This is a genomic window from Thalassobaculum sp. (genome assembly GCF_040219615.1).
Lineage (GTDB): Bacteria > Pseudomonadota > Alphaproteobacteria > Thalassobaculales > Thalassobaculaceae > Thalassobaculum_A.
On the sequence record NZ_JAVJSE010000038.1, the window covers coordinates 1 to 224208 of the forward strand.

Here is a 224208-nt window from a genome sequence, read left to right on the forward strand (position 1 = left end):
GCGACGGCGCCCAGTGCGGCTTCAGCGACGACACCACCAGGATGTAGGCGAAGTACAGGCACGACAGCAGCAGGCCCGGCAGGATCGCGCCGAGGAACAGGTTGCCGACCGAGATCGCCAGCAGGTCGGCCATGATCACCAGCATGATGCTGGGCGGGATCAGGATGCCCAGCGTCGCCGAGGAGGCCAGGGTGCCGGTCGCCAGTTCCTTCTGGTAGCGCTGGCGCAGCATGGTCGGCAGCGCCATCAGCGTCATCATCACCACCGAGGCCCCGATGATGCCGGTGGTGGCCGCCATGATGGTGCCCATCACGGTGACCGACAGGGCCAGGCCGCCGGGAACCCGGCGCAGCAGGATCTCCAGGATGTCGAGCAGGTCGTTCGCCACGCCCGACCGCTCGAGCATGGTACCCATGAAGATGAAGCAGGGGATCGCGACCAGCACCAGGTTGGCGGCGGCGCCGCCCCAGACGCGGGGCAGGATGTTGTAGAACTCGATCAGCGAGAAGTAGTCGACGGCAGCCCCTAGGAAGCCGAACGCCAGGCCGATTCCGCCGACCACGAACGCCACGGGAAAGCCGGAGAACAGTCCGAGCGCAAGCGCCAGGAACATGTATACGGACAGGTAGTCCGCCCAGTAGAAGCCCATCTTCGCCTCCGCCTCACCAGCCCGCGCCGCGCTCGGCGACGACCCCGGGCGGCAAGTCGCCCGGTTCTCCGCTGTCCTGGATCTTCGGCAGATGCTCGGCCACGGCGGAGGTGAGCATGTTCATCTTCACGGTTCCGCGGAGGTCCTCCGGACCGAACAGGTAGACCAGTTGCCGCAGCAGGGTCGCCACGCCGGCCATCAGCGTCAGGGCCAGCCCCAGCAGCACGAAGGACTTGATGACCCAGCGGTGCGACAGGCCGGTCATGGCGTCCGACGACTCGTTGGACTCCCATGCCTGGTGCACGAAGGTCCAGCCGTAGTAGAGGACCACCAGGACGTAGGGCAGCATCAGGCAGAGGATGCCGATCAGCTCGACCCAGGCCTGCCCGCGGTCGCTGAGCTTCTCGCGCAGCAGGTCGACGCGCACATGGGCGTTGACCGTGTAGGCATAGCCCAGGGCCAGCAGGAACAGGGCGGCGTGCAGGTGCCACTCCAGCTCCTGCAGCTTGGTCGGCGACATGAAGTCGTACAGCACCGTGGACATGATCCACTGCTGCATGAACTGGAACTTCCGGGTGATCACGTCGAACATGATGATCCCGATCAGCGGCAGGATCAGCCAAGCCCCGAGCTTCCCGAAGATTTGCGGGATGCGCTCGAGCCGGTCGGCGATGCGCAGATAGCCTTGCATGATGTATCCCGATCCTTGTCTGGCGCGCCGGTCAGCCGACCGCGACCGCAACGCGGCAAAGCGCGTCGATCATCAGGCCGCTGCCGGCCACGAACACGGCGATGAGAAGCAGTCCCAGGGCGTTGGTACCGGCGACCTGCCGAAACCCGATGGCGCCCCCGGACCCCGGGTGCTCGAGAGCGCTGAGCCGGAGCAGGGCCCTGGCCAGCAACCAACCGAGACCGGCCGCCGCCGTGGCGAGAGCCAGTTCGAGCACGAGTGCCATTGGCCTCACTCCTCAAACCGGTCGAACCGGCGCGCCATGAGGCCACCGGCCGGGATGCTGAAAGCGGATGACATGAGGTGTCCTTTCTTGCCGCGCGCTTTCCCGATGCCTGGGACCGGCGTCGCCGGGAGCAGCTGCGGTTCCGATGAGGCAGGGCGACCGCGGCGGAAGGCCAGGGCCGGTCCGCGTCGGCGGCACAAATGGGAATTCTGGGGGCCTTTCTGGGCCGCTCAGGCGCGGCCGGTCGTCAGGCGTCGGCGGGCGGCGCCCTGGCCCGGACGCGGCCGGTCGGGCCTTCGCCGGGCACGACCGATGCGACCGCCGCGGCCTCGACACCCCGTTCGGCAGCGATTGCCGGCGGCGAGCCGGGAAGATCGAGGTCGCCCTGGTCCGGCCCGCCCTTGGTCGACTCGCCGGTCGCCGCCAGGCGCTTCTCCGCCATGGCAGGGACGACGGGAAGCTGCGCGTAGAGCGCCGCCCCCGACGGCGACGCATCCGGAGCGGCCGGGTCGCTGACTTCCGCGACGGCGGGCAACCGCGCGCCGACGCCCGGGGGCGTCCCCGAGACCGACCACACGACGACCGACAGCAGCGTGAGGATCCAGAGGAACGACAGCGACAGCGAGGCGAAACGCCCGCCCAGGGTACCGTCCGACTTGCGACCGCCGATCATGGCGCTCTGCCGTCTCCGGGCGGGAACGTGCCGGCGCCAAGCTTGCGACCGGTACCGCTGTACCCGACCGGATTCCTCCGATGCGCCCTATATACAGCACCGCCGGCCCGCTTGCACAGCGGGATTCGGCCGGCCGGCCCGGCAGCCCCTCAGTTCCGCTGGTGACCGGTGATCATCACCAGCCCGGCGATCAGCAGGGCGACCCCGGCCAGGTCGCGCAGTTCGATCCGCCGCAGCTCCAGGCCGAACGCGCCGGTGTGGTCGTAGGCGAGCGCGGCGACCAGTTGGCCGCACACCACCGCCGCTGCGAAGGTGGTCACGCCGATCCGCGGCACCGCCAGCAGGGTCAGCACCAGCAGGCTGGTGCCGATCAGACCGCCGGCCCACACCCAGATCGGCATCCGCAGCACGCCGGACGGCCGCGGCAGGGCCCCGCCGGTCAGCAGGCAAAGGGCTACCAGCGCCGTCAGCCCGATCGCGAAGGCGACGATCGCCGCCTGGATCGGCCCGCCGGCATACACCGCCAGCCGCGCCAGGATCGGCCCCTGAGCGGCCAGCAGGGCGCCGGCGACCAGGGCCAGGGCCACGAACACCGGCGCGCTCATGCCGCCTGTTCCCCCTGCCCGAGCAGCTTGTACATGATGGTGGTCGGGTCGAGCTGGTCGGCGAACGGGTCGCGGCAGTAGCCCGGGATCACCCCGACGGTCCGGTATCCCATCGACGCGTATAGCGGCTCGGCGACGTCGCCGGTCCGGGTGTCCAGGGTCAGCAGGCTGCGGCCGAGGCCGGCGGCCCGGCGCTCCAGCGCCGCCATCAGCGCCCGCGAGATGCCCTGGCGCCGGAACTCCGGATGCACCAGAAGCTTGCGGACCTCGGCCCGGTGCGGCTGGTTCGGCGGGGTGTCGTGGTCGAGCTGGACCGAGCCGGCGATCCGGCCGTCCCGGCGCGCCACCCACAGCACCCGCGAGCCGCCGCGCACCGCCGGCAGCACCTTGTCGCGCCAGAACGCCTCGGCGTCGCCGGCCGTGAACGGCAGCACGTAGCCGATGCTGGCGCCGTCGTGGACGCAGGCGTGCAGCAGCGCGCCGAGCCCGCCCAGGTTGGCGGCGATCTCGGCCGCCGAGAGTTCCGAGATATCCGCCGGAAGATCAGTTTCCATGCCGCCTCAGACCATGAACAGGACGTAGCGGGCGCCGCTATTCCCAGGGGTGGTGAAGGTGCTGGGACCGAACAGCTGGTAGCGCAGGCAGTCGCCCGGCCCGAGCTCGTGGGTCTGCCCGCCGACCGCGATCGTCAGGGCGCCGTCGAGCAGCAGCAGGTGGTGCTCCAGCCCCGGCCGTGGCGGCTCGTCGTAGGCGATCCGGGTGCCGGGCTCGAGCTCGCACTCCAGCGCTTCGGCCGCCAGGGTCTGGGACGGTGGCGACACCGAGCGCCGCCGGAACCCGACCTCGGGATCGACCCAGACCGGCTGGGCGTCGCGCCGCACCAGCGGCCGGAAGTCGCCCTCGACCATGTGCATCAGCCGCGACATGGTCAGGCCGTAGGCCGCGCAGAGCTTGCCCAGCACGCTCGCAGTCGGGCTGACCTCGGCGTTCTCCAGCCGCGACAGGGTCGCCCGGCTGACCCCGCTGCGCCTGGCCAGCTCGTCCAGCGACCAGCCGCGCTCACCGCGCAGCGCCCGCAAGCGCTGGGCGATCCGGCGATCGATGGAGCCGTCGTCCGTGAGAGTGTTTTCCATATATGGGAAATTCTCCCGAAACAGGGATTGAGTCAAGCGGCGGCACGGGGGTCGGCAGCACAGTGCTTCCGACGCGGCGGCTTGCCGCCGCCGCACCCCGGTGATACCCGCAGCGGATGGACATCCTGACCTCGATCCGGTCGAGCTTCGCCGACGAATACGGCGACGCCCGCCAGCTGTTCCTCGCCGCCGCGACCGCCGCCGGGGCCAGCCTCACCGCCTGGGAGAACCCGCTGCGGGGCCCGCATGGCGAGCCGCTCACCACCGACGTCGCCTGGCTCGGCCCGCAGGACGCCGGCCGGGTGCTGGTGCTGATCAGCGCGACCCACGGGGTCGAGGGCTTCTGCGGCTCCGGCGTGCAGGTCGACTGGCTGGCCCAGGACGCCGCCCGCAACCTGCCGGCGGACACCGCGGTCCTGCTGGTCCACGCCCTGAACTGCCACGGCTTCGCCTGGTGGCGCCGGGTCACCGAGGAGGGCTGCGACCTCAACCGCAACTTCGTCGACTTCGACCAGCCGCTGCCGGAGAACCCCGGCCATGACGAACTGGTCGACGCCTTCGTGCCGGCCTCGCTCGATGACGCCACCCTGGCCGCGGCCGAGGAGAAGATCGCCGCCTGGCGCGCGAAGCATGGCGAGAAGGCGTTCCAGGCCGCGCGCAAGGCCGGCCAGTACAAACACCAGCACTCGATGTTCTTCGGCGGCACCGCGCCGAGCCGGGCGCGCCAGACCCTGGCCGGCATCGTCGACGCCTTCAAGCTCGGCGACCGCCGCATGGTCTCGGTGATCGACGTCCACACCGGGCTCGGCCCGCACGGCTATGGCGAGCCGATCTGCGGCCACAGGCGCGGCACCGTGAACCTCGACCGGGTGCTGGCGATGTACGGCGATTCCACCGGCCTGCCGGCCGAGGGCGCGTCGTTCTCGATCCCCCTGAACGGCACCCAGGGCCGGTTCTGGGAGCCGCGGCTGGGCGAGCGCTACACCTATGTCGCCCTGGAATACGGCACCTACGACCAGGAGCGCAGCCGCAAGAACCTGCGGGCCGACCACTGGCTGCACGCCCACCGCACCTTCGACTGGCACGACGCCGAGGCCCAGGCCATCAAGCGCGCCATCAAGTGGCACTACTACCCGGCCACCGACGCCTGGAAGGAGATGGTGCTGTGGCGCTCACGCCAGGTGATACGGCAGACGATCGCGGGACTGGAGCGGTTCGGATGAGCGCCGTGGGACCTCGGTCGCGGCGGGTGGGTTCCGGCTCGGCCGCGCCTCTCGGCGCGTCCGTCCGGAATGACGAATGTGAGGGATGGTCGCTCCCTTATTTGGACGTCATTCCGGACCGGTCCGCCGCTGGCGGAACGGAGCCGGAACCCACGGCGCGACGGGCGCCGGCCGACCCGTAACGTCAGGCGTCCGGGTCGAGCGGCCAGATCGGGCGGCGCAGCTTGCGGAACGGCCGGTTGCGGACGTCCGGCGAGCACAGCGCGCCGGTGTCGCAGACCAGCACCTCGTCGGCCAGCGGCTGGTAGGCGGCCCGGAAATGCTGCATCGACTTCAGGCCGACCGTCGCCATCGCCGCCGGGTCGATGCCGGCGTGCTGGAACTGCTGCACGTCGGTGATCTGCATGCTGTTGGTCACGATCAGGACGCGCACCCCGCCGACCCGCAGCACGCCGCTCGGACCGAACGACTTGGCGATGCCGCGCCACATCGGGCCGTCGCACACGAAGCGGCCGTCGGTCAGGCGCTCGACCGTGCCGGTCAGGGTCAGCGGATCGCCACCGAACCGCGGGTCGACCTTGCCGCCGACCGCCAGGGTGACCGTCGCCCCCTCGCCGGCGGCGTGCAGGGCGGCCGCCGCCTCGCCGTCGACCATGGCGCCGAAGCAGGCGTTCCGCAGCCCGGCGTCCAGCATCGCCTTCAGCAGGCCAGTGGCGTCGCCATAGGCGCCGCCGCCCGGGTTGTCGGCATAGTCGGCGATCACCATCGGCTTCGCCGCCCCGGCTTCGTGCGCCCTCGATTCGTGCACCTTGGCGCGGGCCGCCGCGGCGTCGGGGGTCAGGTAGGTGTTGCCCTGGTGCGCCCGGGTCTCGACGCAGAAGTCCATCAACGACTCGGCGATCGCACGGGCAGAGGCCTCGGCGCCGGCGACCCCGGCGTCGTAGCTGACTGCCACGCTCGGCCCCATGAAGGCGATGTCGGCGCTGGAGAAGCCGGCGCAGACCGAGGTGGCGAGGATGCCCGGCCGGCTCTCGGCCTTGGCGGCGCTGGCCAGCGCCTCCAGCATCGGGCCGGCGTCGGTGCGTCCGTGGTCGAAGCCCTCGGCCAGCGCCCGGCGGGCCAGCACGGTGCGCGGCCGGGTCCGGCCGGCCATCGCATCACCGATCAGCCGGGCGCAGCGCTCGCCGGTCTCGGCCATGTCGACATGCGGGTAGGTCCGGTACGGGCACAGCACGCTGGCCAGGTCGGCCATGCGGTCGGACACGTTGGCGTGCAGGTCCAGGGTCACCCCGACCGGCACGTCCGGGCCGACCGCCTCGCGCACCGCCACCAGCAGCGCGCCCTCGGCGTCGTCGTCGAGCTCGGTCACCATGGCGCCGTGCAGGGCCAGCAGCACCCCGTCGAACGGCCCTTCGGCCGCCGCGGTGCGGGCGATCGCCAGGCCCAGGCGGTCCCAGGCCTCCGCCGTCACCGGCCCGGCCGGGGTCGCGATCGCGGCCACCGACGGCACCACCGTCCAGCCCTCGGCTTCGGCGACCGTCAGGAAGCCGGCGGTCTCGCTGTTGGTGCCGCGCAGCGCCGAGACCATCGCCGGGCCCTCGTGCAGCAGCACGCGCGCGAACGCGTCGGTCCCGGTCTTCTGGACGCTGAAGGTGTTGGTCTCGTGCATGAACTGTCCGATCAGCACGCGCGGCGGGGCCATGTCGTTCTCTCCGGCTGGGGATGCGGGGGTATTCAGCCCGCAGCCCGCCCCGCCGGTCAATGCCCCACGGCCGGTGGCCAGGGTCGCGCCGGGACCGGTTGCCGCGCCTCCGGCCGGGCGCTAGAACCGGGGCCGTCGATCCGCCGGAGCGCGCCATGGCCAGCCACGAGATCCCGAACGTCCTGCGCCGCACCGACCCGGCCGGGGAGCCGGCGCCGCTGGTGTTCGACAGCCCCCACACCGGGTTGCTGTTCCCGCCCGACTTCCGGCCGGCGATCCCCCGGGAGCAGTGCGAGCGGGTCGCCGACTGGTTCGTCGAGGATCTGTTCGGCGCCGCCCCGGCCCACGGCGCGATCCTGATCGAGGCGCTGTTCCGGCGCGCCTATATCGACCCGAACCGCAGTGACCGCGACCTCGACCTTTCGATGGTGGAGGGCGACTGGCCGGGCGAAGTCGACACCACCGAGAAGACCGCGCGCGGCGCATCGCTGATCTGGAAGGTGATCGACGGCGAGACTGCGATCTACGACCGTCGGCTGACGGTCGACGAAGTCCGGAACCGGATCGAGACCTACTGGCGGCCCTATCACCACGCCCTGAAGGCCGCCCTCGACGAGACCCATGCCCGGTTCGGCCGCGTGTTCCACGTCGACTGCCACTCGATGCCGGAATGGGGCGACCCGCGCTGGGGCGACCAGGGCGAGCGGCGCGCCGACTTCATCGTCGGTACCCGCGACGGCACCACCGCGTCGGCGGCCACCACCGAACTGGTGGTCGAGACCCTGCGCGCGTCGGGCTACTCGGTGGCGGTCAACGTCAAGTTCAAGGGCGTCGAGCTGATCCGCCGCTATTCCGACCCGGCCGCCGGCCGGGAGTCGCTGCAGATCGAGGTCAACCGCGGGATCTACATGGACGAGACCGCGATCGTCCGCAGCGAGCGCTTCGCCGCCACCCGGGCGGCGGTCACCCGGATGATCGCGGCGCTGGAGGGCTACGCTCGGTCCATGGTCGGCTGACGGACTTGGCTCTACCCGGTCGCGGATACGCGTGTTCGGAGTTCCCCGGATTTCCGGAGCGACGCGAGAGGACCCGATGCAACCCCGGCTGAACCCCCTGACAGCCTGCCCGGACGCCTATCAGGCGGTTCGGGCCCTGAACACCTACGTCCAGAACTGCGGCCTCGAGCATTCGCTGCTCGAACTGGTGAAGATCCGGGCCTCGCAGATCAACGGCTGCGCGTTCTGCATCGACATGCACGTGAAGGTCGCCCGCAAGGCCGGCGAGAGCGAGCAGCGCCTGCACCTGGTCGCCGCCTGGCGGGAGTCGCCGCTGTTCAGCGACCGCGAGCGCGCGGCGCTGGCCTGGACCGAGGCCCTGACCCTGGTCGCCGAGACCCGGGCGCCCGACGAGGACTTCGAGGCCCTGAAGGCGCAGTTCAGCGAGGCCGAGATGACCAATCTCGGCGTGGCGATCGGCCTGATCAACGTCTGGAACAGGCTGATGGTCGGCTTCCGGGTCCCGCATCCGGCGGCGTGACGCGCCGGTCGCTTCGTGGGTCCCGGATGCGTTCCGCCTGCGGCGACCCGCTCCGGGATCACGGGGAATGCATGTGCACTTTCCCTTCGTCATTCCGGAGCGGCTCGCCGCGGAGAGCCGGGACCCACCCGCCGCTCCGACGCATGCACTTCCGCCCTCAGTACCGCTCGATCCGGTACGGCGTCATGTCGATGCCGGGGTCGCGGCCGGCGATCAGGTCGCTGACCAGCTCGCCGGTGCGGGCCGACAGGGTCAGGCCGATATGGCCGTGGCCGAAGCCGTAGTAGACGTTGGCGTGGTCCGGCGAGCGGCCGATCACCGGCACGCTGTCCGGGGTCGAGGGGCGGAAGCCCAGCCACTCGCGCGTCACCTCGGCCTTCAGCCCCGGCAGGGCCTGGTGCGCCAGCTCCAGCATCCGGTAGATCCGGCGGAAGTCCGGCGGCGCGTCGACGCCGGCGAACTCGGCGCCGGTGGTCAGCCGCAGGCCGTCCTGCATCGGCGCCAGCACGAAGCCGTGGTCGCCGATAACCGTGGCGCGCCGCAGCTCCGGCCCCTCCTGGACGGTCAGGTTCAGATGGTAGCCGCGCTCGGTGTCGAGCGGGAACCGGCGGCCCAGCATCGCCACGATCTCGTGGCTGCGCGCGCCGGCGCACACCACCACGGCGTCGCAGGGGTACATCGCGAGGTCGGTCACCACCTTCTCGACCCCGTTCGGGCCCATGGCGAAGCGCCGCACCTTTTCCGGAACCCAGCGCCCGCCGAGCTCCTTGAACTTCGCGAAATACGCCTCGGTCAGCTTGACCGGCTCGCTGACGAAGCCGTTCTCCGGCTGGTGGTAGCCGTGGGTGAACTTCGGCGACAGGCCGGGCTCCAGCTGCCGGATCTCGTCGGCGGTCAGCACGTCGAACTTCACGCCGCGCCGGGTCATCACCTCGCGCTCGTGCTTCGTCTTGTCCAGGCTCTGCTGGCTCGAATAGACCTTCAGCCAGCCCACGGGCTTCACGATGTCATGCGCCCTGGTCAGCTCGATCAGCTTGCGGTGCGAGGTCATCGCATCCTTGGACAGCGCCCAGAGGTGATGCGAGATCTCCTCGACCCGGCTCTCCCGGCTGGCCTCCAGGAAGTGCCAGAACCAGGGGGCGGCCTTCAGCACGTAGGACCACTTGATTCGCAGCGGTGACATCGGGTCGGTCAGCATCTTTGGAACCTGCTTCCAGTTCCCCGGCGACCCGGTCGGGTAGACGCTGCCGATGGCGATCGAGCCGGCGTTGCCGAACGAGGTGCCGCGGCCCGGCGGCGTCGGGTCGACCAGGGTGACCGAATGGCCTTCGCGCTGCAGGTGCAGGCCGGTCGACACGCCGACGATGCCGGCGCCGACCACGACGATCCGTTTCGGCTGGGGGGCGGTGCTCATCGCGCTGTCTCCGTCTCGCGCAGCATCTTCAGCAATAGGACGAGGCGGGTGTCGCGCTCGTTCTCCAGGTCTTCGATCGTGCGGTCGCCCATCTCGCGCTCGATGCCCTCGATCAGCCGGGCCTTCAGGTCGTCGTCGAATTCCGGGGTCTTCTGCATGGTCGCCCACCAGGACGCCATCGGCGGCCCGAACTGCTCGATCGCCGCCCGGATGCCGCCCTTGCCGCCAGTCAGGTTGAAGATCATGTGCGGTCCCATCAGCGCATAGCGCAGCCCGGGCCCCTGGGCGATCGCCGCGTTGATGTCCTCGACGCTGGCCAGGTCGTCGGCGACGGCGTTGAACGCCTCGCGCCACAGCGCCGCCTGCAGGCGGTTGGCGAGATGGCCCTTCACCTCCTTCTTCACCACGATCGGATGCTTGCCGATATGGGCGTAGAAGCCGAAGGCCCAGTCGGCGGCGGCCGGGTCGGTGACCTTGCTGGAGACGATCTCGACCAGCGGGATCAGGTGCGGCGGATTGAACGGATGGCCGACCACGAAGCGCGGTGCCGCCGCGATGCCCTCGACCATCTCGGACAGGATCAGCCCGGAGGTCGAGGTCGCCAGGATCGCGTCCGGCGCCAGCGCCGCGTCGATCCGCCGGTACAGGTCGATCTTTATCGGCGCCCGCTCGGTGGCGTTCTCCTGCACGAAGTCGGCGCCCGCGACCGCCGCTTCCGGCGTGTCGAGCATCTCCAGGCGGCCCTCGCGGTCGACGGCGGTGCCGACCGCGCGCAGCTGCGGCAGGGCGTTGTCGACGAAGGCCTGCAGGCGGTCCCGCCAGCCGTCGGCCGGATCCCATGCCGCCACGTCGTAGCCGCGCGCCAGGAAATACGCCGCCCAGCTGGCGCCGATGGTGCCACAGCCGAGCACCGCGATGCGCCGGACCGCGTCGTAGGCCTTGTAGGCCGCCATGCCGAACTCCCCTCGCCGGTCAGTAAGCGGGTCGCATATCAGCATGCGAGCGCGTCGTAAGGGAATGGGAAGGATCGTGCGGTACCTTGACGCTTCGGCCCGACGCATCGATGTGAGAAGGACCATCGTATCGCGAGGGTCACGAAACTGAAAAAAAGCGCACCAGGTGCGTAATTTGCCCTTGAGAAGCGCACGGCGTGCGCCTATGTTCCGAGCGTCTCGGAGGAAGCAGCCATGGGTGGAACCGCCATGCACCAGCACGGGCCGCAGTTGCGGCTGGTGGTCGAAAACGCCGACCCGCGCGTCATCCTGATGCCGATCCTCGATCTGGAGCGCCGGCTGGCGGCGGTCGAGCGCGAGTTGCGCCGGCCGGCCATGGTCCAGGGGCGCCGCGAGGCGCTGACCGAGATTCGCGCGCTGCTGCGTTGCGAACTGGAGGCGCGGCCCTTCAACCCGTCCCTGGCGCGCCGCTGCGAGCACCGCCTGCGCTGGGTCGAGCGGACCTTGGGGACCGGCACCGGCCCGACCCGGCCGATCTCAATCTTGGGGCGCGCCCGCGCCGTTCTGAATGCTATCCTGCCGCCGCCATTGGCCAGCGCTTGAGGTCGGATTGCCTTCTCGCACACCGGAACCGCAGCCGCGAGCGGCGGGGGCGCGCGAACGCCCCGCGGTCGTCACCCCCCTCGCCGCGATCGCCGACGCCGTCCGCGGAACCCTGCAGGCCGACCCCGAGGAGATGACGACCCGGCGGCTGCGCCTGCTCGACACCGTTGACCGCCGGCTGGCCCGGCGCGGCTTCCGCCTGGAAGCCGAGCCTGCCGGCGACGGCGAACCGGAGCACTGGCGCCTGGTCTCCGCGAGCGGTCGGACACGCGCCGCCGCCGACATTGCCGTCCCGGCCCCGCGACTGGTCGACGACCTGCCGCAGGGCCCGCTCAGAAAGGCGCTGGCGCCGATCGTCGACATCCGCGGCCTGCAGCCGTCGCCATGGATCGCCGTCGTGGAGCACCGTGCCGCCCTGCGCGATACCGCCGGCAAAATCCGGTGCCGGCTGTCCGCGCGCACCGCTTCGTCGACGGATCCGGGCGAGCGGTGCAGCGCGGTCCGGGTCGATGCGCTGAAGGGCTATCGGACCGACGGCGACCGCATCGCCGATCGCATCTCGCGTCATTTCGGCTGGTCGCCCTCGGCCCCGGATCCGCTGTCGGTGCTGGCGACGAGCCTGCTGCCGGAGCCGAAAGGGGCGGCCTATCCGTCGGTCGCCGATGCCGGGCTACCCGCCGGACTGGCGCTGCGGCCGGTGCTGCAGGCCCTGCTCGACACCGTCGAGCATCGCGCCGCCGGTGTGACCGCCGACCTCGACTGCGAGGAGTTGCACGAGCTCCGGGTCGCGGTCCGGCGCAGCCGGGCGATACTGACGCTGCTGCGGTCGGACCAGCCGGAACCGGAGCTGGAGCACGCGCGCGGGTTCTTCGCCTGGCTCGGGCAGGTCACCGGGCCGACCCGCGACCTCGACGTGCACGTCCTGGACTGGCGGGCGCACCGGCGCCGGTCGCCCGACCAGGCGGCCGACCTCGAGCCGCTCGGCCGCTACCTCAAGGCCGAGCGCGACAAGGCCCAGGCGAAGCTCGTCAGGCAGCTCCACTCGCGCCGGTTCCGCGACGGCGTACGGCGCTGGCGGCGCGCCCTCGACGCCGGCGACGACGCCTGGAGCCGGACCGACCGGGCGCGGACGCCGATCGGCAAGCTGGCCGGCCGCCGGATCCGCAAGCTGTACCGGCAGGTAGTCGAGGACGGCTCGGCGATCACGCCGGACTCGCCCGCCGAGGAACTGCACGCCCTGCGCAAGACCATGAAGAAGCTGCGCTACGTCTTCGAGATCGGGCGCGACGTGTACCCGGCGAAGCCGGCCGCCGCGGTGCTCAGGAAGCTCAAGGAACTGCAGCAGGATCTCGGCGAGGTCCAGGACACCGCGGTGCAGGCCGAAGCGCTGCGGCGGTTCGGCGAGATCATGGGACGGACCGGGGCCGCCGGACCGGTGACCTTGATGGCGATCGGGGCCCTGGCGGAGGACCTGGAGATCCGGCGTGCCGAGGCCCGGGCGCGGTTCGCCTCGGTGTTCGCGCCGGTCGCCAAACGCCGGTTCGGCGACCGCCTGCGGCGGCTGACCCGGGGCAAGGCCGGAGGCGGAAGATGAAGGTGGTTGCCTGCTACAACATCAAGGGCGGCGTCGGGAAGACCGCAACCGCGGTCAACCTCGCCTTCGTGGCGGCCCGCGAGGGCGCCCGGGTGCTGGTGGTCGACCTCGACCCGCAGGGCGCGGCGACCTTCTACTTCCGGGTCAAGCCGAAGGTGAAGGGCGGTGGCAAGGGCCTGGTGTCCGGCAAGCGCGACCTCGACGACCTGATCAAGGCGACCGACCACGACCGGCTCGACCTGATCCCGGCCGACTTCTCGTTCCGCAACCTGGACCTGCTGCTCGACGCCGAGAAGAAGTCCAAGAAGCGACTGGCCAGGCAGCTGAAGCCGCTCGCCGGCGACTACGACTACGTGATCCTGGACTGTCCGCCGAGCGTCTCGCTGGTCTCGGAGACGGTGTTCCACGCCGCCGACGCCCTGGTGGTGCCGCTGATCCCGACCACCCTGTCGCTGCGCACCTACGAGCAACTGGGGACGTTCCGCGAGGAGGAGAAGCTCACGGGGCTCCGGCTGTTGCCGTTCTTCTCCATGGTCGACCGCCGCAAGACCATGCACCGCGACATCGTCGACAGCTTTCCCGAGAGCCACGGCGAGGCCCTGCCCGTCAGCGTCCCCTATTCCAGCGTGGTCGAGCGCATGGGATCCGAGCGCGCGCCGCTCGCCGCCTTCGCGCCGAAGTCGGCGCCGGCGGCCGCCTACGAGATGCTGTGGGCCGAGATCGCCCGGCGGATCGGATAGAAACGGCGGCGACGCTCGCTCGGGCACTTACTTTCGCCGGAACGCCGTATAGGTGAAGTCCTGGGTGGACCCGGACGGCGTCCGATGCACCTCGGCCGCCGCCTCGTACAACGCGAAGTCCGGTCCCAGGCAGTCCGCCAGGCCCGCCGGGCCGTAGCGCATGACGGGCAGCCCGCTGCATTGTCCCGGGCCGGTCGGCGCGAAGGTGGCCATGATCACCGCCGCGCCCGGCCGGGTGCCTTGCCGCAGGGCGGCGATGTAGGCGTCCCGGGTCTTGGGCTCGGTCAGGAAGTGGAACACGGCGCGGTCGTGCCAGACGTCCCAGGCGCGCTCCGGCCGCCAGACGGTGACGTCGGCGACGATCCAGGACACCCTCTCCGCGAGCGCGCCGAGACGTGCCTTCGAGCGCTCGAGCGCCACCGTCGACACGTCGAGGACGCTCACGTCGGCGTACCCCTCGGCCAGCAGCCCGTCGACCAGCCGCGACGCCCCACCGCCGACGTCGACGATCCCGGCCGACGACCCCGGTACCGCCGCCTGGATCATGGCCAGGGAGCGCTCGGGCAGCGCCTGATACCAGCTCACCTCGTTGTCGGCCCTGGCCGCGTAGGTGTCGTCCCAGCGGTTCCCGATGTCGGTCATGATCGGTTTGCCGCGCAGTTCCCCTCGGCCCTCCGTCGGGACGCCGTGCTCGTCACGGTCGCGGCTCGACCCGGTCGTGCTCGCGCAGGAGGTCGTGGCTGGCCGCGTCGACCTCCTCCAGCGCCACCGGATAGCCCCACAGGTCGGCCACGTGCTGCAGCACCGCAGTGGCGTCCTCCCGGTCGAGCAGCCGGCCGGCGATCGCCTCGTGGCGCAGCACCAGAACCCGGTCGCCGTCCAGGTCGGCCGCGATCACCTGGATGTTCGGGTCCTGCAGGGCCACATCGTAGCGCCGCGCCAGCGCCTTGCGGATCTTCTGGTAGCCGCGCTCGTTGTGGATCGCCTCGACCAGGTATTCCGGGTCGTCGGCCTCGGCGCTGAGCCGGAACATCTTGAAGCGCCGCATCACCGCCGGGCTGAGGAACTGCAGCACGAAGCTCTCGTCGCGGTAGTTCGCCCAGGCATCGCGCAGCGTGCCCATGGCGTCGCCGTTGCCGGCGATCTCCGGGAACCACTCGCGGTCCTCGTCGGTCGGGCGTTCGCAGATGCGCTGGATGTCGGTCATCATCTCGAAGCCGAGCGCGTAGGGGTTGATGCCGGAGTAGCGCTTGTCGTCGAAGTCGGGCTGGAAGATCACCGACGAGTGCGAGTGCAGGAACTCCAGCACCCCGCCGTCGGACAGCAGCCCCTTCTCGTGCAGCCGGTTCATGATCCGGTAGTGCACGTAGGTGGCGCAGCCCTCGTTCATCACCTTGGTCTGCTTCTGCGGATAGAAGTACTGGGCGAGCTGGCGGACGATGCGCAGGATCTCGCGCTTCCAGGGCTCCAGCCGCGGCGCCATCTTTTCGAGGTAGTAGAGGATGTTCTCCTCGGGCAGCGGCACCAGGTCGGCGACCCGCGGCGCCGGCTCTCGGCCGTCGTCATGCTCCGGGCGCGCGTCGACCGGCACCGTGCGCTGCCACAGGTCGTTGTAACTCTCCTCCTCGTAGCGCAGCCGGTCGCGGGCCCGCTGCTCCCGCGATTTCGGGCTGACCCGGCGCTTGCGCTGGTAGCGGTTGACGCCGTGATCCATCAGGGCGTGGGCGGCATCCAGCACCCGCTCGACCGCGCGGGCGCCGTGGCGTTCCTCGCAGCGCGCGATGTAGGACTTGGCGAACTGCATGTAGTCGAGGATCGCCTCGGCGTCGGTCCACTGCCGGAACAGGTTGTTGTTCTTGAAGAAGTGGTTGTGGCCGAAGGCGGCGTGCGCGATCACCAGCGCCTGCATGGCCATGGAGTTGTCCTCCATGACGTAGCTGATGCAGGGGTTCGAGTTGATGACGATCTCGTAGGCGAGGCCGCGCGCACCCTTGCGGTAGAGCAGCTCGTTGTAGGCGAAGTGCTTGCCGAAGGACCAGTGGTTGTACATCAGCGGCATGCCGATCGAGGCGTAGGCGTCCAGCATCTGCTCGGCGGTGATGACCTCGATCTGGTTGGGATAGACGTCCAGGCCGAGCTCCTTGAGCGCGATCTCCTCGATCGCGTCGTAGGTGCGCTGCACGGCGTCGTAGGACCAGTCGTGCTCCGAGAACAGCAGGCCCGGATCCCCGGTCGTGATCGCGGCGTCAGACACTGTGCTTCTCCGGCGTGAACAGGTCGCGGAACACCGGGTAGATGTCGGCCCGGTCGGCCACCCGGCGGGCGGCGAAGTTGCGGTGCGTGGCCGAGAACGGCGCGTAGGTCCGCCACAGGTTGGAGTCGGTCTTCAGCAGCTCGCCGACGCCGCCGGACACCTCGACATAGGCGAAGTACTGGGTGATCGGCAGGATGTCGCGGGCCAGGATCGCCGCCACCTCGGGGCCGTCGGCGGTCAGGTTGTCGCCGTCCGAGGCCTGGGCGGCGTAGATGTTCCAGTCCGAGACCGGGAAGCGCTCGGCGATCACCTTGCGCATCTCGACCAGGGCGGTGGACACCACGGTGCCGCCGGTCTCGCGGCTGTAGAAGAAGGTGTCCTCGTCGACCTCCTCGGCCTTGTGGGTGTGGCGGATGAAGACGATCTCGACATGCCGGTAGCGGCGCTGGATGAACAGGTAGAGCAGCATGAAGAACCGCTTGGCGAGGTCCTTCATGGACTCCGACATCGAGCCCGACACGTCCATCATGCAGACCATCACCGCCTGGGTGATCGGCTTCGGCACCGCCTCGAAGCGGTTGAACCGGATGTCCATGGGGTCGAGATAGGGGATCTCGCGGGTCCGCCGCTCCAGCAGGCCGAGCCGGATCCGCAGCTCGTCGAGCCTGCGGCTGTCCGGCGCGCTGCGCTCGAGCTCGGCGATCTCGGCGCGCAGGGCCTCCAGTTCGTCGGTGCTGGGGCGCCGCAGCGCGATCCGCCGGGACAGGCTGTTGCGCATGGTGCGCAGCAGGTTGATGTTGGTCGGCGACCCGGAGGTCGCGAAGCCCGAGCGCTCCGGCGTGGTGTTCTCCGACCGGCTGACGCTCTTCTTCATCAGGTCGGGGAGTTCCAGGTCCTCCAGGAAGATGTCGAGGAACTCCTCGCGCGTCAGCACGAAGCCGAAGGCGTCGGTGCCGTCGCCGTCGGCACTGCCCTCGCGCCCGGACTTGCCGCTGCCGCCGTCCGGACGCGGGATCCGGTCGCCCTCCTGGAACGTCTTGTTGCCGGGCACCACCCCGTCCTGGTGCCCGGTCTCGCCGTCGTGGTGGAACCGCGGCTCGCGCAGGCCGTCGGTCGGGATCACGATGCGCTCGCCGTCGGCGACGTCGCGGATCCTGCGCTCGCCCGAGGCCTGCCTGACCGCCTCGGTGACCTGCCGCTTGGCCCGCCTCAGGAAGCGCTGCCGGTTCGACAGGCTCTTGCCCTGCGGATTCCTGCGCCGGTCGATGATGTGCATCGTTCGGACCGTCCCTTCTGGACCAGCCGGCCTACCCGGCCTGCTTCACGCGCATGTACCACTCGACCAGCCGGCGGACCTGGCGCTCGGTGTAGCCGCGCGACACCATGCGCTCGACGAACTCGGCGTGTTTGCGCTCGGTCTCCGACTCCTTCTTGGTCCCGAAGCTGATGACCGGCAGCAGGTCCTCGACCTGGCTGAACATCCGGTGCTCGATCACGTCGCGGATCTTCTCGTAGGAGGTCCAGGACGGGTTCTTGCCGGCGTTCTGGGCCCGGGCCCGCAGCGCGAACTTCACCACCTCGTTGCGGAAGTCCTTCGGGTTGGCGATGCCGGCCGGCTTCTCGATCTTGCTGAGCTCCTGGTTCAGCAGCTCGCGGTCCATCATCTGCCCGGTGTCCGGGTCCTTGAAGTCGTGGTCCTCGACCCAGGCGTCGGCATAGTCGAGATACCGGTCGAACAGGTTCTGGCCGTAGTCGTTGTAGGATTCCAGATAGGCCTTCTGGATCTCGTTGCCGATGTACTCGGCGTAGCGCTGGCCGAGCTCGCTCTTGATCATCTCCAGGTAGCGGCGCTCGGTGTCGTCAGGAAACTGCTCGTGCCGGACCGCCTGCTCGAGCATGTACATCAGGTGGACCGGGTCGGCCGCAACCTCCTTGGCGTCGTAGTTGAAGGTCTTCGACAGCACCTTGAAGGCGAACCGGGTGGACAGGCCCTCCATGCCCTCGTCGACGCCGGCGGCATCCCGGTACTCCAGGATCGACTTCGCCTTCGGGTCGGTGTCCTTCAGGCTCTCGCCGTCATAGACCCGCATCTTGGAGTACGGGTCGGAGTTCTCGTGCTCGCGCAGCCGCGTCATGACACTGAAACGCGCCAGCATCTCCAGGGTGCCGGGGGCGCAGGCCGCCTCCGCCAGCTCGCTGTTGTCGATCAGCTTCTCGTAGATCTTCAGCTCCTCCTGGACCCGCAGGCAGTACGGCACCTTGATCACCGAGACCCGGTCCAGGAACGCCTCGTTGTTGCGGTTGTTGCGGAAGCTCTGCCATTCGGACTCGTTGGAGTGCGCCAGGATGACGCCCTGGAACGGCATGGCGCCGATGTTCTCGGTGCCGACGTAGTTGCTCTCCTGGGTCGCGGTCAGCAGCGGGTGCAGGACCTTGATCGGCGCCTTGAACATCTCGACGAACTCGAGCAGGCCCTGGGTCGTGCGGTTCAGGCCGCCGGCATAGCTGTAGGCGTCCGGGTCGCTCTGGCTGAAATACTCCAGCTTGCGGATGTCGACCTTGCCGACCAGGGTCGAGACGTCCTGGTTGTTCTCGTCGCCGGGCTCGGTCTTGGCGACCCCGATCTGGCGCAGCTTGGAGGGGAACACCTTGGCGACCTTGAACCTGGTGAGGTCGCCGTCGAACTCGTCGAGCCGCTTGACCGCCCAGGGCGAGATCAGGCCGGTCAGCTTGCGGCGCGGGATGCCGAAGCGATCCTCGAACTTGGCGCCCATGCGCTCCGGGTCGAACAGGCCGAGCGGGCTCTCGAACACCGGGCTGAGGTCGTCGCCGGCCTTCAGGACGTAGATCGGGAACTTCTCCATCAGCGTCTTCAGGCGTTCGGCCAGCGACGACTTGCCGCCCCCGACCGGGCCCAGCAGGTAGAGGATCTGCTTGCGCTCCTCCAGGCCCTGGGCGGCATAGCGGAAGTAGCCGACGAGCCGCTCGACGGTGTCCTCCATGCCGTAGAAGTCGTGGAAGGCCGGATAGACCTTGATCGTCCGGTTCATGAAGATGCGGCCGAGCCGGGCGTCCCTCGAGGTATCGACGATCTCGGGCTCGCCGATCGCCGCCACCATCCGCTCGGCGGCGGACGCGCAGGCCATCGGATCGGTCCCGCAGAGTTCCAGGTACTCCATCAGACTCATCTCGGACTCCTTGCGGGTCTGATAGGTCTCGGCGTACTCGGAAAAGACGTCGTTCATGACGCTCATGCCTCACTCCATGGTGGCAACCACGTGACCGCGCTCTGCGGCCTCGAAAGATCGCGCCTGGACTGCGTCGGCATCGGCATTGCGCCGGCTTCGAGCCGTCGTATTTTTTAAGTCTTGTTTCCGGCTCGGACCGGCACTCGGCCGCGTTCGCGCACTATATACTCGTCAATCCCTGGTCCAGGCATTCGGAACCCGCCTCTTCAGCTGGCGTCCCCCTCGCGGGCGAAACAGTCATCGCCATTCCGCGACCAGCGACACTTGATGTGTCTTTCGTATTTACTTCACGTACTTCTAATTTTTATCCAACCCTCTTATGGTCGTCTGCCGCCCCTTAAAAAACACTTAATCTCTGATATCCCGACAACAAGGGCATCTGATGTCCTCAGTATGGCACAGTGTGGCATCGTCCCGCGACACCGCCATCTCCGATTCCGCCCTCGCTCTCCAATGACATAGGGTGTCGGCACGCCCGCTTCACGCCTCTTCACGGGATTGTTCCGGCCCGACGTGGTCGTAAATCCAGGCACTTGCAGGCACGGTAACGTTGCGGTCGCCGCCCCCCGGGGCGACCCGGTCGTCCGCGAGGACAAGACGCTCCGGCGAGACTCCGGGGCGCACCACCGCCGTCCCCTCGATCGCAGCGACTCGGAGAGCCGGGGCCGGGCTATCATCCGGCCTCGGCGTGCCCGGAACCGCAGGAGACCCCGATGCCCGTCGATCTGTACCGCCACCCCCGCACCGGCCTGGCGCTGTCGCGCCTCGGCTTCGGCGGGGCGCCGCTCGGCAACCTGAACCGCCGGCTGGACGACACCGAGGCGGTGGCGGCGGTGACCGCCGCGATCGAGTCCGGGATCACCCTGCTCGACACCTCGCCGCTGTACGGCCAGGGCCTGTCGGCCGCCCGCATCGGCACCGCGCTGCGTCGCACCGCCCGCGACCGGGTCGTGCTGTCCACCAAGGTCGGCCGGCTGCTGTCCCCGGCCCGACGCACCGGCGGCCCCGCCGGCAGCGGGCGGGCCAGCTATGTCGACGCCCTGCCCTTCACGCCGCGCTTCGACTACTCCTACGATGGGGCGATGCGGTCGCTCGAGCAGTCGCTGCTGCTGCTCGGCACCGACCATGTCGACATCGCGCTGATCCACGACGTCGACGGCTGGACCCACGGCGCCGAGGCGCTCGACGGCCGTTTCGCCGAGGCCATGGACGGCGCGTATCGGGCGCTCGAGCAACTGCGCGCCGAGGGCGTGGTGAAGGCGATCGGCGTCGGGCTCAACGAGGCCGACACCGCCGCCCGCTTCGCGCGGGCCGGAGACCTCGACGCCGTGCTGCTGGCCGGTCGCTACTCGCTGCTCGAGCAGGGCGCCCTGGACGACTTCCTGCCGCTGGCCGCCGAGAAGGGCATCGCCGTGCTGATGGGCGGGGTGTTCAACTCCGGCATCCTGGCGACCGGCGCCGTCGAGGGCGCCACGTACAACTACCGCCCCGCCCCGCCGGAGATCCTCGAGCGGACCGCCAGGATCGAGGCGGTGTGCCGGGCGCACGGGGTACCGCTGGCGGTCGCCGCCGGGCGGTTCCCGCTCGGGCATCCGGCGGTCGCCTCGGTGGTGCTCGGCATGGTCAGTCCCGGCGAGGTGGCGCGCAACGTCGCCGCCGTCGACACCCCGGTGCCGCCCGCCCTGTGGGGCGACCTGGTGGCCGAAGGGCTGCTGCGGCCGGATGCCCCGGTGCCGGGCTGATAGCGGCGGTCAGGCGGCGCCGGCGATCTCCGCCAGGATTTCCTCCAGCGTCACCGTCCGGCAGTAGCCGCCGAACGCCCGCAGCGCGCCGTCGTGGCGCTCGGTCGAATAGCTGCTGCAGCAGTCGGCGACGCAGACCGGGTAGTAGCCGCGGTCGGCGGCGTCGCGTACCGCCATGTCGACGCACTGGTCGGTCAGCAGGCCGACGACGATCAGGTGGCGGACCCCGAGATTACGCAGCACGTAGTCGATGCTGGTCGAGTTGAAGACCCCGGACGAGGTCTTCGGCAGCACCACGTCGTTCGGCGCCGGCGCCACCGCGTCGATCACCCGCCCTTCCCAGGCCCCCTTCGGCACGAGGATGCCCGAGAGTTTGTGGTCGAGGCTGCGGTCGCGGCCGTCCAGGGTCAGGCTCTCGATCACCGTGTAGACCACCTCGATGCCGGTGGCGCGGGCGGCGGCGACCAGCCGGGCGATGTTCGGCACCACCCGGGCCTCCAGGTCGGCGACGAAGGCCGGGTGGGCCCGCCGGATCGCGTCGCCGATCTCCAGGTTCTGGACGTCGACCAGCAGCAGCGCGGTGGCGGCCGGCTCGACCGGCACGTCGCGGCGCAGGCCGGCAGCGGCCGGCGGCATCTTCTCGCTGGGCATCGGGACCTCCCCGGGTTGGCGGCGACGCGACCGGTACCCCGCCGGACGCCTTCCGGCAACCGGCCGGATCGCACTACACTGTCCTCCGGGCGATCACCCCGGGTGGATACCCCGCTCCAGTGCCGCCCGGAAGTTGAGGGCGCGCGACGTGCGAGCACCGAACCTGTGGGTCGACCTCGATCCTGAGCTCAACTGCCGCGACGCGACTCTTCTGGCGATCCATCGCTACTGGCTCGCCAAGCGCGGCGACCGGCTGTTCCCGAGCCGGGCGGACATCGACCCGATCGACCTGGCGCCGCATCTGGGCAACGTCGTCCTGATCGACGTCCAGAGGTCGCCGCTCCGCCTGCGCTACCGGCTAATCGGCACCGCCATCACCCAGGCCATGAACCGGGACTCGACCGGCAAATACTACGACGAGATCTACCCGGAGACCCTGCTGCGGCAGATCTACGCCAGTTTCCGGTGGATGATCGACCACGGACGGCCGGTGCGGACCTTCGGCGAGGCATTCTATCCGGACAAGAACTTCTACCAGTACGAGACCCTGAACCTGCCGCTCGCCGCCAACGGCCGCGACATCGACATGGTGCTGGGCGGGCTGGTGTTCCACCCGGCGGCGCAGCCGCCATCCCCGCGTTGATCCGCCTGCCGACGCGCTGATCGGGCTTGCCAGCGGCCCGCCGGGTGTCGTCCTGTTGGGTCGGACGCCGGCGGGCAGCAACCACGGAACGCAGGACGATGCAGCAGGACTACGACTACGTGATCATCGGCGGCGGCTCGGCCGGCGCGGTCCTGGCGGCGCGGCTGAGCGAGGACCCGGCGGTCCGCGTGCTGCTGCTGGAGGCCGGCCGCGATTTCCGGACCGCCGACACGCCGGAGCACATCCGCATCCCCAACCCGCTGCGGGCGATCGGCGACGACGACTACCGCTGGCCGACCCTGCTGGCGCGCCGAACCGACCGGCAGGAGCCGAAGCTGCTGTGGCGCGGCCGCGCCATCGGCGGCTCGTCGACCATCAACGGCCAGATCGCCATCCGCGGCATCCCCGACGACTTCGAACGCTGGGCGGCAGCCGGATGCGACGGCTGGGGCTGGGACCGGGTGCTGCCCTATTTCCGCAAGCTGGAGGACGACGTCGATTTCGGCGACGCTCCCTATCACGGCCGCGGCGGCCCGATCCCGGTGTACCGGGCGCCGGTCGAGCATTGGGGGTTTGTCGACCGGGCCCTGAAGGGGGCAGCCGAGCAACTCGGCTATCCGTGGTGCGACGACCACAACGCGCCCGAGGGCACCGGCGCCTCGCCCTATGCCATCAACAGCCGAGACGGCTACCGGGTGTCGACCAACGACGGCTACCTGGAGCCCGCGCGTGGGCGCCGCAACCTGACGATCGTGGGCAACGCCCTGGTCGACACCCTGACGGTCGAGGGCAACCGTCCGCATGTCAGCGGCGCGACGGTGCTGATCGACGGCGCGCGCCGGCAGGTCCGCGCCACCCGCGAGGTCATCCTGGCGGCCGGCGCCATCCACTCGCCGGCGGTCCTGCAGCGCACCGGCATCGGTCCGGCCGCGCATCTACGCTCCCTCGAAATCCCGGTGGTGGCCGACCTGCCGGTCGGCGACAATCTGCTCGACCACCCGATCCTCGGCATCCTCCTGCATCTGCGCGAAGACGCCCGGGTCGGCACCCGCATGCACCGGCATACCAACTGCTGCCTGCGCTACGCCTCCGGCCTCGCCGGGGCCGGCGAGAACGACATGATCATGATCGCCGGCAACCTGCGCTCGGAGGCCGACGGGGACCTCGGGCGCGGCCGCATCGCCGTGTCGGTCTACCAGGCGTTCAGCCAGGGCACCGTGCGCATCGTCTCCGCTGATCCGGCCGCCGATCCGGCGATCGAGGAGCGCATGCTGTCGGACGAGCGCGACCTGCTGCGGATGCGCGACGGGGTCGAGCGGCTGCGCGCGATCGGCCGGTCACCCGCCGTCGCCGCCATCGCCGACCGGGTCGAGTACGGCATCTCCGGCCGCTCGGTCGAGGACGCGCTCACCGGCGAAGCGCTCGACGATTGGATGATGGCCGAGTGCTCCGACGCCCAGCATGCCAGCGGCACCTGCCGGATGGGGGCCGACGACGACCCGCGCTCGGTGGTCGACCCGGCCTGTCGCGTCGTCGGCTGCAGCGGCCTGCGGGTGATCGACGCCTCGGTCATGCCCGAGGTGGTCCGCGCCAACACCCACCTGACCACCGTGATGCTGGCCGAGAAGATGGCTGACACCCTGAAGCAGGGAGGATGACCCGGCATGGACGCGCCCGTGTTCGAGCCGCTGGCCGGCTACGTCGAGTATTCCGAGGACGAGATGGTGGCGCGTGCCGCCGGTTTTGCCGACGACCTCAGGCGCCGCCGCACCGTGCGTGACTACGTCGCCCGCGACGTGCCGCGCGAGGTGCTCGAACACTGCCTGCGGGCCGCCGGCTCGGCGCCGTCCGGCGCCAACATGCAGCCCTGGCACTTCGCGGTCATCACCGACCCGGCCGTCAAACGCCGCATCCGTGTGGCGGCCGAGCAGGAGGAGCGCGAGTTCTACCGCGAGCGCGCCCCGCAGGAATGGCTGGAGGCGCTGGCACCGCTCGGCACCGACGAGCACAAGCCGTTCCTCGAGGACGCCACGCTGATCGCGGTGTTCGCCCAGCGCTTCGGCGAGTTGCCGGACGGCCGCCGGGTCAAGCACTACTACGTCGCGGAATCGGTCGGGATCGCCACCGGCTTCCTGATCGCCGCCCTGCACAACGCCGGCCTCGCCACCCTGACCCATACGCCGAGCCCGATGGGCTTCCTGAACGAGATCTGCCGGCGGCCCGACAACGAGAAGCCCTACCTGCTGCTGGTAACCGGGTTCCCCGCGCCGGACTGCCGGGTGCCCGAGTTCGGCGGGCGGCGCCGGCCGCTGGACGGGATCGCCAGCTGGTTCGACGCGTCGCCGTGAACGGCTCCGGCCCGCCGAGCCGGGCGCTGCTCGCCGGTTCGTCACGACATTGGTGACGATCGGCTTGTTGTCACGGCGAACGGCCTGGCCATAGGCTGCCGCGGCCGTCACCGGAGGGTGGCTGCCCGCACGGCTGGAGGTCACCTTGGAACGACACGGCGGTCTCCGCGGCATGCTGCCGATCCTGTTCGGCGCGTCGGTGATGCTGAGCGTCGCCATGGGGCTGCGGCAGAGCCTCGGCATCTTCATGCCGCCGCTGACCGCCGAGCTGGCGATCTCGGTCGCCGACTTCGCGCTGGCCATCGCCATCCAGAACCTGACCTGGGGACTGTGCCAGCCCTTCGCCGGCTGGCTGGTCGCAAGCTGGGGATTCCGGCCGGTGATGCTGGCAGGGGCCGTGCTTTACGTCGCCGGGATGGCGCTTCTGGCCGGGGCCGGCGGGCTGGTCGCGGTCATGCTGGGCGCCGGGCTGACGATCGGCGTGGCGATGGCGTTCGCCTCGGCCTCGATGGCGATGGCGGTCACCGCCCGCGTGGTCTCGCCGGAGAGGCGCAGCACCCTGCTCGGCGTCGTTTCGGCGGCCGGGTCGGTCGGCGCGCTGGTCGCCGCGCCGATCGGCCAGATCCTGTCGGTCGACCACGGCTGGCGGGTCGGGGTCATGGGATTCGTGGTGCTGGCACTGGCGATGATCCCGGCCGCCTGGATGGCCGGCCGGGTCGACGGCCTGGCGCCGCCGGTTTCGGTTCCCGGCGGCAGCGACGGACTGACAGCGCGGGCCGCCCTGCGGGTCGCCGTCCGGCGGGCACCTTTCGTGGTGATGACGCTCGCCTACTTCGTATGCGGCATGCAGCTGGTCTTCCTGACCACCCACCTGCCCTCCTACCTCGTGCTGTGCGGCCTCGACCCGCTGCTCAGCGCCACCGCGCTCGGCACCATCGGCGGGTTCAACGTGCTCGGCAGCCTGTTCTTCGGCTGGGCCGGCGGACGCTGGAACAAGCCGATGCTGCTGGGCGGGATCTACATCGCCCGCTCGCTGGCGATCGCATGGTATTTCGTGCAGGCCCCGACCCCGGAGAGCACGGTGTTGTTCGCTGCGGTGATGGGCTTCCTGTGGCTCGGCGTGGCGCCGCTGGTCACCGGCATGGTGGCCGAGATGTTCGGCCTGCGCTGGCTGGCCATGCTGCAGGGGGTGACCTTCCTCAGCCACCAGGTCGGCAGCTTCGTCGGCGCGTTCGGCGGCGGCTGGGTGTTCGACACTCTCGGATCCTACGACCTCGCCCTGCAGCTCGGTGTCGGGCTCGGACTGTTCGCCGGTGTCGTGCAGATCCTGTTCGCGCTGCTGCCGCGCCCGCGGGTGCCGCAGCCGGCATAGCCCGGCGCCAGGGCGCTTGACGACGTCGCCTGCGGCTCAATATTGTAAGTGAACATTCACTTAATTTCGTGGCCGCGACCATGCCGAGACGCCCCGATACCCGCCAGCGCATCGAGCGCGCCGCGCTTTCCCTGTTCGCCGCCAAGGGCGTCGACGCCACCACCACCAAGGACATCGCCGCCGAGGTCGAAATCTCCGAGGCGGCGATCTACCGGCATTTCCGCAGCAAGGACGAGCTCACCTGGCACCTGTTCTCGACCCACTATGTCGAGCTCGCCGGCCATATCGACAGGGTCACGACCGATACCCCGGCGCTGGCCGACCGGATCGAGCGCGTCGTGGCGCTGTTCTGCGACCTGTTCGACCGCGAGCCAGCCCTGTTCACCTTCATCCTGCTGACGCAGCACGGCCAGCTCGGCCGGGTCACCGAGGACATGCCGACCCCGGTGGAGAGCCTGCGCCGGATGTTCCAGGCCGGGGTCGACGGCGGCGAGTGCCGAGGAAGCGATCCCGACCTGCTGACCGCGATGGCGCTCGGGCTGGTGACCCAGCCGGCGACCTTCGCGATCTATGGCCGGATCCCGCGCCCGCTCGGCCGGCTGGCCCCGGAGCTGACCGAAGCCGTCAAGCGGGCGGTATTGCGATGAACGCGGCCGACCTCGGCCCGCTGCTGGCACGGGTCCCGAACCTGCCGCTGCCGACCCTGGGTGGCCGGCACTTCTGGGCCGACCTGGCGATCGCGCCGTCGCACCGCATCCAGCGCCATGTCTGGACCGGGCATTGCCGGCTGCTCGACGGCGGCGACCGTCGCCGCGCCTTCGGCACCTACGCCCATTGCCGGACCGCCGCCAAGCGGCTCCCCCCGGCACCGACGGCTGCCGGAACGCTGGTCGTGATGCTGCACGGCCTGTACCGGTCGCGGCATTGCCTGCGGACGCTGGAGCGCCGGATACAGGGCAGCGGCCTCGACGTAGTCGCGCCCAACTACCCGAGCGGCCATGCCGACCTCGCGGCGCTTGGCGCGTGGCTGAACGACCTGATGGCGGGCTTCCGGGGCTACCGGCAGGTGGTCTTCGTGACCTACAGCCTCGGCGGACTGGTGCTGCGCAGCGCGCTCGCCGGCGACTGCGGCTGGCGACACCGCATGACGGTCGCGGGGATCGTCCAGATCGGGCCGCCGAACCGCGGCGCGCGGGCCGCCGAGATCATCCGCGCCCTGCCGCCCGGCAACCGGGTCACCGGCCCTGCGGCACGCATGCTGTGCGACCCGCTGGACCTGCCGGAGCCGCCGTCCGGGATCCCGGTGCTCGTGATCGCCGGCGGGACCGGCCGGCACGGATTCAACCCGTGGCTCGACGGCGACGACGACGGTGTGGTCCGGGTCGCCGAGACCCGCCTGGACCGCCCCCACGACTTTCGACGCCTGCCGACCCTGCACGGCCTGCTCGTCCGCCATCCGGAGACCGCCCGGCTGGTCCGGGCCGCGATCGACCGCTGGGGCTCCGCCGAACAGGCGGATCCCGACCGAAGCGGCTAGCTCGACGCCGGATGCGCCTTGTCCGGACGCGCGTTCCGCGCCGGCGGCCACAGCACCACGTCCAGGTCGTCGACGCCGCTTCCGTGGCGGATGAAGTCGTTGCAAATCGCCGCGAAGGTGTTCCAGGTCAACGCCGGCGGCACCAGCCGCATGCCCTCGCTGGCGACCAGGACGTGCATGTCGTAGCGATAGCGGCCCAGGAACGCGCGCAGCGCCTCCATGTTCGGGTCACGTTGGACCCAGCCGCGCGGATTGACCTCCATGATGACGATCGGTGCGCGGTCGAACCGGAACAGCAGGTCGCCGATACCGGCGACGATGTCCGGTTCCGCGCCCTGCACGTCGAGCTTGATCAGGTCCAGGCGATCCAGCCCATCGAGCTCGCGCTCGAGGGTCGAGGTCTGCACCAGTCCGGACGGCTCCAGCCGCGGCTCCGGCACGATGCTGTGGATGGCGCGGTTGTCTTCGCTGGTGAACAGCGTCGCCTCGCCGGCCTCGGCGGCGATCGCGCAGTCGCGGATGTCCAGGTCGACGCCGTTGGCGCGGGCGTTCATGGTCAGGACCGCGCGGTTGACCGGGTCCGGCTCGAACGAGACGATCCGGCCGCCCCCGGCCGCCGCCTTGGCGGCGATGATCGAGAACAGCCCGATATGCGCCCCGACGTCGACGAACACCTTGCCCGGCTTCATCATCTGCGCCAGCACCTTGACGATCGGCGGATGCCAGAGCATGCCGCGCGCCAAGTAGGACGACACCGGATCTCCCTCGCGAAACAGGTGCAGGTCAACGCCGCCGTCGACGACCCCGTCGATCAGATGCACCGGCGCATCCGTCACCGATTCTGGAATTCGAGCCTCCCGCATGATGTATGGCCACGTGGCGATCGCCGTCCGTATGTCAAGGCCGAACCCGGCCGCCGCGGCCCGGTTCGGGACATCGAGCCGGCGACCGGCCGTCATCGTCGGCAAGGCGATGCGAGCGCCGGATTCTTTGCTATACCGGGCCGTGGAGTCGTGACCGGCGGGAATGGTGTATATCGTCCGAGGGCCGTGTCCGCACGGGACTGGAGGAGAATGTGAGTCTCGATCGAGATCGGATATCGCTCTCGAGGGGCGTGCCGGCGCTGCGGGCTCTCGAACTCTGCGCTACATATCAACGACCGGCGGCCCCCGTCGCCGGGGACAGACCGATTTTGCAGCTGAAGGAGGCCGCGTAATGGCGAAAAAGATATACCCGGATGCCAAAGCGGCCCTCGAAGGGCTGCTGTTCGACGGCATGCTGATTGCCGCCGGCGGGTTCGGGCTGTGCGGGATTCCCGAACTGCTGCTGCAGGGCATCAAGGATGCCGGCACCCGCGACCTGACCTTCGCCTCCAACAATGCCGGGGTCGACGATTTCGGGATCGGCATCCTGCTGCAGACCAAGCAGGTCAGGAAGATGATCAGCTCCTATGTCGGCGAGAACGCCGAGTTCATGCGGCAGTATCTCGACGGCGAGCTCGAGGTCGAGTTCAACCCGCAGGGCACCCTGGCGGAGCGGATGCGCGCCGGCGGCGCCGGGATTCCCGCCTTCTACACCCGGACCGGCGTCGGCACCGACATCGCCAAGGGCAAGGAGCACAAGGAGTTCGACGGGCAGACCTACATCATGGAACGCGCCCTGGTCGCCGACCTGTCGATCGTGAAGGCCTGGAAGGCCGACGACACCGGCAACCTGGTGTTCCGCAAGACCGCCCGCAACTTCAACCCGCCGGCCGCCAGCTGCGGCAAGGTCTGCGTCGCCGAGGTCGAGGAGATCGTGCCGCGCGGCTCGCTCGACCCGGACATGATCCATCTGCCCGGCGTCTACGTGCACCGGCTGATCCAGGGCGAGCATGAAAAGCGCATCGAGCAGCGCACCGTGAGGGAGGCGTAACCATGGCTTGGGACCGCAACCAGATGGCCGCCCAGGCGGCCCTCGAGCTGGAAGACGGCATGTACGTCAACCTCGGCATCGGCATTCCGACCCTGGTGTCCAACTACATCCCGGACGGCGTCGACGTCACCCTGCAGTCGGAGAACGGCATGCTGGGCATGGGGCCGTTCCCGCTGGACAGCGAGGTCGACCCCGACCTGATCAACGCCGGCAAGCAGACCATCACCGAACTCGCCCGCACGGCCTATTTCGACAGCGCCACGTCCTTCGGCATGATCCGCGGCGGCAAGATCGCCATGGCCATCCTGGGCGCGATGGAGGTGTCGGAGACCGGCGACCTGGCGAACTGGATGATCCCCGGCAAGCTGATCAAGGGCATGGGCGGGGCGATGGACCTGGTGGCCGGCGTCGGCCGGGTGGTCGTGGTCATGGACCACACCAACAAGAAGGGCGAGTCGAAGGTGCTGAAGTCCTGCACCCTGCCGCTTACCGGGGCCGGCGTGGTCGACCGGATCATCACCAACCTCGGCGTGCTGGACGTGGTGGAAGGCGGGCTGAAGCTCGTCCGGACCGCCCCCGGCGTCACCGCCGAGGAGATCGCCGCCGCCACCGAGGCGACGCTGGTCTGACCGCATTGGGCCGGCCGTCCGTTGCCCGATGACGGGCGGCCGGTTCTCCGATCGACCGAGCCGCGGGCGTCAGTCGCAGGCGCCCTCGATGACCCCCATGACCGCACCGGGCGCGGCGTGCCCGGCGACCATCCGCCAGCCGGCACGGCGCAGCAGTTCGGCGTACTCCGCCTCGGTCCGCTCCTGCCCGGAGCCCCAGCACATCATGTGCACGTCGAACAGCTTGGCGAAATGCGGCGTCTCGGGCCCGGGCACGATGTGCTCCATGATGAACACCCGTGCCGGCCCGGCCGCACCGCGGCGGATCGTCTCCAGGATCGCCACGCACTCCTCGTCGTTCCAGTCGTGCAGGATCATCTTGAGACCGTAGGCATCGGCCTGCGGGACCTCCTTGAACATGTCGCCGCCGACATAGCGGCAGCGCCCCTCCAGGCCGAGCCGGTATGCCCAGAGCGCCTCCGGGTCGGCCACCACGTCGGGCAGGTCCAGGACGATGCCGGAGAGATGCGGGTAGGCCTCCAGCAAGGCGCAGGCCATGTAGCCCTGGCCGCCCGCCACGTCGCAGAACACCCGGACATCCGAGATGTCGGTGCCCTGCAGGGCGCCCAGCACCTGCGCCGCCTGCGCGCCGGAATAGCTCGACATGGCCTGGTCGAACCGCTCGGCATAGTCGCCGTCGGCCCGGGTGTGGTCGAACGCCATGTGGCCGAACTCCCGCAGGAAGGCGTTCTGCCGGCCGTCCGCGACCATCGCCGGAAGGTGCTTCCAGAGCGCGTAGTGCTGCGGCCCCTCCTCCAGCCGCGCCATCGCCGCCAGCGACTGCGGATGGCCGGCGCGCAGCAGGTCGCCGCTCTCGGTCAGGACGAAGCCGCCCGCGGCGTCCTCGGCCAGCAGGCCGATGGCCGCCTGCGCCCGCAGCAGCCGATACAGCAAGGTCGGGTCCAGCCCGAGTTCCGCCGCGAGCTCGGGCGCCCTGCGCGGCGCCGCCCGGTCCAGCCGGTCATAGACCCCGAGCTCCGTCCCGGCCGCCAGGATCTGGCTCCTCCAGCGCCCAAAAATGACGTCGATCACATGCTCCGCTGCCGTTGCCATGGCTTGCCCCTCCCCGCTTTGTCCCCACCAGACAGATTCGCGCGCGGAAAGCATGCCGAGGGATCGGCCGCAGACAAGGTCTTTCTTCGTCTATGGGTTGACACAGACGTTCAGGCGGGCGGGCCAGCCGATGCTTGGGAGCAAGCCGGGGCAGCGGTCGGCGATACTGACCTGGAATCGGGACCCGTCTGTCGCTTCTACCCGGTGGACTTGCTGCGGATCTCCACCCCGGCCCATTCCTCGACGACCTTGGCGATGCTCGTGAAGTCGGAGTCGGGCCCGAACTTCGCCTTGGTGATCGCCAGGAACTGGCGGATCAGCGCGCCGCCCAGCATCGGGACCCCCATCGCCTCAGCCTCCTCGACGCACAGCCGGACGTCCTTGTAGGACAGCGCGGTCGTGAAGCCGAAGTCGAAGGTGCCGGGCAGGATCGCGCGCGGGAACTTGTCCTGGGTGGCGCTGTTCCGGCCGCTGCTGACGTTGATGATGTCGACCATCACCTGCGGGTCGATGCCGGCCTTCACGCCCATCGCCAGCGCCTCGGAGCTGAGCACCAGGGCGGCCGCCGCCAGCATGTTGTTGCCGAGCTTGACGACCTGGGCCAGGCCCGGCTCCTCGCCGACGAAGAACACCTTGCCGAAGGTCGAGACGATCGGCTCGACGCGCTCGTACGCCGAGCGCGGGCAGGACGTCATGACCGCCAGGGTGCCCTTCTCGGCCCCGGTGACGCCGCCGCTGACCGGGCTGTCGACCCACTGCACCCCGTGGCCCGACAGGCCCTCGGCGACGCGCTTGGCAGTGCCGGGGCCGGTGGTCGACAGGTCCAGCATGATCTCGATCACGCTGCCGCCGCCGAGCCCGTCAGGGCCCAGCGCCACCTTCTCGACGACGTCGGGCGTCGGCAGGCTGGTGAGCACGACCGGCACCGCATCGGCGACCTCGCGCGGCGACCCTGCGGCACGGGCGCCGCGGGCGACGGCCGCGTCGACGGCGGAGCGGTTGGTGTCATAGACGGTCAGGTCGTAGCCCGCGTCGATCAGCCGCCCCGACATCGGGCCGCCCATCCGCCCCAGGCCGACGAAGCCGAGTTTCCTGTCAGTCATGTCCTGGTCCCTCATCTCACGGTCGGCATACAGGGTAGCCGAAGAACGCCGCGGAACGGGGCGGACCCGGTCGGCCCGCCCCGCGTCCGGCCCGGTCAGTTCATGCCGACCGTCTTGACCAGCGTCACATAGGTCTCGCGCTCCTTCTTCATGACCGCGGCCGCGGCGTCGCCGCCCCGGTAGGTCATGTCCATGAAGCGCTTCTGGCCGACGGTCTGCACCATCTCGCTGTTCACGGCAGGCTCCAGCGCGGCGGCGATCTTCTTCACGACCTCCGGCGGCGTGCCGGCCGGGGCATGCAGCGAGATGTGAGCCGTCACCCCGAACGGAAAGCCGAGGTCCTTCATGGAGACCAGGTCCGGCGCCAGCTTCAGGCGCTCGTAGGAGGCGGCGAACAGGGCCTTGGCGTCGCCGGCCTTGACGATCGGCGCCCAGGATCCGCCCGAGAACGCCACGTCGACGTCACCGGACATCACGGCCTGGACCGACCCGCTGCCACCGCTGACCGGCACCGGCACGAACTCGACCCCGCGCTCCTTGGCGATGAACTGCATCACCAGCCGGTCGATCGCCAGCTGGCTGGCGCCCTTGATCGCCCGGTTCTCGGCCTTCACCGTCTTGATCAGGCCGTCGAGCGAGTCGTAGGGCTGCTTGGAGCCGGTGAAGAAGGCGTTCTGGAACTCGCCGATGATCGCGACATGCTCGAAGCTGTCCATGTCGTACAGCGCCTTCTGGACCAGGGGCGCCAGGGTGATCGAGGTCGAGTTGGTGGCCAGCAGGGTGTAGCCGTCCGCCGGCTCCTTGGCGACCTTGGTGGCCGCGACGCCCCCGCCGGCGCCGCCGACGTTCTGGACCAGGATCGGCTGGCCGAGCTTCTCGCCGAGGGTGTCGGTCAGGGCGCGGATCGAGATGTCGGTGCCGCCGCCGGCCGGATAGGCGACCACGATGGTGATCGCCTTGGTCGGCCACTCGGCCGCCATGGCGGGCGCTCCGATGCCCGCCGCCAAGGCCAGGGCCGTTCCGGCCAGGACGGTCGACGCCGCGCGCCGGGTCAGCCGCCTCGACTTCGATTGATAGTGCTGTCTCATCGATTTCCTCCGTCGGTTTTGGGTTCGTGCTTGGTTACTCCCGCATGCTCCGCCGCCTGGCGGGCCGCAGGTTGGGCGGCGCGTGCCTGGCCCCGCCGTGTCATCGGTCGCCGCCGTCCGATGCCGGTGCCGGCGCGATCTGCATCGAGCGCGCACCGGCGATCGCGAAGCGCCAGATCGAGAGCGCGGCGAGCACCAGGAAGACCACCGCGATCGGATGGTCGATCAGGACCGCGGGATTGGAATCCGAGATGATCAGCGACTGCCGGATCGTCAGCTCCGCCATCGGGCCCAGCACGTAGCCGACGACGAAGGTGACGAACGAGTAGTCGAACTTCTTCATGAAGTAGCCGACGAAACCGAACACCAGCATCAGGTAGACGCCGAACATGCCGCCGCCTTCCATGTAGGCGCCGACGATGCACAGGAAGACGATGACCGGCAGCAGCACGCTCTTGCGGATCTGGATGACCATGCTGAAGATCCGCTGGCCGAACAGGCCGACCAGCAGCAGCGCCGCCGATGCCAGCAGCATGCCGAGATAGATTGCGAACACGACCGCCCCGCTCTCCTTGAACAGGAAGGGCCCCGGAGTCAGGCCGTGCATCATGAACGCGCCCATCAGGAGGGCGGTGGAGAGGCTGCCCGGCACGCCGATCGCGAACACCGGGATCAGCGCCGCCGGCACCGTGGCGTTGTCGGCCGACTCCGAGGCCGCCACGCCTTCCGGCGCCCCCTTGCCGAACGCTTCGGGCGTCTTCGAACTCTGCCGGACCCAGGTGTAGGCGAGGAAGGAGGCCAGGGTCGCGCCGAGGCCGGGGAGGATCCCGACCAGCGTGCCGACCAGCGAGCCGCGCAGCACCGCCGGCGTGATGCGGGCGACATCCGGCAGCCGGAATCCGGAGTCGGCGTTCTTGGTCCTCTCGTCCGCGATCTGCGGATAGCGATGGTCGCCGTGCCAGCCTTCGTCGATCTGCACCAGGATCTCGGAAAGCGCGAGCGTGCCGATCGCCACCGCCAGCAGCGGGATGCCGTCATACAGCTCGAGCATGCCGAAGGTCATGCGCGGCAGGCCGGTCTCGATGTCGATGCCGGGCGCCGACAGCAGCAGCCCCAGGATGCCGGCGATCAGCGCCTTGAAGAAGGAATCGCCGGAGACCGCCGCGATGAAGGTGATCGAGAAGATCAGGATCGAGGCGAGCTCGATCGGGCCGAGGCCGATGGCGAACCGCGCCACCGGCTGCGCCAGCAGGATCAGCGTGACGGTGGCCAGCAGGTCGCCGGCCACCGACGCCAGCAGGGCGATCGTCAGCGCCTTGCGCGCCTTGCCCTGCCGGGTCATCGGGTAGCCGTCGTAGGTGGTGACCACCGCCGACGGCTCGCCCGGCACGTTCAGCAGGATCGCCGAGACCGCGGCGCCGGCCGCACCGCCCTTGTTGATCCCGATCAGGAACGACAGCGCGGCGGCCGGCGGCATCGTGAAGGTGAAGGGAATGGCGAGCGCGATCGCGGTCGTCCGGTTCATGCCCGGCAGGGCGCCGACGATGTAGCCGATCAGAACGCCGAGGATGATGTAGCCGATCACCGAGGGCGTGAAGATCTCTCCCGCAGCGATGCTTACATACTCGATCATGCCGGCCTCAGGGGAGCGGTGCGCGAAGGACGTAGGTCGCCAGCAGGTAGACGACCGCTACCGGAAGCGTCGCCGTCGCCAGGATGCGGACGGCGTTGCGCTCGCCCAGGAACAGCATGAAGGCGGCGATCAGAAGCGGCCCGCCGACCAGCATGCCGAAATAGTCGATGACCAGCGCGCCGGCGATCACCAGCGCCGCCGAGAGGACGAACATCACCAGGTTGCGGAGCCGCATCGGCATCGGCTGCAGCGCGACGCCGGCTCGCAGCCGCAGCCAGGCCTTGGTCGCCAGGGCACCGGCGAATGCCGTCAGCCCGACCGAGAGAAACACGGGAAAGAACTCCGGCGGCAGGCCGAAATACACCCCGTCCTCGGTATCGAGCGGGATGACCACGAAGATGAGAAGGATGCCGAAGAGCGCAAGCAGCACGCCCCCGGCCAGATCGGCCCGCTCCACGTCCTCGATTCCCTCCCCGCCTGTTCTGTTTTTCTTGGGCGGCCTGTTTCCTGGCAGGAACCGGCGGTTGCGCCGGCATCGAAGGAATAGTACGAGACACCTAGGGTATGTCAATCATCTGATACTACAATCTGAGCATTCGCCGAACGACCGGAGACGGACATGACACAGCGCTCCCGCATCGCCATCGTCACCGGCGCCAGCCGCGGCATCGGCCGGGCCATCGCCATGGAACTCGCGCGTGAGGGCGCCGGCCTGGTGCTGGCCGCCCGCAGCGCCGATGCCCTGGCGCGGGTCGCCGAGGAGGCCGAGAAGGCCGGAGCGTCGGCGACCCTTGCGGTCGCGGCCGACCTCGCCCGGCCGGGTGAACCCGAGCGCGTGGTCGCCGCCGCCGTCGAGCGATTCGGCGGCGTGGACATCCTGGTGAACAACGCCGGCGCCACCAAACGCGGCGACTTCCTGACCCTGTCGGACGCCGACCATCTGGACGGGTTCGCGCTGAAATATCATGCGACCGTGCGGTTCTGCCGCGCCGCCTGGCCGCATCTGGTGGCCGCCGGCGGCACGGTCGTCAACATCGCCGGGATCGCGGCCCAGACGCCGGACGCCGAGTTCACCATCGGCGGGCCGGTCAACTCGGCCCTGCTGAACTTCACCAAGGCGCTGGCCAGGCGCGCCCTGGAGGAAGGGGTGCGGGTCAACGCGCTCTGCCCGGGCCATATCGTGACCGACCGCCTGCATACCCGGATCGAGGTGCATGCGAAGCAGCATGGGTTGACCCTGGAGGCGGCCCGCGAATCGCTGCGCGCGCACTACGGGATTCACCGCTTCGGCGAAGTGGGTGACATCGCCGGCATGGTCGCGTTCCTGTGCTCGCCGCAGGCGTCCTATGTGCACGGCACCACCATCGTCGTCGACGGCGGCGCCACCCCCGGCCTGTGATCGGCCGACCGGCCGGGGCTCACTCGGCCGGGGCTCTCACTCGGCCGGGGCGCCGACTTCCTTGCGGTATTCGGCGATCGTCTCGGCGACGCTCCGCATGCTGTCGAGGGCGGCGGGAAACCCGCAGTAGATGGCGGTCTGCAGGATGACCTCGACGATCTTCTCCTCGCTCACCCCGTTGCGCAGCGCCCCGCGGATATGGGCGCGCAGCTCGTGCGGGCGGTTCAGGGCGGTCAGCATGCCGATGTTGAGGATGCTGCGCTCCTGCTTCGACAGGCCCGGCCGCTGCCAGATGTCGCCCCAGGCCCACTCGGTCACCATCTTCTGGAGCGTCGCCGTCAGGTCGGTGACGCCGGCGAGCGACCGCTCGACATGCGCATCGCCCAGCACCTCGCGCCGCATCGCGACGCCCTTCTCGAACAACTCGGTCTGGAACTCGGGCCTCGCGCTCATCGCGGCTCCTTTCGTGACGCTCTGCTCAATGTCGCTTGAATGCCGACAACGCACAGCTAGACTGGACCTCGCGGCCAGTCAACATATTGTATGACAGGATTATTGTCGAAGAAGGACAAGACATGCCCGGGCCCGCGCCGTGCGCGGGCCCGCCACCGATCGACGCCGCTTCCGGGAGCTTCGCCATGACCGAGACCGATGCCAGCCTGCCCGAGGTTCAGCTCGCCACCTTCGCGGCACGGCTTCGGCTCGAGGACATCCCGGAGCGTGTCCGCCACGAGGCCCGGCGCTCCCTCGTCAACATCTTCGCCACCGCGTTCGCCGGCAGCGCCGAGCCGGCGGTCGACATCACGGTGCGGACCATGAAGCCCTATGCCGGCCCGCGCACCGCGACGCTGGTCGGCCGCAGCGAGGGCGGCGACGCCGCGCTCGCCGCCTTCGTCAACGCCATGAGCGCCAACATCCACGACTTCGACGACACCCACCAGGCGACGGTCATGCACCCCGCCGCCCCGGTGTTCGCCGCCCTGTTCGCGCAGGCCGAGACCCATCGCCTCTCCGGCGCCCAGGTGCTGCTGGGCTTCGTGGCCGGCGGCGAGGTCGAGTGCCGGATCGGCAACGCCATGTCGCCCTACCACTACGCCCGCGGCTGGCACATCACCTCGACCTGCGGCGTGTTCGGCGCGGCGGCCGCCGTGGGCGCGATGCTCGGGCTCGACGCCGGCGCCATGCTGCATGCCCTCGGCACCGCGGCGGTGCAGTCCTCCGGACTCGTCGAGGCGCTCGGGACCATGGCCAAGAGCACCAGCGTCGGCGGCGCGGCGCGCAACGGCCTGCTCTCGGCGCGGCTCGCCGCCGACGGCTTCACGGGACCGGCGGCGCCGCTGTCGGGCCGGCGCGGCTACCTGCGGGTCCACGCCGATCCGCCCCGCCTGGAGGCACTGACCGAGGGCCTCGGCTCGCAGTGGGAGATCGCGACCAACACCTACAAGCCCTACCCCGGCGGCATCGTGCTGCATCCGCTCGTCGACGCGCTGCTCGAGCTTCGACAGGCGCACGGCCTCGGGCTCGACCAGGTCGCGGCGATCGAGGTGACCGGCCATCCGCTGCTGCGCGAGCGGACCGACCGGCCGGACGTGACGACCGGCCGCGAATCCCAGGTCAGCGCCCAGCACACGGCGGCGGCCGTCCTGCTGCGCGGGCGCGCCGGCCTCGACGAGTTCACCGACGAGGCGGTCGCCGAGACCGGCCGGGCGGGCCGGCCGCCGCTGGTCTTCCACGACGACGCCGGACGCGGGATCGAATCCGTCGCGGTCGTGGTCCGCACCCGGGACGGCCGCGCGTTGCGCACGGAAATCGCGGCGGCGCTGGGGTCCGAGGCCAACCCGCTCAGCGACGGCCAGATCGAGGCCAAGGTCGTCGAACTGGCCGGCCGGGCCGGCTTCAAGGGGGACGTCCCGCGCCTGATCGACTCGATCTGGCGGATCGACCGGATCGCCGACGCCGGCGAGATCATGCGCCTTGCGGCAAGCCCGGCATAGCCGCCGACCAGGAGGACGACACGTCATGCTGAAGGGAAAATGCGCCCTGGTGACCGGCTCGGTCGCCGGCCTCGGATACGCCATCGCCGAGGCGCTGGCGCGCGCGGGCGCGAATGTCGTGCTGAACGGACTCGGCGACCCGGCCGCCGGTCGCGCCGCCGCCGCCGGCCTCGCCGCCGCCCATGGCGTGGACGCCGCCTTCGACCCGGCCGACCTCAGCGACCGCGGTGCGATCGAGCGGATGGTCGCCGGTATCGGCGACCGCTTCGGCGCCGTCGACATCGTGGTCAACAACGCGGTCGTGCGGCATTTCGCGCCGATCGAGGAATTCGACCCCGACGACTGGCAGATGTCGCTGACCGTGAACCTCACCGCCCCCTTCCTGCTGGCCCGCCTCACCCTGCCGGCGATGAAGCGGCGCGGCTGGGGCCGGATCGTCAACGTGTCCTCGGCCTATGGCTGGCGCGGGGCCGCCGACCGGATCGACTACGTCACGACCAAGACCGCGCTGATCGGCATGACCCGCGCCATCGCCGTCGAGACCGCGCGGACCGGCGTCACCTGCAACGCGGTGTGCCCGGGGTCGGTGCCGACGCCGGCGATCCTTGAGAAGATCGCCGGGATCGCCCGCCAGCAGGGGCGACCGGTCGAGGATGTGGCGCGCGAATATGCAGCGCAGCGCAATCCGACCGGCCGCTTCGTGCCGATGGAGCATGTGGGCGATCTCGTCGTCTTCCTGTGCGGCCCGGCTGGGAACGACATCACCGGGACGGCGATGCCGATGGACGGCGGCTGGCTGGCGGCGTAGGCCGCCTCGGCGCTGGTTCAGCCTTCGGTATTATTGTATGATTTCCAAGGTGTGGTTCACCGCTCGACCGTCGGACGACAAGGACGGGATTGGTCGCGGGCCGGCGGAATGCTATCCGGCTCTTCCAGAAGGACAGTAAACGGCGGATGCCACGATGACCGATTCTGATGCTGCTTTCCGCGTCGAGAAGATCGCGGCGCCGTTGCGCTACAGCGTGACCGAGAGCATCCGCAGCGCGATCGCCGCCGGCCGCTTCAAGGCCGGCGACCGCCTGCCCGAACGCGAGCTGTGCGAACTCACCGGAGTCAGCCGGACGCTCGTGCGCGAGGCGATGCGGCAGCTCGAATCGGAAGGCGTCATCAAGGTCGAACCGCATCGCGGGCCGTTCGTGGCGCGGCTGTCGCGCGAGCAGGCCGAGGGTGTCTACCAGGTGCGGCTCGAACTCGAGGGGCTGGCCTGCCGGCTGTTCGCCGAGAAGGCCACGGACGCGCAGCGCCAGGCCCTGAAGGACGCGTTCAAGGACCTGCAGGCGGCGGCCCGGCGCTCCGACCCGCAGAACCGCCTGCGCACCAAGAACCAGTTCTACGCCTGCCTGCTCGACGGCACCCGGAACGAGGCACTGGGAAGCTGCCTGCACATCCTCAATTCTCGCATCAGCCTGTTGCGCGCCACCTCGATGACCGCGCCCGGCCGAATCAAGAAGAGCATCGCGGAGCTGTCCGAGCTGATGGAGGCGCTGATGGCCCGCGACGGCGAGCGCGCCTACACGCTCGCCCGGCATCACGTCGCGATGGCCGCCGAAGCCGCGCTCAGGCTGCTGTCCACCGACGAGCCGGACTGACACGGCCCGGGCCGATGAGGCCTGGACCGTGTTCGCCCGTCCCCCTCATCCGGCCGCTTCGACCTTGTCCTGGGTTTTCGTCTCGAAGTCCGCCGCGTCGTGGCGCTCGCGCAGCTGTTCATGCGCCTCGCCGCGGATGCGGTTGACCATGCGGCCGCGCCTGACCGGCTCGCGGGCATGGATCTCCTCGGCCCAGCGCAGCACGTTGGCGTAGCTCCTGGCGTCCAGGAACTCCTCCGCCTCGTACTGGTTGAACAGGACCAGCCCGCCGTACCACGGCCAGATCGCCATGTCGGCGATGGTGTAGTCGTCACCCGCCACGTAGCGGTTGTCGGCCAGGCGCCGGTCGAGCACGTCGAGCTGGCGCTTGGTCTCCATGGTGAAGCGGTCGATCGGGTATTGCTGCTTCTCCTCGGCATAGGCGTAGAAATGCCCGAAACCGCCGCCGAGATAGGGCGTGCTGCCCATCTGCCAGAACAGCCAGCAAAGGCACTCCGTCCGCCCGGCCGTGTCCTTCGGCAGGAACTCGCCGAACTTCTCGGCCAGGTACAGCAGGATGGCGCCGGATTCGAATACCCGGGTCGGCGGGTTGGTGCTGTGGTCCATCAGCGCCGGGATCTTGGAGTTCGGGTTGATGTCCACGAACCCGCTGCCGAACTGGTCGCCGTCGCCGATGCGGATCAGCCACGCGTCGTATTCCGCGCCGGCGTGGCCTTTCGCCAGCAGTTCCTCCAGCATCACCGTGACCTTCACGCCGTTCGGCGTGCCGAGCGAGTAGAGCTGCAGCGGGTGCCTGCCGACCGGCAGCTCCTTCTCGTGGGTCGCACCGGCGATCGGCCGGTTGGTGCTGGTGAACCGCCCCTGCTTCTGGCCTTCCCAGGTCCAGACTTTCGGCGGCGTGTAGGTCTTCGTCATGGCGCGAACTCCGTTCCAGGTGTCGTGGAGACGACCGGCGACGCTCTATCGGGAGCTTGTGGCGGCGGTCGGAACCCTCTCTGATGGGTGCGGTCGCAGGATGCGGGCCGGAAGGCATCGGTCCGTTTCATTTTACCTCATCAGGGAACGGGTGCCGCCATGCCCATATTCGAGAACGGTCCGGTGCGGATCCACTACGAGGAGGCCGGTTCCGGCTTCCCGCTGCTGGTCATTCCGGGCGGCGGGCTGAACGCTACGGTCGCCGGGCTCGCTACCCACGCCTTCAACCCGCTGGAGGCGTTCAGCGACCGCTACCGTGTCATCGCACTGGACCTGCGCAACGCCAACGGCGGCGGGTCCGAGGGCCCGCTCGAGATCGAGCGGACCTGGGACGGCTTCACCGACGACCAGCTCGGCCTGATGGACCATCTCGGGATCGACCGTTTCCTGGTGATGGGCTTCTGCATCGGCGGCCCGATGATCTGGAACACGCTCCGGCGCGCCGGCGACCGGGTGGCGGCCGCGGTGCTGGTGCATCCGAGCGGCTACAGCGCCGCCTTCCCGGACATCTTCTACCGCAACAACATCACCGGCTGGGGACCCGCGTTCCAGGCGCGCCGCCCCGAGGTCACCATGGCGATGATCGCCGAGTATCTCGACAACATGTACACCAAGCGGGCGGATTTCGTGTTCACCGTCGACCGCGATTTCGTGCGCGCCTGCCCGACCCCGGTGCTGGTGCTGCCGGACGACATCCCGGCGCACCCCTACGCGACCGCGATGGAGACCGCGCTGCTGGCGCCGAACGCCGAGGTCAGCCTGTACCCCTGGAAGGAGAACGCCCGGAAGATCGAGCTGGCGCTGCGCCATGTCCGCGGCTTCCTGGCGCTCAACGCCCCCGCGGCCAAGGCACGATAGCAGGCCGCTGGCGGCGGCATCGCCACGCTGCCGTGGCAATGCCGCCGAAAAGCGCCAGGGCCTCCGGAGACCGTCAGGCCGCCTTGGCGCGGTTCGCCTCGAGCCAACCGTCGACCAGCGCCACGGTCTGGTCCACCACCGCGTTGTGGCGCCCCTTCCCGGCCGCGATGGTCTGCACCAGCCGGTCGACCCGCTCGATGTTCGGCGCACCGCCCGCCAGCGCCCGTGCCGCCGAGGACGGGCTGCCCAGCGACAGCGCGGCGTTGGCGTATTTCTCGAACGGCACCATGTCGGCCGGATCGGCCCCCAGCGACCGGCACAGGTCGACCACCCACTCGTACACCGAGCGGGTCGCCTCGAGGTCGGCATGCACCGCCTCCTTGATCGGCCGCATGCCGTCCTTCCCGACGCAGCGGTAGTTGCCGGCCAGCAGCATGCTCCACTTGGCCAGCGGCACGAACACCGAGTCGTGGACCTTCAGCTTGACCGGCAGATCCAACGGGCCGTCGCCCGGGTCGAACCGGGCCGCCTCGATGTCGGCCTGCAGCCGCCGCAGGATCGCGGTGTGCTCCTCGGACTCGAAGCGCGCCGACTTGAAGTTGGTCGGCAGCCGGACCTGCAGCACGTTGACCTTCTCCTCGGGCGGCCGGAATGCCTGGGGATCGGGGCTGCACAGGGTCATGCAGGCGGGATCGAAGCCGTCCCAGACGCTGGCGTCGGTATAGCTGCTGCGGCACGATTCGGCGTCCAGGCCGGGAATCCGCTTCAGGTAGGGCAGCGGCGGCATGTTCATGATCGACATGCAGGGCTTGCGCGACTTCGCCACCGCGTCCAGCAGTTCGCGCACGCCGGGCGAGCGGAACTGCGGCTCCTGCATGGCCAGCGCCACCAGGTCGAAATCGCCGGGGTCGACGTCGCCGGTTCCGGCGGCGGTCAGCTTGCCGGGCAGGGTCCTGGTGTTGACCTCGACCAGGCCCTCGCGGTTCTTCACCGGCATTCGGACGATCGCGCCCTCGGCGTTGATCAGATCGGCCTCGGCCGGCAGGCAGATCAGTGTCGCGTCGTGGCCCGCCAGGGCCAGCTTGGTCCCCAGCAACGAGCCGTAGGACGCACCCATAATCAGACAGTTGACGTTGTCCGCCATGACCTCTCCTCCCTCAGGATCGGTTGTTGTTGTTCAGGATCTGTTGTTTCACCGCGGCTGGAGCCGGCGCTTCTGGCGACGCCGGTCTCCCGGGATTTTCATTGATCGATATCTCCCGTTCGATGACCGGTCGACGTAGTGTCGCGACAGGATATTCGGACTCAGCAGGAACCGGAAGCTCGCGCCCGGCCGACCGGGACAACCGGATTGCAACCGGAGGGCGGGCGCGCCACGCTGTCCGCCCTGCCCCACCGTCCCGGAGAATGACAGCCGTGCCCTCCGCCACCCCCGCACAGCAGGCCGCGATCCTCGACTGGCTCGACCAGCAGCGCCCGGCCATGACCGAACTGCTCGAGAAGATCGTGAACATCGACTCCGGGTCCTACAACAAAGCCGGCGTGGACGCGGTCGGCCGCGCCATCGAGGAATGGTTCGCGGCCGAGGGCATCGCCACCGACCGGGTGCCGCACGGCGACTTCGGCGACTGCATCCGCGCCCATGTCTCGGGCGGCGAGGGCAACCGGCCGGTCCTGCTGATGGGCCACCGCGACACGGTGTTTCCGGACGGCGAGGCGGCGCGCCGGCCGTTCACGGTGGAGGGCGACATCGCCTATGGCCCCGGCGTCGCCGACATGAAGGCCGGGCTGGTGATGAACGCCTTCGTGCTGGCGGCGTTCAAGCGCTTCGGCGGCGCGCCCTACCCGCTGACCGGGCTGTACACCTCGGACGAGGAGATCGCCTCGCCCTCCTCCCGCCCGGTCATCGAGAACGAGGCCCGCAACGCCCGCGTGGTGTTCAACGCCGAGCCGGGCCGCGAGAGCGGCAACGTCGTCACCGGCCGCAAGGGCGCCAGCTTCTTCAAGTTCCGGGTCACCGGCGTGCCGGCCCATTCCGGCGGCCAGCACGAGAAGGGCATCAGCGCGATCGGCGAGCTGGCGGCGAAGATCACCGCGCTGCACGGGCTGACCGACTACGCGGCCGGCACCACTGTCAACGTCGGCATCGTGAGCGGCGGCAACGCCGTCAACATGGTGGCGCCGCTGGCGATGGCCGAGGTCGACGTGCGCTTCAAGACGATGGCGGCGCGCGACGCCGTGTGGGAGCGGATCACCGAGATCCTGCAGACCGCCCATGTCCCCGGCACGTCGGCCGAGATTACCGAGAGCCGCGGCTTCCTGCCGCTGACCCAGTCGGCGGAGAGCAAGCAGATCTTCGAGCTCTATACGCAGGCCGGCGCCGAGGTCGGGCTCACCATCGGCGGCGAGTTCTCCGGCGGCTCCGCCGATTCCGGCTTCACCGCCCAGGTCGGCGCCCCGACCGTCTGCGGCACCGGCCCGGTCGGCGGCCGGGCGCACACGCCCGAGGAGTTCATGCGGCTCGATACCATGGTGCCACGCGCCAAGACCGTGGCGCTGGCGATCATGCGGCTCGGGGCGTGAGGGCGGGGCCGGTCGCAGTACGGGTCGATACCGGTGCCGGGCCGATCGCAGGGGCGGTGCAGACCTGACCGCGGGTCCATCGGATCGGCAGCAGGCCAGACAACCCGGCGGCGCTTTCGATCGATGGACCACCCAGACGGACGACAATCCAGGCAATCACCAGGAACGCCCCCGTCCAATGCTCGTGAGAGACTGCCTCTACGCGATCTGCGCGACGCTTCCCATCGTGGCGAAGTAGACCTTCATGTCTCCGATCAGCGGCGCAATCTCGACGACCTCCTGACGGGTCATCAGCGCGAATGCCGTGGACCAGGCATCGGCGGTTGTCGCATCGGGCGCCGTCACCGTCGTTCCCCGCAGCACCGGCGCCGTGCGGCCGTTGCGTGGATCGATCAGATGGCTGTACCGGTACCCCCGATCGAAAACCGTGCCATAGCCGCCTGACGTGGCAATCGCTCGATCGACGCAATCGAGGCGTCGGAGCGACCGGTCCGGATTCCCCGGGTCGGCGATGCCCACGTGCCAGGGCCGTCCGTCGCCACGGTCCCCGGCGGCCCTGATCTCACCGAGATCGAGCAGGACCTGTCCGATGCCGTTGCGCCGCAGCAGGTCGTGTACCCGATCGGTGACGAAGCCCTGGGCGATGCCGTTGAGCGTGACGGCCATGCCGCTGCGGGTCAGGGCGACTTCCGTCGGGTCGATCCGCAGCGCGCGCCAGTCCACCAGCGGCAGCAGATCCGCTACGGCCGGCAGTGCCGTGCCGGCATGGGTCGCGAAGTGATCGCGGTAGCGCTGCCAGAGCGGCTGCACCGTCACGTCGAAGGCGCCGCCGCTCAGCCGACTTACCTCCCGCGCGCGCGACAGCAGCTCGACCAGCTCGAGCGGCGGGTCCGGCAGCCGGCCGTCGCGGTTCAGCACGGCCAGGGCAGAGTCGCCACGGTACAGGCTGAAGATCGCTTCGAGGCGCTCGATCTCCTGCACCGCCAGGTCGATGATCCGGTGTGCCTCCGCCGGGTCCGGATGGAGCAGGCGGATCGACGCCCGCGCGCCGAGCGCCACGCCGCGCCAATGGTGCAGTTCCGCGGTTGCCTGGGTGACGGTCGGTAGCAGGGCGGTACCGCCGAAGGCGCCGGCGATGGCGATGAACCGCCGCCGGCCGACGTCGCGGCATTCAGTCGGTCGCATGGGTGCCATGTTCCGCACTCCCCGTTCCGGCCGCGGGCGCAGCGGCGAGCCCGCCGTCGGTCCCGAGGACGTAGCGCTCCGGCACCTCGCCGAAACGGTAGATCTCGCCGCCATGCGTGAGCCGGAACCGGTCGGCGGCCGCGCGGTCGGCGAACGGCACGGCTTCCTGGACGCCCATTCCGCCCACCGCGCGGCTGCCAGCGACGAAGAGGGCGTCACGCGCAATCACCCAGCGCCCGGCTTGCGGCACGGCCCAGCTCTCCGCACCGCTCATGTCGTTCACGTACAAGGCGATCACGGTCCTCGGCTCGCCGGGCAGCATGGTGAAGGCCAGGGCGTCACGCACCGAACTGAACCAGAGCGGCTTGGCGTGTCCCGCGATGAAGGCCTGGGCCTTCGGGCCGCGATGCTCGGTCACGGCCATGCCGCAGAAATAGCCGATCGAATCCGGCCCGGGCTCCTGCGGCGGCGGCAGTACGGCGAGATCGCTGCCCTCGCCGCATGCGGCGAGCGCAAGCAGCAACGCCAGTGCGGCCCTACGCAACCCTTTCATGGATGCCTCCTGTTGAAGACGGCGATGGCCGCCGCGAGTGGCGCCACGATCCACGCGGCGAGCGCGGCGTACAGGGCCGCAGTCGGGATCTGGCCGGCCTCTCCCGGCGCACTCATGCCGGTGAGCAGCGCCGCCGCGCCGGCGCCGGTCAGGTTGACGAGCCGGTAGGCGTCGGCCGGGTTGAGCAGCAGCAGGGCGTCGAGCACGCGCCCCGAGACCAGCGTTCCCTGGTCGACCACCAGCAGCCCGAGCAGGGCCGAGTCATAGAGCAGCACGAACAGCAGCCAGAGCCCGACGGACAGGCCGGCGGCCGTCGGCCGCTCGCGGACCATGCTGGCCAGAGTGCCGAGCGCCACGAATGCCATGCCCAACAGGATGGAAGTACCGATCAGCAGCCCGAAGGTCGCCCAGGCTTCCGCGTCCGCATCCGTGGTGATCGCCAGCAGAACCCCGGCAGCGCCGTAGCCGACGACCGTCGCCAGCGCCAGGATCGAGGCGTGGCCGAGGAATTTGCCGACGACCACCTGCCATCGGGACACCGGATAGGCCAGCAGCAGCAGCAGCGTGCCGCGCTCCGCCTCGCCGACGATGGCGTCGAACGACAGCAGCAGAGCGAGCAGCGGCAGCAGGAAGATGGTCAGGCTGGCGAGGCTGACGACCACGACGGCCACGGGCGAGGCACCGACGGTTCCGGTCGGCGTGCTGCCCAGCAGAACCAGGCTGAGGGCAAGGGCCGCGAGGAGCAGCGTGGTCGCGACGGCCCAGCGATTGCGAAGGCCGGCCCGGATCTCCTGGCCGGCGATTGCGGCGAGGGCGTTCATGTCGCGTCTCCCCGGGTCAGGTGCCGGTAGAGGGTCTCGAGTCCGGGGCTCTCGATCTCGACCTCGTCGATCAGTTCTCGCAGGTCGTCGAGGGCATGGATCAGGTCGGCACGGCACTCCGGCATCACCGCCAGCTGCAGATGGGTCGGTCCGCGATCGAGTGTCTCCGCCCACCCTTGGAGCCGGTCGAGCACGCGCTGCGTCGTGCAGTGCCGGACACGCAGTCGGATGCGGACCGGCATCGGGATCCGCCGCCGCAGCGCGGCGACATCGCCGACCGCGATCAGCCGGCCTCGGTGCAGCATCGCCACCCGGTCGACCTGCCGCTCGATTTCCGCCAGGGCATGCGTGGACAGCAGGACCAGGGCGCCGGAGCGCCGGAGGTCGTCGATGGTCTCGTAGACCTGTCGGCGCGACTCCGGGTCGAGGCCGGAGGTCGGCTCGTCGAGCAGCAGAATTCCAGGCTCGCCGATGAGGGCCTGGGCCAGCGCCAGCCGCTGCCGCATGCCCTTCGAATAGGTACCGACGCGGCGGCTCGCGGCGTCCGCCAGGCCGACCCGCTCCAGCAGCTCGGCATTGGCCGCGCGCGGCTCGCCCTTGAGGCGGGCGTAGAAGTCGAGCAACTCGGCACCGGTCATGGCGGCATGAAAGGCGACGCTCTCAGGCAGGAAGCCGATGCGGCCGCGGACCCGGGCCCCATGCCGTCCGGCCGGATCCTCGCCCAGCACCCGCACCGTGCCGGCGGTCGGACGGATCAGTCCGAGGACCAGCTTCATGAGCGTGGTCTTGCCGGCGCCGTTGTGACCGACCAGCGCGACGGTTTCTCCGGGGTCTGCGCGGAGGTTGGCGTCTTGCAGCGCCGTTACCGCGCCGTAGCGACGGCTCACGCCGTCCAGGGCGATGGCCGGTGTCATTGCTCGGGCCCTCCGATGAGCGGCGCGGCCATCAGCGGCGCGGTGTCCACGACACCGCCCGGATAGAGCGCCGGCAGGCGGGACTGCGCGAAGCGCAGGACGGTCACCGCCGGACTGTTGATCAGGAGCTTTGCGCGTGGATGGCGCCACAGCAGGTCGTCGACGATGTCGTTGGGGCGGTACTCCCGGTCGGCGACGCCGTTGCCGTCGAGGTCGAAGGCCGGATTGTCGCTCCAGTAGTTGCCGCGGCCCTCGTGGGTCCACTCGACCCGGCGGGTGCCGACGTACTTCACCTGGGTCCGGTTCCCGATGAAGGCGTTGCCGGTGATCCGGTTGCGTTCGGACCCGGCAGTGAAATGGATGCCGATCGGACAGCCCTCGAAACGGTTGCCGGTGATCCGGTTCATGTGTGCGTTGTAGATGAACACGCATTTGCCGGCGCTGTTGCGCACGGCATTGCCGGTGATCTCCGACGACTTGACGAAGTTCAGCAGCAGGCCGTGGTCGCGGTCATCCTCGCTGTCGTTGTCGCGCACGGTCAGGCGGTCCGAATACATCAGCGCCAAGCCGACGTGGTTGCGACGCGACCGATTGCCGACGATGCGGCTGTCGTGGGTGTACATGTAGTGGATGGCGAACCGCAGGTCGGCAAAGCGGTTGTCGGCAAAGGTGTTGTTTCGGCTGGTGTTCACGAAGATGCCGTCGCGGCCGTAGCGGACGTCGTTGCCGATGACCGCCGCTCCCGGGGCGTTCCAGATCGACACCCCGTTGCCGGCCTCGGCCATGCGCAGGTCGCGGCGTCCACGGATGACGTTGCCTTCGACGCGCGAGCCGGCGGCCCCGTGCAGGTAGACGCCGAACAGGTTGTCTTCCAACCGGTTGCCGACGACCGTGGTTCGCTCGGCGGTGCGGGTCGCCAGGATTGCCGAGTCCATGGCCGGCACGTCGGTGCCGGAGCCGCGGATCGTCAGGCCTTCGATACGCACGTCGCCCGCCGTGACGGTTACCACGCTCCCCCTGCCGGTGCCCTCGAGCACGGCCCCGCCGACGCCGACGAGGGTCAAGGGCTTGTCGATCGTCACCGGGCCGGCATGACGGCCCGACGACAGCCGGAGCACGTCGCCCGGCGCCGCGGCGGCAATGGCGGCCGGCAAGTCCCCGCCCGCCATCACCCGGAGTTCGGCGGCGGTCCCCGGCGCCGCCGCGACCGAAGTCGCGACGGCCACCAGGGCCATGCCGACGAGCAGCTGACGCATCCTCGTCATTGGGCGATGCCTCTCGCTACGCCGCCCGCGGTTCGACCAGCATCCGGCCCTTCATCTCCATGTGCAGGGCGTGGCAGAACCACTGGCAGTAGAACCAGTGCACTCCCGGACGCCCGGCGGTGAAGGTGATGGACGCTGTCGCCTGCGGCGGCACTTCCATGGCAACGCCGTGGTTGGTCAGCGTGAAGCCGTGGGTGAGATCTTCGACCTCGTCGATATTGGTGACGTAGACCGTCACCTCGTCGCCCTGCTTCACGGTGAAGCTCTCCAGGCTGAAAGCCGGCGCGACCGAGTACATGTAGACCCGCACCTTGTTGCCGTCGCGGATCACGTCGGCCGCTTCCTCGAGCACCACGCCGTCGGCCGCCGCCTGCTTCTTGGCATCGTCGAACATCGGGTCGTTGCGGTCCCAGACATGGACCGGGCTGACCTTGGAGCGGTGGACGATCGTGGCGTCATGCGGCTCGGCGAAGCTCGGCCCATCGTGCACCAGCACCATCTCGTCGCCGGAGATGTCGATCAGCTGGTCGCACTCGGGCTTCAGCGGGCCGACGTTGAGGAACCGGTCCTTCGAGAACTTGTTCAACGATATCAGCCATTTGCCATCGGCCTCCTTGGTCTGGCCCATGGAGGTGTGGTTGTGGCCGGGCTGGTAGTGGACGTCGAGCTTCTGGATGATCGGATCGACGTCCTTGCCGTCGAACTTCTGGATCGCCTTCTCGAGGTTCCACTTGCAGATCTGGCTGTCGATGAACAGGGTCGTGTAGGCGTTGCCGCGGCCGTCGAAAGCGGTGTGGAGCGGGCCGAGGCCGAGCTCCGGCTCGGCGACGATCACGCCGCGCGGCTCGATCTTGCCGTCGAACAGATCGTCGAACCGCCGCACGTCCATGACGCTGACGGTTGGCGACAGCTTGCCGTTGGCGACCACGTGGATGCCGTCGGGTGCCGTGTTGATACCGTGCGGGCTGTTCGGGATCGGCACGTAGCGGGTGTAGGGCGAGCCGTGCCGGCCGTCGATCACCGGGACGCCGTGGTGCTCCGTGAAGTCGCCCTTCTTCACCGCCTCCTCGATGCGGGCGATGTTGAAGATCACAACCCAGTCCTGCTCGGCCGCGGTCATCTCCGCCAGCGTCACGCCGCCCTCGGAGTTGTAGCTGGTCGAGAAGCAGTACTTGCCCTGGTAGTCGGCATCGACGTTGTCGAGGTTGCCGTCGACCATCACCTGCCAGGCGATCTTCATGGTGTCGCCGTCGATGGCGGTGAAGATGCCGTGGTACTTGGCCGGCTCGTCCAGGATCGAGCCGTCGTTCGGCAGCGGCAGTCGGTCCTCGCCGTTGGCGAACACGTAGCCGGTACGCGGGAACTTCTGCACCCGCAGGCCGTGCACCGCCTCCATGTTCGGGATCTCGATGATCTTGTCGCACTTCATGACGTCGCAGCGGACCCGCGCGACCCGCGAGTTCGCCTTGTCGTTCATGAACAGGTAGCGGCCGTCATAGGTACCGTCGGTGAACGACATGTGCGGGTGGTGCAGGTCGCCGTTCAGGTAGACCCCGCCGCGCTTGGCCAGGAAATCCTTCGTTTCGGGCAAGAGGCCCTCGGTCAGGATCTTGCGGCTCTCGTTGGTGTCGCCCCAGCCGGTGGCGCTGCAGCGGTTGAACACCGGCACTCGCATCAGCTCGCGCATCGACGGCAGGCCGACGATCCGCATCTCGCCGCACTGCCCGCTGGAGAAGAACACATAGTACTCGTCGAGTTCGCCGGGACCGACGCTCGCCTTCTGGGCCGCGGCGTGGGCCACCCCGGGCTTCAGAAGCGCACCGCCCGCGAAGCCGGTGGCGCCGGCGAGTCCCGCCAGCGTCGCCGCCTTCGCGGTGGAGCCCAGCAGATCGCGTCGGCTTACGCCTGCGGGTTGCTCTGTAATCTTGACCATGTCGGATCCCCTTTCAGTGGCCGGTTGTGGTCGACTAAGAATTGGTTGCGGCAGTTCGCGGCCGGCCTTCCGGCAAGCCGCCGAGGCTCGGCGACGCCATCGCCGCCCGCTTCTCCCGCTTCAGGCGCCGCTGGATCACCACCGGGCACTTGCGGTCGTGGTGGTACAGCACCTGGCAGTGCAGGCAGGAAATGCATTCGTTGGGATTGATGTGTCCCTCGGGGTGGATCGCCCCGACAGGGCATTCGTTGTAGCAGCGCATGCAGGGGTTGCCGCACTCGCGGTAGCGCTTCAGCCAGTCGAACATCCGCAGCCGCCCGGGGATCGCCAGCGCCGCGCCCAGCGGGCACAGGTAGCGGCAGAAGAACCGCTCGACGAACAGCCCGGCGCCCACAAGCACCAGCGCGAAGGCGACGAACCACCATTCCCGCATGAACCGTAGGATGATGGCGGTCTTGAACGGCTCGACCTCGGCCAGTTGCTCGGCCATCGCCAGCGAGCCCAGGGACACCCCGAACAACGCCATGAAGATCATGTACTTGACCGGCCACAACCGCTCGTGCAGGCCCCACGGCACGGTGATCTGCGGAACCTTCAGCAGCTTGGCGCCGCGGTTGGCCAGCTCCTGCAGGGCGCCGAATGGGCACAGCCAGCCGCAGAACGGCCCGCGTCCCCAGAACAGCAGGGCGGCGGCGACGGCGAACCACAGGATGAAGATCAGCGGATCGACCAGGAAGTACGACCATTCGAAGTCGGTCCGCAGCGCGTTCAGGAACGCGAGGATGTTGACGATGGAGAGCTGCGCCTGCGCCACCCAGCCGAGCCAGACCAGGGTGACCGCGAGGTAGACGAGACGAACGCGGTCGAACAGCTTCTCGCGCTTCACCAGGGCGTCCTGGAAGAAGAAGATCGCCGTGAGCACCGCCAGCATGGCGCCCAGCATCGCGATCGAGGCGATCTTGCTGCGCCAGATCCGCTCCCACAGCGGCGTCCCGTCCGCCACCGGCGCCGCGGCGGCCGGGCCGGCGATTGCGGGCGGGGCGGCAGCCGGAGCCCGGGTCTTCGCGTAGAGCCGCGGCAGCCGGTAGTCTAGCGCGAAGCTGGTGAACGCCTTGTCGAGCGCGCCGATGGCGCGCTGCGCCAGCAGCCGCAGCGTCCAGGTCTCGGCGGGGTCGAACTGCACCTCGGCCGGCACCCGGAACAGCGCGATCTCCTTGAAGTCCGGCGCGCCGTCGGCGGCGAGGTCGGCGATGCGCTCGTGCTGCCGGTCGCGGAACCGGATGGTCTCGGTGCCCTGGGTCACCTCGATGCGGTCGAAGATGCCGCCGCGCACATAGCCGGACCCCTTGAAGGAGTAGCGTCCCTCGCCCATCACCAGGATCGCCGACCCGTCCGGCCCGAGACGCTTGCTCAGCCGCTCGTAGGCGGCGTCGCCCAGCAGGCTGCGGCCGATCGCCGGCTGCGAGACCAGCGCGACGTAGAGATCGATGAAGGTCTCGCCGGGCTCGCCCTTCTCCGGCCGTTCGGCCGCCTTGCGATTGCCGGAGCGGCCGAAGGCCTGGTTCACGTCGCCGACGCTGACCTGCAGGCGCCGGATCGCGCCGTTGCCGAGCAGCGTCAGCCAGTCGGTGACCTGGCCGCCCTGCGGGTCGACCATGCGCCGCGGCTCCGCGGCGATCTCCGCCGGCGCGCCCCCGACCATTCGCGGCGCCAGCCGTCCGGCGGAGCGGATGATGGTGTCGCCGATCACCAGCACCGTGACGGTGGCACCGGAGACGATGTCGACCTCGGGTGCGGATTGCCCGAGTTGCGCGGCCTTCACCGGATTGAACCCGACGACGCCCTTGATGTAGCCCTCGATCCGCTCCTCCGGGATGCCGATCAGGACGATCGGCTCGTGGTGCTCCACCAGCTTGGCGCCGACGATGGTTCCCTCGCGATCGAGGCCGACCAGGGTGTGGATCGGCTTGCCCGAGTAGCCGGCGGTGTTGACCACGTCGGAGGTGAGGTAGGCGTAGCCGACGACCTCGTCGTCCCGCAGGGCGGCGGCCATCGGTGGCGAGCCTTCCGGAGATCCGAAGCGCTGGGCGCCCGGGACCAGTTCGCCGGCCGCAACCTGCGCGAGAAACTGTCCCAGGCGCGAGGATGCGAGGGCGTCGGCGGGTCGAAGCAGGACGGCCAGCAGCGACAGCACCGCGACAGCGGACCAACGGGTCAAGCAGAAACCGGGGTGCCTAGTGTGACTGGAGGCGGCCATGTCCGGTGTCTTTGCTCCAGGTGCAGTCGTTTGCCGCCGGTGGGCGGTGCGGGGAACCTAGGGCGGGAGAGCGGTCGGGAAGTTGCGCAAGATCAAATTCGCCGTGCATTAGTCGTGCGAGTCTCTCGTCGATGCGCCGACCAGCGCCGGAACGTCAGGGAGATGGCCTCATGGCGAGCTTGAGTTCCGAGCCGGGGGCACGGGTGGAGACACTGCCCGAGCTCGTCGGCATCGCCCACACGATCGAGACCGAGGCGATCCGCTGCTACGGACGTCTGGCCGAGGAGATGCGCCGACGAGGCGAGCTGGAGACGGCCGAAGCCTTCGAGGCCATGGCCCGCGAGGAGAACTCGCATGTGGCCGCGGTCGAGAGCTGGGCCTCCGGCCTCGGCCAACCGGTTCCGTCCCTCGGCAGCTTCCGCTGGCGGCTGCCCGCCGACCTTGCGGCGAGTTGGGACGACGTGTCCGGCAGCGCCTTGCTGACCCCCTATCGGGCGTATGCGATCGCGGTGGACAACGAGCAACGCGCATTCGCCTTCTACGCCTATCTCTCCTCGACCGCGGCCGATGAGACGATCTCGCGGGAGGCCGAGGTCCTCGCCCGCGAGGAGCTGCGTCACGCCGCCGTTCTGCGCACGTGGCGCCGGGCGGCGTGGCGGCGGGAGCGTCCTGCGGATTCGACGGTCGAGTTCGGACCGATCACCTCGATCGAGCAGCTGGCACAGGTCGTCGAAGCCGCCGGGGCCGATGTCGCCGCCTGTCATCGGCTGCTGGCCGTCAGGTTGCGCGAGGCCGGCGACCGCACGAGTGCGGACCTGCTCGAGCAGATCGCGGATGAAGCCGCCGTCCGCGCGTCGGTTCAGATTCCTGGTCACTGTGCCGACCAGGCGTGCCTGACCCGGCAACCGCTGGCATTGCTCGTCGCGGCGCAGCGACCGTTGGAGCGGTTCTGCGAGGCGCTGGAGCACGCATTCCTCGTGTCGCCGGACACGCAGTTGCAGACAGCGGTCGAGGATGCCCTGGCGCTGGCCGTCTCATGGATCGCCCGGATCGGGCGCAGGATCGAGGCCCTGGAGGCCACGCCCGGCCCGGCCAGTTGAGCAAACATTCCGGTATTTGACCTGGCGCAACAAACTAGCCGGCAACCTCCCCTATCACCACCGCAACGGATCCGCGCGAGGGTCCAACGAGCGTGCAAGGCAATAAGGGATATCGAAGATGCGCAAGCTGATCGTCATGGGCGCCCTGGTGGCCGCCCTGGGAACCGCCGACGCGACCACCGGGACCGCGTCGGCCGCCGAGTTCGAAGTCAAGATGCTGAACCGCGGCACCGCCGGAATGATGGTATTCGAACCGGCCTTCGTGAAGGTCGCCGCCGGTGACAGCGTCCGGTTCGTCGCCACCGACAAGGGGCACAACGCCGAGTCGGTCGACGGCATGCTGCCCGAGGGCGTCGAACCGTTCGCCGGCAAGTTCAACCAGGACATCCTCGTCACGTTCGAGAAGCCCGGCGTGTACGGCTACAAGTGCAAGCCGCACTACGGCATGGGCATGGTGGGTCTGGTCGTCGTCGGCGATCCGGCCAACGCCGACCGGGCGAAGGCCGCGAAGCACCCCGGCAAGGCCAAGAAGGTCTTTGCCGAGTTGTTTCAGAAGCTCGACACGACGACGACCGCGGCGAAGTGACGTCCGGGGCGAGTGCCCCGATCCTTCCTCTGGGCCGAAAGGGCGGCGGCGCCGTGCAGGTCGAAGCCATGCGGCGCAATTCGCTTCCGAGGCGCCGGACGCCCTCCAGAGATTCCCGACGGAACCGAGTTAGGTGAGCTGAGCATGTCCATCATCGACCGCATCGACACGGTCACCGCCATACCGGGCTCGCACCGGACACATCTTCCGCCGGCCCCACGGTCGGTGAAGATCGAGCTCACGGCCCGCTGCAATCTCGCCTGTTCGTTCTGCGCTCGCTCGATGATGCTGCGCCGACAGACCGACATGGACCGCGGCCTGTTCGAACGGTTGGCCGTTGAGATGCGCGAGGCCGGCGTCGAGGAACTCGGACTGTTCTATCTCGGCGAGAGCTTCCTGCTGCCCTGGCTGCCGGAGGCCATCGCCTTCGCCAAGAACGTCGCCGGCTACCCCTACGTGTTCCTGACCACCAACGGCACCATGGCGACCCCGCCCAAGGTCGAGGCCTGCATGCGGGCCGGGCTGGACAGCCTGAAGTTCTCGTTCAACTACGCCGACGCGGAGCAGTTCGAGGCGATCGCCCAGGTGAAGGGCAAGCTGTTCGCCGACATCGAGACCAATTTGCGGGCGGCCCGGACGATCCGCGACCTGGTGTACCGGGAGACCGGCCATCGCTGCGGCCTGTACGCCAGTTACATCGAGTATGACGGCGAGCAGGGCAATCGCATGGCCCGGGCGATCGAGCGGATCGCGCCGGTGGTCGACGAGGTCTACGCCCTGCCGCTGTACAATCAGGCGAACCTGGCCACCGGCGACGAGATGGAGCGCGGCTGGAAGCCGACGGCCGGCAATCGGGGCCGGGCGGCGGCGTTGCGCGAGCCGTTGCCGTGCTGGTCGGTGTTCACCGAAGGGCACGTGACCTGGGACGGCCGGCTCAGCGCCTGCTGCTTCGACCATGACGGCCGCTTCCACATGGGCGACCTGAACACGGCCTCCTTCATGGACAGTTGGCAGTCTGAGCGGTTCCAGGCGCTCCGCGCCGCCCATCTGCGCCGCGACGTCCGCGGTACCCCGTGCGAGACCTGCGTCGCCTTCGCCTGAACCGGGCCGCGCTTCGAACGCACACCACGAAGCCGGCGCGGCGCGCACGGTATTTGCGCCCGCTCAAATTCGCCAGCGCCCGGTCGAGGCAGTCTGCTCCTCGGCAATGCGAGGAAGCGGACATGAACACCAGGATCGAGTCCTCCGACATCGAGGATCCGGACACGCCATCGCTTATCGCCCATATCGTTCAACGGTATCACGAGGCCCATCGGCGGGAACTTCCGGAACTGGTCCGGCTCTCGAGCCGGGTCGAAGCCGTGCACCGAGACCACCCGTCGGTCCCGGGCGGCCTCGCCGACGCGCTGGAACGGCTGTCCGGCGATCTCGGAAGCCATATGGCGAAGGAGGAGGCCGCCCTGTTTCCTCTGATGCTCGATGGCGGTCATCCGATGATCGCGCACCCGATCGCGCAGATGCGCCACGAGCACGATGACCACGGCGCCGCGATCGGCGAGATCCGGGAGATCTGCCGCGGGTTCGTCCTGCCGGCGGACGCCTGCCGGTCGTGGCGGACCCTGTATGCCGGCGCCGAGAAGCTGGTCGTGGATCTCGCCGAGCACGTCCTCCTGGAGAACGGCGTCCTGTTCCCGCGGTTCGAGGCACCGGTCGGACTCTGACCAGTCCGCCCCCCGCCGAGAGGCCCCACCCCCCAGCGCAAAGAGCCGGAAAGATGACACCGGACACCCCCTGGTCCGACCTGCTGCTGTCGGAAGAGACGACCTTCGAGCGCCTCCTCGACTACAACCCGAAGATCCGGAATTTCCGCGGTGTCCTGAACGATGAACGCGTCGCGGTGCAGCTGACGGTCGGCGACGTCGCACGGATGTTGGGTTTGCCGGCGGAGGTGCTCCTGCGGGTCGCGCGCGGCCAGCAGGCGGGAACCGCCGGCGGCGCGCCCGCCGAGCCGGCGCACTGCGACTGGGCCGGCAAGGCGCCGCAGACGAGGTCGCTGGACCTGCGGCCGATCTTCGCCGACGGCCACGAGCCGCTTGCGGTCATTCTGACGGAGATCGGCCGGCTACCCCGGGAAGCAGCCCTGGTGATCGACGTGCCGTTCCACCCGTTGCCCTTGCGCCGGCTGCTCGAGGGGCGCGGCTACGGAAGCGTCGCCCGTTGTCTCGCCGCCGATCACTGGCAGGTCACCTTCCGCCAGGTCGACGTGGCCTGACAGGGAGACGACCCGCCGGACAGGTCGCAGCGTTGGGGTGACCGGCGCAGTACCGCGACGGCCGCAGCGATCCGGACGGACGCCTCCGCGAGCAGGTTGGCACAGTCGTGGGAGAGTGCCCGCACGCCGACCGCCTCGTTTGCCGGTCGGTCTTCGGGAATCAGGGTCGCTTGCACCCTGATCCTCGCCGCCGAAGCAGGGCGACGAGACAAAGCGCCATGGCCGCAATCCAGGCGATCGCGGCGATCCGGTATGAAACATCGGGCGAGCCGAAGCCCAGTGCCCTGACGATGGATGCCAGCGCCAGCAGGACGACCGCCGCCGTGATCGTCATGGCGGGCAAGGGCAGTCGGGCGCGCTGAGCCTGGGTCTTGAGCATCATCGTCACCGTCGCGATGCCTATTCCGCCGATCGTGACCAGGTGCAGCGGTGCATGCTCCGGCCAGGGAGGGCGGAACAGACCGGCACCGATGCCGGCCAGGCCCAGGGCGATGAGGCCGTGCGATACGGCCATCGATCGTAGGGCCGGGTCGGCAAGGCCGAACCCGGCGCGCCAACCGACAAGGCGGACGACGATACCGGCCGCGGCAACCCACGCTGTCGCCGCCAAGAGCGCCGGAATGCCGGTCGAAAGGGCGACGCCGACACCGATTATGGCGGCGACGAGCAAGCGCTCCAGCACCGGCTGCGGCGGGATCCGGTCGCGGCCCGCCCGCTGCGCGAGCCCGGACAGCGCGGCACCTACAATGCGGCCGCCCATTACCACGATCAGCAGCACGATCAGCAGTACGGCGAACAGCAGCGCCGACCGGGCGGCGGACGGCGCCCACAGCAGCGTGCCGGCCTGCGCGGTGACCTCGCACAGAACCAGGGCGGCGAGCAGGGCCGGGAACACCGCGTTCTGGGCACGCTTCAAGCCGCGAAGGAAGCTCCGGCCCGCCAGGACCGCGATCGTGCCTGTGGATGCAATCCCCGACGCCGCCCGGACCAGATCCGGGGTGTCCGGGACCATCCAGGCGATGCGGGCCGTCAACCAGACGGCCAGGCACCAGGCGACCTCCTGTGGGTTCGCGCGCGTCAGCAGGAAGCCGGCGACTACCGCCATGGCGTAGCCGAAGACGATTTCATGGGCGTGCCAAGCCGCACCGGTCCCGCCAAACGGAAGGAAGCTCCACAGGCCGATGCCGATGGCACCCTGAGCGGCTGCCAGCGGAAAGAACACCGTGTGAGATGCGGATCCTGTCACGTCGCTCTACTCGCCGAAGATGCAGAAGGATCATACTACCCCGCCGGATCGGACGGAGCGGTCATCCGGCGTGCGACAACGGCACGGCGACCGGACAAAGGCTTGCCCGACTCAGCGCTGCTACGAGGACCTCCTCCGCATTGGCATATGCTGAGCTTGAATGTCCAGAAACCGCCCGCAAACCGCGCCGTGGTTTCCGGGCACAAATCCGTCCCCGACGCGATCTGAACGACCGGCTCTCGGGGCGACAGCTTGTCAGCTCAAACGTGGGGGCAATTGCGGATCGCCGGATTGGCAATCTCAATTCGTTCAATTACTTCATGTGTCTAATTGGATTGATTGGCGGAGGGGATGGGATTCGAACCCACGATAGGGTGTTACCCCTATAACGGTTTAGCAAACCGCCGCCTTCAGCCTCTCGGCCACCCCTCCGCCGGGAGAGGACATCCGGCCCCCGGGTGACCCGGGGACCGCACGGCGCATGCGCGCTCCTTCTACGGGCCGGAGGTTCCCGCCGTCAAGCCGACATCATGCCGGCCGGCGAATGCCCCCTCAGCCGTCGAGCGCCTGGGTCAGGTCGTCGATCAGGTCCTGGGCGTGCTCGATGCCGACCGCCAGGCGAATCAGGTCGTCCGGCACCGGGGTGCCCGGCCCCTCGGTCGAGGCGCGGTGCTCGGCCAGGCTCTCGGTGCCGCCGAGCGAGGTGGCGCTGTGCCACACCGTCATCCGCCGCATCGCCGCCAGCGCCGCCTGCTCGCCGCCGGCCACCCGGATCGACAGGATGCCGCTGAACCCACCCTGCATCTGGCGCCTGGCCACCTCGTGGCCGGGATGGCCCGGCAGCCCGGGATACAGCACGTGGCTGACCTTCGGGTGGCGGTCCATCGCCTCGGCCACCGCCATGGCGTTCTCGCAGGCCTTGCGGACCCGGATGTGCAGGGTGCGCATGCCGCGCAGCAGCAGCCACGCCTCCTGCGGGCCCATCACCGTGCCGAAGTCGCGGCGCACCTGCTCGATGCGCTCCCACCACTCGTCCTTGCGCGCCGTCACCAGGGCGCCGGCCAGCACGTCGCTGTGGCCGTTCAGGAACTTGGTGGCCGAGTGCATCACCAGGTCGACGCCGTGCTCCAGCGGCCGGGTCAGCACCGGCGTCGCCACCGTGCTGTCGACCGCGATCCGCGCGCCGGCGGCATGCGCGATCTCGGCCGCCGCCGCCAGGTCGACGATGCCCCACAGCGGGTTGGCCGGGGTCTCGACCCAGACCAGCTTGGTCTTGCCGGGGCGCATGGCGGCCCGCAGGGCGTCCAGGTCCTCGGCCTCGACGAACTCGACGTCCAGGCCCCAGCGGGTCGCGAAGGTCAGCAGCCAGCGCCGGATGCCCCAGTACATGACGTTCTGCACCACCACGTGGTCGCCCGGCGCAAGCGCCATGAACGGCGCGGTGACCGCCGACATGCCGGACGCCATCACCAGCGCGTCCTCGCCGCCCTCCAGGCGCTGCAGCAGCGACTCGACCTGGGTGTAGCTCGGGTTGTCGTTGCGGCTGTAGCTGAAGCCGGGGCCGCCGGCCGCGCCGATGCCGCCGGGCACGCGCTCGTAGGTGGTCGCGTAATGCACCGGCGGGACCAGGGACTTGTGTTCCGGGTCGACGAAGCCGAGGGCCTGGGCGGCCAGGGTCTCGGGCGCGAGGTCGTGGTTCCGGGTCATCGGTCGGTCCCTGTGGTGGGTTGCGGCGAAAAATACGCGTCGGCACGCAGGAAGGCAGCCAGCCGGGCCCGGGTCGCCAGGGCCCGATCGGCCTCGACGGCGCCGACCAGCAGGGTCGCCTGCGGCGCCACGCCGTTCTCAGTGAGCAGGTCGTGCAGGCCGGAGGCCAGCGCCATCCGGTTGCCGACCGTCCGCCAGCCGGCGAGGCGAACCCCGCCGGCGTCGCGCAGGGCGCACAGCCGCGCCTCGGCCGATCCGTCCGGGTCGAAGCCGACGGCCAGCAGCTTCGGCTTCACCAGCGCGCGCAGCCGCTCGGCGGCCCCCGGGGCCGCCAGCGCGTCGAGCGTGAACACGATCGCCGCCGGCGCCCGGCCGCACTCCATGACGATCGAGGCGATCTGGCGATAGCTCAGGCCGAGTTCGGCGGCCCGCCGCAGCCGCATCTGCACGACCTCCGGCGCCGGGTTCTCCCAGGCCTTGGCGTGGGCCCGCTTCCAGACATGCAGACCCCAGCGGGTCGCCATCGGCGGGCCGTTGTTGTGGCCGATGCCGATCGGCACGACCGAGGCCAGCGGCCGGCCGCGCAGCCGGGACCGCAGGCCCGACCCGGCCAGTCCCGCTGCGTATCCCGACCTCGGCCTTGACGCCGACCGCATTGCGGTCTCCACTAAAGAAATGATGAATTCCTCTATAGAGGATCAACATCCGGCTGTCGATGCGGACCTCGACCTGAGGGCGATCGGCGACCGGGTGCGCGGCCTGCGCAAGGCCCGCGGCGACACTCTGGCGGCCCTGGCGGCGCGCGCCGAGCTCAGCGTCAGCATGCTGTCGGCGGTCGAGCGCGGCGAGAAGGCCGCGACCGTCCTGGTGCTGCACCGCATCGCCGGCGCCCTCGATACCACCATCGCCCGGCTGGTCGAGGCGGAATCGCCGGTCCGGGTCACGGTGCTGCGGCGCGACCGGCAGACGGTGATCCCCGGCGAGGGCGGCTGGACCCGCCGGATCGTCTCGCCCGTAGTGCCGGGCATCGAGCTGGAGATGATGGTGACCACCCTGCCCCCTGGGGTCGACGCCGGCGAGTACGGCCCGCATCCGGCTGGCAGCCACGAATACCTGCTGGTCCTGGAGGGCGAGCTGACGCTGTCCCTGGACGGCGCCGAGCACCGCCTGGCGGCCGGCGACGCGATCCACCATGACGGCCGGTGCCGGCACGGCTACCGCAACGACGGCGACGTCCCATGCCGCTACGTTCTGGCGATGACCGAGGGCGCGCGACGGTAGCCGGCCGCCGGGCCGCGCCGGCGCGGGCCAAGTCGGTGCGGGCCAAGTCGGTGCGGGCCGCGTCAGTCCTCGTAGGCCGGCAGCGCCCCGATCTGCGCCTCGCTCAGGTCGGAGCGCACCATGCCGTTTCCGCTGGGCGCCAGCGACTCCGCCGGCACCAGGACCAGCCGCTCGCCGATGCCGAGGAAGCCGCCGATACCCAGGACGGCCTTGCGGGTTCCAGCCGGCTCCTCGACCAGCCGCTCGACCTCGCCGACCACGTTGCCCTCGGCGGACAGCACCTTGGCGCCCTCGAGCTGAACGGCCAGCGCCTCCGAGGACCCCGACTTCAGGCCGGTGCCGTCCGGCAACGGGACCGATCCGGCAGGCGATGGGGACGTCGCGCGCTCCGCCAGCCGCCGCGGCGCCGGGGCCGGAACCGGGGAGGAGGCGGCAGTCGGCTTCATCGCTGCCGGCCGGGCGACCGGCAACGGCACCACCTGGCTCCGCTCCGTGGCGGACCCGGCCGTCGCGCCCAGCGACAGCGTCCCGGCCAGGAGCACTGAAGTGACGATCGCGAACCTGCATGTCATGGTCGACCTCCAGCGGCAGATGAACCGACGGCGATCGAACCGGATTCGGACCGCCGTCTCCCGAACCCGAGGGTCGGCGAAAATCGCTGGCATTAGAAGGGCTTCACCGATTCCTTACAGATCTGTCACAGCCCGGGTCCGGCTGGGTCGGAGATCGATCGAGTGATCCCCGGCGGCCGTGCGCGACGGGGCCCCAAAAAAACGGCACTGCCGAAGCAGTGCCGTTGAGGACCGACGTGTGGATCGCACGAACCCGCGACGGGAGGGACGGTGTCGCGGGCCGATGGCGGGCCGGAACGACGATGGGGCGTTCCGGCCATGCGATCGACGCGTCGGCTGGGGGACCGATCAGGCGTGCGCGCCGCAGTCGCTGCAGCCAAGATGGACGGTGGCGCGGCGGCCGAAGGCGGCATTGGCGATCCGCAGGAACCACCGGCCCATGCCGGCGAAGCTGCTGCGCACGGCGCGACCCTGGAGCGCGCGGCCGTGGGCGGCGAGGCGGTTGATCTCGGCGGTCGAAAGTGAGGTCGTACGGGTCATGTCTGCCTCCTCTGACAGGAAGGCGGGGGTTCGGCCGAACGGTCCCGTCTGGTGTGCTTAGGAAGGTAGACCCTTTAATGGCGACGGATAATGAGGTACGATACGATCTCATTCATGCCTTCAAAGAATGAATTATAAAAAAACTGGGGGGAGAGTCGCCTGTGGACGTGTTGACCGGAATGACAATCTTCGTGGCGGTGGTCGAGAACAGCAGCCTCGCCGGAGCGGCGCGCCACATGAACCTCTCGCCGTCCGTGGTCTCCAAGCAGCTTTCCGCGCTCGAGGATCGCCTGGGCGTGCGGCTCCTGAACCGCACCACCCGCCGGGTCAGCCTGACCGAGGTCGGCGCCGCCTATTATGAGCGATGCAAGCGCATCCTGGCCGACGTCGACGAGGCCGAGGCCGCGGTCTCGACCGCCCACAGCTCGCCGCGCGGCCTGCTGAAGATCACCGCGCCCTCGACCTTCGCGCACCGGCACGTGGCCCCGCACCTGCCCGGCTTCATGGACCGCAATCCCGAGGTCCAGGTGCAGATGCTGGTGGCCGACCGGCTGGTCGACCTGGTCGAGGAAGGCGTCGACCTGGCGATCCGCATAGCCCAGCTCAAGGACTCCTCGCTGATCGCGCGCAAGCTGGCGCCGAACCACCGCAAGCTGGTGGCCGCCCCCGACTACCTGGCGAAGTGGGGGACGCCGGTGCGCCCGGACGAGGTCAACGACCACGCGCTGATCACTCTGCAGCCGGGCAGCCCGATCAATGACTGGCATTTCGTGGTCGACGGCCAGGAGACGATCATCCGGGCGCGCGGCACCATCTCGACCAACCACGGCGACTCGATCCTGGCGTTGGCGCTGTCCGGGGCCGGCCTCGCCATGCTGGCCGCCCATGTGGTCGGCGAGCACATCAAGTCCGGCCGGCTGATCTCGGTGCTCGACGAGTATGTCCGCGAGGACGTGCCGATCTACGCCGTCTATCCCTCGAACCGGCACCTGTCGCCGAAGGTCCGGGCCTTCGTCGACTATCTGGTCGAGGTCTATGGCCCGCGGCCCTATTGGCTCGATTACATGAACGGCGGCGCGGCCGCCAGCGACGCCGCCGACTGACGCATCCGCCCCGGCCTCACGCAACCGTGAGGCTTCGGCATGTTGCCCGCGGCGGCCGTCGCGGCATTGACCCGGCAATCCGGCGCGCCGAGGGCCGCCGTTGAGCCGAAGGAGATGTCGATGTCGTCCATCAACCACGGGGCGGCCGCCGGCGGGGGGCTCCCCCCGATCGTCGCCCGCCTGATCCCCGACGCCCGCACCGTTCGCGACCTGTGCCTCGGCGGTGCCGGCGGCCTGCTGGCCTGGGAGCTGTTCGCCCGGCTGCTGACGCCCGAGGTGATCGGCGGCCCGCTGGAGCCGGCCAGCCTGATCATCAGCCTGTTCCAGAACCTGTTCGGCTTCGATCCCGGCCGGCCGGCGGCCGAGGCCCTGCACTACGTCACCGGGATCGCCGGCTACCCCCTCGCCTACTGGGTACTCGCCCGGCTGACCCGCAGCCTGGGGCCGACGCTGGACGGCGTGCTGTGGGGCGTGGCGACCTGGTTCATGGCGCTCGGGCTGTTCGCGTCGCTGGCCGGGCTGCCCTTCATGCTCGGCTTCATCCCGCTGAGCTGGATGTCGCTGGTCGGCCACATGCTGTACGCCATGGTCGCGGTCTCGATCTTCTTCGAGCTGCGCCAGCGCGGGTGAGCGCCGGCATCAGCCGATCAGTTCGGCATTCAGCAGCGTCAGCACGGCGGTGGCCAGCAGGCCGAACACCAGGGTGAACAGCAGGTTCGGCCCGAAGGCCAGGCCGAGCGGCCGGACCCGGAACATCTGGGCCGCCGTGATCAGCGACAGCGAGCTGATCGAGTTCATCGAGCCGAGGCCCCAGCCGAACAGCATGGCCAGCATCAGCGGCAGGTCGGCGATCGCGAGGCCCGACCCGGCGAACGCCGCCATCATGACGGTGCCGGTGATCATCGGGTGCATGCCGGCCAGGGCGAACAGGATCATCGAGCCCGAGGTGACCCCGAAGGCCGCCCAGGGCGGCAGGTGCGCGGCGATCCACGGCGCCACCAGCTCGCGGACCGGCGGCGCCGTCTCGGCCAGGGTGCCGAGGATCATCGCCGCCGACACGATCGCCAGGTCGTCGCCGAGCCGGCCCATGGCGTCGCGGGTCTCGGACAGTACCGGGGCGATGCGGTGCGGACGGCCGGCGAAGTGAAGGGCCGCCAGCGCCGGCATCACCACCAGCACCGCGCCCAGGGTGGAGATCGGGAGCAGCTGGCTGGCGACCACCACCAGCACCGCGGCGCCGCCCATCGGCACGGCGATCGGCGCCAGGCAGCCGAGCCCGGCGCGCACGCCCTGCCAGGACAGCGGGCGGGCGAACATCGCCAGGCCGATCCCGTGCCCGACCGCGGCCAGCGCCCCGCCGAGCGCGAACACCTGCCAGACCGGCACGTCGGGCAGGTAGGTGTAGGCGACCGCGAAGCCGACCAGGAACGGCGAGAACAGGGCGACCGTGTTCATGCCGCGCAGGGTCGCCAGCGCCGCCGCCCGGCGGTCCGCCTCGGGCGCGTCGTCCGGCACCACCGCGCTCATCAGCGCGAAGGCGCCGGTGGTCAGGACCGATCCGAAGGCGTGCGCCCCGAACAGCAAGCCGATCCCGGCCCAGCGCTGCGGCAGGCCGGCGATCCGGTACTGGGCGGCCCGCACCGACGGCATGCCGCGCGCCACAGCGCGGGTCAGCGAGAGCGTCGGCAGAAGCGCCGCGAAGATCAGGCTGCGGTCGAGCCCGTGCAGGATCTCGCCCGGATGCGCCCCGAACAGCACCAGGATCCCGCCCAGCCCGGCGATCAGCGTCATGACCATCCAGGTCTCGCGGCGGGCATCCAGCAGCGACAGCAGCACGAATCCGCCCAGCGCCGCCGAGGCGGCGTCGTGCAGCCAGCGCAGGTCGATCCACAGCAGGATGAAGGCGGCGGCCCAGATCGCCAGCAGAACCGGCGGACGCCACCGCCGGTTCAGGGTGGCGATTGTCATCCTCCGGACGGTCGCGCACTGTCGTGGGCAAAGCAACGATCCAGACCGAGGAGACGCCGATGACCGGCCGACTGCAGGACAGAATCGCCCTGGTGATGGGGGCCGGGTCGTCCGGTCCCGGCTGGGGTAACGGCAAGGCGACCGCCGTCCGGTTCGCGCGCGAGGGTGCGAAGGTGGTGTGCGTCGACGTGGTCGCGGCGGCGGCCGAGGAGACCGCCGGCATCATCGAGTCCGAGGGCGGGACGGCGGTCGCGCGGACCTGCGACGTGACCGACTCGGCGGCGGTAAAGGCGGTGGTCGACGACACGGTCGGGCGCTGGGGCCGCATCGACGTGCTGCAGAACAATGTCGGGATCGCCGTGATGGGCGGCCCGATCGAGCTCGACGAGGCCGCGTGGCGCCGGGTCCTCGACATCAACCTGACCAGCGTGTTCCTGACCTGCAAGCACGTGCTGCCGCTGATGCTGGCGCAGGGCAAGGGCGCGATCGTCAACGTGTCGTCGGTCGCGGCAATCCGCTGGGTCGGCTACCCCTACGCCTCCTACTATGCCTCCAAGGGCGGTCTGAACCAGTTCACCTGCGGCCTGGCGCTGCAGTATGCCGCCCAGGGCATCCGGGCCAACGCGATAATGCCGGGACTGATGGACACGCCGCTGATCCGCACCCAGATCGCCGGCCAGTACGCCGACGTCGACGAGATGATCCGCGAGCGCGACGCCAAGTCCCCGACCGGCAAGATGGGCGACGCCTGGGACGTCGCCAACGCCGCGCTGTTCCTGGCCTCCGACGAGGCCAAATACGTCAACGGGGTCTGCCTGCCGGTCGACGGCGGCCACCACCTCAAGATCGGTTAGTGGTCGAAATCGGACATATGGCGACCACTAACCGGCGGCCCGGTCGAGCCATGCCGCCAGGGCGTCGGCGAACGGCGCCATGCTCTTGTAGCGCCGCATGTCGTCCGGCATGTCCGTCAGGGTGCCTCGCAGGGCCGCAGCCAGTGCCGGTCGCCCGGCCAGGGCCGAAAGCGGGTCGACCACGGTCTTGATCCCGAACACCAGCACCCCGGTTCCCGGCAGCCGCACGAAGGTCTGCCGCTCGATGCGAAGCCAGACCACGTCGCCGGCATTGTCGGCGGTGATCGTTTCGTCGTGCCCGCTGCGCCCGTGCCCGGTCGGCTGGAACAGGCTCGGATCGTCGATCACCGACCAGTTGAGGCGCATGAACAGCTGGCCGGGCTCGACCCGGTCGAAGAACCGGTCGACCGGCCGCGCGAGGCGCTCGTTGAAGCCCGGCACCGGGGCGTGAATCGCCGCCATCGGCCGCCCGAGCTTGTCGGCCAGCCGCCAGCGCGACGGGAAGCACAGCGACGCCGCAATCAGCCGCCAGCTGTCGCCGGACGGGGCCATCAGGCAGAGATCCTCCTGCACCAGCCGGCCGGCGAGGTCGAGCGGGCGGTCGGCGAACGCGGCCCGATCGAAGCGATCGCCGGTGCCCGGGATCTCCAGTGTCGCGTCGTCGCCCTCGACCAGGCCGCGACGATGGCGCCCCAGATGCGCGAGCAGGGTCTCCAGGCATTCGGCCTGCGCCGCCAGACTCTCCGGCAGGGCGCCGAACACCTCGTCCGGCCGCTCGGACAGCAGGCGGCGCTTCTCGGCCATCTGCGCCGGGTAGTGGCCGTCGACCTCGATCCACTCGGCCGGATCGATCGTCTTGATCCCGAGCGTGAGCTGGAAGCGGCCCTTGTCGTAGGGCGTGTAGCGGGGTGTACCGGACATGCGCGGATCCTACCGTCGCTCCGTGTCCGGAAGCCAGAACGGCCGGCCGACCGCGATGCCCTGCCAGTCCCGCGGACCGGTGGCGATCGCCCGCACCCTGATGCGTCGGCCCCTCAGCTCGGCGGCTGCGGTCCGGTCGAACACCCGCCAGGTCCAGGCCGCGTCGCTCGGCCGCTCGAAGCCGTGGCGCGCGATCTCCTCGCCGGTCTCGGCGTCGCGCACCTCCAGCGCGACCGCCATCGGATACGGACCGGTACGCACCGGCACCGCCAGCACCGACGGTTCGGCCGGCGCCTCCAGCTCGATCGTCGCGACGAGACGCGAGCCCTCGCCCAGCGTGCCGATCGCCGGTCGGGCGGCGTCCGGCGGAGCCTCCGGCCCGGTCCGATCGGTGCCCGCCCCCTCCAGGACGGTCCACCCGGCATCCGTCGCCGGCCGCGCGGCGGCGGGCAGATCCGGCAGGAAGGCCGGGGGCGCCGGCACCGCGGCGGGATCGAGCGCGCACCGTCGGCCGTCGGCGAACGCGGCAGTCACCGCCAGGGGGCCGTCGGCAGCGGACGGTCCGACCGCCTTGAAGCCGCGGCCTCGCCAGCCGATCCCGAGCGCCGCGCCGACATCGTTGCGGCGTATCCGGCTGGCGCCCCAGGCGACGACCCGACCGGAGCGATCGGTCACCAGTATCCACTCCGGCTGTTCCGCCGAGGCTGCGGCCGCGGCCCAGCCGTTCACGACGACCCCGTCGACCGCATCGCTGTGCGATCCGTCGACATGACCGCGACAGGTGACGGTCGGCAGGTCGCCAGCCGTGGTGAGCAACGCCACCGGCGGCATGAACCGCGCGCGGTCGGCGAACGGTCCCCAGCGATGCGCTTCCAGCAGCCGGACCGCCTCGAACGGCCGGACGGGCAGGAACGGATACAGCGGCTGAAGATCCGCCGGCCGATAACCGCCGGCGATGTAGGTGACGATCGCGTTGATCCGGCCGTCGCGCTCGCCCAGGGCCACCGGCACGTGCCTGACGCCGTCCACCAGTCCGGGAACCAGCAGCAGCGCGACACCGACGGCGGTCACGCCGGCCTTCAGCCGCACGTTCTGGACCCGCAGCAGCCGTTCGAGCAGCAGCGCCCCGGTGACCAGCAGGAACAGGAAGGACGGGGTGGCGTAGCGCGTGGCATTGGCCTGGCCGACGCCGAAGTTGACCCGGCCGAGGGCGGTCGCCAGCGCCGCGCCGATGATGAAGCCGGCGATCGCCAGCAGGACGGCATGGGTTGGCGAGTAGCGCGACCGCCGGACGATCGCGTCGATCGCCATGCCGATCACGGTCAGCGTCAGCAGCGCCCCGATGACTTCCTGGCCGAGCGACCCGATCGCCCCGATCCCGTTCGTCAGGTATCGGAACGCATAGAGCAGCAGCTTCCCGGGCTCGGCGATCGTCTTCATCGGGTCGCCATGGCCGGGATGGGCATGGAATCCGGCCGCCTCGAACCCGACCACGGCGACCGCCGCCGCCGCCAGCAGGATCAGCGGGCCGCCGCGCAGCCCGCTCCACAGTGCCAGCGCGACCAGCAGCGGCCAGACCAGCATCCCGTTCGCCATCGAATAGGTCGAGGCCAGACCGGCGAGCACCCCGGCCGGCACCAGCCACCACGCGGCGTTCCCCCTGGCATGGGCGACCGCGACGAAGGCCAGGGTCGCGAACAGCCAGACCTGCACGAACTGGACCTGGAAGCCCCAGACCAGGTTCTCCCATTGTCCCGGCGACAGCACCGCCCCGACGGCCGCGCCGGCAAAGGCCCAGAGCGGCCAGCCGCGGTGGCCGAGCGATCGGAACAGCAGTGCGAGGACCGCCGCATGGACCAGCGACGACAGCACCGTGACCAAGATCAGGAAGGCCTGGGTCGCATCGAACGCCACGGCGTCGAGCAGGAACCAGAGCCTGGGGATCACCAGCCGGTGCTCGTTGTGGCGCGCGTAGAGCTGCTGGAGGCTGAAATTCTCCAGCCCGCCGGCGTTCATGATCTGGCGGAAGAAGTCGATCGAGTCGGCAAACGGGATCGGCGCGAAGGCCGCGACCGCCATCGCCACGCCCGCGGCCGCCGAAACCGCCCCGAGCGCCAGCGCGAACAGCGCGGCAGCCTTCATGTACCGCCCTCGCGGCGGTGCGAGAACGAGAAGTGGCGATGCCCGAAATAGCTGGTGACCGCCGGGATCGCGACCCCGATCAGATGGGCGATGTCCTCGGCGTGCCAGCCGAAGCCGACGGCCGGGAACACCAGCCGCGCCAGGCCGACGCTGACCGCCCACACCTGCACCAGGGCGACGGCGTTCACCAGGGCGAAGCGCAGCGCCTCGTCGGCGACCGTCCGGCCGGACCGGGCGAACACGAAGGCCCGGGACAGCAGATAGGCGGTCACCATGCCGACCAGATAGGCCAGGACCACGGCGATCTCATAGACCATCGCGTGGCTGAGCAGCCAGCGCGACACCACGTTGGCCCCGGCGGCCACGCCGCCGGTGAGCAGGAACCGGCCGAACTCGCCAACGACGATCGCCTTCGCCACCCTCAGCCCCCCACCCCGGCGGCCATCATCGCGCCGTATCTGACACTCTCCGAGATTCCCCGGTCCTCGGGGTAGTAGAATGCGGTGTCGGCGACCTGCAGGCCGGCTATCGGGGTCCGGATCGGCGGGACCCTGGCAGCGAAGCCGGCCTCGCAGACCGGCTGGGCGTGCCGCAGCCGGCCGACCAGGCTGGCCTTCAGGTCGCTCTCCCCGACCGCCGGATTGAGCCGGCGGATCGCCGCCATCGACTCGGCGACGAAGGCGGCGTCGTCGCGGCCGAACTTGGGATGCGACTGCGGCATGTAGAACGGCACGTAGACCACGGTGTCCTCGACCGGCCGCAGCCGCGAGAACTCGATGATGCCGGGGATCTCGACCGCCGGATCGTTGATGTTGACCCAGAAATGCGGCGACACCGACTTCGAAAGCCGGAGCAGCACGCAGACCACGCCGATGTTGACGATCCCGTCGTAGCGCGCCTTCCAGTCGTCCGGCAGCGCCGGCACCAGCTTCGACACATACGGCGTCGGCATGGTCGAGATCGCCGCGTCCACCGGATCGACGCCGGCAGCGGTCCGGATCCCGGCCACCCGGCCGTCCGCCACCACCACTTCCTGCACCGGGGTACCGAGCCGGATCTCGCCGCCGCGGGCCCCGATCGCTTCGACCAGAGCGCGGACCAGGGTCTCGGAGCCGCCGTCGATGTAGCCGAGCTGCTCCTGCATCAGCGACCTGCGCGAGGTGCCGATGCGCTTGATGCGGGTCCAGATCCATGCGGCGGACACCGTGTCGGCGTATTCGAAGAACTTCAGGTCGAACAGCCGGCGCCACAGCACGTCGTATGCCTCGCGCCCGGCGCCGCGCTCGATCCAGTCCTTCGCCGCCAGGTTCTCCAGCGGCCGCCAGTCCGACCGCTTGGTCGACAGGAACATCTGCAGCCCGTAGCGCAGCTTCGCCATCGGCGACAGCTTCGGAAAGGTCAGCAGCGCCAGCGGGTCGCCCCAGCGGTACATCTTTCCGTCGACGAAATAGCCCATCGAGGTGTCGCGCCAGCGCATCCGCTCGCCGATGCCGAGTTCCCGCATCAGCGCGAAGGTGGCGGCGTCGGCCTTGCAGACGAAGTGGTAGAAGCGCTCGATCGACAGGCCGTCGAGGTCGGTATGCGCCGCCATGCCGCCCGGCACCGTATCGGCCTCGTAGACGGTGACCCGGTGCCCGGCCTTCAGGGCGTGATAGGCGGCGGCGAGGCCCATGGCCCCGGCGCCGACGATGCCGACGGTCGCCAACGCGGTCTCCTCAGAACTCGAGCACGACGCCCGAATAGGTCGGGTCGTTGAAGGTCGCGCGCAGCGCCTCGTCCAGCGGCGTCGAGCGGACCCCGAAGATGCCGGGCCAGTCGATGATCTCGAAGCTGTCCGGGGTCACCAGGGCCTCGAGCTGCTTGACGGTGAACGGCGGGTTGCGGTCGACCAGGGCATAGGCCTGCAGCAGCAGCTTGAACAGGGCGTAGGGGATCCGCACGATCGGCGTGCGGGCGCCGGTCGCCCGCTTCACCGCCCGCATCAGGTCGATGTAGTCGATCTTCTCCTGCCCGGAGATGTTCCAGGCGCCCTCGCGGCGGTCGCGCAGGCAGGCCTGGATGATGTCGCAGAAGTCGAGCACGAACAGCGGCTGCCGCATGTAGCGGCCGGAGCCCGGGATCGGGAACACCGGGACCTTCTGCATGAACCGCGCGAGCCAGCCGAGATGCTTGCGGTCGAACCAGCCGAACATCAGGGTCGGGCGCAGGGTGGCGTGCGGGATTCCGGATTCCGCGACCAGTTTCTCCTGGGCCTTCTTCGACTCGGTATAGAAGTCGACCGCCAGCGAGTTGACCACCGACGAACTGATATCGACCAGATACGGCACCTGCGCCGCCTTCATGGCGGCCAGCACCTTCCCGGTCGCGGTGATGTTGTTGGTCTCGAACTCGCGCCAGTCGAGGCCGCCGATCTGGGCGTGCAGCTGGACCACCGCGTCGGCGTCCTGGAACGCCTCGACCCACGGGCCGGCGACCGACAGGTCGGCGGCGATCACCTCGATCTCCGGATGCAGCCGGGCCAGGGCCTGGGTGTTGGAGGGGTGCTTGTCGATGCCGACGATCCGCAGCGCCGGATCGGCTTTCAGCCGGGCGATCAGGTTCTGCCCGACCAGGCCGGCGGCACCGGTAACGACGATCTTGGTCAAGGCCCGGCCCTCAGATCTTCAGCCGGTTGAAGATCGGTCGCGGCAGGTTGCGGATGATCAGCATGATCAGCCACCAGAACCACGGGGTGTAGATCACCGGCCGGCGCCTGGCGATCGCCTTCTCGATGTCGGCGGCGACCCGGTCCGGCGTCGCCCAAAGCGGGCCGCCCTTCGGGACATGGGCGGTCATCGGCGTGTCCACGAAGCCCGGCTTGACCGACACCACCGTCACCGGCGTGCCGGCGAAGCGGTGCGCCAGCCCTTCCAGGAAGACCGAAAGCCCCGCCTTGGCGGCGCCGTAGGCGTAGTTGCTGCCGCGTCCGCGGTCGCCGGCCACCGACGAGATCGCGACCAGGGCGCCGCCGCCCGCCTTCTCGAAAACGTCGGCCGCCAGCTCGCACCACACCGCCGCGCTGAGGAAGTTGGCCCGCAGGCCGTGCTCGAGACGCCCCACGTCCTGCTGTGCGGTACCCTGGTCGCCGAGCACGCCGTAGGCGACCAGCACGACGTCCAGGCCGCCGAGCCGCTCGACATGGGCGGCGAAGCGTTCGGCCGCGCCCTCGGTGTCGGCCAGGTCGCTCTCGGCCGTCAGGACGTCGCCGGCCCCTCTGGCCTTCAGGTCGGCGGCGATGACCTCGAGCTTCGCCGGATCGCGCCCGACCAGCAGCAGTCGGTCGCCCTGCGCCGCCCGCAGGCGCGCCCAGCGCTCGGCGATCGCCGAGGACGCTCCTAGAACCAGGATCCGCTTGGTGTCGCCCATCGCCGCCCGCTACTCCCCCTGCGTAACCCGCCGCCAGAAGCTGGACATCAGCATCGGGTCGCGCAGCTTTTCGAGATCCCGCCAGGCCGGATAGCCGCGCCGGAACTCCGCCGCCGGCAGCCGGCCGTCCTTGGCGGGGTATAGCCGTCCGCCGGCCTCCGCCACAACCCGGTCGAGGTCCCCGAGCAGCGCCAGCGTGCGCGCGCCGCGGTTCGGGAAGTCGAGCGCCAACGTGGTACCGGCCGCCGGAAACGACAGCAGGCCCGGCGACTCCAGGCCCCCGAAGTTCTTCAGGACCGCCAGGAACGAGGCCTCGCCGCTGCGCGCCACGCGCTCCAGCAGGGTCCGCGTCGCCTCGCGCGCCGCCGCCGGCGGCACCACGCCCTGCCACTGGTAGAAGCCGCGGGGACCGTACAGCCGGTTCCAGCCGCGCAGCCGGTCCAGGGGATAGAAGAATGGATCGTAGGGCTGTTCGCCGCGGAACGCCGAGCCCGGCCTCGCGTAGTAAAGCCGGTTGAAGGCGCCGACGGTCCAGCGGTTCAGCAGGAAGCCCGGGGCGGTGACGGGTACCGCCGGCCCGCCGGGCCGGTGCGGCATCAGTGGCCCGGCAGCCGCATGCCGCCCGCGCGAGAACACGCCCCGGCCGAGCCGGGCGCCGGACGCCAGGGTGTCGACCCAGGCCACCGTGTACGGCCAGTCGCTGCCCTCGTCGGACAGCCTGAAGAAGTCGTCGAGGCCCTCGAAGCGCTCGTTCTCGACCGCCATCGCCGAGGACGCGACCGGGATCAGCGCGAGTTCCACCCAGGCCATCACCCCGGTCAGGCCGAGACCGCCAATCGTCGCGGCGAACAGTTCGGACTCGCTGTCCGGCCCGCACTCCACCAGCCCGCGGTCGGAGCGCCACAGCCCCATGCGCCGGACATGCCGGCCGATGCAGCCGGCAGCATGGTGGTTCTTGCCGTGCACGTCGTTGGCGACGGCACCGCCGAGGCTGACGAACTTGGTGCCCGGCGTGACCGGCAGGAACCAGCCGGCCGGCACGGCGAGCCGCAACACGGCATCCAGCGACAGGCCGGCATCGGCCCGCAGCACGCCGGTCGCGCGGTCGAACGCGATCGCCCGATCGAGGCCGGTCATGTCCAGCAGGCCGGCGCCCAGGTTCAGGCCGCTGTCGCCGTAGGACCGGCCGAAACCGCGCGCCAGGGTGCTGGTGTCGCCGGCCGAGGCCCGGGCCGCGGCCGCCAGGTCGCCGGGCCAGGCCGGTGCCGCGACCCGGTGGCGGCCGCGATGGACCCGGCCCCAGGCCAGCACGCCGTCGTCCTCGCGCACGGCGGGCCCGGCGTTCCGGCCGGTCATCCCGCCACCAGCACGGCGAGCACGGCGAGCGTCCCGAGCACCAAGCTGGCCCGGTCCTTGAGCGCGAACACCACCGGGTCGTCGTGCATCTCGCCGCGGGTCGCCAGCAGCCACACCCGCGGCACCCACCAGCCGAGCACCGCGGGCACCACCCACAGCCATTCCGGATCGGCCAGCCGCTCGGCATGCAGCGGGTCGGCCACCAGATAGATGATGAAGATGAACACCGAGGAGATCCCGGTGGTCAGGCCGAGCGCCAGCACGAACGGCCCGTCGCCGGCGTGATAGCCGCGCCCTGGTGTCGAGACCAGCCCGCGCTCCTCCAGTCCGCGCACTTCGGTCAGGCGCTTGACCAGGGCCAGGCTGGTGAAGAACGACATGCAGAACACCAGCAGCCAGGCCGGCACCCCGGCGTCGACCAGCAGGTGGCCGGCCAGTAGCCGCAACGTGAACAGCGCCCCCAGGGTCAGCACGTCGACTACCGGCTGGGTCTTGAGGCCGAACGAGTAGGCCAGGGTCAGGGCGAGATAGGCCAGCAGGGCCAGGAACACGCCGGTGTCGAGCGCCAGGGTCCCGAGCAGCCCGCCGCCGATCATCAGTGGCGACAGCACCATGGCCACCGGGATCGGCAGCGCCCCCGACGCCAGCGGCCGGTCGCGCTTGCTGGGATGCGAGCGGTCCGCCGACAGGTCCAGCAGGTCGTTAAGCAGATAGGTCCCGCTGGCCGCGATCGAGAACAGTGTAATGGCCGCGAGCGCGGCCTGCAGCACCTCCGGCAGCGCGTAGGCCCGGGTCAGCAGCAACGGCAGCAGGATCAGCCCGTTCTTGGCCCACTGGTGCGGCCGCATCCCCCTGAACAGCGCCGGCAGCAGCCGTGAAGGCGCCCCGAAGGTCGCCTCGACCGGCGCCAGGGCCGCCACCTCGTCTCGCCACGCGACCGCGCCGTTGACCGGGATCGCACCGGCCGCCCGGCGCCAGACCGCCATATCGGCCTTGGCGTCGCCGGCATAGACGAAGCCGCCCGGATGGCGCGCGGCCAGCACCGCGGCCTTGGCCTCGCCCTTCAGATTGGTGCTGCCGTCGCTGCCGACCACCGCGTCGAACAGGCCGACCTGCTCGGCCACCCGCTCGACGACGCGCTGGTCGGAGGCCGAGACCAGTTCGATCCGCCGCCCGGCCTCCTTCTCCACCCGCAGATAGCCGATCAGATCCTCGGTCATCGGCAGGCCGGCGAAGTCGATGCCGTCGCCGGCCGCCTCGACCAGCCGGGCCTTCAGATGCGCCTTACCCGCCAGCAGCCAGAACGGCAGGGCAAACACCAGCCAAGGCCGCCGGCGCAGCGCCGCCAGCAGCGTCTCGTACAGCAGGTCGGTCCTGACGAGCGTACCGTCGAGGTCGACACAGAGCGGCGGCCGCATCCCCATCTCCATGCGCAGGGTCCGGTCTTCCTAAGGAACACCGCCGGCCCGGGCAAGCTTTCGTCAGCGCGGGTGAGCCGCCTTCCAGGCATCGGCTGCCGCCGCGGCGCGCGCGCGCTCCTCGACGCTCAGCACCGCCGCGACCGACCCGCGCAGTTCCTCGGCCGGCTCGACGCCGGCATCGACGGCCAGAATCAGCCATTTCAGCGACTCGACGGCATCCGCCGTCACCCCGTCGCCCCGGGCGTACAGGCCACCCAGGTTGAGATAGGCCTCGGACACGCCCGCCGCCGCCGCCTCGCGGTACAGCGACGCGGCCCGCGCGGTGTCGACCGCGCCGCCCTGCCCGGTCTCCAGCAGAACCGCGAGGTTGTACTGCGCCGACGCCATGCCCTGCTCGGCCGCCTTGGCGTACCAGTCGCGGGCCCTCGCCGCGTCCTGCTCGACGATGCTGCCGGTCTGGTACAGGACGCCCAGCTTGAACTGCGCCAGCGCGAACCCGGCGGCGGCCGAGCGCCGGTACCACTCGATCGCCTCCTGCGGCCGGGCCCGGTCCTGCAGGCCCTGCTCGAGCGTCAGGCCGAGATAGAACATCGCCTTGGGGTCGCCGGCCCGCGACGCGTCGCGGTACCAGCGCATGGCGTCGCCGTAGCTGCGCGGCACCGGCACTTCGTCCGCACGCGCGCCGACGGTGAGGCCCACGCCCGTCATCGCCGTCGTCACCGATAGCAGGAGCGCGATCGCGAAGCGTCTCACCGGCGGACTCGACGGTGGACAGAAGGGAGCGTCGCCACCCTCACGGACTCAGCGGGCCGGTGCCGCTGCTGGACCGGGGCGGCGGACCCTGATAGCCGACGAGCCGGTTCGCCTCGTTGCCCGGCAGAGGCTGGCTGTAGCAGTTCACCTTGCCGATGGTCCGGTAGCAGTAGGACGGCGTGGGCGGCGGCGGCGGCGCCTCGGGCTTCGGCTGGAACGCGGCGGACACGTCGTTCACCGCATTCTGGACCGACTGGCCGACCTCGGCACAGCCGATCAGCAGGCCGGCCAGCGCCAGCACCGGCCCGGCCACCCTCCACGCCGCCCGGCGCGGTGCCTTCCGTTTCGTCATCCCGTCGTCACCCCATCATCCCCGCGAACCTCCCGAAGGCGCCCCGCAGAGCCGTAAGCCTATACGAATCAGCAGGGAATCCCAAGATGGCCGGATCGTCGCAGGCCAATGGCCGTCAGTGCACCGTCTTCAGCACGTCGCCGACCGTCTCGACGATGAAGTCGATATGGCTCTTCTCGACGATCAGCGGCGGCGACAGCGCGATGATGTCGCCGGTCGTGCGGATCAGCAGGCCCTTCTCGTAGGCCTGCAGGAAGGCGTCGAAGGCGCGCGCCGTCGGCTTGCCCGGGATGCCCTCCAGTTCGATCGCCCCGACCATGCCGATGTTGCGGATGTCGATGACGTGGTTGCCGCCCTTCAGCGAGTGCAGCCCCTCCTCCCAGTACGGCGCCAGCTCGGCGGCGCGCTCGAACAGGCCCTCGTCGCGGTACAGGTCGATGGTGGCGAGGCCGGCGGCACAGGCCAGCGGGTGGCCCGAGTAGGTGTAGCCGTGGAACAGCTCGATCGAATTGTCGGGCGCGTTCATGAAGGCGTCGTAGATGCCGTCGCGGCAGAACACCGCGCCCATCGGCACCACCGCGTTGGTGATGCCCTTGGCGGTGGTGAACAGGTCCGGCTTGACCCCGAAATAGTCGGTGGCGAACGGCGCGCCGAGGCGGCCGAAGCCGGTGATCACCTCGTCGAAGATCAGCAGGATGCCATGCTTGTCGCAGATCTCGCGCAGGCGCTTCAGGTAGCCCTTCGGCGGGATCAGCACGCCGGTCGACCCGGCCACCGGCTCGACGATCACCGCGGCAATGGTCGAGGCGTCGTGCAGGGCGACGATCCGCTCCAGCTCGTCGGCCAGGTTCAGCCCATGCTCGGGCTCGCCCCGGGTGTAGGCGTTCCTGGCCAGGTCGTGGGTGTGCGGCAGGTGGTCGACGCCGGCCAGCAGGGTCCCGAAGGTCTTGCGGTTCGACACGATGCCGCCGACCGAGATGCCGCCGAACCCGACCCCGTGATAGCCGCGTTCGCGCCCGATCAGCCGGGTGCGGGTGCCCTGGCCGATGGCGCGCTGGTAGGCGAGCGCGATCTTCAGCGCGGTGTCCACCGCCTCCGAGCCGGAGTTGGTGAAGAACACCTGGGAGAAGCCTTCGAGCATCTGCGTCAGGCGCGACGCGAACTCGAAGGACAGCGGGTGACCCATCTGGAAGGTCGGCGCGAAGTCCAGCTTCTCGACCTGCTTCTGCACCGCCTCGATGATCGGGCGGCGGCGGTGGCCGGCGTTGCAGCACCACAGGCCCGAGGTGCCGTCCAGCACCTTGCGGCCGTCGGCGGTGGTGTAGTGCACGCCCTCCGCCTCGACGAACATCCGCGGCTGCTTCTTGAACTGGCGGTTGGCGGTGAACGGCATCCAGAACGGGTCGAGGTCGTTCGGCTTGGTCTGATCGTTCGCCGCGATGGTCATGGGAGTCTCCGTTGGTCGGCAAGGCCGTGGAACCGGGGTTGCCGGCATCTTACGGGGACGCGGGAGCGCCGTGCAAACGGGATCGGCGGGGCCGGCGGGTCAGTCGAAGCGGTAGGTCGGCAGCCGGTGCAGGCATTCGCCCATGGCGGCGAGGTCCTTCTCCAGGTTCTGGGCGTAGGCCCGCCAGAAGAACTTGTCGTTGTCGATCCGCTTGATCCTCGCCACGTTGCCGTCACCCTTCGACGGGAACGGATCGCGGCCGGCCTGGATGTCCCACAGCACCTTCTGCTTCTCGGCGGTCAGCCGGCCCAGCTCGCGCCGGGTGTTCTCCAGGATGCCCTCCTTGTGGAACAGCTTGTACGGTGCGTCCTTCCAGGTCAGCTCGCATGTCCGCGGGTCGAGGGTCACGGTCGCGATGCCGAAGGCATAGCGCGCCACGGTGATCGCCAGGATCGCCAGCACGATGACCGTGCAGCCGGTGACGCCGAACAGGCGGCGGTACGGGTAGTCGACGATCCGGTCGATCAACCTGGGCTTGGCGATCCCGCGCCCGGGCCGGCCGGTCGGTTTCATGGCCACATCGCATCCTTCCGGCTATGGGACGGCCGACACCCTGGCGCCCGGTCGTCCGACTCCGTAACCATAATGGTCATCGGCGGGCCGAAGAAGGTTCCTGTCCCCGCCCCCGCAAAGCCCCGCCCCGAGGACATCCGCGATGCTCGAAGATACCCTGGACATCATCACCGCGGACGGCGCGATGGAGACCTTCGTGGTCCGGCCGGACCGCGGCGGCCCGTTCCCGGCGGTGCTGTTCCTGATGGACGCGCCGGGCATCCGCGAGGAGCTGCGCGACATGGCCCGGCGGCTGGCCACGGTCGGCTACCTGGTGCTGCTGCCGAACCTGTACTACCGGGCCGGCCGGGATTCGACCTTCGCCCCAGACGTGCTGGAGCACGGCAGCGCCGAGCACGCCCGGATGCGGGCGATCCGCACCAGGATGACGATCCCGCCCGTGATGAACGACGTGGCTACGATGCTTGCCTTCCTGGACGCCCGCGACGATGCGTGGCCGGGCGAGGTCGGTGTGCACGGCTACTGCATGAGCGGGCCCTATGCGCTGGCTGCCGCCGCGCGCTTTCCGGACTGGGTCGCCGCCGCCGCGTCGTTCTACGGCACCTGGCTGGTCAGCGACGCCGAGGAGAGCCCGCACCTGACCCTCGGCGGGGCGAAGGGCGAGCTGTACATCGCCTGCGCCGAGCACGACGACTTGGCGCCGCTGGCGATGGTCGCAGAGCTTCAGGGGCTGTTCGACGCCTCCGGCGCCCGCGGCGAGCTGGAGATCTATCCCGACGTCCACCACGGCTTCGGCTTCCCGCAGCGCCGGGTCTACGACAAGCCCGCGGCCGAGCGGCACTGGCAGCGCCTGCTCGCGCTGTACGCCCGCAACCTGTAGACCGCAGGGCCGTCAGGCCGCCTGCAGCCAGGTCCGCAGCTCCTCGAATGGCATGGGTCTCGCGATCGCGAAGCCCTGACCTTCGTCGCAGTCGAGGCGGCGCAGCGCCTCGAGGGTCGGCTCGTCCTCGATGCCCTCGGCAACCACCCGCATGCCGAGCTTATGCGCCAGCAGTACCGAGATCTCGGTCACGGTAAGGTTCTCGACGCTCGAAAGCAGGTTCCGGACGAATCGCTGGTCGATCTTCAGCTCGTCGAACGGCACACGCACCAACTGCACCAGCGACGAATAGCCGGTCCCGAAATCGTCGATCGACAGACCGAAGCCCTTCATTCGCAGCCGCGTGAGAATGTCGATCGAGCGCGCTACGTCCGCCATGGCCGCGGTTTCTGTGATCTCGAGCACCAGACTCTGCGGCACCACCCCGTGCCGCTCCGCCTGGGCGGCGATACGCTCCGGCAGGTCCAAATCGTGGATGGTCCGGGCCGACAGGTTGACCGACATCCTGTGGATGCCGAGGTGGGAACTCAGGCTGGCAAGATCGCGCAATGCCCGATCGATCACGAACTCGGTCACCGGCGCTATCAGCTCCGAATGCTCGAGCATTGGGATGAAAGTGCCCGGCCCGACGACACCGCGCTCCGGGTGGTGCCAGCGCAGCAATGCCTCGGAACCGACCGGGCAGCGGTCGCTCAGGCGGATCTTGGGCTGATAGGCGAGCCACAGGTGACCGGCCGCAAGTGCGATGCGGACGTCGTCGACGGACAGCTCCGGGAGCCCTGCCTCGGCCTGCCGGGTGGTCTCCGATGGGTAGCGCTCGAGTACCCGCTCGACGTCTGCGAAACCGAACGGCTTCGGCAGCACGCCGAGAACGGTCAGACCCCGCTCGACCGCGAGCTCCCGGGCGGCGTGCAGGATCGAGAGGTCCTTCCCGCTCATGAACACGATCGCCGCCCGGCTCTGGTTCTCCGACAGGAAGCGGACAATCTCGATGCCGTCCATGCCAGGCATGAACAGGTCGACGAAGCAGACATCGATCGAGGCCAGAAAGCGGTCGGCAAACTGATCCGGATTGATGGCGGAACGAGCGTCATGGCCGAGCTCATCGAGAACGTCGGACACGAACTCGCAATAGTCCGGCTCGTCGTCGATCACCAGTACCTTCAGCATGGGACGTCCTTCCCGTCGAGGGCGCGTCGCACCGCCTGGGCGAGAGCGAGGTTGGAATAGGGCTTCGCCAGCACCCAGCCGGCCCAGCGTTCGGCCGTCGCCTCGTCGAACAGGCTCCCGGTATAGCCCGACGCCAGCAACACCTTGAGGTCCGGCCGCAGGTCGAGGGCGGCATCGGCGAGCTCGAGGCCGCTCATGCCGCCGGGCATGACAATGTCGGTGAGGAGCAGGTCGATGGTGGCGTCCTGCTGCAGCATCGCCAGGCCGTCCCGGCCGCTCCTGGCGGTACGGACAGAATAGCCGAGGTCGCCCAGCACGCTCTCCGCCAGCCGCAGGAGGTCCTTCTCGTCGTCCACCACCAGCAGCCGCTCGCTGCCGTGCGGGCTTTCCAGTCCGGAGTCCGGAGCAGCGACGTCGAAGTTGGCATCCCCGGCCCGGCTCCGCGGCAGATAGAGCCGGAAGGTCGATCCCAGCCCCTCCTCCGAATAGGCCGATACATTGCCGCCGGAGCGCCGCGCGAAGGCGTACACCATCGGCAGGCCGAGACCGGTCCCGGCCTCCGGATCCTTGGTGGTGAAGAACGGCTCGAAGACCCGGTCCAGGACGGCCGCCGGCATTCCGATGCCGGTGTCCGACACCGAGATCCTGACATACTCGCCGGGGGCGAGCCGGAGCATCCCGTCGAGTTCCGCATCCGTGATCGTGACATTCGCGGTTTCGATGCTCAGCCGGCCGCCGGACGGCATGGCGTCGCGGGCATTCAGGACAAGGTTGGTCAGCGCGTCGTCGAGATCGCCAGGATCGGCATTGGCCCGCCACAAACCGTCGACCAGGGTGAGTTCGAGCGAGATGCTGGCGGTCAGCGACCGCGACAGCAGTTCATCCAGGTCGCGGATCGTGCCGTTGACGTCGATCGCCTTGCTGGTCGTCGGGGTCTGGCGGGCGAAGTTCAAGAGGCGGCGGGTCAGCCGCGCCCCGCGCTCGGCCGCACCCAGCGCCCTGCCCAGTTGCCGGTAGGCACTCGAGTCCGCGTCGGTCTTGCGGAGCACCAGGTCGATGTTGCCGATGACGATGCCCAGGATATTGTTGAAATCGTGGGCGATACCGCCGGTGAGCTGGCCGACCGCATCCATCTTCTGGGACCGCCGAAGCTGCTCGGCGAGGCGCTTCTCCTGCGTCAGATCGGTGATCGAGCCGATGAAGCCGATTGCGTCGCCGACCCGCAACTCCCCGACGCCGAGGTGGATCGGAAATTCCTCGCCGCTCTTGCGGAGCCCCGTGGTCTCTCGTCCGACCCCGATCACCCTGGCATGCCCGGTCTCCAGATAGTGCGACAGAAATCCATCGTGTTCGACGGCGATCGACGCCGGCATCAGCATGCGGACATTCTTTCCGACCACCTCGCTGCGGTCGTACCCGAACATCTGCTCGGCGCTGGCGTTGAAGGACTCGATGGTTCCGTCGCGCGTGATGGTGATGCATCCGACGGTGACGTTCTCGAAGGCGATCCGGGCACGCTCGGTGGCCTCCCAGAGCCGCTTCTCCGCCTCTGTCTCCTCGGTGATGTCGGTCCCGATGCCGCGGTATCCGGCGAACGCGCCCTCGGCATCGAACACCGGGATCCCGTTGACCCGGACGTGGATCGTCTTGCCGTCGCCCTCCCGGAGGTCATAGTCGAAGTTCTTGACCGGCCGCCGGTTCGCCATGTCGTCGAGATGCCGGCGCCACTTCTCCGTGGTGACGTCCTCGCCCGTCATCTCTTCCCGCCGCTTGCCGACGTAGCCCTGTGCCTCGAACTTCGGCCGGACACCGCTGCCGGCGAACACCGCGGTGAACCGCAGGTCGGCGTCGGTCTCCCAGAACCACTCCGAGGCGGCCTCGGCGAAATCCCTGAACCGCTTTTCGCGATGTTCGACCGCGGCGACCAGAGGCTTGATCTGCCGGCGGACCAGGGCGAACATCGCGAGCATCACGATCAGGACCATCGCGACCACCACGAGGTTCCGCTCCAGGATCGTCGCGCGAATGCTGCGGATGCTCTTGCGGACACACAGCCCCCAGCCGGCGGACGCGACCGGTGCACAGGCGAAGATTTGCTCGATGCCGGTCCGGTCGACCGCCTCGAAGACCACGGACTCGCCGCCCAGCGCCCGCAGCAGTTCTCCACGTCCGCGCGTGTCGACCGGGAGGATGTCGTCGTGCTCGCCACCGGTCCGGCCGTGATCGGCCAGCACCTGCAGGCGGTCGCCGTCGCGGGCGAACACGGCGATGTCCCGATCGTGCTGGATCTCGTCGAGGCTCTCGAAGGCGCGCTCGACACGTCTCAGGACATCCGCCCCGCCCCCTTGGAGGTCCGCCGAGCCGTCTCCGTCGGGAGCCGTCACCTCGGCGATCAGCCTGGCCGCGACTTGCGCCTCCACCAGGCTATCGCGCATCTCCTCGTCGAGGACATTCCGGTAGTCGAGGAAAGCCAATACCGCGAAAGCGATCGCGAACGCACCACCGGTAACGAGAAGGACCCGCAGCAAGGGGCTGGTAACGCCCTGATTGCCTGCTTTCATGGCAAATGCCGATCATCCGTCCGGGCGCAGAGTAGCAAACCGGTCGGCCTCTGCATACGCTGGGTTGTCCGCCGGGCCCTGGCGCTCGGGCCGGATCAGCGCCCCAGCGCGATCACGATCACCGACGGCACCACCACGCAGACCGCGGCGACCAGCCGGCCGGTCACCCGCTCGCGCCGGAACACCAGGATGCTGAGCAGCATGGTGAACACCGGCGAGGCCGAGACCACCGGCACCACCACCACGATCTTGCCGAGCAGCAGTGCCTGGTTCAGCGCGGTGATCGCCAGCGCCATCGCCACCCCGCTGCCGACGAAGCACAGCGCCGCCGGCCGCGACGCCAGCACCGGCGGCCGCGCCCGCCGCACCGCCTGGCTGGACGCCAGCACCAGCGCCGACACCGTGAACGACACCAGCCCCGCGACATAGGCGTCGGGCACGGTGACCATGCCGATCTTCGACAGCACGTGGGCCAGCGAGCGGATCGCCGCGGCGGCGATCGGCAGCGCCAGCGCCCACACCGGCCAGTCGGCGGCGACCCCGCCCTGGCGGCGCGACAGCACAAGGATGGCGCTGACGATGCCGGCGGTACCGAGCGCCACCGGCCAGGTCAGCACCTCGCCGAGCAGCAGGATGCCGAGCGCGGTGCCGAACAGCGGCGAGGTCGAGGCCAGCGTGCTCGACAGGGTCGGGCCCAGGTACCGGACCCCGGCGACCGACAGGTTGGCGCTCAGCGCCGGCCGCACCAGGCCGATGACCGCGAACACCAGGATGCCGATCTCGGTCAGGTAGGCCGGGTCGAGCAGCAGCGGGGCAAGCAGCCAGAAGCACAGGGTCGAAGTGACGATCGAGATCATCGTGCCGCTGCGCGAGTCCAGGCTGCGCACGCCGAGATACTGGAACTGGTCGCCGACCGCGAACAGCACGGCGGCGGCCAGCGCGAACGCCAGCGGCAGGAGATCGGCGGACAGCAGGGGAGCCGGCACGGGGCCTCGGGGGCTACAGGGCCGGCATCTTAGGGACCGCCGCCGGCCGCCGGCAAGCCGCAAGGCCCGCCCGGGCGCCGGGCCGCGCGACCGGAGCGTTGACACCGCCGGGGGCCGTGCGTATATCGACCGCCTGCCGGGCCTGCGACTGCGCGGGCCGGTTTCGGTGGCGGAGTAGCTCAGCTGGTTAGAGCAGCGGAATCATAATCCGCGTGTCGGGGGTTCAAGTCCCTCCTCCGCTACCAATTTCCTCAAAAGCGTTTCGACCTTTGCCCGACGGCCCCTGCATCACGAAACTGTGAGCAGCGCTTAACGCCTTGCGTGGCTCTCCTACCTCGTATCGGAGCTTCGCGGTTCGTCGTCGTGGGATTGCCGGGGCCGGCAGACCGGCGAAGCGCCGTCACTGCCGTGAGGAGAAGTCTCGATGACCAGCCACCTGCTCGCCCGCCGTACCCTGCTCGCCGCCGGCGGCGCGTTGGCGGTGACCGGGATCTCCGGCCTCCTTGTCCCGGCACACGCCAAGGGTCTGGCGCCGACCCCGACCATGCGGGGCGGCTCGAACAACTACCTGCCCGGGGCGCCGATCGTGGAGCGGATCGGCGGCGGGGGATTCTGGATGTCGGGCACCGTGCGCCGGGCCGGCGACGGCGCCCCGCTCGCGGGCCAGCGCATCCAGATCTGGGCGCACACCACCGAGGGGTACGAGCGGGACCCGCACAGCCACGGCGCCACGCTGACCGACGCCAACGGCTTCTTTCGCCTCGAGATGCCGCAGATCGTCCCGGCATTCGGCCAGCCGCACGGGCACCTCGCCTATGACAGCGGCGAGTTCGAGACCGTCTTCCTGCGTCCCGTGATGCGGAGCTCGAGCGACACCAGCCTGGAGGCGCATTTCGTCCTGAAGCCGGCCTGACGCGGACCGGTTCGGGGAATGGGCCCGGCCCGCAGTATCCTTGTCTGGGCCGCCCTCGGGATCGCCGTCGCGGTTCCGATCGCCGCGGCGGCGGCCAGCCCGCTGCTGGCCTGGCGCGACCCGGTCTACATCGCGGCCGGGTTCGCCGGAATCGCCGCGATGGCGCTCCTGCTGGTTCAGCCGCTGCTGGTAGCCGGAACCCTGCCGGGCCTGTCCGGCCGCAGGGGACGGCGGGTCCACGGCGTGATCGGCGGGGCTCTGGTCGCGGCAGTGGCGGTCCATGTCGGGGGGCTCTGGATCACCAGTCCGCCGGACGTGGTCGACGTCCTGCTGTTCAGGTCGCCGACCCCGTTCTCCGAATGGGGGGCGATCGCCATGTGGGCGGTGTTCGCGGCGGCGCTTCTGGCCGCCCTGCGTCGGCGGCTCAGGCTGCGGCCGCAGACCTGGCGACGCGGCCATGCGGCGCTCGCGGCCGTGACCGTCCTGTGCAGCGTGGTCCACGCCCTGCTGATCGAGGGCACCATGGAGACGGTGTCCAAGGTGGCGCTCTGTGCGCTCGTCGTCCTGGCCGCCGTGAAGGCGGGCGCCGATCTGAGGCTCTGGACGATCCGCCCGCGCTGACGCCGCCGCTCAGTTGAATGCCGAGAACCCGCTGTCGGCGATCCTGTCGACGTCGGCGGCGGCCGCCAGCTCCTCCGGACCGAACAGCCGGACGCACAGGCGCAGGGCCATCGACAGGCCCGACAGGAACAGCAGAACCGGCCCCAGGAACAGGAAGAACTTGATGATCCAGCGGTTGCCGATGCCGTTGGAGGGGCCCGAGTTCTCGTCGCTGACCCAGGCGCTCAGGAAGAACTCCCAGCCGTAGTAAGAGAAGATCGCCAGGAACGGCGCCAGCAGCAGGATCCCGCCGGCGAGCTCGACCAGCATCCGCCCGCGCGCGCCCAGCCGGGGCCGGAAGATGTCGAGCCGGACATGGGCGTTGCGGCTGTAGGCGTAGCCGAGCGCGCCCAGGAAGATGATGGTGTGCAGGTGCCATTCGGCGTCCTGGAAGACCGGCGAGTTCAGGTAGTCGTGCAGGTCGTTCTCGATCACGAAGGGCAGCTTGCGCAGGAACTTCCGGCTCAGCGCGTCGAAGATGATGATGGCGATCAGCGGCAGCATCAGCCAGGACACCGCCCGGCCGGCCAGGACCGCGGGCGCGTCGGCCCAGCGCGCGATCCTGAGCAGGGCCGGCCAGATCCCGGGATGTCGCCTGGTCTCCATCTGGGGCGGCCTATGGGTCGAACAGCTGGTGCGGCAGGCCGACGACGATCTGCGGCCATGCCAGGATGATCGCCACGCACAGCATCTGCAGCGCCACGAACGGCACGATCCCGATGTAGATCTGCCGCATGGTGACCGAGCTCGGCGCCACGCCCTTGATGTAGAACAGCGACAGCCCCATCGGCGGCGTCAGGAACGAGGTCTGCAGCGTGACCGCGACCAGCACCGCGAACCAGTAGATCACGTCCGGCTGGGCGATGTGCGCGCCGAAGTCGAGGGGGGCCACCATCGGCCCGAACAGCGGCACGGCGATCAGCAGGATCTCCAGCACGTCGAAGAAGAACCCCATCAGGAAGATCAGCAGGATCGCGAACAGCAGGATCCCCCAAGACCCCATGTCCGAGGCGCCCATGAAGGCGTGGACGAGGTCGTCGCCGCCCAGGACGCGGAACACGTAGGCGAAGCCGGTGGCCCCGATGTAGAGGAAGAAGATCATGCCGATGACCATGGTCGAGCGGCGCAGGCAGTCGCCCAGCTCCGCCAGGGTCAGCCCGCCGCGGGAGAACGCCAGCAGCAGCGCGCCGCCGGCGCCTACGGCGGCGGACTCGGTGATCGTGACGACCCCCGCCAGCACCGATCCCATGACCAGGGCGATCAGCACCGCCGGCGGCAGGACGCCGCGAACCAGGGCGCGCCGGATCTCCGGCCAGCCGGTCCGCTCGCCGTCCGGCGGTGGACGGGGGCCGGCGCCCGGCACCGCCAGGGTGTAGAGCAGGATGTAGACGAGGTAGAGCAGCGCCAGCAGCAGGCCCGGCACCAGGGCCCCCGCGAACAGGTAGCCGATCGACATCGGCAGCAGTTCGCACAGGAACACCAGCAGGATGCTCGGCGGGATCAGGATGCCGAGCGTCGAAGACGCCGCGATGACCCCGACCGCCAGCGACGGCCGGTACCCGGCCTTCAGCATGGTCGGCAGGGCGATCAGGGTCAGCATGATGACGGAGGCGCCGACCACGCCGGTGATCGCCGCGAAGATGACACCCATCAGGACCACGGCCAGCGCCACCCCGCCGGGCGCCCGCTTCAGGACGAGTTGCAGCGCCTCCAGCAGGTCCTGGGCGATCCGCGACCGCTCCAGCATCACCCCCATGAACACGAACAGCGGCACCGCGATGATCTGCAGGTTGTCGGCGACCGTCCAGACCCGCGGCACGAAGTTGAAGAACTCGATGAACGAGAACACGTCGAACGCAATGCCGATCAGGCCGAACAGCACGGCCGTCCCGCCCAGCACGAAGGCGATCGGATAGCTGGTGAACACCAGCGCCATCAGGACCAGGAACATGAACAGCGGCAGCAGGTCGACGATCATGTCCGGGATGTTCAAGCGCGCCACGCCCCGGCCAGGCGGCCCGCTCCGCAGCCGTCGCCTTCCGGCGCCGTCGCTCGCCGCTCGCAGCATGGCGCCGATCGCATATGCCGCCCCCGAAGTCATACGCAGCGGGCATGGTATGGAGGAGACCGGGACGGCGCAACGCCGTCGACGCCCGGCACGCCGGGCCGGGATCGGGTCGCTATTCCGCCGCCGCGCCCACCGCCGGCGCCTCGGCGCCGCGGATCCAGCCGCCGCCGAGCACCCGGTCGCCGGCCTCGGCGTACAGCACCGCCGCCTGGCCGGCCGACACGCCGTATTGCGGGGCGTCCAGGACGATCGCCGCGCCGCCGCGGCCGTCGGGCAGCACGGTCGCCGGCGCCGGCGCCTGGGTCGAGCGCAGCTTGACCTGGACCCGGGCACCCTCGGCCGGAATGCCGTCGCCGCCGCCCAGCCAGTTCAGCTCGCCGGCCATCACCGTCGCCGCCGCCAGCGCCGCGCGCGGGCCGACCACCACGCGCCGCGCCTCCGGCTCCAGCCGTACCACGTAGAGCGGGTCGGTGTCGGGCTCGCCCTCGGGGGTGCGCCGGCCGCCGACGCCGAGGCCGCGGCGCTGGCCGACGGTGTAGCCGACGATGCCGTCGTGGCGGCCCAGCACGCTGCCGTCCAGGTGCACGATGTCGCCCGGATCGGCGGCCCCGGGACGCAGCCTGCGCACCACCTCGGCATAGTTGCCGTTCGGCACGAAGCAGATGTCCTGGCTGTCCGGCTTGTCCTGCACCGCAAGACCGAGGCGCCTGGCCTCGGCCCGGGTCGCGTCCTTGTCCATGCCGCCGAGCGGAAACCGCAGGAACGCGAGTTGCTCGGGCGTGGTCGCAAACAGGAAGTAGCTCTGGTCCTTGCCCGGGTCGGCGGCGCGGTGCAGCTCGGGCCCGCCGGCGCCCACGACGCGCCGCACGTAGTGGCCGGTCGCCAGCGCCTCGGCGCCCAGGTCGCGGGCGGTCGCCAGCAGGTCGCGGAACTTGACGGTCTGGTTGCAGCGCACGCAGGGGATCGGGGTTTCGCCTCGCAGGTAGCTGTCGGCGAAGTCGTCGACCACGCTCTCGCGGAACCGGCTCTCGTAGTCCAGCACGTAGTGCGGGATGCCGATGCGCTCGGCCGCGCTGCGGGCGTCGTGGATGTCGGCGCCGGCGCAGCACGCGCCCCGGCGCGCGGTCGCCGCACCATGGTCGTAGAGCTGCAGGGTGATGCCGACCACGTCGTAGCCGGCCTCCTTCAGCAGCGCCGCCGTCACCGAGCTGTCGACGCCGCCGGACATGGCGACCACCACCCGCCGGCCGCCGCGCGGGCCCGGCAGGCCGAGGTCGAGGTCGGGGCCGCTGAACGTCGTCATGGCGGGGATATAGGGCCGCCGGGCGTCCGGACGCAAGCCGTGGCGCGGATGCCGGCGCGTGCCCCCGGCCCGGGGAAACCGACGGCTGCCGCAATGACACCGCAACGGGGCCACATTCGCCGCCGACCCTGCCGCGTGAAATCGGGGGAGATAGTCGATGCGGCTGGCCGTCGCGTGCTGCTCTGCATGGATGGCGTCGGCGCTGGCCGGCTGCGCGGCCGCCCCCGCCGTCCATCCTACACCGGGCGTCCTTCCCATGAGCATCGGCAACGGCGCCGGCAGCCAGCACGGCAACTACGCCGCACGGCCCGACGGCGAGACGCGCGGCCCGGCCGGCGAGCGTTGCGTGATCTTTAACTGGGACCGCCCGCTCACCGGGGGCCTCGCGGTCCGTCTGCGCTCCATGTCGTGCGAATCCCGGGAGCGTCCCGGCTGGATGATCGCCACACAGATCTCGCGCACCGTCATCCCGCTGTCGCAAAGCAACCTGAAGGACGAGTGAACCGAAGCCGGTCGCCGGTGGCCCAACCCCGGGAAGCTCAGGCGGAGCGCCTGCGGATCCGGTTGTTCTCGACATACAGCACGTCGGCGGCGGTACGCCGAAGGAACGCCAGCGCGTGCTCCGGCGTCTCGCAGATCGGCTCGCCCGGGCCGTTCAGCGAGGTGTTCAGCACCACCGGGGTGCCGGTACGGCGGTCGAAGGCCTCGATGACGTCCCGAAACGGTCCGCTGCCGGGTGCCACGGTCTGGGCCCGCGCCGATCCGTCGACATGGGTGACCGCGCCGAGATCCCTGGAGCGGACCCGGTAGTTGAACAGCATGTGCGGCGAGTCCGCCGGGCCGCCGTCGAAATTGTCGCGCAGCCGCTCGGACAGGGTGGCCGGTGCGAACGGCCGCCACAGCTCGCGCGACTTCAGCCCGTTCACCCTCGCCCAGTTCGCGGTCCGGCGCGGATCGGCCAGCAGCGAGCGCTGGCCGAGCGCCCGCGGCCCGCTCTCGCTGCGGCCCTGGAACAGCGCCACCACCTTGTCCTCGGCGAGGTCGGCGGCGGCCCGTTCGGCCAGATCGATGCCGGTCTCGATCTCGAACTCGCCCGCCGCCGCGGCCAGCGCGCGATCGATGTCGGCCGGGGCGTTGGCCCGGCCGAGCGCGGCGATGCTGCGGCTGTGGTCGGAGGGCCCGGTCCGCGGATTTTCCAGCAGGTGATGGTACAGGTAGAGGGCCGCCCCGATCGACAGCCCGCCGTCGTCGCAGGACGGCGGCACGAACACCGACGTGAAGTCGGTCTCCTCGACGATCCGGCTGTTGGCCGGGCAGTTCAGCGCGCAGCCGCCGCTCAGGCACAGGTTCGGCGACATCCGGCCGGTCTTGGTCAGCATCAGTTGCAGGCGCCGGAGCGCGTAGAGGACCAGTTCCTCGAAGGTCTTCTGGGCGGTGGCGGCGAGGTCCTTGCCGAACGGGCTGAGCGCGCCGGCGTGGATGTCCAGGCCGAGGTCCCCCGCCCGCCGCTCGACCTCCTGGAACCAGCCGACGACGGTCTGCACGTTCTCGCTCTTCAGCGAACGGATCCGGCCCTTGGTCAGGTAGATCGGCGCCAGCATCTCGACGTCGCCGATATAGCGCTCGTCGAACATCGACGGGCTGCCGTAGGCGGACAGCCCCATCAGCTTGCCAGGGCCGGCGTCGCGGCCGAGCCCGATGGTCTGGGCGCACAGGCTGTAGATCACCCCGGCGGCGATCGGCGCCGTCCAGATCGGGCTCAGCCGGTGCCCCTCGCCATAGAACAGCATGCCGCCGACATACTTGTTGCGGCGCCGGACCGGGTTGCCGTTGTCGTGCGCCAGCACCGGGGCGGCATCGAAGGACGACTGGTAGAAGGCCGCCGAGGCGTGCGCCAGTTGATGCATCACGCCGACCGCCGGATAGCTCCGGCCGTCCAGGGTCACGGTCATCGGCAGGGCCTGGCTGTACCACAGGCTCGGCGCCGTAAAGATGCTGCCGAGCTTCTCCCCGTCCATCTTCCCGATCGGCTCCATCCCCCGCCCGGCCATCCAGATGTCGGGCATGTCCGGCCATTCGGAATTGAACAACTGATGGCCGTCGGCGTGGATCGCGCGGACCCGGGTGGTCTCGGCCAGATGCGCCGCCCGGTCGAACACCGTGCGCCGGAACCTGGCGGCGCCGATCTTCTCGGCACTCGCCCAGTCATAGGCGAAGGACAGCCGACTGGCGTCGTCCGACTGATAGCCGTAGCGCTGGGTCGTGCTCACCGCGAACATGTCGACGTCGCCGGCGTCGAGCCCGCAGTAGCGTAGCGCCTGGTGGATCAGTTCGGCCGACATCGATTCGTCGTGCCGGATCCGGGACACCCGCTCGCGCTCCAGATGAACCAGGATCCGCCCGTCCTGCAAGACGACCACGGACGCGTCGTGACCGCACTGGATCCCAACGATGAGCATGCTGGCTACCTTCGACAACTCAGGTGGACAAGGCCGCGCGCAACTGCCGGCGGCGGCTGGGCCCGTGCGCGAAATCGACAGCCCTAATAGTCGGATTGGCCGCGAATGTCACAGGGGAGTTCATCACGGCACGCCCCGCGACCGGTCAGACCGCGTTCAGCCCCATCTGCCAGAACCCGACCTCCAGGTCGGTCGCCTGGCGGAAGGTCCGGGCCAGATCGTCGAACCGGGCATCGCCGCCACGCCGGGCCGCCAACCGCTCGACCTGGGCGATCGAATTGCGGACGACCGTGCGGTAGTCGTCGCCGGCATACACGCCGATCCAGGCGTCGTAGGGGTTGCCGTCGCCGCGCCGGGTCGCCGGATCGGCCGCCAGCCGCGCGCCGATCACCCCGTAGCCGACCACGCAGGGCGCCAGCGCGGCATACAGATCCAGCAGGTCGCCGGCATGGCCGCGGTCCAGCACGAAGCGGGTATAGGCGACGCAGGCCGGGTCCTCGGGCACCGCGGCCATATCGGCCTCGGTCATACCCCAGCCGGCGCAGTACTGGACGTGCAGTTTCATCTCGGTATCGGTCAGGGCCGACAGCGTCCCGGCCGCGTAGCGCATGTCGTCGAGGGTGTCGGCCTTGTGGGCGGCCAGCGCGTAGGCCCGGGCGAAGTGGATCAGGAACAGGTAGTCCTGCGCCAGGTAGTGCCGGAACGCCGCCTCCGGCAGCGAGCCGTCGGCCAGGCCGGCGACGAACGGGTGGCGGGTATAGGCCGCCCAGGAGTCCGGGCAGGCGGCGATCAGCTGGCCGCAGAAGCTGCCGGTTGGGACGAGGTCGCTGTGGTCGGTCATCATGGACATTCCGGTTGGAGACTCAGGCTGCCCGGGCGGCGGGCGACAGACGGTCGCGCATCGCCCGCCAGGCCGCAAGGAAGCCGTCGATCTCGGCCTCGGTGGTGGTCCAGCCGAGGCTGATCCGGATCGCCTGGCCGGCCAGCGGATCGTCGCCCAGCATGGCCGCCAGCACGTGCGAGCGCTTCACCTTGCCGGACGAGCAGGCCGAGCCGGCGCTGACCGCGACGCCCGCCAGGTCGAGGGTCATCACCTGGGTCTCGGCCGGCACGCCGGGAAGCCCGAGGCAGGTGGTCGCGACCCGGTCGGCGCCGGCGCCCAGCACCCGGGCTTCCGGGGCGGTGGCCGGCAGCGCCGCCTCCAGCCGGTCGCGCAGCGCGCGCAGCCGCTCGGTCTCGCGCGGACCGTCGGCCGCCGCCGCCGCCGCGGCGCCGAACCCGGCGATGCCCGGCAGGTTCTCGGTGCCGGACCGCCGCCCGCGCTCCTGGCCGCCCCCGAGTGCCAGCGCCCGCAGGGTCGCGCCGGGCCCGACCAGCAGCGCGCCGACGCCGGACGGGCCGCCGATCTTGTGCGCCGACAGCGCGATCAGGTCGGCCCCGGCCAGCGCCGCCGGGTCCAGCCGGCCGGCGCCCTGCACCGCGTCGACATGCACCAGCGCACCGGCCGCGTGGGCCAGGCGGACCACCTCGGCCACCGGCTGAACCACCCCGGTCTCGTTGTTCACCCACATCACCGAGACCAGCGCCGGTCCGTCGCCGGACGCCAGTCGCCGCTCCAGGTCGGCAAGGTCGACCCGGCCCTCTGCGTCGACCGCGATCCTCGCGGCGTCGCCCGCCACCGCCAGCACCGCGTCGTGCTCGACCGCGGAGACCAGCAGCCGGACCCGGCCGCTGCCGACGATCGCCAGGGCGTCGGCTTCGGTTCCGCCGGACGTGAACACCAGCTGCCCGGCCGGCCGGTCGACCAGGGCCGCCACCTGGCCGCGGGCGGCCTCCAGCCGGCCGCGCGCAGCCCGGCCCGCGGCGTGAACCGAGGACGGGTTGCCGACCGCTCTCGCCGCCTCGGCCATGGCGTCGAGCGCCGCCGGGCGGATCGGCGTGGTCGCATTGTGATCGAGATAGATTGCGGCGGTCATCACGATCACCGGTCTACGGACACCGCGGATTTCCGTCAATCTCGACGGTCGGCGGGGCCGACTCTTGATTCGGCGCGGCCTGATACGACGTCTGATCGGAATCGACAAGTCGACACCCGACGCGCTATGTGCTCCCCCTGCGCCGCGTTCGGTCACGAGGAGGCCTATGCCCGAGGTCATCATCAACGGTCCCGAAGGTCGTATCGAGGGACGCTACCTGCACTCGCAGGAGCCGAGCGCCCCGATCGCCCTGATGCTGCACCCGCACCCGCAGCATGGCGGGACGATGAACAACAAGGTCGTGTACTCGATGTACCAGTCCTTCGTTGAACGCGGGTTCTCGACGCTGCGCTTCAATTTCCGGGGAGTCGGGCGGTCCCAGGGCTCCTACACGGGCGGCGAGGGCGAGCTGTCGGACGCGGCCACCGCGCTCGACTGGCTGCAGACCTACAACCCGAACGCCAAGTACTGCTGGATCGCCGGCTTCTCGTTCGGCGCCTGGATCGGCATGCAGCTGCTGATGCGGCGGCCGGAGATCACCGGCTTCGTGTCGGTCGCCCCGCCGGCCAACATGTTCGACTTCTCGTTCCTGGCTCCCTGCCCGGCCTCCGGCCTGGTGGTTCAGGGCGATCAGGACGACATCGTGCCGCCGGAGTCGGTGAAGAAGCTGGTCGACAAGCTGTCGTCCCAGCGCGGGATCACCATCACCCATTCGGTGATCAAGGGCGCCAACCACTTCTTCGGCCAGCAGATCGACCAGCTCTCCGGCATCATCGGCGGCTACGTCGACAAGTCGATGGCGGCGCACGAGAAGGCGTCGGTCTAAGGCTCGGCTCAGTCAGCCCGGCAGGCTCAGGCGCCCGCCGCTCAGCGGCCGCGGCGCCCGGGTGGTACCGGGCCAGCTGATCGGCAGGCCGAGCCGGCTGCGCACCGCCAGATAGCCGAAGGCCTGGGCCTCCAGGGCATCGCCGTCCCATCCCAGGATGTCGGCCTCGTCGACCGGCACCCCGAGGCGCCGGCGCAGCCCCGCCATCAGCACCGGGTTGCGGCGGCCACCGCCGCATACGATCCAGCGCCGCGGCGGCTGCGGCAGCCAGGCGACCGCGCGCTCGACGGTGGCGACCGTGAAGGCCGCCAGCAGCGCCGCCCCGTCGGCCGGTGCCAGCCCCGCGGTGGCGGCCCCGGCGATCGCCGCGAACTCGTCGCGGTCCAGCGATTTCGGCGGCCGGCGCCCGAAATACCCGTGCGCCATCAGCCGGTCCAGGCGGGCCGTGTCGACGGTCCCCGCCGCCGCCAGCCGGCCGTCGAGATCGCAGGCGGCGCCGGTGGTGCGGCGCGCCCAGTCGTCCAGCAGGGCGTTCGCCGGGCCGGTGTCGAACGCCAGCAGGTCATCCTCGCCGGGCCCGATCCAGGTGACGTTGCCGACCCCGCCCAGGTTCAGCACCGCCAGCGGCCGCTCCAGCCCGCCGGCCAGCGCCCGGTGATAGGCCGGCGCCAGCGGCGCGCCCTCGCCGCCGGCCGCGACGTCGTCGTAGCGCAGCCGGTCGACCACCGGGATGCCGAGCGCCGCCGCCAGCCGGGCGCCGTCGCCGATCTGCCGGGTCACGCCCTTGTCGGGCTCGTGCCGGATGGTGTGGCCGTGGAACCCGACCACGTCGACCTGCGCCGGCGCCAGGCCGGCCACAGACAGCAGCCGCCGGACCGCCTCGGCGTGCCGGTCGGTCAGTTCGGCCTCGACCCCGGCGACGTCGCCGCGCTCGCCCAGCACCGAGCGCAGGCGCGCCCGGAAGCCGTCGTCATAGGGAACGGTCAGCGCCGGGCCGGTCTCGACGGCCAGCTCGCCGTCGGTGCGGATGACGGCGGCGTCGATGCCGTCCATGGAGGTGCCGCTCATCAGGCCGACGGCGGTATGCAGCTGTCCGGTGGTCATGGCCGCGACCATCCCCCGGCGGATGTCGACTGGCAAGCGCGGCCTGTGCTACACCCCGACGCCCTGCCGACCATGCCCTGTTGCCGATCACGCCCTGTTGCCGACCTGTCGAGACGGACCCTGATCATGACCGCGCCCCGCTCCGAGTTCCTGAAGACCATCGTCGATCGCGGATTCTTCCACCAGTGCACCGACCTGGAGGGGCTGGACGCGGAGTTCGCGTCCAAGATGGTCACCGCCTATATCGGCTTCGACTGCACCGCCGACAGCCTGCACATCGGCTCGCTGCTGCAGATCATGATGCTGCGCTGGATGCAGAAATGCGGCCACAAGCCGATCGTGCTGATGGGCGGCGGCACCACCAAGATCGGCGACCCGTCGTTCAAGGACGAGGCCCGCAAGCTGCTGTCGGTCGAGGACATCGCCCGCAACAAGGCCGGCATCCAGACGGTGTTCGACAAGTACCTGTCGTTCGGCGACAACCCGAGCGACTCGGTCATGGTCGACAACGCCGACTGGCTGGACAAGCTGGAGTACATCCCGTTCCTGCGCGACTACGGCGCGCATTTCTCGGTGAACCGGATGCTGAGCTTCGACTCGGTGAAGCTGCGGCTCGAGCGCGAGCAGTCGCTGAGCTTCCTCGAGTTCAACTACATGATCCTGCAGGCCTACGACTTCCTGGAGCTGCGCCGGCGCTACGGCTGCGTGCTGCAGATGGGCGGCTCGGACCAGTGGGGCAACATCGTCAACGGCGTCGAGCTGACCCGCCGGGTCGACCAGCAGACCATCTACGGCCTGACCTCGCCGCTGATCACCACGTCGTCGGGCGCCAAGATGGGCAAGACCGCCCAGGGGGCGGTATGGCTGAACGCCGACCGGCTCAGCGTCTACGACTTCTGGCAGTTCTGGCGGAACACCGAGGACGGCGACGTCGGCCGGTTCCTGAAGCTGTTCACCGAGCTGCCGCTCGACGAGATCGCCCGGCTGGAGGCGCTCGGCGGCGCCGAGATCAACGACGCCAAGAAGATCCTGGCGACCGAGGCGACGGCTTTGTGCCACGGCCGCGCCGCCGCCGACGAGGCCGCCGAGACCGCGCGGCAGACCTTCGAGGCCGGGCAGTCGGCCGACGGCCTGCCGAGCGTCGAGGTGGCGCGCGGCGAGCTGACGGCCGGCCTGCCGGTGGTCGACGCGCTGCGGCGCTCCGGGCTGGCGGCCTCCAACGGCGAGGCCCGGCGGCTGATCCGCGGCGGCGGCGCCCGGGTGAACGACCAGCCGGTGAACGACGAGAACGCCGTGCTCGGCGAGGCCGACATCGACGGCGACGGCGTGGTCAAGCTGTCGGCCGGCCGCAAGCGGCATGCCCTGCTGAAGGTCGCCTGAACGCCGCCGCGCGCCGGCCGCGCTACCGTCCCCGGTCCTCGCGCACGCCCGGCTGCGGCGACTGCGCCGGCGGCGGCTCGACCACCGGCGCGTCGGCCGGCCTTTCGGCGGTCGAGACCAGCTCGCGCAGGAAGCCCGGCGTCAGCGCGGTCAGCGGGTTCACGGCGACCTTCGGGTCGTCGAGCTTTCCGCGGACGCGGAACTCGGTGGCCAGCAGCCCCTCGCCCTCGCCGCCGGTCAGCAATTCGCCGAACACCGGGATCTTGTCGATCAGCCGCGACAGCGAATAGGCCGGGGCCACCAGCCCGACGAAGTCCATCAGATCCGACGAGCGGTCGTAGGCACCCTCGACCTTCAGGCCGAGCCCGGGGCCGTAGGCGATGCCGTTGCGGGCCTCGATCCGCCCGGGCGTCATCGTCAGGTCGACGCGCGCCCGGCTGAAGCGGATGCCGTCGCCGCGCAGGGTGTCGGCCAGCCCGGTGAAGGACGCGACCGACAGCACCTGCGCCAGCACCGGCGCATCGACCACGCGGAACTCCTCGATGCGGGCGGTCATCGTCAGCCCGTCGGTCAGCCCGTCCCCGGTCACCAGGCCGTCGACGCCGAGCCGCCCGCCCCGCACGGTCTCGACGATGTCGAAGGCGCTGAGGAACTCGCCGGCATCCTCGGCCCGCAGGGTCAGCCGCCGCTCGCCGTCCGCCGGCAGCACCGACAGCATGGCGTAGCCCTCGCCGACGCGCCCCCGCAGATCCAGGGACTCCAGGCGCTCGCCGGTGCGGCGGACCGCCAGTGTCGCCCGGGTAAGCGAGGCCTTCTCCGTCACCATGAGGGTGTCGGCGGCCACCCGCAGGTCGAGGGCGATGCCGCCGCCGTCCGGCTCGCCCGGAGCCGCCGCCGCACCGGCCGCCGCCCCGGCGTCGTCGTCGCCGTCGACGATCGGCGAAAGATCGATGCTGCTGCCGCGCAGAGCCACCCGCCACTCGCCGGGGCCGATCTTCTCCAGCCGGCCGGCGGCGTCGGTCCGCCCGACCTTCAGCCGTGCGAAGTCGATCACGACCGGCGCCCCGTCGGGCCCGAGCGCGAAGGTTGCCTGCACCGCCATGTCCCCGGCCTTCAGGTCGAATTCGTCGACCGACACCGGGTTGCCGTCGCGGATCGCGAGCCGGGCCCGCAATACGCCGCTGGCGCCCGCCGGCTTCTCCCAGCCGATCTCCGGCAACGCCAACCGGGTCTGCTGAAGGTCGGCCGTGATCGAAACCGTTTCCGCCCCGCCGGGCTTGACCTCCGTCTGGGCTTCCACGGCTGCCTGCCCACCCACCCGGTCACCGAGATCGAGCCCGAAGGCCGCCAGCCGCTCCCGGGTGGCGATCGTCCTGATTCTGCTGCGGCTGGTGTAGGCGCCACGCTCATGGAACCGCTGGTCCAGGAAAACCTCGGACCGGGCGCCGAGCACCGTGCCGGTGCCGGACAGTTTCATGCCCGCGCCGTTGAGGTCGAGTGACAGGGCTGCGTCGTTCAGGTCGTGACCGGCCACGACCGCCGGCAGGTCGACCCCAGCAAGGTTGGCGGCGGCGGCGAGCTTCACCTGCTCGATCTTCAGGTCCTTGAGCAACGGCAACTCGAAGCGCAGGCGCACCCCTGCCTGACCTTCGACGCCGTCCAGCTTCAGTCCCAGCCGGGTCGGATAGCCGAGCGGCTTGTGGTCGATCACCCGCAGGGCCTCGACCAGCGGGCCGCGGGCCGCCACGTCGATGCTCGCGAACTCGTTGTCGGTGTCGAGGTCGCGGAGCCGGACCCGGGACGGATCGATCTGCAGCTTGCCGAGATGCCCCTCGTCGATCGTGATGTCGAAGCTGGTGGCGTCATACACGGCCGCGCCGGTCACGCCGGCGGCCGGCGGCAGCGGCCGGAAATAATGCGTGGTGACGCCGGCGAACTCGATCCGTCCGCCGAGTTGGTCGAGCCGCGCGGTCCCGGGCTCCACCGGGTCCAGCCAGCCAGCGGCCTGCACGGTCGCGCGCGGCACCGTGCCGTCGACCAGGTTGCCGGTGATCCACTCGCGGGCCGCCTCTCCGACGGTCACCGGCCAGTAGCGGTGCAGGTCGCCGACCGGCATTCCCTTCGCTTCGCCGTCGACGGTGACCCCGTAGCCGGAGCCGCTGCGCACCGCCACCGCCCCGAGAGTCAGCGTCGGGCCGCCGAGGTCGAGCACCGCCTCAAGGTTGCCGCCGTCCAGGTCCGGCCGCACCGACCCGGTGATGGAGGCGGATGCGATGTCCAGGGCCCCGTCAAGCAGGCCCGGAACGGCGACGGTTCCGGCACCGACCTGCAACTCGGCGGACCCCGAGACGCCGACCCCGGTCACGCCGGCGGACATCCGGACCGTGCCGCTGACCGGAACCGCGATGCCGGCGAGCCGCTCCAGGGATGGATGCAGTTCGGCGAGAGCGTCCACCGGCAGACGGTCGAGCATGGCCTCGACCCGGATCGTGCCCCGGTCGCTGATGTAGGCGCCGTGCAGGTCCAGCGGGGTACGGGCGCCGTTCTCCCAGGCGACGACCCCACCACCGTGGAACGCCAATCCCTCGCGGGTCCGCAACAGCGCGACCGAGACGTCATGCGCCGCCAGGCCGAGGCCGCGGCGGTCGTCGACCAGGCGGACGCGCGCGCCGGACACGTCGATCTCGAGCAGATCGGAGAGCGGCCCTCCCGTCCCGACGCCGGAGAACGCCTGGAGCAGGCCCGCCAGGTCGAATTCTCCGGCCCCCCCTCCGGATTCCGGGATCAGCCGCCAGTCGCCGTCGACCGTCCGGGTGACCGCGATGCTCGGCTCGAGCACGTCGATCCGCTTCGGTGCCAGGCGCCCCGCCAGCAAGGCCTTGGTGCTGAGCGCGACCGCCACCCGGTCGACCCGCACCCGCACGGTGCCGTCCGGCTCGACCAGACTGACATCCGACGCCACCAGGTCCAGGGCACGGTCCCAGCCGCTCCAGGCCACCTGCGTGCCGCCCACCCGGGTCTCGAAACCGACGCCCGGCGGGCTCAGCATCTCCTCGACGTGCGGCTTGATGCCATCGAGGATGATCGGGCCTTCCGACAGCCGCCAGGCCAGGACCGACGCGGCCAGCACCAGACCGATGACCAGCGCCAGCAGTACCTCCAGGAAGATGACGGCGGTGCGATGGATCACGGGCAGGTAACCCCGTTGGGGCGTCGGTCGGGTATCGATCCTGATAACACGTTCCTTTCCCGCCTACGACGCTCCCTTGTGCCTCGCGGCGCGGGCCGCCCGACTTGACCGCGGCGGGCGGAACTCCCCACTCTCCACCCGTCCAGGAACCGCCACCCAGAGACCGTCTTGAGCTTTCGACTGCAGCCCCGCACCCCGCCGATCCCGACCGATCCGAACGCCGTAAGGGTCGGCCTGGAACGCTGGCAGGAACGCGCGGCCGAGCTGGCGGGTTCCGAGTCCGGCGGCGGGGCGCTGCAGGCAATGGAGGATCCCGGCGCCCGGGCCCTGATCGAGGGAATTTTCGCGCACTCGCCATACCTCACCCGCGAGATGCTGCGCGAGCAGACCTTCGTCGTCGGGGCGCTGCGCGACGGCGTCGACGCCGCGATCCAGCAGGTCTGGGCGGATTTCGCGGCGATCGATCCGGGCGACGGCGCCGACGCGATCATGAAGGCGCTTCGTGTAGCCAAGCGCCGCGCCGCGATCACCGTCGCCATGGCCGACATCGCCGGCCAGTGGGACCTGATCCAGGTCACCGACGCGATCACCGGCACCGCCGACCGGGGCCTGGAGGTGTCGTGGCGCCACGCCCTGCTGGAGCAGATCCGCCGCAAGAAGCTGCCGCTCGACCCGGACGCCGCCGATCCGCTGGCCGGGTCCGGCCTGGTCTGCCTGGCCATGGGCAAGATGGGCGCGCGCGAGCTGAACTACTCCAGCGACATCGACCTGATCGTGCTCTACGACGATGCGCTGCCGGCCTATGCCGACCACTGGGAACTGCGCCAGGCCTTCGTCAACGCGACCCGCACCATGGTCAAGCTGATGGAGGAGCGCACCGCCGACGGCTATGTCTTCCGGACCGACCTGCGGCTGCGCCCGGACCCGAACTCGACACCGCCGGCGGTCTCGATGACCGCTGCCGAGACCTACTACGAGAGCATGGGGCAGAACTGGGAACGCGCCGCCATGATCAAGGCGCGGCCGGTGGCCAGCGACCCGGAGTCCGCGGCGGCCTTCGAACGCGCGCTCAAGCCCTTCGTGTGGCGCCGGCATCTCGACTTCGCGGCGATCCAGGACGTGCACTCGATCAAGCGCCAGATCGCGGCGCACAAGCGCGGCGTGGCGATCAAGGCCGAGGGCCAGAACGTCAAGCTCGGCCGCGGCGGCATCCGCGAGATCGAGTTCTTCGTCCAGACCCAGCAGCTGATCTGGGGCGGCCGCGACGCCCGGCTGCGGGTCCGCGGCACCGAGGACGCGCTCGCCGCCCTGGTGCAGGCCGGGCGGGTGCGGGGCGAGGTCGCCAACGCCCTCAAGCTCGCCTACCGGTTCCTGCGCAAGGTCGAGCACCGGCTGCAGATGGTCGACGACAAGCAGACCCAGGTCCTGCCCGACGACCCGGCCGAACTGGACCGGTTCGCCGCCTTCCTGGGCTACGAGGACCCCAAGGGGTTCCGCGGCGACCTGGCCCACCATCTCCATACCGTCGCCTACCACTACGCGCGGCTGTTCGAGGAGGCGCCTGCCTTGTCCATCCCGACGAGCGAGTCCGGCAGCCTGGTGTTCACCGGCAGCGACAACGATCCCGAGACGGTGGCGACCCTGTCCGGCCTCGGCTTCGAGGATCCGGGCGCCATCGCCGAGACCATCCGCGACTGGCACCGCGGCCGCACCCGGGCGACCCGCAGCGAGCGTTCGCGCCAGTTGCTGACCGAGCTGACGCCGGCATTGCTGGAGGCGCTCGGCCGGATGCCGCAGCCGGACCAGGCGTTCCGCCGGTTCGACCGGTTCCTGGAGGCGCTGCCGGCCGGCGTGCAGCTGTTCAGCCTGTTCCACGCCAACCCGGCGCTGATCGAGGTGATGGCGGAAATCCTCGGCATGGCGCCGTCGCTGGCCTCGCAACTCGGGCGCGAGCCGGCGCTGTTCGAGGGCGTGCTGACCCACGACGTGATGCGGCCGCTGCCCGACGCCGACGCCCTGACCGCCGAGCTGGAACGCCACCTCGGGGTCGTCGACGACTACGAGGTCGCGCTCGACACCGCCCGCCGCTGGACCGGCGACCGGCGCTTCCAGGTCGGCGTGCAGATCATCCAGGCGCATCTCGACGCCGACCATGCCGGCGAGACGTTCTCCGATATCGCCGACGCGACCATCCGCTCGCTGCTGCCGGTCGTGGAAACCGAGTTCGCCGAGCGCCACGGCCGGTTGCCGGACACCGATTCCCCGGCGATCGGCGTCCTGGCACTCGGCAAATACGGTGGCCGCGAGCTGACCCACGGCTCCGACCTCGACCTGGTGTTCGTCTACGACACCCCGCTCGATCGCGAGTCCGACGGCCCGAAGCCGCTGATGACCTCGGCCTACGACATCCGGCTGAGCCAACGCCTGATCGCGGCGCTGTCGGCCAAGACCGCCGAGGGCGCACTGTACGAGATCGACATGCGGCTGCGCCCGACCGGGGCCAAGGGCCCGCTGGCGACCGGGCTGGAGACCTTCGAGCGCTACTACGCCCAGGATGCCTGGACCTTCGAGCACATGGCCCTGACCCGGGGCCGCGTCGTGGCAGGCCCGGCCCGCCTGCGGGCCCGTATCGAGGACAGCGTGCGCACGATCCTCACCACCGAGCGCGATCCCGCCGAACTGCTGGCCGCGGTACGGGCGATGCGCAGCCGCACCGCCAAGCAGCACCGCTCGAGCAGTCCTTGGGAGGTCAAGCACTGGCGCGGCGGCCTGCTCGACCTGGAGTTCATCGCCCAGTACCTCCAGCTGCGCGAGGCGCATCGCCACCCCGCCGTGCTGGACGGCAACACCGCCGAGGCGTTCCGGCGGCTCGGCGCCGCCGGTGTGCTCGACGACGAGGAGGCGCGCTTCCTGGCCGCCGCCACCCGGATCTGGCGCAACCTGCAGGGTCTGCTGCGGCTCACCGTCGGCCGCGACTTCGATCCCGAGACCGCTCCGGAAGCGCTCAAGCGTCGGCTCGCCCGGACCGGCCGCGCGGTCGACTTCCCGTCGCTGGAGCGCAATATCGAGAAGATGGGCGAGACCGTCCGCGCCGCCTTCGCCCGTCACATCGGCGAGGACGAAGAGTAGCCGGCAGCGCTTCGCCTGCAATCGAGCTCATGCGGGTATGAGAGTTTTTCATCCCACCCCCGCATGGTTATCGGCCAGGATGCCCGCCCGGACGAGCACCCAGGGAGGAAATCATGCCGCACGCCTATGTCGTCGCGCAGGTCGACGTGAAGGATCCCGCCGCCTACGAGGAGTACAAGGCCCAGGTGCCGGCGACCATCGCCCAGTACGGCGGCGAGTATCTGGCGCGCGGCGGGCGGATCGAGACCCTGGAGGGCGAGCCGCCGCTCGGCCGCGTGGTGGTGCTGCGGTTCCCGAGCTTCGAGCAGGCCAAGGCCTGGTACGACTCGCCCGAATATGCCGGGCCGCTGGCGATCCGGCATCGCGCCGCGGTCAGCCGATCGATGCTGATCGAGGGAATGGAGTAACCCGATGGCCCGTCTCGCTGGACGCCAGTTCCTGAACATCCCCGGTCCGACAAACATCCCGGATCGCATCCTGCAGGCCATGCACCGGCCCGCCCTCGACTTCATGACGCCGGAGTTCTTCGAGATCCAGGTCGAGTGCCGGGACAACCTGAAGAAGGTCATGAAGACCACCGGCGAGGTGATGATCTATGCGTCGTCCGGCCACGGGTCCTGGGAGGCGGCGATGGCCAACATCTGCTCGCCCGGCGACACGGTGCTGATGTGCGAGACCGGCCGGTTCTCGGAGTCCTGGGGCGAGATGTGCAAGGCGTTCGGCCTGCAGGTCGAGATCCTGGAGAACCCCTGGGACCGCGCGATCGATCCGAACCGCGTCGAGGCGCGACTGCGCGCCGACAAGGCCGGCACCATCAAGGCGGTGGCCGTGGTGCACAACGAGACCTCGACCGGCCTGACCCACGACATCGCCGGCATCGGCGCCGCGATCCGGGCGACCGGCCATCCGGCGCTGCTGATCGTCGACACCATCTCGTCGCTGGCCTCGATGGATTTCCGCATGGACGAGTGGGGCGTCGACGTGGCCGTCGCGGGCTCCCAGAAGGGCCTGATGCTGCCGGTCGGCCTCGGCATCTCGGCGGCCAGCGACAAGGCGCTGGAGGCCACCAGGACCGCGAAGCTGCCGCGCAAATACTACGACTGGAACGAGATCAAGACCGGCGACCACGGCCGCCTGCGGTTCGCCGGGACCGCCCCCAGCCACCTGTTCTTCGCCATGCGCGAGGGCTTGCGGCTGCTGCTCGAGGAAGGCCTCGACCAGGTGTTCGCGCGCCACCACCGGCTGGCGGAGGCCACGCGCCGCGCGGTCCGGGCCTGGGGCCGCGGCAACGGCCCGACCCTGTTCGGCAAAGACGATCATGCGCTGTCCAACTCGGTCACGGCGATCCAGATGCCGGCCGGCTTCGACGCCAACGCGTTCCGCGGCAAGGTGCTGTCGGAGACCAACGTCGCCCTGGGCGGCGGGCTCTCCCGGTTGAGCGGCAAGGTGTTCCGGATCGGCCATCTCGGCGACCTGAACGAGCCGATGATCCTCGGCTGCCTGGCCACCGTCGAGCTGCAGCTCAAGCGCCAGGGCATACCGCATGGGCCGGGTGGCGTCGACGCGGCGGTCGAGTACCTCGCAGGCGCGTGACCCGGCTTTCGCGATTTCAGCTTGACGGACCCTTAACCGGTGGCGTGGCATGCTGCGCCCTTGAACCCGCGACGAGAGTCCGCCCGCGTTGACGACGCCATCGTTTCCCGCTGTCCCGACATCGACCGGGCCCGCCGCGACCGAGGATCCGGTGGTGCTGGCGAGCCTCGCCTTCGCCTTGGAGAGCACCGAGGTCGGCATCGCGGTCTGGGATGCCGAGGACCGGCTGGCGTACTGCAACGCCCGGTTCCGGGAGATGTTCGCCCATGCGGGCCCGTTCGAGGGCAAGCCGCGCTTCGTTGACCTGTTCGCACGGGATCGCCGGGCCCGCAGCAAGGCTCCGGAGGCGGTCTCGGCTCCGCGCGGGCGTGCCGAGCGCCACCGCAGCCGCGCCGGGTCCGGCGAATTCCTGTCGGTGGCGAACCGTCTCATCCGCTACCAGGACGTCCACACGCCTGACGGCGGGCTGGTGACGTTCTACGAGGACGTCAATCGCGACCGGATCGCGGCCGCGACCCTGACCGCCCTCGCCAAGACCATCCCCGGCGCGATCTTCGAACTGCGGTGCGATACCAACGGACAGGTGACCTGCAGCTATGTGAGCGAGCGGGTGCGCGAATTGACCGGGCTCGGACCGGAGCGATTCACCGCCGACTGGAACGCCGCCCTGGCCGAGTTCGTCACCGAATCGGAGCAGCGCTATCTCGAAGCCAGCCTGCGGGCCTCGGCCGACCGGCTGGACGACTGGGACGAGGAACTGCCGATCCGCCATCCGACGGGCGGCACCCGATGGCTGCGGACCCGGGCGTCGCCACGCCGGCTGGAGGACGGCACCGTCCTGTGGTCCGGGATGCTGACGGACGCCACCGAGACCGTCGAGAGCAACGCAGCTCTCGCCGCCAGCGAACGCCGGTTCCGCGATATCATCGACATCGCCTCCGACTGGGTCTGGGAAACCGGCCCCGATGGACGGTTCACCTTCATATCCGACCGCTTCTTCGAGATCACCGGGATCGCCACCGACGAGTTCGTCGGCCGGAACCGCCACGAGTTGCGGTTCTACGACCTGAACGACCCGGGCTTCCGGGCGATCGAGGAGGACACGCGCGAGAGGCGGCCGATCCACGCCCGGCGCATGCGCTTCACGCTCGCCGGCGGCGAACGGCATGTGGCGATCCGCGGCCGGCCCATGTTCGACGAGGACGGCGATTTCCTCGGCTACCGTGGCACCGGGACCGACGTGACCCGCGAGCACGAATACGTCCAGAGACTGCACGAGGCGATGGTCGAGGCACAGGCGGCCAACCGCGCCAAATCCCGCTTCCTGGCCAATATGAGCCACGACCTGCGCACGCCGCTGAACGCCATCATGGGCTTCAGCGAGATCATGCAGGCCGAGGTCTTCGGCCCGGTCGGCCATCCGCGCTATGCCGAGTACGTCCGCGACGTCCGTACCAGCGCCGCCCATCTGCTGGAGTTGATCGACGATCTGCTGGACCTCGCGCGCATCGAGTCCGGCCGGATCGAGATGATCGAGGAACGGCTGGTGATCGCCGATCTGGTGGACGAGGCGATGATGCTGGTGGCACCGCGCTGCGAGGCCCGGGGCGTGACGCTGGCGAAGACCTGTGCAGTCGAAACCCCCGTGGTCAAGAGCGACCGCCGGGCGGTCAAGCAGATCCTGGTCAACCTGCTGACCAATGCCGCGAAGTTCACGGACCGCGGCGGCATGATCGAGGTCATCGTCGAAGCCGATCGCGGCGACGGGGTCTGGGTGACCATCCGCGACGACGGCTGCGGGATCCCGTCGGCGATGATCGAGGAAGTCACCAAGCCTTTCGTGCAGGCTGCCAACCCGTCCAATCCGACCACCCGCCCGCGCGACGGCGTCGGCCTGGGGCTGGCAATCGTGCGCTCGCTCGCCGAGGCGATCGGTGCCGAGTTCCGGATCGAGAGCCGGATCGGCGAAGGCACCAAGGCGGCATTCCGGCTGCCGTCCGGCCGTACGGTCCGGGCAGCCTGAGGGCCGACTACTCGGCAGCCTCGGCGCGGTGCGCGGTCAGTGCCGGGATGCCCATGCGGTCGAACAGGGTGTTGGTCCAGCGCTCGATGCCGTCGTTGAACAGCTCGAAGCCTTTCACATGCGCCCGTTTCGGCTGCGCGCCCGGCATGTGCAGGCGGTGGCCGCCGCCCAGGTTCCAGCGGTGGATCATCGCCAGGGTGATCTCCGGATGGAACTGCAGGCCGTAGGTCCGGTCGCCGACGCGAAACGCCTGGTTCGGGAACGCGTTGGTGCCGGTCGCCAGCAGCTCGGCGCCGGGCGGCACGTCGAAGCCCTCGCGGTGCCACTGGAAGAAGAACCGGGAATGCTCGAACAGCGGCTCGGCCCCCGGCACCGGCTCGACCCGGGTGTAGCCGATCTCGACATGCTGCTCGGGATGCGGCGTCACCGTGCCGCCGAGCGCCCGTGCCAGGATCTGGCCGCCCAGGCAGATCCCGAGATACGGCACGTCGGCGTCCAGCACCCGCTTGGTGAAGTCGATCTCGTGGCGGATGCCGTCCAGGGACTGGCAGTCGTTGGCACTCATCGGGCCGCCGAACACCACCACCGCCGCGTAGTCCCGGGGGTTGTCCGGCAGCGGATGCTCGATGCACGGGCAGCGGCGGTCCAGCGCGTAGCCGCGGGCTTCCAGCAGTTCGCCCACCCGGCCCGGCGTGGAGTGCTTCTGGTGGACGACGATCAGCACCCGGTCAGGCATCAGCGCGCCACCTCGCGCAGCAGGAACTCGCGGCCGATCTTCACGCGCGCCGCCCCGTCGTAGTCGATGATGTCGGCGGTGGCGTAGGTCTCGCTCCAGCGCTCCGGCAGGTAGGAGCCGGTGCCGATGACGTCGACCGGCGCCTTGGCCAGGGCCATCACCCGGCACTTCTCCGGCCCGAAGCCCGACGATGCGACGATATTGACGTCCGGGAAGCCGGCATAGTCGAGCTGCTCGCGGGCGTGCCAGATCGCCGCCGCCGACACGCCGGTGCCGATCAGCGACTTCAGCTCGGCCTCCGAGCGGTAGCCGCGGATCGCCTCGGGCGCGTTGCGGTCGAGCACCTTGTAGGACTCGGCCATGTCCAGGCCCTCGATGTGCCGGCCGCCATGGGTGTCGAGCCGGATCGAGAGGCGTCCGGCCGCGGCGATCTCCGGGAACCGGCGGCACACCGCCAGGGCGTCGGTGATCTCCTGGCCGAAATAGTCGACCAGGACCGTCAGGTTCTCCGAAGGGTGGGTCTCGTGGAACATCTCGGCGGCGCGCAACGTCGAGCCGGCATAGCCGATCAGGGCGTGCGGCATGGTGCCGAAGCCGCGCGCCTGGCCGAAGTAATGCGCGGTCGCGTCCGAGGCGTTGCCGATGAAGCCCCTGGCGCCGACCTTCTTCTTGGCCTTCTCGGAGCCGACGCTGGCACCGTAGGCCATGATCTCGGCCATCTCGGTGCCGGCGCAGTGCCGGGCGTCCATCGCCAGGAACGCGGTGTCCGGCAGCTCCACGCACATGGTATAGGCGTTGTAGGCGGCGACGCAGGCGGCCCCCAGCTTCTGCAGGTACTGGGTCTCCAGGTCGACCAGGTGGTACAGCGAGCCGGTGATGTAGAGGATCGGCTCGCCGGCGCCGACCCAGGCGCCCTCGCGATGGGTCAGCTCGATCTCGAACTCGACGCCGCGGGCCGCCGCCATCGCCCTGATCCACTCGACCGCCAACCGCGGCGCGCAGGTGACCGGACGGCGCATGAACACGGCATAGGTGACGCGCTTGTCGCCGAACCGCTGCACGCACTCCTTGGTCCGCAGGAAGTACTTGTCGACATAGCCGGACAGGGTCTGGTCGGTCGGATGCCGGGTCGTCGACATCCAGGTCTCCCCCGGGCCGCCCTGGTCGGGCCCCGGGTCCAGATCCTCACGCTCGATCGCACTCATTGCCGGCTCCGGCCGTTGCATCCGCCACGATAACGCGACGCCTGTCGAAGCGACAACGGTCGCTGGGCGAAGGAGTTATGCGCTCCGGGCAATGCTGCGGCCGGTTCCCGACGTCAGGACGCCGCCTTCAGCGGCGTCGCCGCCCCGGTCCGGCGACGGCGCAGCATGTCGGCGATCAGGAATGCCAGCTCCAGCGACTGCGAGGCGTTCAGGCGCGGGTCGCAGTGGGTGTGGTAGCGATCCGCCAGCGCATGCTCGGTGATCCGGGTGGCGCCGCCGATGCATTCGGTGACGTCCTGGCCGGTCATCTCGAAATGCACGCCGCCGGCATAGGTGCCCTCTTCCTCGTGCACCTCGAAGAACGACTTCACCTCCGACAGGATGCGGTCGAACGGCCGGGTCTTGTAGCCGTTCGAGGACTTCACCGTGTTGCCGTGCATCGGGTCGCAGGACCACACCACCTTGCGGCCCTCGCGCTCGACCGCGCGGATCAGCTTCGGCAGCGCCTCCTTGACCTTGTCGGACCCGAAGCGCGCGATCAGCGTCAGCCGGCCCGGGTCGTTGCGCGGGTTCAGCACGTCGACCAGGCGGATCAGCTCGTCGGGATCCAGGCTGGGCCCGCACTTCATGCCGATCGGGTTGTGGATGCCGCGGCAGTACTCGACATGGGCACCGTCGAGCTGGCGGGTGCGGTCGCCGATCCACACCATGTGGGCGGCGGTGTTGTACCAGCCCTTGTCGTCGGTGATGGTGTCCTTGCGGGTCATCGCCTCTTCGTAGCCGAGCAGCAGCGCCTCGTGGCTGGTGTAGAAGTCGGTCTCGCGCAACTGCTGGACGTTGTCCGGGGTCAGGCCGCAGGCCCGCATGAACGCCAGGCACTCGTCGATGCGCGCCGCCAGCTGCTCGAAGCGGTCGTTCTGCGGGGCGTCGGACAGGAACGACAGGGTCCAGCTGTGGATCTCGTCGAGATTGGCGAAGCCGCCCTGGGCGAAGGCCCGCAGCAGGTTCAGGGTCGCCGCCGACTGGTTGTAGACCCGCATCAGGCGGTCCGGGTCCGGCGTGCGCGCGTCGGCCGTGAACTCCATGGCGTTGACCATGTCGCCGCGGTAGCTCGGCAGGCTCACCCCGTCGACCACTTCCATGTCGGACGACCGCGGCTTGGCGAACTGGCCGGCCATCCGGCCGACCTTCACGATCGGGCAGGATGCGCCGAAGGTCAGCACCACCGCCATCTGCAGGAACACCCGGAAGCTGTCGCGGATGTTGTCGGCCGAGAACTCGGCGAAGCTCTCGGCGCAGTCGCCGCCCTGCAGCAGGAAGGCCTTGCCGGCGGCCACGTCGCCGAGCGCGCTGCGCAGGCGCTGGGCCTCGCCGGCGAACACCAGCGGCGGGAAGCTCCGCAGGGTCTGCTCGACCTGCCGCACCCGGTCCCGGTCCGGATAGCTGGGCTGCTGCTGGATCGGCATCGACCGCCAGCCCGACGGGTTCCATTCGCGCATCATCGCACCCTCCCCTGGGGCGTTTCGTCGATTCGTCGGGCCGGTTCTAGCAGCGGCTTCCCGGCGCTGCCAGCCGATTCGCCCCGGCAGGCCGAGCCTGTTGCACCGCAGCGTCGACCGCGCCATCGTCAGGCGAACCAACGGAGAGCGCCATGGCCGACCAGCACATTCCCGCCATCCCGACCGTCCAGGTCGACGACGACAAGGTCCGCGTCACCGAATGGCGCATCCCGAAGGGCGGCGCCACCAGCTGGCACCGCCACGAGATGCCCTATGTGGTGGTCCCGATCCAGGGCGGCCGGCTGAAGATCGCCACCAAGGACGGCGACGTTCCGGCCGAGATGGTCGCCGGCCAGGCCTACTCCCGCCCGCTCGGGGTCGAGCACGACGTCATCAACGACGACGACCACGACATCGTGTTCATCGAGGTGGAGATGAAGGGCTGACCCCGCAGACGGAGCGGCCGGAGGGTTCCGGGTCGCGCTGCGCTCGCCCGGAATGACGACGCGAGGAGCGGAGCTCTCTCCCCCCTTGACGTCATTCCGGACCGGACCGCCAGAGGCGGGACGGATCCGGAACCCACGGAACGACGGGCGGCGCCCCTCCTACTCCGCCGCCGCCTCTGCCGGCGACGGCTCCGGGCGCTTCTCGCGCATGGTGACGAACTCCTCGGCCGCGGTCGGGTGGATGCCGATGGTGCGGTCGAAGTCGCGCTTGGTGGCGCCCATGCGCACCGCGATTCCGATGCCCTGGATGATCTCCGGCGCATCGACTCCGAGCATGTGGGCGCCGACCACCCGCTGGCTCTTGCGGTCGACGATCAGCTTCATGAAGCCGCGCTCGGTGTTGCGGGTCAGCGTGTACTTCATCGGCCGGAAGCCCGAGACGTAGACGTCCAGCTCGCCGTATTTCTCGCGCGCATTGGCCTCGGTCAGGCCGACGGTGCCGACCGGCGGCTGGCTGAACACCGCGCTCGGCACGTCGTCGTGGTCCGGCTTGATCGGGTTGCCGTTGAACTCGGTCTCGGCGAAGGCCTGGCCCTCGGCCAGCGCCACCGGGGTCAGCTGGATGCGGTCGGTGACGTCGCCGATCGCCCAGATCGACGGCACCGACGAGCGCGACCAGGCATCCACCTTCACCGCCCCGTTGGCGGTCAGCTCGACACCGGCCTGCTCGAGCCCGAGGCCCTTGGTGTTGGGCGACCGGCCGGTCGCGTACATGACCGCGTCGACCTCCAGGGTCTCGCCGTCCGACAGGGAGACCAGGTAGCAGTCGCCGGCCTTCTCGATCCGGGTCGGCAGGGTCTCGGGGAGCAGGTTCAGGCCCTTCTTCTCGAGCTCGACGGTCAGCGCGGTGCGGATGTCCTCGTCGAAGCCGCGCAGCACCTTGTCGGCCCGGTACACCAGGTGCGTCTCGCTGCCGAAGCCCTGGAAGATGCCGGCGAACTCGACGGCGATGAAGCCGCTGCCGACGATGGCGATCCGCCGCGGCCGCTCCTTCAGGTCCAGTGCCTCGTTCGAGGTGATGGCGTGCTCGATGCCCGGCACGTCCGGCAGGGTCGGCCAGCCGCCGGTCGCCACCAGGATGCGCTCGGCCGTGTAGCGCTTGCCGCCGACCTCGACGGTGTGCGGGTCGACCACCACGCCGCGGCCGTCCAGCACGGTGTTCCCGGCGCCGCTGAGCAGGTTCATGTAGATGCCGTGCAGCCGGTCGAGTTCCTTGTCCTTGGCGGCGATCATCGCGCCCCAGTCGTGCTGGACGCCCTCGACCGTCCAGCCGTAGCCGACCATGTCCTCGATCTCGTGGCGCAGGTGCGACCCGTAGACCATCAGCTTCTTGGGCACGCAGCCGCGCAGGACGCAGGTGCCGCCGACCCGGAGTTCCTCCACCACGGCGACCTTCGCGCCGTAGCGCCCGGCCAGCCGCGAGGCCCGCACGCCGCCGGAGCCGGCGCCGATGGTGATCAGGTCGTAGTCGTAGCGTGCCATGGCGGGCTCCTGCGGGGCGTGGTGGCGAACGGAGGCGTGGTGCCGAAGATGGTGACGGGCACTCTAGGCGAAACCGGCGCGGCGTTCACGGTCTCGTGCCGCGGGGGAACGGACGGCCCCTCGAACGGGGCGTTGCACCCGTCGGTGGAGTCTGGCACTCAGGCCCCACCAGGGGTGGTACGGCCGGTCCGGACAGTACGGGGGGTAGAGTGATGCGAACGGCGACGGCGATCCTGGCAGTCGGGCTGCTGCTCGCCGGCTGCGTGAAGACGAGAGCCGACAACGAGCTTTCCCAGATCGGCGGCGGCCAAGCAGTCTCCCGGAACAGCGGCGTGGTCATGTTCGGAATTGAGCGGGCCCCGATCGATCCGCCGATTTTCTGGACAGTCGATATACGGCGGCTCACCCCAGGCACGGCACGGCCCGAGGCTCCGGTCGAGGGATCTGGGGCCGCCAACCATGTGAGCTACCGCCAGTTCGGCGGGATGCTGGCCCGTGACGAGAACTACGCCGCGTACGCCGTCGTGCCCGGCGACTATGCGATCGTCGCCATGGTGCCGGCACAGGAAGGCGGCCTGTTCGTCAATCCGGACTTCCGCCAGGCCGGGCCGCAGGCCGCCGCGATGGGCGGCGCGGGCCTCATCGGGCTGCTCGTCCTGGGCGGCGGAGCGTTGGCCGAGCGGTCGGCCGAGGAGGCACGCTTCGGAAAGCGCGGGCGCTCCCCCCTCGTGTTCGTCGCCGACGACGGCACCGTCCTCCCGGAGGCCCCCCGGTTCACGGTTAGGGCCGGCGAGGTGGCGTATCTCGGCGAGTTCCTGTTCGGAGCGAAGCGATACTTCGACCAGCGCCGGGACGTCGGCGGCGGGGGCAACACCGACGGGAAATGGACCCGCGTGTTCACCAGCCCGTTCGTCGAACACCTCGTCGACGAGACCGCAGCCCGCCGCAACGTTCAGGGTCTGGGCCTCGCCGGCTGGCCGATCCGGACGGTGAGGCCGGCGGCGCTGGTCGAGGGACCGGCCTACTTCGCTCCCTATCTGACCCGCGACCGCGTGGACTGGCTGTCGGCCGGCACGGTGGTGAGCGAGGACATGGTCCGTGCGCGGCCGGCGTCGGCCGGACCGGCCGCCCCACGGGCCGTCCCGCAGACGGTCCCGGCGGTCGCCGGACCCGGGCCGGGCAGGCTCGACGGCCTTAGCGCGGCGGATCTGCGCGAGCGCTTCCTGGCCGGCGAGATCTCAGCCGAGCAGTACCGGGCGGCATTGACCGCCCGGCGCTGACCGGTTGCGGAACCGAGCGCTTACGGCGCCCCGATGCCGCCCATCAGGACGTATTTCAGCTCGACGAACTCGTCGGCGCCGTATTTCGAGCCCTCGCGGCCGAGGCCGGATTCCTTCATGCCGCCGAACGGCGCCACCTCGGTCGAGATCGCGCCCTCGTTGACGCCGACCATGCCGTATTCCAGCGCCTCGGCGACCCGCCACACGCGCCCCAGGTCGCGGGCGTAGAAGTAGGATGCCAGGCCGTACTCGCTGTCGTTGGCCTGCCGGATCACCTCGGCCTCGTCCTTGAAGCGGAACAGCGGCGCCACCGGGCCGAAGGTCTCCTCGCGGAAGATCTTCATGTCGGGCGTGGCGCCGGTCAGGACCGTCGGCTTGTAGAAGTTGGCTCCCATGTCGGTCAGGCGCTGGCCGCCATAGGCGACCTTGGCGCCCTTGGCGACGGCGTCCTGCACATGCTCCTCGACCTTGTCGACGGCCGCGCCCTCGATCAGCGGGCCGAGCACCACGCCGTCCTCGAAGCCGCCGCCCTGCTTCATCTTCGCGACCGCCGCAGAGAGCGCCTCTGAGAACGCGTCGTAGACGCCGTCCTGCACGAAGATCCGGTTCGCGCAGACGCAGGTCTGGCCGGCGTTGCGGAACTTCGACAGGATCGTGCCCTGCACGGCGGCGTCGATGTCGGCGTCGTCGAAGATGATCATCGGCGCGTTGCCGCCGAGCTCCAGGCTGATCTTCTTCACGGTGCCGGCGGCCTGCGCCATCAGCTGCTTGCCGATCGGGGTCGAGCCGGTGAAGCCGATCTTGCGGACGATCGGGTTGGTCGCCAGCTCGGTGCCGATGGCGCTGGCGCTCTTGCCGATCACCACGTTGAACACGCCCTTCGGGAAGCCGGCGCGCTCGGCCAGCTCGGCCAGCGCCAGCGCCGAGTACGGCGTCATCTTCGCCGGCTTGATCACCACCGGGCAGCCGACCGCGAGCGCCGGCGCGCATTTGCGGGTGATCATGGCGTTCGGGAAGTTCCAGGGCGTGATCGAGCCGACCACGCCGACCGGCTGCTTGAGCACCAGGATCCGCTTGCCGGGCGCATGGTTCGGGATGATGTCGCCGTAGACCCGCTTGGCCTCCTCGGCGAACCACTCGACGAAGGACGCGCCGTAGGCGATCTCGCCCTTGGCCTCGGCCAGCGGCTTGCCCTGCTCGGCGGTCATGATGGCACCGAGGTCGTCCTGGTTCGCCATCATCAGGTCGAACCACCGGCGCAGGATCGCCGCGCGCTCCTTGCCGGTCTTGGCCCGCCATTCCGGCCAGGCCCGGTTCGCGGCCTCGATGGCGCGCCGGGTCTCGGCCGCCCCCATGTCGGGCACGGTGCCGAGCTTGCGGCCGGTCGCCGGGTCGTCGACGTCGACCGTGCCGCGACCGTCGGCGTCGACCCAGGCGCCGTCCACATAGGCCTGCTGACGGAACAGGCTCGGGTCCTTCAGGCGGCTCGCGAGATCCATGATGTCCTCCGGATCGGTCGGTTTGTCTGGTTGGCCGTACTATAGGTTCGGAGACGCTGTTTGAAAGGGGCGGCGGCGGCGTTTCAGGTATCCGCCCGGAAAGCCGCCGGCACGAAACCGCCGAGTTCGCGCAGGATCGCCGGCCAGGCGCGCAGCCCCATTGCGATCGACTCGATCCGGAAGAACTCGTTCGGTGCGTGCACCGGCTCGTCCGGCAGGTTGAAGCCGAACATCAGGGTGTCGATCCCCATCGTCTCCTTGAAGATCGCGGTGATCGGCACGCTGGCGCCGAGCCGGACCGGGATCGGGCGCCGGCCGGTCTCGGCCTGCAGCACGCGCTCGGCGGCCAGCACCAGCGGATGCCCCGGCGCCAGGGTCGAGGCCGGCGAGCCGTCGCCGATCCGCCCGAACGACAGTTCCACGCCCTGCGGGCAGTGCGCCTTCAGATGCGCCACCACCGCGTCGATCACCCGGCGGGCGTCCTGGCCGGCGACGATCCGCACCGTCAGCTTGGCATGCGCCTCGGCCGGGATGATGGTCTTCGATCCGATCCCCAGGTAGCCGCCCCACATGCCGTTGACGTCCAGGCAGGGCCGGAGCGTGATGCGTTCGCGCATCGCGTAGGCCGGATCTCCGTGGGCGGCCGCCCCGGCCTCCGCCAAGAACGCCGTCTCGTCGAACGGAAAGGCCGCGACGTCGGCGCGCTGGCGATCGGTGAGCTCTGCGGCGTCGCTGTCGAAGCCGGCGACCGCCACCCGGCCGTCGCGGTCGTGCAGGGTGGCGACCAGCGCCGCCATCTCGTGCAGGGCGTTGCGCACCGCCCCGCCGTAGCGCCCGGAATGCAGGTCGCCGGACGCGGTCCGCAGGCTGAACTCCAGGCCGTTGGAGCCGCGCGCCCCGGTGTTGACGGTCGGCAGCTCGCGGCTGGCGCGGCCGCCGTCGGCGGACAGCACGCCGTCGGCCGCCAGCAGGTCGCGGTACCGCTCGATCAGCGGCCGCAGGCTCGGGCTGCCGGTCTCCTCCTCGCCCTCCAGGAAGAACTTCACGTTGACCGGGCAGCGCCCCTCGACCGCCAGCAGCGCCGCCACCGCCTCGATCGCGATCATGGTCGAGCCCTTCACGTCCGATGCGCCGCGGGCGTACAGCTTGCCGTCGCGCACGGTCGGCTCGAACGGCGGCGTGGTCCAGGCGTCCAGCGGATCCGGCGGCTGCACGTCATAATGACCGTAGACCAGCAGGGTCGGCCTGCCCGGCGCGTGCAGCCAGTCGCCGTACACCGCCGGCTGGCCGCCGCCGTCCAGCAGTTGCACGTTCTCCATGCCGATCGCCGTCAGCCGGTCCAGCAGAAACCGGCGGGCGTCCGCCATGCCCTCGGCGAAGGTCGGGTCGGCGCTGACGCTCGGCATCCGCAGCAGGGTCTTCAGGTCTTCCAGGATGGCGTCGTGGCGGGCGAGCAGATGGTCGACGACGGGGTCGCTCATGGCAGGCTTCCAATGGCTGGCGGCGTGCCGGGCCGGAGGGAAGGATGCGGTCGCCCGGGCACGGTCGATCCGCCTACAATAGCCGCCGAGCGTTGGTTTGGAAGGGCATCCCGCCGTGACCGTTCCCGAGATCGTCAGGCTCGACCCCGAGGCCTGGGCCGTGTTCCGCGCCGTCCGCTTGGAGTCGCTGGAGCGGTCGCCGCATGTGTTCGGCACCGGCCTGCACCAGGAGGTCGAGCAGCCGGAATCCTGGTGGCGCGGGCGGCTGGAGAACCCCGATCTCGGGGTCTACGTCGCCCGGCTCGCCGGCGATCCGGTGGGCATGGCCGGCTGGATGCTGCCGGCGGCGGCGAACACCCGGCACCGGGCCTATCTGTGGGGCGTGTATCTCCGCGACGAGTTGCGCGGCGGCGGGATCGGGCGGGGCCTGGTCGCCGCCGCCCTCGAGGAAGCGGCGTCACGGGCCGAGGCGGTCGACCTGCACGTTCTGACCGACAACCTCCCGGCCATCCGCCTTTACGAGACCCTCGGCTTCAAGGTGGTCGGGACGGTACCGCGGGCGCTCAAATACGCCGGCGTCCACCGCGACCAGCACCTGATGGCCCGCGACCCTGCGGTTCAGTCGACGCCCGGCACCGTGCAGGCACCGGTGGTGTAGATCGTCCGGACCGCGTTGGTCTGGCTCAGGTCGATCACCAGGTTGCCGCGGCAGTCGGTGAACGAGATCCAGCCGGTGTAGCTCTGCACCGGGGCGTCCTGGGAATACCCGACCGGTGCCAGGTAGATCGACTTGATCCGGGCCGGGTCGACCTTGAGCCGCGCCAGCTGGGCCTGCACCGCCGCTTCGGCCTCGTCGCGCTTGGACGCGGAGGCGGGGCCCGCCGCGGCCAGCACGACCGCAACCGACAACAGAGCGAGGACGATCCGCATCGTTCCCTCCTTCGAGACACCGGCGAAGTGCCGGCACTCCGAACATGGTGCGCCCGGGGCGGAGCGTCCATCACCCGCGTCGCCGCAGGCCGGGAACTGCAGCGGCGCGCGTCAGCTCGACTTTGTGAGAATCGCCGCACTCCGCCTTGCCGCCGGCAACGCCTCCCCCCTTTGACGTCATCCCGGACCGGGCCGCCGACGGCGGCACGGAGCCGGGACCCACGGAACGGCCGATGATGGCGGTGGCCGCGGCAGAAGCGACGGGTGGGTCCCGGCTCCGCCGCACCTCCGGCGCGTCGGTCCGGGATGACGTCGCGGGAGTGAAGGCCCGGCGCCCACCGGTACGGCACGTGCTGCGCGAAATTGGCCAAAGTCGAGCTCAGGAACCGATCAGGTCGACGACCGCCGCCAGCACCGGCTTCGCGAACAGGATCCGGAGATGGCCGAAACGTTCGGTCCGCAGGAACTCGGCGTCCGGCCGTGCCGCGGCCAGCCGCTCGGCGTCGGCGATCGGCATTTCCGGATCGCCTGCGTCGTGGGCGATCAGCAGCCGCGCCGGCAGCCGGTCGGCGACACGCACCAGGTCGAAGTCGGCGGCGTCGTAGCCGAAGTCGTCCCGCAGCACCCGGTGCAGGCCGGCCAGCCGGTCGTCCGGCAGCCCTTCGCCGCGCAGGAACCGCAGGGTCATGCTGTCGATGCGGCTGGGTGCCGCGACCAGCGCCAGGGCACCGGCCGACAGCGGCACCCCAGGCTCCGGCCGCTCGGCGAAGGCGAGGCCGGCTGCCATGCCGCCGAAGGAATGCCCGACCACCGCGTCGACCGGACCATGCGCCGCCACGACCGCGCGCATCGACCGGATCACCTGCGGCATGCTGGTGGCGGTGCCGGGGCTCTCGCCATGGGCCGGCGCGTCGAAACCGAGGCAGGCCCGGCCGGCCCGGTTCAGCGCCCGCACGATGCCTGCGAGGTGGGTCGCCCGCGATGCCCAGCCGTGCACCAGCAGCACCGGCGGCCGTTCCGACGCCGTCTCCGGCCGCCACAGATAGGACTCGACCTCGATGCCGTCCGGGGACACGGCGACCCGCCGGCGTTCGGCGGCGGCGGCCAGGCTGCGGTCGCCGTCGGTGGTCTCGGGCGGCGCCGGCGTGCGGTAGCGCTCGAACAGCGCCGTCGCGTCGTCCCCGTACGCCGTCATGCGGTCACCCCGCCCGGCTCATTCGACCGTCACGCTCTTCGCCAGGTTGCGCGGCTGGTCGGCGTCGGTGCCCTTCTCGACCGCCGCGTAGTAGGCCAGCAACTGCACCGGCACGGTGTACAGGATCGGCGCCACCACCGGGTCGACGGTCGGCAGCACGATCACATGGTCGTTGCTCTCGCGCAGGCGCTCGGCGCCGGCGGCGTCGGTCAGCAGGATCACCCGGCCGCCGCGCGCCCGCACCTCGGCGACGTTCGAGGCGGTCTTCTCGAACCAGCCGTCGGTCGGGGCGACGATCACCACCGGCATATGCTCGTCGATCAGGGCGATCGGACCGTGCTTCATCTCGCCCGCGGCATAGCCCTCGGCGTGCACGTAGGTGATCTCCTTGAGCTTCAGCGCACCTTCGAGGGCGATCGGATAGGACAGGCCACGGCCGAGGTAGAGCACGTCGCGGGCGCGCGCCAGGTCGTGGGCGATCCGCATGAACTGGCCTTCGTGCTCTTGCCGCAGGACCTCGCCAACCCGGCCCGGCAGGCCGGTCAACGCGATCCGCAGCGCGCTCGCCCGCTCCTCCGACAGCCGGCCGTGCTTGCGGCCCAGCGCGATGGCGAGCGCGCAGAACGCCGTGAGCTGCGCCGTCGTCGCCTTGGTCGACGCCACCCCGAACTCGGGCCCGGCCCGGGTCAGCAGCACCCCGTCGGATTCCCGGGCGATGGTGCTTTCCGGCACGTTGACGATCGCCAGGGTCTTCTGGCCGAGCGCCTTGGCCCGGCGGATCGCCATCAGGGTGTCCAGGCTCTCGCCCGATTGCGATACCGCGATCGCCACCCCGCCCGGCGGCAGCACCGCATCGCGGTCCCGGAACTCGCTGGCCAGCTCGACCTCGGTGGCGATGCCCGCGAGGGATTCCAGCCAGTAACGCGCCGCCAGCCCGGCGTAGTAGCTGGTGCCGGCGGCGACGATGGTGATCTTCGGGACGTGGTCGGCGTCGAGCGGCGACGGGATGGTCGCCGCCCCGGTGCCGGGGTCCAGGACCGCGTGCAGGGTGTGGGCGATCGCCTCCGGCTGCTCGTGGATCTCCTTCTCCATGAAGTGCCGGTAGTTGCCCTTGCCGACCATGGCGGCGCTGACCGTCGACACCTGCTCGGGCCGCTCGACCGGGACTCCGGCGTCGCGGAACACCTGCACGCCGGCGCGCCGCACCACCGCCCAGTCGCCGTCCTCGAGATACACGATGCGGCGGGTCAACGGCGCCAGGGCCACCGCGTCGGAGCCGACGAAGCACTCGCCGTCGCCGATTCCGAGGGCCAGCGGCGAGGCCCGCCGGGCCGCCAGCAGCAGGTCGTCCTCGCCGGCCACCAGCACCACGAAGGCGAAGGCCCCGGCCAGCCGCGGCATCAACGCCGCCATCGCCGCCTGCGGGGTCTGGCCGGCCCGGATTGCGCGATCGAGCAGATGGGCGACCACCTCGGTATCGGTGTCGCTGGTGAACACCACGCCCTCGGCCTTCAGTTCGGCCTTCAGCTCGGCATGGTTCTCGATGATGCCGTTGTGCACCACCGCGACGCGGCCGGCGACATGCGGGTGAGCGTTGTCGACGGTCGGCGGCCCGTGGGTCGCCCAGCGGGTGTGGCCGACCCCGGAGGTGCCGGGCAGCGGCTCGGCCGCCAGCACGCCCTCCAGCTCCGACAGCTTGCCGGCGGCCCGGCGGCGCTGCAGGGCGCCGTCGACGATGGTGGCGAGGCCGGCCGAGTCGTAGCCCCGATACTCGAGCCGCCGCAGGGCGTCGAGCATCAGCGGCGCGACCGGCCGATCGGTGAGAGCGCCGACGATGCCGCACATGGCTCAGTCCTTCCCCGGATTGGCGCGTCGCGACCGGAACCGGGCGGCACCGCCCGGCACGATCCTGTCCTCGCCGCGGACCACCGCGAGGGCGTCGGCCGGGACGTCGCGGGTGACGGTCGACCCGGCGCCGACGATGGCACCGTCGCCGATCGCCACCGGCGCGACCAGCGCGCTGTTGGAGCCGATGAAGGCGCCGGCGCCGATGTCGGTGCGGTGCTTGGCGAAACCGTCGTAGTTGCAGGTGATGGTCCCGGCGCCGAGGTTGGCGCCGGCCCCGACCCGGGCGTCGCCGACATAGGTCAGGTGGTTGGCCTTGGCGCCCGGCCCGACCGTCGCATTCTTGATCTCGACGAAGTTGCCGATATGGGCGCCGGCACCGATGTCGGCGCCGGGCCGCAGCCGGGCGTACGGGCCGACGATCGCGCCGGTCGCCACGGTGGCACCCTCCAGGTGGCTGAAGCTGCGGATCTCGACCCCGTCGGCCACCGTCACGCCGGGGCCGAACACGACGTGCGGGTGCACCGTCACGTCGCGCCCCAGCCGGGTGTCGTGGCACAGGAACACGGTCTCCGGGGCGACCAGGGTGACGCCGTCGTCCATGGCGGCGGCGCGCAGGCGCGCCTGCATGGCGGCCTCGGCGGCGGCCAGGCCGGCACGGCTGTCGACGCCCATGGTCTCGATCGGGCTGCAGGTGACCACGGCGCAGCGCCGATCGCGCTCGCGGGCGATGCCGACGATGTCGGTCAGATAGTACTCGCCCTTGACGTTGGCATTGCCGATGGCGTCTAGCATCCCGAACAGCACCGCCGCGTCGATCGCCATGACGCCACCGTTGCACAGCCGGATCTCGCGCTCCACCGGCCCGGCATCGCGGGCCTCGACGATCCGCTCCAAGCTGTGGTCGGCACCCAGCACCAGCCGGCCGTACAGCGCCGGATCGGCCGGCTCGAAGCCCAGCACGACCACCGCCGGGGCGTCGGGCCCGCGCCGCGCCTCGACCATCCGGCTCAAGGTCGCGGCGGTTATCATCGGGGTGTCGCCATACAGCACGATGACGGTGCCGTCGGTCATCGGCGCCAGGGCCTGGCGCGCCGGCTTCACGGCGTCGCCGGTCCCGAGCGGCTGCTCCTGCACCGCCGATGCGGCGCGCCCGGCGACCGCCTTGCGCACGGCGTCCTGTCCCGGGGCCGTGACCACCACCACCGGGTCGGCGCCGATCGAGCCGGCGGCGTCCAGTACCCAGTCGATCATCGGCTTGCCGGCGACCGGATGCAGGACCTTCGGCAGCTCCGACTTCATGCGCGTCCCCATGCCGGCGGCCAGCACGACGGCGGCAAGGCGATCGGTCATCGCGGGGTGCTCCTCACGGTCTCGACAGTCATCGAAGGATGAATGCCATGCCATTGAGTCGGAACGAAGTCACGTTTTGCGACGAACGATGACGAGGGCACCCTTCGGCGTCGACCACGATCCGGTGCTTCCGCACCGAACTTGGATCGCTATGATTGCAGTTCGGGCGGGAGGCGCGATGCAGGGACAGCAGGAAGATCACGGAGCGGTCGTGTGGTCGGTCGTCCGGCATCGCCCGCGCCGCAACTCGATTGCCGAACTGCTCCGTTGGCTCCTGAAGACGCCGGCGCGGCGCACGATCTACCGGCTCTCGCTGGTGCTCACGCTATGGCTGGCGTTGAGCACGACCGACATCGCGGGCCTCAGTTCGGCGTCGAACGACGCCGTCCATGACGCAATCATGCGGTTCGTTGCATCGGATCCGGAGCAACCGAGGGACGGTGACGTCACCGTGGTATTGTGGACCGAAAGCGCCACGCAGCAATTCGTCAGACATGGATTGGCCCAACGGGCATGGCCGATCGAATACGGAGCCCATGCCGAGTTGTTGTACACCCTGATCGATTTCCGGCCGCGAGCGATCTTCCTGGATTTCGCCTTCCTGGACAAACGCGAGGACGAGGGCTTCGGATACCTGAAAGAGGCGTTGCAGGCGGCCGCCGACGCGAAAATTCCAGTCTACGTTTCAGACCTGCCCGAGGCCGGACGAAACGCCCTGCAGCCGACGCCCCCCACCCCGGAACCGTCGGAGCAACCGGTCGTCCGGTTCGTCCCCGCCACGATCTCGCCGGAACCCGTGGTCCGCCACTACCCGATCTCGGTCGGTGGCGGCAACAGCGTCGCCGTCGCGATCTACTACGATCTTTGGTCCGACCTGTGGCCCGACGTGCGACGCGAGATGTGGAGCCGCGACCGCCTCCTGGACGGAGTCATGACCGGGTCCGCGGAACGATTTGGATTGCACTGGTACCGCAGCGTTCATCCCGCGACCGAAACCTACTTCGGCGACATCGACCCGCACAGCGTCTGGTGCCTGGAGTTCCAGAACAGCCTCCGATCAGAAGGTTTCAGGGAGTCTGCGGTCGATCTCGCCAGCTCGGTCTGCGAGCTTCTCCACGCCTGGTTGTTCAATCGAGAACTGGCACAGAAGGCTCTGGCCGCACCGCCGGTCATCCCGGCCGACTCGGTCGTATTCGAGGAGCCGCCCCCCGCCGATCCAGCGCGTTGCAACAGGCTGCAGCCGGTCGATGCCGACCCGGCCAAGGAGGTCGAGAAGCGGCGCATGTGGGAATTCCTGTCCTGTCGGATCGTCATGGTCGGCTCGGGCCTGCTGGCCTCCGGCGACTTTCGGGATACGCCGCTCGCGCCGCGTCAACCGAGCGTTCTGGTTCACGCCCAGGCGCTGCAGAACCTGCTCGACGGCAATGTCTACTTCAAGGAGCCACACTGGCCGGAATGGCTTGCCGACTCTCCGGGCGTCAGAGCCGAGCTCGAGAAGGTCGGCATCTCGCGCCTCGCCGGGGTTCTCTTTCTCGTCATATCGGTAGGCCTCTACTCGCTGCACTTCGAGTCGAAGGCCCGCAGGCGGTACGGGCAACATTCAACGACCCTGCCGCATGGCCCTCTCGCCCTGGCCGCCCCTGGAGAGGCGGGCTTCTGGTCCTTGCTCCTGTTGTTCCTCGTCTGCTCGACGATTGCGGCGGCCATCGCTTCGGCGTTGGTCGCGGGCCGCATCGACCCCGGCGGATGGGGTGACGCGTTTACAAGTTTCGCGCTCGTCGGCGCGCCGGTAGTCCTGCCGGGAGTCGACCGCCTGATGCTCTGGGCAATGTATCGCGAAACCATGGACCTGAGCGTCGGCGGCAGGCCTCCCCTCCTGCCTTGATCAGATATTGCACATGTGCTGCACTCGCATTGGTCGCACCCATGACGGCTCGGGGGAGTTGGGGGACATGTTGCGAATCCTTTGTCTGGCGATGGCTATCCTGACGGTCGTCGCGTTCGCACCGGACGGCCATGCGGAAATGCCGAAAGTCGTGGGGGTCCGGGGCAGCGGCATCGAGCTCTACGAGGACGCCGGGCTCGGCGTGGAAGCCGGCAAGCTCAGCCGGTCCGAGGCGACGGCCAACATTGGAAAAATCGAGGTCGTCGATCACAGCCCAGATGCCCTGAAGATCAACTACTCCGGTAAGGAGTATTGGGTGAAGCGCGGCCAGATCCGCCTCGATCGCCCGACCGACTACGCCACCGACTGCTCGCAGAAGCTGGCCGGGGTGAGCACCGGTGCGAGCCGCGGCATCGGCGGCAGCTGCAAGAACTGACGGTCGCGCGTCGAACGCCGGAGGATACCATGGCCCCATCCCGACCCCGCGTTCCGGGTTCGGCCGCCCTGACGGTCGCCCTGCTGCTGGCCCTCGCCGCCCCGCCCGTCGCCGTCGCCGGACCCGGCGACGAGGCGATCGAGACACGCCCGGCGCCGAGCGAGGGCTCGTCCAAGAGTGGAACCTTCCTCGATGACTGGTTCAGTTCGAGCAAGCCGGCCATCGAAAGGTTCGAGCGGCCCACCGACGGCTACGGCGCGCTGGTGGCGCAGCGTGCCATGTCGCTGACTTTGGAGCGGTCGCGCGGCTACGGACTGCTCGCCGAGCCGGTGAGCGAGGAGCAGATGAATGCCGTGCTGCGCCGGATCATGGTCGCCAACGGCTTCGGCGACCTGGCGGCGAAGGTCTACCTGCATGCCGACCGGACGTTCAGTGCCGTGACCACCCCCGACGGCGGCATCTACGTGAACATCGGCATGGCCACCAACCTGCGCTTCGAGGACGAGTTGGCCTTCCTGCTGGCGCATGAGCTGTCGCATTTCCTGCTGAGGCACCACGAGAGCGACTGGTTCGTGAAGTCCCAGCACGGAATGCTGGCCAGCATCGAGACCCTCAAGGAGGTGTCGGGCGAGCTGCAGCGCCTGGGTGCCGGACGGGCCGGCGGCGAGATGGACGAGCGCCTGCAGAAGGCCAACCAGGTCGGCGCGGTGTTGTTCGACCTGTCCAATGTCGTGATTCACCCGGCCTGGGGGCGCGAGCAGGAGGACACCGCCGACCGTCTCGGGATCGATATGATGGTCGCTGCCGGCTACAACCCGTACTACGCCGAGGATGTACTGCTGGAGATCGGGCGCTACGAGGAGGCGCTGCGCGCTGCGGCCGCCGAAGGCGGCGGCGACCTGGGGCTGAAGAGCCTGGAGGCCTTCGGCGTGACACCCTCCAACGATGCCGAAGCCTCGCTGTTCTCCGAGATCAGCAAGGGCGTCGCCAAGGCGGTCGGCGAGATCGGCAGCGACCACTACCCGGCCGACGAGCGGATCGAGACGGTTCTGAAATACATCGAGAAGTTCCATCCGAACCCGCCGGAGGACGCGCCGCGGCCGCTGTCGTGGACCGAACAGCCCTCGCACCCGCTGTCGGAGGTCAATCAGAAATACATCCTGTCGGAGCAGGCGATGTCGGCCTTCAAGGCCGGCGAGGAGAATCGCGCCCTCAAGCTGATCCGCGAAGCGGTCAGCGGGGTCACCAAGAGCCACGCCTTCCCCCGCCTGGTGTTTTTCGAGATCCGGCGCGAACAGAAGCAGCTCGACAATGCGCTGCTCAATCTCAAATACGCCTCGGAAGGCGCGGAAGTGCCGCTCGCCGTGTACGAGTGGCGCCTCGATGTCGAGCAGGAACGTGGAAGATGGCAGTCCGTGCTCGACCTGATCGACGAGGCCGAGCGGGTCGTCGGCCCGAGTCCGTCGCTGCTGCCGCACCGGATACTCGCGCTCCGCGAACTCGGCGAGCGATCCAAGGCGGCAGAACTCCGCCGGACCTGCAAGTTCGACTTCCCGGTGCTCGAGAAGAGCTGCGATGCAGCCGCCGAAGGCAAGCGTCCGAAGGGGCCGCCGATCGACCGCGGCGAACGTCGCGGGAAGTCGAACGCGGGACTGTTGCCGGCCGCCGCCAAACGCAAACCCCGGTAGAGCCGAGCCCCCGAACCACGCCCCCGGACCACGCCCCCGGACCACGCCCCCGGATCACGCCCCCGGATCACGCCTGCGAACCACGCCCTTGCGGACCGGCAGAGGCTCGCCGACACTGCGGCTCGCCCACCCCTCCCGGAGCCGCCCCGACATGCCCTCGCCCGCCCGCTTCGCCGGCCGCCCGGTGGACGCCGTCGTGTTCGACCTGGACGGCACCCTGATCGACAGCGCCGAGGACCTGGGCCGCGCCGCCAACCGGCTGCTGGCCGAGGAGAGCCGCCGGGCGCTGTCGATGGCGGAGGTCCGCAGCTTCATCGGCGACGGCGCCCGGGTGCTGGTCGAGCGCGCGATGGCGGCGACCGGGACGGCGGCCGGCGGCGAGGCCCTGACCGATCTCACCACCCGGTTCATCGCGCATTACGAGTCCGACCCGACCGCCGCCACCACCGTGTACCCGAGCGTGCCGGAGACCCTGACGGCGCTGCGCCGGGCCGGGCTTCGGATCGCGGTCTGCACCAACAAGCCGCAGCACGCGACCGGGTCGGTGCTCGGCGTGCTCGGCCTCGCCGACCTGGTCGACGCCGCTGCCGGGGGCGACCGCTTCCCGGTCCGCAAGCCGGACGCCGGCCACCTGCTCGGCACCCTGGAACTGATCGGCGTGGCGGCCGGCCGCGCGGTCATGGTCGGCGACAACGAGCACGACGCGGCGGTCGCCCGGTCCGCCGGCACCGGGGCGGTCCTGGTCACCTACGGCTACGCCCGCAGGCCGCTCGCCGAGATCGACGTGGACGCCCGGATCGACCGCCTGGACGACCTGCTCGAACTTCTCGGACTGGCGGCGGCATCGGCCGTTGACAAGCCCGCCCCCCGACCGTAGAAACCGGTCTCCCTGGGCGGGCGCGTAGCTCAGCGGGAGAGCACTACGTTCACACCGTAGGGGTCGCTGGTTCAATCCCAGCCGCGCCCACCATCCTTCCCCGTCGTGACGACATTCAGGCGAAGCCGGTCCGGCTTCGCCGGCCCCCTGGCGTCGGTAACGGTTCGTCAACACTTCGGCGGCTACCGTTCCGACGCCATGATCTCGCTCGTCACCATCACCTGGTTCGCACCGGACGGCACGCGGCCTCCGCAGCCGGCCGACAGCCCGGTTCCGGCCGCCCAGTGGGCGGCGATCGCCCGCAGCCGGCACGGCTGGGTACAGCTGGAGGTGCGCGACCGCGACGCCTCGCTGAACTACGACCCCGGCCGGGTCTCGCCGGATGCGATGCGGGCCGCAGAGCGGGCGCTCGACCGTCTCGGCCCCGTGCCGGCCTCGGTCACCCTGGTCGAGTGGCATGGCGAGCAGGTCACCCGGCGGGTGCTGTCCCGGCTCGACGCCGACGACAGCGATCTCTACGCCGGCCTCGCGAGCTTCTGAGAGGCTCGCCGGCTACGGCCGCGACGCCACCGTCCCGCAGATCCGCCCCAGCACCGCCGCCGACAGCAGGCCGTTGCCCGACAGGTAGCCGAAGCCGGCGCTGCCCGACAGCCCGCGGGCCGCGCCGCCGCCGGCATACAGGTTCGGCATCCGCCGTCCGTCGGCCCGCAGCACCCGGCCGTCCGGGTCGACCGCCAGCCCGCCCTGGGTATGGAACAACGCGCCGGTCACCTTGACCGCGTAGTACGGCGCCTGCAGGCCCGGCTTCCCGGTGAAGTCGCGCCCGAACGGGTCGGTCTCGCCGGCGACGCCGCGGGCGGCCTGTTCCAGCGACGCGGCCAATGCCTCGGCCGGCAGGCCGGTCGCGGCCGCCAGCTCGGCCACCGTGGCGCCGCTGCGCACGGCGCCCGCCGCCTCGGCCTCGCGGTAGTCGTCGAAGTCGCGGCCGAGCGCATGCAGGCGGGCGTCGTAGACGTTCCAGGCGACGGCACCCGGCTGGGCGATCACCGCCGCCGCCTGCTCGGAGTATCCCAGATGCTCGTTGGAGAACCGCCGGCCCTCGGCGTTCACCTGGATGCCGCCCTCCATCATCAGCGCCCAGGTGATCAGGATGGCGTGCGGCTCGGCCAGCGAGCCATGGCCCTGATAGGCCCCCATGTCGGCGAGCTGGGCGCCCAGCGCCTCGCCCCAGGTCACCGCGTCGCCGACATTGCCGGCATGGCCGTGGTAGCGCGCGCCCGCCATCTCCGGGATGAAGCGGCGGACCATCTCGGGGTTCCCGCCATAGCCGTTGCAGGCCAGGACCAGGCGGTCGCAGCCGACCCGCTCGACCGTGCCGTCGGGCCGGCCGTAGGCGAGCCCTTCGATCCGGCCATCCGGCCCGGCGAACAGGTCGGTCACCCGGGCCTCGGTGACCATGTCGACGCCGGCCTCCTCGACGGCCCGCGACAGCGCGCCGATCAGCTCGGCCCCGGTCCGGCTCGGCGGGGCGTGCATCCGCATCACCGAATGGCCGGGATACAGGAAGCCGGTGACCAGCGACAGCGGCACCCGCCAGCGGTCGGCCAGCCACTCGACGGTCGCGCCCGAGGCCGCGGTCACCGCCGCCACCACCGCCTGGTCGGCGGCGTCGTGGTTCTTAGCCATGATGTCGCGGGCGAACAATTCGGGGCTGTCCTCGACCCCGTGCTCGGCCTGGAACCGGGTGCCGGCGGCCGGGATCATGCCCGACGACATGGCGGTCGAGCCGCGCGGCACGGAATCGCGCTCCAGCACCAGCACCCCGGCCCCCTGCTCGTGCGCCGCCAGCGCCGCCGTCAGCCCGCACGCCCCGGCCCCGACGATCACCAGCGGGACGGAGACGTCGAACGCCACGTCGGCCGGCAGCACCGCCATCAGCGGGCTCCCGCCAGCATCGCCGTCACCTCGGCGCAGGTCGCGGTCTCGGAGACCGTGGCGATCGAGCCCATGGCGACCTCGTGGATCGCCGGCTTGAACGCCGCGCAGCCGTCGGACAGCACGACCGTGTGCAGGTCGCGGACATGGGCGTCGCGGACCGTCGACTCGACGCCGCCGTTGGTCACGATCCCGGCGACCACCAGGGTGTCGATGCCGGCCTTGCGCAGCACCCATTCCAGCCGGCTCATGTAGAACGCCGAATAGGCCACCTTCTCGACCTGCAGGTCGGCCGGCGCCAGCTCGTCGATCAGGGCGTGGCCGAAGCTGCCGGGCGCGAAGTCGCCCTTGCGCAGGAACGGCCGCAGCCGCTTGAGATGCGGCGAGATCATCGGCTCGCCGCCCCTGGCCGGCACCAGGGTGAAGTGGGTCGACACGATCCAGCCGCCGGCCGCCCGCATGGCGTCGGCCACCGGCTTCAGCCGGGCCGGCAGGGCGGCGATCGCCTCGGCCACCGCGCCGCCGCGCGCATAGGCGCCGTCCGGATGGATGAAGTCGTTCTGCATGTCGCCCAGCAGCAACGCCGTGCGCGCGGGATCCAGGGCGTGCATGGTCAGCTCTCCTTGCGGGTGACGACGAGGTTGCCGAAGCGGTCGACCGCGGCCTGCAGGTCGGGCTCGACGAACACCGTGGCGTCCGGCTGCTCCAGCACCGCCGGCCCCGGGACCGTAGCACCCACCGGCAGCTCCAGGCGGGCATAGACCGCCGCGTCGTGCCAGGCGCCCTCGACATAGACCGGGCGGGTCCCGGTCCGGGCCGCCTCGACCGTCAGGCCGGCCTTCGGCGCCAGCAGCGCCAGGTCGAACTTCGGCCGCGCGCCGATCGCCGACACCCGGACGTTCAGCACCCGCACCGGCACGCCCTCCAGCAGCCGGCCGTAGGCCTCGCGATAGGCGGCGTCGAAGGCGGCGCGCATGCCGTCGCGGGAAACCCCGGTCCGGCCGTCGACCAGGGTCAGGTCCAGCGGCACCGCCACCGTGTGGGTCTGGCCGAGATACAGCATGTCGGCCTCGAACTTCACCATCGTGCCCTCGAACGACACCCCGGCCCGGTCGAGCAGCGCCAGGCCCTCGCCGGCCATCTCGGCCAGGGTGCCGTCGAGCGCGGCGAGGTCGAGGCCGTCGAGCAGCGCGTTGACGGTGCGCACCTGGTCGTGGCGCATGTCGGCGATCACGCAGCCGAGCGCCGAGGTCACGCCCGGGAACCGCGGCACCAGAGCGCTGGCCAGCCCGACCTCCTTGATCAGCGCACCGGCGTGCAGGGCGCCGCCGCCGCCGAACGGCATGGCAGCGAAGTCGCGCGGGTTGTAGCCGCGCTCGATCGAGATCAGCCGGACCGCGCCGGCCATCCGCGAGTTGGCGACCCGCACGATCGCCTCGGCGGCGGCCATGTCGTCGAGCCCGAGCGGCTCGCCCACGTGAGCCCGGATCGCCGCCTTCGCGGCCTCGACGTCCAGCCGGGCCAGCTTGCCGCCGATCGGCCGGTCGGCGTTGATCCGCCCCAGCACCACATTGGCGTCGGTGACGGTCGGGCGGTCGTTGCCCTGGCCGTAGCACACCGGGCCCGGGACCGAACCGGCGCTCTCCGGGCCGATCTGCAGCAGCCCGCCTGGATCGACCCAGGCGATCGAGCCGCCGCCGGCGCCGATGGTGGTGATCTCGATCATCGGCGTGCGGATCACCATGCCGAAGTCGATGGTGGTCTGCGGCGACAGCATGCCGGCGCCACCGGCCACCAGCGAGACGTCGAAGCTGGTGCCGCCCATGTCGCAGGTGATGATGTTCGGGAAGCCGGCGCTGTCGGCGATGTAGGCCGCCGCGATCACCCCGGCCGCCGGGCCGGACAGGGCGGTGCGCACCGGCCGGCGCCGGGCCTCGGCGACGCTCATCACCCCGCCGTTCGACTGCACGATCAGGAACTCGCCGCCGAAGCCGCCGGCCGCGAGGTCGGCGCCCAGCTTCTCCAGGTAGTCGCCGACCACCGGCTGCAGGTAGGCGTTCAGTGCGGTGGTCGAGGCCCGCTCGAACTCGCGGATCTCCGGCAGGATCTCGTGGCTGACGGTGACGTGGGCGTTCGGCCAGACCGCGCGCACCGCCTCGGCCGCCACCCGCTCGTTCGCCGGGTTGGCGTAGCTGTTGACGAAGAACACGCTGACCGCCCGGGCCCCGGCGTCGCGCAGCGCCAGCGCGGCACGGCGCACCTCCTCGGGGTCGACGGCGGTGTGCACGGTGCCGTCGGCGAGCGTGCGCTCGGCCACCTCCAGGCGCAGGTCGCGCGGCACCACCGGGGTGAAGCTGCCCCACAGGCCCCAGGTCTTCGGCCGGTCGCGGCGGCGCATCTCCAGCACGTCGCGGAAGCCGGCGGTGGTGATGACGCCGGTCCTGGCACCCTTGCGCTCCAGCAGGGCGTTGGTGCCGACCGTGGTGCCGTGCACCACCGTGGCGATCCTCCCGAGGTCGTCGAGCTTGCGGCCGATCCCGTCGAGGAACCCCGCCGCCTCGTTGCCGCGGGTCGACGGCACCTTGGCGACGTCGAGGGTGCCGGTCGCCTCGTCGACGAAGAACAGGTCGGTGAAGGTGCCGCCGACGTCGACGCCGATCACGTAGGAGGGTTTCGCGGTCATCGTTCAGGCCATCCGGGTCCGCAACTCGGCCGTCCGGCCCTCGTCGACCGCGCCGTCGGCGGTCAGCGCCACGCCGTAGCCGGCCTCCGCCGCCGCGCGGCTGACATAGCCGAGGCGCACGTCCTCGGCGACCTTGGCAGAATCGCGTTCGCGGGCCGGGCCGTAGCCGCCGCCGCCGGGCGTCTCCAGCCGGACCCGCTGGCCGCGCCTGATCCTGATCCCAACCATCTTGGAGGCCATGGGCGGCGTGTGCTCGCCGTCGTCCTGCTGATAGATGAAACGGTTGAGGGCGGCCGGCGCGCCGCCAACCACGCCCTGCGGCGCGTACCTGCCGCGCTCGCCGAACAGGAACACGTCGGCGTTCTCCTCCAGCAGCTCGATCTCGTAGATGGCACCCAGCCCGCCGCGGCTGCGGCCGGGGCCGCCGCTGTCCGGGCGCAGCGCCCACTGGGTGAACATCACCGGATAGGCCGCCTCCAGGATCTCCATGGGCGGGATCGTGGCGGTCGAGATCGGCGCGTTGCCGTGGTTCAGGCCGTCGCCCTCCGGATGGCCGCCATGGCCACCGCCGAAGAACGAGAACATCACCCAGCGCCGCCCGTCCCGGCGGTGGCCGGCCAGCGACAGCGCGTTGATGGTGCCGTAGGCGCAGCCGTTGACCCGCTCGGGCGCGCAGTGCTGCAGGGCGCCGAACACCACGTCGATCATCCGCAGGATGGTTTCGGTATAGCCGCCGACCGGCTTCGGCGCGGTCGCCGCCATCAGCGAGCCGTCGGGGATCACGAAGCGAATCGGCTCCAGCACCCCGGCATTCGCCGGCACGTCTCGGAACACGTGCTTGAGGGCGACGTAGCAGGCGGCGATGGCGGTCGAGCGGGAGATGTTGACCGGCCCCAGGCAGGCCGGCGCGGTGCGCGAGAAGTCCAGGGTCATCTCGTCGCCGGCGACCACGATGTCCAGGCCGACCCGCAGCGGCTCGTCGACCGCGCCGTCGTTGTCGAGCCAGTCGTCGCAGGACCAGGTGCCGTCCGGCAGCTCGGCGATATGGGCGCGCATCAGCCTGGCCGCCCGGGCCCGCAGTTCGCCCATGGCCTGGCCGACGGTCGTCGCGCCGTATTCGTCCAGCAGCCGGTCGAGCCGGCGGATGCCGAGGTCGAGGGCGTTGACCTGGCCGTTCAGGTCGCCGTACAGGCTGCCCGGTAGCCGCGAGTTGGCACGCAGGATATCGACGATGTCGGGCCGGAACTCGCCCTTCACGTACAGCTTCACCGGCGGGATCAGCATGCCTTCCTGGAAGCACTCGGTGGCGACCGGGTTGTAGTTGCCCGGCACGTTGCCGCCGACGTCGTGCCAGTGGCCGACCGAGGCCAGGTAGCAGAACAGCCGGCCGTCGCGGAAGTATGGGCGGACCAGCTTGAAGTCCGACAGGTGGGTGCCGCCGTCATAGGGGTCGTTGAAGATGTAGACGTCGCCGTCGGCGAGGTCGCCGTCACGCGCCGCCTTCTCGATCACCGCCTTCACGGCGAACGCCATGGCGCCGACGAAGATCGGCAGGCCGGACTTGCCCTGCACCAGGGTCTCGCCGGTCTTCGGGTCGTACAGCCCGTGCGAGGCGTCGTGGGCCTCGGCGATGATCGGGTTGAAGGCGCTGCGGAACAGGGTTGCGTCCATCTCGTCGGCGATCTGCTCCAGGCGGCCCTTCAGCACCGCCAGGGTGACCGGGTCGATGGCGGTGGTCTCGGTCACGCGTCGCCTCCGAAATTCGAGCCGTCATACTGCCTGCCGCGCGCCAGGTAGCCGGGCGTGCCGATGATCTCGTTCAGGCCGTCGAACAGGTTCATGCGGTCCAGGAACGGCCCTGTGCCACCGTGCTCGCGCAGACTGCCGTAGTATTCGGCGAGCAGCCGGGACAGTGCCCGCACCGTGCCGCCCGGGAAGATCGCCAGCCGGTAGCCGATCGCCTGAAGCGCGGCGGCGTCGAGCAGCGGGGTCCGGCCGCCCTCCACCATGTTGGCCAGCAGCGGCACCTTGTCGCCGAACCGGGCGACGATGCCGTCCATCTCGCCACGGTCGCGCGGCGCCTCGACGAACAGCACGTCGGCGCCCGCCTCCAGGTACAGCCCGGCGCGGTCGAGCGCGGCGGCGTAGCCCTCGACCGCGATCGCGTCGGTGCGGGCGACGATCAGGAAGTCCTCGCACTTGCGGGCGTCGACCGCCGCCTTGACCTTACCCGCCATCTCGGCGGCCGGCACCAGGGTCTTGCCGGCCAGGTGGCCGCAGCGCTTCGGCATCGCCTGGTCCTCGAGCTGGATCGCCGCCGCACCGCAGCGCTCGAAGGTCCGGACCGTGCGGATGACGTTCAGGGCGTTGCCGAAGCCGGTGTCGCCGTCGACGATCACCGGGGTCGCCACCCGGTCGCAGATCGCGGTCAGGGTCTCGGCGACCTCGGTCATGCCGAGCAGGCCGATGTCCGGCGAGCCGTAGCGCGTGTAGGCGATCGACGCGCCGGACAGGTAGAGGGCGCCGAACCCGGCCTGGCTGGCGATCAGGGCGGACAGCGCGTCGTAGATGCCCGGCGCCACCACCAGGGCATCGCCGGAAAGCTGGTAGCGCAGGCTGCCGGTGTCACTCGACGGCATATCGCTTCTCCAGCGCGTCGTAGGTCGCCTTGTCGACCAGGCGCTGGCGCTCGCCGAAATCAGCCAGCCGGTCGCGCACCGCGTCCAGGCCGCCGTCGCGCCGGAGGGCGCCCAGCACCTCGCTCATCGCCCGCATGGCGGCCTGCAGCGGCGTGTTGGCGTACAGCACCAGCGCGAATCCGATCTCCGCCAGTTCGGCCTGCGGCAGCAGCGGCGTGCGCCCGCCGACCACCATGTTGGCGACCTGCGGCACCGCCAGGCTGCGGGTGATCGTTCGCATCTCCTCGACCGAGACCGGCGCCTCGACGAAGGTCAGGTCGGCTCCCGCCTCGATGTAGCGCTGGGCACGCTCGATCGCGGCGTCCATGCCCTCGATGGCGCGGGCGTCGGTGCGCGCCATGATCAGCAGGTTCTCGTCGTCGCGGGAATCGACCGCGGCCTTGACCTTTGAGACCATCTCGCCGACCGGGATCACGCCCTTGCCGTCGAAATGCCCGCATTTCTTCGGGAACACCTGGTCCTCGAGCTGCAGGCCGCAGGCGCCGGCGCGCTCCAGCAGGCGCACCGTGCGGCGGGTGTTGATGGCGTTGCCGAAGCCGGTGTCGATGTCGACCACCATCGGCAGCGACGAGATCTCGCCGATCGCCTCGACCGTCTGCACCAGCTCGGTAAGCGTCACCAGCCCGATGTCGGGCACGCCCAGCAGGGTGTTCGCCAGCCCGGCGCCGGTGACGTACAGCGCATCGAAGCCGGCGTCCTCGATCACCCTGGCGGTCAGCGCGTTGGCGGCCCCCGGCACCAGCAGGGCCCGGCGTTCCTCGACCATGGCCCGAAGGCGCCGACGCCGGTCCTTCGGCCGCAAGGCCGCGGGGTTGTCCTCCGCCATGCTGTCCTCCTGCCTCGATGTCCGTCCCTCGCCGCCGGCGACGCGGGCCGCCCCGGCATTAAACGACGCCCGCCATTTCAGTCAACTGTTGACAGTTTCGGAATCCACGATGGACGATCCCCGGATCACCGATGCAATCCGCGACGTGCGGGAAAGGAACAGGGTGGCCACCGCCAGCAAGGCCTGCCGGATGCTGTCGACCAGCGGGATACTCGGCTACGGCTTTCCCGAGAGCTCGCTCGAGTCCGGGATGCGGCGCGGGGTCCATATGCTCGGCGTCGACGGCGGCAGCACCGATCCCGGGCCGCACTATCTGGGCTCCGGCAAGACCCTGAACTCGGCCCGCGCCATGCGCCGCGACCTGCAGCTGATGCTGCTGGCCGCCCGCCGGCACCACGTCCCGCTGGTGATCGGCACCTGCGGGGGCGCGGGCGGCACGCCGCATCTCGAGGCGGTCGCCGGTATCGTCCGCGGGCTCGCCCGCGACTTCGGCCTGCGGTTCCGGCTCGCCACCATCGAGGCCGAGCAGGACAAGGCAGCGCTGGTCCGCGCCCACGGCGACGGCCGGATGGCCCGGCTGACCGGCGGCCCGGCGCCCGACCCGGCGGCGATCGGCCGGTCCGAGCGGGTCGTCGCGATGATGGGGGCCGAGCCGTTCGCGGCCGCCCTCGACGGCGGCGCCGACGTGGTGCTGGCCGGCCGCTCGAGCGACCCCGCGCCCTGGGCGGCGATGGCGATGCGCGCCGGCCTGCCCGCCGCGCCGGCCTGGTACGCCGGCAAGATGCTGGAATGCGGCGCCACCCCGGCGGTGCCGAAGGGCCATGACTGCCTGCTGGTCGACGTCGACCGCGACGGCGTGGTGCTGGAGCCGGCGGCGGCGGAGCGGCGCTGCACGCCGTCCTCGGTCGCCAACCACAGCCTGCACGAGAACCCCAGCCCCTGCATCCACGTCGAGCCGGGCGGCATCCTCGACACCACCGACTGCCGGTTCGAGGCGGTCTCCGACCGCGCCGTGCGGGTGTCCGGCATGACCTGGGACCCGCAGCCCTACACCGTGAAGCTGGAGGGCGCCGAACTGGCCGGCTACCGGGCGATCACGGTCTGCGGCACCCGCGACCCGCTGCTGGTCGCCACCCTCGACGACTTCCTGGCGCGGGTCCGCGAGGCGGTCGCGACCAAGGCGGCGGCGCTCGGCATCGCGGAGGACGGCTACCGGCTGATGGTGCGGCGCTACGGCATCGACGGGGTCATGGGCGCGGCCGAGCCGGTGCGCGACGCCCGGCCGCACGAGGTCGGCTTCGTGATCGAGGTGGTGGCGCCCGACCAGGACACCGCCGACGCGGTGCTGGCGCTGGCCCGGGTCACCATGCTGCATACCGACTTCCCGGGCCGGCTCTGCCGCGAGGGCAACATGGCGTTCCCGTACTCGCCGTCCGACATCGCGGCCGGGCCGGTCTACCGGTTCTCGGTGTTCCAGACCATGACCGTCGACGACCCGCTGGCGCCGTTCCCGATCACCTACGAGGACCTGTGATGGCCGCGATCCGGGACATCGCCAAGGTCTGCAAGAGCAAGAACGCCGGGCCGTTCCAACTCACCGTCGACGTGGTGTTCGAGACCCGCGCCCAGTACGACGCGGTGGCGGCGACCGGCGTGCTCGGCCCGGCGCTGATCGCCCGGCTGTACGGCGTGCCGGAGGACGAGGTGCTGTTCACCCCCTACCCGGCCGGCCTGGCCTTCAAGGCGACCATCCCGCGCGCGATCCCGGCCGGCGACCTGGGCGACACCGACGTCTACGGTTGCCAGCAGCACGCCCCGCTGCTGGACGTCGACATCCCGGTGAACGACTGGCCGGACGCGGGCAGGTGAGACGTCGGGTTCCGAGCCTAGCCCCACCAGGCCCTTCGTGGCCCTTCGCTTCGCTCAGGGCACCTCAGGGCGACAGAGATGGGGCGGCTGCCGCTTTCATTCTACCCTGTCGTCCTGAGGTGCGCGCCGTGCAACGGCGCGCCACGAAGGACAGGGGGCAGGGCTCCGCCTCACGCCACCTCGACCGCGGCCTCGCCGGTGGCCGACGCGCTGTCCGCCATGTGGCGCTCCAGGCTGGCGCGGCTGCTCTGGATGTGGGCGCGCATGGCGGCCTCGGCGGCGTCCGGGTCGCGGGCCTCCAGCGCCGCCAGCACACGACGGTGCTCCTCCAGCGCCTGGGCCGGCCGGCCGGGCCGGGTGCTCAGACGCTGGCGGTACAGCCGCAGCAGCGAATACAGCTCCTCGTCGAGCATCTGCACCAACCGGTCGTTGCCGCTGGCGCGCACGATCCGGTAGTGGAAGTCGAGGTCGCCGCCGCCCTGGAAATAGCCGCGGCCGCTGATCACCGCCTCGTCCTCGGCGTGCTGTTCCAGCATCCGCTGCAGCTTCTTCAGCTCGGCCGGCTTGATGCGGGTGGCCGCCAGCCGGCAGGCCATGCCCTCCAGGCTCTCGCGGATCACCATCAGGTCGATCAGCTGGTCGTTCTGCAGCGAGATGACCCGCGCCCCCTGGTTGGCCACGCGCTCGACCAGGTTGCGGCCCTCGAGCCGGCCGATAGCCTCGCGCAGCGGGCCGCGGCTGATGCCGTAGCGCTTCGCCAGCGTGGTCTCGCTCAGCCGCTCGCCGGGCTTGAGCTCGCCGGTCATGATCGCCTGCTCCAGCCGCTCGAAGGCGAGGGCGGACAGGTTCGCCGAGACCAGGGGCTGCAGGTTGTCGGAGTTCGCCAAGTGTCGGTTTCCTCGCTGTCGCTGGGTCTCTTCCGGCGCCCGATGTCAGGCGCCGGCGGCCTCTTTCGTTCTCATATGCGTCGCGACCTCGCCGAGCGTCGCCTGCCACAGGCTGTCGAAGCCGGCGATCCGGTCAAGCGCCTCGTTCAGGTAGCGGATGCGGTGCGGCATGCCAATCAGCCATGGATGCAGTCCCAGCCCGAAATAACGGCCGGAGCCGGCCGCTTCCTCGTGCAGCACCGACAGCGCCTCCGCCACCAGGGCCGGATAGCGGTGGCTGAAGACCCGGCGATGCCACAGCAATTGTACATCGTCCCACTCCGCCTGACACGGGATCGAGACCAGCGCCGGCTCCGTGGTCATCCGGTAGGGCTGGTCGTCGTTCGGCCAGTCGGCCACGTAGTCCAGGCCGGCCTCCGCCAGCAGGCGGGGCGTGCGCACGGTCTCGCCGAAATCCTGGGCGACCCAGCCGCGCGGCCGGCTGCCGGTGGCCGCCGCCACGGCGTCGACCGATCGGGCGATCAGCTCGCGCTCGCGCGCCTCGTCCAGCTTGGCGGTCACCATCCGGGTGGCATGGGTGGCGTGCGCCGCAAACTCCCAGCCGCGCCGCAGGCACTCCTCGACCAGATAGGGATAGCGCTCGCAGGCCGCGGCGTTCGCCGCCACGGTCGGGCGGATGCCATGGCGGTCGAGCGCCTCGAACACCCGGAAGATGCCGACCCGGTTGCCGTATTCCCGCAGCGTGTAGGCCCGGTAGTCGGGCCGGAAGTCCCCCATCGGGTCCTTGAAGCGCGGATCGCGCACCGCCGAGGCCGGTGGGTCGAGCTCCCAGTGCTCGAGGTGAAGGGTGACCGTGAACGCCACCCGGGCGCCGCCCGGCCAGCGCAGCGGCGGCCGGTCCGGCAGGGCCGAGAACGGGTACAGGTCGTGGTCCATGCCCGGGGCGCGATAGGACGGCATCTAGTTGCCCTCCACCGTGGACTGCTGGGAAATGTACCAGTCTGCGATCTGGCTGCCGGTGGCCAGCCACACGCCGTCGCGCTCGACGATGTGCCGGAGCGCCCGCTCCAGGTGCCGGATCCGGTGCGGGTGTCCCATGATGTACGGGTGCAGGGCGATGCAGACGACGCGGCCTTGCTCGCCGCCCTCGTCCCACAGGGTGTCGAAATGGTCGGTGATCATGCGCGCGAAGTCCTCGCCCTCGAACGGGTGGCGCCAGACCATCGCGTCGTTGACGTCCATCTGGTACGGCACGGTCACAAGGCGACCGCTGCGCACCGCCATCTCGGTCGGCTGGTCGTCGTGATACCAGTCGCAATAGTAGGTGATGCCGGCCTCGGCGACGAGGTCGGGTGTGTTGTGGGTGAAGGTGGCGGCCGGCGAGAACCAGCCCCTGAGCTGCTTGCCGGTGAAGCGGCGGTAGGTCGCGACGCAGTCGGCGATGATTGCCCGCTCGTCGTCCTCGGCCATGCCCCAGTGGTACTGGGTGTTGTAGACGCCGTGGCACAGCACGTCCCAGTCGCGCTCGACCATGGCAGCCATGATCTCGGGATAGTGCTCCCAGTTCGCCATGTTCAGGGACACCGTGCAGGGAATGCCGAGGCGGTCGGTCACCTCCATCATGCGCCACAGCCCGACCCGGTTGCCGTAGTCGCGGGTCCCGTAGCCGAGCACGTCCGGATGCGGCATGCGCGGCCACGGGTCGCGCGGGCCGATCGGGTCCGGCATGTACTCGTAGTGCTCGACGTTCGGCACCACCCAGACCGCGACGCGCGCGCCATCCGGCCAGCGCAGCGGCGGCCGGGTCACGATCGGCGAGTACGGCACGCGGTCACGGATCATGGCGGGGCTCCGGGAGCAGATCGCTTCGACGGCGACGGCATCGGGTGGGTTCCGGCTCGATCCGGTCCGCTCCCGCGGCCCGCCTCGTCCGGAATGACGAAAGGAGGAAGGTCGCCTCGGCTTCCCCTCCCGTCGTCATTCCGGGCCGGCGCGCCGGTGGCGCGGCGGAGCCGGAACCCATGGAGCGACGGGCATCGGCAAACGCCGGTCGCCGCAGGGACCGAAGGCATCGAACCATCGAGGGAGACAACGACATGACCAAGGTTGACCTGCGGCTGGCGGGCGGCGAGGTGCTGCTGCCGGGGCTGGGGTTCCGGCGCGTCGACGTGCTGGCGGCGGAGGGCCGGATCCTGGCGGTGACCGAGCCGAGCGCCGGCCCGGAGGCGGCGGAGACCGTGGACGTCGCCGGCCTGACCGTGCTGCCGGGGGCCTGTGACGTGCACCTGCATCTCGGCCACGGCAGCGACATCGCCCGCCCGCGGGTGCCGTCCGACGCCGACACCGAGACCGCGGCGGCGGCGATCGGCGGGGTCACCAGCTTCATCCCCTATGTGATGAGCCCGACGCCCTACGGCCCGCTGTTCGACGAGCTGAAGGCAGTGACCGAGGCCGGCGCCCGCATCGACTTCGGCTTCCATTTCGTCATCAGCACCGACGAGCAGCTGGCCGAGCTGCCGCGCTACATCGCCGAGTTCGGCGTGCCGACCGCCAAGCTGTTCATGAACATCCGCGGCGACGAGGGCAAGCGGCTCGGCCTGCCCGGAACCGACGACGGCTTCCTGTTCCGGCTGCTGGAGGTGCTGCGCGACCACGGCGGCATGCTGTGCCCGCACCCGGAGAACATCGAGGTGGCCTGGGTGCTGCGCGACCGGGTGCTGGCCGCCGACCCGGACGGCAGGGACGGCCTGGCGAGTTGGAACGCGACGCGCCCGCCCTTCGTGGAGGCCGACGCGATCCGCCGCGCCACTTACTTCGGCCGCGTAGTGGGCGCCCCGGTCTACACCGTGCACACCTCGTCGGCCGAGGCGCTGGCGGCAGCGATCGAGCAGCGCCGCCAGGGCAGCCGGGTCACCATCGAGACCTGCACCCACTACCTGACCCACGACACGACGAGCGCGTGCGGCACCCTGGCCAAGGTCAACCCGCCGCTGCGCGAGCCGGCCGACCGCGAAGCGCTGTGGGAGGGCATCCGGCGCGGCGAGATCGACACCGTCGCCACCGACCACATCCACCGGCCGGTGACCTCGAAGGACGGCGGCATCTGGAAGGCCCAGCCCGGCTTCCCGGGCCTCGACGCCTTCCTGCCGGCGCTGTTCAGCGAGGGCCATCACCGCCGCGGCATCCCGCTCGAGCGGCTGGCCGCGATGGTCACCTCCAGGCCGGCCGACGCCATGGGCCTGGCGCCGCGCAAGGGCCGGATCGCCCCCGGCGCCGACGCCGACTTCAGCATCCTCGACATGAAGGCGAAGTGGACGGTGGAACGCGGCGGCCTCGCCACCGACGCCGGCTACTCGGTCTATGAGGGCCAGGAGATGCTGTGCCGGGTGGTCCATACCGTGGTGCGCGGCCGGTTCGCGGTCCGCGACGGGGCGCTGGCCGACGACGCGCGCGGCACCGGGCGGTTCATGGCGCGCAGGCTCAAGGACTGACGGAGCGGTGGGTGGGTTCCGGCTCGACCGCGCCGCGGGCGGCGCGTCCGTCCGGAATGACGACGATGGGAGAGACGCAGCCCGCCGACCCTCTTCCTCCGTCGTCATTCCGGACCGGAGCGCCAAAGGCGGACCGGAACCGGAACCCACGAGCCGACCTGCGCCGTCCGCTCCCGATCCCGTCAAGGCGCTTCCGTCACTCACGGCGCCACCGACCGGCGAACAGCCGCCCGGACAGCCGGGCCGGGCCGGTCAGCACGGCGGCGTCGTGGCTGGTCCCGCTGCCGATGCCGACCGCCTGCTCGACCGCGAAGCGCTCGCCCAGCCAGCCCTCGACCGATGCTGCCGGTATCGGCTGGAACGGCCCCTGGTTCGGCACCTGGGCGCGCGACTCGACCTCGGCCCAGTGCCGGCCGTAGGCGGAGTCGCGGTTGCGGACGCTGACCGTGACGTGGCCGCCGGGCCGCAGCACCCGCCGCACCTCGTCGAGCACGGCCTCCGGATCCGGCATGTGCTCGAGCACCTGCGGCAGCACGACCGCGTCGATCGTGCCGTCCGCGTAGGGCAGCCGACCGTCGGCGAACAGATCGAGGGACACCCGGTCGAGCGGCAGCCCCTCCTGCCGGAAGCGCTCCTCCACGAAGGCCAGGTTGTGCGGTGACAGCTCGGCCAGGTGCAGATGCACGGACGGCGGCAGGCGGTGGCGCAGCTCGACGCTGTAGGTGCCACCCCACGGCATGATCTCGACGACACGGCCGTCGCCCGCCGGCGCCGGCAGCAGCTCGAGTTCGACAGCGGTCGCCTCGCCCTGGCGGCGGGAGACATAGACCCCGGCCAGCGGCGACTTGGCCCACACCGAGTAGCCGCGGAAGTCGGCGATCTGGCCCCAGTCCCATTCGGCCGGGTCCCAGACCGCGAACGGGTTGTCGTCGTTGCGGATGGCGAAGAACGGATACTCGTCGGCCGGCTTCGCCGGATACCGGGTCACCGCCGGGCGCTCAAAGCGGTTCCAGGAGTGGACCTGCCCGAACGGCCGGCGCGGCGCCTTCATGGCCGGTGCCGACGGCTTCGGCCGACCGATCGCCAGCGCGCCCTGGATCTCGAAGGTCGGCGGGACGCCCAGCATGTCCGCCAGCGCCGCCTTGTCGCCGATGCCGGCGTTCCAGATCGCCGAGAAGCCGCGCAGATGCGCGCTCAGCATCATGTGGTAGGCGGCCCCGGCGACCGACTGCACGACCGAGAAGTTGCCGTGGGTCCAACCCTTCTGGAAGCACAGGTAGATCAGTGCCGAGCACTCGGCGAAATGGTGGTTGCCGCCGGAGATCTCCCAGGCCCGGCGCTTCAGCGCGCCGTCGTCGACCACGATGAAGTGCCATTGCTGCTGGTTGCAGGAGGACGGCGCCTCGGTGCCGTCGGCCACGATCCCGGCCAGCACCGACCGGTCGATCGGGCTGCCGTCGAAATCCCGGCACGAACAACGCTCGGCCAGCACGTCCAGGATCGCCCGCCAGTCCTCCCGGCGCGGCAGATCGGTCGCATTCGGGGTCGGGGACGACCGTTTTGCGGCTGATTCGGGCAAGCGGGGGCTCCGTCGCGTTTGGGCCTTCACGGGCCTGCGGTTTCGAGGCCCTGCAATGCGTTGACAGCAGGCCGCCGCACCGCAAAAATGTCAACAGTTGACCGATTGTCCGGCCGGCTCGAGCGAAAGCTCCGCTTGGCCGAATGCGGTTTACCGCCCATCATGCCGCGGGGTGACGGAACGGAAGGTGCAGGGCTTCGACCGCTTCGCCGGCCGCCTATCCAGGCGGAAAAGCGGCCCGCTCCCTCGGGACACGATCCCACGGAAAGCGGCCGTCCGCCCCGGAAAGCCGGTCGTCGACCACCGCGGGACAAGAAACAGGCTGAGCGTCCACGGGGAACGGAGGTATCCAATGAACAAACCAATGCGAATGCTGGTGCAGGCAGCGGTCGTGCTGACGACGCTGACTGCCGCCGCGTCGGCCCATGCCGAGGCCGAGTTCAAGCTGCGCTGGGGTCACTATCTCGGGAACAGCAAGTTCCTCGTCCCCGAGCAGAACTTCGCCAAGGCGATCGAGGAGCGGACCAAGGGCCGCGTGACCATCGAGATCACCTATTCCGGAGGCCTCGGCAAGGGCAACGAGCTGCTGCCCCTCGCCGGACGGGGCGCCATCGACATGGCCTCGGTGGTGCCGGGCTACTATGCCGACCAGCTGCGGTTCTGGAAGGCGTTCCAGATCCCGTTCGTGTTCAACTCGTCCAAGCAGGCGATCGAGGTCTCGATCGCGTCCTACAAGGACCTGCCGATGTTCAAGGCGGAGCTGGACAAGATGAACGTCCGGTTCCTGTTCCACCAGCCGCTCGGCGAGTACTACCTGACCGGCCCGTCGCCGGACTGCGACACGGTCGAAGGCCTGAAGGGCAAGAAGGTGCGCAGCTTCGGCGCCGACATCCCGAAGGTGCAGAGCGCGATCGGCGCGGTCCCGGTGACCATCGGGGTCGGCGACATCTACGAGGGCCTGCAGCGCGGGTCGCTGGACTACTCGTTCATCAACCCGGGCAACATCCTGGCCACCAAGATCTACGAGCCGGGCAAGTACAGCTGCGGCCCGATCATGTCGATCGCCGGCCACCTGATCGTCATCGGCAACCGCAGCTGGGACAAGCTGCCGAAGGACATCCAGGAGATCTTCCTCGACCAGGCGGCGAAGAGCCAGGCCGAGTACATCCCGTTCCTGGACAAGGTCGAGAGCGAGGCCAAGGCCGAGATCGAGTCGAAGGGAGGCATCTTCAAGCCGTTCCCGGCGGCCGAGATGGCCAAGTGGCGCGCGGCTGCTCCCGACGTCCTGGCCGGCTGGGTCGAGGACATGAAGGGCAAGGGCCAGGGCGACGAAGCCGCCATGGTCGCCAAGCGCTGGCGTGAGATGACCGCGAACTGACGCGGTCCGGCCAACCTGATCGCCCGCCCGGCCCCACCGTTTCGGGGCCCGGGCGGGCGATTGTCGATTTTGGGGGACCGCGGTCGGCGATGCGGAGCATCTCGAAGATCCTGGAACGGCTTGCCCTCGGCGTCCTGATGGTCGGCGGCCTGGGCATGCTGCTGTCGATGTTCCTCGGCACCGCCGACGTGGTGGGCACCCAGATGCTCGGCCAGCCGGTGCCGGGCGCGCGCGAGATCACCGAGAGCACGATGGTGCTGATCGTGTTCGGCGCCCTCACCTACGGCCAGATCCGGCGCAGCCATATCCGGGTCGAGTTGCTGTATACCCGGCTGCCGCCGCGCGGCCGCGCCGGGCTCGACATCCTGGCCGACCTGTGCGGCCTGCTGTTCTTCGGCCTGCTGCTCTGGCAGGCGATCAACGAAGCGCAGTTCAGCATCCAGATCGAAGAGGCGACCGATGGCCTGATCCGCTTCCCGCTGTATCCGGCACGGATCATCCTGGCGACCGGCACCGGGTTGCTGATCGTCCGGCTCGCGCTCGACGTGATCGTCGACCTCGGCCACCTGATCGCCGGGACCGAAGCCGAGAAGCTGGTCGACCCGATCTATGCCGATCTCGTCGAATCCAAGTCGGACAGGTAGTGGAGAGGTAGGCGGTGCTCGATCCAGTCACCACCGGCATCCTGGTCGGGGCCGTGCTGTTCACCCTGCTGGCGCTCGGGGTGCACATCGGCATCTCGCTCGGGCTCGGCGGCATCCTCGGGATCTATCTGGCCATCGGGCCGGACGCCGCCTGGGCGCAGCTGGCGACGATCCCGTTCAGCACCACGAACTCCTTCGACCTGGCGGTGATTCCGCTGTTCATCCTGATGGGGTCCCTGGCCACCCAGGCATCGCTGACCACCGACCTGTACCGGGCCGCCTACAACTGGCTGGGGCGCCTGCCCGGCGGCCTGGCGATCGCCACCACGATGGCCTCTGCGGCATTCGGCGCGGCCTGCGGCTCGACCATCGTCAACGCCGCGATCTTCACGCGCATGGCGATGCCGGAGATGGTCCGGTTCGGCTACGACAAGCGCCTCAGTGCCGGCTGCATCGCCGCCGCCGGCACCCTGGCGTCGCTGATCCCGCCCAGCATCCTGATGGTGATCTACGCGATCATCACCGAGCAGTCGATCGCCCAGCTGCTGATGGCGGGACTGCTGCCCGGCCTGCTGTCGGCCGCCGTGTTCATCGCCGGGATCGTCGCGATCGCCAAGTGGAAGCCGGAACTGTGCCCGCGGCCCGACATCCGGATCGCCTGGAAGGATCGCTGGGAGTCCCTGACCCATGTCTGGGGCATCGGCTTCCTGTTCGTGCTGGTGATCGGCGGCATCTATTTCGGCTGGTTCATCCCGACCTATGCCGGCGCCATCGGCGCGTTCGGTGCCTTCCTGATCGTTCTCGGCAAGCGCCGGCTGTCGGTCGGCGGCATGGTCGACACCTTCCGGGACGCCGGCACCACCACCACGGTGATCTTCATCATCGTGATCGGCGGCATGCTGTTCGCCCGGTTCCTGACCTACACCGGGCTGATCACCACGATCTCGGACGCCATGCTGGCGATGCAGCTGTCGCCCTACCTGTACCTCGCCTGCTTCGCGGTGCTGTACCTGATCCTCGGCATGTTCGTGGAGCCGATCGCCATCATGGTGATGACCCTGCCGGTGATGTTCCCGATCCTGGTGGGGGCCGGCTTCGACCCGATCTGGCTGGGGGTGATCTCGGTCAAGCTGGCCGAGATCTCGCTGCTCACGCCGCCGGTCGGCCTGAACGTCTACGTGGTCCGCTCCTCGTCGCCGGTCCCCCTGACGCTGGAGGAGGTATTCGCCGGCGTGACCCCGTTCGTGCTGATGGACATGGTCACCCTCGGCCTGCTGATCGCCTTCCCGGCGATCTCGCTCTTCCTGCCGGGGCTGATGAGCTACTGAGGACCGTCAGGCGAGGTCGGTGCGGGCGAAGTCGTCACCCTTGTAGATCAGGGCCACGCCGAGCGCCTTCGCGCAGGCATAGGCGAAGCAGTCCCCGAAATTGAGATCGGCCGGGTGGCCGACAGCCTTGCCGTAGGCCCGGCACGCTTCCACCGCCAGCCTGCCGATCTCAGGCGACACCGCCATCTCGGTCGCGTCCAGGTCCTCGACGAAGGCGTCGACGGCGCCTTGTGCCTGCCGCAACAGGTCCGGGGTCGGTCTGCCGACGCCCGACTTCAGCCGGTCGAGGCCGGCGACCGCCTCGAACTTCACCAGCGGCGAGACCCAAAGCGGCCCATCGGCGGAAGCCAGCCGCTTCTCGATCTCCTGGTAGCCCGGCTCGCGCCCCAGGATGGCGACAATCGCCGACGCGTCGACGAACATCAGGAATCGCCCCACAGCTCGTCGGTATAGGCCTTCATGTCGAACGCCCGATCCCCGCTGCCCATGGCATCGGCCATGGCCTTCGAGCGGGCCAGCCGCTCCCGCAACGGCAACGCCCGCCGCGCCGCCGCCAGCTGGGCCTGCAGGGCGCTACGCACCGCCTCGGTCTTGGTGCGGGCCTTGGTGACCCTGCGCACCTCCTCCGCCAGAGCGTCGACCTCGGAATCGCGGATGTACAAGGCCATTATGAGATATCCCATGGGAATATCTTTATATCATATAGGAATATTCCAGACGAACAAGGGAGCGTCCCTACCGCCGCGCGCGCACCTCTTCCGCCGCCCTGAGCCCGGCGATCCGACCGAGCCCGAGCGCCGTCAGCAGGCCGTTGCCGCTGGCATATCCCCCGGCCCCCTCACGCCCGCTGATCCCGGCCGCCGCCCCGCCGCCGGCGAACAGGTTCGGCACCGGAGTGCCGTCGGGCCGCAGCACGCGGGCGTGGTCGTCGACCATCAGGCCGCCCTGGGTGTGGAACAGCCCCGGCTTCACCTTGACGATCCCGAGTTCGCCAGTGAGCGGCGCCAGGTTGAAATGCGTGCGGCCGAACGGGTCATCCCGCCGGCCGGCGGCGGCGGCGTTGTAGGCCGCCACGGTCGCCGCCAGACCGGCCGGGTCGACGCCGGCCGCCGTCGCCACCGCCTCGGCGGTGCCGCCCCAGCGCACACCCCCCATCGCCGCCATCTCGGCGTACTCTTCCTCGAGCATGGCGACGTCGTGGATCCGGCGGTCGTAGACCGCCCAGGCGAATTCCCCCTGCCCCATCACCACCGGGGCATAGCCGGAGTAGCCGGCGTCCTCGTTGCCGAACCGCCGGCCGTCGGCGCCGACCAGGATCCCGCCCTTCTCGACCGTGGTCCAGGACAGCAGGCTGCCCTGCGGGTAGGCGACGGCGGCATAACCCTGGTAGGCCGCCATGTTGCCGAGGGCGGCCCCGACCCGCTCGCCCCAGCGCACCGCCTCGCCGGTGCTGCCGCGGGCACCGAAATACTCGGCCCCGGCGATCTCCGGGCACCAGCGCCGCACCAGGTCGCGGTCGCCGGCGAAGCCGTTGGTGGACAGCAGCAGCTTGCCGGCCCGGATCGGCTCGCCGCCGATGCGCGCGCCGACCACGGCGCCGTCCTCGACCAGCAGATCCTCGACCGGGTTGCCGACCGCCAGCGGGATGCCGCGCTCGGCGACGAACCGCAGCAGGTCGTCGACCAAGTCCTGGCCGCGCCGCGAGTTCGGGGCGTGCAGGCGCGGCACCGAATGGCCGACATGCCGATACTCCGTGATCAGCCGCATGCGCGCGCCCAGCCCGTCGATCAGCCATTCGACCAGCGGCGCCGACTGCGCGGCCATCAGCCGGGTCAGCGGGTCGGCGTCGTGCGGCCCGGCGACCGCCTGCAGGTCGGCGACCATGCGGTCGGGCGAATCCTCGATCCCGGCCTCGCGCTGGTAGCGGCTGCCGGCCCCCGGCACCGAGCCGGTGCTGAGCGACGAGTTGCCGCCCGGCCGGTCGAGCTTCTCGACGACCGCCACCTGGATGCCCGCGTCGTGGGCGGCGATCGCCGCCGCCAAGCCGCAGGCCCCGGCGCCGACCACCAGCAGGTCGGTATCGGTCCCACCGCTCATCGGGTCGTCTCCGCCACCATGCGGTCCCAGGGCGTGGCGAGCAGCTCCGGGTCCAGGTCGAGCAGCCGTAGCAGCACCGGCGCCATCCGGGGATAGGGCTTCTCCACGATGCCGGCGATCTTGGCGCGGATCTCCTCCGGCGCGAACGGCCGGTCCGGCCCGCCGCGGGCGCTCAGGCACTCCTCGGTCACCCGGGTGCCGTCGGCGGCCTCGACCGTGACCCGCGCCGGCCGGTCGTTCGGCCAGGCCGGTTCCGGCTCGAAGACGCCGATGCTGACCTTCTCGCGCAGCGCCGAGACCGCCGGGTCGGCCAGGGTCGAGGCATGGAACGCCTCTGCCCCGGCGTGGCCGTGCGCGGCGGTCGAGGCCAGGATGTGCTGCATCGAGAACTTCGAGGCGAGCGTCGTCGCCGGCCGGGCGTTGTCCAGCTTGCGGCCGCGCCAGTGGGTGTCGATGTGGATACGGCGGATGCCGGCGGCGGCGCCCGGCAGCCGGTCCAGCGCGCCGAGCATCGCCTCGACCGCGGAATGGGCGTACTGGCAGCAGGCGTGCAGCTTGTGATAGCCGTCGGCCAGCGCCCAGGCACCGCCCAGTTCGTCGGTCAGTTCCTGCGGGTGGCAGTCGCCGGCAAAGGCGGCGGCGTAGACGTCGTGCAGGCTCTCGGGCCGGCCGGCGATGCCGATTTCGGCCCAGTCGACCGCCCGCATCCCGGCCCAGGCGCCGACGCCCGGCCAGACGTTGCGGACCAGAGCGCCCTGGACGGTGTGATTGAACGGCCCCGGCACCACCATGGTTGCGGCCGAGCCGATCGCCGCCGCCGCGGTCGCCGCCGGCAGCCGGCGCAGCGCCGCCACCGTCGCCGCCGCGCCGACGGCGGCCAGGCTGCCGTGCGGATGCAGGGTCAGGGTCTGCCAGGTGAAGGCGCGGGCCACCCTGGCGGCGGTCTCGTAGCCGATCGCCAGCGCCCGCAGCAGGTCCTCGCCGGTCGCGCCGGTCGCCTCGGCCTCGGCCAGCAGTGCCGGCACGCAGTACAGCCCGGCATGGCAGATCACCCGGCGATAGCCCTCGTCGAGTTCGCACCAGTCGGCGGCGCTGCCGTTGGCGGTGGCGGCGGAATAGCGGTCCAGGCGCTGGCCGCGCGCGTTGAACACGGTGGCCTCGGGCCGGCCGGACGAGCGCGCCATGCCGTCGTGCAGGGCGATAAGCTCGGGCTCGTCGCGGGCGGCGACGATCGCCGCCAGGTCGTCGGCCAGCACCACCGCGGCGCGCCGCCGGATCGCCTCGGGAATGTCGGTCCAGCGCAGGGCCGCGGACCATTCCGTCAGGGCGGACAGCCCGGTGGCGATCCGGGCCGCGTCGTCGCCCGCCCCGCTCATTCGCCCGCCCCGCTCATTCGCCGGCCGCGCGGGCCGGGCCGGCGACCGCCTTGCGCAGTGCCGCGATGGCGTCGGCGGTCGGCATGACGTCGGCGTATTTGGCGTTCATGTCGAACAGGTTGGCGGCATGCGAGGTCGGGCTGCGGTCGTAGACGCATTCCTGCGGCACCACGACCTTGAAGTTGTAGGCGAAGGCGTCGCTGACCGACGACCGCACGCAGCCGCTGGTGGTGCAGCCGGTGACGAACAGGGTGTCGGCGCCGAGATCGATCAGGTGGCTGACCAGCGGCGTGCCGAAGAACGCGCTGGGGTGCTTCTTCGGCAGCAGCACGTCGCCCTTCACCGGCGCCACCTGCTCGACGAACGCGTAGCCCCGCTGGTCGATGGTCATGATCGACGGCACCTTCTCGGCCAGCCGGCCGGAATCGGTGTCGGCGTTCTTCGGCGCCACATGCGGGTACAGCACCGGCAGGCCCAGGCGCCGGAACTCGGCGAGCAGCGGCGCGATGTGGTCGACCGCCGCCCAGCCGTCCTCGCCGCAGGACGTGGGATACTCCTTGATCGCCTCCCAGTAGGGCAGCCGCTCGGTGCCGACGGTGCGGTACTGGACGTCGATGATCAGCAGGGCCGGGCGCGATCCGATGCCGCCCGAGCGGCCGAAGCCGGCGGCCTCGTAGCGACGCTCCTCCTCCTCGCTGATGACGCTGCTCCACGGGCGCATGGCGACCTCCCAGACGACGGCAACGGACGGCGGAAACGGCCTGCAGAATTGTCGACAGTTGACGGGCCGTCCGGCGCCTTGTCAAGATGCCGGAGGCGCCGTGGGGCGCCGTTTTCCAGCCTCCCGCCGGTGGACAGAACCATGCAGCTGCCGAAGCACGACCGCTATGACTACGTGCCGCTGAGCCGGCGTCCGGACTACGCCTGGCCGGACGGCAAGCGCCTCGCCGTGTGCTTCTGCAACAACATCGAGACCTTCGGCTTCCTGTCCGGCCTGGGCAGCGACAGTGCCAGCCTGACCGCCCCGCAGACCACCCGGAACTACGCCTGGCGCGACTACGGCAACCGCGTCGGCCAGTGGTACCTGTTCGACCTGCTGGACGAGATGCAGGTGCCGGCCTCGCACAACCTGAACTCGCTGCTGCTGGACGAGTGCCCGGAGATCGGCGAGCGCATCCGGGCGCGCGGCGACGAGGCGGTCGGCCACGGCCGCACCAACGCCGAGCGCCAGGACGTGCTGGACGAGGCCGGCGAAAGGCAGCTGATCGAGGACACCAGCGCCGGCATCGCCCGGCACATGGGCGGCGTGCGTCCGACCGGCTGGCTCGGCCCCTACCTGGCGCAGACCCCGGTCACCCTCGACCTGCTGAAGGAGGCCGGCTACGACTACGTCATGGACTGGCCGGCCGACGACCAGCCGTTCTGGATGCGCACCCGCTCCGGCCCGATCCTGTCGGTCCCCTACTCGATCGAGCTGAACGACTCGCCGGCCCTGGTGTTCCGCCAGCAGGCGGCCCGCGACTTCGAGGACATGATCGTCGACCAGTTCGACGAGATGCTGCTGCAGTCGGCCAAGTGGCCGCTGGTGTTCACCGTGGTGCTGCACCCGTTCATCATCGGCCAGCCGTTCCGGCTGCGCGGCCTGCGCCGCGCGATGGAGCGGATTCTGGCGAAGCGCGACCAGCTCTGGGTCACCACGCCCGGCGAGATCGCGAAGTACTGCGCGAGCCTGCCGGCGGGAGTCGTCCCGGGATCGTGAGGCCCGACGGACCTTCCGGGCGCGACGCTCCGTGGCTCCGGCTCCGTCCCGCCTCCGGCGATCCGGTCCGGAATGACGTCGGGGTGGGGTGCGCCGTCTTCTCCTTCTTGTCGTCATTCCGGACGGACGAGCCGCCCCGGCGCGGCCGAGCCGGAACCCACCGGCCGGCAGGCTCGATTCACCCCGGCACCCTGACCTTCCCGAACCGCGGGTCGACCACCCGCGCCACCGCGTCCGCCGCCGCCAGCAACGCGCCGTCGGCGTGGCGGAAGCCGATCAGCTGGACCGCCAGCGGCAGGCCGTTCGGGCCGTCGCCCGCCGGGATCGACACCACCGGGGTATGCAGCAGCGTCCACAGCGCGTTCAGCAGCGGGCTGCCGGTGTGATCCGGGGCGACCGGGTCGGCCTCGCCGGTCGCAGCCAGCGACAGCACCACGTCGACGTCGCGGTAGTAGGCCTCGAACGCGACCCGCGACTGGGCGGCGTGGTCGAGGGCGGCGCGCAGCCCGGCCGGGGTGATGCCCTTGCGGTTCTCGACATGGGCGCGCAGCCGATCGTTCAGGCCGTCGCCGTGGACCCGGTAGGTCGGCAGGAACGCCGCCCGCCCCTCGCCGCCCATGATGGTTTCCTTGGTGGCATTCAGGTCGCCCATCGACGGCGGCAGCTCGCGCTCGACGACGATCGCCCCGGCCGCTTCGATCGCGCGGACGGCGGCGTCCAGGGCGGCGTGCGCCGCCTCCGAGGCGAGATCGGCATAGGGCGAACGGCACAGCGCGACCCGCAGCCCCTGCAGCGGTCGCGGCGGCTCGACCGGCAGGTCCAGCACCCCGGCGACCAACGCCAGGTCGGCCACGCTGCGGGCGTACCAGCCGATGGTGTCGAGCGTGGCCGAGTACAGCTTGGCGCCCTCCCGGCTGACCGCGCCCCAGGTCGGCTTCAGGGCGTAGCAGCCGCAATAGGCCGCCGGCCGGATCACCGAGCCGCCGGTCTGGGTCCCGAAGCTCACCGGTACCTGCAGGTCGGCGACCGCCGCCCCGGAACCGCTGGACGAGCCGCCGGCGGTACGCGCCGGGTCGTGCGGGTTGCGGGTCGCCGGCAGGTTGCCGGCGGCGGCGAACTCCACGGTGTCGGTCTTGCCCAGCGGGATCGCCCCGGCGGCCCGCAGCACCGCCACGCAGCCGGCGTCGTCGGCCGCCACCCGGTCGCGGTGCAGCGGCGAGTTGTGGGTGCAGGGCAGCCCGGCCACGTCGATCACGTCCTTCACCCCGAACGGCACGCCGTGCAGCGGCCCGCGCAGCCGGCCGGCGGCGCGCTCGGCATCCCGGTCCGCCGCGGCGGCCAGGGCGCCGTCGCGGTCGAGGTGCAGCCAGGCGCGCACCGCGTCGTCGCGCGCGGCGATGCGGTCCAGGCAGGCGGTCACCAGGGCGACGGCGGTCAGCCGGCCGTCGGCCATCGCCTGCGCGGCCTCGGTCGCGGTCAGGGTCTCGGCGGTCATCGCCATGTCTCCTTCGGATCGAACACCAGGGCGGACCCGAGACGGTCGGGCAGCGGTCGCGGGATCCGGCCGACGCTCTCGGCCATGCCGGCGGCAAGCCGACCGGCCCGCCCGTCGCGGGACGGCGCGGCCGGCGGCCGGGCATTGGGTCCGGCGCCGGCCGGCGGATCGGTCGGCCGCCGCCCGGCGAAGCCGCTGTCGGCCTCAAGGGCCGCCGCGATCCGGACCAGCAGGGCCTCCGCGAACGGCCGGGTCGCCAGTTGCATGCCGACCGGCAGGCCGGCGCCGTCGAGGCCGGTCGACAGTACCAGTGACGGCTGGCCGGAGAGGCTGAACGGGGTCATCGCGGAGTCGCCGGTGAACCCGGCGCATCCGGTCTCGTCGTCCAGCCGCGGGGCCGGCGCCATGGTCCCGGCGCACAGCATCGCGTCGCAGCCTTCCATGGCGGCGACCAGGGTTCCCACCAGGGCGCGGCGCCAGCGCAGCGCGTCGAGATAGTCGGCGGCGCCCAGCCCTGCCGCTGCCTCCAGCTTGTCGCGCAGCGCGGTCCCGAGGGTCTCCGGCTCGGCCAGCCGGCCGCGGTGGATGGCGTGGCTCTCGGCGGCGTTGACGATGCGGCCGCAGGCCCGGAAGTCGCGCAGGCCGGCGGCGACCCGCCGGTCCACGATCTCGGCGCCGAGCGACGACAGCGAGCGGGCGGCGCGCTCGAACGCCTCGGCGACCGCCGGAACGGCGACCGGATCGGTGTCGTGGAACGACCGGACGACCGCGACCCGCAGGCCGTCGAGCCGGCCGGGCGCCGCCGCACCGGCGACCGGGGCCGCCCGGCCGACGACATCGAGCACCAGTGCCGCGTCGGCGACCGTGCGGGCCAGCGGTCCGACATGGTCCTGCGACGGGCAGTTCGGCAGCATGCCGTCGCGCGGCACCAGATCGTAGGTCGCCTTCAGCCCGACCAGGCCGCAGGCGGCGGCCGGCAGCCGGACCGACCCGCCGGTGTCGGTCCCGATGGCGAACGGCACCATGCCGGCGGCGACCGCGCAGCCGGCGCCGGTGCTGGATCCGCCGGTGAAGTGGTCGGGGTTCCAGGGGTTGCGGGCCAGCGGTGCCGGCAGGTCGTCGAACACCGCGCCGGTACCGGTGCCGTACTCGTAGGTGTTCAGCTTGCCGACCAGGATCGCCCCGGCATCGCGCAGCCGGTGATGTACCTCGGCCTCGGTCCCGTCGTCGACGGGCGGACGCCGGGACGCGGCAAGCGTCGGCAGCTCGCGGGTGAACAGGATGTCCTTCAGGCCGTAGGGGATGCCGTGCAGCGGCCCGCGCGACCGGCCCGCCGCCAGCTCCCGGTCGGCCCTGTCGGCCGCCGCCCGCGCGCCGCCGGCGTCGAGCGCGACCCACGCCCCCAGCACCGGGTCGAGCGTTTCGATCCGCGCCAGGCACGCCTCGACGAGCGCACGCGCGGTCAGCCGGCCGGCGGCGATCGCCTGACCGGCCTCCTGCACGGAAAGCCAGTTGTCGTCGGACAGGATCGATCTCCCGAGCGGAAGACGGGCGGTTGGACTGGCATGGGAGTGCGCCGGCGCCGCGGTGTCAAGACAAGCGCTCCTGGCGCTATCATCCTCGAAATATCCGAGGGAGGGTGGAATGAACGGAACCGGAGAGGCCGTCTGGCAATGGAGCGCGACCGTGGTCGCCGAGGCGGTGCGGCGGCGAAAGGTCTCCGCGGTCGACGTGACGACGGCGGTCCTGGACCGGATCGCGTCGGCCGACGCCACCGTGAACGCCTTTGCGCTGGTCGACGCCGACGGCGCGCTGGCGGCGGCCCGGGCGGTCGACGCCGCAGTCGCCGCCGGCCGGGACCCCGGCGCGCTCGCCGGCGTGCCGTTCTCGGTCAAGGACCTGGTCCCGACCGCCGGGATCGAGACCGCCTACGGTTCGCACGTCATGGCCGGCAACGTGCCGGACCGCGACGCCGAGGCGGTGGCGAGGCTGCGGCGGGCCGGGGCGATCCTGCTGGGCAAGTCCACCACCCCGGAGTTCGGCCACAAGGCCCTCACCAACAGCCCGCGCTACGGTTTCACCCGCAACCCCTGGGACACCGCCCGGTCGCCGGGCGGGTCGAGCGGCGGCGGGGCGGTGGCGGTCGCGGCCGGCATGGGGCCGCTCGCCGTGACCACCGACGGGGCCGGCTCGTCGCGCATTCCGGCCAGCGCCTGCGGGGTGCTGGGCCTGAAGCCGACGCTCGGCCGGATCCCCAACGAGACCGCGGTCGAGCAGTTCTCGAACTTCATCAACATCGGCCTGGCCAGCCGCACGGTCGCCGACCTGGCCGTCGCTCTCACCACGACGAGTGGGCCCTGCCCCGGGGACCCGTGGTCGATCGCGGTGTCGCCGGCGGTCTTCGCGGCCTCGGACGATCCGCGACAGGGCCTGCGCGGCCTGCGGGTCCTGGCGTTCCGGCACATGGGCAACCCGCTGGTCGACCGCGGCGTCGAGCGGCTGTTCGACGACCAACTGGCAAGGCTGGAGAAGGCCGGGGCCACCCTCGCCGACGGCCCGGCGGATTTCGAGTGGGCGAAGCCGGCCCAGTTCGCCGCCATGCGCGCCTACCAGCGGGCCCGGCTCGACCGCTTCCTGGAGACCGACCGCGACCGGCTGGATCCGTCGCTGGTGCGGGCCCTCGAAGAGGGGCGCCGCCAGGACCTGCTGGCGGTGCAGGCGGCCCCGGCCGAGCGGTCGGCGCTGTTCCACCGGGTACAGGCGCTGTTCGCCCGGCACGACCTGATCGTCACCCCGACGGTCTCGGCCCCGCCGCCTCCCTACGACCACGGCCAGGAAGACCCGATGGAGATCAACGGCGAGCCCGCCGGGCCGATCCGCGCGAACTGGTACGGCTACACCGGCACCTTCAACCACACCGGCCATCCGGCGATCAGCATCCCGATGGGCTTCACCGCCGACGGCCTGCCGGCCGGCTTCCAGGCGGTCGGCCGATGGTTCGACGAACAGCGTCTGATCGACCTGGCGGCCGGTTTCGAACAGGCCGCACCCTGGGCCGGATACTGGCCGGACCTGCCGTGAGCAGCCGGCCGCCGGGCCGCTAAGTCCCTCAGTTCAGGGCGCAACCTTGCCGAAGCATTGCCAACTTGTAATAATAAACGCCTCGCAAATCCGACACCTCGACTCCTCATAGGAATGAGTAGACGAGACGATCGGAGAAGACCGATGGCTGAGCTGAAAGAGTTGGGCGGGCACAGCACAGCGCGCGTCCGGCATTGGGGAGCGAAACTGTGCCTGGCCGAGAGTGAAGGAGAGTCGCGGCAGATCCTGAGCCAGGCCTATCTTGACCTGGGATTCACCTCGGTCGCCACGGTGCGGCGCGACGCGGCAGCCGGCGCCTCGGTGCTCTGGCACAGTGTCGACGCCCACGAACGCTCGATGGAGGACCCGCTGACCACGGCCCTGCAGGAGACGCTGAGCGGCCTCGATCCGCTGCTCAACCGCTGGATCATGCGGCAGGACCGGATGCTGTCGCAGGACGACCTTCTGGAGCAGGACGGCCCGGCGTTCCAGGGCCTGATGGACCTTCCGGTGACGGTCGGCGACGCCGCCTGGCGCACGCTGATCTCGGTCCCGCACCGCATCGGCAGCCGATGCTTCAGTGTCGACGCGGCCAGCGCGCGCCCGTTCGTGTCGCAGGCCGAGCGCCTCGACGACGCCCGGTTCCTGGCCCAGCTGTTCTTCGCCACCCAGACCGCGACCTGGAGCGAACCCGACTGCCGGCGCGACCAGCGCGCCCAGCTCCAGCCCAAGCAGGTCGAGTGTCTGCGCTGGGCGGCCGCCGGCAAGGCCTATCACGACATCGCGGACATTATCGGGATCAGCCCGCGCACCGTCCGCTTCCACCTGGACAGCGCCCGGGCCCGCTACGGCTACGCGACGATCACCCAGACGATCGTGCAGGCCGCCAAGGATTTCGATCTCGACCCGCTGGACGCCCGGTAGGGAGGATCAGCGGACCAGGGACGAAAGCCGGGTCCACAACGGCACCACCAGCTTCCCGACCACCGGGATCAGCGCGCCGCCGAGCCCCAGCCCGACCAGGCCGGAGCCGGCGGCGCCGACGATCCAGTGCACCGCATCGGCAGCGGCCGGAACCCGCAGCGCAGCGCCGGCGGCGACAGTCTCGATCGCATGCGCCGGCCAGGGCACGCCGAGTTCCTCCAGCCCGTGCACCACGATGCCGCCGCCGACCCAGACCATCGCGGCGGTCCCGACAGTGGCCAGCAGCTGCAGAAAGGCAGGCATTCCCAGCACGATCCCGCGCCCGACCGCCCGCGAGACCCGGCCGGGCAGCGTCGGCGCGGCATAGCGCCCGAGCGCGACGCCGGCATCGTCGGCCTTCACGATCACCGCCACCACGCCGTATACGCCGATCGTGATGCCGGTCCCGACCACGGCCAGCACCGTGGCCTGGGTCCAGAACCCGGCGTCCGGCACTGCCGACAGGGTGATCGCCATGATCTCGGCGGACAGGATGAAGTCGGTCCGGATGGCGCCCGCGACCCGCGCGTCCTCCATCGCTGCGGCGTCCAGGAGCCGCTCGACGGGTTCGTCCGGACCGGGAGCGCCGTGGTGTGGAACCAGGGCCTCGTAGACCTTCTCGGCCCCCTCGAAGCAGAGATAGGCCCCGCCCAGCATGAGCAGCGGCGTGATCGCCCAGGGTGCGAAGAAGCCGAGCGCGAGCGCCGCCGGCAACAGGACCAGCAGCTTGTTGCGCAACGAGCCGACCGCGATCCGGCCGACGATCGGCAATTCGCGCTCGGCCGCGAAACCCACGACATAGCGCGGTGTCACGGCGGCGTCGTCGATCACCACCCCGGCCGACTTGGCGCTGGCCCGGGCGGTATGCGCCGCGACGTCGTCGATCGATGCGGCGGCGGCCTTGGTCAGGGCCGCGACGTCGTCGAGAAGCGCGATTAGTCCGGAACTCACGGGGCGGCCTCGGCGGCTGGTCGGGGTTCATCGCCGGTCCGCGGACGGTGGTCGGTCGGCGGGCGCATTCTATGGGATGCGTGGCGGCGGGTCACGCGAGCTCGCCGTCCCGGCCCGCCTTGAACTGCCGGTGGACGTCGCTCAGGGCCCGGAACCAGAACCGCGCGAGAATCGCCGGATGGTGGGTCTCGGCCACGTATCGGCGGGCGTCGCGCAGCGCCCGCCCGACTGCCGCCGGGTTGTCGACCGCCCACTTTATCCCGTCGACCACGGAGCCGTGCATCAGACCGAAGCGGGCGAACGCGGGATACCCGTCGACGTCTTCCGAAATCGCCACCCGGCCTTGCCACAAAGCCTGTACGAGGCGCACCGGAGAGCGCCCCGAGTATGACACGCTGTCGTCATACGGAATGACCACGATGTCGGCTTGCTCCATCGTCGCGTTGAAGGCATCGAACGACCAAGGCTCGGCCCGAATCCCGAGGCCCGGCCAGGAGGAGTCGAGGATGTGCCGCAGGACCGGGTTGACCGGGTCCATGTTGGTCATGATCGCCAGTTCGATCGGACGTCGTTCCGCCAGCCAGGCGAGTGCCGGCAGGCGATCCGCCAAGGTCCCGATCTTGTGCTGCCAGCCGTACCAGAACAGCCGCAGCGGTCCGTCGGCCCGCGGCAGGCGGACCGGCCGGGGCGCCCCCTCAACGGCATCGGGCACCACGTGGATCGGGGTTGCGGTCCGGGCCGCCAGCCGCTCGGCCAGGGACCGGGTCGGGACCGTGATGCCGTGGGCGCGCTGCGCGTTCTCCCACGCGTAGCCGAGAACACCGACGAACCCCGTGACGTCGTCGCATATGTCGGTGACGACGCATTTGCCGGCGTCGAGCAGCGCCGACACATAGCGCCGGTGGTCCTCCAACGCCTGATAGATCACGTAGACGTCCGCGTCGAAGAACGACCCGTCGGCCATTCGCTTGGGAACATTCTGACTCTCGACGAGCTTCAGCACCGGTCCCAGCGCGCCGAGATGCTGGGCGATCTCCAGGCAGCGGACGCGGATTCCCGCCTCCTTCCAGCGCCGGTTCCCGACCGAACCGTCATTCGCAGCGGACAGGATTCCGGTGATCCGGAGCGGCCTGTCGGTTTGCCCCTCAGCCATCGCGCAGTGCTCAGGCGGCCGGTCGCGCCGGGGCGTGCGCGGTCTCGTCGGCCAGTTCGGTCAGCCAGCGCTCCAGCCGGCGGGAAGCCGCGGTCGGCGGCGTGTCGCCCGCCCGGCAGAGATAGTAGGCCGCGCCGGTCGGCTCGGCATCGCCGAACGGCGCGACCAGGGCGCCGCGCGCCAGCCGCTCGTCGACCATCGGCCGCCGGCCGAGCGCCAGACCGTGTCCGCCCTCGGCGACCTGCAGGGCCTGCTCCTGGGCGTCCATGGTGACGGCGCCGGCAAGACTGGGCGGCTCCATCCCGCGGGCCCGCGCCCATTCCTCCCATTCGTCGGGGAACGAGGCCGTGACGATCAACCGGGCCCGGTAGAAGCCGGCGATCGGCTCGGCGCCGCCGGCAAACGCCGGATAGTCGGGTGCGCAGACCGGCATCGCCGCCTCCTCCAGCAGGAACGCGGCGTCCAGCCCCGGCCAGGCGCCCTTGCCGTGCCGGATCGCCAGGTCGACCTGATCGCGCCGCAGATCGACAACCCTCGTGGTGGTGACCAGTTGCAGGTCGATCGTCGGATGCGACCGCTCGAAGGCGCCCAGTTTCGGGATCAGCCAGGTCGCGGCGAGCGACGGCGGCAGGGTCAGGCGGACCACGCCCCGCCCGGCCGGCCGCAGCATCGCCTCTGTGGCGCCCTGGATCTGACGGATCGCCGGGTCGATCTGCTCGAGATACTGGCGGCCGGCGGCGGTCAGCCGAACCCCGTTGCCCGAGCGATCGAACAGCGCGGTCCGCAGGAAGTCCTCGAGCCGGCGGACCTGGTGGCTAATCGCCGATTCCGTGATGCCGAGCGACTCGCCGGCATCGCGGAACCGGCCGTGCAGCGCGGCGGCATGGAACGCCCGCAGGGCGGCGAACGGCGGCATCGGAGTCCTCGGCTCGGTCATGCTCCGACGGTGGCAGCCACGTGAAGGGAATTCAAGTGCCGACCGGGCGGCCGGCAGCGACTCTTGCGGCCTCGGAAGCACGGGGACGGCAGGCATCGATGGCGTGGGACGTGTGCATCGTCGGCGGCGGGATCATGGGTCTCAGCACCGCCGTGTTCCTCAAGCGTCTCGATCCCGGCCTGTCGGTGTGCGTCGTGGAGCCCGACCCGACCTACGCCTTCGCGTCGACCACCCTGGCGGCCGGCGGCGCGCGCCGGTTGTTCTCGCGGCCCGAGAACATCGAGATGTCGAACTACAGCATCGACTTCCTGAAGCGTTTCGGCGCCGAGATGGCGGTCGACGGCGACGCCCCCGACGTCGGCTGGCGCGAGGAAGGCTACCTGTTCCTGGTGCCGCCGGCCGCGGTCGCCATGCTGGAGGCCAATGTCCGGCTCCAGGAAAGCCTGGGCGTCGAGGTGGTGCTGATGGACGCCACCGAGCTCAAGCGCCGCTACCCCTCGATGACGGTCGACGACGTCGGTGCCGCCGAACTGTCCCCGCGCGACGGCTGGTGCGATCCGAGCAGCGTGCTGCAGGGGTTCCGGCGCATGGCCCGGACGCTCGGTGTGGCGTTCGTGCAGGACCGCGTCGTCGGCCTCGAGGAGACCGGCGGCCGGGTGCGGCGGGCGATACTGCAAGCCGGCGAACCGCTGGTCGCCGACCGTTTCGTGATCGCCGCCGGTGCCTGGTCGGCCCCGGTCGCGGCGTCGATCGGCATGACCCTGCCGATCTCGCCGATGCGGCGCTTCGAGCATTTCTTCGACACCCGAACGCCGATCGAGCCCCTGCCCTTCGTGAAGGACCTGGCGCGCCTGGCATTCCGGCCCGAGGGCACCGGCTACACCGGCACGGTGGTCAACTCCGACGAGCCGCGCGGCGTCAACTTCGACCCCGACCCGACGCATTTCGAGGCGATGGTCTGGCCTGCCCTGGCGCACCGCTTCCCGGCCTTCGAGGCGACCAGGTGCATCCGCTCCTGGGCCGGGCTGTACGAGGTGTGCGAGCTCGACGGCAACCCGGTGATCGGCAACTGGCGGGACCGCCATCCCAACGTCCACGTGATCGCCGGATTCTCCGGCCACGGCCTGATGCACGCCCCCGCCGCCGGCCGCGGCATCGCCGAGCTGGTCGTCCATGGCGAGTTCCGCAGCATCGACCTCGGCCGGCTCGGCTACGACCGCGTGCTGCGGAACGAGCCCTATGCGGAACTCGGAATCCTGTAGCCGGGCCATGTGCGCCCGTCGCCCCGTGGGTTCCGGCTCCGTCCCGCCTTCGGCGGCCCGGTCCGGAATGACGTCAAGGAGGGAGGTGCCGCGAGATGGGCAGGATGGGGCAGGTGCTGGCGTTCCGCACTCCACCCCCTGACGTCATCCCGGAGCGCGTCGCCCCAAGCGGCGCGCATCCGGGACCCAGCCGCCGCCTCAGTACAGCCGCGTCGTGTACGCCTCCTCCAGGCGCTTGTCGGCCTCGTCGGCGTCGATTCCGGCGACCTGGTCGGCGATGATCCGGCCGAGCGACGGGAACCCGCCCTTCTCGATCTGCGTGTCCGGGTCCCACAGCTTGGCCCGGATCAGCGCGCGGCCGCAGTGGAAGTAGACCTGCCGGATCGTCACCTCCATGGCCGAGGCCGGCACCTGGCCGCGCACCGCCATCGGCTCCAGCAGCGCCGGATCGGTGACGATCCGGGCGGTACCGTTGGCCCGCAGGGTCTCGGCCACGCCCGGCACGAAGAACAGCAAGCCGACCTCCGGGTCGGCGACCACGTTGCCCAGGGTGTCGAGCAGGTTGTTGCCCTTGCGATCGGGGATCAGCACGGTGTTGTCGTCGACCACCCGGACGAAACCGGGCCCGTCGCCGCGCGGCGAGCAGTCGGCGCCGCCCGGCCCGCGCGAGGCGACCACCAGGAACGGGCTGAGCGCGATGAAGGCGCGGGCGTGCCCGTCCAGCCTCGGCATCAGCTTCTTCGAAGCGGCCTCGCCGGGCTCTGCATAGGTGGTGCGCAAGTCGTCGCTGGTGTCGATGACGCTCATTCCGGTCTCCTTCGGCACGGCAGTGGTGCGGACGGTCGCTGCGACTGCGGCGATGCCACGTCCCGGACGAGTTGCTAAGGTCCATTCGGACTTTCCACGTGAGGACAATCATGGTCGAGCCCTGCCCGCTCATCGACGTCTCCGGTCCGCCGCGCGAACGCGGCCGCCAGTATGGAGCCCAGGCCGCTGGCCGGATCGCCAAGGGCGTGTCGCACTACAGCGACCAGCTGCGGGGGATGGGCCTCGGCTGGCCGGAGATCCGGGCGCTGGTCGACGACTACCTGCCGGTGATCGAGCGGTTCGAGCCGGCCTATGTCGACGAGATGCGCGGCATCGCCGAAGGTGCGGGGGTGCCGTTCGAGCAGATCGCGCTGCTGAACGCCCGCACCGAGATCCTGAAGCTGGGATCGCGCCCCGACCTGCGCGCCCGGCTGGCGGCGGCCGAAGACCCGGACGGCTGCACCGGCGTGGTCGCCCTGCCCGGCGCCACCGCCGACGGCCGGCTGATCCACGCCCAGAACTGGGACTGGAAGGCGGAATGCGCCGAGACCGCGGTGGTGCTGCGGATCCGGCGCGACGACTGCCCGGACATCCTGACCTTCACCGAGGCCGGCGGGCTGGCGCGCTGCGGGCTGAACGCCGCCGGCATCGCGATCACCGCCAACTACCTGGAATCCGACCGCGACTACTGTCAGATCGGGGTGCCGCTGGCGCTGATCCGCCGCAAGGTGCTGGAGAGCGAGCATCTGGCGCTCGCCATGCGCGCGGTCTACGCCACCCCGAAGTCGCCGTCGAACAACATGATCGTCAGCCATGCCGGCGGCGTCGCCATCGATTTCGAGTGCGCGCCGGACGAGACCTTCCAGGTGCATCCCCGGGACGGCCTGCTGGTCCATGCCAACCACTGGCAGAGCCCGGTCGCGCTGGCGAAGCTGAAGGACACCGGGATCGCCAGCACGCCCGACAGCCTGTACCGCGACATCCGGGTGCGCGACCTGCTGGCGCCCGCCATCGGCTCCATCGACACCGATGCGGTGAAGACGGCGCTGTTCGACGACTTCGCCTCGCCCTGGTCCGTGTGCCGGCCGCCGCGGCCGTCGCTGACCACCAACCTCAGCGCCACCGTCGCGATGATCGTGATGCAGCCGGAACTCGGCCGCATGGAGGTGGCGATGCTGCCGGCCCTGAACCGGACATTCCGGACCTTCGAGCTGTCCGGCGCCGCCGTCGATTCGGCGGCCGCCGAATAGCGGGAGAGAGCGCCATGGCCGATCACCGCGTGGACGCGCATCTGATACCGCCCGGCGGCGGCCTGCCCAACAACCCGCGGCTGCCGCTGCTTGTCTATCGGGGCGTGCTCGACCTCGCCGGCGACGCGGCCGGCCGGTGCGAGACGCTGTTCGCCGGCCACGGCTGGGGCGGCGCCTGGCGCAACGGCATCTTCGGCTACGACCACTTCCACGCCACGATGCACGAGGTGCTGGGGATCGTGCGCGGCCGGGCCCGGGTGCGGTTCGGCGGCGACGGCGGCCCGGAGGCTGAGGTCGCGGCCGGCGACGTGGTGGTCATCCCGGCCGGGGTCGGGCACCGCAACCTCGGCGCCAGCGGCGACTTCCTGGTGATCGGCGCCTACCCGGGCGGCGGCTATCCCGACACCAGCACCGATCCGGGGCCGGACGCCGCCGCCCGGGTGGCCCAGGTGCCGGTTCCCGACCAGGACCCGGTATACGGCCCGGCCGGGCCGCTCATCGAGCGATGGACGCCGGCATGACGCCGACCGCCCATCGACCATCAGCCAGCAGGGAGAGACCATGACCGCCGAGCCGTTGTGGAGCCTCGACGCCGTCGCCCTCGCCGACCGCATCCGCCGCCGGGAGGTCTCGGCCCGCGAGGTGGTCGACGCCCATCTCGACCGCATGGACGCCGTCAACCCGAGGCTGAACGCCGTGGTCCTGGCGCTGCCCGAACAGGCCCGGGCCGCGGCCGACGCCGCCGACGCCGCGCTGGCAAGGGGCGACGCCGCCGGACCGCTGCACGGCGTGCCGGTCACCATCAAGGTCAACACCGACCAGGCCGGCTGCCCGACCGACAACGGCGTCGTCGCGCTCAAGGACCTGGTCGCCGAGCGCGACAGCCCGACCGTCGCCAACCTGCGCAAGGCCGGCGCCATCGTCATCGGCCGCACCAACACGCCCTGCCTGTCGATGCGCTGGCTGACCGACAACAGCCTGCACGGCGCCACCCTGAACCCCTGGGACCCGTCCCGCACGCCCGGGGGGTCGAGCGGCGGTGCCGCCTCCGCCACCGCCGCCGGGATCGCCCCGATCAACCAGGGCAACGACATCGCCGGCTCGGTCCGCTACCCGGCCTATTGCTGCGGCGTGGTCGGGCTGCGGCCGAGCTACGGCCGGGTGCCGGCACGCAACTACTCCAGCCCGAAACCGCGGCCGATCAGCGCCCAGCTGATGGCGGTGCAGGGACCGCTGACCCGCACCGTGCGCGACGCCCGGCTGGCGCTGCGGGTGCTGGCGGCGGGCGACCCGGGCGACGCGCGCTGGGTCGACGCCCCGCTGGAGGGCCCGCCGCCCCCTGCGCCGGTGCGCGTAGCGCTGGTGGCGAACCCGGCGGGGCGCGGCGCCGATCCGGCGATCCAGGACTCGGTCCGCCAGGCCGGCGGCTGGCTGGCCGAGGCCGGCTATGCGGTCGAAGAGATCGAGCCGCCGCGTCTCGGCGAGGCCGCCGACCTGTGGGCCAGGATGGCGATGGCCGACACCATCCGGTCGCTGGACACGGCGGTCGAGCAGATGGGAGACGACGGCATCCGCCGGGCGATCGCGCTCTGGCACGCGGTCATGCCGCAGTGCGGCCCGCAGGACACCCTGGACGCGCTGATGGAACGCGACGCCATGCTGCAGGACTGGCAGGCGTTCATGGAGCGCTTTCCGGTCATCGTCATGCCGAACTCCAGCGAGCCGGCCTTCAGGGTCGACGAGGACCTGGTCGACGTCGAGACCACGCGCCGGATGATCGCCGCCCAGCTGCCGCAGCTGGCGATCCCGGTGCTGGGGCTGCCGGGGCTGTCGGTGCCGACCGGGCTGCACGAGGGAATCCCCATGGGCGTGCAGATCGTCGCCGGCCGGTTCCGCGAGGACCTGTGCCTGGCGGCCGGCGAGGCCATCGAGGCACGCGCCGGGATGACCGGGCCGATCGATCCGAAGATCGCCTGACCGCACGGTCGGCGGCGACGACGACACCAGGGAGGAAGAACGGATGGCTGGACAGCAGCGGGTCGCGCTGATCACGGGCGGCGGCGGCGGGATCGGCGGCGCCATGTGCGCCGCGGTCTCCGCCGGCGGGGCGAAGGTCGCGGTGGTCGACCGCGACGAGGCAACGGCCCGCCGGGTCGCGGACGGGATCGGCGGCAGCGCGGTGGCGATTGCCGCCGACGTCTCGACCGAGGACGGCTGCGCCGCCGCGGTCGCCGCCGTCGAGCAGGCGCTCGGCCCGGTCGACATCCTGGTCAACAACGCCGGCATCGGGCTGAGCGCGCTGCGCCCGGACGGCGAGCGCAACCTGCCGGACCTCCAGGAGGTGACGCCGGAGATCTTCGACCGGTTCATCGCCGTGAACCTGCGCGGGCCGTTCCTGATGACCCGGCTGGTCACGCCCGGCATGAAGCGGCGCGGCTGGGGCCGGGTGGTGAACAACACCACCAGCTTCTTCACCATGCTGCGGACCTTTCCCTACGGCGCCCTGAAGGCCTCGCTGGAGGCCGCCTCCGCGGTGTGGGCGGCCGAGCTCGACGGCAGCGGCGTGACGGTCAACGTGCTGGTGCCCGGCGGCCCGACCGACACCGCCTTCATCGCCGACGGCAGCGGCATGGACCGCGGCACCATGCTGAAGCCGGCGGTAATGGGTCCGCCCGCGGCGTGGCTGGCCTCGACCGCCTCCGACGGGTTCACCGGCCGGCGCATCGTCGCCGCGTTCTGGGATCCGGCCCTCGCCGACCATCGGGCGGTCGCCGAGGCGGCCTCGCCGATCGGCTGGCCCGACCTGGCGCAGTCGACGCGGGTGTGGCCGAAGGAGTCGACCTAGGACAGCCTCACCTCTGCGAGATCAGGCGCCCGTAGAGGTGCCAGGTCGTGTGGCCCAGGAACGGGAACACGAAGATCACGCCGAGCAGGGCGGGGACGACGGCGGCGAGCGTCAGCGCGCCGACCGCCGCGCCCCAGCCCAGCATGACCACCGGGCTCGCGAGAACGGTCTGCACGCTGGTGATCATGGCGGTCACGAAATCGACGTCCCGGTCCAGGAGCAGCGGCATCGCGATCACCGTGACCGAATAGAGGACCGTCGCCAGGAACGCCCCGACCAGGGTGCCGATCAGCAGGAACGACGCCCCGCCGGAGGTCGTGAACACGCCGACCAGCAGGTCCTCGAGCGAGCGGAAGTGCCTGTAGTGGATCGTCAGGGCCAGCACGAGCCGGATCTGGTAGGCCCAGATCCAGAAGACGAACAGCACGACGAACGACATCCAGCGGAACTCGCGCCGCTGCTGCGTGAAGATCACCAGGAAGATGTCGGACGCCGAGAACCCCTCGCCGCGCCCGAGCCGCCGCGACATCTCGTACAGTCCGGCGGCCAGGAAGGGCGCGACGAGCGGGAACCCGACCGCCACCGCGATCGCGATCCAGATCTGGTCGAACACCACCAGCCCGGCGATCAGCAGCGCCCCCAGCAGGGCGTAGACCAGGCCGAAGAACAGGCTGAGCCCGGGACGTGCGACCATGTCGCGCAGGCCGGCGCGCGCGGCGGCCTTCAGGTCCTCGAGCGTGGCGGTGCGAACGGCGAGACGGATCGGCGAGGCGTCATCGCCCTGGCCTTGGTTCGCTGCCATGTCCTTCCACCTCCCCGGAGACCTCCCGGTCGATTGTGGACGCGGAGTCCGCCCGGCCGTCACTGATTCACATCAATTGGCCGGAGCGCCATGACCAGGACCATCCGCCTCGTCCGTCGTCGCCTGACGTGGACATCGGGGCGCATCTTGAATTCAATATCTTTGCCGACCCCGATCCGCCTCTGGTAAGGATTATCTCCTTCCCAACCCTGCGCATTCGCGAGGGACCTCAGCGCATGAACAGCTTCGACTACGTCATCGTCGGTGCCGGCTCGGCCGGCTCGGTGCTCGCCAACCGTCTGACCGAGGACGGGGCCGCCACGGTCTGCGTGCTGGAGGCCGGCCCGCCCGACTGGCACCCCTTCATCCACGTGCCGGCCGGGTTCATGAAGACCATGGTCGACCCGGCGGTGAACTGGCTCTACGACATGGAGCCGAGCGAGTGGACCGGCGGCCGCCGCATCAAGGCGCCGCGCGGCAAGACGCTGGGCGGGTCGAGCTCGATCAACGGCCACATCTACAACCGCGGCCAGCGCCTGGACTTCGATGGCTGGGCCCAGCGCGGCAACCGCGGCTGGGGCTATGCCGACGTGCTGCCGTATTTCCGACGGTCGGAGAAGCGCCTCGGCGACGGCGACGACACCTTCCGGGGCCGCGACGGCAACCTGGTGGTCACCGACATCGACTGGCGGCACCCGCTGTGCGACGCCTTCATCGAGGGCTGCACGACCCTCGGAATCCCGCGCAACCCGGACTACAACGGCGCCATCCAGGAAGGCGTGTCCTACGCCCAGCGCACCATTGCCGGCGGTCGCCGGATGAGTGCCGCCCGCGCCTTCCTGCGCCCGGCGATGAAGCGGCCGAACCTGACCGTGATCACCGACGCGCACGCCACCTCGATCATGCTGGACGGCAAGCGCGCGGTCGGCGTGCAGTACAACAAGGGTGCCCGCCACGGCATCCCGAGCGAGGTCCGGGCGAATCGCGAGGTGATCCTGGCCGGCGGCACCTACAACTCGCCGCAGCTGCTGCAGCTGTCCGGCATCGGCCCGGCGGGACTGCTGAAGCAGCTCGGCATCCCGGTGCGCCACGAGCTCGCCGGCGTCGGCGAGAACCTGCGCGACCACTACGCGCCGCGCTTCGTCGCCCGGGTCAAGAACTCCGAGACCATCAACGAGGAGGCCCGCGGCCTCCGGCTGGTCGGCAACGTCATGAAGTGGCTGGCCACGCGCAAGGGCATCCTCGCGCTGAGCCCGACCCTGGTCTACTGCTTCTGGCACTCCGACGAGGCGGCGCGGAACAGCGACGTGCAGTTCACCTTCACGCCGGCCAGCTACAAGGAGGGCGTGCAGTCGCGGCTCGACGACCATCCGGGCATGACCGTGGCGTCCTGGCAGCAGCGACCGGAGAGCAAGGGCTTCGTGCGCGCCCGCAGTGCCGACCCGTTCGAGGCGCCGGTGATCCAGCCGAACTACCTGGCCGAGGAAGGCGACCGCCAGGTGCTGCTGAAGGCCATGCGGCTGGCCCGACGGCTGCTCGCCACCAAGCCGCTCGAGCGCTTCTACGACTTCGAGGAGTATCCGGGGCCGAAGGTGCAGAGCGACGACGAACTGCTGGCGGCGGCGAAGGAACGCGGCACCACCACCTTCCACCCGATGGGCAGTTGCCGGATGGGGCCGGAGACCGACCCGACCGCGGTGGTCGACGACCAGCTGCGGCTGCGCGGCATCGAGGGGCTGCGGGTGGTCGACGCCTCGGTGATGCCGACCATGCTGTCGGCCAACCTGAACGCCTCGGTCATCATGATCGCCGAGAAGGCCTCGGACATGATCCGCGGGCGCCAGGCCCCGGAGGCCGTGATCCTGCCCGGCTGAGCCGGCACACACGCAGATGTCAATTGAACGGCCCGGCGGTGGCCAGCAAGCTTCGCCCGCGAGGGGTGGGCCACCGGCCCGTCCCGTAACGGGCAGGAGGACCCATGCGAAATCTTGTATGTGCAGCCGCGACTTGCGTCGTGATCCTGGGCTCCCTTGGCGGCGCGATGGCCGCCGGTGAGATCGCCGCGCGCCAGGAAGCGATGAAGGGCGTCGGCGGCGCCATGAAGGCGATCAAGGCCGCCGTCGAGGGCAACACCGCCGCCGACGCGGTCGGCCCGGCCGGGAAGATCGCGGCCACCATGAAATCCGTCCCGGATCTGTTCGCGAAGACCTCGGACACAGGCGAGACCTACGCCAAGCCGGAAATCTGGACCGAGTGGGACAAGTTCAAGGAAGCCGCGGCGAACTCCGGGGCCGCTGCCGACAAGCTCGCGATGGTGGCGAAGACCGGCGACGCCGCCGCCACCGGCGAAGCCTTGAAGGCCCTCGGCGGCACCTGCGGCGCCTGCCACAAGCCGTACCGCACGCCCAAGACCTGACGCCGGCCGGTCGACGCGCCGCCGCGCCCGAGGCGGCGGCGCGTCACCGCCTCCCCGAAACTCCCCCCGTCCCTGCCATAGCCGCCGCGCAACCCGCGGACCGGCGAGCCATGGCGGACCCCCCAGACGACGACCGCAGCGGACACCGGGCCCGGCTGCGCCGGCGCTTCCTGACGGCCGGCGCCGAGGCCCTGGCCGACTACGAGCTGCTGGAGCTCATGCTGTTCCAGGCCCGCCCGCGCGGCGACGTGAAGCCGCTGGCGAAGCGGCTGATCGCGCGCTTCGGGTCGTTCGCCGCCGCCGTCGGCGCCCCGGTCGACGCGCTGGCCGGGATCGACGGCATGGGCGAGGCCTCGATCGTCGCGCTGAAGACCGCCCAGGCCGCCGCCACCCGGCTGCTCGGCGAGCCGTTGCGCGACCGGCCGCTGCTGTCGAGCTGGAGCCAGCTGCTGGACTACTGCCGGGTCGCCATGGCCGGCCTGGCGGTCGAGGAGGTGCGGGTGCTGTATCTCGACCGCAAGAACCGCCTGGTCGCCGACGAGCGCCAGGGCCGCGGCACCGTCGACCACACCCCGCTATACCCGCGCGAGGTGGTCAAGCGGGCGCTCGAGCTGGGCGCCTCGGCGCTGATCGTGGTGCACAACCACCCGTCCGGCGACCCGACCCCGTCGCAGGCCGACATCGCCATGACCCGCCAGCTCGCCGAGGCGGCGGCGGCTCTCGGCCTGGTGCTGCACGACCACCTGATCGTCGCGCGCGGCGGGCACACCAGTTTCAGGGCGGCGGGGCTGCTGTGACATTTGTCGGCCGTCAGGAACATTGCGGGCACCACGGCGTTTCCCGGAGGAACGACACCACCGGATACCGGAGTTCTTCCATGTCGAATGATGTCGAACGCGCCTGGAAGCTGATGGAGAAGATCGGCCTCTGCATGCTCGCCAGCCGGGACGGAGAGGACATCCGCTCCCGCCCGATGGCCGCCCATGTCGCCCGGGACGAGAAGGCCGTCTACTTCCTGACCGACGCCGCCGGCCACAAGGACGAGGAAATCCGCGACGACCCGCATGTCGGCCTCGCCTTCGCCGACATCGGCGGGCAGAGCTTCGTGTCGGTGACCGGCATCGCCGAGGTCAGCAACGATCGCGACAAGATCCGCGAGCTGTGGTCGACGCCCGCCAAGGCCTGGTGGGACGACCCGCAGGATCCTGCGATCCGGGTCCTGAAGATCCAGCCGAAGGACGCGCAGTACTGGGACGGCCCCGGCAGCGTGATGGCGTACGTGAAGATGGCGGCGGCCGCCGCCACCGGCAGCCGGCCGGACCTGGGCGACAACGCCAAGGTCCGGCTGTGAACCCGGCGGGCCGCTAGAGCGGCTGCTCCTCGAACGGCCGGGCGCCAGTCTCACGGATGAACAGGGTGATCAGCACGCCCCAGGCGCAGGTGACCGGCAGGATCAGGAAGGCGCCCTCGTAGGCCGGAAGGCTGTAGATCCGGGCGCCGGCCACCAGGGTGCCGTCCCAGCCCAGGTCCAGCAGCCAGCCGACCAGCGGCTGCAGCACCGCGCCGGAGCCGACCACGAAGCCGTTGACGATGCCCAGCGTCACCCCGGCCGACCAGCCCGGCGTGTTCTCGCGCGCCACCGCGAAGCACAGCACCATCGCCGACGAACCGAGCCCCTGGGCGAACAGCACCGCCGCCAGCGTCGTCGTGGTCAGGCCCGGCAGGTAGACCGCGGCGGTGATCCCGGCGGTCGCCAGCAGGCCGCCGAACACCATGAACGGCCGGCGCCGGCTCCAGCGGTCGGACAGGAAGCCCCAGAGCGGCGCGCCGATGCCCCAGCCGACGAACAGGATCGACACCAGTGCCGCCGCCTCGGCCTTCGGCAGGCCGTGGACCTTCTCCACATAGGGCACGCCCCACAGGCCGCCGAACGCCAGCATGCTGCCGGTCATCGCCATGCCGAAGCCGGCGGCCAGCCAGACCTGGCCGGTCGCAGCCGCCCGCTTCAGCCCGGCCAGCAGGCCGTGACGGACGGTCGTGGCGGTCGGCGCCGGCTTCGGCCGGTCGCGCAGCACCAGGCCGGTCGCGAGGGCCAGCGCCAGGCCGAACACCGCCAGGCCGCCGACGGCGGTGCGCCAGCCGACACTCTCCACCAGGTAGCCGAGCGGCGCCTGGCCCAGGATGCCGCCGACCACGCCCAGCATCTGCGCCCAGCCGCCCAGGGTCGCGAACTTGTTGGGCGGGAACCACAGGCCGGCATAGTTCAGCGCCCCGACGAAGCTGAAGGCGCAGCCGAAGCCGATCATCAGCCGGCCGACCGAGGCCAGCCACAGCCCGTCGGCCATGGCGAACACCAGGGATCCGGCACCGGCCAGCGCCGCCGCCGCCGTCACCAGCCGGCGCGGCCCGAACCGGTCCATCAGCACGCCGACCGGGATCTGCGAGCCGGCATAGGCGTAGTAGTAGTAGGCCGAGAGGTTGCCCAGCACCGCGCCGCCGACCGCGAAGTCGCGCATCAGGTCGTCGACCATGACCGAGGGGGCGACCCGCTGCACGAAGGCGTACAGGAAGAACACCGCGCACAGCAGCCAGCCGAAGCCGAGCAGGGCGGCACGCGGCACGGCGGGTGCGGTGGGGGAGTGGGCTGCCTGGATCACGGGGAAGTCGCCATGCTGAAGGGATGGCGAGGCTAGGCAGGGCCGAACGGCGGGGTCAAGGTTCGCGGACGCAGCCCAGGGTTGGGCCAAACGCGGCCGGGCGACCGGCTCGACGGGCGGTCAGGCGACGATGTCGACGATCGAGCCGCGCGGGGCGTTCGGGTTGAGCTGGCGGATCTGCTCGGCCGCCTGCTCCAGGTTGAGCTGCCGGCGATCGGTATCGTCCAGCGGCTCGGCGACCGCCGGCTCGCCGGCGCGCGGCTGCGCGTCCCGGCTGCGGAAGCCGAACGCCTCCTGCAGGCCGCGGGCCAGGCGCGACGGCGCCAGCGACCCGCCCTGTCCCTGCGGGACCGGGGGGAGTGGGGCGGCTCCGGTCGGACCGATCGCCATCGTCTTGCTCCTCGATCAAGGCCGGACGCATTGGCGGGCAACGTCCGGGAGAGCAGTGCAGCACATTTATATTGTATTTTAAATAAAATTGTCCAGATCGCGCTATGCGAGGATGTCGATCACCTTCGCCACCGCCCGTGCCGTGGCCTGCTGGCCGACGTTGCGGATGTACTCCGCGCGCTCGGACGGGTTCATCTTCGAGACTTCCGAGGGGGTCGCGAGCTTGACCAGCGGCTGGTTCACCGGATCAGCCCGCAGGCCGGGCCCGGCACCGCCGATCTGCACCTTGTGGGGGCCGGCGACCTTGGAGTTCGGTCTGGGCGCCGGAACGCCGGGAATGCCTTCCATGGATCGATCCCGTCAATCAGGCGCAAACCCTCTCATATAAAGGCGTGTTGCGCGAGTTACATTTAGACTGGAAGGTCAACTATCAAAAACACTCTTCTTCCGAAGACTCTCGAGCTAGAATGCGACTTAGCCGACCGCCACCGTCCCGCAACTTCTCGAAACTGAAGCGCGACTCGGATATCGTTTCGACCATGCATCCCTTCGATGCGTCGGCGTGGCAGTTCTCTCCGAAGAGGTTTGCTGGTGGCATTGGGCGCAATCACCCTGGCTTGGCTCGACCATCTGGCCGAGCGATCGATCATTCCGCCCGGCGCTGTTCTTGAACTCGGCCCGCAAGACGTCACGGCTGCGCGCCCCGTGGTCACGTCCTTCCTGAACCGCCGGCTCGGGCCGGATGAAGGCGCGAGCGCCTTCCAGCGAATGTACGGCGACATTCCATCGGACCTGCCGCAGTTTGCCGAACGACCACAGGCAGAAATTTACCGGTCTCTTGGGCTCACCGAGTATGTCTCGGTCGACCTGGGCGACAGTCGCGCCGACGTCAACCACGACCTCAACTATCCCCTGGACGTCGGCCGCCGATTTCAGGCTGTCACGAATTTCGGCACCGGCGAGCACATCTTCAACGTTTCGACGGTTTTCGAGACACAGTACCGCAACCTGGCGGTGGGCGGCGTGGCGCTGTTCTATCTACCGACATTCGGGCACATCAATCACGGCTTCTACAACATTCACCCCACTCTGTTCACCGACCTGGCGGCGGCGAACAACATGGAGATCGCCGACTTCCGCTACGTCGACGACGTCGTGGGGCGAACCTACGGGCTCGACGACGAAGGCTCCTGTCAGGTCGACTTCGACACGATGCCGGTCAAGCCCTTCGAGGGACAACTTTGGATTCTGTGGATGTACGTGTCGATGAACTTCCTCCGGAATACCGCAAAGCACATGAAGAATGCCCCTCCGGGGAAGCCTCCAACCTGCGTCCTCGACTGCTGTATGGTGGCCTTGCGGCGGACCGACGCAAGTCCGGCCGAGTTCCGCACTCCGCAGCAGAACATCTACGTTGGGCCGACCGCGCCGGCAGCGAATCCCCGCCAGCGCGCCTGAACGCGATTCCGGGCGCGCTCGCAGCGGCCGAAACCTACGCGAAAGGCGGCCGACCGTCGGGCTCGGCCCTTTGATCTCGCATGGACTACCGGAGCACTTGGCCGGCCGTAGCGAGGCGCTGAACCCTAGCGCCGGTCGTCGTCGGGCGGCAGCAGCCGGTCGCGGAACCGCCGCGCGAAGCCGACCGGATCGTCGGTCAACCGGCCCTCCGCCGCGGTCTCTCGGGCGCTTTCCAGCACGTGCCTTCCGGCATTCTCGACCTTCGGCGCCACCTTGCCGTAGACCTCGCCGGCGACCCGGGCGGCGGTCCGCCGGACATCCGGGTTCTGGGCGGCGCGGCGCCCGGCCTCCAGCAGCAGGCGGTGCAGCAGGCTCATCCCACGCTACTCCCGGCTTCCTCGATGACCGCGCGGCGGGCGTCCAGGAACTCCTCGAAGCCGGCCGCAAAACGCTCGAACTCCGGCGCCCCCATCGGTAGCGACAGGACCGCCATGCCGCGGCGCGCGGTGTAGATCCCACCGGCGATCAGGTCGAGGTGCATCAGGTCGACCAGCCTGCGCGGGCGCCGGCCGGCCTCCGGCGGCGACAGCGGGGCGGTCGTGCCGGGATGCACCGCCATCATCGAGCCGCGCCCGGTCACGACCATCGGCAGGCCGCGCCGGACGATCGCGTCGTTCAACCGGCCGCGCAGGCTGTCGCCGGCGGCATTCAGCATGACCGCCCGCTCGGGCGTGTAGACATGGGTCAGCCCGGCCAGCCCGGCCGACATGGTGAACACGTTGTTGTTGAAGGTGCCGGCATGCGGCCAGCCGTCCGGCCGGCGCGGGTCGAAGCGGTCGAGAATGTCGGCCCGCCCGCCGAACGCCCCGAAGCTGAGGCCGCCCCCGAGATACTTGCCGAGCGTGATCAGGTCCGGGGTGATGCCCAGCAGGCCGTGCAGCCCCTCGCCCGACAGCCGCGAGGTCATGACCTCGTCGAAGATCAGCAGGGCGCCGGTCTCGTCGGTGGCGGCGCGCAGGCTCTCCAGGAACTCGACGCCACCCGGGATGCAGCCGCCGGAGCCCGACATCGGCTCGACCAGCACGCAGGCCAGCCGGTCGCCCTGCTCGCGGATCAGCGCGGCCGCCCCCTCCGGGTCGTTGTAGTCGCCCATCACGTAGTCGAACGGCACGTTCAGCGGCGAGCCGCCGAAATACAGCACGCCGCCGTGATAGGCGCCCTTGAACACCATCACCCGGTCGCGGCCGGTGAAGGCCCGGGCGGCGGCGATCGCCATCAGGTTGGCCTCGGTGCCGGAGTTGGTGAAGCGCACCCGCTGCAGCGCCGGGAACCGGTCCACGATGGTCTGCGCCAGCCGCGCCTCCAGCAGGTTCGGCCCGCCCAGCACCCAGCCGTCGTCGGCCGCCTGCCTGATGGCGTCGCGGATCACCGGCTCGGAATGGCCGTACAGCCCGGCGGTGTATTCGCCGAGGAAGTCGACATACTCGTGGCCGTCGGCGTCCCACAGCCGGCAGCCCTCGCCGCGCGCGAAGCGCAGCGGGAACGGATGGTAGTGCAGCACCGTGCGGGTGTTGCCGCCGGGCATCGCCTTCTCGGCCTGCGCCTGGATCTCCCGGCTGTTCGGGTTGGCGGCGACGAAACGCTCGGCCGCCTCGGCGTAAGCGGCGTCCAGCGAGGTGTTGACGAGTGCCGTGCTCATGCCGCCCTGCCCTTCCGCTTCTTCGGCTTGGCTTCGACCTTGTCGACCGTGCCGTAGCCCATGGTCCCGAATTTGATGCCGACCCGCTCGATCTCGTCGTCCGGCAGGATCACCGGCTTGCCGACCTGCAGGGTGCGCCAGTACATCGCCGCCAGGGTCTCGACCTCCAGCGCCAGCGCCAGCGCCTTCTTCAGGGTCGGCCCGATGGCGATCATGCCGTGGTTGGCCAGCAGGCAGGCCCTGCGGCCCTCGAGCGCCTGCAGCGCGGTGTCCGACAGTTCCTGGGTCCCGAAGGTGGCGTAGTCCGAGCAGCGGATGGTCGGCCCGCCGGCCTGGGCGATCATGTAGTGGAAGGCCGGGATCTCCATGCGCAGGCAGGCCAGCGTGGTGGCGAACATGCCGTGGGTGTGGACGATGGCGCCGCAGTCCGGCCGGTGCCGCATGATGTCCAGGTGGAACCGCCACTCGCTCGACGGCCGCCGGTTTTCGCTGTGCGATCCGTCCAGTTCCATGCGCACCACGTCCTCGGGCCGGATCTCCTCGTAGGGGATCGCCGACGGGGTGATGTAGAACCCGGCCGCCGGGTCGTCCGCCAGCCGCACGCTGGCATTGCCCGAGGTGCCCTGGTTGATGCCGAGCGCGTTCATCTTCAGGCAGGTGTCGATCACCTCCTGGCGCAGGGCGCGTTCCTTGGCGGGCATCATGGGCGGCGATCCTCGTCGGTACTGCGTGCGGCGATCCTGGAACAAGTTCGCGGCAAGGTGAAGGGGGCCCTTCGTCGTGCCGCCGGCGGCTTGTACCGGCGACCGTCGGGGAACCGGGTTGCTTCAGCCGCCGGCGATCATGGTCCAGAGCTCGCCGAAGCCTGCCCGCGCCTGCTCGCGGTGCGTCCGGTAGCGCACATGCGCGTCCAGGGGCGCGCCCGGCGACAGCTCGATCGACCAGAGGCCGCGCACGCTGGTCGGCAGGAAAGCGTAGCGGACATCGACGATCCGGGCGGGATGGTCCGGGTCGCGCGCCACGAAGCCGTCGCTGAACCGCCGGAACCGCTCGACGTCACGGGCCTGCTGCGTGGCCGGGTCGAGCCACGGGAAGTCCCGGGCGCCGTCGAGCCGGGCGACCGAGGTACCAGGGAACACGCGCCGCAGGATGCCCGGCCGGACCCCGTCGACATGGAACCGGTCCGCCGTCTCGTAGATGGTCCTCCACAGAACGATGTTCCCGAATGTCGGCTTCACCTCGATCCGGATCGGCTCGTGCCCCCGTTCGGCAGCGATCTCCGCCGCCATGGCCCGCGCCGCCTGATGCTGCACGGCGCCGAGGGTCAGGTAGAGACCGGCCCAGGCCAGGGCCAGGCGCGCCAGCACCGGCCGGCGGCGCAGCCCCGCCAGCGCGACCAGGACCGCGACCGGCACCGTGAACAGCGGATCGACGACCGAGACGATGCTCAGCGCGTAGCGCTCGTCGCTGAACGGCCAGAGCAGCATCGTGCCGTAGGACGTGCAGGCATCGAGCACGGCGTGGGTCGCATAGCCGAGCGTGCAGAACAGCAGGGTCCGCGCGAACGGCAGTCGCCAGCGTCGTCCCAGCAGGAAGTGCAGCGCCAGCGCACACAAGAGCCCACCGACCGGGATGAAGACCAGGGAATGGGTGAAGTGGCGGTGGTAGTCGAGAAACAGCAGCGGGTCGGACCCGGAGCGGATCAGCACGTCGAGATCGGCCGCCATGCCCGACAGGAAGCCGAGGCCGCCCGCCAGCCCGACCCCGGCCGTTCGCCGTGTCGCCTGCGGCAGCGCCGCGCCGAGCACGCCCTGCGTCAGTGGATCCATGGGTCAGGCCCGCTCCCGGGAATGTTTCGGCGGGAAGAACGCGATCCGGGCCGGCTGGCCCGATCCTACCCCGCCGCCCGCCGCTCCGGGAACAACCCCAGCAGCCCCTCGGCCGTCGCCGGGGCCACGCCGCGCTCGGTGATCAGGCCGGTCACCAGCCGCGCCGGGGTGACGTCGAAGGCCGGGTTCGCCGCCCTGCTGCCCTCCGGCGTGATGGTCACGGCGCCGATCGAGCCGTCGTCGAGGCGGCCGGGAATCCGGGTGACCTCGTCGCCCGCCCGCTCCTCGATCGGGATCGCGAAGCCGTCGTGCAGGGTCCAGTCGATGGTCGGGCTCGGCAGCGCCACGTAGAACGGCACGCCGTTGTCGTAAGCGGCCAGCGCCTTCAGGTAGGTGCCGATCTTGTTGGCGACATCGCCGTTGGCGCTGGTCCGGTCGGTCCCGGTGATGCAGAGATCCACCCGGCCGCGCTGCATCAGGTGGCCGCCGGCGTTGTCGACGATCACCGTGTGGTCGACCCCGTGATTGCCGAGTTCCCAGGCGGTCAGAAAGGCGCCCTGGTTGCGCGGCCGGGTCTCGTCGACCCAGACATGGATCGGGATGCCCTCGTCATGGGCCTGGTAGATCGGCGAGGTGGCGGTGCCCCAGTCGACGGTGGCAAGCCAGCCGGCGTTGCAGTGGGTCAGCACGTTGACGGTCTGCCCGGGCTTCCGGGCGGCGATCGCCCGGATGATCTCCAGTCCATGCCGGCCGATCGCGTGATTCAGCCCGGCATCCTCGTCGCAGACATGGGCGGCGAAGGCGGCGGCAGCCGCGACGCGGTCGCCGGCTGCCAGCGGCGCCAGCTTGGCGCGGCCGGCGTCGAGCGCCCAGCGCAGGTTGACCGCGGTCGGCCGGGTCCGCATCAGGGCGTCATAGGCCGAGGCCAGGCCGGAATCGCTCGAATCCTCGCGCATCGCCAGCCACAGGCCCCAGGCGGCGGTGGCGCCGATCAGCGGCGCGCCGCGCACCAGCATCGCCTTGATGGCGTGGGCGGCGTCGGCCATCGAGGCCAGCCGCGCGACCACGAATTCATGCGGCAGACGGGTCTGGTCGATGATCTCGACCGCCGAACCGTCGGCGGCCTGCCAGATCGGGCGGTAGTGGGTTCCGTTGACCTTCATGGCGTCTCTCCCGGCGCGCGCGTCCTGCGGTGCAAGATGGCGGCGCCGGGCGGCCGGCACAACCGCCGGATCCGCCTCACATGAAGACCGGCACCAGCGACAGCACCAGCAGGCCGGCCATGCAGAGGTTGAACGCCCGGAGCGCCCGCGGCGACCGCAGCACCCCGGCGATCAGCGTGCCGAAGGCGGCCCAGACCGCGAGCGACAGGAAGGCCGCCACCACGAACACCGCGCCGATCAGCAGGATCTGGGCCAGCGCGCTGCCGTCCGGCGCGGTGTAGGTCGCGACCGCGCTGAGCGCGATCACCCAGGCCTTGGGGTTGACCCACTGGAATGCGGCCGCCTGCAGGAAGGTGAAGGGCCGGCCGCGCGCGACCGCCTCGCCCGGCCCGCCGGCGGTGGCGATCCGCCAGGCGAGATACAGCAGGTAGGCGGCGGCGACGTAGCGCAGCACCGCGTGGACCTGCGGCCAGGCGGCCAGCGCCTGGCCGAGCCCGAGCCCGATCGCCAGCAGCATGACCGGGAAGCCGAAGCTGATCCCCAGCATGTGCGGGATGGTCCGTCGGAAGCCGAAATTGGCGCCGGACGCGGTCACCATCAGGTTGTTCGGTCCGGGCGAGATCGACATCGACACCGCGAAGGTGACGATCGACGCGAACAGCGGCCACATGGTCTGCACGATTCCGACGCTCCCGGCGGCCGGCGGCGCTGCCGGCCCGCCCTATCTGGGGCGCCGCAGCCGGCCGATCAATTCCGGACATGTCCCGGTGACAATCCGGCCTCGCGCACGGCATTCTCCGCCGTTTCCATCGGGGAGCCGACCATGGCCAGCTGCCGCATCCACATCACCGGCGCCTCCGGTTCCGGCACCACCACGCTCGGCCGGGCGCTGGCTACGCTGCTGGCGGTCCCGCACCACGATTCCGACGACTATTTCTGGGAACCGACCGACCCGCCCTACACCGCCAAGCGTGACGCGGCCGAGCGCCTTGCACTGATGCGCCGGCTGTTTGTGCCGCGCGCCGGCTGGGTGCTCAGCGGCTCGCTGGTCGGCTGGGGCGACCCGCTGATCCCATGCTTCGACCTGGTGGTGTTCCTGCACGCCGACACCGCCGTCCGGGTCGACCGTCTGCGACGGCGCGAGGCCCTGCGCTACGGTGCCGACGCGGTCTCGGCCGGCGGCGACCTGCACGCGGCGTCCCGGACCTTCCTCGACTGGGCGGCCAGCTACGATACAGCGCCGCCAGAGGGCCGGTCGCGAGCCAAGCACGAGTGCTGGCTGTCCATGCTCCCCTGCCCGGTAATGCGGCTGGACAGTGCCCGACCGACAGCCGATCTCGCCGACGGCGTCATGGCTCGTCTGCGCCCGGATCGGGTGACAGCCCCGGACCCCGGTGCTATTAGCCGGGCACCGACCGACGACGGAGTGCCGCCCGCATGATCCCGCGCTATTCCCGCGAGAAGATGGCCGCCATCTGGGCGCCCGAAGCCAAGTTCCGGATCTGGTTCGAGATCGAGGCGCATGCCTGCGACGCCCAGGCCGAGCTCGGGGTGATCCCGAAGGAGGCCGCCAAGGCGGTCTGGGAGCGCGGCGCCTTCGAGGTCGAGCGGATCGACGCCATCGAGGCCGAGGTCAAGCACGACGTCATCGCGTTCCTGACCAACCTGGCCGAGCATGTCGGGCCGGAGGCGCGGTTCGTGCACCAGGGCATGACCTCGTCGGACGTGCTGGACACCTGCCTCGCGGTGCAGCTGGTGCGCGCCGCCGACATCCTGATCGACGACGTCGACGGCCTGCTGGCGGCGCTCGAGCGCCGGGCCTTCGAGTACAAGGACGCGCCGACCGTCGGCCGCAGCCATGGCATCCACGCCGAGCCGGTGACCTTCGGGCTGAAGCTGGCCGGCTACCACGCCGAGTTCCAGCGCGCCCGCGAGCGGCTGCAGCTGGCCCGCAGGGAGATCGCCACCTGCGCGATCTCGGGCGCGGTCGGCACCTTCGCCAACATCGACCCGCGGGTCGAGGAGCATGTCGCCGCCGCCCTCGGCCTGGAGCCGGAGCCGGTGTCGACCCAGGTGATCCCGCGCGACCGCCACGCCATGTTCTTCGCGGTGCTGGGCGTGGTCGCCTCGTCGGTCGAGCGGCTGGCCACCGAGATCCGCCACCTGCAGCGCACCGAGGTGCGCGAGGCCGAGGAGTTCTTCAGCGAGAAGCAGAAGGGCTCGTCGGCGATGCCGCACAAGCGCAACCCGGTGCTGACCGAGAACCTGACCGGGCTGGCCCGGCTGGTGCGCATGACGGTGGTGCCGGCGATGGAGAACGTGGCCCTGTGGCACGAGCGCGACATCAGCCATTCCTCGGTCGAGCGCATGATCGGCCCGGACGCGACCGTCACCCTGGACTTCGCGCTGGCCCGCCTGACCGGCGTGGTCGACAAGCTGATCGTCTACCCGGAGACCATGCAGGCCAACCTGGACAAGCTGGGCGGCCTGATCCACAGCCAGCGGGTCATGCTGGCGCTAACCCAGAAGGGGGTTAGTCGCGAAGACGCCTACCGTCTGGTCCAGCGTTGCGCCATGCCGGTCTGGCTTGAAGGCAAGGATTTCAGGACCTTGCTGGGCGAGGATAAGGAAGTGTCGCAAGCGATGTCCGCGGCCGAGCTGGATGCGCTGTTCGACCTCGGCTATCACACCAAGCACGTCGACACCATCTTCCGCCGGGTGTTCGGCCGGGCCTGATCGACCCTCTCAGGCCTGCGACTGCGGCTCGGCCAGGGCGGTCGCCAGCACCGGCGCCGCGGTCCCCGACCCGGCGTCCGGCCGGTACAGCAACTCGCAGGAGAACGCGGCCGCCGCGCCCTTCTCCAGCCGGTAGACATGCGGCCCGAACTCCGGGAACGCGACGCCGGGATTGCCGGCCCCGAGCCCGACCAGGACGACGAAGCGCCGGCGGGGCTGCTCCTCGGTCGCGCCACGCGCCGCGGCGGTCGTCGCCGCATCGACGATCCGGAACGGATCGAACCGCAGGACGGGCCGGAACTGGAAGACACGCCGGATCTCGTTGCCCAGCCGGGCGCCCAGCCGCTGCGCGACGTCCCGCACCGTGTCCGGGTCCTGGACCGGCTGGCCGGCCCCGCGGGCCGCGAGCCGGTCGCACAGCCCCGACGGCAATAAGCGCGGCAGGACCAGCACCGGAGCCGGACGATCGAGATCGTGCGCCCCCGCCGTCATCGCGGCGGCGAGCGTCTCGGCGAGTCGGGCCGCCTCGGCGACCGGGTCGCCATAGGATTCCGCCGGGAAGATCGCCACCAGCCGCTGGTTGGCGTCCAGAACCGCCGCCGACGCGATCGACGGCTCGCCGTCCTCCCGCGAAGGCCGGAACAGCGCCATCGCATCGCCGTAGGGGTCGATCCACACCAGGGCGCCCAGCACATCAGGGTCCGCCGGCGGCCGCCGGGTCAGCACGAAGCAGTGGGCGCCCGCCTGGCGGAACTGTCCGGCGCGTCGGGCCAGGCCGTCGAGCGCCACCCGGCCCGGCCCGCTCAGCGGATCCGGAACGGTGACGACCACGACCGGTCCGCCGGTGACCTCGAGGTACAGCTTGCGGGTGCGGCCGCCCAGGTCCGGCAGCGTCAGATTGGGTGCCCGGTCGCCCGGCGCGAGCGCCGGGACACGGACGGCCCCGCCGGTCGCGGCATCCGTCATCGCAGCGCCGCCGTCCGGCAGCCGGTCAAGAACCGGCCTTCAACTCGGCCAGGGTCTCGCGCAGCGTCTCGTCCATGCGATGACGCAGCCGGGCCTCGGTCAACTCGCCGCCGGCATCGGCGACCCGCTTGAGGACGAAGGCCACCACGTCGTCGTCGCCCGGCTTCTCGAAGTCGGACGCCACCACTTCGCTCGCGAAGTTGGCGGCGGCCTCACCCTCGAGTCCCAGGAACTCGGCGGCGATCCAAAGGCCGATCCGGCGATCGCGCCGGACCGTCGCCTTGAAGGTCAGTTCGGCGTCATGTGCGAAACGCGACTCTTCGGCGCGCTCGCGGTCCTGGAACCCACTCATTCCGGCCCTCCTAGATGCCTGTCGGCTGAAAGCGGCCGGACCATACACCGCACGTCCGGGGAAGTGAACGGCCGATCTCAGCCTTGCGGAACATGGCGGATACCGTCAGTTTCGGCCCGTCATGTGCACCGTTGTCATACTGCGCCGCCCGGGCGGCGCCTGGCCACTGATAATGGCCGCCAACCGCGACGAAATGGCCGGCCGGCCATGGCGCGCGCCGGCCCGCCACTGGCCCGATCGCCCGGAGGTAATCGCCGGGCTCGACGAGCAGGCCGGCGGCAGCTGGCTCGGAATCAATGACCACGGGGTCGTCGCCTGCATCCTGAACCGGCACGGCACGCTCGGGCCGGCCCCCGGCAAGCGCTCCCGCGGCGAGCTGGTGCTGGATGCGCTCGACCACGCCGACGCGGCCGACGCCGCACGGGCCCTGCAGGCGCTGGAACCGGACAGCTACCGTCCGTTCAACATGCTGATCGCCGACAGCCGCGACGCGTTCTGGCTGGCGCATCGCGGCCCCTCCCACCCCGACGGCGGCGCCGGGATCGATGCCCTGCCGGTTCCGGCCGGCATCTCGATGCTGACGGCGCACGACCTGAACGACCGCACCGGATCCGCCCGCACCGCGCGCTACTTGGACCGGTTCCGCGCCGCGCCGGCCCCGGACCCGGCAGCCGACAACTGGACAGCCTGGGAAATGCTGCTGGGCGCCACGGACCATGCCCCGGATGCCGGCCCCGGCGGCGCCATGACCATCACCGGCCCCGGCGAATTCGGCACCGGCAGCGCCGCGATGATCGCGCTGCCGGCTCCCGGCGACGGCCGGCCGGTGTTCCGGTTCGCGCATGGTCGCCCGGACCGCACGCCGTTCGTCCGGATCGACGTAGGGCCGCCGGTCCGGACCGCCGAGCCCGCCGATTGAGTTTACGCGACCGTGCTGCTATAGACCGGCTCGGTGACGCGGGCGCGCCGCGGGAGCCGATCCATACAACTCGACGCCTGCCCGCGCGCCAGTCGCGTGACCCCGGAGACCGCCCCATGGCCAGACGCCGCAAGCTCTACGAGGGCAAGGCGAAAGTCCTGTACGAAGGACCCGAGCCCGGCACGCTCATCCAGTATTTCAAGGACGATGCCACCGCCTTCAACAACCAGAAGAAGGGCATCATCACCGGCAAGGGCGTGCTGAACAACCGGATCAGCGAGTTCCTGATGACCCGGTTGTCGGAGATCGGCGTCCCGACGCATTTCATGCGCCGGTTGAACATGCGCGAGCAGCTGGTGCGCGAGGTCGAGATCATCCCGATCGAGATCGTCGTCCGCAACGTCGCCGCGGGATCGCTGGCCGAGCGCTTCGGGATCGAGGAGGGCACCGTCCTGCCGCGCTCGATCATCGAGTACTACTACAAGTCGGACGAGCTCGGCAGCCCGATGGTCACCGAGGAGCACATCACCGCGTTCGGCTGGGCCGCCACCCAGGACCTGGACGACATGGTGTCCCTGGCGCTCCGCGTGAACGACTTCCTCAACGGTCTGTTCCTGGGCGTCGGCGTGCGGCTGGTCGATTTCAAGCTGGAGTTCGGCCGGCTCTACAACGAGCACGACGAGATCCAGATCGTGGTGGCGGACGAGATCAGCCCCGACAACTGCCGGCTCTGGGACATCCGGACCAACGAGAAGATGGACAAGGACCGGTTCCGCAAGGACCTCGGCGCGGTCGAAGAGGCCTACCAGGAGATCGCGCGCCGGCTCGGCGTGCTGCCGGAGGCCGGCCCGATGGACCTCAAGGGTCCGCAGGCGATGCAGTAGGCGCGGCGCAGGCGTCGCGGAGTGAAGGCGGAGGACCGATGAAGGCGATTGTTCACGTCACCCTGAAGCCCGGTGTTCTCGACCCCCAGGGCAAGGCGATCGGGCACGCGCTCGATACCCTGGGCTTCTCGGGCGTCGGCGAGGTCCGTCAGGGCAAGGTCATCGAGATCGACCTGGACGAGACCGACGCCGCCAAGGCGCAGGCGACCGTCAAGTCGATGTGCGAGAAGCTGCTGGCCAACACCGTGATCGAGAACTACGCGATCCGGGTCGAGGCCTGACCGGCCGGTCAGGGCCGAGGCGCCGGGCCACCGCCGCCACGCCGGTCCCGTCCAAGTCCCATGATGCCGGCTCCCAGGGCCAGGCTGCCGAAGGTCACCCAGACGCCGAACGCCAGAAGGGCGATCGCGACGCCGCCCCCGGAATCGCGGTAGGCCAGGGTCGTCAGGCTGAACGGGTCGGTCCAGAACAGCGCGGCCACCACCACGGCGGACGCCAGCGTCCCGACCAGCAGGTGGCCGACAAGGAACCGCATGAGCGGAAGCCCGGGCGTGCGCAACGGCCGTCTCCCACCGGTTTGCATCCCGCCGAGCATCGGCAATCTGTACTTGCTGCGTCAAGGCCGGCCCGGCTTGGATTCCCGCCGCCCTGCGGTACAGTAGTGTACGGTAGGGACATGCCATTCGGAGAGAGGATTTGCCCGACCCGATGACGCCACCGCCGGATATCCGAGTGCTGGTCGAAGCCCTCGACCATACCGACCTCGGCATCGCGGTGTATGACGCCAATCTGGTCCTGGTCTACTGCAACGCCCGGTTCGTCGAGATCTTCGACTATCCGCCCGAGGTCGTGGCACCGGGGGCAAGCATCGAGACCTTCGCGCGCTACGACGCCGAACTCGGCGAGTACGGCGCAGGCGATCCCGAGACCCTCGCCAGGGACTGGGTGGCACGGGCGCGCCACGCGGTTCCGCAGAGGATCGAGCACAGCCGGCCGAACGGGATGCAGGTCGAGATCGTCCGGCGACCGCTGCCGTCGGGCGGCTTCGTCTCGACATACCGCCAGCGATCCGGCGACCGCACCGAGTTGGTGAAGGACGACCTGAGCTTCGGCACCCTGCTGCAGGCCCTCGACTACACGACGGACGGCTTTCATCTCTGGGACGCCGACGACCGCCTGATCTACTTCAACTCCCGGGTCCGGCAGATCAACGAGGCCGTCGGATCGCCGCTGCGGCTCGGTATGACGTTCGAGCAGTGTGTCCGAAACAGTGTGGCGGCCGGCCTGATCCCCGAAGCGACCGCCGATCCCGAGGGCTACATCGCCCGCCGCGCCGAGCTGCACCGGCTCGGCGGCCGCAGCCTGACCATCCGCGGCCTGGACGAACGCTGGCAGCTGATCCGCGACCATCGCCTGCCCGACGGCGGCACGGTCACCACCGCGCAGGACGTCACCGAGCTGAAGCGGGTCGAGCAGGCCTATCGCGACAGCGAGCAGCGGTTCCACGACTTCGTGAACGCCAGCTCCGACCGGTTCTGGGAAATGGACGCCAACCTGCGCTTCACCATGGTGGTCGACACCAAGCTGGCGCGGCGCTTTCCGCCGGTCTCCCAGCTGATCGGCAAGACCCGGTGGGAAGTGGTCGGCCTGGACCCGGAGGACGACCTCGAACTGGCGGAGCACAAGGCCCTGCTCGACGCCCGCGAGCCGTTCCGCGACTTCCGCTACGAGGTCCCGGCGCCGGATGGCACGATGCGGCACTGGCGGGTCTCGGGCGTTCCCGTGTTCGACGACTCCGGCCGGTTCACCGGCTATCGCGGCACCTCGTCCGACGAGACCGAGTTCAGCCAGGAGCTGACCCGGGCCCGCCGCGAGCTGCAGGAGGCGCTGCGCCAGGCCGAGGTCGCCAACCGGGCCAAGAGCCTGTTCCTGGCCACCGTCAGCCACGAGCTGCGGACCCCGCTCAACGCCATCATCGGGTTCTCCGACCTGCTGGTGAACCGGATCTTCGGCCCGCTCGGCGATCCGCACTACGAGGGCTATGCGCAGGACATCCAGGTCAGCGGCCAGCACCTGCTGAGCCTGATCGAGGACGTGCTCGACCTGTCGCGGATCGAGATGGGCCAGATCCGGCTGCGGCTCGGCCGGGTCGACCTGCGCACCGAGGCACAGGCCGCGGTGGCCATGGTGAAGGCCCGGCGCGGCCAGCAGGTCGCCGACATCCAGATCGAGATCCCGGACGTCTTCCCGACGCTGCAGGCCGATGCGCGGCTGATGCGCCAGATCCTCATCAACCTGATCTCCAACGCCGCCAAGTTCACCCAGCCGGACGGCCACATCCGCGTGACCGCTTGGCGCGACGGCGACGGTGTCGCGTTCAGCGTCTCGGACGACGGCATCGGCATCGACCCGGCCGACCACGGCAAGGTGCTGCGGCCGTTCGAGCAGGCCGACAACCGCCTGACGCGACGCTACGAAGGGGTCGGGCTCGGCCTGCCCCTGACCAAGGCCTTCGTGGAGATCCACGGCGGCACCCTGCAGCTCGAGAGCGCCGTCGGCGAGGGCACGACCATCACGATTCGCCTGCCGCCGGAACGAATCGCCGACCCCGACGAGCCGGTGCGGGCCGCCGCCGGGGACAGGTAGCGGCCATGCGCGTTGTGCGCTTGCGTCCACGCCCCGTCGGACCTAGTTTCCGGCGCACTGTGACGCCCCTTGCGACGCCCCCGGAGCGCCCATGAAAACCGCCATCATCGTCTTCCCCGGTTCGAACCGCGAACGCGACATGGCGATAGCCCTCAGGCGCTCCTTCGGCAGCGACCCGCAGATGGTCTGGCACAAGGACACCGCGCTGCCGGACGTCGACCTGATCGTGGTTCCCGGCGGCTTCTCCTACGGCGACTACCTGCGGGCCGGCGCCATGGGCGCGCATTCGCCGGTCATGCGCACGGTCAAGGAGCGTGCCGACAAGGGCGTGGCCGTCCTCGGGGTGTGCAACGGCTTCCAGACCCTGACCGAGGCCGGACTGCTGCCCGGCGCGCTGATGCGCAACGCCGGCCTGAAGTTCGTGTGCAGGAGCGTGCATCTCCGGGTCGAGACCGCGCAGTCGGTGTTCACCAGCGGCTATGCCGACGGCCAGACCATCACGGTCCCGGTCGCCCACAACGACGGCAACTTCTTCGCCGACGACGCCACGCTGGACCGGCTCGAGGACCGCGGGCTGGTCGCGTTCCGCTACGTCGACGAGGGCGGGTCGGAGAGCGACGCCGCCAACCCGAACGGCTCGCGCCGGAACATCGCCGGCATCTTCAACGACACCAAGACGGTGCTGGGCCTGATGCCGCATCCCGAGGACGCGATCGACCCGCTGCACGGCGGCACCGACGGCCGCGGCCTGTTCGACGGCCTGGCCCGCGCCCTGGCGTAAGAGGACCGATTCCGCATGACCATCCCGAACGTCGCGATCACGCCGGCAGTGGTCGCCGAGCACGGCCTGTCTGAGGACGAGTACGGCGTCCTGCTGAAGATCATGGGGCGCGAACCGAACATCACCGAGCTCGGCATCTTCTCGGTGATGTGGTCGGAGCACTGCTCCTACAAGTCGTCGAAGCGCTGGCTGAAGACCCTGCCGACCGAGGCGCCGCACGTCATCCAGGGGCCCGGCGAGAACGCCGGCGTCATCGATATCGGCGAGGGCCTGGCGGCGATCTTCAAGATCGAGAGCCACAACCACCCGAGCTTCATCGAGCCCTACCAGGGGGCGGCGACCGGCGTCGGCGGCATCCTGCGCGACGTCTTCACCATGGGTGCGCGCCCGGTCGCCAACCTGAACGCCCTGCGCTTCGGCAGCCCCGACCATCCCAAGACCCGCCACCTGGTCCACGGCGTGGTCGCCGGGATCGGCGGCTACGGCAACTGCGTCGGCGTGCCGACGGTGGCCGGCGAGGTCAACTTCCACCCGGCCTACAACGGCAACATCCTGGTCAACGCCATGACCGTGGGGCTGGCGAAGACCGACCGGATCTTCTACTCGGCCGCGGCCGGACCCGGGAACGCGGTGGTGTATGTCGGCGCCAAGACCGGGCGCGACGGCATCCACGGCGCCACCATGGCGTCGGCCGAGTTCAGCGAGGACTCCGAGGAGAAGCGCCCGACCGTGCAGGTCGGCGACCCGTTCACCGAGAAGCTGCTGATCGAGGCCTGCCTGGAGCTGATGCAGAAGGACTGCATCATCGCCATTCAGGACATGGGCGCGGCCGGCCTCACCTCATCCAGCGTCGAGATGGCCGGCAAGGGCGGCCTGGGAATCGAACTCGACCTGGACGCCGTGCCGGTGCGCGAGACCGGCATGACCGCCTACGAGATCATGCTGTCGGAGAGCCAGGAGCGGATGCTGATGATCATTCGACCGGAGTCCGAGGCCGAGGCCCGGGCGGTGTTCGACAAGTGGGACCTGGACTTCGCGGTGATCGGCAAGGTCACCGAGACCGGCCACATCGTTCTGAGGAAGGACGGCGCCGTGCAGGCCGACATCCCGGTCGGCCCGCTGGTCACCGAGGCGCCGGAATACGACCGACCGCACGTCCCGACACCGAAGCGGCCGGTGATCGCCGCCGCCGACGTCGCGGCCCCGGCCGGCGTGACCGAGGCGCTGGCCCGCCTGCTGTCCTGCCCGGACATGGCCAGCCGGCGCTGGATCTGGGAGCAGTACGACCACCTGGTCATGGGCGACACCATGGTCCGCCCGGGCGCCGATTCCGGCGTGGTCCGGGTGCAGGACACCGACCGGGCGCTGGCGCTGACCGTCGACTGCACGCCGCGCTACTGCGTGGCCGACCCGGAGGTCGGCGGCGCGCAGGCGGTGGTCGAGACCTGGCGCAACCTCAACGCGGTCGGCGCCCGGCCGCTGGCGGTCACCAACAACCTGAACTTCGGCAACCCGCAGAAGCCGGAGATCATGGGCCAGATCGTCGGCGCGGTCGCCGGCATGGGGGCGGCCTGCCGGGCGCTCGACTACCCGGTCGTGTCCGGAAACGTGTCGCTCTACAACGAGACCGAGGGCCAGGCGATCCTGCCGACCCCGGTGATCGGCGGCGTCGGGCTGATCGACGACGTCCACAAGCTCTGCACCCCGGCACTGAAGGCGACCGGGGAGACCCTGGTGGCGATCGGCCAGCCGGCCGCGCGAACCGACGGCTGGCTCGGCGCGTCGCTGTATCTCCGGGAGATCGACGGCCGCGAGGAAGGCGCCCCGCCGCCGCTCGACCTCGCCGCCGAGCGGCGCACCGGCGACCTGGTCCGCGGCCTGATCGGCGACGGCAAGGTCTCGGCCTGCCACGACGTCAGCGACGGCGGCCTGCTGGTGGCAGTCGCCGAGATGGCCCTGGCCGCCCGCGGCCTCGGCGTCGAGATGGCGCTGCCGGCGGGGGCCCTGGCGCATGCCTGGTGTTTCGGCGAGGATCAGGGCCGCTACGTGGTCGCGACGGCCGACCCGGACGGCGTGATCGCCGCCGCGGCCGCGGCGGCGGTTCCGGCATCGGCCGTGGGGACCGTCACCGGCAGCGGCGATTTGAAAGTCGAGGCCGGCGATCTCATATCGGTGGAGACGCTCCGCCGACGGCATGAAGCGTGGCTGCCGGAATACATGGCCGGCGGCACCTGAGAAGGAAAGAGGAGAAGCGTCATGGCAATGGACGCGGGCGAAATCGAGCGGCTCATTAAGGCCGCCCTGCCCGACGCTCGGATCACCATCGAGGATCTTCGGGGTGACGGCGACCACTATGCCTGCCATGTCGTGTCCGCTGCCTTCTCCGGAAAGAACCGAGTTCAGCAGCACCAGATGGTGTACAAGGCCTTGCAGGGGCGGATGGGCACCGAGCTCCACGCCCTTGCACTGCAGACGGCGACGCCGGAGTAACGGCGGACCGCCCCGACAAGGAGGATTGCGAGGATGCTCGACGACACCCTGCGCCAGCGCATCGACCAGGAGGTCGGAAGCAATGACGTGGTGCTCTTCATGAAGGGCACCCCGGTGTTCCCGCAGTGCGGCTTCTCGGCCGTCGTCGTCCAGGTGCTGAGCCACCTCGGCGTCAAGTTCAAGGGCGTCAACGTGCTCGAGGACCCGTCGATCCGCGACGGTATCAAGGAATACTCGGCCTGGCCGACGATCCCGCAGCTCTACGTGAAGGGCGAGTTCGTGGGCGGCTGCGACATCGTCCGCGAGATGTTCGAGTCCGGCGAACTGACCGAGATGCTCAGCACCCACGGCATCGACGCCCGCCCCGCCGCCTGAGCGGCGCCGGCGGCCGTCGGCCGCGGAATCGGGTTGAATTGCATGGCATCCGGAAAGGAGGCGCCGTATCGTCCGGCGTCTCTTTTCGCATGACCGGAGCAAGGCCATGAACCTGCAGTCGCCCCCCATCGCGCGGCCGGACCCGTCGGCCCTGGAGGCCGCGCTCGCGGCCCTGCGCCAGCGCCTGGGCGACCGCCTGTCGGTGGCCGAGCCGGTGCGCAACCAGCACGGCCGCGACGAGAGCTACCACAGCACGCTGGCCCCCGACGCGGTGGCGTTCGCCGAGAGCACCGAGGAGGTGTCGGCGATCCTGGAGGTCTGCTCGAGCCATCGCGTGCCGGTGATCCCGTTCGGCACCGGCACCTCGCTGGAGGGCCATGTCGGTGCGGTCGCCGGCGGTGTCACCGTCGACCTGTCGGGCATGAACCGGATCCTGGAAGTCAACGCCGAGGACCTGGACTGCCGCGTGCAGGCCGGCGTCACCCGCAAGCAGTTGAACGAGCATCTCCGGGACCAGGGTCTGTTCTTCCCGATCGATCCCGGTGCCGACGCCTCGATCGGCGGGATGTCCGCCACCCGGGCCTCCGGCACCAACGCGGTGCGCTACGGCACCATGCGCGACAACGTGCTCAGTCTCACCGTGGTGATGGCCGACGGCCGGGTGATCAGGACCGCGCGGCGGGCCCGCAAGTCGGCCGCCGGCTACGACCTGACCCGGCTGTTCGTGGGCTCGGAGGGGACCCTCGGGGTGATCACCGAGGTACAGTTGAAGCTGCACGGCATTCCCGAGGCGATCTCCTCGGCGGTGTGCCCGTTCCCGGACCTCGCGAGCGCGGTCAACACGGCGATCCTGACCATCCAGTCCGGCGTGCCGGTGGCCCGCGTCGAGCTGCTGGACGAGGTCCAGATGCGGGCCTGCATCGCCTATTCCAGGCTCGAGGGCTTCCAGGCGGTCCCGACCCTGTTCTTCGAGTTCCACGGCACCGAGGCCGGGGTCCGCGAACAGGCCGAGACCGTGCAGGCGATCGCCGCGGACCTGGGCGGCGGCGACTTCCGCTGGGCGACCAAGGCCGAGGACCGCAACAAGCTCTGGGAGGCCCGGCACAACGCCCACTACGCCGCCCGGGCGCTGCGGGCCGGCTGCCAGGTGATGTCGACCGACGTGTGCGTGCCGATCTCGCGGCTGGCCGAGTGCATCGGCGAGAGCAAGGCCGACCTGGACGCGTCCGGCCTGCTGGGCATCATCGTCGGCCATGTCGGCGACGGCAATTTCCACATCGGCTACGTCATCGACCCGAACGACACCGACGAGGTCGACCGCGCCCATGCCCACAACGACCGGATGGTGCTGCGCGCCATCGCCATGGACGGCACCTGCACCGGCGAGCACGGCGTCGGCCGCGGCAAGATTCACTTCATGGACATCGAACACGGCGACGCCGTCTCGGTCATGCGCTCGATCAAGCGCGCGCTCGACCCGGCCGGCATCATGAACCCCGGCAAGGTCCTGCCGGCATGACGACGCTGATCCGCCGCCGTCGGCCGTTCCTGCGATCGCGGGCGCTGGTCGCCATCGGCTCGGTGTCATTGCTGGCGGGCGGCTTCGGCCTGTCCGGCCAGATCGGCTTCCTGAGCCGGGTGACCAGTGTCGAGGCGGAGGTCGTCGCCGTCGAGTCCCTCGGGTCGGACGAGGGCTTCCCGCTGTATAGGGCGACGCTTCGGTTCTCGCCGACACCGGGCGAGACCGTCGAGCGCGCCGCCGCCGAGACCTACCGGCCAACCACGGTCGGGGAGCGATTCGACGCCGGCTTCGACCCGGAGAACATCGACGACATCCGGCTGATGGACATCCGCGACCGCTGGCTGAGTCCGGTGTGGATGCTGCTTTTCGGCATCATCACCCTGGGGATCGCCGCCCATCGCTGGCTGCGACCGGCGCCCACGCCGACCGACGAGGGCTGACGGGCCCGATCAGGCCGGCAACCGACCGTCGCCCGGCTTGACCGCCAGAAAGACCGCGCCGGCCACCGGCACACCACCCTCGTGCCGCAGCACGACCTCCCGTCGGGCCAGCAGTCGGAAGCCGCACCGCATCAGGGCCCCGGTCACGTAGAGATCGCCATGCGCGTACCGACCGGTGTCCTGCAGGAGCCAGCGGCTGCGGTCCGCCGCCAACTCGATGGAGAACGCGAAGGTCCCGCCCGGCGCCATGCGGTCCGCCAATCGCGCCACGGTCGGCTCGATGTCCCCGATATGGATGAAGACATCGCTGGCGAGCGCGAGGTCCGGTGCGTCGCCCTCCTCCTCCAGCACCGTCTCGATGTCACCGCAGATCAGCGTGTCGTAAATCCGCTTGCGGTCCGCCTGCTCCAGCATCCGCTCGGAGAGATCGACGCCGATCAGCCGGTCGGCACGCTGCCGAACCAGGGTACCGGCGAGGCCGGTCCCGCAACCCAGATCGTAGCTCAGCGTGAAGTGGCGGTCCCGACAGACCGAGTCCAACAGTTCGACCGTCTCGCGATGGGCGCGATATCGCAGTTCGCCGACCAGGTGCGCGTCGAACCGGCAGGCATAGGAGTCGAACAGGTTCCGCACATAGCCGCGCGGCGCGCTCGGTGTCGCCTCGCCCTCGATCGCCGCAATCAGGTGCCGGGCACCGTCGTGTCCAGGCTCGAGCCCGACGGCGATCCGCAGATGCATAAGGGCGTCCTCATGCCGGCCGAGCCGCATGAGCAGCACCCCGGCATTGTAGTGGACCGTGCCACTGTCCGGCAGCAACTCGGCAGCCGCCAGGTAAGCCTCGACCGCGTCCTCGAACTCCCCGGCGTCCTGCAGGGCGTTGGCCAGGTTGTTCCAGGTCTCGCCCAGCGTCGGGTCCTGGTCCAGCGCCAGAAGGTAGTGATGCACCGCCAGCGACGTCTGGCCCTCCGCCTTCAGAACCACGCCGAGGTTCGAATGGGCCTCGGCGAAGGTCGGGGAGACCAGGGTCGCCTGGAGGTAGCAGCGGGCGGCAGCCGCACGCTGACCGGCCCTTTTCAGGATCAGTCCGAGGTTGTTGTAGGCATATGCCAGCCCAGGGTCGACCAGCAGCGACTTCGCCGCGTAGGGCGTGGCGGCGACGGCATCGCCGCGCTGCAGCCAAAGCGCGCCCAGGAGATGCAAGGCATCCGGATCGGCTGGAAATGCGGCGAGAGCCCGGCCGTAGAGATCGGCTGCGACATCGAGGCGACCGCTGCGGTGCTCGCGCACGGCCTGCCGCACCAGAACCGGTGCAACCGCGACGACCGACGACATGGCACCTCCTTTCTGGAGGGTGGGGCCGAGGCCGGCGATGCGCCGGCTCGATCCCCGATTTCCTTGCCCAGCAGGCTCGCCGCTAACTCTGAAGGAACCGTTAACCGAACGCAGAACGGCCGGCACAAGGCCGGCCGTCCAGTCGGCGCCGGTCGATGCCGGCGCCGGTATCCCCTCGATCAGCGCGAGTAGTACTCGATGACCAGGTTCGGTTCCATCTGCACCGGGTACGGCACATCCTCGAACTTCGGCAGCCGGATGAAGGTTCCCTTCATCGCGCCGTGGTCGACTTCCATGTAGTCGGGCAGGTCGCGCTCGGCGGACTGCACGGCCTCGAGGACCATCGGCAGTTCGCGGCTCTTCTCCTTGACCTCGACCACGTCGCCCTCACGGACCAGGAACGACGGCACGTTGACGCGCTTGCCGTTGACCTTCACATGGCCGTGGCTGACGAACTGGCGCGCGGCGAACACGGTCGGCACGAACTTCATCCGGTAGATCACCGCGTCGAGGCGGGACTCCAGGATGGCGACCAGGTTCTCGCCGGTGTCGCCGCGGCGGCGGACGGCCTCGGCGTAGTACTTGCGGAACTGCTTCTCGCCGATGTTGCCGTAGTAGCCCTTGAGCTTCTGCTTGGCCATCAGCTGGATGCCGTAGTCGGACGGCTTGCGGCGGCGCTGGCCGTGCTGGCCCGGGCCGTACTCGCGGTTGTTCAGCGGCGACTTCGGCCGGCCCCAGAGGTTGACGCCGAGACGCCGGTCGATCTTGTGCTTGGCCTGTTCACGCTTCGCCATGAAGCGGTCTCCTCTTCTTGCGTCGTCCCGTTCACGGGATCGACCGGTTGTCCCGATAGGGCGTCCGGAACCGGGTCCGGGCCGGGGATGCGCGGCGAAAGCCGGGCACCCCGCATTCTCGGGAATGCAGCGGGCGTTATACGGATCGCCCGCCGAATGTCAAACGCCGTCGACCTGTCGGCGGGGTATCGCGCTCAACCGCCGCGCAGGTGGCACGAGACCCAGTGGCCCTCCGGTCCCTGCTTGAGGGTCGGCGTCTCGGTGCTGCACAGCGGCAGCTGCCGGATCGGGCATCGGGTGTGGAAGTGGCAGCCGGACGGCGGATTGATCGGGCTCGGCACGTCGCCCTGCAGGCGGATGCGCTCGCGCTTGAGGGTCGGATCCGGGATCGGTACCGCCGACAGCAGCGCCTCGGTATAAGGATGCAGCGGGTTTGTATAGAGGTCGCGGGCCGACGCGATCTCCACGATCCGCCCGAGATACATGACCGCGACCCGGTCGCTGATGTGCTCCACCACCGACAGGTCGTGGGCGATGAACATGTAGGTCAGGCTGAACTTTTCCTGCAGGTCCTCGAGCAGGTTGATCACCTGGGCCTGGATCGACACGTCGAGCGCCGACACCGGCTCGTCGCACACGATCAGCTTCGGCGACACGGCGAGCGCGCGGGCGATGCCGATGCGCTGGCGCTGGCCGCCGGAGAACTCGTGCGGATAGCGCCGCGCATGATCGGCGTTCAGCCCGACCGTCTCCAGCAGCTCGACGATGCGGTCCTGGTACTCCCGCTGGTTCTTGGCCAGCTTGTGGATGATCAGGGCCTCGCCGATGATCGCCCCGACCGTCATCCGCGGGTTCAGGGACGCGAACGGATCCTGGAAGATGATCTGCATGTCGCGGCGCAGCGCGGTCAGCTCGCGGGTGTCGAGCGACGTGACGTCCTTACCCTCGAACCAGACCTCGCCGCCGGTCGGCTCGATCAGCCGCAGGATGCAACGGCCGGTGGTCGACTTTCCGCAGCCCGATTCGCCCACCACGCCGAGGGTTTCGCCGGCCTTGAGCTCGAAACTGACGCCGTCGACGGCGTAGACCTTGTCGACCTCCCGCCGGAACACCCCGCCCTTGATCGAGAAGTGCTTCTGCAGGTCTTTGACGCGGAGTAGTGGTTCGGTCATCGCGCGACTGTCCTCAGGCATCGTAAAGCACGCAGGCGACCTTGTGGCCGGGAGACACCTCCTGCAGCAGCGGCATCGCCTCGGTGCATTTGGGCGTCGCGAACCTGCAGCGCGGCGCGAACCGGCAACCGGGCGGCGGGGTCAGCAGGCTCGGAACCACGCCGGCGATCGCCTCCAGCCGCTCCTTGTGCTCGGCAGCGGTGTCGATCCGCGGGATCGAGCGGATCAGCCCCTGGGTATAGGGATGCTTGGGATCGCCGAACAGCTGCTCGGCGGTCGCCTCCTCGACGACCCGGCCGGCATACATCACCACCACCCGGTGGGTGGTCTCGGCGACCACCCCCATGTCGTGGGTGATCATCATGATCGCCATCCCGAGGCGCTCGCGCATCTCCGACAGCAGATCCAGGATCTGCGCCTGGATGGTGACGTCGAGCGCGGTGGTCGGCTCGTCGGCGATCAGCAGCTTCGGGTTGCAGGACAGCGCCATCGCGATCATCACGCGCTGGCGCATGCCGCCCGAGAACTGGTGCGGGTAGTCGTCCACCCGCCGCTCCGGCGTCGGGATATTCACCAGCCGCAGCATCTCGATGGCGCGGTCCTTGGCGTCCCTGCGGTTCAGGCCTTCGTGCAGCCGCACGGTCTCGGCGATCTGGTCGCCGACCGTGTAGACCGGATTCAGCGAGGTCATCGGCTCCTGGAAGATGATGCCGATTTCCTTGCTGCGAATCTTGCGCATCTCCTCGGCGCCGAGCGGCACCAGGTCGCGGCCCTGCCAGAGGATCTGGCCCTCGACGATCCGGCCCGGCGGCATGGCGATCAGCTTCATCACCGTCATCGCGGTGACCGTCTTGCCGCAGCCGGACTCGCCGACGATCCCGACGGTCTCGCCACGGTTCACGGTCACGTCGACACCGTCGACCGCCCGCACCATTCCGTCGTCGGTGCTGAAATGCGTCTTGAGGCCGCGGATATCGAGCAGCGCCTCCGTCACTTCACGCCTCCGACGGGACGGCCGGCCCGACCGGGCACATCCTGTCTTCCCCCACCCGTACGGTATGCAGTCATCACGTACCCCATTGCCTGAAGAACCTGCCGGGCGACCGGCGGTCGATCGTGTCGCGTCTCGGCATCCACCGCCTACATCACCCGGCGCGGATCGAGCGCGTCACGCAACCCGTCGCCAATGAAGTTGATGCTGAGCACCGTGAGGAAGATCGCGGCTCCCGGCAGCAATGCCCAGTGCGGCGCGAAGTCGAGGTAGTCCTTGGCGTCGAACAGCAGCCGCCCCCAGGTCGGCGTGTCCGGCGGAAAGCCGAGGCCCAGGAACGACAGGGTCGACTCCAGGATGATCGCGGCCGCAACGTCGATGGTGCCGGCCACGATCACCGGGCCGAGCGCGTTCGGCAGGATGTGGCGGACCACCTGGCGCTGGGTCGAGGCGCCGAGCGCCCGCGCCGCCTCGACGAACTCCTTTTCCCGCAGAGAGAAGAACTGCGCGCGCACCAGCCGCGCCACCGGCATCCAGCGCAGGATGCCGATCACCCCGACCACGATGATGAAGACGCCGACCTCCGGGCCGACCGTCTCCTTCAGGGAGTCGCGGAACAGGTAGATCACGACCAGCAGCAGCGGCAGCTGCGGCAGCGACAGGAACAGGTCGGTGACCCACATCAGCGCGGCGTCGACGCTGCCGCGCGAGATGCCGGCGATCGCCCCGACCAGCACGCCGACGAAGACCGCCACGAACATCGCCGTGAGGCCGACCGCCAGCGAGATCCGGCCGCCGTAGATCATGCGGGCCAGCAGGTCCTGGCCGAGGTCGTCGGTGCCGAGCGGATGGTTCGCCGACGGCCCCTCCAGCATGGCGCTGAAATCGATGTCGTTGATCGCGACCGGCCAGAACAGCGGCCCGCAGACCACGCCGAACACCAGCAGGCCGAGCACGATGGCGCCGACGACGGCCATGCGGTGGCGCCGGAACCGCCGCCACGCCTCCGCGGTCGGCGAAACGTACTTCCGCTTCGCGACCCCCGCGCCCGGGGCGTCAACGGTAGGAGATGCGAGGGTCGAGCCAGCCATAGAGCAGGTCCGCGATCAGGTTGAAAAGGATCACCAGGCACGCAATGACGAAGGTGACCGCCATGATCACCGGGGTGTCGTTGGCCAGGATCGCGTCGATCAGCAGCGATCCGATACCCGGCACCCGGAAGATCTGCTCGGTGACCACCGCGCCGCCGAACACGATCGGCATCTGCAGCGCGATGAGCGTCACGACGGGGATCAGGGCGTTCCGCACGATGTGCTTCACGATCACCACCCGCTCCCGCAGCCCCTTGGCGCGGGCGGTCGTCACATAGTCGAGCCGAACCACGTCGAGCACCGCCGAGCGCACGAAGCGCGTCAGCACCCCACCCTGGAACAGCCCGAGCACGGTAACCGGCATGATCGACTGCTTCACATGCTCCCAGTAGAACGCCAGGCCCGTCTCGTTGACGTTCGACTGGTACACGAAGGGCAGCCAGTCCAGCGAGATGCTGAACACCAGGATCAGCATCAGGCCGGTGAAGAAGGTCGGCAGCGAGAAGCCGATGAAGGCCATGGTCGTGGCGAGCTGGTCGAACAGCGAATACGGCTTCATGGCCGCGTAGACCCCGACCGGAAGCGCCACGACCAGGGCCAGGATCTGCGACGAGCCGATCACGATCAGCGTGGTGGGCAGGCGTTGCAGGATCAGGACGTCGACATCGACCCGGCTGACAAAGGAAAAGCCCCAGTTGCCCTGCAGCATCTGGCCCAGCCACTTCACGTAGCGCTCCCAGATCGGGTCGTCCATCCCGAACTTCTCGCGCAGCGAGGCCGCCACCTCCGGCGGTACCGCGGGGTTCTGGGCCAACTCGCCGAACGGGTCGCCCGGCGCGAGCGCCAGGACGGTGAACAGAATGACGCTGATCCCGAGCAGGCTCGGAATCGCGAGAAGAATTCGCCTAAGGAGATACTGGCTCACGTTATCGCAACCCCGGAAAAGAAATGACGGGAGCCGGCCGCAGGGCGGCCGGCTCCCGCTTCAACTCAGTCTCAGGCGTCGCGGTACCAGTCCTTGATGTTGAACGTGTTGTTGTCCCAGCCGCTGAGCGGGGCATGCAGCTTGTTGGAAACCGCTGCGACGCCGCCGCGCCAGACCACCGGGATGACCACCACGTTCTCGATCACGAGCTCGTTCATCTTGATGAACATCTCGGCCCGCTTGACCGGATCCAGCTCGCCGCCGGCTGCCAGGAACAGCTTGTCGTACTCGGCGTTCTGCCAGCGCGTGATGTTACGACCCTGCCACTTGTTGGCCTTGGTCGCGACCTGATCCGAGGTGAACTGGTTCATGAACACGCCCGGATCGGGCTGCGGCTGGGTGGTCGTGTACATCTGGATGTCGGTGTAGAACTTCGTGTAGGTGTCGGGGTTGCCGACGTCCGACGAGAAGTACACAGACGCGGTGACCGCCTTGACCTCGATGTCGATGCCGGCCTTCTGGCAGGCCTGCTTGATGATCGCCTGGGTCTTCTGGCGCGGCTGGTTGATCGAGGTCTGGTAGACGAACTTCAGCTTGACGCCGTTCTTCTCGCGGATGCCGTCGGAGCCCGGCTTCCAGCCGCCCTCGTCGAGCAGCTTGATCGCCTTCTCGACGTTCAGCTCAAACGAGGTCTTCTTGGAGGCGAAGCGCTCCGGGTTGTTCAGGAAGTTCGCCGTCGCCTTGCCGGTCCGGCCGTAGATGTGATCCTCGACCGCCTGCCGGTCGACAAGCACGTTGAGCGCCTTGCGGACCGCCATGTCGGTGAGCGACGGGTGCTTGGTCGAGATGTCGGACCGCGCGCCGTCGACCTCGGTCCACGGATCGGTGTTGTTGAGCTGGATGTGCTCGATGCTGCCGCCCAGGGTGATGTGGACCTTACCCTTGCCGCCTTCCTCGAGCCGCTTGAGGATCGCGTCCTCGACCTGCATGTTCCAGGCGAAATCGTACTCGCCGGTCTGCAGGACCGCACGGGCCGCCGACACCGCGTCGCCGCCGCCCTTCATCTCGATCGCATCGAAATGCGGCTTGTTGGCCTCGTGGTAGTTCGGATTGATCTTGCCGCGCACCAGGTCGCCCGGCTTGAACTCCTCGAACAGATACGGGCCGGTGCCGACCGGCGACAGGTTGGTCGGCGCGTCGCGCGACTTCTCGCCCGAATAGGCCTCGAACAGGTGCTTGGGAATCATGCAGCCACGGGCGCCCACGAAGGCGTCGGCCCAGAACGGGGTCGGGCTCGGGAACAGCACCTTGATGGTGTGGTCGTCGACCTTCTCGACTTCGACGTCCTTGTAGCTGGCGATCGTGTAAGCCGCCGACGCCGGGTCCGAAGCGTATTTCCAGTTGAAGATGCAGTCGTCGGCGGTGAACGGCTTGCCGTCGTGCCACTTGACGCCCTTCTTGAGCTTCCAGGTGACCGAGAGGCCATCCTTCGAGACGCCGCCATTCTCCAGGGACGGGATCTCCGCCGCCAGGACCGGCATCAGGAAGCCGTCGTCATCCCAGGCCGCGAGCGGCTCGTAGAAGATGCGCGAACCGTCCTGGTCCTTGGTGCCGACCGCGAAGTGCGGGTTCAGCAGGGTCGGGCCCTGCCACCACAGAACCTTCAGCACACCGCCGCCGCCGGCCTTGGTGGGCTTGTACATCGACTTGCTCTGCGCCAACGCCACGCCATTGTAGGCGAGCATCTGGGCCGCGAGCGGTGCGGTGAGGCCGAGCGCGACCATCCGGCGCACGAACGCACGACGCGAAAGGCTTCCCACCTTCACGTCCGCGATCAGACCTCGCAATTCTCGTTCGTTCATCGGAATCCCTCCTGCCCTGAACCGCTGATCATTTCGGGTTCTATGGCGATTGCGTAACACCTCAGCCATTCCCGAACGGGGCGAATGGTACGGCTATATCGCAGGGGGAAACAACACCATCATTCTGAATTCAATAGCGGCTGCTGGTTCACAGCCTCCAGTTTATATCCGTCGATGTCGCGCACGAATGCCGCGTAGTAAGTCGAACTATAGTGCAATCGCACACCGGGTTTGCCTTCGTCTGTGGCACCTTCGGCCAGGGCTGCTGCGTGGAAGCGGTCGACGGCCTCCCGGCTCGGCGCGTCGAAGGCCAGATGAAATCCAGGTCCCGGCGCGATCACCTCGCCCGGTCGCGAGAACAGTGCCAGCTTGTCGCCCCCGCCGGGCGGGCCGAAGCCGACCGCATGCGGCGACGTCCAGACCCGGACGAAGCCGAGGGGAGCCAGGATCGCGTCGTAGAACGCGGCGGCGCGCACGAGATCGTGAACCCCGAATGACAGGTGCCCCAACATCGAGATGCCCTCCGCTGCGGGATCGCTCCCCGACAGTACACGCGGATACGGTCGAGCGTCCCAGGCGTTTCGGCGGTCCGGAGCAGCCGGAATGACGTCAAGAGGGGAACGTCGTCCGCTGGCTTCGACCCTACGCCTTGACGGTACCCTCGATTCGACGTGAGCCCGGAGTGCAACGCCATAGGCGGCGCTCATCCGGGACCCACGACGCGACGGGCGGTCAGTTCCCCCGCGAGCGCCGGCGCGGCCCCTCGGACAGCGACCGCAGCGCGCCGTGCAGGGTCTGCACCTCCTGGTCGGACATGCCGGCCCGGGTGAACAGCGTGCGCAGGTTGCGCTTCATGCTCGGTCCGAGATGCTCGGGGAAGAAGAACCCGGCCTCCTCCAGCAGGGTCTCGAGGCGGCCGAGGAAATACTCGCGGGTCGCCACGGTGGCCGGCGGCGCGTCGTCGTCCATCAGGACGGAGGCCGGGGTGTCGTCGCCCGCCTGGTACCACTCGTAGCCGACCAGCAGCACCGCCTGGGCGAGGTTGAGCGACGAGAACGCCGGATTGAGCGGGACCGACAGCACGGCGTCGGCCAGCGTCACGTCCTCGTTGACCAGGCCGGCGCGCTCCGGCCCGAACAGCACCCCGGCGCCCTGCCCGGCAGCAAGCCGTGCGCGCAGCTCTCCGGCGGCGGCCCGCGGGGTCAGCGCCGGCTTCAGCATGTCGCGGGTCCGGGCCGTGGTGGCCAGGACATAGGACAGGTCGGCGCAGGCATCGGCGGTGGTCTCGAACACCCGTGCGCGTTCCAGCACCACGGTCGCTCCGGAGGCCATGGCCTCGGCCTTCGGGTTCGGCCAGCCGTCGCGCGGCCGCACCAGGCGCAGGTCGGTCAGGCCGCAGTTCAGCATGGCGCGGGCGCAGGAACCGATGTTCTCGCCGAGCTGCGGCTCGACCAGCACGATCGCCGGGACCGCATCGGCCAAGGCGCCGGCGCGCGAGCTGTCGGTCCCGGCCACCGGGTCAGGCTCCCGACGTCCCGGATCCCGGGCCGGCGACGCCGTCCTTGATCAGCTTCCAGATCAGCGCGTCGGCCAGGGCCTCGATCGAGGCGTCGATGATGTTCGGGCTGATGCCGACGGTCCGCCAGGTCAGGCCGGCGGCGTCGGCGCTCTCGATCATCACCCGGGTCACCGCGTCGGTGCCGTCGCCGTCGCGCGACGGCGGCAGGATTCGGACCTTGTAGTCGATCAGCCGCATGCCCTCGATCGCCGGATAGTACGGGACCAGGGCCTTGCGGATCGCGGTGTCGAGGGCGTTGACCGGCCCGTTGCCGACCGCCACCTCGTGGCAGGGATGGCCGTCGACCCTCAGGGTCGCGGTCGCCTCGGACTCCACCACCAGGGTGCCGCGGGCGTTGAACCGCCGCTCGTCCATGACCCGCCAGCGCTCGATGCTGAAGAACTCCGGCACGCCATGGATCAGCCGCCGCGCCAGCAGCTCGAAGCTGGCCTCGGCGCTATCGAAGGCATAGCCCTGGTACTCCCGGTCCTTCACCTCCTCGACCAGGCGCTGCACCTTCGGGTGCTTCGGGTCGATCTCGACGCCGATCTCGGCGAACCGGGCCAGGATGTTGGAGCGGCCGGCCTGGTCGGACACCAGGATGTGGCGCTGGTTGCCGACCGCCGCCGGGTCGATGTGCTCGTAGGTCGCCGGGTCCTTCTGCACCGCCGAGACGTGCAGCCCGCCCTTGTGCGCGAAGGCGGCGGCGCCGACATAGGCGCGGTGCGGGTCGGCGGCCCGGTTCAGGCGCTCGTCGAGCATCCGCGACACCGCCGTCAGGTGGCCCAGCTTGGCGCGCGTGACGCCGCAGTCGATGCCCATCTTCAGCACCAGGCTCGGGATGATCGCCATCAGGTCGGCGTTGCCGCAGCGCTCGCCCAGGCCGTTGATCGTGCCCTGCACCTGCCGGGCGCCGGCGCGGATCGCCGCCAGCGAGTTGGCGATCGCGTTGCCGGTGTCGTTGTGGCAGTGGATGCCGAGATGGCTGCCCGGCACGGCCTTCGCGACCTCGGCGACGATCGCCTCGATCTCGTGCGGCAGGGTGCCGCCGTTGGTGTCGCACAGCACCACCCAGCGCGCTCCGTTCTCATGGGCCGCGGCGGCGCAGGACAGGGCGTATTCGGGGTTGGCCTTGTAGCCGTCGAAGAAGTGCTCGCAGTCGAACATCGCCTCGCGGCCGACGGCGATCGCCCGCTTCATGGAGTCCCGGATCATCGCCACGTTCTCGTCGCGCTCGATCTCCAGGGCCACGTCGACGTGGAAGTCCCAGGTCTTGCCGACCAGGCAGACCGCCGGCACCCGGGCATCGAGGATGGCGGCCAGGCCGGGGTCGTTCTCGGCGCTGCGGCCGGGCCGCCGGGTCATGCCGAACGCCACCAGCCTCGCCTGCTCCAGCTTCGGCGGCTCGGCGAAGAACCGGTCGTCGGTCGGGTTGGCGCCCGGCCAGCCGCCCTCGACATAGTCGACCCCGAGGGCGTCGAGGGCCCGGGCGATCGCGATCTTGTCCGCCACCGTGAAGTCGACGCCGCGGGTCTGCTGCCCGTCGCGCAGGGTGGTGTCGAACAGATAGACGCGGTCGTCGCCGGCCATGGCGTGCCTCCGGGATCGGTAAGCGGCGGTGCCGGTCTCTAGCAGCGGCGCAGCGGGGCGGCAAGGAATCAGCGGCGCAAGGCGGGTTTGCGCGGCCATGGCGCGCCTACTCTCCCCTCCCCCTATCGCCCTTCGTGGCTCCCCCGGCTTGGCGCCGGGGTCGCTCCTCAAGGCGACAGGGTAATGGCTACCCCGCCCGCTTCCAGGTCGTGCCGCCGGCCCCGTCCTCGAGCTCGATGCCTTGCGCCTTGAGGTCGTCGCGGATGCGGTCGGCCTCGGCGAAGTCGCGGGCCTTGCGGGCATCGGCCCGGGCCTGGATCAGCCGCTCGATCTCGGCCGGGTCGGGGCCGTCGCCGGCATCGCCCTGGAACCACGCCTCCGGGTCGGCCTGCAGCAGGCCCAGCATCGCGCCGCCGGCCAGCAGCGCGGTCTTGGCGGCCGCCCGTTCGGCCGGGTCGGTCGCCTTGTTCAGCCGGCCCGCCGCCTCGTGCAGCCGGGCGATCGCCAGCGGCACGTTCAGATCGTCCAGCAGCGCCGCCATGACGTCGTCCGGCACCCCGGCCTCCGGCTCCGCAGTCACGTCGGCGGCGTTGCGCAGCGCCTGGTACAGCCGGTCGAGCTGGGCCCTGGCCTCCTTCAGCCCGGCCGCCGAGAAGTCCAGCGGCGCCCGGTAGTGGGCCGACAGCAGCAGCAGGCGGATGACCTCCCCCGGCCAGTCCTTCAGCACGTCGCGCACCGTGAAGAAGTTCCCGAGCGACTTCGACATCTTGTCGCTCTCGATCGTCACGAAGCCGTTGTGCATCCAGTAGTTGGCCATGGTGTGGGTACCGAAGGCGCAGCGGCTCTGGGCGATCTCGTTCTCGTGGTGCGGGAAGATCAGGTCGAGGCCGCCGCCGTGGATGTCAAAGGTCTCGCCGAGATGCTCCCACGACATCGCCGAGCACTCGATGTGCCAGCCCGGCCGGCCGCGACCCCAGGGGCTGTCCCATCCGGGAATGTCGTCGGGCGACGGCTTCCACAGCACGAAGTCGGCCGGGTCCTTCTTGTAGGGCGCCACGTCGACCCGGGCGCCGGCGATCAGCTCGTCGCGGTCGCGCCGCGACAGCCCGCCGTAGTCCGGCATCGACGGCACGCTGAACAGCACATGGCCGTCGGCGGCATAGGCGTGGCCCTTGGCGATCAGCCGCTCGATCAGCGTGATCATCTGGGCGATGTGGTGGGTCGCCCGCGGCTCGACGTCCGGCGGCAGCGCGCCCAGTGCCGCCATGTCCTGGTGGTACTGCTCGGCCGTGCGGGCGGTCAGCTGGGCGATGGTCTCACCGTTCTCGCGGGCCCGGGCGTTGATCTTGTCGTCCACGTCCGTGATGTTCCGGACGTAGGTGACCCGTGGGTAAAGCCGGCGCAGCAGCCGCGCCAGCACGTCGAAAATCACCACCGGCCGGGCGTTGCCGACATGGGCGAAGTCGTAGACCGTCGGGCCGCACACGTAGAGGCGGACGTGACTCGGGTCGATCGGGCGGAAGACTTCCTTCTCCCGCGTGAGCGTATTGGTGATCTTGAGATCCATGGTCCCGGCTCCGGGTATCGCTTCGCTGTATCGGATGGCTGCGCGCACGGGCGCGCGGTCCGTCAGCGACAGATGTCGGCCGTCGGGTACAGCGCGATGCCGAGCGAGGCGATCGGGCGGCGCGCGAACATGGATCCGATTCTCCCGTGGAGCGAAGAAAGCTCTGGTTAGCAGATCGGTCGGGGACGGTCCACTGCGATGCCCGTCGCTTCGGGGGTTCCGGCTCCGTCCCGCCTTCGGCGGTCCGGTCCGGAATGACGGACAAAAGGTGCGCCAACCGCTGAACGACACGCCCTTCTTTTCGTCATTCCGGGCAACCCTCGACCTGATCGAGGGGTGACCCGGAACCCACCCGCCGCCGAGGTGTCCGCCGCCCGCTTATTCCGCTGCGGTCTTCAGCGGCGGGCGGTACACCCCGACGAAGGCGTTGGTGATCGGGTAGCGGCGGTCCTTGCCGAACGACTTGCCGGTGACCTTGACCCCCGGCGGCGCCTGCCGGCGCTTGTACTCGGCGCGGTCGAGCAGCTTCCAGACCCGCAGCACGGTGTCGGGGTCGAAGCCCTTGTCGACGATGCCGGCGACCGGGGTCTCGTTCTCGATCAGCTCGGCCAGGATGGCGTCCAGCACCGGATAGGGCGGCAGGCTGTCCTCGTCCTTCTGGTCGGGGCGCAGCTCGGCCGAGGGCGGCTTGGTGATGATCCGCTCCGGCATCACCGGGCCGTCCGGGCCGAGGCCGCCGGCCGGCCGGTGCGTGTTGCGCCAGCGGCAGAGCTCGAAAACCGACATCTTGTAGACGTCCTTGAGCACCGAGTAGCCGCCGCACATGTCGCCGTACAGGGTGGCGTAGCCGACCGACATCTCCGACTTGTTGCCGGTCGACAGCACCATGTGGCCGAACTTGTTGGACAGCGCCATCAGCGTGATGCCGCGCGAGCGCGCCTGGATGTTCTCCTCGGTGATGTCCGGCGTCGTCCCCGCGAAAGCCTCCGCCAGCATGGTCTCGAACGCGCCCATCGCCGGGCCGATGTTGATGGTGCGGTAGTCGACCCCGAGCATCCTCGACGCCGCCGCCGCGTCCTCCAGGCTGTCCCCGGAGGTGTAGGGCGACGGCATCATCACGCAGCGCACCTTGTCGGGGCCGAGCGCGTCCACCGCGACCGCCGCGCTGAGCGCGGAGTCGATGCCGCCGGACATGCCCAGGATCACGCCGGGGAAGCCGTTCTTGCCGACATAGTCGCGCAGACCGGTGACCAGCGCGCAGTAGAGGGACTCGGCGCCTTCCGGCTGCTTGATCCGCTCGCCGACCGCGCAGGACCAGCCGTCCGGCCCGCGGGTCCAGCGGGTGGTGACCACCGCCTCGGTCCAGGCCGGCATCTGCAGCGCCAGTTCCCGGTCGGCATTCAGCACGAAGGAGGCGCCGTCGAACACCAGCTCGTCCTGGCCGCCGATCTGGTTGAGGTAGACCAGCGGCAGCCCGCTCTCCACCACCCGGGCGACGCCGAGCTGGGTGCGCATGTCCGACTTGCCGAGCTCGAAGGGCGAGCCGTTCGGCACCAGCAGGATCTCGCCGCCGGTCTCGGCCACGCACTCGACCACCTCGGGGGTCCAGATGTCCTCGCAGATCGGCACGCCGATGCGCACCCCGCGCACGTCGATCGGGCCGGGCGGCGGGCCGGCGGCGAACACCCGCTTCTCGTCGAACACGCCGTAGTTCGGCAGGTCGACCTTGTAGCGCGCCGTCACGATCCGGCCGCCGTCCAGCAGCAACATGGCGTTGTACAGCTTGCCGCCGTCGACCCAGGGCGCGCCCAGCAGCACCGCCGGGCCGCCGTCGGCAGTGTCGCGCGCCAGTTCCTCGGCGGCCTCGCGCGCCTCGGCCTGGAACATGCGCTTGAGGACCAGGTCCTCGGGCGGGTAGCCGCACAGATAGAGTTCCGGGGTCAGGATCACGTCGGCGCCCTCGGCCGCCGCCTGGGCCCGGACCCGGCGCAGCTTCTCGAGGTTGCCGGCGATGTCCCCGACCCGCGGGTTCAGCTGCGCCAGGGTGATGGTGAGGGTGTCGGTCATCGTCGATCACTTAGCCCCGGAGACGGAAACGGGCAACGGCATTGGCGCGGCGGCTACCCCTGCCTGGCCCTGATTCCCTCCCAGACCGCACGGAAGTCGTAGGTCGGGTAGAACTCGGTGTCGAAGGCACCCCAGGCGGACTGCTCGATCGCCAGGTTCACCTCGCGCAGCCGGTGCCCCGGAACCTTCAGCGTCACCACCTGGCCGATCCCCATCATCACGTACCAGGACACCACCTCGATGCCGTCCGGCGGGAACTTCTTCCAGAACCCGGCGGCGTCCAGCTTGGCGTTGATCTCGCCGAGGTTCTTGTCCTTCTGATGCTTCAGCATCACGGTCAGCAGGATTTCCCCTTCGCCCGCGCTCATGGTCGCCCTCCGTCAAGTCCGACATTCGCCGCCGGAGCTTAGCGGGCACCGTCGCGCCGTGTCACGCCGCCAGCGGCGACTCCGCCCGGGCCCAGGCCCGGCGCGCGCGCTCCTGGTCGCCGCGCAGCACATGGGCGCGCGCGACCAGCCGCCAGTTCTGCGGGCTCGACGGCTTCAGCTGGCAGCGCTCGTTGGCGAGCGCTAGGGCGAGGTTGCCGTCGCCGGCCCGCAGCGCCGCTTCCAGCAGGGTCCAGGCGATGACGTCGCGCTGGGCGTGGCTGCCGCCCAGCCGGTGGGTCATGTAGCGCACCGGCAGCAGCCGGTCGACGCAGGCCCGGTAGTCGCCGGCGGCGAACGCCTGCAGGGCACGGCAGAACGGCAGGCCGATCTCCCGGCTCATGGCGGCGTTGGCGTCGCCGGCATGCTCCAGGTAGCGCTCGTTGGCGGTCAGCAGCCGCTCCTGCGCCTCGCCGCGCCGGTCGCCGACGAAGGCCATCATCGCGTGCACGTCGTTGAAGGCGTACAGCGTGTCCGCGGCGCTCGGCTCCCACTTGTCGGCGAGGTCGGCCCAGCGCCGCCCGACGTCCACGCCGACCAGGTTGAGCCGCCAGAGCAGTGCGGCGGAATCCAGTTCCTCGTATTTCTCGCCGGCACCGCCGCTGCCGCGCAGGCTGTGGTCGTAGATCGAGAGCACCTCGTCGACCCTGCCGAGGTCGAGCAGGAACAGCGACAGGTGCCACCACAGGTGATTTCGGAAGTTGCTCTCGGCCCAGACGTCGCGCCGCGAGGTCATGAAATGCACGCCGCCGAGCTGGCGGCCCTGCATCTCCATGACATGGGCGACGGCGTGGATGGCGTAGGGATGGTCCGGCCGCAACGCCAGCGCCCGACGCCCGGCCTCCTCGGCCCGGCTGAAGTCGTTGTTCTCCTCCAGCCCGAAGGAATAGAAGCCCAGCACGAACTCGTAGCCGGGGATCGACTCGTCCCACAGCGGGAACACCCGGGCCACGCAGTCGCGCTGGCCGGCGATGTCGCCCAGCAGCACGTCGGTCAGGTGCACCAGCGCCAGTGCCAGCAGGTCGTGCGGGTTCTGCACCAGCCCGGCCTCCCAGCGCTGCACCGCGCCGTGGAAGTCGCCCTCGGTCCACGCCCGCACCGCCCGGATATGGGCGCGCTCGCGGTCGTTGGCCCGGTCCCACAGGGCCTCGGCCTTCTCCAGGCTGTCGACCATGGCGCCGTAGATCCGGGTCTCCATCGCCTGGGTCAGCATACCGGCCCGGAACACGTGCCCCATCACGAAGTCGGGGTGCTCTGCCAGCGCCTCGTCGATCCGGGCGACCGGGTCGCCCCGGAAGGCGAGCGCATCGTCAAGCGCGGCGTCCAGGGCCTCGGCGCAGGCGGCGGTGGCATTCGACAGCGGGAGTCCGCGGCGGTCGGTGACGGTCATGACGTCCTCGTCGTGGCGATTGGCCGCGCGCTGGCACGGCACCGTTCGAAAGTAGGCGTGATCGCCGCCCGCTTCCAGTCACGCTGTCGCGTCCCCGCCGTGATTGCCCGGCCCTCCAGCGGGACCGGCCGGCGTGCCCGGTTGACATCGGCCAGGACAGATCGAAGTTAGTCGCGTTCGCGGCCACCCATCCCAACCGGAGATACCCGTCATGAGCCTGCAGATCGGCGACAAGGCCCCCGCCTTCACCATGCCCGCCGACGGCGGTGGCGAGGTATCTCTCGCCGGGCTGAAGGGACGGCCGGTGATCCTGTATTTCTATCCGCGCGACGACACCCCGGGCTGCACCACCGAGGCCTGCGGGTTCCGCGACGCCATGCCGGACTTCTCGAAGCTCGACGCCGCCATCGTCGGGGTCAGCCGCGACTCCGTCGCCAAGCACGACAAGTTCAAGGCCAAGTACGAGCTGCCCTTCACGCTCGGCGCCGACGACACCGGCGCGGTCACCGAGGCCTACGGGGTGTGGGTCGAGAAGTCGATGTACGGCCGCAAGTCCATGGGCATCGAGCGGGCCACCTTCCTGATCGACGGCGCCGGGGTGATCCGCGGGATCTGGCGCAAGGTCAAGGTGAAGGGCCATGTCGAGGAGGTGTTCGCCGCCCTGCGGGCGCTCTGACCGGCGCCGGCTCGATGTCCACGACCAGCGGCAGGTGATCCGAGGCGAGGCCGGCGGCCCGGACGACGCCGGCGGCGACTACCCGTCCGGCCGGCCGTACCCAGATGCGGTCCAGCGGGAACACCGGACAGGCTGCCGGGAACGTCCGGTATCGCGTCCCGCGGCCCAGCAGCGGGGCCAGTCGCCGCTCGGCCAGCCCGCCGCCGCGCCAGTCGTTGATGTCGCCGAGCAGCACGGTGTCACGATCCGGCCCGGCCTCGACGAGACCGCGCAGGATGCCGACCTGGTAGCGGCGCTCGGCCCCGGCCAGGCCGAGATGGGTGGCGATCACCCGGGTCGGCGCGCCCGGGGTCTCGAGCTCGGCGTCGATCGCGCGCCGCGGCTCCCGCCCGGCCACCGACAGGTCGACCTTGGTCCCGCTCCGCACCTGAAAGCGGCTGAGAAGAACCTGACCGTAGATCCCCTGGATCCGGCGGTTGACGTTGGCTTCGATGCTCTCCGCCCCCGGCATCGCCTCGCGTAGCAGGCCGAAGCCGTCGACGCCGGCATCCGGGCCGATCACCTCCTGGAATGCGGCGATGTCGGGCTGCAGGTCGGCGACGATGCGGAACACCCGCTGCGGATCGAAGCGCCCGTCCTGGCCGAGGAAGCCGTGGATGTTCCAGGTCAGAACGCGGAACGGCATCAGCCGGCCCGCTCCCGGATCGTTCCCAGCGTACGCTTGATCAGGCCCTGCAGCAGGTACGACAGCAGCAGCCAGCCGGCCAGCAGGCCGACCAGCACGCCGATATCCTCGGCCCTTCCGCGGGTTAGGACCTGCTCGAACTGGACGCCCATCAGGTTGAAGGCGACGATCCCCGGGGCCAGGCCGAGGGCCGAACCGACCGCGAAGTCCAGGAACGGCACCCGCGCCGCACCGGCCGCCAGGTTGATGAACATGAAGGGCGCCAGCGGCAGCATCCGCAGGCTGGCGATCCCAATGATCCCGTTGCCGGCGAACATGCGTGTCAGGCGACCGAGGCGGCCCTGCCGCACCTTCCAGACCGACGGCGCATGCCGTGCCACCAGCTTGCCGAACCCGTAGCCGACGAGGGCGCCGGCGACCGAACCGATCAGCGAGTACAGGACGCCCTCCCACGGTCCGAACACCATCGCGGTGACCGCGATCAGGACGGTGATCGGAAACAGCGTCAGCCCGCCCGCGAGAAACAGGCCGACCGTCGCCAGCGGCGCCCAGGGCGAGCTCGCGATCGCCTGCATCGGCGCCACCAGGTGGTCGAGCCGGGTCCATTCCTCCAGCGGCGAGTACCGCCACAGCAGAACCATGGCGGCGACCGCCAGGATCACCGCCGCGACCGGCCAGCGCCGGATCCAGCGCCGCACCCGCCTCCTTTCACGAAATCCCTCGAACGAGATGACCTCCGGCCACGGCCGGTCCGGATCGGCCAACGTCGCCACCGGTTCCGGCACCGCCTCGCCCAGCGCCGGATCGTCCTGCACGGCGACCAGCCGGCGCTCGCCGCCCGCGAACCGCTCGAGGGCTGCCAGGGCGGACCCCGGGCCGGCCAGCGCCTCGCCGATCGCCTCGACGGCGGCGCCGGCGTGCTCGGCGACCAGGGCGTCGCGCAGCCGACCGAGGATACGGCGGCGTTCGCCGTCGCGGGCCAGCAGTGTCAGGTCGCATTCGGTATCCAGTCCCATGGACCGGTTGTTCAGGTTCGAGGATCCGATCCGCAGGCAATGGTCGTCGACGACCAGCACCTTGGCGTGGACCTTGACCGGAACCGCCACGCCGTCCTGCTCGACAACCGGGGTGACGAGCCTGATGCGGCCGGCCAGCCCGGCCTCGCGCAGTCGACGGATCAGGCGTACCCGGCCGGCCTGCATGGCGTTCTTCTCGAGCCAGCCGTCGTGATTGCCGGGAACGACCGCCAGCACCTCCAGATCGGGACGCTCGTTCATCCGGGCGATCAGCGCCTCGCCGAGCGCGTCCGCGGTCAGGTACTGGTTCTCGATGTAGATGAAGCGCTCGGCCTCGGCGATCGCCGCCCGCAGGGTCGCCTCGCCTTCGCGGATCTCGGGGGTGCCGTTGTATCTCGGGCGCGTCCGGGCGATCGCCACGTCGACTTCGAGGAGGTCCGGCTCCAGGTCGCGCGGCCAGGGATCGTCGCCGGCGGGGATCGGCGCCAGCGCGACCTCGGCGGCGGCGGCCCAGCGCTCGCGAGCCAGTTCCGCGAGCGCCGCCGCGGCCTCGCCGTCGACCATCATCTGCAGGTCGTGAAACGGCGGGTATGGCTGGCCGGCCGGGTCGACCCGGCGGTGGTCTCCGGGAACGTGGTCGGGCGTGTCCCAGCGCCGGATCGTCAGGTCGAGTCCGCCGCAGAACGCCACCGCGTCGTCGACCACCACCAGCTTCTGGTGGTGCGACGCCCCGACCGGCAGGGTGCCGTCCATGCAGAGCGTGATCTGCGGCGGCGAGGTCCAGCCCAGGTTCAGCCGGGGCAGCGGCTCGCGCTCGAGCGCATACAGCATCGAGTAATCCCACAGCAGCAGGCGGATCTCGATGTCCGGCGTGCGCCGCGCCAGCTCCGCCAGGAACGGCCCGAGTTCGAGCGGCAGGCCGTCGTCCACCCGGCTCGGATCGGCGGCCAGCGGGGTGCGGCTGTCGATGTCCCAGCCGACGATGACGATGCGGCGGCGGGCGCGCTTCAGCACCTCGCGCAGCACGCCGAAATAGCCGGCGCCGTCGACCAGCAGCCGGGCGCGGCCGGCTCGGGCGACGCGCCATGCCGCCCGCTCCAGATTCAGAGCCGGAGCGGCGGCGGGATGTTCGGCATTCGGCATGTCTCGGATCGGTCTCGCGGATCGGTCAACGATACGGCCGGCCGGCCCGTTCCGGCCGGTCGGTCCTCGTATACCGAACGCGCGAACCCCTCCGGCGTTCCCCGTTCAGGGGCGCCGGGCCTCCCGCCTCAGGCGCTCTCGAGCAGGACCGCGGTCAGTTCTTCGGGCCTGTCGACCATGATGTCATGGCCGCAATCGATCACATGGGCGCGGAACCGGGCGTCGCCGCGGGCCGCCTCCAGGGCCTTGTCGAAGGTCGGGTTGGGGTAGGCTCCCGCCCGGACATAGACCCGGTCGGCGATCCGGTCGACCGCCCCCGAGAGGTGCAGCTTCTCGCTGAAGCAGCCGATCGGCAGGTCGGTGCACTTGGCGTCCACCCAGGCCCGGTCGGCCGGATTGACCATGAAGGATTCTGCCGACGTCGGCGGGATCCGCCAGCCGCCGTTGGCCTTGGCCCTCTGCAGGGTCAGGGCGTTGGCCTCGGGGGCGCGCAGGTCGAACGCCGCCTCGCCGTGCCTCGGGGTGAAGGCGTCGACGAACACCAGGGCCCTGACCCGGTCGGCGATCCGGTCGGCGGCGCCGGTGATCACCATGCCGCCGTAGGAATGGCCGACCAGCACGACGTCGGTCAGCTCCTCCCAGGCGATCAGGTTGGCGACGTCCTTGATATGGGTCTGCAGGCTGATCGTCGGGGCAAGCAGGTGGACCCGGTCGGACAGCCCGCTCAGGGTCGGGGTGAACACGTTGTGGCCGGCGGCCCGCAGCCGGTCGGCCACCCGGACCCAGCACCAGCCGCCGTGCCAGGCGCCGTGAACCAGAACGAAGGTCGTCATGTGCCGAGTCTCCCCAATCCGCTGGACCAGTGTTCGAGGGTGCGCAGGCCGGCCGGATGCGGTGCGGTGGCCGGGCCGCGGTCGTGCACGGCGCCGAGCCCGATGCGGCGGGCGGCCAGCCGCTTGCCGTAGCACAGCAGGTGGTCGACCGTGCTCATCAGGAAGTGCAGCAGCGGCAGGATCTCCCGGAACGCCGCGTCGGCGGCCGCATCGTCGCCGGCCCGGTGCAGGTCGTAGATCCGGCTCTGCACGTCGCAGGTCTCGACCCCCGGGATCATGCCGGCGCAGCCGTTGCGCAGGCTGTCGAGCAGCTCGATCCCGTTGCGGCCGTTGAACATCGCGAAGGCGCCGCCGGCGTCCTCGGCCAGCCGCGCGATCGTCATAACCGGCCCCTCGGCCTTCAGCACCGCGACGTTCGGGTGCCGGCGGTTCAGCTCGATCAGCCCGGCGTTCGACAGGCCGATGCCGATGTATTCCGGTGCGTTCTGGATGCCGATCGGGATCGGGGCGGCGTCGGCGACCGCGCCGAAGAACTCGATCAGCGCCGCCTCGGAGGCGGACTTCACCGGCGGCGGCTGCAGCACCGCCCAGGCGGCGCCGGCGTCGGCGGCGTGGCGGACCGCCTCGATCTGGCCGCCGATCGTGTTGTCCGACACCGTGACGCTGACCGGCACCCGGCCGGCCACGGCCTCCAGGGTCCAGGCCGCCAGGTCGCGGCGTTCCCCGACCGTCAGCTTGTTGCACTCGCTGGCCAGCCCGCCGACCGCCAGGCCGTGGACGCCGGCTGCGACGCAGGCCTCGACCTGGGCTTGGTGGGCGCCGCGATCGAGCCCGCCGTCGGCGCCGAACAGGGCGTAGAGCATCGGGTAGATGCCGTGGAATCGGGGCTGCGTCATGGTCCTCCCGGCGCCGGTTCTTCGAACTCCCGCCGGCGGCCGCCGCGATGGTGCACCGTCGCACGCCCGGCTGGCAACCGGCGCCGCCGGCCGGCGCCACTGGCGCTGCACCGGGCATGACAGCCATGACCGGCCGCGTCTTGCCGGTCGTAGCGCCGTTGTCATAATTCCGCATTCGCGGCCGATCGCCGGCCGCCCTTCCAGCGAGACGAGTCCGTGAGCGAAAACTCGGTTGCGGTCGGAAGCTATCCGGCCGGATCGGCCCCGGCAGCCGAGGTCGCGGACGCGACGCCGGGTGCCGAGACCGCCACCTTCGCCATCATCCTGTCGCTCAGCTTCTGCCACCTGCTGAACGACATGATGCAGTCGATGGTGCCGGCCATCTATCCGATCCTGAAGGACAGCCACCAGCTCGACTTCGCGCAGATCGGCATGATCACCCTGGCGTTCCAGGTGACGGCCTCGCTGCTGCAGCCGCTGGTCGGGCTGTACACCGACCGCCGGCCGATGCCCTACTCGCTGGCGGTCGGCATGGGCTTCACCCTGGTCGGCCTGGTGCTGATGTCGATGGCGTCGAGCTATCCGGCGATCCTGTCGGCGGCCGCCCTGATCGGCGTCGGGTCGTCGGTGTTCCACCCCGAGTCGTCGCGGGTTGCGCGCATGGCGTCCGGCGGCCGCCACGGCTTCGCCCAGTCGCTGTTCCAGGTCGGCGGCAACACCGGCTCGGCGATCGGGCCGCTGCTGGCGGCCTTCGTGGTGGTGCCGCACGGCCAGTCCAGCATCGTCTGGTTCTCGTTCGCCGCCCTGGTCGCGATGGTGGTGCTGACGGCGGTCGGCACCTGGTATCGCCGCAACCGCAACCTGGCGAAGCCGAAGCCGCGCCGGGCGGCCGGCGACGCCGTCGTGCTGACCCGCGGCCGGGTGCTGTTCGCGATCGCCATCCTGGTGGCGCTGCTGTTCTCCAAGAACGTCTACAGCGCCAGCCTGAGCTCCTACTACACCTTCTACCTGATCGGTAAGTTCGGCCTGTCGGTGCAGAGCGCGCAGGTCGCGCTGTTCGCCTTCCTGGGCGCCCTGGTGCTGGGCACCCTGGCCGGCGGCTGGGTCGGCGACCGCATCGGCCGCATCCCGGTCATGTGGTTCTCGATCCTGGGAGTGCTGCCGTTCACCCTGGCGCTGCCGCATGTCGGGCTGACCGCGACGCTGGCCCTGTCGATCATGATCGGCCTGATCATGGCGTCGGCGTTCTCGGCAATCCTGGTTTATGCCCAGGACCTGATGCCGGGGAAGGTCGGCATGGTCGCCGGCCTGTTCTTCGGGTTCTCGTTCGGGCTCGGCGGCCTCGGGGCGGCCGCCCTCGGCGAGATCGCCGACATGACGAGCATCGAGACGGTCTACCGGATCGTCGCCTTCCTGCCGCTGATGGGGCTGCTGACGGCGTTCCTGCCGAAGATCGAGCAGCCCCGCCGCAAGGCCACCTAGCGCCTCAGTACGGCCGGTCGCCGAGCACCGTGCAGCGCCGCATCACCCGGCGCTGGGTCGCCGGGTCGTAGCCGGTCGCCCGGTGCAGCAGGGCGCGGTTGTCCCACACCATGCACTCGCGCGGCTGCCAGGCGTGGCGGTAGACCAGATGGTCGGGGGTGGCGAGCGCGTTGACCTGCTCGATCAGCGCCCGGCCGGCCTCGTACTCGATGCCGTCGATCCATTCGGCGTGGTCGCCGAGGAACAGGCACTTGCGGCCGGTCTCCGGGTGGGTGCGGACGACCGGATGATCGACCGGCGGCACCTCGGCCTTCTGCTTCTCGGTCATCGGGTCGTGGCCGTGCCGGCGGGTGCGCGAGAAGTCGAGGTTGTGGAACGCCCGCATGCCGGACAGCCGGGCCTTCCACTCGGGGTCCAGCCCCTCATAGGCGCCGTGCATGTCGGCGAAATGGGTCTCGCCGCCTTCGTCCGGCACGACCTCGGAATACATCATGGTGGCGTGGCCGGTGGTCGGCCGCCACGACCCGTCGGTGTGCCAGTACATGGTGCCCTTGTCCGGGTGCCGGCCGTTCGGGTTGCCGTCGGCGTCCAGGTTGGTCAGCAGGTAGATCTCCGGATGCTCGGCATAGCCGTGATACTGGTTCATGACGTGCACCTGGACCTCGCCGAACCGGCGCGCGAAGGCGACCTGGGTGGCCGGCGGCAGGTCGACGTCGCGGAACAGGATCAGCCTGTGCTCGAGGAACACCTCGTAGACCTGCCGGAACATCGCCTCGGCGACCGCCTCCTCCAGCGTGATCCCGACGATCTCGGCCCCGAGCGCCGGGTGCAGCGGGCGGACCTCGAACGGACGGCCGGACTTCGACGCGGATCCGGCCTCGACGGCTACGGCCATGGCTTCCTCCCGGAGATATCTTGGCGAAAGCCTACTCCCACCGACGCCGGGTGCAAACGGAAGGTCGTCCAGGCAACCGACCTACGCGACGTCGTAGGTCACCCCGACCACCCCGTTCGGCCACGCCCTGCTCTCGCGCAGCGTCAGCGGCAGCTCCGGCCCGTCGCCCATGAACAGCGGCACGCCCTCGCCCAGCAGCACCGGCATCAGGAACAGCTCGACGCTGTCGATCGCGCCGAGCGCGATGCAGGCGGCGGCGGTGGCGGCGCCGCCGACGATCCAGACCCGTGCGCCGTCCTCGCGCAGCTCGGCGATCAGCCCGGCCAGGTCGGAGGTCCCCTCGACCCCGTCCGGGGCCTCGCCGAGCGGCCGCGAGGTCAGGACCATGGCGCGCTTGCCGGCATAGGGCCAGGCCCCGCCGAAGCCGGTCACCTGGTCGTAGGTGGTCCGCCCCATGATCAGGACGTCGACCTGCTCCATGAACCCGGCGGTGCCGTAGTCGACGTCGTCCCAGCGGTTCAGCCAGTCCACGCCACCGTCGGCGTCGGCGATCATGCCGTCGAGGCTGAGCGCCATGTAGAGACGGAAGCTGGCGTCGGGCACGGAATCCTCCTGGGCCGCCGCCTGCCGGGGAGCGGCCATGACGGGCCGCGGATTGTGGTGTAGGGAGGAGGCCGGTTCAAGCGACGGAGCGCCCCGGGTGGCCGGTACCCTCGTCATCCAGCCGCTGCCCGGCATCGGCGACATGGTCTGGCACCTGCCGCATCTGGAGGCGATCGCCCGGGCCTGCCCGGACGGCGCGGTCTCGGTCCTGACCAAGCGCCGCTCGCGGGCCGAAGAGCTGTTCGCCGGCTCGACCTTCGTGCGCGACGTGCTGTGGCTGGAACGCGCCCAGAGCGGCGAGCGGCCCGGTCGCCACGACGGCCCGCTCGGTGCCTGGCGGCTGGCCGCCGACCTGCGGATGCACGGCTTCCGAACCGCCTGGATCCTGCACGACTCGCCGCGCTACGCCCTGGCCGCCCGGCTCGCCGGGATTCCGGAGCGCCACGGCTTCGGAACCGGCCGGCAGCGCCGCCTGCTCAGCGACCGGCGGGTGCTGGAGCGTGCCGACCGCCACCTGCCGACGGTCGACAAGGCCACCCGGCTGCTGGCCCTGCACGGCCTGGCGGTCGACCCGACGCCGCGGTTCGAGCCGGCCGCCGCCGCTTCCGCCGGCATCGCCGCCCGCCACGGCCACCGGCCGCGACCCTGGATCGGCCTCGGCGTCGGTTCCAGCGAGACCTTCAAGCAATGGGGGGTCGAGCGCTTCGCGGCGCTGGCCAACCGCCTCGCGGCCACCGTCGGCGGCACGGTGTTCGCCCTCGGCGGCCCGGCCGAGGCGGCGCTGGTCGAGGCGATCGGGGCCGCCGCCGGCGACACGGTCGTGCCGGCCGTCGGCCTGCCGCTCGGCGAGGCGGCGGCGCTCGCCCGGGCCTGCGACGCGGTGGTCGGCAACGATACCGGGCTGCTGAACCTCTCGGCCGCCACCGGCGTCGCCACGGTCGGCCTGTTCGGCGGCTCGCCGCCGCTGACCCAGTATCCGAACCTGATCGCCCTGCAGCCGCCGGAGGGGGCGGTGTATCGGGTCGACAGGATGGCCGCGATCGAGGTCGAGGCCGTGGTCTCGGCGGTGCAGGCCTGCCTGTCGCCCGACGGATCGTATGCCGTAGGGGACGGTTGAACGCACCGGCCGCCGTCCGGATCCAGTCGGCGCGGCACACCGGCGCTCAGTCGGTGCGGGCCAGCAGGGTCTCGGCGGCGTCCACCACCGGCCCGACCGGCAGACCGGTCATCAGCGCGCCCGGGGCGTCGTTCACCTGCCCGGACCGCGCCAGCAGGGCGGCGGCGGGCTGCTCGGTGCGCACCCAGGCGGTCAGCGGGCCGCGCGGCGCGTAGTGCCGCTCCAGGCTCGGCCCGAACAGCCCGAGGGTCGGCGCGCCGGCGGCAGCCGCCAGATGCATCAGTCCGCTGTCGTTGGCGATCGCGAGACGGCAGCGGCCGAGGCAGGCGGCCAGCGTCATCAGCGGCTCGGTGCCGACCAGGTCGATCAGCCGGCCGGTCGGGACCGCGTCCAGGACCGGCGCCGCCAGCTCGCGCTCGCCCGGGCCGCCGGCGACCAGCACCCGCGCGCCCGGCAGGACGCCGCCGGGGCCGGTCAGGGCGGCGATGGTCTCGACGAAGCGCTCGGCGCCCCACGCCTTGGGCGGCCAGTTGGCGGTCGGCGCGACCGCCAGGATCGGGTCGCGGCCGTCGCCCAGGATCCGCGCCGCCCGCCGGCTGTCGGCCTCGCCGATCCACAGCCGCGGCTCGACGTCGCCGTCCAGGCGCAGGGCATCGCGAAGCTGGTCGACCCGGTGGCCGCCACCGCGCGGCGTGCGGAACACCCGGCGCTCGCCCGCACGCACGGTCCAGGCGAACATCGAGCCGCGCAGGTCGACCACCAGGTCCCAACGGGTTCCGACGGTCTCGCGCCACAGCATCCGCCACTGCGCCTGCCACGGTCCCTTGCGCATGGCGATCACGCGCTCGACCCCCGGCACCGCCTCGAACAGCGCTGCGGCGACCGGGCCGCAGGCCACGGTGACTCGGATTCCGGGGGCGCGGCGCAGCACCCAGGCGAGCGCGCCGGAGGTCAGGATCGCGTCGCCCAGCCGCGTGGACGAGATGAACAGGGCCTGCATGCCGAGCCTTATAGGGGCAAGCCGGCATCGGCGCGAGCGGGCTTGCCACATCCCACTGCGCGACATACCTGAACGGGGACGACGGAGCCCGATCCGACCGCATCGAAGCGATGCGATCGGTGAATCGGCCTCCGCTCATTTGGATCTAGGGGCAGATCACGACCAGTCGGTCCCGGCTGGTCGTGATCTGCTCCCGGGGGAGCAGGCATGGCCGAGGGCTGGTACCACCTTCTGGAAAACCGGGGATTCCTGAGGATCGACGGCGCCGACCGCGTCGCCTTCCTGCAGGGGCTGGTGTCGAACGACGTGACCCGGGTCGCGCTCGACCGGGTCGGCTACGGCGCCTTCCTGACGGCCCAGGGCAAGTTCCTGTTCGACTTCTTCCTGGTCGCCGACGGCGACGCCCTGGTGCTCGACACCGAGGGCGACCGGGTCGACGACTTCTTCCGCCGCCTGCGCATGTACAGGCTGCGCTCCAAGGTCGACATCAGCCAGGGCGGCTACCGCGCCGCGGTGGCGGTCGGCGACGGGGCCCTGGCCGCGCTCGGGCTGCCGGCCGAGCGGGGCGCGGCCCGGCCGTTCGGCGGCGGCGTCGCCTATGTCGACCCGCGCCATGTCGAGGCCGGCGCCCGGGTGCTGCTGCCGGCCAGCGCCGACGACGGCGTGCTGGCGGCGGCCGGGCTGCAACCGACCGGGATCGAGGCCTACGACCGCCGGCGCGTGGCGCTCGGCCTGCCGGACGGCAGCCGCGACATGGCGGTCGAGAAGACCGTGCTGCTGGAGGCCGGCTTCGAGGAGCTGGGCGGCGTCGACTTCGCCAAGGGCTGCTACATGGGCCAGGAGCTGACCGCCCGTACCAAGTATCGCGGGCTGGTCAAGCGCCGGCTGATGCCGATCGCCATCAACGGCCCGCTGCCGGCGCCCGGGACCGCGATCACCCTGGACGGCCGCGAGGCCGGCGAGGTCCGCTCGGTCGTCCCGGACGGCGACGCCCACGCGACCGGGCTGGCCATGATCCGCCTGAACCGCCTCGAGGAGGCGTTCCAGGGCGGCCTGCCGCTGATGGCCGGCGAGGCCACGGTGATCGCCAGCCGTCCGGCCTGGGCGAAGTTCTGACCGCCGACGGGGGAGACGAAGGCCGGGGCTGGCGTCTGCTGCAGTGCAGCGATAGGATCGCCGACCCATTCCCCATCGCCTCCCGAGAGCCATGAACGACACCGCCAAGTCCATGCCCAGCGATTCCGACCTCGAGGACACCGTCGGCTTCAACGCCGTCCTCGGCATGAAGCTCGTGGAGTGGAGCGCCGCGCACGCGGTCATGGAACTGCCGATCCAGAAGATGCACCTGAACCGCTCGAACGCCCTGCATGGCGGGGTGATCGCGACCCTGATCGACGCGGTGCTCGGCTATGCCGGGGTCTGGGTGCCGGAAGGCGAGGCGCGCAGGAAGGCGCTGACCCTGTCGCTGACCACCAACTTCATGGGCCAGGTCCGCGAGGGCACGGTGCGGGCGACCGCAGTCAAGAAGGGCGGCGGCCGCAACATCTTCTTCGCCTCCTGCGAGGTCCATGACGAGGCCGGCAACCTGATCGCCATCGGCGAAGGCTCGTACCGTTACCGCAAGTCCGACCCGTTCGGCGACCCGCCGAAGGGCTGAGCGGCGCCTATCCGCGCTCGTCCTCGTCGCCGCTGGCGGCGGCCTCGTCGTAGCCGCGCCGGCTGCTGAAGAACACCAGCGCCATCAGCCCGCCGCCAAGCGCCAGGGTGGCCGCGATGCCGAGCGCCATGGCCACATACCCGTGCACCGACATGCCGGTGTCGCCGGCGCTGGACCAGACGTCGACCGCCAACACGACGGCAGTGACCAGAATCGTCCCCAGCGCGGCGATCAGCAGCAGGGCGGGGCGCAGGGACTTCGGTTTCTCGTCGGCCATCGCCGTCATATAGTCGTCGTCCGCGAGGTTACGAGGCGAGGAGGCGAGGATGCCGAAAGTGCTGTCCCGGGCCCAGGTCGACGCGTTCTGGCGCGACGGCGTGCTGACCGTCCCCGACGCCGTGTCCCCCGACCAGCTGGCCCGGCTGAACGCCGACCTGGCCAGTTGGGTCGAGGAGAGCCGCGCGCACAGCGCGCCGTTCGGGCCACCGACCCTGGACGAGCGGCCGCGCTTCGACATGGGGGCCGAGCACACGCCCGAGCATCCGGCGCTGCGGCGGGTCAATAATCCGTCGGACATCTCCGACGCCTATCTCGAGGTCATGACCGACGCCCGAACGGTCGACATGATCGCCGACCTGCTGGGCCCGAACCTCAAGTTCCATCACTGCAAGATCAACGTGAAGCTGCCCGGCGCGCGCACCGAGGTCGCCTACCACCAGGACTTCGCCTACACCCCGCACACCAACGACGACGTGGTCACCGCCCTGCTCATGCTGGACGACGTCACCGAGGAGAACGGCTGCCTGATGGTGGTGCCGGGCACCCACAAGGGGCCGATCTTCAGCCTGTTCAAGGACGGCGTGTTCACCGGCCGCATGGCCGACGACATCGAGTCCGACATGCTGGAACGGCAGATCCCGGTGACCGGCAAGGCCGGCTCGGTCTGCCTGATGCACACCCGGCTGGCCCACGGCTCGGCCGCCAACCGCTCCGAGCGCCCGCGCGGGCTGTACATCTGCGTCTACACCGCCGCCGACGCGGTGCCGATCGCCCGCAACCCGATGCCGAACCCGAACGAGGGCCGGATCGTGCGCGGCGCGGCCAGCCCGACCGCCCGGATGATCCCGCTCGAGGTCGAGCTGCCGAAGCAGCCGAAGTCGGCCTCGTTCTTCACCGTCCAGGGTCAGGCCTCGGCGGCGGCGGAATAGCACGCATGACCTGGTCGATCGTCGCTCGCGATCCGGCGACCGGCAACCTCGGCATCGCGGTGTCCTCGCGGGTGATCGCGGTCGGGGCGCTCTGCCCCTGGCTGCGCGCCGGCGTCGGCGCCGTCTCCACCCAGTCCTACACCTCGCCGGTGGCGGCGGAACGGACGCTGGCCGGCGTCGCCGGCGGACAGCCGCTCGAGGCGGCGATCGTCGCGGCCCTGGCCGACGACCCGGGCCACGACTGGCGGCAGATCCACGGCGTCGACGCCGCCGGCCACGCCCGCGCCCACACCGGCGCCTCCTGCATCGCCTGGTGCGGGCACTGGACCGGCGACGCGGTCTCGGTCGCCGGCAACATGCTGGCCGGTCCCGAGGTGCTCGACGCCACGGTCGAGGCCTGGCTGGATGGCGGCGGCCGGCCGTTCGCCGACCGGATGCTGTCCGCCCTGGAAGCCGGCCAGACGGTCGGCGGCGACAAACGTGGCCAGCAGTCCGCCGCCCTGAAGGTGGTCGGCGACGAGGCCCATGCCGAGGTCGACCTGCGGGTCGACGAGCATGCGGCGCCGATCGCCGAGCTGCGCCGCGTGTTCGACCTGTTCTGGCGGGAGCGACGACCCTACTACGCCACCCTGCCGACCCGGCGGGATCCCGGGGGGATCTTCGACCCGGACGCGCGCGAGGCCTTCATCGAGCGATTCAAGGAAGCGGCCGCCCGCGGCGAGCGCTGACCCGGCCTAACCGGTTCGTGGCGGGCGGGTCGTGAACGAGCGCGTCGACTGCGCGTCTTCGTCCAGCCGCAGCCCGTACGACAGTTCGATCTCGCTGCAGAGCGCCGCCGGATCCATGTGCTCGAAGCCGTCGTCCGGCATGCCGTGGCCCAGGTCGATCAGGCCGAGCAGGGGCGGCGCCCCGAAATACGGTCCGCTGCCGGTGTCGACCGGCGCGGACAGACGCTTGAACCCAGTGACCGCCGTCGCGCCGATGATCGGCACCTTGGTCCCTGCCCCGGTCAGCGGCAGGTAGATCGAGTGGTAGTCGAAGGTCTCGTGACCGCCCACCACCACGGCCCGCCGCGTGTAGCCGCCGCACGGATGCCCGGCGATCCGGTCGTAGAATCGGCTGTAGGTCGGCCGCGCCTCGGGCGTGTACAGGTCGAAGAAGTCCACGCCGGTGACGTTGCTGCGCAGGACGTAGTCGATGTGGATGCCGGACAGCCGCACCACGATCGAGGTCGGCGGCGACCACTCGGCCAGGAACAGCCAGCCGAGCGCGTCG

General features: G+C 70.4%; 213 protein-coding genes and 3 tRNA genes (1 of these 216 only partly in view). 88 read left to right on the forward strand and 128 right to left on the reverse strand.

Annotated elements, in window-relative coordinates:
- The 7 genes from RIC31_RS18810 to RIC31_RS18840 all read right to left on the reverse strand — a co-directional run.
- A partial coding sequence (locus tag RIC31_RS18810) for a TRAP transporter large permease subunit (RefSeq protein WP_350111361.1) occupies positions 1-649 on the reverse strand: 649 nt, incomplete at its 3' end.
- Between the two features lie 13 nt (positions 650-662).
- On the reverse strand, positions 663-1340 hold the full coding sequence (locus RIC31_RS18815; RefSeq protein WP_350111364.1) for a TRAP transporter small permease subunit: 678 nt from the start codon (positions 1338-1340) through the stop codon (positions 663-665).
- Between the two features lie 31 nt (positions 1341-1371).
- A complete protein-coding gene (locus RIC31_RS18820) occupies positions 1372-1605 on the reverse strand; it encodes a hypothetical protein (RefSeq protein ID WP_350111367.1) in 234 nt (77 codons plus the stop codon).
- 247 nt (positions 1606-1852) lie between these two features.
- Positions 1853-2278, reverse strand: a complete 426-nt coding sequence (locus RIC31_RS18825) for a hypothetical protein (protein WP_350111370.1) — start codon at positions 2276-2278, stop codon at positions 1853-1855.
- Positions 2279-2427: 149 nt separating this feature from the next.
- On the reverse strand, positions 2428-2883 hold the full coding sequence (locus RIC31_RS18830) for a DMT family transporter (RefSeq protein ID WP_350111373.1): 456 nt from the start codon (positions 2881-2883) through the stop codon (positions 2428-2430).
- A complete protein-coding gene (locus RIC31_RS18835) occupies positions 2880-3437 on the reverse strand; it encodes a GNAT family N-acetyltransferase (protein WP_350111377.1) in 558 nt (185 codons plus the stop codon). The genes RIC31_RS18830 and RIC31_RS18835 overlap by 4 nt, the downstream gene beginning before the upstream one ends.
- A gap of 6 nt (positions 3438-3443) precedes the next feature.
- A complete protein-coding gene (locus RIC31_RS18840) occupies positions 3444-4016 on the reverse strand; it encodes a helix-turn-helix domain-containing protein (protein WP_350111380.1) in 573 nt (190 codons plus the stop codon).
- A 116-nt stretch (positions 4017-4132) separates the two neighbouring features.
- Here RIC31_RS18840 and RIC31_RS18845 point away from each other — a divergent pair, with 116 nt between their 5' ends.
- Complete coding sequence (locus tag RIC31_RS18845; RefSeq protein ID WP_350111383.1) at positions 4133-5239, forward strand: DUF2817 domain-containing protein; 1107 nt, start codon at positions 4133-4135, stop codon at positions 5237-5239.
- Between the two features lie 184 nt (positions 5240-5423).
- Here the strand turns inward: RIC31_RS18845 and RIC31_RS18850 are convergent, their stop codons facing one another.
- A complete protein-coding gene (locus tag RIC31_RS18850) occupies positions 5424-6941 on the reverse strand; it encodes a M81 family metallopeptidase (protein ID WP_350111386.1) in 1518 nt (505 codons plus the stop codon).
- A gap of 155 nt (positions 6942-7096) precedes the next feature.
- Between RIC31_RS18850 and RIC31_RS18855 the strand changes: the two genes are divergently transcribed.
- Together RIC31_RS18855 and RIC31_RS18860 are read left to right on the forward strand one after the other, a co-directional pair.
- Positions 7097-7957 carry an N-formylglutamate amidohydrolase gene (locus RIC31_RS18855; protein ID WP_350111389.1) on the forward strand — a complete coding sequence of 287 codons (861 nt, stop codon included), beginning with the start codon at positions 7097-7099 and terminating at the stop codon, positions 7955-7957.
- A 76-nt stretch (positions 7958-8033) separates the two neighbouring features.
- Entirely contained in the window at positions 8034-8477 is a 444-nt protein-coding gene (locus tag RIC31_RS18860; RefSeq protein ID WP_350111392.1) for a carboxymuconolactone decarboxylase family protein, read from the forward strand.
- Between the two features lie 157 nt (positions 8478-8634).
- Here the strand turns inward: RIC31_RS18860 and RIC31_RS18865 are convergent, their stop codons facing one another.
- Both RIC31_RS18865 and RIC31_RS18870 read right to left on the reverse strand, forming a co-directional pair.
- Entirely contained in the window at positions 8635-9891 is a 1257-nt protein-coding gene (locus RIC31_RS18865; RefSeq protein ID WP_350111395.1) for an NAD(P)/FAD-dependent oxidoreductase, read from the reverse strand.
- On the reverse strand, positions 9888-10844 hold the full coding sequence (locus tag RIC31_RS18870; protein WP_350111398.1) for a 3-hydroxyacyl-CoA dehydrogenase NAD-binding domain-containing protein: 957 nt from the start codon (positions 10842-10844) through the stop codon (positions 9888-9890). Before RIC31_RS18870 ends, RIC31_RS18865 begins: the two co-directional genes overlap by 4 nt.
- A 234-nt stretch (positions 10845-11078) precedes the next feature.
- Between RIC31_RS18870 and RIC31_RS18875 the strand changes: the two genes are divergently transcribed.
- From RIC31_RS18875 to RIC31_RS18885, 3 genes are read left to right on the forward strand one after another with little or no spacing between them, the layout of a single operon-like run.
- Positions 11079-11447, forward strand: a complete 369-nt coding sequence (locus RIC31_RS18875) for a hypothetical protein (RefSeq protein ID WP_350111401.1) — start codon at positions 11079-11081, stop codon at positions 11445-11447.
- 7 nt (positions 11448-11454) lie between these two features.
- Entirely contained in the window at positions 11455-13041 is a 1587-nt protein-coding gene (locus tag RIC31_RS18880) for a CHAD domain-containing protein (RefSeq protein ID WP_350111404.1), read from the forward strand.
- A complete protein-coding gene (locus RIC31_RS18885) occupies positions 13038-13781 on the forward strand; it encodes a ParA family protein (RefSeq protein WP_350111407.1) in 744 nt (247 codons plus the stop codon). The genes RIC31_RS18880 and RIC31_RS18885 overlap by 4 nt, the downstream gene beginning before the upstream one ends.
- Positions 13782-13808: 27 nt before the next feature.
- Here RIC31_RS18885 and RIC31_RS18890 read toward each other — a convergent pair whose 3' ends face one another.
- The 4 genes from RIC31_RS18890 to RIC31_RS18905 are packed head-to-tail and all read right to left on the reverse strand — an operon-like array spanning position 13809 to position 19289.
- The gene (locus tag RIC31_RS18890; protein ID WP_350111410.1) at positions 13809-14423 is read right to left on the reverse strand and encodes a class I SAM-dependent methyltransferase; all 615 of its coding nucleotides are present in this window, start codon (positions 14421-14423) and stop codon (positions 13809-13811) included.
- A 52-nt stretch (positions 14424-14475) separates the two neighbouring features.
- Complete coding sequence (locus RIC31_RS18895; RefSeq protein ID WP_350111413.1) at positions 14476-16035, reverse strand: SpoVR family protein; 1560 nt, start codon at positions 16033-16035, stop codon at positions 14476-14478.
- The gene (locus tag RIC31_RS18900; protein WP_350111416.1) at positions 16028-17311 is read right to left on the reverse strand and encodes a YeaH/YhbH family protein; all 1284 of its coding nucleotides are present in this window, start codon (positions 17309-17311) and stop codon (positions 16028-16030) included. The genes RIC31_RS18895 and RIC31_RS18900 overlap by 8 nt, the downstream gene beginning before the upstream one ends.
- 31 nt (positions 17312-17342) lie before the next feature.
- Positions 17343-19289, reverse strand: a complete 1947-nt coding sequence (locus tag RIC31_RS18905; protein WP_350111419.1) for a PrkA family serine protein kinase — start codon at positions 19287-19289, stop codon at positions 17343-17345.
- A gap of 707 nt (positions 19290-19996) precedes the next feature.
- On the opposite strand from RIC31_RS18905, the gene RIC31_RS18910 reads away from it, so the two are divergent.
- Positions 19997-21025, forward strand: a complete 1029-nt coding sequence (locus RIC31_RS18910) for an aldo/keto reductase (RefSeq protein WP_350111422.1) — start codon at positions 19997-19999, stop codon at positions 21023-21025.
- Positions 21026-21034: 9 nt separating this feature from the next.
- Here RIC31_RS18910 and RIC31_RS18915 read toward each other — a convergent pair whose 3' ends face one another.
- On the reverse strand, positions 21035-21676 hold the full coding sequence (locus RIC31_RS18915; RefSeq protein WP_350111424.1) for a cysteine hydrolase family protein: 642 nt from the start codon (positions 21674-21676) through the stop codon (positions 21035-21037).
- 148 nt (positions 21677-21824) lie between these two features.
- On the opposite strand from RIC31_RS18915, the gene RIC31_RS18920 reads away from it, so the two are divergent.
- From RIC31_RS18920 to RIC31_RS18945, 6 genes are all read left to right on the forward strand, one after another.
- On the forward strand, positions 21825-22319 hold the full coding sequence (locus RIC31_RS18920; RefSeq protein WP_350111427.1) for a PAS domain-containing protein: 495 nt from the start codon (positions 21825-21827) through the stop codon (positions 22317-22319).
- 98 nt (positions 22320-22417) lie between these two features.
- The gene (locus RIC31_RS18925; RefSeq protein WP_350111431.1) at positions 22418-23977 is read left to right on the forward strand and encodes a GMC family oxidoreductase; all 1560 of its coding nucleotides are present in this window, start codon (positions 22418-22420) and stop codon (positions 23975-23977) included.
- Positions 23978-23983: 6 nt separating this feature from the next.
- Positions 23984-24667 carry a nitroreductase family protein gene (locus RIC31_RS18930; protein ID WP_350111434.1) on the forward strand — a complete coding sequence of 228 codons (684 nt, stop codon included), beginning with the start codon at positions 23984-23986 and terminating at the stop codon, positions 24665-24667.
- A gap of 145 nt (positions 24668-24812) precedes the next feature.
- Positions 24813-26039: an MFS transporter gene (locus RIC31_RS18935; RefSeq protein WP_350111437.1), complete on the forward strand. Its 1227-nt coding sequence runs from the start codon at positions 24813-24815 to the stop codon at positions 26037-26039.
- A gap of 80 nt (positions 26040-26119) precedes the next feature.
- Positions 26120-26686, forward strand: coding sequence for a TetR/AcrR family transcriptional regulator (locus RIC31_RS18940; RefSeq protein WP_350111440.1), 567 nt, complete (start codon positions 26120-26122; stop codon positions 26684-26686).
- Positions 26683-27576, forward strand: a complete 894-nt coding sequence (locus tag RIC31_RS18945; RefSeq protein ID WP_350111444.1) for a hypothetical protein — start codon at positions 26683-26685, stop codon at positions 27574-27576. Before RIC31_RS18940 ends, RIC31_RS18945 begins: the two co-directional genes overlap by 4 nt.
- On the opposite strand, the gene RIC31_RS18950 is transcribed toward RIC31_RS18945, so the two are convergent.
- Positions 27573-28397 (reverse strand): FkbM family methyltransferase, encoded by an 825-nt coding sequence (locus RIC31_RS18950; RefSeq protein ID WP_350111446.1) that lies wholly within the window; start codon positions 28395-28397, stop codon positions 27573-27575. The two genes, RIC31_RS18945 and RIC31_RS18950, sit on opposite strands and share 4 nt — an antisense overlap.
- A 394-nt stretch (positions 28398-28791) precedes the next feature.
- On the opposite strand from RIC31_RS18950, the gene RIC31_RS18955 reads away from it, so the two are divergent.
- A complete protein-coding gene (locus RIC31_RS18955; RefSeq protein WP_350111448.1) occupies positions 28792-29490 on the forward strand; it encodes a CoA transferase subunit A in 699 nt (232 codons plus the stop codon).
- A gap of 2 nt (positions 29491-29492) precedes the next feature.
- Positions 29493-30119 (forward strand): 3-oxoacid CoA-transferase subunit B, encoded by a 627-nt coding sequence (locus RIC31_RS18960; RefSeq protein ID WP_350111450.1) that lies wholly within the window; start codon positions 29493-29495, stop codon positions 30117-30119.
- 69 nt (positions 30120-30188) lie between these two features.
- On the opposite strand, the gene RIC31_RS18965 is transcribed toward RIC31_RS18960, so the two are convergent.
- The 5 genes from RIC31_RS18965 to RIC31_RS18985 form a co-directional block, all read right to left on the reverse strand.
- The gene (locus tag RIC31_RS18965) at positions 30189-31211 is read right to left on the reverse strand and encodes a methyltransferase (protein WP_350111452.1); all 1023 of its coding nucleotides are present in this window, start codon (positions 31209-31211) and stop codon (positions 30189-30191) included.
- Between the two features lie 197 nt (positions 31212-31408).
- A complete protein-coding gene (locus tag RIC31_RS18970; protein WP_350111454.1) occupies positions 31409-32314 on the reverse strand; it encodes an NAD(P)-dependent oxidoreductase in 906 nt (301 codons plus the stop codon).
- 95 nt (positions 32315-32409) lie between these two features.
- Positions 32410-33402: a tripartite tricarboxylate transporter substrate binding protein gene (locus RIC31_RS18975; protein WP_350111456.1), complete on the reverse strand. Its 993-nt coding sequence runs from the start codon at positions 33400-33402 to the stop codon at positions 32410-32412.
- 100 nt (positions 33403-33502) lie between these two features.
- Positions 33503-35035 carry a tripartite tricarboxylate transporter permease gene (locus RIC31_RS18980; RefSeq protein WP_350111458.1) on the reverse strand — a complete coding sequence of 511 codons (1533 nt, stop codon included), beginning with the start codon at positions 35033-35035 and terminating at the stop codon, positions 33503-33505.
- Between the two features lie 7 nt (positions 35036-35042).
- A complete protein-coding gene (locus RIC31_RS18985) occupies positions 35043-35492 on the reverse strand; it encodes a tripartite tricarboxylate transporter TctB family protein (RefSeq protein WP_350111460.1) in 450 nt (149 codons plus the stop codon).
- Between the two features lie 162 nt (positions 35493-35654).
- Between RIC31_RS18985 and RIC31_RS18990 the strand changes: the two genes are divergently transcribed.
- Positions 35655-36434, forward strand: a complete 780-nt coding sequence (locus RIC31_RS18990; RefSeq protein ID WP_350111462.1) for an SDR family oxidoreductase — start codon at positions 35655-35657, stop codon at positions 36432-36434.
- A 36-nt stretch (positions 36435-36470) separates the two neighbouring features.
- Here RIC31_RS18990 and RIC31_RS18995 read toward each other — a convergent pair whose 3' ends face one another.
- On the reverse strand, positions 36471-36887 hold the full coding sequence (locus RIC31_RS18995; protein ID WP_350111464.1) for a carboxymuconolactone decarboxylase family protein: 417 nt from the start codon (positions 36885-36887) through the stop codon (positions 36471-36473).
- A 185-nt stretch (positions 36888-37072) separates the two neighbouring features.
- Here RIC31_RS18995 and RIC31_RS19000 point away from each other — a divergent pair, with 185 nt between their 5' ends.
- From RIC31_RS19000 to RIC31_RS19010, 3 genes are all read left to right on the forward strand, one after another.
- Entirely contained in the window at positions 37073-38428 is a 1356-nt protein-coding gene (locus RIC31_RS19000) for an MmgE/PrpD family protein (RefSeq protein ID WP_350111466.1), read from the forward strand.
- Between the two features lie 25 nt (positions 38429-38453).
- Positions 38454-39236, forward strand: a complete 783-nt coding sequence (locus RIC31_RS19005) for an SDR family oxidoreductase (protein WP_350111468.1) — start codon at positions 38454-38456, stop codon at positions 39234-39236.
- A gap of 154 nt (positions 39237-39390) precedes the next feature.
- A complete protein-coding gene (locus tag RIC31_RS19010; protein ID WP_350111470.1) occupies positions 39391-40077 on the forward strand; it encodes a GntR family transcriptional regulator in 687 nt (228 codons plus the stop codon).
- A gap of 45 nt (positions 40078-40122) precedes the next feature.
- On the opposite strand, the gene yghU is transcribed toward RIC31_RS19010, so the two are convergent.
- Entirely contained in the window at positions 40123-40992 is an 870-nt protein-coding gene (gene yghU, locus RIC31_RS19015) for a glutathione-dependent disulfide-bond oxidoreductase (protein ID WP_350111472.1), read from the reverse strand.
- A gap of 159 nt (positions 40993-41151) precedes the next feature.
- Between yghU and RIC31_RS19020 the strand changes: the two genes are divergently transcribed.
- A complete protein-coding gene (locus RIC31_RS19020; protein ID WP_350111474.1) occupies positions 41152-41910 on the forward strand; it encodes an alpha/beta fold hydrolase in 759 nt (252 codons plus the stop codon).
- A gap of 73 nt (positions 41911-41983) precedes the next feature.
- Here the strand turns inward: RIC31_RS19020 and RIC31_RS19025 are convergent, their stop codons facing one another.
- A complete protein-coding gene (locus tag RIC31_RS19025) occupies positions 41984-43054 on the reverse strand; it encodes a Rossmann-fold NAD(P)-binding domain-containing protein (RefSeq protein WP_350111476.1) in 1071 nt (356 codons plus the stop codon).
- Positions 43055-43326: 272 nt separating this feature from the next.
- On the opposite strand from RIC31_RS19025, the gene RIC31_RS19030 reads away from it, so the two are divergent.
- A complete protein-coding gene (locus RIC31_RS19030) occupies positions 43327-44493 on the forward strand; it encodes a M20 family metallopeptidase (protein WP_350111478.1) in 1167 nt (388 codons plus the stop codon).
- A gap of 198 nt (positions 44494-44691) precedes the next feature.
- Here the strand turns inward: RIC31_RS19030 and RIC31_RS19035 are convergent, their stop codons facing one another.
- From RIC31_RS19035 to RIC31_RS19065, 7 genes are read right to left on the reverse strand one after another with little or no spacing between them, the layout of a single operon-like run.
- Entirely contained in the window at positions 44692-45678 is a 987-nt protein-coding gene (locus tag RIC31_RS19035) for an FAD:protein FMN transferase (RefSeq protein ID WP_350111480.1), read from the reverse strand.
- Positions 45665-46231: a nitrous oxide reductase accessory protein NosL gene (locus RIC31_RS19040; protein ID WP_350111482.1), complete on the reverse strand. Its 567-nt coding sequence runs from the start codon at positions 46229-46231 to the stop codon at positions 45665-45667. Before RIC31_RS19040 ends, RIC31_RS19035 begins: the two co-directional genes overlap by 14 nt.
- Positions 46228-47052 carry an ABC transporter permease subunit gene (locus RIC31_RS19045; RefSeq protein WP_350111484.1) on the reverse strand — a complete coding sequence of 275 codons (825 nt, stop codon included), beginning with the start codon at positions 47050-47052 and terminating at the stop codon, positions 46228-46230. The genes RIC31_RS19040 and RIC31_RS19045 overlap by 4 nt, the downstream gene beginning before the upstream one ends.
- A complete protein-coding gene (locus tag RIC31_RS19050) occupies positions 47049-47966 on the reverse strand; it encodes an ABC transporter ATP-binding protein (RefSeq protein ID WP_350111486.1) in 918 nt (305 codons plus the stop codon). Before RIC31_RS19050 ends, RIC31_RS19045 begins: the two co-directional genes overlap by 4 nt.
- On the reverse strand, positions 47963-49222 hold the full coding sequence (locus RIC31_RS19055; protein ID WP_350111488.1) for a nitrous oxide reductase family maturation protein NosD: 1260 nt from the start codon (positions 49220-49222) through the stop codon (positions 47963-47965). Before RIC31_RS19055 ends, RIC31_RS19050 begins: the two co-directional genes overlap by 4 nt.
- 25 nt (positions 49223-49247) lie before the next feature.
- Complete coding sequence (gene nosZ / locus RIC31_RS19060; protein WP_350111490.1) at positions 49248-51164, reverse strand: TAT-dependent nitrous-oxide reductase; 1917 nt, start codon at positions 51162-51164, stop codon at positions 49248-49250.
- Between the two features lie 34 nt (positions 51165-51198).
- Positions 51199-53382 (reverse strand): 4Fe-4S binding protein, encoded by a 2184-nt coding sequence (locus RIC31_RS19065; protein WP_350111492.1) that lies wholly within the window; start codon positions 53380-53382, stop codon positions 51199-51201.
- Positions 53383-53591: 209 nt separating this feature from the next.
- Here RIC31_RS19065 and RIC31_RS19070 point away from each other — a divergent pair, with 209 nt between their 5' ends.
- The 5 genes from RIC31_RS19070 (at position 53592) to RIC31_RS19090 (ending at position 57379) form a co-directional block, all read left to right on the forward strand.
- Complete coding sequence (locus RIC31_RS19070) at positions 53592-54521, forward strand: ferritin-like domain-containing protein (protein ID WP_350111494.1); 930 nt, start codon at positions 53592-53594, stop codon at positions 54519-54521.
- A 118-nt stretch (positions 54522-54639) separates the two neighbouring features.
- Positions 54640-55107, forward strand: coding sequence for a pseudoazurin (locus RIC31_RS19075; protein ID WP_350111496.1), 468 nt, complete (start codon positions 54640-54642; stop codon positions 55105-55107).
- A 144-nt stretch (positions 55108-55251) separates the two neighbouring features.
- On the forward strand, positions 55252-56208 hold the full coding sequence (locus RIC31_RS19080) for a radical SAM/SPASM domain-containing protein (protein WP_350111498.1): 957 nt from the start codon (positions 55252-55254) through the stop codon (positions 56206-56208).
- 122 nt (positions 56209-56330) lie between these two features.
- Positions 56331-56828, forward strand: a complete 498-nt coding sequence (locus RIC31_RS19085) for a hemerythrin domain-containing protein (protein ID WP_350111500.1) — start codon at positions 56331-56333, stop codon at positions 56826-56828.
- Positions 56829-56881: 53 nt separating this feature from the next.
- Positions 56882-57379 carry a DUF2249 domain-containing protein gene (locus tag RIC31_RS19090; RefSeq protein WP_350111502.1) on the forward strand — a complete coding sequence of 166 codons (498 nt, stop codon included), beginning with the start codon at positions 56882-56884 and terminating at the stop codon, positions 57377-57379.
- A 160-nt stretch (positions 57380-57539) separates the two neighbouring features.
- Here RIC31_RS19090 and RIC31_RS19095 read toward each other — a convergent pair whose 3' ends face one another.
- The 4 genes from RIC31_RS19095 to RIC31_RS19110 form a co-directional block, all read right to left on the reverse strand.
- Positions 57540-58601: an NnrS family protein gene (locus tag RIC31_RS19095; RefSeq protein WP_350111504.1), complete on the reverse strand. Its 1062-nt coding sequence runs from the start codon at positions 58599-58601 to the stop codon at positions 57540-57542.
- Positions 58602-58965: 364 nt separating this feature from the next.
- Positions 58966-59057: transfer RNA gene (locus tag RIC31_RS19100), tRNA-Ser, on the reverse strand.
- Between the two features lie 120 nt (positions 59058-59177).
- Positions 59178-60332, reverse strand: coding sequence for a trans-sulfuration enzyme family protein (locus tag RIC31_RS19105; RefSeq protein ID WP_350111506.1), 1155 nt, complete (start codon positions 60330-60332; stop codon positions 59178-59180).
- Positions 60329-60988, reverse strand: a complete 660-nt coding sequence (locus tag RIC31_RS19110) for a hypothetical protein (RefSeq protein WP_350111508.1) — start codon at positions 60986-60988, stop codon at positions 60329-60331. The genes RIC31_RS19105 and RIC31_RS19110 overlap by 4 nt, the downstream gene beginning before the upstream one ends.
- A gap of 22 nt (positions 60989-61010) precedes the next feature.
- Between RIC31_RS19110 and RIC31_RS19115 the strand changes: the two genes are divergently transcribed.
- Entirely contained in the window at positions 61011-61613 is a 603-nt protein-coding gene (locus tag RIC31_RS19115; protein ID WP_350111510.1) for a helix-turn-helix domain-containing protein, read from the forward strand.
- A gap of 62 nt (positions 61614-61675) precedes the next feature.
- Here RIC31_RS19115 and RIC31_RS19120 read toward each other — a convergent pair whose 3' ends face one another.
- Both RIC31_RS19120 and RIC31_RS19125 read right to left on the reverse strand, forming a co-directional pair.
- Positions 61676-62185 carry a PRC-barrel domain-containing protein gene (locus RIC31_RS19120; protein ID WP_350111512.1) on the reverse strand — a complete coding sequence of 170 codons (510 nt, stop codon included), beginning with the start codon at positions 62183-62185 and terminating at the stop codon, positions 61676-61678.
- A 348-nt stretch (positions 62186-62533) separates the two neighbouring features.
- On the reverse strand, positions 62534-62725 hold the full coding sequence (locus tag RIC31_RS19125; protein ID WP_350111514.1) for a hypothetical protein: 192 nt from the start codon (positions 62723-62725) through the stop codon (positions 62534-62536).
- Between the two features lie 161 nt (positions 62726-62886).
- Between RIC31_RS19125 and RIC31_RS19130 the strand changes: the two genes are divergently transcribed.
- Positions 62887-63828: a LysR family transcriptional regulator gene (locus RIC31_RS19130; protein WP_350111516.1), complete on the forward strand. Its 942-nt coding sequence runs from the start codon at positions 62887-62889 to the stop codon at positions 63826-63828.
- 120 nt (positions 63829-63948) lie between these two features.
- Complete coding sequence (locus tag RIC31_RS19135) at positions 63949-64458, forward strand: hypothetical protein (protein ID WP_350111518.1); 510 nt, start codon at positions 63949-63951, stop codon at positions 64456-64458.
- A 9-nt stretch (positions 64459-64467) separates the two neighbouring features.
- Here RIC31_RS19135 and RIC31_RS19140 read toward each other — a convergent pair whose 3' ends face one another.
- Positions 64468-65796, reverse strand: a complete 1329-nt coding sequence (locus RIC31_RS19140) for a hypothetical protein (RefSeq protein WP_350111520.1) — start codon at positions 65794-65796, stop codon at positions 64468-64470.
- 59 nt (positions 65797-65855) lie between these two features.
- Between RIC31_RS19140 and RIC31_RS19145 the strand changes: the two genes are divergently transcribed.
- Positions 65856-66650, forward strand: a complete 795-nt coding sequence (locus RIC31_RS19145) for an SDR family NAD(P)-dependent oxidoreductase (protein ID WP_350111522.1) — start codon at positions 65856-65858, stop codon at positions 66648-66650.
- 27 nt (positions 66651-66677) lie between these two features.
- Here RIC31_RS19145 and RIC31_RS19150 read toward each other — a convergent pair whose 3' ends face one another.
- The 12 genes from RIC31_RS19150 to RIC31_RS19205 form a co-directional block, all read right to left on the reverse strand.
- Positions 66678-67571: a heme-dependent oxidative N-demethylase family protein gene (locus tag RIC31_RS19150; RefSeq protein ID WP_350111524.1), complete on the reverse strand. Its 894-nt coding sequence runs from the start codon at positions 67569-67571 to the stop codon at positions 66678-66680.
- Between the two features lie 9 nt (positions 67572-67580).
- Positions 67581-69713 carry a hypothetical protein gene (locus RIC31_RS19155; protein WP_350111526.1) on the reverse strand — a complete coding sequence of 711 codons (2133 nt, stop codon included), beginning with the start codon at positions 69711-69713 and terminating at the stop codon, positions 67581-67583.
- A complete protein-coding gene (locus RIC31_RS19160; protein WP_350111528.1) occupies positions 69710-70132 on the reverse strand; it encodes a GtrA family protein in 423 nt (140 codons plus the stop codon). The genes RIC31_RS19155 and RIC31_RS19160 overlap by 4 nt, the downstream gene beginning before the upstream one ends.
- Positions 70133-70134: 2 nt before the next feature.
- The gene (locus RIC31_RS19165) at positions 70135-71418 is read right to left on the reverse strand and encodes an NAD(P)/FAD-dependent oxidoreductase (protein WP_350111530.1); all 1284 of its coding nucleotides are present in this window, start codon (positions 71416-71418) and stop codon (positions 70135-70137) included.
- Between the two features lie 10 nt (positions 71419-71428).
- Positions 71429-72358 (reverse strand): NAD-dependent epimerase/dehydratase family protein, encoded by a 930-nt coding sequence (locus RIC31_RS19170; RefSeq protein ID WP_350111532.1) that lies wholly within the window; start codon positions 72356-72358, stop codon positions 71429-71431.
- 10 nt (positions 72359-72368) lie between these two features.
- Positions 72369-73118 carry an SDR family oxidoreductase gene (locus RIC31_RS19175; RefSeq protein ID WP_350111534.1) on the reverse strand — a complete coding sequence of 250 codons (750 nt, stop codon included), beginning with the start codon at positions 73116-73118 and terminating at the stop codon, positions 72369-72371.
- 9 nt (positions 73119-73127) lie between these two features.
- Positions 73128-74474: an FAD-binding protein gene (locus RIC31_RS19180; RefSeq protein WP_350111536.1), complete on the reverse strand. Its 1347-nt coding sequence runs from the start codon at positions 74472-74474 to the stop codon at positions 73128-73130.
- Positions 74471-75892, reverse strand: coding sequence for a UbiA family prenyltransferase (locus tag RIC31_RS19185; RefSeq protein WP_350111538.1), 1422 nt, complete (start codon positions 75890-75892; stop codon positions 74471-74473). The genes RIC31_RS19180 and RIC31_RS19185 overlap by 4 nt, the downstream gene beginning before the upstream one ends.
- Before the next feature lie 63 nt (positions 75893-75955).
- Positions 75956-76648 (reverse strand): tetratricopeptide repeat protein, encoded by a 693-nt coding sequence (locus RIC31_RS19190; protein ID WP_350111540.1) that lies wholly within the window; start codon positions 76646-76648, stop codon positions 75956-75958.
- Between the two features lie 40 nt (positions 76649-76688).
- The gene (locus RIC31_RS19195; RefSeq protein WP_350111542.1) at positions 76689-77000 is read right to left on the reverse strand and encodes a hypothetical protein; all 312 of its coding nucleotides are present in this window, start codon (positions 76998-77000) and stop codon (positions 76689-76691) included.
- Between the two features lie 115 nt (positions 77001-77115).
- Positions 77116-78447 carry an omega-aminotransferase AptA gene (gene aptA / locus RIC31_RS19200; protein ID WP_350111545.1) on the reverse strand — a complete coding sequence of 444 codons (1332 nt, stop codon included), beginning with the start codon at positions 78445-78447 and terminating at the stop codon, positions 77116-77118.
- A 99-nt stretch (positions 78448-78546) separates the two neighbouring features.
- Positions 78547-79020, reverse strand: coding sequence for a hypothetical protein (locus RIC31_RS19205; protein ID WP_350111547.1), 474 nt, complete (start codon positions 79018-79020; stop codon positions 78547-78549).
- A 142-nt stretch (positions 79021-79162) separates the two neighbouring features.
- Between RIC31_RS19205 and RIC31_RS19210 the strand changes: the two genes are divergently transcribed.
- Positions 79163-79900, forward strand: a complete 738-nt coding sequence (locus RIC31_RS19210; RefSeq protein ID WP_350111549.1) for a dienelactone hydrolase family protein — start codon at positions 79163-79165, stop codon at positions 79898-79900.
- A gap of 12 nt (positions 79901-79912) precedes the next feature.
- Here the strand turns inward: RIC31_RS19210 and RIC31_RS19215 are convergent, their stop codons facing one another.
- The 3 genes from RIC31_RS19215 to RIC31_RS19225 all read right to left on the reverse strand — a co-directional run bounded on the left by RIC31_RS19215 (position 79913) and on the right by RIC31_RS19225 (position 84617).
- Positions 79913-81070, reverse strand: a complete 1158-nt coding sequence (locus RIC31_RS19215; RefSeq protein WP_350111552.1) for an EAL domain-containing response regulator — start codon at positions 81068-81070, stop codon at positions 79913-79915.
- Positions 81064-83631 (reverse strand): hybrid sensor histidine kinase/response regulator, encoded by a 2568-nt coding sequence (locus RIC31_RS19220; protein ID WP_350111554.1) that lies wholly within the window; start codon positions 83629-83631, stop codon positions 81064-81066. Before RIC31_RS19220 ends, RIC31_RS19215 begins: the two co-directional genes overlap by 7 nt.
- A gap of 95 nt (positions 83632-83726) precedes the next feature.
- Positions 83727-84617, reverse strand: coding sequence for an EamA family transporter (locus RIC31_RS19225; RefSeq protein ID WP_350111556.1), 891 nt, complete (start codon positions 84615-84617; stop codon positions 83727-83729).
- A gap of 168 nt (positions 84618-84785) precedes the next feature.
- Between RIC31_RS19225 and RIC31_RS19230 the strand changes: the two genes are divergently transcribed.
- From RIC31_RS19230 to RIC31_RS19240, 3 genes are all read left to right on the forward strand, one after another.
- Positions 84786-84862: transfer RNA gene (locus tag RIC31_RS19230), tRNA-Met, on the forward strand.
- Positions 84863-85041: 179 nt separating this feature from the next.
- Positions 85042-85530, forward strand: a complete 489-nt coding sequence (locus tag RIC31_RS19235; RefSeq protein WP_350111558.1) for a peptidase associated/transthyretin-like domain-containing protein — start codon at positions 85042-85044, stop codon at positions 85528-85530.
- A gap of 18 nt (positions 85531-85548) precedes the next feature.
- Complete coding sequence (locus RIC31_RS19240) at positions 85549-86151, forward strand: ferric reductase-like transmembrane domain-containing protein (RefSeq protein ID WP_350111560.1); 603 nt, start codon at positions 85549-85551, stop codon at positions 86149-86151.
- 9 nt (positions 86152-86160) lie between these two features.
- On the opposite strand, the gene RIC31_RS19245 is transcribed toward RIC31_RS19240, so the two are convergent.
- From RIC31_RS19245 to mnmA, 3 genes are all read right to left on the reverse strand, one after another.
- Positions 86161-86796: a TRAP transporter small permease subunit gene (locus tag RIC31_RS19245; RefSeq protein WP_350111562.1), complete on the reverse strand. Its 636-nt coding sequence runs from the start codon at positions 86794-86796 to the stop codon at positions 86161-86163.
- Between the two features lie 10 nt (positions 86797-86806).
- Entirely contained in the window at positions 86807-88183 is a 1377-nt protein-coding gene (locus RIC31_RS19250) for a TRAP transporter large permease (protein WP_350111564.1), read from the reverse strand.
- A 187-nt stretch (positions 88184-88370) separates the two neighbouring features.
- Complete coding sequence (gene mnmA, locus RIC31_RS19255) at positions 88371-89561, reverse strand: tRNA 2-thiouridine(34) synthase MnmA (protein WP_350111566.1); 1191 nt, start codon at positions 89559-89561, stop codon at positions 88371-88373.
- 157 nt (positions 89562-89718) lie between these two features.
- On the opposite strand from mnmA, the gene RIC31_RS19260 reads away from it, so the two are divergent.
- The gene (locus tag RIC31_RS19260; RefSeq protein ID WP_350111568.1) at positions 89719-90063 is read left to right on the forward strand and encodes a hypothetical protein; all 345 of its coding nucleotides are present in this window, start codon (positions 89719-89721) and stop codon (positions 90061-90063) included.
- Positions 90064-90100: 37 nt separating this feature from the next.
- On the opposite strand, the gene RIC31_RS19265 is transcribed toward RIC31_RS19260, so the two are convergent.
- From RIC31_RS19265 to RIC31_RS19275, 3 genes are all read right to left on the reverse strand, one after another.
- Positions 90101-92020, reverse strand: a complete 1920-nt coding sequence (locus tag RIC31_RS19265) for a carbamoyltransferase C-terminal domain-containing protein (RefSeq protein ID WP_350111570.1) — start codon at positions 92018-92020, stop codon at positions 90101-90103.
- Positions 92021-92165: 145 nt separating this feature from the next.
- On the reverse strand, positions 92166-92861 hold the full coding sequence (tenA, locus tag RIC31_RS19270) for a thiaminase II (RefSeq protein ID WP_350111572.1): 696 nt from the start codon (positions 92859-92861) through the stop codon (positions 92166-92168).
- A gap of 22 nt (positions 92862-92883) precedes the next feature.
- Positions 92884-93996 carry a cysteine desulfurase family protein gene (locus RIC31_RS19275; RefSeq protein WP_350111575.1) on the reverse strand — a complete coding sequence of 371 codons (1113 nt, stop codon included), beginning with the start codon at positions 93994-93996 and terminating at the stop codon, positions 92884-92886.
- A 166-nt stretch (positions 93997-94162) separates the two neighbouring features.
- Here RIC31_RS19275 and RIC31_RS19280 point away from each other — a divergent pair, with 166 nt between their 5' ends.
- A complete protein-coding gene (locus tag RIC31_RS19280; protein ID WP_350111577.1) occupies positions 94163-94822 on the forward strand; it encodes an alpha/beta hydrolase in 660 nt (219 codons plus the stop codon).
- Positions 94823-94834: 12 nt separating this feature from the next.
- On the opposite strand, the gene RIC31_RS19285 is transcribed toward RIC31_RS19280, so the two are convergent.
- Positions 94835-95926 (reverse strand): anhydro-N-acetylmuramic acid kinase, encoded by a 1092-nt coding sequence (locus RIC31_RS19285; RefSeq protein WP_350111580.1) that lies wholly within the window; start codon positions 95924-95926, stop codon positions 94835-94837.
- 126 nt (positions 95927-96052) lie between these two features.
- Here RIC31_RS19285 and tyrS point away from each other — a divergent pair, with 126 nt between their 5' ends.
- Positions 96053-97306: a tyrosine--tRNA ligase gene (tyrS, locus tag RIC31_RS19290; RefSeq protein WP_350111582.1), complete on the forward strand. Its 1254-nt coding sequence runs from the start codon at positions 96053-96055 to the stop codon at positions 97304-97306.
- Between the two features lie 22 nt (positions 97307-97328).
- Here the strand turns inward: tyrS and RIC31_RS19295 are convergent, their stop codons facing one another.
- The gene (locus RIC31_RS19295) at positions 97329-100496 is read right to left on the reverse strand and encodes a YhdP family protein (protein ID WP_350111584.1); all 3168 of its coding nucleotides are present in this window, start codon (positions 100494-100496) and stop codon (positions 97329-97331) included.
- Between the two features lie 168 nt (positions 100497-100664).
- On the opposite strand from RIC31_RS19295, the gene RIC31_RS19300 reads away from it, so the two are divergent.
- The 4 genes from RIC31_RS19300 (at position 100665) to RIC31_RS19315 (ending at position 107241) form a co-directional block, all read left to right on the forward strand.
- Positions 100665-103625: a bifunctional [glutamine synthetase] adenylyltransferase/[glutamine synthetase]-adenylyl-L-tyrosine phosphorylase gene (locus RIC31_RS19300; protein WP_350111586.1), complete on the forward strand. Its 2961-nt coding sequence runs from the start codon at positions 100665-100667 to the stop codon at positions 103623-103625.
- 113 nt (positions 103626-103738) lie between these two features.
- Positions 103739-104032, forward strand: coding sequence for a DUF1330 domain-containing protein (locus RIC31_RS19305; RefSeq protein WP_350111588.1), 294 nt, complete (start codon positions 103739-103741; stop codon positions 104030-104032).
- A 4-nt stretch (positions 104033-104036) separates the two neighbouring features.
- On the forward strand, positions 104037-105218 hold the full coding sequence (locus RIC31_RS19310; protein WP_350111590.1) for a pyridoxal-phosphate-dependent aminotransferase family protein: 1182 nt from the start codon (positions 104037-104039) through the stop codon (positions 105216-105218).
- Between the two features lie 154 nt (positions 105219-105372).
- Positions 105373-107241, forward strand: coding sequence for a sensor histidine kinase (locus tag RIC31_RS19315; RefSeq protein WP_350111592.1), 1869 nt, complete (start codon positions 105373-105375; stop codon positions 107239-107241).
- 7 nt (positions 107242-107248) lie between these two features.
- Here the strand turns inward: RIC31_RS19315 and RIC31_RS19320 are convergent, their stop codons facing one another.
- From RIC31_RS19320 to RIC31_RS19330, 3 genes are all read right to left on the reverse strand, one after another.
- Positions 107249-107977 carry a glutamine amidotransferase-related protein gene (locus tag RIC31_RS19320; RefSeq protein WP_350111594.1) on the reverse strand — a complete coding sequence of 243 codons (729 nt, stop codon included), beginning with the start codon at positions 107975-107977 and terminating at the stop codon, positions 107249-107251.
- Positions 107977-109116: a beta/alpha barrel domain-containing protein gene (locus tag RIC31_RS19325; protein WP_350112583.1), complete on the reverse strand. Its 1140-nt coding sequence runs from the start codon at positions 109114-109116 to the stop codon at positions 107977-107979. Before RIC31_RS19325 ends, RIC31_RS19320 begins: the two co-directional genes overlap by 1 nt.
- A gap of 179 nt (positions 109117-109295) precedes the next feature.
- Positions 109296-110684 carry a class II 3-deoxy-7-phosphoheptulonate synthase gene (locus RIC31_RS19330; protein WP_350111596.1) on the reverse strand — a complete coding sequence of 463 codons (1389 nt, stop codon included), beginning with the start codon at positions 110682-110684 and terminating at the stop codon, positions 109296-109298.
- A 149-nt stretch (positions 110685-110833) separates the two neighbouring features.
- On the opposite strand from RIC31_RS19330, the gene RIC31_RS19335 reads away from it, so the two are divergent.
- Positions 110834-111127 (forward strand): cupin domain-containing protein, encoded by a 294-nt coding sequence (locus RIC31_RS19335; protein ID WP_350111598.1) that lies wholly within the window; start codon positions 110834-110836, stop codon positions 111125-111127.
- 159 nt (positions 111128-111286) lie between these two features.
- Here the strand turns inward: RIC31_RS19335 and gor are convergent, their stop codons facing one another.
- Positions 111287-112669, reverse strand: a complete 1383-nt coding sequence (gene gor / locus RIC31_RS19340; protein WP_350111600.1) for a glutathione-disulfide reductase — start codon at positions 112667-112669, stop codon at positions 111287-111289.
- A gap of 212 nt (positions 112670-112881) precedes the next feature.
- Here gor and RIC31_RS19345 point away from each other — a divergent pair, with 212 nt between their 5' ends.
- Complete coding sequence (locus RIC31_RS19345) at positions 112882-113949, forward strand: hypothetical protein (protein WP_350111602.1); 1068 nt, start codon at positions 112882-112884, stop codon at positions 113947-113949.
- A gap of 20 nt (positions 113950-113969) precedes the next feature.
- Here RIC31_RS19345 and RIC31_RS19350 read toward each other — a convergent pair whose 3' ends face one another.
- Positions 113970-115448, reverse strand: a complete 1479-nt coding sequence (locus tag RIC31_RS19350; protein WP_350111604.1) for an NAD-dependent succinate-semialdehyde dehydrogenase — start codon at positions 115446-115448, stop codon at positions 113970-113972.
- A gap of 83 nt (positions 115449-115531) precedes the next feature.
- Positions 115532-116929, reverse strand: a complete 1398-nt coding sequence (locus RIC31_RS19355) for a dipeptidase (protein WP_350111606.1) — start codon at positions 116927-116929, stop codon at positions 115532-115534.
- Positions 116930-117044: 115 nt separating this feature from the next.
- Between RIC31_RS19355 and RIC31_RS19360 the strand changes: the two genes are divergently transcribed.
- Complete coding sequence (locus RIC31_RS19360; RefSeq protein WP_350111608.1) at positions 117045-117587, forward strand: GNAT family N-acetyltransferase; 543 nt, start codon at positions 117045-117047, stop codon at positions 117585-117587.
- On the opposite strand, the gene RIC31_RS19365 is transcribed toward RIC31_RS19360, so the two are convergent.
- From RIC31_RS19365 to glmU, 4 genes are all read right to left on the reverse strand, one after another.
- Entirely contained in the window at positions 117548-117859 is a 312-nt protein-coding gene (locus RIC31_RS19365) for a hypothetical protein (protein WP_350111610.1), read from the reverse strand. The two genes, RIC31_RS19360 and RIC31_RS19365, sit on opposite strands and share 40 nt — an antisense overlap.
- Before the next feature lie 379 nt (positions 117860-118238).
- The gene (locus tag RIC31_RS19370) at positions 118239-119054 is read right to left on the reverse strand and encodes an alpha/beta hydrolase family protein (RefSeq protein ID WP_350111612.1); all 816 of its coding nucleotides are present in this window, start codon (positions 119052-119054) and stop codon (positions 118239-118241) included.
- Between the two features lie 18 nt (positions 119055-119072).
- A complete protein-coding gene (glmS, locus tag RIC31_RS19375) occupies positions 119073-120899 on the reverse strand; it encodes a glutamine--fructose-6-phosphate transaminase (isomerizing) (RefSeq protein WP_350111614.1) in 1827 nt (608 codons plus the stop codon).
- A 3-nt stretch (positions 120900-120902) separates the two neighbouring features.
- A complete protein-coding gene (glmU, locus tag RIC31_RS19380; RefSeq protein ID WP_350111616.1) occupies positions 120903-122252 on the reverse strand; it encodes a bifunctional UDP-N-acetylglucosamine diphosphorylase/glucosamine-1-phosphate N-acetyltransferase GlmU in 1350 nt (449 codons plus the stop codon).
- Positions 122253-122430: 178 nt separating this feature from the next.
- Here glmU and RIC31_RS19385 point away from each other — a divergent pair, with 178 nt between their 5' ends.
- The 6 genes from RIC31_RS19385 (at position 122431) to RIC31_RS19410 (ending at position 127678) form a co-directional block, all read left to right on the forward strand.
- Positions 122431-124137: a CHASE2 domain-containing protein gene (locus RIC31_RS19385; protein WP_350111618.1), complete on the forward strand. Its 1707-nt coding sequence runs from the start codon at positions 122431-122433 to the stop codon at positions 124135-124137.
- Between the two features lie 67 nt (positions 124138-124204).
- Positions 124205-124573 (forward strand): hypothetical protein, encoded by a 369-nt coding sequence (locus RIC31_RS19390; protein WP_350111620.1) that lies wholly within the window; start codon positions 124205-124207, stop codon positions 124571-124573.
- A 29-nt stretch (positions 124574-124602) separates the two neighbouring features.
- The gene (locus tag RIC31_RS19395; protein WP_350111622.1) at positions 124603-126261 is read left to right on the forward strand and encodes a M48 family metalloprotease; all 1659 of its coding nucleotides are present in this window, start codon (positions 124603-124605) and stop codon (positions 126259-126261) included.
- Positions 126262-126412: 151 nt separating this feature from the next.
- Entirely contained in the window at positions 126413-127138 is a 726-nt protein-coding gene (gene gph / locus RIC31_RS19400; protein WP_350111624.1) for a phosphoglycolate phosphatase, read from the forward strand.
- Positions 127139-127156: 18 nt separating this feature from the next.
- Positions 127157-127231, forward strand: a tRNA-Val gene (locus RIC31_RS19405).
- Positions 127232-127336: 105 nt separating this feature from the next.
- On the forward strand, positions 127337-127678 hold the full coding sequence (locus tag RIC31_RS19410) for a type 2 periplasmic-binding domain-containing protein (protein ID WP_350111626.1): 342 nt from the start codon (positions 127337-127339) through the stop codon (positions 127676-127678).
- A gap of 12 nt (positions 127679-127690) precedes the next feature.
- On the opposite strand, the gene RIC31_RS19415 is transcribed toward RIC31_RS19410, so the two are convergent.
- The 6 genes from RIC31_RS19415 to RIC31_RS19440 are packed head-to-tail and all read right to left on the reverse strand — an operon-like array spanning position 127691 to position 135281.
- Positions 127691-129073 carry an FAD-dependent oxidoreductase gene (locus RIC31_RS19415; RefSeq protein WP_350111628.1) on the reverse strand — a complete coding sequence of 461 codons (1383 nt, stop codon included), beginning with the start codon at positions 129071-129073 and terminating at the stop codon, positions 127691-127693.
- Positions 129073-129684, reverse strand: a complete 612-nt coding sequence (locus RIC31_RS19420) for a cysteine hydrolase family protein (protein ID WP_350111630.1) — start codon at positions 129682-129684, stop codon at positions 129073-129075. Before RIC31_RS19420 ends, RIC31_RS19415 begins: the two co-directional genes overlap by 1 nt.
- A 2-nt stretch (positions 129685-129686) precedes the next feature.
- Positions 129687-131756: a hydantoinase/oxoprolinase family protein gene (locus RIC31_RS19425; protein WP_350111632.1), complete on the reverse strand. Its 2070-nt coding sequence runs from the start codon at positions 131754-131756 to the stop codon at positions 129687-129689.
- 3 nt (positions 131757-131759) lie between these two features.
- Positions 131760-133502, reverse strand: coding sequence for a hydantoinase B/oxoprolinase family protein (locus tag RIC31_RS19430; RefSeq protein WP_350111633.1), 1743 nt, complete (start codon positions 133500-133502; stop codon positions 131760-131762).
- Positions 133499-134395 (reverse strand): isocitrate lyase/PEP mutase family protein, encoded by an 897-nt coding sequence (locus RIC31_RS19435; protein WP_350111635.1) that lies wholly within the window; start codon positions 134393-134395, stop codon positions 133499-133501. Before RIC31_RS19435 ends, RIC31_RS19430 begins: the two co-directional genes overlap by 4 nt.
- Positions 134382-135281: an isocitrate lyase/PEP mutase family protein gene (locus RIC31_RS19440; protein WP_350111637.1), complete on the reverse strand. Its 900-nt coding sequence runs from the start codon at positions 135279-135281 to the stop codon at positions 134382-134384. Before RIC31_RS19440 ends, RIC31_RS19435 begins: the two co-directional genes overlap by 14 nt.
- A gap of 109 nt (positions 135282-135390) precedes the next feature.
- Between RIC31_RS19440 and RIC31_RS19445 the strand changes: the two genes are divergently transcribed.
- Together RIC31_RS19445 and RIC31_RS19450 are read left to right on the forward strand one after the other, a co-directional pair.
- The gene (locus tag RIC31_RS19445) at positions 135391-136815 is read left to right on the forward strand and encodes an acyclic terpene utilization AtuA family protein (RefSeq protein ID WP_350111639.1); all 1425 of its coding nucleotides are present in this window, start codon (positions 135391-135393) and stop codon (positions 136813-136815) included.
- The gene (locus RIC31_RS19450) at positions 136815-137150 is read left to right on the forward strand and encodes a DUF4387 domain-containing protein (RefSeq protein ID WP_350111641.1); all 336 of its coding nucleotides are present in this window, start codon (positions 136815-136817) and stop codon (positions 137148-137150) included. The genes RIC31_RS19445 and RIC31_RS19450 overlap by 1 nt, the downstream gene beginning before the upstream one ends.
- A gap of 170 nt (positions 137151-137320) precedes the next feature.
- Here the strand turns inward: RIC31_RS19450 and RIC31_RS19455 are convergent, their stop codons facing one another.
- The 3 genes from RIC31_RS19455 to RIC31_RS19465 are packed head-to-tail and all read right to left on the reverse strand — an operon-like array spanning position 137321 to position 139879.
- Positions 137321-138037, reverse strand: coding sequence for a GntR family transcriptional regulator (locus RIC31_RS19455; RefSeq protein WP_350111643.1), 717 nt, complete (start codon positions 138035-138037; stop codon positions 137321-137323).
- Between the two features lie 45 nt (positions 138038-138082).
- Positions 138083-138997, reverse strand: coding sequence for a polysaccharide deacetylase family protein (locus RIC31_RS19460; protein WP_350111645.1), 915 nt, complete (start codon positions 138995-138997; stop codon positions 138083-138085).
- The gene (locus tag RIC31_RS19465) at positions 138998-139879 is read right to left on the reverse strand and encodes a polysaccharide deacetylase family protein (protein WP_350111647.1); all 882 of its coding nucleotides are present in this window, start codon (positions 139877-139879) and stop codon (positions 138998-139000) included.
- Between the two features lie 254 nt (positions 139880-140133).
- On the opposite strand from RIC31_RS19465, the gene RIC31_RS19470 reads away from it, so the two are divergent.
- A complete protein-coding gene (locus RIC31_RS19470) occupies positions 140134-141528 on the forward strand; it encodes a dihydroorotase (RefSeq protein WP_350111649.1) in 1395 nt (464 codons plus the stop codon).
- A 196-nt stretch (positions 141529-141724) separates the two neighbouring features.
- On the opposite strand, the gene RIC31_RS19475 is transcribed toward RIC31_RS19470, so the two are convergent.
- Positions 141725-143107, reverse strand: coding sequence for a nitroreductase family protein (locus RIC31_RS19475; protein WP_350111651.1), 1383 nt, complete (start codon positions 143105-143107; stop codon positions 141725-141727).
- A gap of 352 nt (positions 143108-143459) precedes the next feature.
- On the opposite strand from RIC31_RS19475, the gene RIC31_RS19480 reads away from it, so the two are divergent.
- From RIC31_RS19480 to RIC31_RS19490, 3 genes are all read left to right on the forward strand, one after another.
- Entirely contained in the window at positions 143460-144485 is a 1026-nt protein-coding gene (locus tag RIC31_RS19480; protein ID WP_350111653.1) for a C4-dicarboxylate TRAP transporter substrate-binding protein, read from the forward strand.
- An 89-nt stretch (positions 144486-144574) separates the two neighbouring features.
- On the forward strand, positions 144575-145129 hold the full coding sequence (locus tag RIC31_RS19485; protein WP_350111655.1) for a TRAP transporter small permease subunit: 555 nt from the start codon (positions 144575-144577) through the stop codon (positions 145127-145129).
- 14 nt (positions 145130-145143) lie between these two features.
- Positions 145144-146457 carry a TRAP transporter large permease gene (locus RIC31_RS19490; protein WP_350111658.1) on the forward strand — a complete coding sequence of 438 codons (1314 nt, stop codon included), beginning with the start codon at positions 145144-145146 and terminating at the stop codon, positions 146455-146457.
- A gap of 6 nt (positions 146458-146463) precedes the next feature.
- Here RIC31_RS19490 and RIC31_RS19495 read toward each other — a convergent pair whose 3' ends face one another.
- From RIC31_RS19495 to RIC31_RS19515, 5 genes are all read right to left on the reverse strand, one after another.
- Complete coding sequence (locus tag RIC31_RS19495; RefSeq protein ID WP_350111660.1) at positions 146464-146880, reverse strand: type II toxin-antitoxin system VapC family toxin; 417 nt, start codon at positions 146878-146880, stop codon at positions 146464-146466.
- Complete coding sequence (locus tag RIC31_RS19500) at positions 146880-147125, reverse strand: type II toxin-antitoxin system VapB family antitoxin (protein ID WP_350111662.1); 246 nt, start codon at positions 147123-147125, stop codon at positions 146880-146882. Before RIC31_RS19500 ends, RIC31_RS19495 begins: the two co-directional genes overlap by 1 nt.
- 67 nt (positions 147126-147192) lie before the next feature.
- Positions 147193-148554, reverse strand: coding sequence for an FAD-dependent oxidoreductase (locus RIC31_RS19505; RefSeq protein WP_350111664.1), 1362 nt, complete (start codon positions 148552-148554; stop codon positions 147193-147195).
- The gene (locus RIC31_RS19510; RefSeq protein WP_350111666.1) at positions 148551-149930 is read right to left on the reverse strand and encodes an MmgE/PrpD family protein; all 1380 of its coding nucleotides are present in this window, start codon (positions 149928-149930) and stop codon (positions 148551-148553) included. Before RIC31_RS19510 ends, RIC31_RS19505 begins: the two co-directional genes overlap by 4 nt.
- Positions 149931-149943: 13 nt before the next feature.
- A complete protein-coding gene (locus tag RIC31_RS19515; RefSeq protein ID WP_350111668.1) occupies positions 149944-150651 on the reverse strand; it encodes an isochorismatase family protein in 708 nt (235 codons plus the stop codon).
- A 141-nt stretch (positions 150652-150792) separates the two neighbouring features.
- On the opposite strand from RIC31_RS19515, the gene RIC31_RS19520 reads away from it, so the two are divergent.
- On the forward strand, positions 150793-151689 hold the full coding sequence (locus RIC31_RS19520; protein ID WP_350111670.1) for a polysaccharide deacetylase family protein: 897 nt from the start codon (positions 150793-150795) through the stop codon (positions 151687-151689).
- A 178-nt stretch (positions 151690-151867) separates the two neighbouring features.
- On the opposite strand, the gene RIC31_RS19525 is transcribed toward RIC31_RS19520, so the two are convergent.
- Together RIC31_RS19525 and RIC31_RS19530 are read right to left on the reverse strand one after the other, a co-directional pair.
- Entirely contained in the window at positions 151868-153184 is a 1317-nt protein-coding gene (locus RIC31_RS19525; protein ID WP_350111672.1) for an amidase, read from the reverse strand.
- Positions 153181-154686: an amidase gene (locus tag RIC31_RS19530; protein WP_350111674.1), complete on the reverse strand. Its 1506-nt coding sequence runs from the start codon at positions 154684-154686 to the stop codon at positions 153181-153183. Before RIC31_RS19530 ends, RIC31_RS19525 begins: the two co-directional genes overlap by 4 nt.
- 142 nt (positions 154687-154828) lie before the next feature.
- On the opposite strand from RIC31_RS19530, the gene RIC31_RS19535 reads away from it, so the two are divergent.
- Both RIC31_RS19535 and RIC31_RS19540 read left to right on the forward strand, forming a co-directional pair.
- A complete protein-coding gene (locus RIC31_RS19535; RefSeq protein WP_350111676.1) occupies positions 154829-156265 on the forward strand; it encodes an amidase in 1437 nt (478 codons plus the stop codon).
- 144 nt (positions 156266-156409) lie between these two features.
- Positions 156410-157189: a helix-turn-helix transcriptional regulator gene (locus RIC31_RS19540; protein WP_350111678.1), complete on the forward strand. Its 780-nt coding sequence runs from the start codon at positions 156410-156412 to the stop codon at positions 157187-157189.
- A 6-nt stretch (positions 157190-157195) separates the two neighbouring features.
- Here RIC31_RS19540 and RIC31_RS19545 read toward each other — a convergent pair whose 3' ends face one another.
- The 3 genes from RIC31_RS19545 to RIC31_RS19555 all read right to left on the reverse strand — a co-directional run bounded on the left by RIC31_RS19545 (position 157196) and on the right by RIC31_RS19555 (position 160248).
- On the reverse strand, positions 157196-158179 hold the full coding sequence (locus tag RIC31_RS19545) for a DUF808 domain-containing protein (protein ID WP_350111680.1): 984 nt from the start codon (positions 158177-158179) through the stop codon (positions 157196-157198).
- A gap of 91 nt (positions 158180-158270) precedes the next feature.
- Positions 158271-159332: a glycosyltransferase family protein gene (locus RIC31_RS19550; RefSeq protein WP_350111682.1), complete on the reverse strand. Its 1062-nt coding sequence runs from the start codon at positions 159330-159332 to the stop codon at positions 158271-158273.
- A 10-nt stretch (positions 159333-159342) separates the two neighbouring features.
- On the reverse strand, positions 159343-160248 hold the full coding sequence (locus RIC31_RS19555) for a LysR substrate-binding domain-containing protein (protein ID WP_350111684.1): 906 nt from the start codon (positions 160246-160248) through the stop codon (positions 159343-159345).
- Positions 160249-160367: 119 nt separating this feature from the next.
- On the opposite strand from RIC31_RS19555, the gene RIC31_RS19560 reads away from it, so the two are divergent.
- Entirely contained in the window at positions 160368-161531 is a 1164-nt protein-coding gene (locus RIC31_RS19560) for an NAD(P)/FAD-dependent oxidoreductase (protein WP_350111686.1), read from the forward strand.
- 198 nt (positions 161532-161729) lie between these two features.
- Here RIC31_RS19560 and RIC31_RS19565 read toward each other — a convergent pair whose 3' ends face one another.
- Positions 161730-162338, reverse strand: a complete 609-nt coding sequence (locus tag RIC31_RS19565) for a pyridoxamine 5'-phosphate oxidase family protein (RefSeq protein WP_350111688.1) — start codon at positions 162336-162338, stop codon at positions 161730-161732.
- Positions 162339-162448: 110 nt separating this feature from the next.
- Between RIC31_RS19565 and RIC31_RS19570 the strand changes: the two genes are divergently transcribed.
- From RIC31_RS19570 to RIC31_RS19585, 4 genes are read left to right on the forward strand one after another with little or no spacing between them, the layout of a single operon-like run.
- Entirely contained in the window at positions 162449-163588 is a 1140-nt protein-coding gene (locus RIC31_RS19570; RefSeq protein WP_350111690.1) for a C45 family autoproteolytic acyltransferase/hydrolase, read from the forward strand.
- A 14-nt stretch (positions 163589-163602) separates the two neighbouring features.
- The gene (locus tag RIC31_RS19575) at positions 163603-164109 is read left to right on the forward strand and encodes a cupin (protein WP_350111692.1); all 507 of its coding nucleotides are present in this window, start codon (positions 163603-163605) and stop codon (positions 164107-164109) included.
- Between the two features lie 40 nt (positions 164110-164149).
- Positions 164150-165565, forward strand: a complete 1416-nt coding sequence (locus RIC31_RS19580) for an amidase family protein (RefSeq protein ID WP_350111694.1) — start codon at positions 164150-164152, stop codon at positions 165563-165565.
- 43 nt (positions 165566-165608) lie between these two features.
- Complete coding sequence (locus RIC31_RS19585; protein ID WP_350111696.1) at positions 165609-166433, forward strand: SDR family NAD(P)-dependent oxidoreductase; 825 nt, start codon at positions 165609-165611, stop codon at positions 166431-166433.
- A gap of 7 nt (positions 166434-166440) precedes the next feature.
- Here RIC31_RS19585 and RIC31_RS19590 read toward each other — a convergent pair whose 3' ends face one another.
- Positions 166441-167235, reverse strand: a complete 795-nt coding sequence (locus RIC31_RS19590; protein WP_350111698.1) for a DUF2189 domain-containing protein — start codon at positions 167233-167235, stop codon at positions 166441-166443.
- Between the two features lie 236 nt (positions 167236-167471).
- On the opposite strand from RIC31_RS19590, the gene RIC31_RS19595 reads away from it, so the two are divergent.
- The 4 genes from RIC31_RS19595 (at position 167472) to RIC31_RS19610 (ending at position 171002) form a co-directional block, all read left to right on the forward strand.
- Positions 167472-169109 carry a GMC family oxidoreductase gene (locus RIC31_RS19595; RefSeq protein ID WP_350111700.1) on the forward strand — a complete coding sequence of 546 codons (1638 nt, stop codon included), beginning with the start codon at positions 167472-167474 and terminating at the stop codon, positions 169107-169109.
- Positions 169110-169249: 140 nt separating this feature from the next.
- Positions 169250-169651 carry a c-type cytochrome gene (locus RIC31_RS19600; RefSeq protein WP_350111702.1) on the forward strand — a complete coding sequence of 134 codons (402 nt, stop codon included), beginning with the start codon at positions 169250-169252 and terminating at the stop codon, positions 169649-169651.
- A 110-nt stretch (positions 169652-169761) separates the two neighbouring features.
- Positions 169762-170448, forward strand: coding sequence for a RadC family protein (radC, locus tag RIC31_RS19605; RefSeq protein ID WP_350111704.1), 687 nt, complete (start codon positions 169762-169764; stop codon positions 170446-170448).
- An 80-nt stretch (positions 170449-170528) separates the two neighbouring features.
- On the forward strand, positions 170529-171002 hold the full coding sequence (locus RIC31_RS19610) for a pyridoxamine 5'-phosphate oxidase family protein (RefSeq protein WP_350111706.1): 474 nt from the start codon (positions 170529-170531) through the stop codon (positions 171000-171002).
- 13 nt (positions 171003-171015) lie between these two features.
- Here the strand turns inward: RIC31_RS19610 and RIC31_RS19615 are convergent, their stop codons facing one another.
- The 3 genes from RIC31_RS19615 to RIC31_RS19625 form a co-directional block, all read right to left on the reverse strand.
- Positions 171016-172308, reverse strand: a complete 1293-nt coding sequence (locus tag RIC31_RS19615; protein ID WP_350111708.1) for an MFS transporter — start codon at positions 172306-172308, stop codon at positions 171016-171018.
- 120 nt (positions 172309-172428) lie between these two features.
- Complete coding sequence (locus RIC31_RS19620; protein WP_350111710.1) at positions 172429-172698, reverse strand: hypothetical protein; 270 nt, start codon at positions 172696-172698, stop codon at positions 172429-172431.
- 102 nt (positions 172699-172800) lie between these two features.
- Entirely contained in the window at positions 172801-173046 is a 246-nt protein-coding gene (locus tag RIC31_RS19625) for a hypothetical protein (RefSeq protein WP_350111712.1), read from the reverse strand.
- A 243-nt stretch (positions 173047-173289) separates the two neighbouring features.
- Here RIC31_RS19625 and RIC31_RS19630 point away from each other — a divergent pair, with 243 nt between their 5' ends.
- Positions 173290-174156 (forward strand): hypothetical protein, encoded by an 867-nt coding sequence (locus RIC31_RS19630; protein ID WP_350111714.1) that lies wholly within the window; start codon positions 173290-173292, stop codon positions 174154-174156.
- A 125-nt stretch (positions 174157-174281) separates the two neighbouring features.
- Here the strand turns inward: RIC31_RS19630 and RIC31_RS19635 are convergent, their stop codons facing one another.
- From RIC31_RS19635 to RIC31_RS19660, 6 genes are all read right to left on the reverse strand, one after another.
- Positions 174282-174533 (reverse strand): hypothetical protein, encoded by a 252-nt coding sequence (locus RIC31_RS19635; RefSeq protein WP_350111716.1) that lies wholly within the window; start codon positions 174531-174533, stop codon positions 174282-174284.
- Positions 174530-175855: an aspartate aminotransferase family protein gene (locus RIC31_RS19640; RefSeq protein WP_350111718.1), complete on the reverse strand. Its 1326-nt coding sequence runs from the start codon at positions 175853-175855 to the stop codon at positions 174530-174532. The genes RIC31_RS19635 and RIC31_RS19640 overlap by 4 nt, the downstream gene beginning before the upstream one ends.
- Complete coding sequence (locus RIC31_RS19645) at positions 175852-176559, reverse strand: class II aldolase/adducin family protein (protein WP_350111720.1); 708 nt, start codon at positions 176557-176559, stop codon at positions 175852-175854. The genes RIC31_RS19640 and RIC31_RS19645 overlap by 4 nt, the downstream gene beginning before the upstream one ends.
- Positions 176560-176682: 123 nt before the next feature.
- Entirely contained in the window at positions 176683-177684 is a 1002-nt protein-coding gene (locus RIC31_RS19650; RefSeq protein WP_350111722.1) for a metal-dependent hydrolase, read from the reverse strand.
- Between the two features lie 65 nt (positions 177685-177749).
- A complete protein-coding gene (gene mtnA, locus RIC31_RS19655; RefSeq protein WP_350111724.1) occupies positions 177750-178847 on the reverse strand; it encodes an S-methyl-5-thioribose-1-phosphate isomerase in 1098 nt (365 codons plus the stop codon).
- A gap of 76 nt (positions 178848-178923) precedes the next feature.
- On the reverse strand, positions 178924-179517 hold the full coding sequence (locus RIC31_RS19660) for a LysE family translocator (RefSeq protein ID WP_350112586.1): 594 nt from the start codon (positions 179515-179517) through the stop codon (positions 178924-178926).
- A gap of 153 nt (positions 179518-179670) precedes the next feature.
- Here RIC31_RS19660 and RIC31_RS19665 point away from each other — a divergent pair, with 153 nt between their 5' ends.
- Both RIC31_RS19665 and purB read left to right on the forward strand, forming a co-directional pair.
- Positions 179671-180288 (forward strand): ATP-binding protein, encoded by a 618-nt coding sequence (locus RIC31_RS19665; RefSeq protein ID WP_350111726.1) that lies wholly within the window; start codon positions 179671-179673, stop codon positions 180286-180288.
- The gene (purB, locus tag RIC31_RS19670) at positions 180285-181583 is read left to right on the forward strand and encodes an adenylosuccinate lyase (RefSeq protein WP_350111728.1); all 1299 of its coding nucleotides are present in this window, start codon (positions 180285-180287) and stop codon (positions 181581-181583) included. Before RIC31_RS19665 ends, purB begins: the two co-directional genes overlap by 4 nt.
- 9 nt (positions 181584-181592) lie before the next feature.
- Here the strand turns inward: purB and RIC31_RS19675 are convergent, their stop codons facing one another.
- Positions 181593-182549 carry a hypothetical protein gene (locus tag RIC31_RS19675; RefSeq protein ID WP_350111730.1) on the reverse strand — a complete coding sequence of 319 codons (957 nt, stop codon included), beginning with the start codon at positions 182547-182549 and terminating at the stop codon, positions 181593-181595.
- A 25-nt stretch (positions 182550-182574) separates the two neighbouring features.
- Positions 182575-182901 (reverse strand): DUF1476 domain-containing protein, encoded by a 327-nt coding sequence (locus RIC31_RS19680; protein ID WP_350111732.1) that lies wholly within the window; start codon positions 182899-182901, stop codon positions 182575-182577.
- 121 nt (positions 182902-183022) lie between these two features.
- On the opposite strand from RIC31_RS19680, the gene RIC31_RS19685 reads away from it, so the two are divergent.
- From RIC31_RS19685 to purS, 3 genes are all read left to right on the forward strand, one after another.
- Positions 183023-183820: an NRDE family protein gene (locus tag RIC31_RS19685; protein ID WP_350111734.1), complete on the forward strand. Its 798-nt coding sequence runs from the start codon at positions 183023-183025 to the stop codon at positions 183818-183820.
- Positions 183821-183936: 116 nt separating this feature from the next.
- The gene (purC, locus tag RIC31_RS19690) at positions 183937-184704 is read left to right on the forward strand and encodes a phosphoribosylaminoimidazolesuccinocarboxamide synthase (protein WP_350111736.1); all 768 of its coding nucleotides are present in this window, start codon (positions 183937-183939) and stop codon (positions 184702-184704) included.
- Positions 184705-184742: 38 nt separating this feature from the next.
- The gene (purS, locus tag RIC31_RS19695; protein ID WP_350111738.1) at positions 184743-184985 is read left to right on the forward strand and encodes a phosphoribosylformylglycinamidine synthase subunit PurS; all 243 of its coding nucleotides are present in this window, start codon (positions 184743-184745) and stop codon (positions 184983-184985) included.
- A gap of 8 nt (positions 184986-184993) precedes the next feature.
- Here purS and RIC31_RS19700 read toward each other — a convergent pair whose 3' ends face one another.
- On the reverse strand, positions 184994-185263 hold the full coding sequence (locus RIC31_RS19700) for a hypothetical protein (RefSeq protein ID WP_350111740.1): 270 nt from the start codon (positions 185261-185263) through the stop codon (positions 184994-184996).
- A gap of 173 nt (positions 185264-185436) precedes the next feature.
- Here RIC31_RS19700 and RIC31_RS19705 point away from each other — a divergent pair, with 173 nt between their 5' ends.
- The 7 genes from RIC31_RS19705 to RIC31_RS19735 all read left to right on the forward strand — a co-directional run bounded on the left by RIC31_RS19705 (position 185437) and on the right by RIC31_RS19735 (position 192958).
- Positions 185437-187350, forward strand: a complete 1914-nt coding sequence (locus tag RIC31_RS19705; RefSeq protein WP_350111742.1) for a PAS-domain containing protein — start codon at positions 185437-185439, stop codon at positions 187348-187350.
- Positions 187351-187441: 91 nt separating this feature from the next.
- A complete protein-coding gene (gene purQ / locus RIC31_RS19710; RefSeq protein ID WP_350111745.1) occupies positions 187442-188131 on the forward strand; it encodes a phosphoribosylformylglycinamidine synthase subunit PurQ in 690 nt (229 codons plus the stop codon).
- A 15-nt stretch (positions 188132-188146) separates the two neighbouring features.
- Entirely contained in the window at positions 188147-190366 is a 2220-nt protein-coding gene (gene purL / locus RIC31_RS19715) for a phosphoribosylformylglycinamidine synthase subunit PurL (RefSeq protein WP_350111747.1), read from the forward strand.
- A gap of 21 nt (positions 190367-190387) precedes the next feature.
- Positions 190388-190621 carry a BolA family protein gene (locus RIC31_RS19720; RefSeq protein ID WP_350111748.1) on the forward strand — a complete coding sequence of 78 codons (234 nt, stop codon included), beginning with the start codon at positions 190388-190390 and terminating at the stop codon, positions 190619-190621.
- A 33-nt stretch (positions 190622-190654) separates the two neighbouring features.
- Positions 190655-190996: a Grx4 family monothiol glutaredoxin gene (gene grxD / locus RIC31_RS19725; protein ID WP_350111750.1), complete on the forward strand. Its 342-nt coding sequence runs from the start codon at positions 190655-190657 to the stop codon at positions 190994-190996.
- A 106-nt stretch (positions 190997-191102) separates the two neighbouring features.
- The gene (locus RIC31_RS19730; RefSeq protein ID WP_350111752.1) at positions 191103-192515 is read left to right on the forward strand and encodes an FAD-binding oxidoreductase; all 1413 of its coding nucleotides are present in this window, start codon (positions 191103-191105) and stop codon (positions 192513-192515) included.
- The gene (locus RIC31_RS19735; RefSeq protein ID WP_350111754.1) at positions 192512-192958 is read left to right on the forward strand and encodes a DUF3592 domain-containing protein; all 447 of its coding nucleotides are present in this window, start codon (positions 192512-192514) and stop codon (positions 192956-192958) included. The genes RIC31_RS19730 and RIC31_RS19735 overlap by 4 nt, the downstream gene beginning before the upstream one ends.
- 9 nt (positions 192959-192967) lie before the next feature.
- On the opposite strand, the gene RIC31_RS19740 is transcribed toward RIC31_RS19735, so the two are convergent.
- From RIC31_RS19740 to RIC31_RS19805, 14 genes are all read right to left on the reverse strand, one after another.
- Positions 192968-194290 (reverse strand): tetratricopeptide repeat protein, encoded by a 1323-nt coding sequence (locus RIC31_RS19740; RefSeq protein ID WP_350111756.1) that lies wholly within the window; start codon positions 194288-194290, stop codon positions 192968-192970.
- Between the two features lie 179 nt (positions 194291-194469).
- Positions 194470-195084, reverse strand: a complete 615-nt coding sequence (gene rpsD, locus RIC31_RS19745) for a 30S ribosomal protein S4 (RefSeq protein ID WP_350111758.1) — start codon at positions 195082-195084, stop codon at positions 194470-194472.
- A 194-nt stretch (positions 195085-195278) separates the two neighbouring features.
- Entirely contained in the window at positions 195279-196256 is a 978-nt protein-coding gene (locus tag RIC31_RS19750; RefSeq protein WP_350111761.1) for an ABC transporter ATP-binding protein, read from the reverse strand.
- Between the two features lie 13 nt (positions 196257-196269).
- On the reverse strand, positions 196270-197190 hold the full coding sequence (locus RIC31_RS19755; protein WP_350112589.1) for an ABC transporter ATP-binding protein: 921 nt from the start codon (positions 197188-197190) through the stop codon (positions 196270-196272).
- A 206-nt stretch (positions 197191-197396) separates the two neighbouring features.
- A complete protein-coding gene (locus RIC31_RS19760) occupies positions 197397-198338 on the reverse strand; it encodes an ABC transporter permease (RefSeq protein ID WP_350111763.1) in 942 nt (313 codons plus the stop codon).
- A complete protein-coding gene (locus RIC31_RS19765; protein ID WP_350111765.1) occupies positions 198304-199263 on the reverse strand; it encodes an ABC transporter permease in 960 nt (319 codons plus the stop codon). The genes RIC31_RS19760 and RIC31_RS19765 overlap by 35 nt, the downstream gene beginning before the upstream one ends.
- Positions 199264-199334: 71 nt before the next feature.
- Positions 199335-201083: a peptide ABC transporter substrate-binding protein gene (locus RIC31_RS19770; RefSeq protein WP_350111767.1), complete on the reverse strand. Its 1749-nt coding sequence runs from the start codon at positions 201081-201083 to the stop codon at positions 199335-199337.
- A 161-nt stretch (positions 201084-201244) separates the two neighbouring features.
- Entirely contained in the window at positions 201245-201637 is a 393-nt protein-coding gene (locus tag RIC31_RS19775) for a VOC family protein (RefSeq protein ID WP_350111769.1), read from the reverse strand.
- A 220-nt stretch (positions 201638-201857) separates the two neighbouring features.
- A complete protein-coding gene (locus RIC31_RS19780; protein ID WP_350111771.1) occupies positions 201858-202640 on the reverse strand; it encodes an RNA methyltransferase in 783 nt (260 codons plus the stop codon).
- Positions 202641-202644: 4 nt separating this feature from the next.
- Positions 202645-204273, reverse strand: a complete 1629-nt coding sequence (gene cimA, locus RIC31_RS19785; protein WP_350111773.1) for a citramalate synthase — start codon at positions 204271-204273, stop codon at positions 202645-202647.
- Positions 204274-204460: 187 nt separating this feature from the next.
- Positions 204461-205840, reverse strand: coding sequence for a cysteine--tRNA ligase (gene cysS / locus RIC31_RS19790; RefSeq protein WP_350111775.1), 1380 nt, complete (start codon positions 205838-205840; stop codon positions 204461-204463).
- A gap of 378 nt (positions 205841-206218) precedes the next feature.
- Positions 206219-207907 (reverse strand): NAD+ synthase, encoded by a 1689-nt coding sequence (locus RIC31_RS19795; RefSeq protein ID WP_350111777.1) that lies wholly within the window; start codon positions 207905-207907, stop codon positions 206219-206221.
- A gap of 53 nt (positions 207908-207960) precedes the next feature.
- The gene (locus tag RIC31_RS19800) at positions 207961-208275 is read right to left on the reverse strand and encodes a hypothetical protein (protein ID WP_350111779.1); all 315 of its coding nucleotides are present in this window, start codon (positions 208273-208275) and stop codon (positions 207961-207963) included.
- Between the two features lie 61 nt (positions 208276-208336).
- Complete coding sequence (locus RIC31_RS19805) at positions 208337-209722, reverse strand: tetratricopeptide repeat protein (protein ID WP_350111781.1); 1386 nt, start codon at positions 209720-209722, stop codon at positions 208337-208339.
- A 211-nt stretch (positions 209723-209933) separates the two neighbouring features.
- On the opposite strand from RIC31_RS19805, the gene bcp reads away from it, so the two are divergent.
- On the forward strand, positions 209934-210398 hold the full coding sequence (gene bcp, locus RIC31_RS19810) for a thioredoxin-dependent thiol peroxidase (protein WP_350111783.1): 465 nt from the start codon (positions 209934-209936) through the stop codon (positions 210396-210398).
- On the opposite strand, the gene RIC31_RS19815 is transcribed toward bcp, so the two are convergent.
- From RIC31_RS19815 to RIC31_RS19830, 4 genes are all read right to left on the reverse strand, one after another.
- Positions 210346-211083: an endonuclease/exonuclease/phosphatase family protein gene (locus RIC31_RS19815; protein ID WP_350111785.1), complete on the reverse strand. Its 738-nt coding sequence runs from the start codon at positions 211081-211083 to the stop codon at positions 210346-210348. The two genes, bcp and RIC31_RS19815, sit on opposite strands and share 53 nt — an antisense overlap.
- The gene (locus RIC31_RS19820; protein ID WP_350111788.1) at positions 211083-213242 is read right to left on the reverse strand and encodes a VTT domain-containing protein; all 2160 of its coding nucleotides are present in this window, start codon (positions 213240-213242) and stop codon (positions 211083-211085) included. Before RIC31_RS19820 ends, RIC31_RS19815 begins: the two co-directional genes overlap by 1 nt.
- Positions 213243-213370: 128 nt before the next feature.
- Positions 213371-214075, reverse strand: coding sequence for an alpha/beta fold hydrolase (locus tag RIC31_RS19825; RefSeq protein ID WP_350111790.1), 705 nt, complete (start codon positions 214073-214075; stop codon positions 213371-213373).
- A complete protein-coding gene (locus tag RIC31_RS19830; RefSeq protein WP_350111792.1) occupies positions 214072-214971 on the reverse strand; it encodes a dihydrodipicolinate synthase family protein in 900 nt (299 codons plus the stop codon). Before RIC31_RS19830 ends, RIC31_RS19825 begins: the two co-directional genes overlap by 4 nt.
- Before the next feature lie 216 nt (positions 214972-215187).
- Between RIC31_RS19830 and RIC31_RS19835 the strand changes: the two genes are divergently transcribed.
- Positions 215188-216453, forward strand: coding sequence for an MFS transporter (locus tag RIC31_RS19835; protein ID WP_350111794.1), 1266 nt, complete (start codon positions 215188-215190; stop codon positions 216451-216453).
- 4 nt (positions 216454-216457) lie between these two features.
- Here the strand turns inward: RIC31_RS19835 and RIC31_RS19840 are convergent, their stop codons facing one another.
- Together RIC31_RS19840 and RIC31_RS19845 are read right to left on the reverse strand one after the other, a co-directional pair.
- Positions 216458-217348 carry a TauD/TfdA dioxygenase family protein gene (locus RIC31_RS19840; RefSeq protein WP_350111796.1) on the reverse strand — a complete coding sequence of 297 codons (891 nt, stop codon included), beginning with the start codon at positions 217346-217348 and terminating at the stop codon, positions 216458-216460.
- Positions 217349-217429: 81 nt separating this feature from the next.
- The gene (locus RIC31_RS19845) at positions 217430-217951 is read right to left on the reverse strand and encodes a dihydrofolate reductase family protein (RefSeq protein WP_350111798.1); all 522 of its coding nucleotides are present in this window, start codon (positions 217949-217951) and stop codon (positions 217430-217432) included.
- 97 nt (positions 217952-218048) lie between these two features.
- Here RIC31_RS19845 and RIC31_RS19850 point away from each other — a divergent pair, with 97 nt between their 5' ends.
- Positions 218049-219068: a glycosyltransferase family 9 protein gene (locus RIC31_RS19850; protein WP_350111800.1), complete on the forward strand. Its 1020-nt coding sequence runs from the start codon at positions 218049-218051 to the stop codon at positions 219066-219068.
- Between the two features lie 46 nt (positions 219069-219114).
- On the opposite strand, the gene RIC31_RS19855 is transcribed toward RIC31_RS19850, so the two are convergent.
- A complete protein-coding gene (locus tag RIC31_RS19855) occupies positions 219115-220068 on the reverse strand; it encodes a glycosyltransferase family 9 protein (RefSeq protein ID WP_350111802.1) in 954 nt (317 codons plus the stop codon).
- 207 nt (positions 220069-220275) lie between these two features.
- Here RIC31_RS19855 and ygfZ point away from each other — a divergent pair, with 207 nt between their 5' ends.
- Both ygfZ and RIC31_RS19865 read left to right on the forward strand, forming a co-directional pair.
- The gene (gene ygfZ / locus RIC31_RS19860) at positions 220276-221184 is read left to right on the forward strand and encodes a CAF17-like 4Fe-4S cluster assembly/insertion protein YgfZ (RefSeq protein ID WP_350111804.1); all 909 of its coding nucleotides are present in this window, start codon (positions 220276-220278) and stop codon (positions 221182-221184) included.
- Positions 221185-221275: 91 nt separating this feature from the next.
- Positions 221276-221725 (forward strand): PaaI family thioesterase, encoded by a 450-nt coding sequence (locus RIC31_RS19865; protein WP_350111806.1) that lies wholly within the window; start codon positions 221276-221278, stop codon positions 221723-221725.
- Between the two features lie 7 nt (positions 221726-221732).
- Here the strand turns inward: RIC31_RS19865 and RIC31_RS19870 are convergent, their stop codons facing one another.
- Entirely contained in the window at positions 221733-222011 is a 279-nt protein-coding gene (locus RIC31_RS19870; RefSeq protein ID WP_350111808.1) for a hypothetical protein, read from the reverse strand.
- 40 nt (positions 222012-222051) lie between these two features.
- On the opposite strand from RIC31_RS19870, the gene RIC31_RS19875 reads away from it, so the two are divergent.
- Both RIC31_RS19875 and RIC31_RS19880 read left to right on the forward strand, forming a co-directional pair.
- Positions 222052-222933: a phytanoyl-CoA dioxygenase family protein gene (locus RIC31_RS19875; protein ID WP_350111810.1), complete on the forward strand. Its 882-nt coding sequence runs from the start codon at positions 222052-222054 to the stop codon at positions 222931-222933.
- A gap of 5 nt (positions 222934-222938) precedes the next feature.
- Positions 222939-223661: a DUF1028 domain-containing protein gene (locus RIC31_RS19880; protein ID WP_350111812.1), complete on the forward strand. Its 723-nt coding sequence runs from the start codon at positions 222939-222941 to the stop codon at positions 223659-223661.
- Positions 223662-223667: 6 nt separating this feature from the next.
- Here RIC31_RS19880 and RIC31_RS19885 read toward each other — a convergent pair whose 3' ends face one another.
- Positions 223668-224208 carry the 3' portion of a PAS domain-containing protein gene (locus RIC31_RS19885; RefSeq protein WP_350111814.1) on the reverse strand. The gene runs 155 nt beyond the window's last position, so 541 of the gene's 696 nt are visible here — the last part of the coding sequence; its start codon lies beyond the right edge, outside the window; the stop codon is at positions 223668-223670.

Coding starts and splice junctions, on each gene's coding strand:
- RIC31_RS18815 (WP_350111364.1), bottom strand. CDS start 1,340: ATGCAAGGCTATCTGCGCATCGCCGACCGGCTCGAGCGCATCCCGCAA.
- RIC31_RS18820 (WP_350111367.1), bottom strand. CDS start 1,605: ATGGCACTCGTGCTCGAACTGGCTCTCGCCACGGCGGCGGCCGGTCTC.
- RIC31_RS18825 (WP_350111370.1), bottom strand. CDS start 2,278: ATGATCGGCGGTCGCAAGTCGGACGGTACCCTGGGCGGGCGTTTCGCC.
- RIC31_RS18830 (WP_350111373.1), bottom strand. CDS start 2,883: ATGAGCGCGCCGGTGTTCGTGGCCCTGGCCCTGGTCGCCGGCGCCCTG.
- RIC31_RS18835 (WP_350111377.1), bottom strand. CDS start 3,437: ATGGAAACTGATCTTCCGGCGGATATCTCGGAACTCTCGGCGGCCGAG.
- RIC31_RS18840 (WP_350111380.1), bottom strand. CDS start 4,016: ATGGAAAACACTCTCACGGACGACGGCTCCATCGATCGCCGGATCGCC.
- RIC31_RS18845 (WP_350111383.1), top strand. CDS start 4,133: ATGGACATCCTGACCTCGATCCGGTCGAGCTTCGCCGACGAATACGGC.
- RIC31_RS18850 (WP_350111386.1), bottom strand. CDS start 6,941: ATGGCCCCGCCGCGCGTGCTGATCGGACAGTTCATGCACGAGACCAAC.
- RIC31_RS18855 (WP_350111389.1), top strand. CDS start 7,097: ATGGCCAGCCACGAGATCCCGAACGTCCTGCGCCGCACCGACCCGGCC.
- RIC31_RS18860 (WP_350111392.1), top strand. CDS start 8,034: ATGCAACCCCGGCTGAACCCCCTGACAGCCTGCCCGGACGCCTATCAG.
- RIC31_RS18865 (WP_350111395.1), bottom strand. CDS start 9,891: ATGAGCACCGCCCCCCAGCCGAAACGGATCGTCGTGGTCGGCGCCGGC.
- RIC31_RS18870 (WP_350111398.1), bottom strand. CDS start 10,844: ATGGCGGCCTACAAGGCCTACGACGCGGTCCGGCGCATCGCGGTGCTC.
- RIC31_RS18875 (WP_350111401.1), top strand. CDS start 11,079: ATGGGTGGAACCGCCATGCACCAGCACGGGCCGCAGTTGCGGCTGGTG.
- RIC31_RS18885 (WP_350111407.1), top strand. CDS start 13,038: ATGAAGGTGGTTGCCTGCTACAACATCAAGGGCGGCGTCGGGAAGACC.
- RIC31_RS18890 (WP_350111410.1), bottom strand. CDS start 14,423: ATGACCGACATCGGGAACCGCTGGGACGACACCTACGCGGCCAGGGCC.
- RIC31_RS18900 (WP_350111416.1), bottom strand. CDS start 17,311: ATGCACATCATCGACCGGCGCAGGAATCCGCAGGGCAAGAGCCTGTCG.
- RIC31_RS18905 (WP_350111419.1), bottom strand. CDS start 19,289: ATGAGCGTCATGAACGACGTCTTTTCCGAGTACGCCGAGACCTATCAG.
- RIC31_RS18910 (WP_350111422.1), top strand. CDS start 19,997: ATGCCCGTCGATCTGTACCGCCACCCCCGCACCGGCCTGGCGCTGTCG.
- RIC31_RS18915 (WP_350111424.1), bottom strand. CDS start 21,676: ATGCCCAGCGAGAAGATGCCGCCGGCCGCTGCCGGCCTGCGCCGCGAC.
- RIC31_RS18925 (WP_350111431.1), top strand. CDS start 22,418: ATGCAGCAGGACTACGACTACGTGATCATCGGCGGCGGCTCGGCCGGC.
- RIC31_RS18930 (WP_350111434.1), top strand. CDS start 23,984: ATGGACGCGCCCGTGTTCGAGCCGCTGGCCGGCTACGTCGAGTATTCC.
- RIC31_RS18940 (WP_350111440.1), top strand. CDS start 26,120: ATGCCGAGACGCCCCGATACCCGCCAGCGCATCGAGCGCGCCGCGCTT.
- RIC31_RS18945 (WP_350111444.1), top strand. CDS start 26,683: ATGAACGCGGCCGACCTCGGCCCGCTGCTGGCACGGGTCCCGAACCTG.
- RIC31_RS18955 (WP_350111448.1), top strand. CDS start 28,792: ATGGCGAAAAAGATATACCCGGATGCCAAAGCGGCCCTCGAAGGGCTG.
- RIC31_RS18960 (WP_350111450.1), top strand. CDS start 29,493: ATGGCTTGGGACCGCAACCAGATGGCCGCCCAGGCGGCCCTCGAGCTG.
- RIC31_RS18965 (WP_350111452.1), bottom strand. CDS start 31,211: ATGGCAACGGCAGCGGAGCATGTGATCGACGTCATTTTTGGGCGCTGG.
- RIC31_RS18970 (WP_350111454.1), bottom strand. CDS start 32,314: ATGACTGACAGGAAACTCGGCTTCGTCGGCCTGGGGCGGATGGGCGGC.
- RIC31_RS18975 (WP_350111456.1), bottom strand. CDS start 33,402: ATGAGACAGCACTATCAATCGAAGTCGAGGCGGCTGACCCGGCGCGCG.
- RIC31_RS18980 (WP_350111458.1), bottom strand. CDS start 35,035: ATGATCGAGTATGTAAGCATCGCTGCGGGAGAGATCTTCACGCCCTCG.
- RIC31_RS18990 (WP_350111462.1), top strand. CDS start 35,655: ATGACACAGCGCTCCCGCATCGCCATCGTCACCGGCGCCAGCCGCGGC.
- RIC31_RS18995 (WP_350111464.1), bottom strand. CDS start 36,887: ATGAGCGCGAGGCCCGAGTTCCAGACCGAGTTGTTCGAGAAGGGCGTC.
- RIC31_RS19000 (WP_350111466.1), top strand. CDS start 37,073: ATGACCGAGACCGATGCCAGCCTGCCCGAGGTTCAGCTCGCCACCTTC.
- RIC31_RS19005 (WP_350111468.1), top strand. CDS start 38,454: ATGCTGAAGGGAAAATGCGCCCTGGTGACCGGCTCGGTCGCCGGCCTC.
- RIC31_RS19010 (WP_350111470.1), top strand. CDS start 39,391: ATGACCGATTCTGATGCTGCTTTCCGCGTCGAGAAGATCGCGGCGCCG.
- yghU (WP_350111472.1), bottom strand. CDS start 40,992: ATGACGAAGACCTACACGCCGCCGAAAGTCTGGACCTGGGAAGGCCAG.
- RIC31_RS19020 (WP_350111474.1), top strand. CDS start 41,152: ATGCCCATATTCGAGAACGGTCCGGTGCGGATCCACTACGAGGAGGCC.
- RIC31_RS19025 (WP_350111476.1), bottom strand. CDS start 43,054: ATGGCGGACAACGTCAACTGTCTGATTATGGGTGCGTCCTACGGCTCG.
- RIC31_RS19035 (WP_350111480.1), bottom strand. CDS start 45,678: ATGCGACCGACTGAATGCCGCGACGTCGGCCGGCGGCGGTTCATCGCC.
- RIC31_RS19040 (WP_350111482.1), bottom strand. CDS start 46,231: ATGAAAGGGTTGCGTAGGGCCGCACTGGCGTTGCTGCTTGCGCTCGCC.
- RIC31_RS19045 (WP_350111484.1), bottom strand. CDS start 47,052: ATGAACGCCCTCGCCGCAATCGCCGGCCAGGAGATCCGGGCCGGCCTT.
- RIC31_RS19050 (WP_350111486.1), bottom strand. CDS start 47,966: ATGACACCGGCCATCGCCCTGGACGGCGTGAGCCGTCGCTACGGCGCG.
- RIC31_RS19055 (WP_350111488.1), bottom strand. CDS start 49,222: ATGCGTCAGCTGCTCGTCGGCATGGCCCTGGTGGCCGTCGCGACTTCG.
- nosZ (WP_350111490.1), bottom strand. CDS start 51,164: ATGGTCAAGATTACAGAGCAACCCGCAGGCGTAAGCCGACGCGATCTG.
- RIC31_RS19070 (WP_350111494.1), top strand. CDS start 53,592: ATGGCGAGCTTGAGTTCCGAGCCGGGGGCACGGGTGGAGACACTGCCC.
- RIC31_RS19075 (WP_350111496.1), top strand. CDS start 54,640: ATGCGCAAGCTGATCGTCATGGGCGCCCTGGTGGCCGCCCTGGGAACC.
- RIC31_RS19080 (WP_350111498.1), top strand. CDS start 55,252: ATGTCCATCATCGACCGCATCGACACGGTCACCGCCATACCGGGCTCG.
- RIC31_RS19085 (WP_350111500.1), top strand. CDS start 56,331: ATGAACACCAGGATCGAGTCCTCCGACATCGAGGATCCGGACACGCCA.
- RIC31_RS19090 (WP_350111502.1), top strand. CDS start 56,882: ATGACACCGGACACCCCCTGGTCCGACCTGCTGCTGTCGGAAGAGACG.
- RIC31_RS19105 (WP_350111506.1), bottom strand. CDS start 60,332: ATGACCCGGAACCACGACCTCGCGCCCGAGACCCTGGCCGCCCAGGCC.
- RIC31_RS19110 (WP_350111508.1), bottom strand. CDS start 60,988: ATGCGGTCGGCGTCAAGGCCGAGGTCGGGATACGCAGCGGGACTGGCC.
- RIC31_RS19115 (WP_350111510.1), top strand. CDS start 61,011: ATGAATTCCTCTATAGAGGATCAACATCCGGCTGTCGATGCGGACCTC.
- RIC31_RS19120 (WP_350111512.1), bottom strand. CDS start 62,185: ATGACATGCAGGTTCGCGATCGTCACTTCAGTGCTCCTGGCCGGGACG.
- RIC31_RS19125 (WP_350111514.1), bottom strand. CDS start 62,725: ATGACCCGTACGACCTCACTTTCGACCGCCGAGATCAACCGCCTCGCC.
- RIC31_RS19135 (WP_350111518.1), top strand. CDS start 63,949: ATGTCGTCCATCAACCACGGGGCGGCCGCCGGCGGGGGGCTCCCCCCG.
- RIC31_RS19140 (WP_350111520.1), bottom strand. CDS start 65,796: ATGACAATCGCCACCCTGAACCGGCGGTGGCGTCCGCCGGTTCTGCTG.
- RIC31_RS19145 (WP_350111522.1), top strand. CDS start 65,856: ATGACCGGCCGACTGCAGGACAGAATCGCCCTGGTGATGGGGGCCGGG.
- RIC31_RS19150 (WP_350111524.1), bottom strand. CDS start 67,571: ATGTCCGGTACACCCCGCTACACGCCCTACGACAAGGGCCGCTTCCAG.
- RIC31_RS19155 (WP_350111526.1), bottom strand. CDS start 69,713: ATGAAGGCTGCCGCGCTGTTCGCGCTGGCGCTCGGGGCGGTTTCGGCG.
- RIC31_RS19175 (WP_350111534.1), bottom strand. CDS start 73,118: ATGGGCGACACCAAGCGGATCCTGGTTCTAGGAGCGTCCTCGGCGATC.
- RIC31_RS19180 (WP_350111536.1), bottom strand. CDS start 74,474: ATGACCGGCCGGAACGCCGGGCCCGCCGTGCGCGAGGACGACGGCGTG.
- RIC31_RS19185 (WP_350111538.1), bottom strand. CDS start 75,892: ATGCGGCCGCCGCTCTGTGTCGACCTCGACGGTACGCTCGTCAGGACC.
- RIC31_RS19195 (WP_350111542.1), bottom strand. CDS start 77,000: ATGACGAAACGGAAGGCACCGCGCCGGGCGGCGTGGAGGGTGGCCGGG.
- aptA (WP_350111545.1), bottom strand. CDS start 78,447: ATGACCATCGCGGCGAACGATCAGACCAAGCCGAACGACCTCGACCCG.
- RIC31_RS19205 (WP_350111547.1), bottom strand. CDS start 79,020: ATGAAACCGACCGGCCGGCCCGGGCGCGGGATCGCCAAGCCCAGGTTG.
- RIC31_RS19210 (WP_350111549.1), top strand. CDS start 79,163: ATGCTCGAAGATACCCTGGACATCATCACCGCGGACGGCGCGATGGAG.
- RIC31_RS19215 (WP_350111552.1), bottom strand. CDS start 81,070: ATGCTGAAGGTACTGGTGATCGACGACGAGCCGGACTATTGCGAGTTC.
- RIC31_RS19220 (WP_350111554.1), bottom strand. CDS start 83,631: ATGAAAGCAGGCAATCAGGGCGTTACCAGCCCCTTGCTGCGGGTCCTT.
- RIC31_RS19235 (WP_350111558.1), top strand. CDS start 85,042: ATGACCAGCCACCTGCTCGCCCGCCGTACCCTGCTCGCCGCCGGCGGC.
- RIC31_RS19240 (WP_350111560.1), top strand. CDS start 85,549: ATGGGCCCGGCCCGCAGTATCCTTGTCTGGGCCGCCCTCGGGATCGCC.
- RIC31_RS19245 (WP_350111562.1), bottom strand. CDS start 86,796: ATGGAGACCAGGCGACATCCCGGGATCTGGCCGGCCCTGCTCAGGATC.
- mnmA (WP_350111566.1), bottom strand. CDS start 89,561: ATGACGACGTTCAGCGGCCCCGACCTCGACCTCGGCCTGCCGGGCCCG.
- RIC31_RS19260 (WP_350111568.1), top strand. CDS start 89,719: ATGCGGCTGGCCGTCGCGTGCTGCTCTGCATGGATGGCGTCGGCGCTG.
- RIC31_RS19265 (WP_350111570.1), bottom strand. CDS start 92,020: ATGCTCATCGTTGGGATCCAGTGCGGTCACGACGCGTCCGTGGTCGTC.
- tenA (WP_350111572.1), bottom strand. CDS start 92,861: ATGACCGACCACAGCGACCTCGTCCCAACCGGCAGCTTCTGCGGCCAG.
- RIC31_RS19275 (WP_350111575.1), bottom strand. CDS start 93,996: ATGACCGCCGCAATCTATCTCGATCACAATGCGACCACGCCGATCCGC.
- RIC31_RS19280 (WP_350111577.1), top strand. CDS start 94,163: ATGCCCGAGGTCATCATCAACGGTCCCGAAGGTCGTATCGAGGGACGC.
- RIC31_RS19285 (WP_350111580.1), bottom strand. CDS start 95,926: ATGACCACCGGACAGCTGCATACCGCCGTCGGCCTGATGAGCGGCACC.
- tyrS (WP_350111582.1), top strand. CDS start 96,053: ATGACCGCGCCCCGCTCCGAGTTCCTGAAGACCATCGTCGATCGCGGA.
- RIC31_RS19305 (WP_350111588.1), top strand. CDS start 103,739: ATGCCGCACGCCTATGTCGTCGCGCAGGTCGACGTGAAGGATCCCGCC.
- RIC31_RS19310 (WP_350111590.1), top strand. CDS start 104,037: ATGGCCCGTCTCGCTGGACGCCAGTTCCTGAACATCCCCGGTCCGACA.
- RIC31_RS19320 (WP_350111594.1), bottom strand. CDS start 107,977: ATGCCTGACCGGGTGCTGATCGTCGTCCACCAGAAGCACTCCACGCCG.
- RIC31_RS19325 (WP_350112583.1), bottom strand. CDS start 109,116: ATGTCGACGACCCGGCATCCGACCGACCAGACCCTGTCCGGCTATGTC.
- RIC31_RS19330 (WP_350111596.1), bottom strand. CDS start 110,684: ATGATGCGCGAATGGAACCCGTCGGGCTGGCGGTCGATGCCGATCCAG.
- RIC31_RS19335 (WP_350111598.1), top strand. CDS start 110,834: ATGGCCGACCAGCACATTCCCGCCATCCCGACCGTCCAGGTCGACGAC.
- gor (WP_350111600.1), bottom strand. CDS start 112,669: ATGGCACGCTACGACTACGACCTGATCACCATCGGCGCCGGCTCCGGC.
- RIC31_RS19345 (WP_350111602.1), top strand. CDS start 112,882: ATGCGAACGGCGACGGCGATCCTGGCAGTCGGGCTGCTGCTCGCCGGC.
- RIC31_RS19350 (WP_350111604.1), bottom strand. CDS start 115,448: ATGGATCTCGCGAGCCGCCTGAAGGACCCGAGCCTGTTCCGTCAGCAG.
- RIC31_RS19355 (WP_350111606.1), bottom strand. CDS start 116,929: ATGAGCGACCCCGTCGTCGACCATCTGCTCGCCCGCCACGACGCCATC.
- RIC31_RS19365 (WP_350111610.1), bottom strand. CDS start 117,859: ATGCGGATCGTCCTCGCTCTGTTGTCGGTTGCGGTCGTGCTGGCCGCG.
- RIC31_RS19370 (WP_350111612.1), bottom strand. CDS start 119,054: ATGACGGCGTACGGGGACGACGCGACGGCGCTGTTCGAGCGCTACCGC.
- glmS (WP_350111614.1), bottom strand. CDS start 120,899: ATGTGCGGCATCGTCGGCGCTCTCACCGATCGGCCGGTCGCGCCGCTG.
- glmU (WP_350111616.1), bottom strand. CDS start 122,252: ATGACCGATCGCCTTGCCGCCGTCGTGCTGGCCGCCGGCATGGGGACG.
- RIC31_RS19385 (WP_350111618.1), top strand. CDS start 122,431: ATGCAGGGACAGCAGGAAGATCACGGAGCGGTCGTGTGGTCGGTCGTC.
- RIC31_RS19390 (WP_350111620.1), top strand. CDS start 124,205: ATGTTGCGAATCCTTTGTCTGGCGATGGCTATCCTGACGGTCGTCGCG.
- RIC31_RS19395 (WP_350111622.1), top strand. CDS start 124,603: ATGGCCCCATCCCGACCCCGCGTTCCGGGTTCGGCCGCCCTGACGGTC.
- gph (WP_350111624.1), top strand. CDS start 126,413: ATGCCCTCGCCCGCCCGCTTCGCCGGCCGCCCGGTGGACGCCGTCGTG.
- RIC31_RS19410 (WP_350111626.1), top strand. CDS start 127,337: ATGATCTCGCTCGTCACCATCACCTGGTTCGCACCGGACGGCACGCGG.
- RIC31_RS19415 (WP_350111628.1), bottom strand. CDS start 129,073: ATGGCGGTGCTGCCGGCCGACGTGGCGTTCGACGTCTCCGTCCCGCTG.
- RIC31_RS19420 (WP_350111630.1), bottom strand. CDS start 129,684: ATGCACGCCCTGGATCCCGCGCGCACGGCGTTGCTGCTGGGCGACATG.
- RIC31_RS19425 (WP_350111632.1), bottom strand. CDS start 131,756: ATGACCGCGAAACCCTCCTACGTGATCGGCGTCGACGTCGGCGGCACC.
- RIC31_RS19435 (WP_350111635.1), bottom strand. CDS start 134,395: ATGCCGTCGAGTGACACCGGCAGCCTGCGCTACCAGCTTTCCGGCGAT.
- RIC31_RS19440 (WP_350111637.1), bottom strand. CDS start 135,281: ATGGCGGAGGACAACCCCGCGGCCTTGCGGCCGAAGGACCGGCGTCGG.
- RIC31_RS19445 (WP_350111639.1), top strand. CDS start 135,391: ATGGACGATCCCCGGATCACCGATGCAATCCGCGACGTGCGGGAAAGG.
- RIC31_RS19450 (WP_350111641.1), top strand. CDS start 136,815: ATGGCCGCGATCCGGGACATCGCCAAGGTCTGCAAGAGCAAGAACGCC.
- RIC31_RS19460 (WP_350111645.1), bottom strand. CDS start 138,997: ATGCCGTCCTATCGCGCCCCGGGCATGGACCACGACCTGTACCCGTTC.
- RIC31_RS19465 (WP_350111647.1), bottom strand. CDS start 139,879: ATGATCCGTGACCGCGTGCCGTACTCGCCGATCGTGACCCGGCCGCCG.
- RIC31_RS19470 (WP_350111649.1), top strand. CDS start 140,134: ATGACCAAGGTTGACCTGCGGCTGGCGGGCGGCGAGGTGCTGCTGCCG.
- RIC31_RS19480 (WP_350111653.1), top strand. CDS start 143,460: ATGAACAAACCAATGCGAATGCTGGTGCAGGCAGCGGTCGTGCTGACG.
- RIC31_RS19485 (WP_350111655.1), top strand. CDS start 144,575: ATGCGGAGCATCTCGAAGATCCTGGAACGGCTTGCCCTCGGCGTCCTG.
- RIC31_RS19495 (WP_350111660.1), bottom strand. CDS start 146,880: ATGTTCGTCGACGCGTCGGCGATTGTCGCCATCCTGGGGCGCGAGCCG.
- RIC31_RS19500 (WP_350111662.1), bottom strand. CDS start 147,125: ATGGCCTTGTACATCCGCGATTCCGAGGTCGACGCTCTGGCGGAGGAG.
- RIC31_RS19505 (WP_350111664.1), bottom strand. CDS start 148,554: ATGAGCGGTGGGACCGATACCGACCTGCTGGTGGTCGGCGCCGGGGCC.
- RIC31_RS19510 (WP_350111666.1), bottom strand. CDS start 149,930: ATGAGCGGGGCGGGCGACGACGCGGCCCGGATCGCCACCGGGCTGTCC.
- RIC31_RS19515 (WP_350111668.1), bottom strand. CDS start 150,651: ATGCGCCCGTGGAGCAGCGTCATCAGCGAGGAGGAGGAGCGTCGCTAC.
- RIC31_RS19520 (WP_350111670.1), top strand. CDS start 150,793: ATGCAGCTGCCGAAGCACGACCGCTATGACTACGTGCCGCTGAGCCGG.
- RIC31_RS19525 (WP_350111672.1), bottom strand. CDS start 153,184: ATGACCGCCGAGACCCTGACCGCGACCGAGGCCGCGCAGGCGATGGCC.
- RIC31_RS19535 (WP_350111676.1), top strand. CDS start 154,829: ATGAACGGAACCGGAGAGGCCGTCTGGCAATGGAGCGCGACCGTGGTC.
- RIC31_RS19540 (WP_350111678.1), top strand. CDS start 156,410: ATGGCTGAGCTGAAAGAGTTGGGCGGGCACAGCACAGCGCGCGTCCGG.
- RIC31_RS19550 (WP_350111682.1), bottom strand. CDS start 159,332: ATGGCTGAGGGGCAAACCGACAGGCCGCTCCGGATCACCGGAATCCTG.
- RIC31_RS19555 (WP_350111684.1), bottom strand. CDS start 160,248: ATGCCGCCGTTCGCCGCCCTGCGGGCGTTCCATGCCGCCGCGCTGCAC.
- RIC31_RS19560 (WP_350111686.1), top strand. CDS start 160,368: ATGGCGTGGGACGTGTGCATCGTCGGCGGCGGGATCATGGGTCTCAGC.
- RIC31_RS19565 (WP_350111688.1), bottom strand. CDS start 162,338: ATGAGCGTCATCGACACCAGCGACGACTTGCGCACCACCTATGCAGAG.
- RIC31_RS19570 (WP_350111690.1), top strand. CDS start 162,449: ATGGTCGAGCCCTGCCCGCTCATCGACGTCTCCGGTCCGCCGCGCGAA.
- RIC31_RS19575 (WP_350111692.1), top strand. CDS start 163,603: ATGGCCGATCACCGCGTGGACGCGCATCTGATACCGCCCGGCGGCGGC.
- RIC31_RS19580 (WP_350111694.1), top strand. CDS start 164,150: ATGACCGCCGAGCCGTTGTGGAGCCTCGACGCCGTCGCCCTCGCCGAC.
- RIC31_RS19585 (WP_350111696.1), top strand. CDS start 165,609: ATGGCTGGACAGCAGCGGGTCGCGCTGATCACGGGCGGCGGCGGCGGG.
- RIC31_RS19590 (WP_350111698.1), bottom strand. CDS start 167,235: ATGGCAGCGAACCAAGGCCAGGGCGATGACGCCTCGCCGATCCGTCTC.
- RIC31_RS19595 (WP_350111700.1), top strand. CDS start 167,472: ATGAACAGCTTCGACTACGTCATCGTCGGTGCCGGCTCGGCCGGCTCG.
- radC (WP_350111704.1), top strand. CDS start 169,762: ATGGCGGACCCCCCAGACGACGACCGCAGCGGACACCGGGCCCGGCTG.
- RIC31_RS19610 (WP_350111706.1), top strand. CDS start 170,529: ATGTCGAATGATGTCGAACGCGCCTGGAAGCTGATGGAGAAGATCGGC.
- RIC31_RS19620 (WP_350111710.1), bottom strand. CDS start 172,698: ATGGCGATCGGTCCGACCGGAGCCGCCCCACTCCCCCCGGTCCCGCAG.
- RIC31_RS19625 (WP_350111712.1), bottom strand. CDS start 173,046: ATGGAAGGCATTCCCGGCGTTCCGGCGCCCAGACCGAACTCCAAGGTC.
- RIC31_RS19635 (WP_350111716.1), bottom strand. CDS start 174,533: ATGAGCCTGCTGCACCGCCTGCTGCTGGAGGCCGGGCGCCGCGCCGCC.
- RIC31_RS19640 (WP_350111718.1), bottom strand. CDS start 175,855: ATGAGCACGGCACTCGTCAACACCTCGCTGGACGCCGCTTACGCCGAG.
- RIC31_RS19645 (WP_350111720.1), bottom strand. CDS start 176,559: ATGATGCCCGCCAAGGAACGCGCCCTGCGCCAGGAGGTGATCGACACC.
- RIC31_RS19650 (WP_350111722.1), bottom strand. CDS start 177,684: ATGGATCCACTGACGCAGGGCGTGCTCGGCGCGGCGCTGCCGCAGGCG.
- mtnA (WP_350111724.1), bottom strand. CDS start 178,847: ATGAAGGTCAACGGAACCCACTACCGCCCGATCTGGCAGGCCGCCGAC.
- RIC31_RS19660 (WP_350112586.1), bottom strand. CDS start 179,517: ATGTGGCCGCTGTTCGCGTCGATCGTCACCTTCGCGGTGTCGATGTCG.
- RIC31_RS19665 (WP_350111726.1), top strand. CDS start 179,671: ATGGCCAGCTGCCGCATCCACATCACCGGCGCCTCCGGTTCCGGCACC.
- purB (WP_350111728.1), top strand. CDS start 180,285: ATGATCCCGCGCTATTCCCGCGAGAAGATGGCCGCCATCTGGGCGCCC.
- RIC31_RS19675 (WP_350111730.1), bottom strand. CDS start 182,549: ATGACGGATGCCGCGACCGGCGGGGCCGTCCGTGTCCCGGCGCTCGCG.
- RIC31_RS19680 (WP_350111732.1), bottom strand. CDS start 182,901: ATGAGTGGGTTCCAGGACCGCGAGCGCGCCGAAGAGTCGCGTTTCGCA.
- RIC31_RS19685 (WP_350111734.1), top strand. CDS start 183,023: ATGTGCACCGTTGTCATACTGCGCCGCCCGGGCGGCGCCTGGCCACTG.
- purC (WP_350111736.1), top strand. CDS start 183,937: ATGGCCAGACGCCGCAAGCTCTACGAGGGCAAGGCGAAAGTCCTGTAC.
- purS (WP_350111738.1), top strand. CDS start 184,743: ATGAAGGCGATTGTTCACGTCACCCTGAAGCCCGGTGTTCTCGACCCC.
- purQ (WP_350111745.1), top strand. CDS start 187,442: ATGAAAACCGCCATCATCGTCTTCCCCGGTTCGAACCGCGAACGCGAC.
- purL (WP_350111747.1), top strand. CDS start 188,147: ATGACCATCCCGAACGTCGCGATCACGCCGGCAGTGGTCGCCGAGCAC.
- RIC31_RS19720 (WP_350111748.1), top strand. CDS start 190,388: ATGGCAATGGACGCGGGCGAAATCGAGCGGCTCATTAAGGCCGCCCTG.
- grxD (WP_350111750.1), top strand. CDS start 190,655: ATGCTCGACGACACCCTGCGCCAGCGCATCGACCAGGAGGTCGGAAGC.
- RIC31_RS19730 (WP_350111752.1), top strand. CDS start 191,103: ATGAACCTGCAGTCGCCCCCCATCGCGCGGCCGGACCCGTCGGCCCTG.
- RIC31_RS19735 (WP_350111754.1), top strand. CDS start 192,512: ATGACGACGCTGATCCGCCGCCGTCGGCCGTTCCTGCGATCGCGGGCG.
- RIC31_RS19740 (WP_350111756.1), bottom strand. CDS start 194,290: ATGTCGTCGGTCGTCGCGGTTGCACCGGTTCTGGTGCGGCAGGCCGTG.
- rpsD (WP_350111758.1), bottom strand. CDS start 195,084: ATGGCGAAGCGTGAACAGGCCAAGCACAAGATCGACCGGCGTCTCGGC.
- RIC31_RS19750 (WP_350111761.1), bottom strand. CDS start 196,256: ATGACCGAACCACTACTCCGCGTCAAAGACCTGCAGAAGCACTTCTCG.
- RIC31_RS19755 (WP_350112589.1), bottom strand. CDS start 197,190: ATGGTGCGGGCGGTCGACGGTGTCGACGTGACCGTGAACCGTGGCGAG.
- RIC31_RS19760 (WP_350111763.1), bottom strand. CDS start 198,338: ATGGCTGGCTCGACCCTCGCATCTCCTACCGTTGACGCCCCGGGCGCG.
- RIC31_RS19775 (WP_350111769.1), bottom strand. CDS start 201,637: ATGTTGGGGCACCTGTCATTCGGGGTTCACGATCTCGTGCGCGCCGCC.
- cimA (WP_350111773.1), bottom strand. CDS start 204,273: ATGGCCGGCGACGACCGCGTCTATCTGTTCGACACCACCCTGCGCGAC.
- cysS (WP_350111775.1), bottom strand. CDS start 205,840: ATGGATCTCAAGATCACCAATACGCTCACGCGGGAGAAGGAAGTCTTC.
- RIC31_RS19795 (WP_350111777.1), bottom strand. CDS start 207,907: ATGACCGACACCCTCACCATCACCCTGGCGCAGCTGAACCCGCGGGTC.
- RIC31_RS19800 (WP_350111779.1), bottom strand. CDS start 208,275: ATGAGCGCGGGCGAAGGGGAAATCCTGCTGACCGTGATGCTGAAGCAT.
- RIC31_RS19805 (WP_350111781.1), bottom strand. CDS start 209,722: ATGACCGTCACCGACCGCCGCGGACTCCCGCTGTCGAATGCCACCGCC.
- bcp (WP_350111783.1), top strand. CDS start 209,934: ATGAGCCTGCAGATCGGCGACAAGGCCCCCGCCTTCACCATGCCCGCC.
- RIC31_RS19815 (WP_350111785.1), bottom strand. CDS start 211,083: ATGCCGTTCCGCGTTCTGACCTGGAACATCCACGGCTTCCTCGGCCAG.
- RIC31_RS19820 (WP_350111788.1), bottom strand. CDS start 213,242: ATGCCGAATGCCGAACATCCCGCCGCCGCTCCGGCTCTGAATCTGGAG.
- RIC31_RS19825 (WP_350111790.1), bottom strand. CDS start 214,075: ATGACGACCTTCGTTCTGGTTCACGGCGCCTGGCACGGCGGCTGGTGC.
- RIC31_RS19830 (WP_350111792.1), bottom strand. CDS start 214,971: ATGACGCAGCCCCGATTCCACGGCATCTACCCGATGCTCTACGCCCTG.
- RIC31_RS19840 (WP_350111796.1), bottom strand. CDS start 217,348: ATGGCCGTAGCCGTCGAGGCCGGATCCGCGTCGAAGTCCGGCCGTCCG.
- RIC31_RS19855 (WP_350111802.1), bottom strand. CDS start 220,068: ATGCAGGCCCTGTTCATCTCGTCCACGCGGCTGGGCGACGCGATCCTG.
- ygfZ (WP_350111804.1), top strand. CDS start 220,276: ATGGCCGAGGGCTGGTACCACCTTCTGGAAAACCGGGGATTCCTGAGG.
- RIC31_RS19865 (WP_350111806.1), top strand. CDS start 221,276: ATGAACGACACCGCCAAGTCCATGCCCAGCGATTCCGACCTCGAGGAC.
- RIC31_RS19870 (WP_350111808.1), bottom strand. CDS start 222,011: ATGACGGCGATGGCCGACGAGAAACCGAAGTCCCTGCGCCCCGCCCTG.
- RIC31_RS19875 (WP_350111810.1), top strand. CDS start 222,052: ATGCCGAAAGTGCTGTCCCGGGCCCAGGTCGACGCGTTCTGGCGCGAC.
- RIC31_RS19880 (WP_350111812.1), top strand. CDS start 222,939: ATGACCTGGTCGATCGTCGCTCGCGATCCGGCGACCGGCAACCTCGGC.